Source organism: Streptomyces sp. MRC013 (genome assembly GCF_023614235.1).
GTDB lineage: Bacteria > Actinomycetota > Actinomycetes > Streptomycetales > Streptomycetaceae > Streptomyces.
Map to the genome: position 1 here is coordinate 4,576,346 of NZ_CP094264.1, position 230,686 is coordinate 4,807,031.

The window sequence follows — 230,686 nt, forward strand, 5'->3', positions numbered from 1 at the left end:
CCGGACCGACCAGCAGCCGGGCACCGGCTCCCACAGGTACTCCTCGTCCGTGAGGGGGCCGACCTCGACGGCCGTGCCGTTGCCGCTGTCCACAACGGGGCCGGCCAGCCGGTCGGCCAGCCGCTCGCGCGCGAAGTCGAACTGGTCGAGCAGCGGGATCAGGCGTGGCGGCGTGGACATGGCGCTCCCGGGACGGTCGGGGGCCCGAAGTCGGCTGGGGCCGCGGGCCGTTGCGGAGTGGATCCCGCGTCAGCCTGGCACAACGGCCGTCTGGCCCCGCCGCATTTTCCGTACTGGCCGAGCCAGCCGGCCGACCGCACCGGGAGCGCGCGCCTCCCTCAGTCGAGGCAGAACTCGTTGCCCTCGACGTCCTGCATCACGATGCACGACTCGTTCTCGCCGTCGGCCCGCAGCAGCCGCACGCGTACGGCCCCGAGCGCGACCAGTCGCGCGCACTCGGCCTCCAGCACGGCGAGGCGCTCCTCGCCCACCAGGCCGGTGCCGACCCGCACGTCGAGGTGGACCCGGTTCTTGACGGCCTTGCCCTCGGGCACGCGCTGGAAGTACAGGCGCGGACCCGCCCCCGAGGGGTCGGCGCAGGCGGACCACGAGCCGCGCTCCCCGACCGGCAGCGAACGCTGGTAGTCGTCCCACGTGGCGAACCCCTTCGGGGCGGGCGGCAGGACGTACCCCAGCACCTCGCACCAGAACCGGGCGACACGCTCCGGTTCCGCGCAGTCGAAGGTCACCTGGAACTGCTTGATCGCGGTCATCCGGCCACCTTAACGGCGTGCCTGCCGACCGTACTCGGGATTCTCCCGCCCGCGCCCCGTGCCCCGCGTCCCACGCCCGTGCCGTCGCCCGTCGGGACTCCGACGCGGACCGCGACGAGGTGCGCGCGCAAGCCGCTGGGACCCCGAACGTCCGTGAACCCGGGTGGACTCCCTCAGCCCACGGGGTCCGTCGTCACCAGCACGTAGTCGAAATAGAGGGGGTCGCCCTCCTCGTCCACCGGGTACTCGAAGCTGCTGTTGTTCGCGAAGATCACCTTGAGCTCCGGCAGGACATCGAAACCGAGGTCGTTCTCCTCGACGGCATGGCCCCGTTCCCCGAGCCGCACCAGCAACTCGTCACTCGGGGTGCGGAAGACGTCGAGACCGTCGAGGGTGACCCTCATGTCCGCGTCCTCGTCGCGGAACCGCCACACCTCCACGTTGGTCAGCTGGCCCTTGCGGAAGCCGAGCACGACGTTCGCCCGATAGCCCTCGTGCTTGCAGAGGATCTGTCCCGGCTCGACCTCGGCGTCCGCGTCCGGAATGGTCAGGCCCCGCTCGCGCGCGGCGTGACGGGCCTCGTCGGCCGACATGCCGAACCGGAACGTCGCGAAGCCGACGTGCGGCAGCAGTTCCACGTCCACTCCTTCGTAGGTGCGTCGGGTCCCGTCATACCAGCAGGGCGTCCTCGTCGACCTTCCACCCTCGCTTGGCGAGCATCGCCTGGAAGTTCTTGTTGTCCTTCAGGCTCTCCACCACCTCCTTGATGTGGTCGTCGTACTTTCCGGGGGATCGTGTCCTGATGTCGTCGATGTCCATGCGCATGGCCTCCGTGAGCTTCCCCTGATTGATCAACTCACGCTGCCATTGCGGCCATGCCTGCGCCTCCAGGCTGGAGCCCGAGCTGTACGGCTTCTGGTGGTCGCCGAGATCCATGCGAATCGCCGGACCGCTGTTGACCTTCTGCTTCTTGTGCGGTCGGTTCGCGATGTAGAAGCCGGGCTCGATGACGTCCTTCCAGGCCGACCTGGGCGGAATGTGGTTGACCTCCACGTCGACGGTGGAGACCCGCCTCCCGTTCGCCTTCTGGTTCGCCGGGAGCAGCCCCCGTACCAGCCGGCCCTCGACGTGCAGCCCTCGGCGATCAACCCCTCGGGATCCATCAGCGCGTAGGGGTTGGCGACGTAGCCGGCCGGATGGGGGAGGGAGCGAGCCCGAGGGGATCGGCGGACACGTAGCGGGCGGTCTCCGGGTCGTAGTGCCGGTGGACGTTGTAGTGCGGACCGGTCTCCGGGTCGTCGTACTGGCCCGGGAAGCGCAGGGGTGTGTAGGCGGTGGCGTCGCGGTTCCACGCCGTGAGCCCCCGGACGGTGGAGCGGTTGTGCCGGGCGATGTCGCCCCGCTCGTCGACGAGTTCCGTGGGCGTGCCGACCAGGTCGGTGACGATCGCGAAGAAGCGGCTGTCGACCTCCTCCGGTCCGAAACCCTCGCCGACGGTACGACGCTCCAGCTGGGACAAGGGACGGTAACCCTCGTGGTCCCAGGTCAGGGTGACCCCGGAGACCGTGTCGGTCTGCTCGGCCAGCCGGGTGTCCTCCCACGAGAAGAGGACCGTGGCGGCGACCGCGGTGCCGTCGGAGGCCATGCGGTGCTTGGCGGTGCGGCGGCCGAGGGGGTCGTAGGAGTAGCGCCAGACCGTGCCGTCCGGGGTGGTGCAGCAGGTGGGCCGGTCCTCGGCGTCCCAGGTGCAGTGCCAGGCGTCCGGCTTGCGGGACGGGCGTTTCTTCCGGCGCGTGACGACCCGGCCGGCGTCGTCGTACGCGTAGCGCAGCCCGCCCGCGGAAGACCAGTCGCGTCCCCTCGTACACCCGTTCCCCGCGGCTCTCCACGTGCTGGGCTCGGGCGGGCCACCGGGCGCCGGTCTGGTTGCCGACGGCGTCGTAGCCGTACCGCTCCGACCAGTCGTCCACGGTGACGCCGAGCGGCCGCCCCAGCGGGTCGAGGTCGAACCGGGCGGTCAGCCCCTCAGCTCGTCGGTGGCGGAGACGAGAAGTCCGTCCGCGCGGTAGCCGAACGCCCGGCAGCGGACCCTTCGGCGGCCCGTGGACACCGTCTGGGACGTCAGCCGGCCGATGGCGTCCCACGTGGAGGCGAGCGTCACCGGGGCGGCGGAGGGCCCGAAGGTGCGGGCCAGCTCGCGGCCCAGCAGGTCGCGGGAGAAGTCGAGGGCGTGGCCGGCCACCGCGACGCGGGTCCGGTCGCCGCTCTCGTCGTACCCGTACGTGGTGACGGCGCCGGTCGGCGTGGTGCGCGACACCAACTCCCCGTGGGCGTCGTAACCGAACCGCACGGGGCGCCCGTCGACGGTCTCCGCCAGCAGGCGGCCCATCGCGTCGAACTCCAGGGCGAGGACGGACGTCGGTGTCTCGGCCCGGACCAGCCGGTCGGCCGCGTCGCAGGTGAACCGGGTGACACGGGCCTCGGTGTCGTAGGAGAAGCGGGACGACAGCGCCCCGCCGGGGCCGATCGTCTCCACCACGCGCCCGGCGGCGTCGTACACATAGGCGTACGTGTGCCCGTTCCGGTCGGTCCACGACGTCACCCGCCGGTGCTCGTCGTAGGTGAGGCGCAGGGGCACACCGGACGAACCGGCGACCGACTCCAGGTTCCGATCGGCGTCATACCCGAAGGAGGCGACGCGGACCGGCCCTTCGGGAGTCTCCACGTCCAGGGTGGTGACCACCCCGCGCTGCGGGTCGGTGCCGACACGCACCCGGTGGCCCGCGTCGTGGCTCGCCAGCACGGGCAGGCCGTCCTCGGAGCGGTCTATCCGGTAGGCGTTGCCGTTGCGGTCCTCGACATCGGTCAGCCAGTACAGCCCCGAGTGGTGGGGGTTGCCGGCGAAGCGCCGGGTGAGCCCCGTACGCGGATCGGTGACCGCGTACGTGACGTCACCGAGGACGCCCCGCCCGGCGAGGACGAGAGGCAGCCGTTCGCCCTCCACCGGCAGCAGCTCCTGACCGGGTTCGGTCGGCACCGCCGGGTAGAACAGAACGGAGCCGTCCTCCCGCGCCCACGCGACGCCCGCTCCGGTCATCTCCGGGCGCTCGTCGAGCGTGGAGGCCCAACCGCTGCCGAAGCAGTGGCCGAAGGGATGACCGGATATGTGGGTGCGCCGCAGCGCCAGAGGGAGGACCCCGGGCAGGACGAGGTCGGTCTGGGGCATGACCGTCTCCCCGCTGGCCACGTCCACCGGGTCGGTCTTGCACCGCCTGCTGAGCAGGGACGTCGCGACCTCGCGCAGGCGGTCCAGTGCCTCGCGCGTCGACGTGGGGCGACGTCGGCGTACCGGCTCGGAGCCGCCGTGGCGACGGTCCGGGCCGCCGTCCCCGTCCTTGCGGTCGTTCGCGGCGATGGCGCGCTGACGGTCGCGGACATCGCCGTCCGTCTCCCTGTGCGTCTTCGAGCCGCCCTTGATCGGGTCCGGGACCTTCTTGCCGATGTGGTCCCCGAGATCGTCCAGCGCCTTGGTGAGCTTCTCCGTGATGCCCTCGACGGAGGTGTCGAGCACGGCGGTCAGAGAGTCCTTGCCCTTGGCGCGCCCGTGGTGTCCCTTGGCCCTGCCGAGCTTGCCGCCGGCCCTGGACTTCATGGTGATCTGCACGGAGGCCAGGTGCGTCGCGGCGTTGCCGTGGGCGTCGTGGTCGATCTTCGGGCCGCCACCGGGGCCGCCGCCGGGGCCGGCGGAATCGAGCTGCAGTCCGTCCTTGCCCGCCCGCGCGGTCCGGCCGGTGTCGTACCCGTTCTGGACCCCGGCCGCGTCGAGCGCGGTCTGGATCGCGAGGTCGGCGACGATGTCCTCGATCGCGGCGACCGCGGGCGCGGTGAGCGTGGCGACGATCTCGGCGACGGCCGCATCCGCCATCTCCTTCATGATCTGCTTGAACACGACGCGGGTCGCAGCGATCTTCGCTCCGGCCAGCAACGTCGACAGGCCGGCCGTCACCGGCGCGAACGCCGGCGTGATTCCCACCGTTGCGCACAGATCGGCCGGTTCGCCCACCGCGGCGATCTTCCGGGCGACGATGATGTCGGCGACCCGGTCGAGGGCGCCCGCCACCAAGCGGGCCGCCTTCGCCAGATCCTTGTGCTTGCCCTGCACCTTGGACCAGTGGTCGTCCAGGGCGGTGAGCGACTCGCTCCGCCCGCTGGACAGCAGCGTCTGTACGTGGGCGTACGCGGTGCCCGCGTCGTCGGCGTCGTCGGCGTCGTCCGCGAACTCCCGCAACGCGTCGGCCATCTCGCGGTACGCGTCCTCGTCCGCGTTCGACCAGCCCACACCGATGACATCGAGCATCGTGTCGACGCCTTCAGGTATCACATATCCCACGATTCGGCAGACCCCGTTCCACTCGCCACTCGAAAGTGTGTTCAACGGTCTGGCATATGACGCCTTTTCGGCCATGGCGCCGGAGGGCCAGGAGCGGCACGGGGGCCCGTTCCCCGCACGGCTTCACCGACCCCCTGCCGCACAACCCGGCGCCCCGAACGGAGAGTTGCCGACGTTCGGACCGGACAGCGACCCCGAGTGACCTCGGTCGCCGGACAGCGCGCGGTTCGCGGACGTCGCCGTTCGGTCGCCGGTCGGCGGGTGGGGCACGGCGGGGAAGGCGACGACCGCCCCGACGTCCGGCGCGGCGGTGCTCCTCGGCCGGTCGGGGCTTGGAGGTGAGTGAACCCGTCGCGGACCGAGTCGGCGCCCCGGCGAGCCGTCCGCCCGCCCCCGCCCATCCCTCATTGCATAAAACTGCATCGGTACGTATAGTCATGCCATCCAGGAGGAGGGTCCATGACGGTACGAGTGGCAGTGGCGGGAGCGAGCGGGTACGCGGGCGGGGAGCTGCTGCGGCTGCTGCTCGCGCACCCCGGCGCCCGGATCGGCGCGCTGACCGGCAACTCCAACGCCGGGCAACCGCTCGGCGCGCTCCAGCCGCACCTCCTCCCGCTCGCCGGGCGGGTCCTGGAGCCGACCACCGCCGAGGTGCTCGCCGGGCACGACGTCGTGTTCCTCGCCCTGCCGCACGGCCGGTCCGCCGCCGTCGCCGAGCAGCTCGGCGACGAGGTGCTGGTCGTCGACACGGGCGCCGACTTCCGGCTGAGGGACCCCGCGGACTGGGAGGAGTTCTACGGCTCCCCGCACGCCGGGACCTGGCCCTACGGCCTGCCCGAACTGCCCGGCGCGCGCGCCGCGCTGGAGGGGGCCCGGCGCGTCGCGGTGCCCGGCTGCTACCCCACCGCCGTGACGCTCGCCCTCTTCCCGGCGTACGTGCACGGCCTCGCCGAGCCCGAGGCGGTGATCGTCGCCGCGTCCGGCACCTCCGGCGCGGGCAAGGCGCCCAAGCCGGACCTGCTCGGCTCCGAGGTCATGGGCTCCATGTCGCCCTACGGCGTCGGCGGCGGCCACCGGCACATCCCGGAGATGGCCCAGAACCTCGGCGCCGCCGCCGGGCAGCCGGTCACCGTCTCCTTCACGCCCACCCTCGCGCCCATGTCCCGCGGCATCCTCGCCACGTGCAGCGCCAGGGCGAGGCCCGGCACCACCGCGCGCGACCTGCGGGCGGCCTACGAGAAGGCGTACGCCGACGAGCCGTTCGTCCACCTCCTGCCCGAGGGGCAGTGGCCCGCCACGGCGTCCGTCCTGGGCTCCAACGCCGTCCACGTGCAGGTCGCGTACGACGAGGCCGCCGACCGCGTCATCGCGGTCAGCGCCGTCGACAACCTCACCAAGGGCACCGCGGGCGGCGCGGTGCAGAGCATGAACATCGCCCTCGGCCTCCCCGAGGAGACGGGCCTTTCCCCGATCGGAGTCGCACCGTGAGCGTCGCGCGCGCGGCCGCCGGGCTGCGGACGGGGACGATGGCCGCGCGGGTGCGCTGCGCGGGCGGGGAAACGAACGGAGAAACGCAGTGAGCGTCGCGCGCGCGGCCGCCGGGCTGCGGACGGGGACGATGGCCGCGCGGGTGCGCTGCGCGGGCGGAGAAGCGAACGGAGAAACGCAGTGAGCGTCGCGCGCGCGGCCGCCGGGCTGCGGACGGGGACGATGGCCGCGCGGGTGCGCTGCGCGGGCGGGGAAACGTACGGAGAAGCGAACGGAGAAACGCAGTGAGCGTCACGGCAGCCAAGGGGTTCGCGGCGGCGGGCGTCGCCGCCGGAATCAAGGAGAACGGCAACCCGGACCTGGCCCTCGTGGTCAACCGCGGCCCCCGCCGCGCCGCCGCGGGCGTCTTCACCTCCAACCGCGTCAAGGCCGCCCCCGTCCTGTGGTCGGAGCGGGCCCTCGGGGACGGCGAGCTGGCCGCCGTCGTCCTCAACTCGGGCGGCGCCAACGCCTGCACCGGCCCGAGGGGGTTCCAGGACGCCCACGCCACCGCCGAGACGGCCGCCGAGGCCCTCGGCGTCGGCGCGGGCGAGATCGCCGTCGCCTCCACCGGCCTCATCGGCGTCCACCTGCCCATGGACAGGCTCCTGCCCGGCGTCGGGAGGGCCGTCGCCGAACTGTCCGAGTACGGCGGGGAGAAGGCCGCCATCGCCATCAAGACCACCGACACGGTCCACAAGACCGCCGTCGTCACCCGCGGCGGCTGGACCGTCGGCGGCATGGCCAAGGGCGCCGGCATGCTCGCCCCCGGCCTCGCCACCATGCTCGCCGTCCTCACCACCGACGCCGACCTCGGCGCCCCCGAGCTGGACAAGGCGCTGCGGGCCGCCGTCCGCGTCACCTTCGACCGGGTCGACTCCGACGGCTGCACGTCCACCAACGACACCGTCCTGCTGCTCGCCTCGGGCGCCTCCGGCACCGCCCCCGCGTACGACGACTTCGCCGACGCCGTGCGGGAGGTCTGCGACGACCTGGCCCGGCAGCTCGTCGCCGACGCCGAGGGCGCCTCCAAGGACATCCGGGTCGAGGTGGTCAACGCCGCCTCCGAGGCCGACGCCGTCGAGGTCGGCCGGTCCGTCGCCCGCAACAACCTCCTCAAGTGCGCCGTCCACGGCGAGGACCCCAACTGGGGACGCGTCCTGGCCGCCGTCGGCACCACCGGCGCCGTCTTCGAACCGGACCGGCTGGGCGTCGCCGTCAACGGCGTCCAGGTGTGCCGGAACGGCTCCGTCGGCGAGGACCGCGGCCTCGTCGACATGCGCTACCGGGAGGTCGTCATCACCGTCGACCTCGCCGCGGGCACCGAGTCCGCCGTGATCCTGACCAACGACCTCACCGCCGACTACGTCCACGAGAACAGCGCCTACAGCTCATGAGCACCCGCAGGCACACCGCGCTGCCGAAGGCCGGACCCTCGTCGAGGCACTGCCCTGGCTCACCCGCCACCACGGCAGGACGGTCGTCGTCAAGTTCGGCGGCAACGCCATGGTCGACGACGACCTGAAGGCGTCCTTCGCCCAGGACGTCGTCTTCCTCCGGCGCGCCGGCCTGAGGCCCGTCGTCGTGCACGGCGGCGGCCCCCAGATCAGCGCCGCCCTCGACCGGCACGGCCTGGTCAGCGAGTTCCGGGCCGGCCTGCGCGTCACCACGCCCGAGGCGATGGACGTCGTACGGATGGTCCTCGCCGGCCGGGTCCAGCGCGAACTCGTCGGGCTGCTCAACCGGCACGGCCCGCTCGCCGTCGGCCTCACCGGGGAGGACGCCCACACCCTGACCGCCACCCGGCACCAGCCCCTCGTCGACGGGGAGCCCGTCGACATCGGCCGCGTCGGGGAGATCACCGCCGTCGACACGGGCGCCGTCGAGGCGCTCCTCGCCGACGGCCGCATCCCCGTCGTGTCGTCGATCGCCCGCTCGAAGGACGACGAACATGTCTACAACGTCAATGCTGATACGGCGGCTGCGGCACTCGCTGCGGCGCTTGGCGCCGAGACGCTGATGGTCCTCACCGACGTCGAGGGCCTCTACGAGGACTGGCCCCACAGCGACGAGGTCGTCAGCCGCCTCACCGCCACCGAGCTGGAGGAGCTCCTGCCCCGGCTGTCCAGCGGCATGGTCCCCAAGATGGAGGGCTGCCTCCACGCCGTGCGCAACGGCGTCCGCACCGCCCGCGTCATCGACGGGCGCGTCCCGCACGCGATCCTGCTGGAGGTCTTCACCGACGAGGGCGTCGGCACCATGGTCGTGCCCGACGGGCAGGAGGCACCCGCATGAGCAACGAACGGCTCACGCGCCGCTGGCAGCGCGCCCTCGCGGACACCTACGGCACCCCCCGCCTCCCCCTCGTGCGCGGTGAGGGCTGCCGCGTCTGGGACGCCGACGGCAGGGAATACCTGGACTTCGTCGGCGGCATCGCGGTCAACGCACTCGGACACGCCCATCCGGCGGTCGTCCGGGCGGTCGGCGAGCAGGTCGCCACCCTCGCCCACGTCTCCAACCTCTTCGCCGCCGAACCGCCCGTCGCCCTCGCCGAACGCCTCCTGCGGCTGTCCGGCCGCCCCGGCCGGGTCTACTTCTGCAACTCCGGGGCCGAGGCCAACGAAGCCGCCTTCAAGATCGGCCGTCTGACGGGCCGCCGGCACGCGGTCGCCGCCACCGGTGGCTTCCACGGCCGCACCATGGGCGCCCTCGCCCTCACCGGCCAGGAGGGCAAGCGGGAGCCGTTCCACCCGCTGCCCGGCGACGTCACGCACGTCCCGTACGGCGACGCGGACGCCCTGCGGGCCGCCGTCACCACCGACACCGCCCTCCTCGTCCTCGAACCGATCCAGGGCGAGGCCGGCGTCGTCGTCCCGCCCCCGGGCTACCTGCGGGCCGCCCGTGAGATCACCCGCGCCACCGGCACCCTCCTGGTCCTGGACGAGGTGCAGACGGGCATCGGCCGCTGCGGCCACTGGTTCGAGCACCAGGCGCACGGCGTCGAGCCCGACGTCGTCACCCTCGCCAAGGGTCTCGGCGGCGGCCTCCCGATCGGCGCGGCCGTCGCGTTCGGCGAGGCGGCGGGCCTGCTCGGGCCCGGCCACCACGGCTCCACCTTCGGCGGCAACCCCGTCGCCTGCGCCGCCGCGCTCGCCGTCCTCGACACCCTCGCCGCCGACGGGTCGCTCGACCGGGTCGAGCGCGTCGGCGAACGGCTGCGCGGCGGGATCGAGGGACTGGGGCACCCGTTGGTCTCCCGGGTCCGCGGCGCGGGCCTGCTGCTGGGTATCGTGCTCACCGAGCCCCTCGCACCCCGGGTGCGGCAGGCGGCTCAGGACGCCGGCCTCCTGGTGAACGCGCCCGCCCCCGACGTCGTCCGGCTCACGCCGCCGCTGATCGCCGGGGACGACGAGGCGGACGCGTTCCTCCGGGCGCTGCCCGGCGTCCTGGAGGCGGCCGTCGGGGCCGACGGGGAGAGACGAGCCGGAGAATGACACAGAGATGACCGAGGCGCAGGGCAACGGCCAGGGCGGCCCGTCCGTACCGCAGACCCGCACGGCGCGGCACCGCCGGATCGTGGACATCCTCAACCGGCAGCCGGTGCGCTCGCAGAGCCAGCTGGCCAGGCTCCTCGCGGACGACGGGCTGAGCGTCACCCAGGCGACGCTCAGCCGCGACCTCGACGAGCTGGGCGCGGTGAAGATCCGCAACACCGGCGGGGAGCTGATCTACGCCGTGCCGAGCGAGGGGGGTTCCGCACGCCCCAGGCACCGCTGGGGGAGTCCGCCAAGGAGGAGCGCATGCGGCGCCTCTCCGGCGAACTCCTCATCTCGGCCGAGGCCTCGGCCAACCTGGTCGTCCTGCGTACCCCGCCCGGAGCGGCCCAGTTCCTCGCCTCGGCCATCGACCAGGCGGAGCTCCACGCGGTCCTCGGCACCATCGCGGGCGACGACACGCTGCTGCTCATCTCCCGCGACCCGGCCGGCGGGCAGGCCCTCGCCGACCACCTGCTGCGCCTCGCCCAGAAGGAGCGCTGAGGCCCGCCCCCGCACGGCGCCCGCCCGCCCCGCGGGGGCCCGGACGAGCGGGCGGGAGGGCGCCGGGCCCCGGCCGCACGGCGCCCGCCGCCCGTCTCGAACCCCGTTCGGGGCCGGCCCCTCAGCGCGTCCCCGGCGCGTCCGTCCCGGGCGGCAGCGGCGGCGGGAGGGCGGGCAGGCCGTCGAGGCTCCGCCCGACGTGCTCCTTCCGCTCGCGGTACGCGGCGAACTCCCCGTCCGTCTTCCGGGCGAAGTGCTCCGCGTGCCGGGTGCGTTCCTCCCGGTGGTCCGTGAACGGCACCGCGAACCCGCACGAGTCGCCGACGCGCCGCACCCGCACCCCCACCACGGCGATCGCCCGTGCCGACGGCCCGCCGGCACCCTCGAAGTGCCCGACGCACCCGTCCCGGCGCGGGCCGTCCCGGAGGACCGCCTCCCCGGTGCCGTGCACCCGCGGCGCCTTCGGCGGGCCGCCGAACGCGCACCACGTCGGGGTGATCCGCCCGTTGCCGGGTTCGCGCAGGTGGGCGATGGCCTCGGCGTTGCTGCCGCCGAAGTCCGGGTGGGGCAGGGTCAGTCCGTCGACCACGACGGGGGTGCCCCCGCGGCCCTCGGGGGAGACGTCGACGTGCCCGTCGCCGGCGAGCGGGGCGGTGGCGGCGAAGAAGACGGGCTGTTCCTCGGTGAACGTCCGTATCCGGCCCTCGACGGCCGCGTAGCGCCGTCCCGTGCGCGGGTCCCCGCATCCCGGCCCGCCTCCGGGGGCCGGCCGAACCGTTTTGACAAACCATGCAGGTCTCTGCATAGTTATGCCCATCGCCGGATGCACCGCTTAAGGAGAAACCCGTGACCGAGCGCGTCGTACTCGCCTACTCGGGCGGTCTGGACACCTCCGTCGCCATCGGCTGGATCGCCGAGGAGACGGGCGCCGAGGTCGTCGCCGTCGCCGTGGACGTCGGCCAGGGCGGCGAGGACCTGGACGTGATCCGCAAGCGCGCGCTCGCCTGCGGCGCGGTCGAGGCCGAGGTCGCGGACGCCAGGGACGAGTTCGCCGACGGGTACTGCCTCCCGGCGGTCAAGGCGAACGCCCTGTACATGGACCGGTACCCGCTGGTCTCGGCGCTCTCCCGGCCGGTGATCGTCAAGCACCTCGTCGCCGCCGCGCGGAAGCACGGTGCCTCCACCGTCGCCCACGGCTGCACCGGCAAGGGCAACGACCAGGTCCGCTTCGAGGCCGGCATCGCCGCGCTCGGCCCCGACCTGAAGTGCATCGCCCCGGTCCGGGACTACGCGATGACCCGTGACAAGGCCATCGCGTTCGCCGAGAAGGCCGGCCTGCCGATCGCCACCACCAAGAAGTCCCCGTACTCCATCGACCAGAACGCCTTCGGCCGGGCCGTCGAGACCGGCTTCCTGGAGGACATCTGGAACGCGCCGGTCGAGGACGTCTACGACTACACCGCGGATCCGGCCGTGCCGCGCGAGGCCGACGAGGTCGTCATCTCCTTCGAACGGGGCGCGCCGGTCGCGATCGACGGCGAGCCCGTCACGGTCCTCCAGGCGATTCGGCAGCTCAACGAGCGGGCGGGCGCCCAGGGCGTCGGCCGGATCGACATGGTCGAGGACCGGCTCGTCGGCATCAAGTCCCGTGAGGTGTACGAGGCGCCGGGCGCGATCGCGCTGATCACCGCCCACCAGGAGCTGGAGAACGTCACCGTCGAGCGCGAACTGGCCCGCTACAAGCGGCAGGTGGAGCAACGCTGGGCCGAACTGGTCTACGACGGCCTGTGGTTCTCCCCGCTCAAGCGGGCGCTGGACGGCTTCGTCGACGAGGCCAACCGGCACGTCACCGGCGACGTCCGGATGACCCTGCACGGCGGCCGGGCGGTCGTCACGGGCCGGCGCTCCGAGCAGTCGCTGTACGACTTCCACCTCGCCACGTACGACACGGGCGACACGTTCGACCAGTCCAAGGCCCAGGGCTTCATCGAGATCTTCGGCCTGTCGGCGAAGCTCGCCGCCAGGCGCGACCTGGCCTGACCCCGTCCGTCCGGCACCGTCCGCCTCCCCGCCTCCCGCGCGCGGGGGCGGACGCGCGTCCGCACCCCGACCCCCTTCGAGGAGCTTCACGCAGTGAGCAGCAACAACGGCGACGTCCGGCTGTGGGGCGGCCGGTTCGCCGACGGCCCGTCCGAGGCGCTGGCGAAACTCTCCGCCTCCGTCCACTTCGACTGGCGGCTCGCCCCGTACGACATCGCCGGGTCCCGCGCCCACGCGCGCGTGCTGCACCGGGCGGGCCTCCTCGCCGAGGACGAGCTGGTCCGCATGCTGGCCGGCCTCGACGAGCTGGAGCGGGACGTGGCCTCCGGCGCCTTCACCGCCACCCTCGCGGACGAGGACGTCCACACCGCCCTGGAGCGCGGCCTGCTGGAGCGCCTCGGCCCCGAGCTGGGCGGCAGGCTGCGTGCCGGCCGGTCGCGCAACGACCAGGTGGCCACCCTGCTGCGGATGTACCTGCGCGACCACGCCCGGATCGTCGGCGGCCTCCTCGCGGACCTGCAGGACGCCCTCGTCGGCCTCGCCGAGGCGCACCCGGACGTCGCGATGCCGGGCCGCACCCACCTCCAGCACGCCCAGCCGGTCCTCTTCGCCCACCACGTGCTCGCCCACGTGCAGGCCCTGGCCCGGGACGCCGAACGGCTGCGCCAGTGGGACGGGCGCACGGCCGTCTCCCCGTACGGCTCCGGCGCGCTCGCCGGCTCCTCCCTCGGGCTCGACCCGGAGGCGGTCGCCCGCGACCTGGGCTTCGAGAACGGCAGCGCGGGCAACTCGATCGACGGCACGGCGTCGCGGGACTTCGCGGCGGAGTTCGCCTTCATCACCGCGATGATCGGCGTGAACCTCTCCCGGATCGCGGAGGAGGTCATCATCTGGAGCACGAAGGAGTTCTCCTTCGTCACCCTCCACGACGCCTTCTCGACCGGCTCGTCGATCATGCCGCAGAAGAAGAACCCGGACATCGCGGAGCTGGCGCGCGGCAAGGCGGGCCGCCTCATCGGCAACCTGACCGGCCTGCTGGCGACGTTGAAGGCGCTGCCGCTGGCCTACAACCGTGACCTCCAGGAGGACAAGGAGCCGCTCTTCGACTCCTGCGACCAGCTGGAGGTGCTGCTGCCGGCGCTCACCGGGATGATGGCCACCCTCACGGTGAACCGGGAGCGGATGGAGGAGCTGGCCCCGGCCGGGTTCTCCCTGGCGACGGACATCGCGGAGTGGCTGGTCGGGCGGGGGGTGCCGTTCCGGGCGGCGCACGAGGCCGCGGGCGAGTGCGTGAAGGCCGCCGAGGCGGAGGGCAAGGAACTGGGCGACCTCACGGACGAGCAGTTCGCGAAGGTCTCCGAACACCTGACGCCCGACGTCCGCGCGGTCCTCGACGTCCCCGGCGCCCTGGCCTCCCGCGACGGCCGCGGCGGCACGGCCCCTTCGGCGGTGGCCGTCCAGCTGGCCGAGGTGAAGGCCGACCTGGCCGTCCAGCACGCCTGGGCGGGGGCCGGGGGAGGTGACCGCGTCCGTCCGGACCGGCCCGGGGCCCTGCGGGGGCTCCCGGCCCGGCCGGGGCGCCCCGGGGTCGCCGTGCGGCCGCCGGACGGTGGGACGATCAAAAGCCAAACATTCTTCATATGAGACGCTAGCGTCTCGCCTAGGTTATGGTTGTCTCATGAGTGTGGACCGTGACCAAGTACTCCGCGCAGCCGCCGCGCTGCTCTCCCGCAGATCGACCGCCACCATGGACGAGGTCGCCCGGGCCGCCGGGATCGGGCGCGCGACGCTGCACCGGCACTTCGCCGGAAGGGAAGCGCTGGTCAGGGCCTTGGAGGAGCTGGGCATCCAGGAGTTCGAGGCGGCCGTCGACGCCGCCCGGCTCGACGAGGGCACCGCCGAGGAGGCCCTGCGACGGCTGGTCGCCGAGGTGGAGCCGGTCGCCGGGCTGCTGTCCTTCCTCGTCTCCGAGAACCAGCTCTTCGAGGGCGAGGTCAACGAGGGGTGGTCCCGGCTCGACGCCCGCGTGGCCGCACTGTTCCGGCGCGGCCAGGAACGCGGCGAGTTCCGCTTCGACCTGACCCCCGCCTGGCTGACGGAGGCGCTCTACGGCCTCGTCGCCGCCTGCGCCTGGGCCGTCCAGGACGGACGGGTCGCCGGCAGGGACTTCCCGTACATGATCGTCGAGCTGCTGCTCGGCGGGGTGCGCAGGGGCGTGGAGAGGTGACCCCGGCCGCAGGGACGGCCGAGGAGGAGACCGCCCGCCTGCCGGGCCGCTGGGTGGCGCTCGCCGTCCTGGCCCTGGCCGTCCTGCTGGTCGCGGTCGACGCCACGGTGCTCGGCCTGGCCACCCCGTACCTGAGTGAGGACCTCGAACCGTCCGGCACACAGCTCCTCTGGATCGGCGACGTCTACTCCTTCGTCATCGCCGGCCTCCTCGTCTCCATGGGCGGCCTCGGCGACCGCATCGGCCGCAAGAGACTGCTGCTCACCGGCGCGGCCGCGTTCGGCGCGGTCTCCGCCCTCAACGCGTACGCCACCACTCCCGAGATGATGATCATCGCGCGCGCCCTGCTCGGCGTCGCGGGCGCGACCCTCATGCCGTCCACGCTCGCCCTCATCCGCAACCTCTTCCACGACCCGCGCGAGCGCAGCCTCGCCATCGGCGTCTGGGGCGCGATGGCCTCGGCCGGCGCCGCGGTCGGCCCGGTCGTCGGCGGCTTCCTGCTGGAGCACTTCTGGTGGGGCTCGGTCTTCCTGATCAACCTCCCCGTGATGGCCGTCCTCGTCGTCGTCGGCATCCGGCTCATCCCCGAGTCGAGGAACCCGGCGCCCGGCCCCTGGGACCTGCCGAGCGTCGCGCTGTCCCTCCTCGGCATGATCGGCGTCGTCTACGCGGTCAAGGAGGCCGCGGCACACGGCGCCGGCCCGGACGCGCTCGCGGCCGCCGCCGTCGGCGCGACCGCGCTGGCGGCGTTCGTACGCCGCCAGCTCACGATCCCGGCGCCCCTGCTCGACATGCGGCTGTTCCGGCACCGGGGCTTCTCGGGTGCGGTCCTGGCGGACCTGCTCACCATCCTGGGGCTCGCGGGGCTGATCTTCTTCCTCTCCCAGTTCCTGCAGCTGGTCCAGGGCCGCAGCCCCCTGGAGGCCGGTCTCGCCGAACTGCCCGCCGCCCTGGGCGCGGTCGGCGCGGGGCTCCTCGCGGGGGCCGCCGCCCGGCGGTTCTCCGTCCGGTCCGTCGTCGCCTGCGGACTCGCCGCGGTCGGCCTGGCCCTGGCGGCGCTGACCGTGCTGGACCCCGGCACCGGCTACCCCACGCTGGGCGCCTGCCTGCTCGTGGTCGGCCTCGGCGCGGGCCTGGCGTTCACCGTCACCGCCGACGTCATCCTGTCCAGCGTCCCCAAGGAGCAGGCGGGCGCGGCCTCCGCGGTCTCCGAGACGGCGTACGAACTGGGCGCGGCGCTCGGCATCGCCCTGCTCGGCTCCGTCGTGACCGGTGCCTACCGGGACTTCGCCACCCCCCGCGGCGTCCCCGCCGACGCGGCCGCCGCCGCGCACGAGTCGCTGGGCGGAGCCGTCGAGGCGGCGTCCGCGCTGCCGGAACGTTCCGCCGAGGCGCTGGTCACAGCCGCGCAGTACGCGTTCGTGGACGGCCTGCGCCTCGCCGCGGCCGTCGGCGCGGCCGTGCTCCTCGCGACGGCCGCCGCGGCCTGGGTGCTGCTGCGCGGCCAGGAGCCGGACGGCGGAGCCGGCCACCCGTGAGCCCCGGCCCCGTGGCACGGGGCCGGGGACGGCCCGTCAGGCCGCCTTCGCCTTGGTGGCGTACACGTCCACGTACTCCTGCCCCGACAGCCGCATGACCTGCGCCATCACGGAGTCCGTCACCGCCCGCAGCACGTACCGGTCACGGTCCATGCCCTCGTAGCGCGAGAACTCCATCGGCTCGCCGAACCGCACCGTCACCCGGCCCGGCCGGGGCAGCCCCGCGCCGCCCGGCTGCAGCTTGTCCGTGCCGATCAGCGCGAACGGCACCACCGGCGCGCCCGTCATCAGCGTCAGCCGGGCGATGCCCGTGCGGCCCCGGTACAGCCGGCCGTCGGGGGAGCGCGTGCCCTCCGGGTAGATGCCGAAGACCTTGCCCTCCTCCAGCACGCGGCGGCCCGTGTTCAGGGCGGCCACCGCGGCGCCGGCGCCGTCCCGGTCCACCGGGATCATGCCGACGCCGGTGAAGAACCACGCCATGAGGCGGCCCTTCAGGCCCTTGCCGGTGACGTAGTCGTCCTTGCCGATGAAGAACACCTGGCGGTCCACCACCAACGGCAGGATCATGGAGTCGATGAAGGTGAGGTGGTTGCCCGCCAGGATCACCGGCCCGGACCCCGGGATCCTCTCGGCGCCCTCCACCCGGAAGCGGAACATCAGCCGCATGACCGGGCCGATCACTGACTTGATGAGCGCGAAGCGGGACAACGAGTCCTCCGGTGTCGTGGGCGGCCGCGGTCCTGTGCGGCCGACGAGGTCCGTGCAGGTGAGGACGATACTCGCGGGCCGCACCCCGTCGCACGCCGGACCGCCGGGCCGGCGCGCGGTGTCGCCCCGCGTTCCCCGTGTGTTCGCCCGGAGTCTCCCGCACGTCACGCGGGAACCCTACGATCGGCCCCGCCCGGCTGCCGGGGACCGAGGACACGTTCAGTGGAGGAGCCTTCATGACCCAGGGTGCGCGCAGGAGCCCCGCCCGCAGGACCGTACTGGGCGCGGCGGCGCTCACCGCCGCCGCCGCCGTGTCCGCAGCCGGTGCGGGCGCGGCCGCGGCCGCACCGGGCACCGGGGCCGCACGGGAGGCGGAGGGGGCACGCGGCGGATCCCGCCGGGGGCTGCCCGTCCCCGCGGTCATCGCCCACCGCGGCGCCAGCGGCTACCGGCCCGAGCACACCCTCGGCTCCTACCGGCTCGCCCTCGACATGGGCGCCCACGTTATTGAGCAGGACCTGGTGCCCACCCGCGACGGGCACCTGGTGTGCCGTCACGAGAACGACATCAGCGGCACCACGGACGTCGCCGACCACCCCGAGTTCGTTTCCCGCCGCACCACCAAGACGGTCGACGGCCAGACCCTCACCGGCTGGTTCACCGAGGACTTCACCCTCGCCGAACTGAAGACGCTGCGCGCCAAGGAGCGCATCCCCGGCACCCGCCCGCACAACACGCTGTACGACGGCCGCTGGACCGTCCCCAGCTTCGAGGAGGTGCTCCGCTGGGCCGAGCAGGAGGGCCGCCGCCGCGGACACCCGGTGTGGCTGCACGTCGAGACCAAGCACCCCACGTACTTCCGCAAGCTCGGCCTCGGCCTGGAGGAGCGCCTGGCCAGGCTGCTCCGCCGCTACGGCCGCCACCGCGCCGACTCGCCCACGTTCCTGCAGTCCTTCGAGCCGACCAGCATGCAGCGCATGGCGGAGCTCGTCGCCACGCCGCGCGTCGTCCTGCTGGGGACGCCCGACGACCGCCCGTACGACTTCGTCGACGCCGGCGACCCGCGCACCGTCGCCGACCTGGTGACGCCGCGCGGCCTCGACTGGATCGCCTCGTACGCCCAGGGCGTCGGCCCCCTCCTCGACCTCGTCGTCCCCAGGCGCCCCGACGGCCGGCTGGGCGAGCCGACCACCCTCGTCCGCGACGCCCACGCCCGCGGCCTGGTGCTCCACCCCTACACGCTGCGCAACGAGAACGCCTTCCTGCCCGCCGACTTCCGGCGCGGCACGGACCCGAACGCGTACGGCGACGTCTTCGCCGCGTACCGGGCGTACTTCGCCACCGGCATCGACGGCATCTTCACCGACCAGCCCGACACGGGCCTGCTCGCCGCCGCCGACCACCGCGGCCGCTGACGCCCCGCGAGGGCGCGCGGAACGTCAGCCGCGCGCCCTTGTGTTCACCCTGTCGGGGGAATCCCCATCCGCCCGGCAACCGCGGCCTCCCCACCGCGGGTCATGCCCGGCATGACGCCCCGTCACCCCCTCCCGCGCCGACCGGCCGTCCCCGAGCCGTTCGCCGCCCTCGTCCCGCTCCTGAACGCCGAGTCCGACGCGGAGGCCGCGGCGTCGGGCGCCGATCCCCGCGACCTCCGGCAGGCCGTCTGGCTGAGGCTCCTCGAACACCTCGACGGCCCCGGCGCCCCCGCCGACCCCGCCGACTGGCTGCGCCGCGCCGTACGGGAGGAGGCCCGCCGGGCCCGCCGCACGGCCGCCCGGGAGCTCCCGTACGGCGGCGACCCCGCCCCCGACGCCCGCTCCGGTCCGACCCCCGGCCCCGCCCCCGAGTGGGCCGCGGTGCAGGCCGAGCGCCACCGCGCACTGCGCGCCGCCGTCCGCCGGACGCCGGTCCGCTGCCAGCGGCTGCTGTCCGCGATGCTGTCGCCGAACGACCTGTCGTACCGCGAGATCGCCGGGAGGCTGGGCGTCCCCCAGGGCAGCCTGGGGCCGATGCGCTCCCGGTGCCTGGGGTGCCTGCGCAGGATGCTGACGGCGGAGGCGCCCCCTCCCGCCCCCCGGGAGGGGGCGGGGCGGGCCGGGCCGGGCGGACCGGAGGCGCGCGGGGCGCCGCACGGACTGCCCGCCGCGGCGCACCCGCCGGCGCGGCGGGAGCACCCCGCACCCTCACCGCCGGCAGGGGCGCGCGGTGGCGGCCGCCGGGCGGAACCGGCCCACCGCACCGGAGGGCGCTAGGCGGCGGGGACGGCCCGGCGGGCGCGGCGCAGCCACACGATGCCGGTCACGGGCAGCAGGACCGGGATGAGCAGGTAGCCGTAGCCGAACTCCGACCAGACCGTGGAGTCGGGGAAGGCCCCGGGGTCGAGCACCGTCCACGTCCCGACGGCGAGCACGCCCGCCAGTTCGGCGGCGCAGCACACGAGCGCCGCCCTGCGGGCCGTCTCGCCGCCGCGCACCAGCGTGTACGTGATGAAGACGTACACGACCGCCGCAACGGCCGACAGCGAGTACGCCAGCGGCGCCCGGCCGAACTCGGTCGCGATCTGGTACGCGGAGCGCGACACGGCGCCGACCGACATCACCCCGTACAGCCACACCAGCAGCACGCCGGGTCCCCTGACCAGCCGATCGGCGGTCATCTCAGCCCTCCCACCAGATGTCGTGGAGGCGCACCTCCAGCACGGCCAGGACCACGGCCCCGGCCGCGACCGTCGCCGACCCCCAGCGGCTCCGCTCGACCAGCGACATGAACCCCGCCGCGGGCAGCGCGAACACCGCCCCGAGCAGGTACGCCACGAAGATCGCCGCGCCCTCGTCGGCCTCCTCGCCCCGCACGAGCCGCACCACGCCGACCACGGCCTGGGCCAGCGCGAGCACGGTCACCACGGCCATGCCGGCGAAGTGCCGATCCTTCGTCGGCTGGTCCCGGTACGCGGCGAAACCGCACCACGCGGCGAGGGCCAGCGCGGTGAGGGACACCGTGAGCGTCAGGGCGTTGAACATGCGCCGAGACTATTACGGGCGAAAACCCCCGCCGTCCCCGCCCCCGCCCCCGCGGCCCCGGTCGCCGCCCCGCCGCACCGCGTCCGGCCGCGCCCCGCCGCGTCCTCGCGTTCCCGCGGGCCGCCACCGGGTGGGCACCGCGCCGTCCCCGCCCGGCCCGCGGAGTCCCGCGCTCCGCCGACCGCCGCGTGTCCGCTATGCGGACACTTTGCCGCCTCCGGAACCCGGTCTGCTTTACTGGGCGCCATGACCACGACGAGCACCCGCATCCCCGCGACCGAGGCGACCACGACGCCCGGTGCTCGTTGCATGTGTCGAATGCGCGCCTTCTAGAGGGCCCCCGACGCGCCTCGCGCCCCGAAGCGAGACCGACGGCAGAGCAGCCGGACGCGTCCGCGCGGAGAGACCGGACGCGTCCGCGCGGAGAGAACCGCGGACCGCGCCCGCCCCGCGCACACGCCTCCCCACCGGCAGCCGTGGCGCGCGCAACGACGAATGCCCCGTGCCCGGCGGACACCGCGCCGCGCACTCGACAGTGACGGACAACCTGTGATCACCACCAAGGGCCTGACCAAGGTCTACCAGTCGCGCGGCCGCCAGGTCACCGCCCTGGACGGCGTCGACCTGCACGTCCGCGAAGGCGAGGTGTTCGGCGTCATCGGCCAGAGCGGCGCCGGCAAGTCCTCCCTCATCCGCTGCGTCAACCTGCTGGAACGCCCCACCTCCGGCACCGTGACGGTCGACGGCACCGACCTCACCGCCCTCGCCGGACGCGGCCGGCGCGCGGGCAGGGACCTGCGCCGCGCCCGCAGCCGCATCGGCATGGTCTTCCAGCACTTCAACCTGCTGTCCTCGCGCACCGTCCAGGCCAACGTCGAGCTCCCCCTGGAGATCCTCGGCGTCCCCGGCGCCGAGCGCGCCCGCCGCGCCCTGGACCTCCTCGACCTCGTCGGCCTCGCCGACAAGGCCGGGGCGTACCCCGGCCAGCTCTCCGGCGGCCAGAAGCAGCGCGTCGGCATCGCCCGCGCCCTGGCCGGCGACCCCAAGGTGCTCCTCTCCGACGAGGCCACCAGCGCCCTCGACCCGGAGACCACCCGCTCCATCCTCCAGCTGCTGCGCGACCTGAACCGCCAGCTCGGACTGACCGTGCTGCTCATCACCCACGAGATGGACGTCGTGAAGACCGTCTGCGACTCCGCCGCGCTGATGAGGAGGGGCCGCGTCGTCGAGTCCGGCACCGTCGCCGGACTCCTCGCCACCCCCGGCTCCGAACTCGCCGACGAGCTGTTCCCGGTCGGCGGTCGCGCCACCGGCCCGAACCGCACCGTCGTCGACGTGACCTTCCACGGCGAGGCCGCGATCCGGCCGGTCGTCTCCCAGCTGGCCCGCACGTACAACATCGACATATCGATCCTCGGTGCCGCCATGGACACCGTCGGCGGGAAGCAGATCGGCCGGATGCGCATCGAGCTCCCGGGCCGCTACGACGAGAACGTCGTCCCCGTCGGCTTCCTGCGCGAGCAGGGCCTCCAGGTCGCCGTCGTCGACTCCGCGGCCACCGCCCCCGCCGTGACGGCCCCCGGCACCGCCGCGCCGTCGCCGCTCGCCGAGGAGGCCGCCAAGTGACCTGGTCGGAGATGCAGCCCCTGCTCGCCCAGGGCACCCTCGACACCCTCTACATGGTCCTGTGGGCCACCGTCGCCTCCGTGCTCGGCGGGCTCCCCCTCGGCCTCCTCCTCGTCCTGACCGACCAGGGCGGACTGCTGCGCAACAAGGCCGTCAACAAGGTCGTCGGCGTCATCGTGAACATCGGCCGCTCACTGCCGTTCATCATCCTGCTGATCGCGCTGATCCCGTTCACCAAGCTCGTCGTGGGCACCTTCATCGGCCCGACCGCGATGATCGTCCCCCTCGCCGTCGGCGCCGTCCCGTTCTTCGCGCGCCTCGTCGAGACCGCCGTCCGCGAGGTCGACCACGGCCTCGTCGAAGCCGTCCAGTCCATGGGCGGCTCCGTCCCCACGATCATCCGCAAGGTGCTCCTGCCGCAGGCCCTGCCGTCCCTGGTCTCCGCCGTCACCACCACCGTGATCGTCCTCATCGGCTACTCGGCCATGGCGGGGGCGGTCGGCGGAGAGGGCCTCGGTTCCAAGGCCATCACCTACGGTTACCAGCGGTTCGACACCCCCTTCATGCTCGTCACCGTGGCGGTCCTGATCGTCGTCGTCTCCGCCGTCCAGCTCCTCGGCGACGGCGTCGTACGGCTCCTCGCCCGCCGGGGGCGCACCGCGTCCTGACCGGCCCCACCAGACTTCGCGCGACCCACACCGCTCGCGGCCGAAGAACGAGCCCGCACTCCTTGTCCGGGCGCTCCGTCACACAGAAAGAGGCACTCTTCGTGCGCAACCAGGTCAAGACCCTCGCCGCCTTCACCGGCATCACCGCCCTCGCCGTCGGCCTCACCGCCTGCGGCACCGCCTCCGACCCGGCCGCCTCCGGCTCCGGCGACGACGCGGCCAGGCCGCTCGTCGTCGCCGCCTCCCCCACGCCGCACGCCGACATCCTCGCGTACGTCAGGGACAACCTCGCCGGGAAGGCCGGCCTCAAGCTGGAGATCAAGGAGTTCACCGACTACGTCCTGCCCAACACCGCCACGCAGGACGGCCAGGTCGACGCCAACTACTTCCAGCACAAGCCCTACCTGGACGACTTCAACGAGAAGAACAAGACCACCATCGTCCCGGTGGCCGACGTCCACCTGGAGCCGCTCGGCCTCTACTCGCGGAAGCTGAAGTCCCTCAAGGACCTCAAGCCCGGCCAGACCGTCGCCGTCCCCAACGACACCACCAACGAGGGACGCGCCCTCAAGCTCCTCGCCGACAACGGCCTGATCACCCTCAAGGGCGGCGTCGGCGCCGACGCCGGGCTCTCCGACATCGCCGACCGGAAGGGCCTGGAGTTCAAGGAGCTGGAGGCCGCCACCGTCCCCCGGGCCCTGAGCGACGTCGACGCCGCCGTCGTCAACGGCAACTACGCCATCGAGGCCGGGCTCGCCCCCGCCGAGGACGCCCTCGTGCTGGAGAAGCCCGAGGGCAACCCGTACGCCAACCTCCTCGCCGTCAAGGAAGGCCGGGAGGACGACCCGCGGGTGAGGAAGCTCGCCGAACTCCTCGCCTCGCCCGAGGTCGCGAAGTACATCGAGGACACCTACAAGGGCTCGGTGATCCCCGCCTCCGGCGCCGCGGAGTAACCCGCCGCGCCCGCGGCCCGCGGGGGCCCCGCACACCGCCCGGTGCGCGGGGCCCCACGCGTCCCGCCATGCACGGCCGCCCGCTCATGCTGCATGCTGTGCGTCCACGGCCTTCACCGCCCAGTCCCCGGCCACCGGCATGGAGTTGCGCATGACCACCACCTTTCCGGACGTCTCCATCAGCACGGAACGGTTGGTGCTGCGCCCCTACGACGACGCGGACGTCCCCGCCCACGTCGAGATGATGAACGACGAACTCGTCGTGGCCTGGACCTCCGCGCCCCACCCCTACACCGCCGCCCACGCCGAGGACTGGGTCCACCGGGCCGCCCCCGCCGAACGCACCAGCGGCCGCGGACTCGCCCTCGCCGTCACCGAGTTCCTCACCCAGCGCCTCGTCGGCGCCGTCCGCCTCCACCGCACCGACTGGCGCGCCCGCTCCGCCGAGATCGCCTACATCACCGCCCCCTGGGCCCGCGGCGAGGGCTACGCCACCGAATCCGTCCTCGCCGTCGCCCGCTGGCTCTTCCGCGAGCAGCGGTTCGAGCGCCTCGAACTGCGCACCGCCGCCGGCAACACCGCGTCCCAGCAGGTCGCCCAGAAGATCGGCTGCGTCAGCGAGGGCGTCCTGCGCAACGCCTGGATAGCCCGCGTCCAGACGGAGAGCGGAACCTGGGCCGAGACCCGGACCGACCTCATCGTCTGGAGCCTCCTCCCCGAGGACCTCGAAGGTGCCGACGACCCCTACGCCGGTCCCGGGCGCCGCGCGTACCCCGACTGGAACTGACCGCCCCGCCGCCCGCCGGGACGCCCCGCTTCCGGGTACGCTCGCAGCAGCCCCGACCTGCACCGAAATCCCAGGGAGACACGCGAAGATGGCCGACCGGGTCACGGTGATCGGATGGGACGGCTCACCCCTCACCGCCGCCGCGCGGTCCGCCCTCTCGGCCGCCACCCTCGTCGCCGGCGCCGCCCACCACCTCGCGCTCCCGGAGGTCCCCGAGCGGGCCGAGCGGATCCGCCTCGGCAGCGTCGACCTCGCCGCCCGCCGCATCGCCGGGCACCGCGGCACGGCCGTCGTCCTCGCCGACGGCGACCCCGGCTTCTTCGGCGTCGTCCGCACCCTGCGCGACCCCCGCCACGGCCTGGAGGTCGAGGTCGTCCCCGCCGTCTCCTCCGTCGCCGCCGCCTTCGCCCGCGCCGGCACGCCCTGGGACGACGCCCGCGTCGTCGTCGCCCACACCCGTACGCTGCGCCGCGCCGTCAACGTCTGCCGCGCCCACCCCAAGGTCGCCGTCCTCACCTCCCCGGGCGCCGGCCCCGCCGAACTCGCCCTCATGCTCGACGGCGTCCACCGCACCTTCGTCATCTGCGAGGCCCTCGGCACCGACCACGAGCAGGTCACCGTCCTCACCTCCGACAAGGCGGCCGACCTCACCTGGCGCGACCCCAACGTCGTCATCGCCATCGGCGGCCCCGCCCCCGCCGCCCCGGCCGGGGGCGGCTGGCTCATGGGCCCCGACCCCGGCCCGGTACGCGGCTGGGGCCTCGCCCCGGAGGAGTACGACGACCGCCCCGCCCCGCCCGGCACCGGCGAGGCACCCGTCCTGCGCGCCGCCCAGCTCGCCCGCCTCGGCCCGCGCGTCGGCGACCTCGTCTGGGACATCGGCACCGGATCCGGGGCCTTCGCCGCCGAGGCCGCCCGCTTCGGCGCCGCCGTCATCGCCGTCGACGCCGACCCGGCCGCCTGCGCCCGCGCCGAGACCGCCGCCCGCCGCCTCGGCGTCCAGCTCCAGGCCGTCGCCGGCCGCGCCCCCCACGTCCTGGAGCGCCTCCCCGAACCCGACGTCGTGCGCGTCGCCGGCGGGGGAGCGGAGGTCGTCGCCGCCTGCGCGGACCGCCGCCCCGAACGGATCGTCACCCACGCCGGCACCCGCGACGAGGCCGAGGCCGCCGGCGCGGCCCTCGCCGCCGGCGGCTACACCGTCGAGTGCGTCCTCCTCCAGTCCGTCGACCTCGACCCCGCCGCCTGGTCCGAACGCGACCGCTCGGTCGCCTTCCTCGTCGCCGGGCGCAGGCCCGCCCCGTGATCCCGTCGCCGCGGGGGCCGGGTAGGCTGGCCGACCGTTCCACCACGATCGGGCGTTCGGCGTTTCGTTCGTCGACGCCCGTCGGAAGGCGCCCCCAGGGGCACCGCGTGAGAGAACACGACCGGGGGCGGGCGACGTGGCGCAGTCCACAGCCGCCCGTGGCGGAAGCCGCTGCCAGGGGGCCCGGACACGGCGAGAATGCCGGATGACCGCACGCCGTTCGTGCCGCGCGGTGCGCGGGCTCGTTGTCGATGGCGGGCGGAAGTCTGAAGGAGCACAACCGATGGGCGAGGGGTACGCATGACCGACACCGGCCAGGTCCCGGGCGAGGGGCAGCCGGAGAACGCAGGCATGGTGGAGCAGCCGGGCACGCCCGTCCCGGACGCGTACACCTTCCTCGACCCCTCCGGCGCCGCCGACGACGACGATCTGCTCCTGATGCCGGGCGCCCAGGGGGCCTGGACGGAGCCGCAGCCCGGCGTCGCCCCGGCCCCGCCCGTCACCGTGCCGGTGCCGCAGGCACCGCCCGCCGAGCCCCCCGCGCACGACCCGTTCGCCGCCCCGGGGAGCACCGCCCCCGCGCACGGGCAGCCCCCCTACGAGGCGGGCGCCCACGGAGGGGCCCCGGATCCCGGGACCGACGGCCGCGGCTCCGTGCACGCTCCGTGGCACGCCCAGGCACCGGCCCCGCAGCAGGTCCCCCGGAGACCGCTGCACATGGGCCCGCCCATGCCCGACACGGGCGGCGTCGTACGCTCGCTCGCCGACCGCGGTCCCGCCCCCGCGCCGGCCCCCGGCCCCGAGCACCCGGACGTGACCGGTGCGGTGGTGCTGGGCGCGCAGCCGTGGCCGCAGCGGCCCGAGGAGGCGGAAGCGGTCGCCTCGGAGGCGACGGCGACGGGCGGGGCCGTCCCGGTGGAGGGCACGGCCCCGGCGGAGCCGCACCCTGTGCTGGCACCGTCCCCGGTCCCGCCCCCCACCACGACGCGGCGCCGCAGCCGCCCCAGGACCCGGCGCGGACCGCTCCCGCCGACGGAGCCCCGGTGGCCTCCGGACCGGCCCCCGCCCCCGCGCAGGTCCCGGCCGGACAGGAGGCGGCAGCGCGGGAGGCGGTGCCGGCCGGGGCGCCCGCCCCGGCACCGGAACCGGCGGCCGTGCCCGCTCACGGTGCCCCGGCCCCGGAGGCGCCCGCCGACGCGGCACCGGCCGCCGCCGCACCGGTGCCCGCCGAGCCCGCCGCCGCACCGGTGCCCGGGGCGGAGCCGTCCGCCGCGGCCGCCGGGCCGGCCGGGCCCGCCGGGCCCTGGACGGCGGATTCCGCCGCGGAGCCCGGGCGGACGACCACCGACCCGTCGCCCGTTCCGGCGGTGCCCGCCGAGCCGGCCGCTCAGGTGCCCGCCGAGCCGGTGCCGGCCCCTTCCGGCGAGGAGGAGCACGCACCGGTTGCGCCCGGGGCCGGGGAACCGCCCGCCGGGGAGGCGCGCACGGTCCCGGCGGCCGACGCGGTACCCGTCGGCGGCGCCGCGCCCGAAGCGGCGGCCCGGCGGGACGGGGCACCCGCCGCCGACGTGCCCGCCCGGACTCCGGAGGACGGCGGCACGCCCGAGGACGCGCCCGCAGGACCGGTCGCCGCGGCCGTCCCGTCCGACGGGGAGGCGACCGCCGGATCCGCGACCGGTGAGCCGCCCGCCGGTACGTCCGGACAGCCGCCCGCCGAGGCTTCCGCCGGCACGCCCGCACAGCCGCCCGCGGCCGAGGCGGCGCCCGCGCCGGTCGCGGCAGCCGAGGAGGTACCGGTCGGGGCCGCGCCCGGCGCGGGCGTCGAGAGCGGCACGCCCGCCGAGGACGTCCCCGGCGGCACGGCGCCCGCCCGGGACCCGGCCGCGGAAGCCCCCGCCGAGGCGGTGATCCCCGCCGACGACGCCCCCGAAGGGGATGTCCCCGCCGACGCGGCACCGGTCGGCGGAGCCCCCGCCGCCCCGGACGGCACCGCCCCGGACGTCCCGACCGCCTCGGACGCCTCGATCGGCCCGGATGACCCGACCGCCTCGGACGCCTCGATCGGCCCGGATGACCCGACCGCCTCGGACGCCCCGATCACCCCGGACGACACCGCCCCGGAGGGACGGGCCGCCGCGGAAGCCCCGAAAGCCGCCGACGCCGTCCCCTCGGCCGTCAACGTCGTCTCCGCGTCCGCCGACGCCGCCCCCGCGGAAGCCCCGAAAGCCGCCGACGCCGCCTCCGCGGCCGCCGACGCCGCGGCGGTGGCCGCCGCCCCCGCGGCCGTCGACGCCGCCCCCGCCGACGCGGAGGCCGTTCCCGCGGCCCCGCCCGCCCCGGGCTACGCCGACGAGGAGCGGGAGGCGATCCTGCGGGTCATGCGGGAGCGGAGGGACGTCCGCAACGGGTTCCGCAGCGACCCCGTCCCGCACGAGGTCCTGCTGCGCGTCCTGGAGGCCGCCCACACGGCGCCCTCCGTGGGGCACTCCCAGCCGTGGGACTTCGTCGTCATCCGTTCCGCCGAGACGCGCCGCACGATGCACGAACTCGCCCAGCGCCAGCGCGAGGCGTACGCCAGGTCGCTGCCGAAGGGCCGGGCGAAGCAGTTCAAGGAACTGAAGATCGAGGCCATCCTCGACACCCCGGTGAACATCGTCGTCACCGCCGACCCGACCCGCGGCGGCCGCCACACCCTCGGCCGCCACACGCAACCGCAGATGGCCCCGTACTCCTCGGCGCTCGCGGTGGAGAACCTGTGGCTCGCCGCCCGTGCCGAGGGCCTCGGCGTCGGCTGGGTCAGCTTCTTCGACGAGCGCGAGATGGTCCGGGTCCTCGGTCTGCCCGACCACCTCGAAGTCGTCGCCTACCTGTGCGTCGGCTACGTCGACGAGTTCCCCGAGGAACCGGAGCTGATGCAGGCCGGCTGGTCGAAGCGGCGTCCCCTGTCCTGGGTCGTCCACGAGGAGACGTACGGCCGCCGCGTCCTGCCCGGCGAGGAGCCGCACGACCTCCTCCAGGAGACCGTCGCGGGCATCCGCCCGCTGGACGCCAAGGCGCTCGGCGAGGCGTGGGAGCGGCAGAAGCGCATGACGAAGCCGGCCGGCGCGCTCGGCATGCTGGAGATCATCTCCGCGCAGCTGTGCGGCCTGTCCCGCACCTGCCCGCCGCCCATCCCGGAGCCCGCCGCCGTGGCGGTCTTCGCCGGGGACCACGGGGTGCACGCCCAGGGCGTCACGGCCTGGCCGCAGGAGGTGACGGCCCAGATGGTCGCCAACTTCCTCGGCGGCGGCGCCGTCTGCAACGCCTTCGCCAACCAGGTCGGCGCCGAGGTCTGCGTCGTGGACGTCGGCGTCGCCGCCGACCTCCCCGCCACCCCGGGCCTGCTGCCCCGCAAGGTCCGCGCCGGCACGGCCGACTTCACCGTCGGCCCCGCCCTCACCCGCGACGAGGTCCTCGCCGCCGTCGGGGTCGGCATCGAGACCGCCCGCGACCTCGTCACCGCCGGGAACAAGGCGATCCTCACCGGTGAGATGGGCATCGCCAACACCACCGCGTCGGCCGCGCTGATCTCCGTCTACACGGGCGCCGACCCGGCCGAGGTCACCGGCCGGGGCACGGGCGTCAACGACGAGACGTACGCCCGGAAGGTCGACGTCGTCCGGCGTGCCCTCGCCCTCCACCGGCCGGACCCGGCCGACCCGATCGGTGTGCTCGGCGCGGTCGGCGGCCTGGAGCACGCCGCGATGGTCGGCTTCATCCTGGGCGGGGCGTCGCTCCGTACGCCCGTCGTCCTCGACGGCGTCAGCGCGGGCGCGGCCGCCCTCGTGGCCCGCGCCGTCGCACCCGAGTCGGTCGCCGCGTGCATCGCCGGCCACCGCAGCGCCGAGCCCGGCCACACGGCGGCGCTCGGCAGGCTGGGCCTGCGCCCGCTCGTCGAACTGGACCTCCGCCTCGGCGAGGGCACCGGCGCCCTGCTGGCCCTGCCGCTGGTCCAGAGCGCGGCCCGCGCCATGCACGAGGTGGCGACGTTCGACGCGGCGGGCGTCACCGAGAAGTAGCACCGCGCGTCCGTGCGCGCCCCGCGGCCGGCCCGCCACCCCGGCGGACCGGCCGCGGGCGACGGCCGTCATGCGCCCGGCTCCGATCCCCCGAGCCCCGCCCCGTATCGTGGTCGTCAGCGCGCACCCCGCCCCACCAGCCACTTCACCGCCGCGGTGGCCCCGCACCCCGCACCCCGTACCATCCGCCGAGGAGACCACACCGCCATGGTCGAGAACGCCGAGCAACCCGCCTACCCCGTAGGACTCCGCCTCTCCGGGCGCCGCGTCGTCGTCCTCGGCGGCGGCCAGGTGGCCCAGCGCCGGCTCCCGGCGCTCGTCGCCGCGGGCGCCGACGTCACCCTCGTCTCCCCGTCCGCCACGGCGTCCGTGGAGGCCATGGCCGACGCCGGCGAGATCCGCTGGGAGCGCCGCCGGTACGAGGAGGGCGACCTCGCCGACACCTGGTACGCACTCATCGCGACCACCGACCCGGACGCCAACGCCCGCGCGTCCGCCGAGGCCGAGCGGACCAGGACCTGGTGCGTGCGCTCCGACGACGCCGAGGCCGCCACCGCCTGGACCCCGGCGACCGGCAGGATCGAGGGCGTCACCGTCGCCGTCCTCACCGGCAACGACCCGCGCCGCTCGACGGCCGTGCGCGACGCGATCGTCGAGGGCCTGCGCGACGGCACCCTCATCGCGCCCCAGCACCGCGACCGCGCCCCGTTCGTCGCCCTCGTCGGCGGCGGACCCGGCGACCCGGACCTCATCACCGTGCGCGGCCGCCGGCTCCTCGCCGAGGCGGACGTGGTGATCGCCGACCGGCTGGGCCCGCGCGACCTGCTCGACGAACTGCCCCCGCACGTCGAGGTGATCGACGCGGCGAAGATCCCGTACGGCCGGTTCATGGCCCAGGAGGCCATCAACGACGCGCTGATCGAGCACGCCAGGCGCGGCAGGTCCGTGGTCCGGCTCAAGGGCGGCGACCCGTTCGTCTTCGGCCGCGGCATGGAGGAGGCGCAGGCGCTGGCCGAGGCGGGCATCCCCTGCACGGTCGTCCCCGGCATCTCCAGCTCGATCTCCGTCCCGGGCGCCGCCGGCATCCCCGTCACCCACCGCGGGGTCGCCCACGAGTTCACCGTGGTCAGCGGCCACGTCGCCCCCGACGACCCGCGCTCCCTCGTCGACTGGGCCTCCCTGGCGAGGCTGCGCGGCACGCTCGTGGTCCTCATGGGAGTCGACAAGATCGGCAGGATCGCGGAGGCGCTGGTCGCCCACGGCAAGGACCCGGCCACGCCCCTCGCCCTGGTCCAGGAGGGCACCACCGCGGCGCAGCGCCGCGTGGACGCCACCCTGGCCACGGTCGCCGAGACGGTACGGGCCGAGGGCGTCCGCCCACCCGCCGTCATCGTGATCGGCGACGTGGTCCGCGAAGCCCCGGACGGGCACCGGCGCTGACCCCCCATCCGCACCTCCGACAAGGCGGCAGCTCCCGTGGCAGAACTCCTCACCGTCGACGACTCAGGCGACCCGCGCCTGCACGACTACACGGACCTCACCGACGTGGAACTGCGGCGCCGCCGCGAACCGCGGGAGGGCCTGTTCATCGCCGAGGGCGAGAAGGTCATCCGCCGTGCCCTGGCCGCCGGGTACGGGATGCGGTCGATGCTGCTCTCGGCGAAGTGGGTCGACGCGATGCGGGACGTCATCGACGGGGCCGAGGCCCCGGTGTACGTGGTGGACCCGGACCTCGCCGAACGGGTCACCGGCTACCACGTCCACCGCGGCGCGCTGGCCTCCATGCGCCGCGAGCCGCTGCCCGCGGCCCGGGACCTGCTCGCGGCGGCCCGCCGCGTGGCCGTCATGGAGTCCGTCAACGACCACACCAACGTCGGTGCCGTCTTCCGCAGCGCCGCGGCCCTCGGGATGGACGCGGTCCTGCTCTCCCCGGACTGCGCGGACCCGCTCTACCGGCGTTCGGTGAAGGTGTCGATGGGCGCGGTCTTCTCCGTCCCGTACGCCCGCCTCGACGCCTGGCCGCACGACCTCTCGGCCGTGCGGGAGGCCGGCTTCCGGCTGCTGGCGCTGACGCCCGGTGAGGAGGCCGCCACCCTCGACGAGGCGGCCCCGCACCGTCTGGAGCGGGTGGCGCTGATGCTGGGTGCCGAGGGCGACGGGCTGTCGGCGCGGGCGCTGCGCGCGGCCGACGAGCGGGTGCGCATCCCGATGGCGCACGGCGTCGACTCGCTGAACGTGGGCGCCGCGGCGGCCGTCGCCTTCTACGCCGTGACGGCGGGGCGCCCTCAGCCCTGAAGGGCCTGCGCCCCGGCGATGCCGAGCAGCACGACCAGCGTCACCACGACGAACACGAACAGCCGCTGGCGCAGCAGTCGCGGGTTGGCGGGCCGCAGCAGGCCCGACGAGGTCCCCGGGCCCGTCCCGGTCCGGCGCTGTCCCGTGCGCGGCCCGGTCCGGACACCCGACTGCGAGGAGTGCTGCCGGACCCTCGGCCCGCCCGTCCTGGAGGGCGCCGGCTGCGGGCTCCGGGACCGCGGCGCCGGGGTGCGCTGGGTCCGTCCCCGCGCGGTCCGCTCGGTGTAGCGCTCCGTGGGCCGCGGGGGCGGATGGCCCGGCCGCCGGCCGCCCGTGCCCCGGTCGGCGCGCTCCGCCCGTTCGGGGCGGGGCACGGCCGCCCGCGCCTCCGCGGGCACGGCCGCCATGCCCAGCCCCTGAGCCTCCCGCGCGGCGATCTCCTTCAGCCTCAGCGACAGCTGCAGCGTGCTCGGACGCTCCTCCGGCTCCTTGGCGAGGCACGCGCGCACCAGCGGGGCCAGGGCGTCGGGGACGCCCTGCAACTGGGGCTCCTCGTGGACGACGCGGTACAGCATCACCTCGGAGCTGCCGTGCCCGAACGGCGAGTCGCCCATCGCCGCGTACGCCAGGGTCGCGCCGAGCGCGAAGACGTCCGTCGCCGGTGTGACGGCCGCGCCGCGCACCTGCTCGGGCGCGAGGAAACCCGGAGAACCCACCGCCGTGCCGACGTGGGTGAGAGTGGACGCGCCGGTCGCCCAGGCGATGCCGAAGTCGATGATCCGCGGCCCCTTCGGGGACAGCAGGATGTTCGACGGCTTCAGGTCCCGGTGCACGACGCCCGCCTCGTGGACGGCGACCAGGCCCTCCGACAGCGCGGCGCCGATCGAGGCCACGTCGGACGCGGGCAGCGGCCCCTCCTCGGCGACCCTGTCGTGGAGTGAGGGCCCCGGCACGTACTGCGTGGCGAACCAGGGGCGCTCGGCCTCCAGGTCGGCCGCCACCAGCCGGGCCGTGCAGCCGCCGCGGATCCGCCGCGCGGCGGACACCTCGCGCGCGAAGCGCGACCGGAACTCCTGGTCCTCGGCGAGGTCGGGCCGGATCACCTTCAGCGCCACCCGCTGGCCGCGCCGGTCGGAACCGAGGTAGACGACCCCCATCCCGCCCGCGCCGAGCCGCCGGTGCAGCCTGAACGAGCCGACGACACGCGGGTCCTCGCGCCGGAGCCGCATCATCGCCATGTCCGTCCCCTGCCTGCCGTGGGAAGCTCCCCACCCCGCCGTCGCGGTCCTTCTGACGTCGCCCAGCTTACGTACCCGGGACCGGGCGCGCTCATAGGCCGCGCCCTCGCAGCGTGATCGATTCCCGGCCGCGCGCCGGGACCCGGCCCTCCTCCGGGCCCTCCGGGGACGTGACCGCCGACCCCGGAACCAGCCAAGATCCTTTACGGACAGGGGGGTTGGCACCGGGGGACGGCCCGCCCGGCCGGGGGACGGCCCGGCCCGCCGGCCGGGACCGCGCAGGGAGGGGCGCGTACCCGTACGGACGCGGGAACGGGCACGTGAGTGATGTCACCCGGCGGCCCCGGCCCCGTCGGCTCCGGGACGTTCCCTCCGGGAGGACCCGTACGGCGGAGCGCCCGTCTCCGACCAGGGGAGTACGCCGCCGGACGGATCTCATCCTGCAGGAGGCCCGCCGATCGGTACGCGGGCATGACGTCCGGCGCCGCCCGCTTCCCTAGGGTTGGGGCCGAGCGGCGGGTGCGGCGCTCGGCCCCCGAGCATCCGACACCCGCCGACGCGGACGGAAACGGGAGGGGAGCCATGGCGGAGACGGCACCGAGGACGGCGGTCCGCGCGCAGGGGCGGAAGGCGGCCCCCGCCTCGTTCGGCGGCCGTCCGGCGGGCCGTCGCCATCCTCTGGTGGCGACGGCGATGGTCCTTCCCCTGGCCGCGCTCCTGGCCGTCGTGTTCGGCGGCTGGGAAGCGGTGGTGACACAGGCGTCGTCCGTGGGCGTGATGCTGGGGCGCTGAGCGGGCGCCCCGGGCCCGGGAGAGCGGCCCGGGCCAGGGCATCCGGCCGACCCCGTGGGGACGGGGGAGTGGCGGACGGCAGCGGCGGCCGGCCGGCTGGGGAGCCGGTCGGCCGCCGCTTCTTGCGTGCCCGCACCGCCGCGCGTACGGACGGAGGAGCCCCCGTCCGCGGTGGGCGGACGGGGGCTCCTGTCGGTGGACGATACTGGGATTGAACCAGTGACCTCTTCCGTGTCAGGGAAGCGCTCTCCCGCTGAGCTAATCGTCCTCAGGGTCACGGGGCCGCGACGGAACGTCCGGACCCGTGGACACAGCGTGCGCGATACTGGGATTGAACCAGTGACCTCTTCCGTGTCAGGGAAGCGCTCTCCCGCTGAGCTAATCGCGCGGGAAGCCGCTGCTACCAGCGGTTTCGGTGGACGATACTGGGATTGAACCAGTGACCTCTTCCGTGTCAGGGAAGCGCTCTCCCGCTGAGCTAATCGTCCTTGGAGGTGGAGACGGGATTTGAACCCGTGTACACGGCTTTGCAGGCCGTTGCCTCGCCTCTCGGCCACTCCACCCGGAGTGTGGGGGGTCGGAGAGACCCCCCCTTTTTTCGAGCGGACGACGAGATTCGAACTCGCGACCCTCACCTTGGCAAGGTGATGCTCTACCAACTGAGCCACGTCCGCTTGTCGTTTCCGGTTCACCTGCGCGACCCGGCGACGTGTTGAACTCTAGCGGATTCCCGGGCCAGTACAAAAACCCGTTCCCGCAGCGTGCTGCCCCGCCGTCCGCCGCACTCCGCTCCCGGACCCCCGGCCGCCCCGCGCCGACCTGGGGTCATGCCACCCGGACGGCCCCGGCGCACACCCCGTCCTAGACTCGCATCCGTGCACGACCTCGCTCCCCTGGCCCGCTTCGGCGGCCTCCTCGCCACCGATCTGCGGGACGTCACCAGCGATCCGGAGGCTTTGGAGTCCTCCGGCTTCTGGGCCGTCGCCGCCGACTTCGAGGGCCGTCTGACCTGTGCCCGCTTCGGTGACGTCCGTCCCGATCCGGTGCCCGCCCCCGTGCCGGGGCGCTGGCGCGGACCCGCCGTCGGCGACTGGACGTCGTCGCTCGACCGGGAGGCGTACACCGCGGGGGTGCGCCGCATCCGCGGGCACATCGCGGACGGCGAGGTCTACCAGGCGAACCTCTGCCGCGTCCTCTCCGCGCCCCTCCCGGCCGGTGCCGCCGACGTGGACGCCCTCACCGCGCTCCTGGCCCGCGGCAATCCGGCTCCTTATGCAGGAACGATTCGCCTGCCCGCGCACGGCGTGGAGATAGCCACCGCCTCCCCCGAGCTGTACCTGCGCCGCGACGGCCGCACCGTCGAGTCCGGCCCCATCAAGGGCACCGGCAGGACCGCGGAGGACCTGTTGGAGAAGGACCACGCCGAGAACGTGATGATCGTCGACCTGGTCCGCAACGACCTCGGCCGCGTCTGCGCCACCGGCACCGTCACCGTCCCGGCGCTCTGCACCGTCGAGCCCCACCCCGGGCTCGTCCACCTCGTCTCCACCGTCCGCGGCGAGCTCGCCCCCGGCGAGGGCTGGCCGGGCCTCCTGGACGCGACCTTCCCTCCCGGCTCCGTCACCGGCGCGCCCAAGTCCAGCGCCCTGCGGATCATCGGGGCCCTGGAGACGGCGCCCCGCGGCCCGTACTGCGGCGGCGTCGGCTGGGTCGACGCGGACCGCGGCACCGGCGAGCTGGCCGTGGGCATCCGCACCTTCTGGATCGACCGCCGCGAGGGCCGGGGCGTCCTGCGGTTCGGCACCGGCGCGGGCGTCACCTGGGGCTCCGACCCCGAGCGGGAGTGGCGGGAAACCGAACTGAAGGCTGCGCGGCTCCTCGCGGTAGCGTCGGGCACCTACGAGGCGAGCGGAAGGACCGTACGACGATGAAGCTGTGGGTCAACGGCGAACTGCGGGACGCGGACGCCGCGACGATCTCCGTCCTGGACCACGGCCTGACCGTGGGCGACGGCGTCTTCGAGACGCTCAAGACGGTCCGCGGCCGGCCCTTCGCGCTCGACCTCCACCTCGACCGGCTCGTCCGCTCCGCGCGCGGCCTCGGCCTGCCCGACCCGGACCTGGACGAGGTGCGCCGCGCCTGCGCCGCCGTCGTCGGGGCCAACCCGGTGGAACTCGGCCGGCTCCGCGTCACGTACACCGGCGGGCCGTCCCCGCTCGGCTCCGACCGCGGCGACGCCGGCCCGAGCCTCGTCGTGGCCCTCGGCGAGGTCGCGCACCGCCCGGACACCACGGCGGTCGTCACCGTCCCCTGGACCCGCAACGAGCGCGGCGCCCTCACCGGCCTCAAGACCACCTCGTACGCGGAGAACGTCGTCGCCCTGGCCCACGCCCACCGGCGGGGCGCCTCCGAGGCGCTGTTCGCCAACACCGTCGGGCAGCTCTGCGAGGGCACCGGCTCCAACGTCTTCGTCGTCCTCGACGGCCGGATCCACACCCCGCCGCTCGCCTCGGGGTGCCTGGCGGGCATCACCCGCCACCTGGTCGTCGAGTGGGCCGGTGTCCGGGAGACGGACCTCCCCGCGGAGGTGCTGCACACCGCCGACGAGGTCTTCCTGACCTCCACGCTCCGCGACGTCCAGGCCGTCCACCGCGTCGACGACCGCGAGCTGGCGCCCGCGCCCGGCCCGGTCACCGCCGGGGCGATGCGCGTCTTCGCGGAGCGGGCCGCCCTGCTGTGATCCGGTGGTGGCCCCGGGCACGGAGCGGGTAGGGACCGGTCGTGACCACCACCCTGCGCCCCTCCGGGCCGCTCCGGCGGGCCGACGACGACACCCTGTCGCGCTCCTACGAGGTGCGCGTCGACGGCCGCCCCGTGGGCGGCGTCCGGATCGGCACGCTCCGCGCGCCCGGCCGCCCCCTCGGCACGATCGCGGACCTGTACGTCGACGAGGCGGACCGCGGCCGCGGCCGGGGGGCCGTCGCCGCGCTCGCCGCCGAGGAGGTGCTGCGGGGCTGGCGCTGCGGCCGGGTGCGGATCTCCGTGCCCGCCGCCGCTCCCGCAGCCCTGCGCCTCGCCGCGGCCCTCGGATACACCCGGACCGGCCACATCCTGGCAAAGGACCTCGGCTCCGCCGACCCCGGCCCCCGCCCCCGGCCGGACTGGAGGTCCGCCCCATGACGGAAGCGGAGTCCGACCGGTGGCTCGCCGCCGACCCGGGCCGCGCCGAACTGCTCCCCGAGGGCCCGGCCGCCGGGGGCGCCCGGCTCCACGCCGCCGTGCGGGACGGCGTGCGGGTCGGCCACCTGTGGACCGGCTCGCGCGACCTGCCGACGGGGGAGCGGGTGCCGTACGTGTGGGAGGTGGCCGTCGCCGAGGGGGAGCGCCGCAAGGGCCACGGCCGGGCGCTGATGCGCTTCGCCGAGGACCTCGTGCGCGCCGCGGGCGGCGACCGCCTCGCCCTGCGGGTGGACCCGGACAACACCGCGGCCCGTGCGCTGTACGCGTCGCTCGGCTACCGGCTGCTGTCCACGGACCACGAGAAGACCCTGTGCTGACCGGGACCGCGGCCGGGCCGCGACGCGCTGGCCGGCCCCGGCGGGTCAGCGCCCGGCCAGCAGGCGGTCGGCGATCTCCTCGACACGGGCGCGCAGGTCCCCCTGGCCGGCGCCGCCGTCCAGGCGCTCGCCGCCGATCACGTACGTGGGAGTGCCGGTGACGCCGATGGCCTCGCCCTCGGCCCGGTCGGCGTCGACCGCCAGCAGGTGCCGCCCGTCCACCAGCGCCGTGTCGAACTCCTCGTCGTCCAGGCCGAGACCGCGCGCGACCTCCAGCAGGAACGCCTCGCCCCTCGCGTCCAGCTCCTCCACGCGGCCGAGCACCTCCTCCACGTACGGCCAACCCCCGCCCTGCGCCAGGGCCTCTTCGACGGCCTGGGCGGCGGCGTAGGCGTACTTGTGCTTCTCCAGCGGGAAGTGGCGCAGCCGCACCTCCAGCCGGTCGCCGTAGCGGGCCCGCAGGAACCGCAGGTCCTCCAGCGCGGTCCGGCAGTCGGGGCACTGCAGTTCGCACCAGACGTCCAGGACGACGGGCCGGGCGGTGCGGTCGGTGGTGGAGTCGTTCATGGCACCCAGTCTCCCAGCCCGGGGCCGTACCGCCCCGGGCGGGACGGCCCCGGGCGCCGGCCGGGACCGGGGGAGGACGCGCCGGAGACGTCCCGGGGGCCGCCACGCCGCCCGGACCCGTGGCCGGCGGGCACCGCGCCGATGCAGGATGGAGGGGACGTGACGTCCAGGGCTGGAGGACCGGATGCTTGCCGAGACGATCTGCTGCGCGGTGTCCGCGGCGGGACTGGCCGCCGCGGCGGCCACGGCGTACCGCAGGCGGTTCCTCGCCGCGACCCGTGTCGCCGCCTACGCGCTGGTCCCCCTCGGCCTGGTGCTGACCGGCGCCGTCGAGTGGCTGGCCGGTACGGCGTTCAGCCCGGTGGCGTGGGCCGGGTTCGGGCTGCTCGGCGCGGCGTGGCTGCTGCTCGCGGGCGCGCGGGCGGTCGAACGGCGACGGGGGCGCCGGATCCCGGGCGCCGAGCGGCCGGACCCGCCGGCGGTGGGAACCGCGCGGCCCGCGCCGGCCGCGGGGAGGAGCCGTACGGACGGGAGGGCGCCCGCCGACGACTTCGGCGAGATCGAGGCGATCCTCAAGAAGCACGGGATCTGACCGCCCCCGCCGCGGGGGCGGCGCGAGGTGGCGCGGAGGGTGGCGGTGGGGGGCGAGTGGTGGCGATCGGTCGAAGTATGCGGTGGACTGGCCCTTTTTGCCGGGTCCGTCGGGTGAAGGGCGCCGCGTCGGCTGCGCCATCATCGGCCCCGAGATGCCCGATACCTCGCGGGGGCAGAACCCCGCCACCACCAAAGAACCGCGCGGCTGCCTGTTCGCGCTCTCCCAGCCACCGCTCATGATCTTCCTGGCGGTGATCGGCGTCCTTCTCCTGATGGCGTCGGTGCACGACCTCTTCCTGCTGTGAGCGGAACCCTTCCCTCCCGGGCCGTGCGGCTCCTTCCCTCCCCGTACCCCGGGGAGAGGGCCGCCGGCCGCACGGGCCGGCCGGTCAGCCGGACGCCGCGTCCCTGCGCCGCGCCCGGTACGCCGCCACGTGCAACCGGTTGCCGCAGGTGCGGCTGTCGCAGTAGCGCCGCGACCGGTTGCGGGACAGGTCAACGAAGGCCCGCCCGCAGTCCGGGGCCCCGCACCGGCGCAGCCGCTCGCGCTCGCCCGCCACGAGGAGGAACGCGAGTGCCATGCCGCAGTCCGCGGCGAGGTGGTCGGCGACCGAGGCGCCGGGGGCGAAGTAGTGGACGTGCCAGTCGTAGCCGTCGTGGTCGGTCAGCTGCGGCGTGGTGCCCGCCGCGGCGACCAGCTGGTTGATCAGCCCGGCCGCCGTCCGTGCGTCGGGCGCGGCGAACACCTCCGTGAACCGGCGCCGCACCTCCTGGACGGCCCGCAGGTCCCGCGGTCCCAGCTCGCCGACCCCGCTCACCCGGTGGCCCTCCACGAAGGCGTACAGCGACGGCACGTCCCCGAGGGCCTCGCCGCGGCCCCCCTCCGGCGCGGTGTTCATCAGGTCGACGACGGTGTCGAGGGCGATCCGGGTGTCGTGGGGGATCAGCACGCTTCCGCTCCCTGGCCTGCCGCGGGCGGGCGCCCGCCGGATCCGTCGACTCTAGCGGCTCGCGGGCGGGCCCCCGGGGTGCCCGGCGGGCGCGGTCGGCAACACCGACGCGCCGCCCCCGCGACGACGCGCGAGGACGGCGCACCCGTCCGCCCCTCGGCGCTCCCCGCGCGGCACCCGCGAGGGGGTGGAGGGGTGCGTCGACGCCGTCGCCCCGAGTCGGACGGCGCCGGGCGGTTCCGGTGTCCCTTCAGCTCTCCGCGAGAATGTGGGAGAGCTCCGTGTCGAGGTCGAAGTGGCGGTGCTCGGTGCCGGGCGGCACCGCCGCGTCGGTCCGCTTGAGGAACGACTCCAGGGCCCGCGCCGGGGCCTCGAGCAGGGCTTCGCCCTCCGGGGAGCTGAGGGCGATGCAGACGACGCCCTGTCCGTGGCTGCGGGACGGCCAGACCCTGACGTCGCCGGTGCCGGTGGGCCGGTGCAGCCCCTCGGCGAGAAGGTCGCGGGCGAAGACCCACTCGACCGTCTCCTCGGCCCCGGTGTGGAAGGTGGCGTGCACGGCATACGGATCGGCCGTGTCATACCGCAGGCCCGCCGGAACAGGCAGTGAGGACTCGCTCGACACAACGAGGCGCAGGTGCAGCTCGCAGCTGACCGTGGTGTTCATAAGCGCCATGGCCTTTCGCTCAGTGTGCGCTCGGGGATTCGCACGTCGGCGAAATCGACATCCCACCTATGGTTCCGTTGTAAACCCCTCTGCCCGCTTTGGGGCACATTGAGTACCTCCATCAGCAGCGAGTAACCGCCGGTTATGGGTCAATTCTGGTAATCCGCGTCTGTCGATAGTCGGGTAAGTTTGGCCCCATGAACGCGGAGAGTGACGAGCGGGGCGGGGTCGCCGGGTCGGCGGCCGAGACACCCGCGGCGGGGGGCGTGACCCGGCGGACCGACGACGAGCGACCGCTCGGCTCAAGGGCCCCCGCCTTCGTGAAAGCCCGGCGCCCCCTGCACCTGAGCTGGCAGGTCGGCGTCTTCCTCATCGGCCTCGCCGTCGTCGCCGTCGGCGTGGTCATGCTGCCGCTGCCCGGGCCCGGCTGGTTCGTGATCTTCGCCGGCATGGCCATCTGGGCGACCGAGTTCGTCTGGGCCCAGCTCGTCCTGCGTTGGACCAAGCGCAAGGTCACGGAGGCCGCCCAGCGCGCGCTGGACCCCCGCGTCCGGCGCCGCAACCTGGCTCTCACCGTCGCCGGCCTGGTCATCGCCGGCGTGCTGATCGGCGTGTACATATGGAAGTTCGGCCTGGTGGTGCCGTGGAAGGCCGACCAGTGACCCCGAAGACCCCTCACCCCGGTCAGGGCCCCCGCTGACATGCGGTAATGTTTGCGGTGCGCCCGGGCGATTAGCTCAGCGGGAGAGCGCTTCGTTCACACCGAAGAGGTCACTGGTTCGATCCCAGTATCGCCCACCACCCTGGCCGAAGCCCCCGGAGACCCTCTCCGGGGGCTTCGGCGTGCCGAACGCCGTACGCGGCGGACGTCTCCCGCGGACCGGAACCGCCGCGGCTTCCGCGGCCGCCGGCCCTGCCGCCCCTCCCGGCGCCGTCCTGCGGCGCTCCGGGAGCCGCCCTCGCCGGTGGGTCCCGGACCCGTGGCGCCCGCCTCGTCGAAGGCTCCGCCGCCCGCCTCCCCGCTGCGCACGGGCCCTCCGCGGCGCCCCGGCCGGACGGCGCCGCGACCCCGCCGCCGGCGTCCCGGAGGCCTCTCCCACCGGAGACCCGGGGGCCGGGACCGCCGGACCCGCGTCCCGGTCGGCACCCGCACCCCGTACGAGCAGGAGGCGCGCGCCCGCGGGTCGCGCCCGCGCCGCGCCGCCGGCCCCTTCTCCGCGCCGACCGCGCCCCGGTGGTGCGCACCGGCCGCCGCGGCCCGACCGCCCGCCTGCGAGCCGTTTGAACGGAGCCCGCCGGGACCTGTATGGTTCAGTGCGTTCCCGGGCGATTAGCTCAGCGGGAGAGCGCTTCGTTCACACCGAAGAGGTCACTGGTTCGATCCCAGTATCGCCCACCGCAAAGGCCGGTCCGTCAGCGGACCGGCCTTTGCGCGTTCCCGGGTGCCGTCCCAGGCGGCCCCCGGCTGCTCCGGGTGCGGGGGCCAGGCCGGATCCCCCGCCCCGTCCGAGCCGTTCCGCGCGAACCACGCCCGGAGGCTCCGCGTCCGCGCCGCCCGCCCCGCGTGCGGTTCGACTGCCCACCCCTCCGGCAGCCGCGCCGCGAACCGCCTCCCCACCGCCCGCAATACGTTTCGCGAGGGGCCGCGGCCTCTCGGTACCATTCCGTACTACGCGATTGCGCGCCCCTCCCCGGGGCACCCACCCCTTCAGTCAGGAGAGACCGGTGTCAGACGTCCGTGTGATCATCCAACGCGATTCCGAGCGGGAAGAGCGCGTGGTGACGACGGGCACTACGGCCGCCGACCTCTTCCCCGGGGAGCGCTCCGTCGTCGCGGCCCGCGTGGACGGCGAACTGAAGGACCTGGCGTACGAGTTGAAGGACGGCGAGACCGTCGAGGGCGTCGAGATCACCTCCCGGGACGGCCTCGACATCCTGCGCCACTCCACCGCGCACGTCATGGCCCAGGCCGTCCAGGAGCTGTTCCCGGAGGCCAAGCTCGGCATCGGCCCGCCGGTCAGGGACGGCTTCTACTACGACTTCGACGTGGACAGGCCGTTCACGCCCGAGGATCTCAAGGCCATTGAGAAGAAGATGCAGGAGATCCAGAAGCGCGGCCAGCGCTTCGCCCGCCGCGTGGTCACCGACGAGGCCGCCCGCGAGGAGCTCGCGGGCGAGCCGTACAAGCTGGAGCTGATCGGCCTCAAGGGCTCCGCCTCCAGCGAGGACGGCGCGGACGTCGAGGTGGGGGGCGCCGAGCTGACCATCTACGACAACCTCGACGCCAAGACCGGCGAGCTGTGCTGGAAGGACCTCTGCCGCGGCCCGCACCTGCCGTCGACCCGCGCCATCCCGGCCTTCAAACTGATGCGGAACGCGGCCGCCTACTGGCGCGGCAGCGAGAAGAACCCGATGCTCCAGCGGATCTACGGCACCGCGTGGCCGTCCAAGGAGGAGCTGAAGGCGCACCTGGACTTCCTCGCCGAGGCCGAGAAGCGCGACCACCGCAAGCTCGGCAGCGAACTGGACCTCTTCTCCGTCCCCGAGCAGATCGGGTCCGGCCTCGCGGTCTTCCACCCGCGCGGCGGCGTCATCCGCCGCGCCATGGAGGACTACTCGCGCCGCCGCCACGAGGAGGAGGGGTACGAGTTCGTCTACACGCCGCACGCGACCAAGGGCAAGCTCTTCGAGACCTCCGGGCACCTCGACTGGTACGCCGACGGCATGTACCCGCCCATGCAGCTCGACGAGGGCGTGGACTACTACCTCAAGCCCATGAACTGCCCGATGCACAACCTGATCTTCGACGCGCGCGGACGCTCGTACCGCGAACTGCCGCTGCGCCTGTTCGAGTTCGGGACGGTGTACCGGTACGAGAAGTCGGGCGTGGTGCACGGCCTGACCCGCGCCCGGGGCTTCACCCAGGACGACGCGCACATCTACTGCACCAGGGAGCAGATGGCGGAGGAGCTCGACAAGACGCTCACCTTCGTCCTGAACCTGCTCCGCGACTACGGCCTGACCGACTTCTACCTGGAGCTGTCCACCAAGGACCCGGAGAAGTTCGTCGGTTCGGACGAGGTGTGGGAGGAGGCCACCGCGGTCCTGCAGCAGGTGGCCGAGAAGCAGGGCCTGCCGCTCACCCCCGACCCGGGCGGCGCGGCCTTCTACGGACCGAAGATCTCCGTGCAGGCGCGGGACGCCATCGGCCGCACCTGGCAGATGTCGACCGTGCAGCTGGACTTCAACCTGCCCGAGCGCTTCGACCTCGAGTACACCGCGGCCGACGGCACCAAGCAGCGCCCCGTCATGATCCACCGCGCGCTGTTCGGCTCCATCGAGCGGTTTTTCGCCGTGCTCCTGGAGCACTACGCGGGCGCCATGCCCCCGTGGCTCTCCCCGGTCCAGGCGGTCGGCATCCCGGTCGGCGACGCCCACGTCGAGTACCTCCAGGCCTTCGCCGCCGAGGCGAGGAGGAAGGGCCTGCGGGTCGAGGTGGACGCCTCCTCGGACCGCATGCAGAAGAAGATCCGCAACCACCAGAAGATGAAGGTCCCGTTCATGGTCATCGTCGGTGACGACGACATGAACGCGGGCACGGTCTCCTTCCGCCACCGCGACGGCTCGCAGGAGAACGGCGTCCCGCGTGACGAGGCGATCGCGAAGCTCGTCGACGTGGTGGAGCGCCGCGTACAGGTGTGACGCGCTCCCCGCGCGAGCGGGGACGGTTCCTTCACGCCGGTGACCGGACGCGCGAGGGCGTCGCGGTTCCCGCTCACGCGGGGCCGGCCGGGGGGCGGCGCCCGGGTTCCGGGTGCCGCCCCTCGGCGTATCCGCGACCGGGCTTGGCCATATGCTGAGGCGCATGACGAATGAGCCGGAGCAGCAGATCGGAGTGGGGGCGCCGGACGCGTTCCAGCGTCTGTGGACACCCCACCGGATGGCGTACATCCAGGGGGAGAACAAGCCCACCGGCTCGGGGGCCGGGGACGGCTGCCCCTTCTGCTCGATCCCGGCGAAGTCCGACGAGGACGGGCTGGTCGTCGCGCGGGGCGAGAGCGTCTACGCGGTGCTCAACCTCTACCCGTACAACGGCGGCCACCTGATGGTCGTGCCGTTCCGGCACGTCGCCGACTACACCGACCTCGACGAGGCGGAGACGGCCGAGCTGGCCGTGTTCACCAAGCGGGCGATGACCGCGCTGCGCACGGCCTCCGGGGCGCACGGGTTCAACATCGGCATGAACCAGGGCGCCGCCGCCGGCGCCGGGATCGCCGCCCACCTGCACCAGCACGTCGTGCCGAGGTGGGGCGGGGACACCAACTTCATGCCCGTGGTCGCGAACACCAAGGTCCTGCCCCAACTGCTCGCCGACACCCGTCGCATGCTGGCCGACGCCTGGCCGGCCGCCTGAACGGGCCGGCCGGCCTCCCGGCCGACCGGCCCTCCGACCGGCCGGTCAGGCGTCGTACACGTCGGCCTTCTTCGGCGCCGGGTCGGCGGTGAAGTTGCTGCCGGCGATCGAGGTCGTGTCCACACCGTGGTCGTCGAGCATCTTGACGGTCGCGGCGTGCACGGCGCGCATCACGGGAGTGGACGCGCGGATGACGTCGTCGGCCATGAAGCGGTGCTTCCACGGCGCCTGGGCCCAGGCGTGGCGCAGGCCGAACGGCTCGGGCAGGACGAGCTTGCCGCCCAGGTAGTCGAGGACGGGGGGGAACCAGGTCAACGGCGCCCGGACGGCGAGGCGGACGACCTCGTTGGTCTCCACGAGGGGGAGCTTGATCTCGCGGGTCTCCCAGAACCGCACGGCCTTGGAGACCTCCTTGGTCTTCCCGGCCGGCTTGGTGGTGAAGAGCGAGTGGACCGGGCCGAGGGCGTGCCCGGAGACCTCGATGCGCAGGGTGTGCAGCAGGGCCGTGACGGTGACCAGCATGGTCAGCACCAGCTGGCCGTCCCAGAGGACGAACTGCACCCCGAGGTAGTGGCGGTTGCCCTTGCCGAACTGGTTCTCGTTGCAGATGCGCTGGATCTCGTGCGGCTTCACCTGGTACTTGACGACGTTCTCGCCCTCGGGGCGGGCGACCTCCTTGGCGCCGTCGCCGACGGGGACCACGATCCAGTGGTTGACGGACGGGGAGGGGAAGCCGGTCTTCAGCGAGCCGCGCTCCAGGAGCTTCAGCTGGTCGTGGATGGAGCGCACGACGTCCCAGGTGCGGAAGGCGTGGATCTCCTTGCCGTCGCGGGGCTTGAGCTCCTCGGCGAGGTGCCAGCCGCCCCACCGGGCGCCCATGCCCAGTATCCCGCGCGGGCCGGCGTAGAAGACCACGTTGGAGCGCTGCTCGGCGGTGAGCTTCTCGAGGGACTGGCGGAGTTCCTCCGCGGCGGTCTCGCCGGGGCTCTGGGGTACGGCCTCGGGGATCTTGGCGGCGACGCCGCCTCCGCTGAGGAGGGCCTCCCAGCGCGCGCGGAGGTCCCTGGCGGTGGTCTCGCAGACGTGCTTGGCGAGGAACCAGCCGATGACCGGCGCGATGACCATGGCCCGCAGGTAGAGGTACAGGAGACCGTCGAACGGCAGCTTGACGAGGACGAGGGCGGCGAGGATGCCGAAGCCGGTGAGGAGCGCCGTGCCGGCGGCGCCGGCACGCTTGTTGGCGGCGCCGGCCAGGGTGCGGCGGAGCTGGAAGACGACCAGCCAGAGGAGCAGTCCGGGGAGGAACACGACGCCGCACAGGAGGGTGATGAGGGTGAGGCGGAGGTCGCGCTCCTTGCGGATGCGGTTGGCGGAGAGGCAGTGCTCGACGACCGGCCGGGGCTCGGTGCCGAAGGACTGGATGACGGGTTTGCGGCCGCCGCCGAGCATGCGGACGACGACCGCGCGCGAGAAGGCCTCGCCGAGGTTGGGCTCGAAGAGGGAGAACTTCCCCTTCTTGACGGTGGATTCGTACCACTCGTTGTTGGCTTTGAGGATGTCCTCGACCGGGCTGTCGCGGTACGCGGCGGAAGCCAGGGCGTTCATGGCCGCCGTCTGCCCGGTCGAGCCCTGGAGCGGGACCTGTGCCCCGGGACCGAAACTGTCCATCGTGTCTTCCGCCCCCATCGACGCGTGAGCCGCAGTTCTTCCCGCACTGCGGCCCTTCCCAACCCGGCCGCGATGCACACCTTCTGAGCTGGGCACCACAGCCTATCGGGGACCGGGGGCGCGCGTCAGGGCGACGGGCGGGCGCTGGGGGCCGCCCGCCGCGAGGGGGCGGCGGACGGGCCCGGGGCGGCCGGTGTCAGCGGGCGGGCCGGGTGCCGCGCTCCCGGCGGACCCTCTCCGCGAGATGCGGCGGCATGGGCTCGTGCCGTGCGCGGACGCGGCTGAAGCGGCCGGTGCCGTGGGTGAGGGAGCGGAGGTCGACGGCGTAGCGGTCGATCTCGATTTCGGGGACGTGGGCGCGGACGAGGGCCTGCCCGGAGCCGGCCTGCTCGGTGCCGACGACGTGGCCCCGGCGGCCGGAGAGGTCGCTCATGACGGGGCCGACGTACTCGTCGGGGACGAGGACCCGCACCTCGGCGACGGGCTCCAGCAGGTCGAGGGGGGCCTCGGCGGCGGCCTCGCGCAGCGCCAGGGCGCCGGCGGTCTGGAAGGCGGCGTCGGAGGAGTCCACGGAGTGGGCCTTGCCGTCGACGAGGGTGACGCGGACGTCGACGAGCGGGTACCCGGCGGTGACGCCGCGCGCGGCCTGGGCGCGGACGCCCTTCTCGACGGACGGGACGAACTGGCGGGGTACGGATCCGCCGACGACCTCGTCGGCGAACTCGACGCCGGAGCCGGGCGGCAGCGGCTCCACCCGGATGTCGCAGACGGCGAACTGGCCGTGGCCGCCGGACTGCTTGACGTGCCGGCCGCGGGCGGTGGCGGGGGCGGCGAAGGTCTCGCGCAGGGCGACCTCGTGGGGCACCACGTCGACCTGTACGCCGTACCGGGTGCGGAGGCGTTCGAGGGCGACGTCCCTGTGGGCCTCGCCGAGGCACCACAGGACGACCTGGCGAGTGTCCCGGTTCTGCTCCAGGCGCATGGTGGGGTCCTCGGCGGCGAGGCGGGCCAGCCCCTGGGAGAGCTTGTCCTCGTCGGCCTTGCTGCGGGCCCGGACGGCGAAGGGGAGCAGCGGGTCGGGCATGGCCCAGGGGGCCATCAGAAGGGGGTCGTCCCTGGCGGAGAGGGTGTCGCCGGTCTCGGCGCGGGAGAGCCTGGCGACGCAGACGAGGTCGCCGGCGACGCAGTGGCCCGCCTGGCGCTGCTGCCTGCCGAAGGGAGTGAACAGGGCCCCGACGCGTTCGTCGACGTCGTGGTCCTCGTGGCCGCGGTCGGTGAGGCCGTGGCCGGAGACGTGGACGGTCTCGTCGGGGCGCAGGGTGCCCGAGAAGACGCGGACGAGGGAGACCCTGCCGAGGTACGGGTCGGAGGCGGTCTTGACGACCTCGGCGGCGAGGGGGCCGTCGGGGTCGCAGGCCGGGGCGGGGCGGGGCTCCCCGCGCGGGGTGGTGACCTCGGGGACGGGGCGTTCCAGGGGGGTGGGGAAGCCGCGGACGATCAGGTCGAGGAGCTCGACCGTGCCGAGGCCCTGCCGGGCCCCGAGCGGGGCGGGGGCCGCGGCGAGCACGGGGTGGAAGGTGCCGCGGGCGACGGCCTTCTCCAGGTCCTCGACGAGGGTCTTGACGTCGATGTCCTCACCGCCGAGGTAGCGGTCCATGAGGGTCTCGTCCTCGCTCTCCGCGATGACGCCCTCGATGAGGCGGTTGCGGGCGTCCTCGATCAGGCGGAGCCGGGCGTCGTCCGGGGGTTCTCCCTCCGCTCTCCGGAGGAGTAGTCGAAGACCTCGCGGGTGAGGAGGCCGACGAGGCCGGTGGCGGCGGCGTGGCCGTCGGGGGTTCCGGGGCCGAGCACGGGCAGGTGGAGGGGGAGGACCGCGTCGGGGTCGTCGTCGCCGAGGACTTCGCCGCAGACACGGGTGAGCCGGTCGAAGTCGGTGCGGGCGGTGTCCAGGTGGGTGACGACGATGGCGCGGGGTATGCCGACGGCCGCGCACTCCTCCCAGAGCAGGCGGGTGGAGCCGGGGACGGCGTCGGCCTCCTGCGCGGCCGACACGACGAAGAGGGCGGCGTCGGCGGCGCGCAGGCCGGCGCGGAGTTCGCCCACGAAGTCGGCGTAGCCGGGGGTGTCCAGGAGGTTGATCTTGCAGCCGGCCCATTCGAGGGGGACGAGGGAGAGCTGCACGGACCGCTGCCGGCGGTGTTCGATCTCGTCGTGGTCGGAGAGGGTGGAGCCGTCCTCCACGCGCCCGGCCCGGTTGACGGCGCCCGCGGTGAGGGCGAGGGCCTCGACGAGGGTGGTCTTGCCGGACCCGCTGTGGCCGACCAGCACCACGTTCCTGACGGAGGAGGGCCGGTCGGCCGTCGCCGCCCTGCCGGCGGCCCCGGTGTGGGTGTTCGCCTTGTCGCCCATGGTTCTTCCTCCCGATCGCCGGTGGACGGTGAGGTGGGGGTGGGGTGGGCGCGGGGAGCGGTGCGGGGGCCGGCTCCGGCCCCGGCGGGACGGCTCCGCCGGCGCCCGCGGTCGTTCTTCGAGCTTTCCACTCCGCCCGGGGCGCGTCCACACGTCGGGCGTCCGCCGACGTCGGAGCGGTGACGGCGAGGATGCCCGGGGTGGGGAAGGGGCACCCGTGGCTACGATGGGCCAGCCGGTGGCCGAAGGGGCTGCCCGGGCACCACCGACCCCTCGGGAAGGCCATGCTGAACAAGTACGCGCGTGCTTTCTTCACGCGTGTCCTCACACCGTTCGCCGCGTTTCTGCTCCGACGCGGGGTGAGCCCCGACGCGGTGACGCTCGTCGGGACCGCGGGCGTCGTGGTGGGGGCGCTGGTCTTCTTCCCGCGCGGGGAGTTCTTCTGGGGCACGGTCGTGATCACGCTGTTCGTCTTCTCCGACCTCGTCGACGGCAACATGGCGCGCCAGGCGGGGGGTGTCCAGTCGCTGGGGCGCCTTCCTGGACTCGACGCTCGACCGGGTCGCGGACGGGGCGATCTTCGGAGGGTTCGCGCTGTGGTACGCGGGCGGCGGCGACGACGAGGTGCTGTGCGCGGTGTCGATCTTCTGCCTGGCGAGCGGCCAGGTCGTGTCGTACACCAAGGCGCGGGGCGAGTCCATCGGGCTGCCCGTCGCGGTGAACGGCCTGGTGGAGCGGGCCGAGCGGCTGGTCGTGTCGCTGGTCGCGGCGGGTCTGGCGGGGCTGGGCGCGTTCGGCGTGCCGGGCGTGCGGGTGCTGCTCCCGGTGGCGCTGTGGCTGGTGGCCGTGGGCAGCGCCGTCACCCTGGGACAGCGGGTGGTGACCGTGCGGCGCGAGGCGGCGGAGGCCGACGCGGAGGCGGGCGAGGGTCCGCGCACGAGGAGGGGGAGCACGTCGTGAACACGGCGGGGGAGCGTCTGGCGGACGCCCTGTACGGGTTGGGCTGGGCGACGGTGAAGGGGCTGCCGGAGCCGGTCGCGGCGGGACTCGGGCGGCGGATCGCGGACGCGGCGTGGAGGCGGCGCGGCCGGGGAGTGCTGCGGCTGGAGGCGAATCTGGCGCGGGTCGTGCCGGACGCCCCGCCCCAGCGGCTCGCCGAGCTGTCGCGGGCCGGGATGCGGTCGTACATGCGCTACTGGATGGAGTCCTTCCGGCTGCCCTCGTGGAGCGCGGACCGGGTGGCGCGGACCGTCGACATGAAGGACGCGCACCACCTCCTGGACGGCCTCGCCACCGGGAGGGGGTGGTGCTCGCCCTGCCGCACCTGGCCAACTGGGACCTGGCCGGGGCGTGGGCGACCCGGACGATGGGGCTGCCGTTCACGACGATCGCGGAGCGGTTGAGGCCGGAGTCGCTGTACGACCGGTTCGTGGCGTACCGGGAGTCCCTCGGCATGGAGGTGCTGCCCCACACGGGCGGGGCCGCCTTCGGGGCGCTGGCGCGGCGGCTGCGCGCGGGCGGGCTGGTGTGCCTGGTCGCCGACCGCGACCTGACGGCCACCGGGGTGGAGGTGGACTTCTTCGGGGAGCGGGCGAGGATGCCCTCGGGGCCCGCGCTGCTCGCGCAGCGGACCGGGGCGGTGCTGCTGTCGGCGACGCTCTGGTACGACGGCCCGGTCATGCGCGGGCGGGTGCACCCGCCGGTCGACGTGCCGGAGCGGGGCGGGCGGGCAGAGAAGACGGCCTCGATGACGCAGGCCCTGGCGGACGTCTTCGCCGCCGGGATCGCCGACCACCCGCAGGACTGGCACATGCTGCAGCGGCTCTGGCTCGCCGACCTGGAGCACGCGGAGGGACCGAGGTGAGGATCGGCATCGTCTGCCCGTACTCCTGGGACGTGCCGGGCGGCGTCCAGTTCCACATCCGCGACCTGGCGGAGCACCTGATCCGGCTCGGCCACCACGTGTCGGTGCTGGCGCCCGCGGACGAGGGGACGCCCCTGCCGCCGTACGTCGTGTCGGCGGGGCGGGCCGTGCCCGTGCCGTACAACGGGTCGGTGGCCCGGCTGAACTTCGGGTTCCTGTCGGCGGCGCGGGTGCGGCGGTGGCTGCACGAGGGCACGTTCGACGTGATCCACATCCACGAGCCGGCGTCCCCGTCGCTGGGGCTGCTGGCGTGCTGGGCCGCGCAGGGCCCGATCGTGGCGACGTTCCACACGTCGAACCCCCGGTCGCGGGCGATGATCGCGGCGTACCCGATCCTCCAGCCGGCGCTGGAGAAGATCAGCGCGCGCATCGCGGTGAGCGAGTACGCGCGGCGGACGCTGGTGGAGCACCTGGGCGGCGACGCGGTCGTCATCCCCAACGGCGTCGACGTGGAGTTCTTCGCGCGCGCCGAGCCGAAGGACGCCTGGCGGTCGCAGGGGGCGCGGGACTCGGCCGAGGGCGGGACGCTGGGGTTCATCGGCCGCATCGACGAGCCCCGCAAGGGGCTGCCGGTGCTGATGCGGGCCCTGCCGAGGATCCTGCGGGCGCGGCCCGGGGCGCGGCTGCTGGTCGCGGGGCGGGGCGACGAGAAGGAGGCCGTCGCGTCGCTGCCGGCCGAGGCGCGGCGGCAGGTGGAGTTCCTCGGCATGGTCAGCGACGAGGACAAGGCCCGGCTGCTGCGCAGCGTGGACGTGTACGTGGCGCCCAACACGGGCGGCGAGAGCTTCGGCATCATCCTCGTCGAGGCGCTGTCGGCGGGCGCCCCGGTGCTCGCCAGCGACCTCGACGCGTTCGCGCAGGTCCTCGACCACGGATCGGCCGGCTCCCTGTTCCCCAACGAGGACGCGGACGCCCTCGCCGACGCCGCGGTCCGGCTGCTGGAGGACGAGGAACGGCGCGCCGGGCTGCGCGCGCGGGGCAGTGCCCACGTGCGGCGCTTCGACTGGTCGACGGTCGGCGCGGACATCCTGGCGGTGTACGAGACGGTGGCGGACGGCGCGGCGTCGGTCGCGGCGGACGAGCGGACGACGGGCCTGCTGGCCCGGTGGGGACTGGCGCGCGACTGAGGGGGGCCCGCGGCGGGTGGGGCGCGCCGGCGGTGCGGGCCGGACCGGGGCGCCCCGTGCGGCCCGCCGGGAGGCCGGTAGGCGGCGCCCGCGGGCACGGCCGGTGCCGGGCCCCTCCCTACGGCCCCGTACGCCCCCCGCGTACGGCCGGGCCGGTCCGGGAAGGGGCCCCGCGCCCGGGGCGGCGGGCCGCGGAGGACGTCCCGGTAGCCTTTCCGCCCGTGACCGAAACGCTGATCTGGACCGCCGCCGCCCTGCTCGCGATCGGCCTGTACCTGAGCTGGACCGCGGGGAGGCTCGACCGGCTGCACGCCCGCATCGACGCCGCCCGGGCCGCGCTCGACGCGCAGCTGCTGCGGCGCGCGTCGGTCGCCCAGGAACTGGCCACCTCGGGGATCCTCGACCCGGCGGCGTCGATCGTGCTCCACCAGGCCGCGCACGCCGCGCGGCAGGCCGAGGAGGAGCACCGGGAGGTCGCCGAGAGCGAGCTGAGCCAGGCGCTGCGCGCGGTGTTCGGCGAGCCGGAGCAGATGGAGGCCGTACGGGCGGCCCCCGGCGGGGAGGCGGCGGCCGGCGAGCTGGCCGCCGCCGTGCGCAGGGTGCCGATGGCGCGGCGGTTCCACAACGACGCCGTCCGGGCGGCGCGGGCGCTGCGCCGGCACCGGAAGGTGCGCTGGTTCCGGCTGGCGGGGCACGCGCCGTTCCCGATGGCGTTCGAGATGGACGACGAACCGCCGGTCGCGCTGGCCGACCGGCCGGCCTGAGCGGGGCGGTACGGCTCGCACGGGGGAACGCGCGGCGCGGGGGCCGCACGGTGTGGGGCCGCGCGGCGCGCGGGCGGTGCCGGGCGCGGGTGGCACCCTGACGGGGCCGCAGGCCGGCGCAGGACCGGTACCCGGCCATGCCGAAGCGGTCCACGAGCTCCCCATTGGCCCTTGCTGTGGACTGGCCCGACCGTGTTTGCTCGCCCGTGTTGTCCTCGGGCCCGCGTGCCCGCCCCGTTCCCCCGAGTGAGGTCCGACGTGTCCACCACGCCCACCACCGCCCCGCAGGCCCCCGAGACCGGCACCGCGCGCGTCAAGCGCGGCATGGCCGAGCAGCTCAAGGGCGGCGTGATCATGGATGTCGTCACGCCGGAGCAGGCGAAGATCGCCGAGGACGCCGGCGCCGTCGCCGTCATGGCGCTGGAGCGCGTCCCCGCCGACATCCGCAAGGACGGCGGAGTGGCCCGGATGTCCGACCCGGACATGATCGAGGGCATCATCGACGCCGTCTCGATCCCCGTCATGGCCAAGTCCCGCATCGGCCACTTCGTCGAGGCCCAGGTGCTGCAGGCCCTCGGCGTCGACTACATCGACGAGTCCGAGGTCCTGACCCCCGCCGACGAGGTCAACCACTCCGACAAGTGGGCCTTCACCACCCCGTTCGTCTGCGGCGCCACCGACCTGGGCGAGGCCCTGCGCCGCATCGCCGAGGGCGCGGCCATGATCCGTTCCAAGGGCGAGGCCGGCACCGGCAACGTCGTCGAGGCCGTCCGCCACCTGCGCCAGATCAAGAACGAGATCGCCCGGCTGCGCGGCTACGACAACAACGAGCTGTACGCCGCCGCCAAGGAGCTGCGCGCCCCGTACGAGCTGGTCAAGGAGGTCGCCGAACTGGGCAAGCTGCCGGTCGTGCTGTTCTCCGCCGGCGGCGTCGCCACCCCGGCCGACGCCGCGCTGATGCGCCAGCTGGGCGCCGAGGGCGTCTTCGTCGGCTCCGGCATCTTCAAGTCCGGCGACCCGGCCAAGCGCGCCGCCGCCATCGTGAAGGCCACCACCTTCTACGACGACCCGAAGATCATCGCGGACGCCTCCCGCAACCTGGGCGAGGCCATGGTCGGCATCAACTGCGACACCCTGCCCGAGGCCGAGCGCTACGCGAACCGGGGCTGGTAGACCCCGATGAGTTCGCTGCGCACCACCCCGGTCGTCGGCGTCCTGGCCCTCCAGGGCGACGTACGGGAGCACCTGGCCGCCCTGGCCGCGGCGGACGCCGTGGCCAGGCCGGTCCGGCGCCCCGGGGAACTCGCCGAGGTCGACGGCCTGGTCGTCCCCGGCGGCGAGTCCACCACCATCTCCAAGCTGGCGAACCTGTTCGGGATGATGGAGCCGCTGCGCGAACGCGTCGCGGCCGGCATGCCCGTCTACGGGACCTGCGCCGGGCTCATCATGCTCGCCGACAAGATCCTCGATCCCCGGTCGGGCCAGGAGACCCTGGGCGGCATCGACATGATCGTCCGCCGCAACGCCTTCGGGCGGCAGAACGAGTCCTTCGAGGCGGGCGTCGACGTCGCCGGCGTCGAGGGCGGCCCCGTGGAGGGCGTCTTCATCCGCGCCCCGTGGGTCGAGTCCGTCGGCGCCCGCGTCGAGGTCCTCGCCGAGCACGGCGGCCACATCGTCGCCGTACGGCAGGGCAACGCGCTCGCCACGTCGTTCCACCCGGAACTGACCGGCGACCACCGCGTGCACGCCCTCTTCGTCGACATGGTGCGCGCCGTCGGCGGATGAGATCCCGGTAGGATCCCTGGGGTTCGTTCTGAGTTCGGTTACGCGAAGGAGACAGGCAGATGTCCGGCCACTCTAAATGGGCTACGACGAAGCACAAGAAGGCCGTGATCGACGCCAAGCGCGGCAAGCTCTTCGCGAAGCTGATCAAGAACATCGAGGTCGCGGCCCGTACGGGCGGCGGCGACCCCGACGGCAACCCCACGCTCTACGACGCCATCCAGAAGGCCAAGAAGCAGTCGGTCCCGAACAAGAACATCGACTCCGCGGTCAAGCGCGGCTCCGGCCAGGAGGCCGGCGGCGCCGACTACGAGACGATCATGTACGAGGGCTACGGCCCGAACGGCGTCGCGGTGCTCGTCGAGTGCCTCACCGACAACCGCAACCGCGCCGCCTCCGACGTCCGCGTCGCCATGACCCGCAACGGCGGCTCGATGGCCGACCCGGGCTCCGTGTCGTACCTCTTCAACCGCAAGGGCGTCGTGATCGTCCCCAAGGGCGACCTGACCGAGGACGACGTGCTCGGCGCGGTCCTCGACGCAGGGGCGGAGGAGGTCAACGACCTCGGGGAGACCTTCGAGGTGATCAGCGAGGCCACCGACCTGGTCGCGGTCCGCACCGCCCTCCAGGAGGCCGGCGTCGACTACGAGTCGGCGGAGGCCAGCTTCGTCCCGACCATGCAGGTCGAGCTGGACGAGGAGGGCGCCCGCAAGATCTTCAAGCTGATCGACGCGCTGGAGGACAGCGACGACGTGCAGAACGTCTTCGCCAACTTCGACGTCTCCGACGACGTCATGGCGAAGGTCGACGCCTGAGCCGCGCCGACACCGCCCGACGCGACGGGCCGACGGGACCACCCCGTCGGCCCGTCGCGTTGTCGGTGCCGGCCGATAACCTGCAGGAACCGGGGGTACCGCCCGGAGGGAGCGAAGGAGGCCGCGTGCGCGTGCTCGGTGTGGACCCGGGCCTGACCCGGTGCGGGATCGGCGTCGTCGAAGGGGTCGCGGGACGTCCGCTGACCATGCTCGGCGTCGGCGTCATCCGCACACCGGCCGACGCCGACATCGGCCACCGGCTCGTCGCCATCGAGCGCGGCATGGAGGAGTGGCTCGACGCGCACCGCCCCGATCTGGTCGCCGTGGAGCGCGTGTTCAGCCAGCACAACGTCCGCACGGTGATGGGCACGGCCCAGGCCAGCGCGGTCGCCGTGCTCTGCGCGTCCCGCCGCGGCCTCCCGGTCGCCCTGCACACCCCCAGCGAGGTCAAGGCCGCCGTGACCGGCAGCGGCCGCGCCGACAAGGCGCAGGTCGGAACCATGGTGACCCGTCTCCTCCGGCTCGCCGCCCCGCCCAGGCCCGCCGACGCCGCCGACGCCCTCGCCCTCGCCATCTGTCACATCTGGCGCGCCCCCGCCCAGAACCGCCTCCAGCGGGTGGTCGCCGCACAGCACGCGTCGAAAGGCCGAACCCCATGATCGCCTTCGTGACCGGCCCGGTCGCCTCCCTCGCCCCGGCCACCGCCGTCGTCGAGATCGGCGGCGTCGGCATGGCCGTCCAGTGCACGCCGACCACCCTCTCCACGCTGAGGGTCGGTCAGCGGGCCCGGCTGCACACGTCACTGGTCGTCCGCGAGGACTCCCTCACGCTGTACGGCTTCGCCGATGACGACGAGCGGCAGGTCTTCGAACTGCTCCAGACCGCCAGCGGCGTCGGCCCCCGCCTCGCCCAGGCGATGCTCGCCGTCCACACCCCCGACGCCCTGCGCACGGCCGTCGCGTCCGCTGACGAGAAGGCCCTCACGGCCGTCCCCGGCATCGGCCGGAAGGGGGCCCAGAAACTCCTGCTGGAGCTGAAGGACCGGCTCGGCGCCCCGGCCGGTTCGGCCCGGCCCGCCGCCCCCGGTGCGGCCGGCTGGCGCGACCAGCTCCACGCCGCGCTCGTCGGACTGGGCTACGCCGCCCGCGAGGCCGACGACGCGGTCACCGCCGTCGCCCCGCAGGCCGAGGCCGCCGGCGGCGAGCCGCCGATCGGTCCGCTGCTGAAGGCGGCCCTGCAGACCCTCAACCGCGCCCGCTGACCCGGCCCGGCCCCCCACCCCGCGAGGAGACGTTCAGTGAACTGGGACGAGACGACCGACGCGACCGCCCCCGGGCGGCCCGTCGGCCCCGCCGCGGAGCGGCTGGTGGGGGCCGTCGCCGACCGCGACGACCAGGCCGTCGAGGCCGCGCTGCGCCCCAAGGAGCTGGACGAGTTCATCGGGCAGGAGAAGGTCCGGGAGCAGCTCGACCTCGTCCTCAGGGCCGCCCGCGCCCGCGGGGCCACCGCCGACCACGTCCTGCTCTCCGGTGCGCCCGGCCTCGGCAAGACCACGCTCTCCATGATCATCGCGGCGGAGATGGGCGCCCCCATCCGGATCACCTCCGGCCCCGCCATCCAGCACGCCGGCGACCTCGCCGCGATCCTCTCCTCCCTCCAGGAGGGCGAGGTCCTCTTCCTCGACGAGATCCACCGCATGTCCCGGCCGGCCGAGGAGATGCTGTACATGGCCATGGAGGACTTCCGGGTCGACGTGATCGTCGGCAAGGGTCCCGGAGCCACCGCGATCCCCCTCGAACTGCCGCCGTTCACCCTGGTCGGTGCCACCACGCGGGCGGGACTCCTGCCGCCGCCGCTGCGCGACCGCTTCGGCTTCACCGCGCACATGGAGTTCTACGCCCCCGCCGAGCTGGAGCGCGTCGTCCACCGCTCCGCCCGCCTGCTCGACGTGGAGATCGACCCCGAGGGCGCCGCCGAGATCGCCGGCCGCTCCCGGGGCACGCCCCGCATCGCCAACCGGCTCCTGCGCCGCGTCCGCGACTACGCCCAGGTCAGGGCCGACGGGATCATCACGCGGGAGATCGCGGCGACCGCCCTCGCCGTCTACGAGGTCGACGCCCGCGGCCTGGACCGGCTCGACCGCGCCGTGCTGGAGGCCCTGCTGAAGCTGTTCGGCGGCGGCCCGGTCGGCCTGTCGACGCTCGCCGTGGCGGTGGGGGAGGAGCGGGAGACCGTCGAGGAGGTCGCGGAACCGTTCCTCGTACGGGAGGGGCTGCTCGCCCGGACGCCGAGGGGCCGCGTCGCGACACCGGCCGCCTGGTCCCACCTCGGGCTCGTACCGCCGCAGGCCACGGGCGCCGGGACCGGACAGGGGGGTCTCTTCGACACGTGACGGCGCGGGGACTCGCCGGGGCAGGAACCGCGGTGGGATGCTGGGCGTTGTTCCATCGATGCGGACTCGCTTAGACTCCGCCGATGCCGCCCCTTCGGGCGGCGTGCCCACCCCCCGTAGATCAGGCCGCCCACCAGTGCGGTCGTGCGAAGGAATTCCGTCCCGTGGATATCGTGACCCTCCTCCCCTTCATTGTGCTGATCGGGGCCATGTTCCTGCTGACCCGCTCCGCGAAGAAGAAGCAGCAGCAGGCCGTGGAGATGCGCAACCAGATGCAGCCGGGCACCGGCGTACGGACGATCGGGGGGATGTACGCCACCGTCAAGGAGGTCAGCGACGACACGGTCCTCCTGGAGGTCGCGCCGGGCGTCCACGCCGTCTACGCGAAGAACGCGATCGGCGCCGTCCTCGAGGACGACGAGTACAACCGCATCGTCCACGGCGACACCGGCTCCGACACCGACGTGACGCCCGGCGGCGCCCCGGCCGTGCCGGACGACGCCTCCTCGCTCACCGGGCCCGCGGACGGCACCGCGGACACCGCGAAGCCGGACCTCACCAAGAAGGCCGACGCGGACGACGCCGCGCCCAAGGCCGGCGAGGGCGACGGCGAGGCCGACGCGAAGTAGCCGCACACGGGGACCTCCGGGCGCCCGCGGCGTCCGGGGGCCCGGGTCCGCGTCACATCTGCATCTGCGGGGGCAGGTCCCCACGCACACTTCGTGGCCGCCCCGCGCACACCCGGCGCCGAGCGGTTGGACAGGGAGATACGACAAGGTGGCAGCACCGAAGAAGGGCAGAAGGCCGTCGGGGGGCCAGGGGAGGCCGGGGCGCGCCCTGGTACTCATCCTGATCGCGATGGCCGCGCTCACCGGGGGCATGTTCTGGTCCGGTCACACCACGCCGCGCCTCGGGATCGACCTCGCGGGCGGTACGACCATCACGCTCAAGGCGAAGGCCGAGCCCGGCAAGGAAGACGCCGTCAACGAGACCAACATGAACACGGCGATCGGCATCATCGAGCGCCGCGTCAACGGTCTCGGCGTCCAGGAGGCCGAGGTCCAGAAACAGGGCACCGAGAACATCATCGTCAACATCCCCAAGGGGACCGACGAGGAGCAGGCGCGCGAGCAGGTGGGCACGACCGCCCAGCTGTACTTCCGCCCGGTGAGGTCCGTCGCGGTGAGCGAGCCCGCGGCGCCGGCGCCCTCCGCCTCCGCGAGCCCCTCCACCGGCCCGTCGCCGAAGCCCTCGGCCTCCGCCACGCGGGGCGACGAGGTCACCGCCCCCTCGGCGGGCCCCACCACGCAGGGCCGCGCCCTCACCGACGCGCTGAGGAAGGCCCCGAGCCCCGGTGCCTCCGGCGGCCCGTCCGCCGCGCCGAGCCCCAGCGGCTCCGGGCTGCCCGCCCCGGCGGTCCCGCCGAGCACCGACCCGACCGCGGACGTCGGCCTCCAGGCCAGGTTCGCCGCGCTCGACTGCGCCGACCCCAAGCAGCGCGCCTCCGTCAAGGGCGCCAAGCCCACCGAGGCGACCGTGGCCTGCGGCCAGAACGGCGGCGTGTGGGAGAAGTACCTGCTGGGCCCCGCCGACGTGGACGGCAAGGACGTGGACGACGCCAGGGGCGCGCTCGACCCCGAGCGCGGCATCTGGAAGGTGCAGCTCGAGTTCAACGACAAGGGCGCCAAGAAGTTCGCCGAGATCACCGGCCGGCTCGCCGCGCAGGCCTCGCCCCAGAACCAGTTCGCGATCGTCCTCGACGGCGAGGTCGTCTCCGCTCCGTCGGTGAGCTCGGCCATCCCGGGCGGACAGGCGGAGATCACCGGCAGCTTCAACCAGAAGACGGCGCAGGACCTCGGCAACATGCTCTCCTACGGTGCGCTGCCGCTCTCCTTCGAGGAGCAGTCCGTCACCACCGTCACCGCCGCCCTCGGCGGCGAGCAGCTGCGTGCCGGCCTGATCGCCGGTGCGATCGGCCTCGCCCTCGTGGTGGTCTACCTGGTGGTGTACTACCGCGGCCTGTCGCTCATCGCGATCCTGTCGCTGGGTGTCTCCGCCCTCCTCACGTACACGATCATGTCGCTCCTCGGCCCGGCCATCGGCTTCGCGCTGAACCTGCCCGCCGTCTGCGGCGCGATCGTCGCGATCGGCATCACCGCCGACTCGTTCATCGTGTACTTCGAGCGCATCCGCGACGAGATCCGCGAGGGCCGCTCCCTGCGCCCGGCCGTCGAGCGCGGCTGGCCGCGCGCCCGCCGCACGATCCTCGTCTCCGACTTCGTGTCGTTCCTGGCCGCCGCCGTGCTGTTCGTCGTCACCGTCGGCAAGGTGCAGGGCTTCGCGTTCACGCTGGGCCTCACCACGCTCCTCGACGTCGTCGTGGTGTTCTTCTTCACCAAGCCGCTGATGACGCTCCTGGCCCGCGGCAGGTTCTTCGGCAACCAGCACCCGTGGTCCGGCCTGGACCCGAAGCGGCTCGGCGCCCAGCCGCCCCTACGCCGCACCCGCCGCGTCTCCGTCCCGACCGAACCGAAGGAGGCGTGAGATGTCGCGACTCGGAAATCTCGGCGCCCGTCTCTACCGCGGCGAGGTCGGCTACGACTTCGTCGCCAAGCGGATGCTCTGGTACGGCGTCTCGATCCTGATCACGATCACCGCCATCGTCGGCCTGGGCGTGCGCGGCCTCAACATGGGCATCGAGTTCAAGGGCGGCGCCGTCTACACGACGCCCGAGACCACCGTGTCGGCGTCCAAGGCGGAGGAGATCGCCGAGGACGCCGCCGGGCACGACGCGATCGTCCAGGAGCTCGGCACCGGTGGCCTGCGCATCCAGGTCTCCGGCCTGGACACCAAGGCGGCCAACTCCCTCAAGGACGACATCGCCGCGGGCATCGACGTGCCCGTGAAGGACATCACCGCCGAGCTGGTCGGCCCGAGCTGGGGCGAGCAGATCGCCAACAAGGCGTGGACCGGCCTGGGCGTCTTCATGATCCTCGTCGTCGTCTACCTGGCGATCGCCTTCGAGTGGCGCATGGCGGTCGCCGCGCTCATCGCCCTCGTCCACGACCTCACCATCACCGTCGGCGTGTACGCGCTCGTCGGCTTCGAGGTCACGCCGGGCACCGTGATCGGTCTGCTCACCATCCTCGGCTACTCCCTCTACGACACCGTCGTCGTCTTCGACGGCCTGAAGGAGAGTTCGAAGGACATCACCAGGCAGACCCGCTACACGTACAGCGAGATCGCCAACCGCAGCCTCAACGGCACGCTGGTCCGCTCGATCAACACCACCGTCGTGGCGCTCCTGCCGGTCGCCGGCCTGCTGTTCATCGGCGGCGGCTTCCTCGGCGCGGGCATGCTCAACGACATCTCGCTGTCGCTCTTCGTCGGCCTCGCCGCCGGTGCGTACTCCTCGATCTTCATCGCCACGCCGCTCGTCGCGGACCTCAAGGAGCGCGACCCGCAGATGAGGGCGCTGCGCAAGCGCGTCCTCGCCAAGCGGGCCGCCGTCGGGTCGAAGGACGGCTCCGGTCCGCACGGCGACGCCCCCACCGAGGCGCCGGAGGGCGCCGCCGCGGCCGGCGTCGTCGGCCCGCGCGGCCGCCGCAGCCGCTCCGCGGAGAACCGGTGATGACGTCGAGTGCCGTCCGCGAGCTGCTGCTCAGCCGCATCCGGGACGTCCCCGACCACCCCGAGCCCGGTGTGGTCTTCAAGGACATCACACCACTGCTGGCGGACCCGGAGGCGTTCGGCCTGCTCACCGGTGTCCTCACCGAACTGTGCGCACGCTCCGGCGCGACGAAGATCGTCGGTCTGGAGGCGCGCGGGTTCATCCTCGCCGCACCCGTCGCGGTCTCCGCGGGGGTCGGCTTCATCCCGATCCGCAAGGCCGGCAAACTGCCCGGCGCCACGCTGCGGCAGGCGTACGAGCTGGAGTACGGCGCGGCCGAGATCGAGGTCCACGCCGAGGACCTGGCCCCGGGCGACCGGATCCTGGTCATCGATGACGTCCTCGCCACCGGCGGCACCGCCGAGGCGTCGCTGGAGCTCGTCCGCCGGGCGGGCGCCGAGGTCGCCGGTGTGGCCGTCCTCATGGAGCTGGGCTTCCTCGGCGGCCGCGCCCGCCTGGAGCCCGCACTGAAGGGCGCCCCGCTGGAGGCGATCCTCCGGTTGTGAGGGAACCGCCCGCGTGCGAGGGGCGCCCGGCGCACGCCGGGCGCCCCTCGCACGCGTCCCGGGGACCGAGCTCCGGGGGGCACACGCCCTTCCCTCCCTACGGGGTTCCGATGCGGTCCCGAACGGTGCCGCCGACCACGGCATCCCCGTCAGAGGAATCCGGCGAAGACCCCGAACAGGATCACCACGGGGATGGTTTCCGTCGTCTCTCCCGCCGCCGCCTGACCTCCGGGGGGTCCGGGCACCGGTCCGAGCCCCTCTCGCCGCGGGGCCGCGGAGGCCGGGAGCGCACGGGACGGGCGCCGGGACGCACCGGGCGCCGCTCCCCGCCGACGGCCCCCGCCCGGGGCGAGTGCGACGCCCGAGGTGGATACCATGGGATGTCCGGGCCTCACCGGAGGATCCGGACCCGCACGAGGAGCGCCCTTGCCAGACGAGGTCCAGCCACTCTCCGCCGCGACCCCCGACCAGCGGGCCGACCAGGCCGCGGCCCCCTCCGCCACGCCGCCGGCCGGGCAGGACGCGCCGAGCAGGGCCCCCGACGTCGGCCCCGCCCCCGCTTCGCCGCCCAAACCGGCCCCGCCCGTCCCCGCCCGCGCCGCCGCCTCCTCCAGCCGCGTCCGCGCCCGCCTCGCCCGCCTCGGCGTACAGCGCTCCTCCCCGTACAACCCGGTCCTGGAACCGCTGCTGCGCATAGTGCGCGGCAACGACCCGAAGATCGACACGGCCACCCTCCGCCAGATCGAGTACGCCTACCAGGTCGCCGAGCGCTGGCACCGAGGCCAGAAACGCAAGAGCGGCGACCCGTACATCACGCACCCCCTCGCCGTCACCACCATCCTCGCCGAGCTGGGCATGGACCCGGCGACGCTGATGGCGGGCCTCCTCCACGACACCGTCGAGGACACCGAGTACGGCCTGGAGGACCTCCGCCGCGACTTCGGCGACCAGGTCGCCCTCCTCGTCGACGGGGTCACCAAGCTCGACAAGGTCAAGTTCGGCGAGGCCGCCCAGGCCGAGACCGTCCGCAAGATGGTCGTCGCCATGGCGAAGGACCCCCGCGTCCTGGTCATCAAGCTCGCGGACCGCCTCCACAACATGCGCACCATGCGCTACCTCAAGCGGGAGAAGCAGGAGAAGAAGGCCCGCGAGACCCTGGAGATCTACGCCCCGCTCGCCCACCGCCTGGGCATGAACACCATCAAGTGGGAGCTGGAGGACCTCGCCTTCGCGATCCTCTACCCCAAGATGTACGACGAGATCGTCCGCCTCGTGGCCGAACGCGCCCCCAAGCGGGACGAGTACCTCGCCCTGGTGACCGACGAGGTCCAGGCCGACCTGCGCGCCGCCCGCATCAAGGCGACCGTCACCGGCCGCCCCAAGCACTACTACAGCGTCTACCAGAAGATGATCGTCCGCGGACGCGACTTCGCGGAGATCTACGACCTGGTGGGCATCCGCGTCCTCGTCGACACGGTCCGCGACTGCTACGCCGCCCTCGGCACCGTCCACGCGCGGTGGAACCCGGTCCCCGGCCGGTTCAAGGACTACATCGCGATGCCGAAGTTCAACATGTACCAGTCGCTCCACACGACGGTCATCGGTCCCAACGGCAAGCCCGTCGAACTGCAGATCCGCACGTTCGACATGCACCGCCGCGCCGAGTACGGCATCGCCGCGCACTGGAAGTACAAGCAGGACGCCGTCGCCGGCGCCTCCAAGGTCCGCACCGACGTGCCGAAGAGGGCCGGCAAGGACGACCACGTCAACGACATGGCGTGGCTGCGCCAGCTCCTGGACTGGCAGAGGGAGACCGAGGACCCCGGCGAGTTCCTGGAGTCCCTGCGCTTCGACCTGTCGCGCAACGAGGTCTTCGTCTTCACCCCCAAGGGCGACGTCATAGCGCTGCCCGCCGGCGCCACCCCCGTCGACTTCGCGTACGCCGTCCACACCGAGGTCGGCCACCGCACCATAGGGGCCCGGGTCAACGGACGGCTCGTCCCGCTCGAGTCGACCCTCGACAACGGCGACCTGGTCGAGGTCTTCACCTCCAAGGCCGTGGGCGCCGGCCCCTCCCGCGACTGGCTCGGCTTCGTCAAGTCGCCCCGGGCCCGCAACAAGATCCGGCAGTGGTTCTCCAAGGAGCGCCGCGACGAGGCGATCGAGCAGGGCAAGGACGCCATCGCCCGCGCGATGCGCAAGCAGAACCTGCCGATCCAGCGCATCCTCACCGGCGACTCCCTGGTCACCCTCGCCCACGAGATGCGCTACAGCGACATCTCCTCGCTGTACGCGGCGATCGGCGAGGGCCACGTCACCGCCCGGTCGATCGTGCAGAAGCTGGTGCAGGCCCTCGGCGGGGAGGAGGCGGCGACCGAGGACATCGCCGAGACCGCGCCGCCCGCCCGCGGCCGCGCCAAGCGCCGCGCCAAGGCCGACCCCGGCGTCGTCGTCAAGGGCGTCGAGGACGTGTGGGTCAAACTGGCCCGCTGCTGCACCCCGGTGCCCGGCGACCCGATCATCGGCTTCGTCACGCGCGGCAGCGGTGTGTCGGTGCACCGCGCCGACTGCGTCAACGTCGACTCGCTGTCGCAGCAGCCCGAGCGGATCCTCGACGTCGAGTGGGCGCCCACCCAGTCGTCGGTGTTCCTCGTCGCCATCCAGGTCGAGGCGCTGGACCGCTCCCGGCTCCTGTCGGACGTCACCCGCGTCCTGTCCGACCAGCACGTCAACATCCTGTCGGCGGCCGTCCAGACCTCCCGCGACCGGGTCGCCACGTCCCGCTTCACCTTCGAGATGGGTGACCCCAAGCACCTCGGGCACGTCCTGAAGGCCGTCCGCGGGGTGGAGGGCGTGTACGACGTGTACCGCGTGACCTCGGCCCGCCGCCCCTGAGGGGAGCGGCGGCCACCGGGAGAACGCGGAGAGGGCCGGCACGGGGCACCCGTGCCGGCCCTCCCGCCTGCGGGGCGGCCCTCTCAGCCGCCGAACTCCTGCAGGCCCTTCAGCGCCTGGTCCAGCAGCGCCTGCCGGCCCTCCAGCTCACGCGCGAGCTTCTCGGCCTTCGCGTCGTTGCCCGCCGCGCGCGCCGCGTCGATCTGCGCGCGCAGCTTGTCCACGGCCTCCCGCAGCTGACCCGTCAGACCCTCCGCACGGGCGCGCGCCTCCGGGTTGGTGCGGCGCCACTCGGCCTCCTCGGCCTCCTGGATGGCCCGCTCCACCGCGTGCATCCGGCCCTCGACCCTGGGCCGGGCGTCCCGCGGTACGTGGCCGACGGCCTCCCAGCGCTCGTTGAGGGCCCGGAACGCGGCGCGCGCCGCCTTCAGGTCCGTCACCGGCACCAGCTTCTCGGCCTCGGCGGCGAGCTCCTCCTTCAGCTTGAGGTTCTCGGCCTGCTCGGCGTCGCGCTCGGCGAACACCGAGCCGCGCGCCGCGAAGAACACGTCCTGCGCGCCGCGGAAGCGGTTCCACAGCTCGTCCTCGTGCTCACGCTGCGCCCGGCCCGCGGCCTTCCACTCCGCCATCAGCTCCCGGTACCGCGCGGCCGTCGCCCCCCAGTCCGTGGAGCCCGACAGCGCCTCGGCCTCCGCCACCAGCCGCTCCTTCGCCCGCCGGGCCTCCTCGCGCTGCGCGTCCAGCGCCGCGAAGTGCGCCTTGCGCCGCTTCGAGAACGCCGACCGGGCGTGCGAGAAGCGGTGCCACAGCTCGTCGTCGGACTTCCGGTCGAGCCGGGGCAGACCCTTCCACGTGTCCACCAGGGCGCGCAGCCGCTCGCCGGCGACCCGCCACTGCTCGCTCTGCGCGAGTTCCTCGGCCTCCGCGACCAGCGCCTCCTTGGCCTGCCGCGCCTCGTCGGCCTGCCTGGCCTTCTGGGCCCTGCGTTCCTCGCGCCGCGACTCCACCGTCTCGACGAGCCCGTCCAAGCGCTTCGAGAGCGCGTCGAGGTCTCCGACGGCGTGGTGCTCGTCGACCTGCAGGCGCAGGTGGTCGATGGCGGCCATCGCGTCCTTCGCGGACAGGTCGGTGGTCTTCACCCGCCGCTCGAGGAGGCCGATCTCGACAACCAGTCCCTCGTACTTGCGCTCGAAGTAGGCCAGTGCCTCCTCGGGAGAGCCGGCCTGCCACGAGCCGACGACCTTCTCGCCGTCGGCAGTACGCACGTACACGGTGCCCGTCTCGTCGACGCGGCCCCACCGGTCGCTGCTCACAGCGCCTCCTCCACATGATGCCGGCGCGAGGGGTCTCCCCCGGGCATCGTCCACAGTTTCCCGGACGGGCCTCGCCCGTCCTCCACGGCGTGCGTCCAGTCCACGCCGTACGACGCCAATCTAGGCGAACGGCCGCCCGGCTGTCCGCTCCCAGCGCGACCGGAATCCGGCGGTTCACCTCTTGCTCACGGTGGCCTTCCCGACCGTGACGGGCTTCTTCGGCGCCCCGTCCCCGGTGCCGCCCTCGACCCCCGCCTTCGCGACGTCCCGGACCGCCTTGAGGCCGGCGGCGTCGAGCGTCCCGAACGGCGTGTACTTCGGAGGCAGCCGGCTGTCCTCGTAGACGAGGAAGAACTGGCTGCCGCCGCTGTTCGGGCTGCCCGTGTTGGCCATCGCCACCGTGCCCGCCCTGAACGTCACCTTGCCGTCCGGCCCCGCCTTGCCGAGGGACGCCAGGTCCTCGTCGGGGATGTCGTAGCCGGGACCGCCCGTGCCGTCGCCCTGCGGGTCGCCGCACTGCAGGACGAAGATGCCCTGCGTGGTCAGCCGGTGGCACTTCGTGCCGTCGAAGTACTTCTCGTCCGCGAGGTGCTTGAAGGAGTTGACCGTCCGCGGCGTCCTCGCGGCGTCCATGGAGACCACGAGATCGCCCACGTTCGTCTTCAGCGTCATCGTGTACGCCGCCTTGGTGTCGACCGCCAGAGGCGGCTCGGGCGGGGGCGAGGAGGCGTCCGGTGAGGGGGTCGCCTCCGGCCCGGCCGCGGCCTCGACCCCGTCGGCGTCGCGCCCGGTCAGCTGCACGGAGGCGTACACGGCGCCGCCCGCCGTCAGGGCCACGGCGAGCGCGGCGGCCACGACCGCGTTGCGGCGCCGGTTCCTCCTCCGCGCCTCCTCGCGCCGGAGCCGCTGCCGCTCGAACTTCTCCCGGGCGAGCTGCCGCCGCCGCTGATCGTTGCTGACCACCTGGTCTCCTCCTCGTCGCTCGTCCGGTCCCGCCCGGGGCTGGTGTGTCCGTACCGTATACGGGTTGGCCGGGGAACGAGCAGCGCCGGTAGGCTCTGAGCTGCTGCATCCTCCCGCCGGACGACTATCTGAGGACGATCGTGCTTATTGCCGGGTTCCCCGCCGGGGCCTGGGGGACCAACTGCTACGTGGTCGCCCCCTCCGCGGGCGAGGAGTGCGTGATCATCGACCCGGGCCACCGGGCCGCCCGCGGGGTCGAGGAGACGCTGAGGAAGCATCGGCTCAAGCCCGTGGCGGTGGTGCTCACCCACGGCCACATCGACCACGTCGCCTCCGTCGTCCCGGTCTGCGGGGCCCACGACGTGCCCGCCTGGATCCACCCGGCCGACCGGTACATGATGAGCGACCCGGCAAAGGCCCTCGGCCGCTCCATCGGCATGCCGCTCATGGGGGAGCTGACCGTCGGCGAGCCGGACGACGTCCACGAGCTCACCGACGGCGCGCGGCTGGAGCTCGCCGGCCTGGAGCTCACCGTCGCGCACGCGCCCGGCCATACCAAGGGGTCGGTGACCTTCGGGCTGCCCGGGGCTGCGGAGGTCCCGCCGGTCCTCTTCTCGGGCGACCTGCTGTTCGCCGGCTCCATCGGACGCACCGACCTGCCCGGCGGCGACATGGACGAGATGCTCGCGTCGCTGGCCCGCGTGTGCCTGCCGCTCGACGACTCGACCGTGGTGCTGTCCGGCCACGGCCCCCAGACCACCATCGGCCGCGAGCGCGCCACCAACCCGTACCTGCGGGAGGTGGCCGCCGGCCCCGGGAGCTTCACGGCTCCCCGACGAGGAATGTGACGAGAGACCTCCCGTGAGTACTTTCCAGGCCCCCAAGGGCACGTACGACCTGCTGCCGCCGCGTTCGGCGACGTTCCTCGCCGTGCGCGAGGCCATCGCCGCGCCCCTGAGGAACTCCGGCTACGGCTACGTCGAGACGCCCGGCTTCGAGAACGTCGAACTGTTCGCGCGCGGCGTCGGCGAGTCCACCGACATCGTGACCAAGGAGATGTACGCCTTCGAGACCAAGGGCGGCGACAGGCTGGCCCTGCGCCCCGAGGGGACGGCCTCGGTGCTCCGCGCCGCGCTGGAGGCCAACCTCCACCGCCAGGGGAACCTGCCGGTCAAGCTCTGGTACTCGGGCTCCTACTACCGGTACGAGCAGCCGCAGGCGGGCCGCTACCGCCACTTCTCCCAGGTCGGCGCCGAGGCGATCGGCGCCGAGGACCCGGCGCTGGACGCCGAGCTGGTCATCCTGGCCGACCAGGCGTACCGGTCGCTCGGCCTGCGCGACTTCCGCATCCTGCTGAACTCGCTCGGCGACGGGAAGTGCCGCCCGCTCTACCGCGAGGCGCTCCAGGGCTTCCTGCGCGGCCTGGACCTGGACGGGGAGACCCGCCGCCGGATCGAGATCAACCCGCTGCGCGTCCTCGACGACAAGCGCGCCGAGGTCCGCAGGCAGCTCGCGGACGCGCCGCTCCTGCGCGACCACCTGTGCGACGCGTGCAAGGCGTACCACGAGGAGGTGCGGTCGCTGCTGACGGCGGCGGGCGTGGCCTTCGAGGACGACGAGAAGCTGGTGCGCGGCCTCGACTACTACACGCGGACCACGTTCGAGTTCGTCCACGACGGGCTCGGCGCCCAGTCCGCGGTGGGCGGCGGCGGCCGGTACGACGGGCTGTCCGAGATGATCGGCGGCCCCGCGCTGCCGTCCGTGGGGTGGGCGCTCGGCGTCGACCGCACGGTCCTGGCCCTGGAGGCCGAGGGCGTGGCCCTCGACGTCCCGGCCGCCACGGACGTCTTCGCCGTGGCCCTGGGCGACGGTGCCAAGCGGCGCCTGTTCGGACTCGTCACGGAGCTCCGCAGGGCCGGTGTCGCCGCGGACGTGGCGTACGGCGGCAAGAGCATGAAGGCGGGCATGAAGGCGGCGAACCGTTCGGGGGCCCGCTACGCGCTCATCGCCGGTGACCGGGACGTCGAGGAGGGCGTGGTCCAGCTCAAGGACCTGGAGTCCGGCGAGCAGGAGCCCCTCGCGTTCGACTCGGTCATCGGCGGACTCCGGGCCAGGCTGGGCTGACCGGCTCGTCCCGGAGAGGGCGGGGGGCCCGTGACGGACGCCCCGCCCTCACTTATGCCCACCGAACGGCGCACCGGGTCCCCCGTCCGGCACAATGACCACTGCCTCGGCACCCTCCATCCACCCCCTACCGACGGAACGGCTGGTATGACGACGAAAGCTGCGGTCGACGACGCCTCCCCGGACTCCCGCGCCCTCGGCGCCGGCCGGGCGTTCGCCTGGATGCTGGTCACCACCGGCGCGGCGGGGCTGCTGGCCGCCTGGATCATCACCCTCGACAAGTTCAGGATCCTCGAAGACCCCACCTTCGTCCCCGGCTGCAATTTCAACCCGGTCCTGGCCTGCGGCAGCATCATGGAGAGCGACCAGGCGACGGTGTTCGGCTTCCCGAACCCGATGCTGGGGCTCGTCACGTACGGCATGGTGGTCGCCATAGGCGTCGGCCTGCTCGCCGGCGCCCGCTACCGCCGCTGGTACTGGCTGGGTCTCAACGCGGGCACGCTGTTCGGCGTCGGGTTCTGCACCTGGCTCATGGTCGAGTCCCTCTACGCGATCAACGCGCTGTGCCTGTGGTGCTGCCTGGCCTGGGCCGCCACGATCATCATGTTCTGGTACGTGACCTCGTACAACGTCCGCAACGGCCTCCTGCCCGCGCCGTCCGGCCTGCGGCGCTTCCTCGACGAGTTCACCTGGGTCCTGCCGGTGCTGCACCTCGGGGCCATCGGGATGCTGATCCTGACGCGCTGGTGGGACATCTGGCTCGGCTGACCGGCCGGCCCCGGCACCCCGCCGGGGCCGGCGGACCGCTGGCATAGGCTTCACGGTGTGGAGCCCGACCTCTTTACCGCCGCCGCCGAGGACCGCCAGGAGAAGGAGCCGTCGCGCAGCCCGCTCGCGGTGCGGATGCGCCCGCGGACCCTGGACGAGGTCGTCGGGCAGCGGCACCTGCTGAAGCCCGGGTCGCCGCTGCGCCGCCTGGTCGGCGAAGGCGGGGGCGGCCCGGCCGGGACCTCGTCCGTCGTCCTCTGGGGTCCGCCCGGCACCGGCAAGACGACCCTGGCGCACGTGGTCTCCAGGGCCACCGACAAGCGTTTCGTGGAACTGTCCGCGATCACCGCCGGGGTGAAGGAGGTTCGCGCGGTCATCGACGGCGCTCGCCGCGCGGCGGGGGGTTTCGGCAAGGAGACCGTGCTGTTCCTGGACGAGATCCACCGCTTCAGCAAGGCGCAGCAGGACTCGTTGCTGCCGGCCGTCGAGAACCGCTGGGTCACCCTCGTCGCGGCGACGACGGAGAACCCCTACTTCTCGGTGATCTCCCCGCTGCTCTCCCGCTCCCTCCTGTTGACGCTGGAGCCGCTCACCGACGACGACTTGCGCGGTCTGCTGCGGCGCGCGCTGACCGGGGAACGCGGCCTGGCCGGCGAGGTCGCACTGCCCGAGGACGCGGAGGAGCACCTGCTGCGCATCGCCGGCGGCGACGCGCGGCGGGCGCTGACGGCGCTGGAGGCGGCGGCCGGGGCGGCCATGGCCAAGGGCGAGACGGAGATCACGCTCGCCACGCTGGAGGAGACCGTGGACCGCGCCGCGGTGAGGTACGACCGGGACGGCGACCAGCACTACGACGTGGCGAGCGCCTTCATCAAGTCGATCCGCGGCTCGGACGTGGACGCGGCGCTGCACTACCTGGCCCGGATGATCGAGGCGGGGGAGGACCCGCGGTTCATCGCGCGGCGGCTGATGATCTCCGCGAGCGAGGACGTCGGGCTCGCGGACCCGACGGCGCTGCCCACCGCGGTGGCCGCGGCCCAGGCGGTCGCGATGATCGGCTTCCCCGAGGCGGCCCTGACGCTCAGCCACGCCACGATCGCCCTGGCCCTGGCGCCGAAGTCGAACGCCGCCACGCTGGCCGTCCAGGCCGCCCGGGCGGACGTCCGGGCGGGACTCGCCGGACCGGTGCCGGCGCACCTGCGCGACGGGCACTACAAGGGGGCGGCCGGGCTGGGGCACGCGCAGGGGTACGTGTACCCGCACGACGTGCCGGGCGGGATCGCCGCCCAGCAGTACGCCCCGGACGCGGTGCGGGAGCGGCGCTACTACCGACCGACCCGCTACGGCGCGGAAGCGCGGTACGCGGAGGTGGTGGAGAAGGTGCGGGAGCGGCTGCGCGGCGACGGGGCGGCCCCCGGCGGCCGTCCTAGGAGCGGTGGCCGCGGCCACCGCAGCCGAAAGCGGTCCCCCGGCGGCCGTCCGGGGCGGGGCGGCCGCCCCGGGAACCGGCGGTGCCGCGGAGCGTGTACCCTGTACGGGAGTTCGTGTGCGCTCGGCTGCTGACGGCATCCGGGCGATCTCCAGCCCGTCGGGACGCGGCTGACCATGAGCTGATCGGACCTCCGTCACATCGATGCCCCATCGGGAGGCATCGCTCTTCGTGTTGCTGTCTGTGATGCGCGTGGTGTTCCCAGGGCGAGACATGCGATCTCCTTGAGTAAGGTGAACCTAACCTATTTCGGAGGTCTGGAGAACGTGCCTAACCAGTCGCGTCCCAAGGTCAAGAAGTCGCGTGCGCTCGGCATCGCCCTGACGCCGAAGGCCGTCAAGTACTTCGAGGCCCGCCCGTACCCGCCGGGTGAGCACGGCCGCGGTCGCAAGCAGAACTCGGACTACAAGGTCCGTCTGCTCGAGAAGCAGCGCCTGCGCGCCCAGTACGACATCAGCGAGCGCCAGATGGCCCGCGCCTACGACCGCGCGAAGAAGGCCGAGGGCAAGACGGGCGAGGCGCTGGTCGTCGAGCTCGAGCGCCGTCTCGACGCGCTGGTCCTGCGTTCGGGCATCGCCCGCACCATCTACCAGGCCCGTCAGATGGTCGTCCACGGCCACATCGAGGTCAACGGCCAGAAGGTCGACAAGCCGTCCTTCCGCGTCCGCCCCGACGACGTCGTGATGGTCCGCGAGCGCTCGCGCGGCAAGACGCTGTTCCAGGTCGCCCGCGAGGGCGGTTTCGCCCCCGACGGTGAGACCCCGCGCTACCTGCAGGTCAACCTGAAGGCCCTGGCCTTCCGCCTCGACCGCGAGCCGAACCGCAAGGAGATCCCGGTCATCTGCGACGAGCAGCTCGTCGTCGAGTACTACGCCCGCTGATCCGGGCGCGGCGGCCACGCCGCCGCAGCGGTTCCCGGCCCGCCGGCTCCCCGCCCTCATCGGCGGGGAGCCGGCGGGCCCCGGTGTACCCGGGGCCGACGGGGCGCCGCCGGGAGCGGCGTGCCGGGTCCGTACGCGTGTCCGGGGCGTTCGGGCACGCCGGGGGCCGGTCCGAGGGGGCGCACGACGGGCGGCCGCCGCCCGTACTTCGCGCCCGGCCCTCCCTTCCGGCTCCCCCTCCGTCCCGCCGCCCCCGGCACGTCGTGCCCCGGCCGGTCCGGGTTCCCCACCTCCACGGCCCCCACCGGTCGTGCCCCGTCGCGCGTACGGCGCCGCCCCGCGGCGGCACGGGATCCCGGGGCGGCGCACCCGGTCCTGCGGCCTTCCGTCCGGCGGACCGGTTTCGGGCGCGGACGGGCGGTCGCCTCGGGAGGGCGCAGGGAGCGCGGAAGCACGAGGAGCGCGGAGCGCGCCCGCGCCGCCGCGCCCCGTGAGGCCGGGCGGGCCCGTGCCCGTCCGGCGGCCGTCAAACCGGTTCGGGGAGCCACCACGGGCGCGATAGGCTCGGAGGACGACTTTCGGGTGCCCAAGACCGAGGGCTTCGACGAGCAGAGAGCGGTGCTGCAGTGACCGGTGGAGAGGTTGCCGGGATCCTGGTGGCCGTCTTCTGGGCGATCCTGGTCTCCTTCCTGGCCGTGGTGCTGGCGAGGCTGGCCCAGACGCTCAAGGCGACCACCCGGCTCGTGGCGGACGTGACCGAGCAGGCGGTGCCCCTGCTGGCCGACGCCTCCGCGACCGTGCGCTCCGCGCAGACCCAGCTCGACCGGGTCGACGCCATCGCCTCGGACGTCCAGGAGGTCACCTCCAACGCGTCCGCCCTCTCCACGACCGTCGCCTCCACCTTCGGCGGTCCCCTGGTCAAGGTCGCGGCGTTCGGCTACGGCGTACGCCGGGCGCTGGGCCGCGACAGGGGCGAGCGGCCCGCCGAACGGCAGCGGTCGCGGCGCACCGTCATCGTCGGCCGCGCGGTGCCCGGGGCACGCGGCGGCCGGAACCGGAAAGGCTGACGCGACACATGTTCCGCCGGGCATTCTGGTTCACCGCCGGCGCGGCAGCCGGCGTGTGGGCCACCACCAAGGTCAACCGCAAGCTCAAGCGGCTCACTCCCGAGAGCCTCGCCGCCCAGGCCGCAGACAAGGCGATCGAGACGGGCCACCGGCTCAAGGACTTCGCCCTCGACGTCCGCGCGGGAATGCTCCAGCGCGAGGCGGAGCTGGAAGAGGCACTGGGGCTGGACGCGCCGGCCGACCCGGCGGCCCTCCCGGCCCCCCGCCGCACGGCGCTCGGCCCCGGCGGCACCGCGGCCGTCCCCGCCCACCCGCACCCCACCCACCCGTACGACCGGAATGAGGACCACTGATGGAGTCGGCTGAAATCCGCCGCCGCTGGCTGAGCTTCTTCGAGGAGCGCGGGCACACCGTCGTGCCTTCGGCGTCGCTCATCGCGGACGACCCGACTCTGCTGCTCGTCCCCGCCGGCATGGTGCCCTTCAAGCCCTACTTCCTGGGTGAGGCCAAGCCGCCGTACACGCGCGCCGCCAGCGTCCAGAAGTGCGTGCGCACCCCGGACATCGAAGAGGTCGGCAAGACCACCCGCCACGGCACGTTCTTCCAGATGTGCGGCAACTTCTCCTTCGGCGACTACTTCAAGGAAGGCGCCATCAAGCTCGCCTGGGAGCTGCTGACCACCCCGGCCGAGCACGGCGGCTACGGGCTTGAGCCGGAGCGGCTCTGGATCACGGTCTACCAGGACGACGACGAGGCCGAGCAGATCTGGCGCGACGTCGTGGGCGTCCCCGCCGAACGCATCCAGCGCCTGGGCAAGAAGGACAACTTCTGGTCCATGAGCGTCCCCGGCCCCTGCGGCCCCTGCTCCGAGATCAACTACGACCGCGGCCCCGAGTTCGGCGCCGAGGGCGGCCCCGCCGTCAACGACGAGCGGTACGTGGAGATCTGGAACCTCGTCTTCATGCAGTACGAGCGCGGCGAGGGCACCGGCAAGGACGACTTCCCGATCCTCGGCGACCTCCCGAGCAAGAACATCGACACCGGCCTCGGTCTGGAGCGCCTGGCGATGATCCTCCAGGGCGTGCGGAACATGTACGAGACCGACACCCTGAAGGTCGTCATCGACCAGGCCACCGAGCTCACCGGCGTCGCCTACGGCCGGGCCCGGGACAGCGACGTCTCCCTGCGCGTGGTCGCCGACCACATGCGCACCTCCGTCATGCTCATCGGCGACGGCGTCACCCCCGGCAACGAGGGCCGCGGCTACGTGCTGCGCCGCATCATGCGCCGCGCCATCCGCAACATGCGCCTCCTCGGCGCCGACGGTCCGGTCGTCGGCCGGCTCGTCGACACGGTCGTCCGCACCATGGGCGAGCAGTACCCGGAGCTGGAGACCGACCGCAAGCGCATCGAGACGGTCGCCCTCGCCGAGGAGGCCGCCTTCCTGAAGACGCTGAAGGCCGGCACCAACATCCTCGACACGGCCGTCACCGAGGCCAGGGCCTCCGGCGGCCGGGTCCTCCCCGGCGACAAGGCGTTCCTCCTCCACGACACGTGGGGCTTCCCCATCGACCTCACCCTGGAGATGGCCGCCGAGCAGGGCCTGACCGTGGACGAGGAGGGCTTCCGCCGCCTGATGAGGGAGCAGCGGGAGCGGGCCAAGGCCGACGCCCGGGCCAAGAAGACCGGCCACGCCGACGTCACCGCGTACCGGGAGATCGCCGACACCGCCGGCGCCACCGAGTTCACCGGCTACACCAGCACCGAGGGCGAGAGCACGATCGTCGGCCTCCTCGTCAACGGCGTCCCGTCGCCGGCCGCCTCCGAGGGCGACGACGTCGAGGTCGTCCTCGACCGCACGCCCTTCTACGCCGAGGGCGGCGGCCAGATCGCCGACACCGGCCGCATCAGGCTGCACAGCGGTGCCGTCATCGAGGTGCGCGACGTGCAGCAGCCGGTTCCCGGGGTGTCCGTGCACAAGGGCGCGGTCCAGGTCGGCGAGGTGACCGTGGGCGCCACCGCCTACGCCGCCATCGACGTGCGCCGCCGCCGGGCCATCGCCCGCGCCCACAGCGCCACCCACCTCACCCACCAGGCGCTGCGCGACGCCCTCGGCCCGACGGCCGCCCAGGCCGGTTCGGAGAACCAGCCCGGCCGCTTCCGCTTCGACTTCGGCTCCCCGTCCGCGGTGCCGCAGGCGGTCATGACGGACGTCGAGCAGAAGATCAACGAGGTGCTGTCCCGCGAGCTCGACGTGCACGCCGAGGTCATGCCGATCGACGAGGCCAAGCGCCAGGGCGCCATCGCCGAGTTCGGCGAGAAGTACGGCGAGCGGGTCCGCGTCGTCACCATCGGCGACTTCTCCAAGGAGCTGTGCGGCGGTACGCACGTCGGCAACACGGCCCAGCTGGGCCTGGTGAAGCTGCTCGGCGAGTCCTCCATCGGCTCCGGCGTGCGCCGTATCGAGGCCCTCGTCGGTGTCGACGCGTACAACTTCCTCGCCCGCGAGCACACGGTCGTCGCCCAGCTCCAGGAGCTGGTCAAGGGCCGTCCCGAGGAGCTCCCCGAGAAGATCTCCGGCATGCTCGCCAAGCTCAAGGACGCCGAGAAGGAGATCGAGAGGTTCCGCGCGGAGAAGGTCCTCCAGGCCGCCGCCGGGCTCGCCGAGTCCGCCAGGGACGTCCGCGGCGTCGCCCTGGTCACCGGGCGGGTCCCGGACGGCACGGGCGCCGACGACCTGCGCAGGCTCGTCCTCGACGTGCGCGGCCGCATCCCCGGCGACCGCCCCGCCGTCGTCGCCCTGTTCGCCACGGCCGGTGGCCGCCCGCTGACGGTGATCGCCACCAACGAGGCCGCCCGCGAGCGCGGCCTCAAGGCCGGCGACCTGGTCCGCACCGCCGCCAAGACCCTCGGCGGCGGTGGCGGTGGCAAGCCGGACGTCGCCCAGGGCGGCGGCCAGGACCCCCAGGCCGTCGGCGCCGCCGTCGAGGCCGTCGAGCGCCTGGTCGCCGAGACCGCCTGATGAGCGGCGTGCGACGCGGACGCCGGCTGGCGGTCGACGTCGGGGACGCCCGGATCGGGGTCGCCTCGTGCGACCCCGACGGGGTCCTCGCCACGCCGGTGGAGACCGTGCCGGGACGCGACGTCCCGGCCGCCCACCGGCGGTTGCGGCGGCTGGTCGAGGAGTACGAGCCGATCGAGGTCGTCATGGGCCTGCCCCGCTCCCTCAACGGGCGGGAGGGCCCGGCCGCCGCGAAGGTCCGCGACTTCGCCCGGGAACTGGCCAGGGGCATCGCCCCGGTGCCGGTCCGGCTGGTCGACGAGCGGATGACCACCGTCTCCGCGACGCAGGGGCTGCGCGCCTCGGGGGTGAAGGCGAAGAAGGGCCGGTCCGTCATCGACCAGGCGGCAGCCGTGATCATCCTGCAGAACGCCCTCGAGTCCGAACGGGCCTCGGGCAGTCCGCCCGGTGAAGGCGTCGAAGTGGCCCCCTGATCGCGGTACGGTAACGTTCCGCGCGATGCGGTGGTGTTCGAACAGCCGCCGCACGACGTAGAGGCGGACCTCCCGGAAGCCTCACGGCTGTTTGGGGATCGATGACTGAGTACGGCCGGAACCCCGGCTCCCAGCCCTGGCACCCCGAGGACCCCCTGTACGGGGACCAGGGGCGGGGAGGCGAGCACTCCGGAGACGCCCACCAGCAGCAGCCGCAGTACGGCGGAGGCCACCGGGACCCGTACCGGCAGGGCCACGACGGCCGGCAGTACGACACGGGCGGCCAGGAGTACGGTTCGGGGGCACCGGGCGGGGAGTACGGCACGGGGACTCCCGGCGGCCACGGCTACGGCGGCGGCTGGGACATCGGCACCGGCCAGCACGCCGCCATGCCGTACGGCACCCCCCGCCGCCCGGCCCCTACGGGACGGGCGCCCCCGACCCGTACAGCACCCCCGAGGCGTACCCGCCCCCGCAGCCCCCCGGCCGGCGCGGCCCCGACCCGCACGGCGCCGACCAGCACCCGACCCACGCCCGGCAGGACCACGGGCCGGACGGGCGGTGGCAGGACGGGGCCCCGGGCGACGGCACCCGGCCGTACCCCGACGGTCCCGCCGACGGCGGGTACCCCGGCGCCCCGGACCCCGCCCACGGTCCCGTAGAGGACGACCGCGCACCACGCGGTGGCCACCGGCGGCCCGGCGGCGACGGATACGACGGCGTCGGCGGCCGCGACGGCGAGTACGACGAGCACGGCGAGGAACCGGCCGGCCCCCGGCGCGGCGCGGGCCGCGGCCGCGCCAAGAAGCGCAAGAGCCGCAACGGCGTGGCCTGCCTCTTCGTCGCCCTGGTCCTCGCCGGCGGCGCCGGCGGCATCGGCTACGTCGGCTACCAGTTCTGGCAGGGCCGTTTCGGCCCCGCGCCCGACTTCTCGGGCTCCGGCACCGGCGAGGCCGTCACCGTCGAGGTGCCCAAGGACGCGGTCGGCGCCGAGATCGGCAACATCCTCGTCGAGCGCGGGGTCGTCAAGAGCGTCGACGCGTTCGTCACCGCCCAGGAGCGGAACCCCAAGGGCCTCTCCATCCAGCCCGGCTTCTACACCCTGCAGAAGGGCATGTCGGCGGCCTCCGCCGTCGAGGCGATGCTCAGCCCCAAGAGCCGCAACGTCCTCATCATCCCCGAGGGCCGGCGCAACGCCTGGGTGTACGAGCAGATCGACAAGCGCCTGGAGCTGGCGTCCGGCACCACGAGGAAGGTCGCCCGGGAGAAGGCCGACAGCCTCGGCCTGCCCGCCTGGGCGACCGGCCACCCGAACGTCAAGGACCCCCTGGAGGGCTTCCTCTTCCCGGCCGACTACCCGGTCGCCAAGGGCAACAAGCCCGAGGACGTCCTGAGGAAGATGGTCGCCCGCGCCAACTCCGAGTACGGCAAGCTCGACCTGGAGGCGAAGGCCGGCTCCCTCGGACTGAACGGCCCCTGGGAGCTGGTCACCGTCGCCAGCCTCGTCCAGGCGGAGGGCAAGACCAAGGACGACTTCCGCAAGATGAGCGAGGTCGTCTACAACCGGCTCAAGCCCACCAACACGGAGACCAACCAGCTCCTCCAGTTCGACTCGGCCTTCAACTACCTGAAGGGCCAGAGCGAGATCGAGATCAGCGAGTCCGAGATCAACAGCAACCGCGACCCGTACAACACGTACACCCGGAAGGGCCTCACCCCCGGCCCGATCGGCAACCCCGGCAAGGAGGCGCTCGCGGCCGCCCTCGCCCCCACGTCGGAGGGCTGGATGTACTTCGTGGCGACCGACGGCATGAACAGGACCGAGTTCGCCAAGACCCACGACGAGTTCCTCAAACTGAAGGACGAGTTCAATGACAACAGGGGAGGCTGACGCGCGCAGGGCCGCCGTCCTGGGCTCGCCGATCACCCACTCGCTCTCCCCGGTCCTGCACCGCGCGGCCTACGCCGAACTGGGCCTCACCGGCTGGACGTACGACCGTTTCGAGGTGGACGAGGCACGGCTCCCCGGTTTCCTCGGCACCCTCGACGCGTCCTGGGCCGGGCTGTCGCTGACCATGCCGCTCAAGCGCGCGGTCGTCCCGCTGCTGGACGAGGTCGGCGACACCGCCCGCTCCGTCGGGGCCGTCAACACCGTCGTCCTCGACGGCGACGGCCGCCGCGTCGGCGACAACACCGACGTCCCCGGCATGGTCGCCGCCCTGCGGGAGCACGGCGTGGAGCGGGTCGACGCGGCGGCCGTCCTCGGCGCCGGCGCCACCGCCTCGTCCGCGCTCGCCGCCCTCGCCCGCGTCTGCCGGGGCCCCGTCACCGCGTACGTGCGCGGTGCCGCCCGCGCCGGGGAGATGCGCGGATGGGGCGAGCGCCTCGGCGTCGACGTGCGCGTCGCGGGCTGGGCCGACGCCGCCCGGGCCCTCGACGCGCCCCTGGTCGTCGCCACCACCCCGGCGGGTGCCGCCGACGCTCTCGCCCCGAACGTGCCGGAGAAGCCCGGCACGCTGTTCGACGTGGTGTACGACCCCTGGCCGACGCCCCTCGCGGCCGCCTGGTCCGCACGGGGCGGCCGGGTGGTGGGCGGCCTCGACCTCCTCGTCCACCAGGCGGTGCTCCAGGTCGAGCTGATGACCGGACGCTCCCCGGCACCGCTCGCGGCGATGCGCGCCGCGGGGGAGCGCGCACTCGGCGCCGCCGGCGCCTGACGCCCGGACCGCTTCCCCCGGGGCGGTGTCCGGTGGCCGGAACCGCGGCCAGGCCGCCGTCCGGCCGTGGGAGGATCGGGGCGAGGCCGGTCCGGACCGCGTACCGGACCCGCCCGTCCGCAGAAACGGCCCCAGGAGAAGGAGCACCGTTGAGCAGGTTGCGCTGGCTTACGGCGGGGGAGTCCCACGGCCCCGCGCTGGTGGCGACGCTGGAGGGTCTTCCCGCCGGCGTCCCGGTCACCACGGAGGCGGTGGCGGACCACCTCGCACGCAGGCGCCTGGGCTACGGGCGCGGCGCGCGGATGAAGTTCGAGCGGGACGAGGTCACCTTCCTCGGCGGTGTCCGACACGGCCTCACCCTCGGCTCCCCGGTGGCCGTCATGGTCGGCAACACCGAGTGGCCCAAGTGGGAGAAGGTCATGGCGGCCGACCCGGTCGACCCGGCCGAACTCGCCGAGCTGGCCCGCAACGCGCCGCTGACCCGCCCCCGCCCCGGCCACGCGGACCTCGCCGGCATGCAGAAGTACGGCTTCGACGAGGCCCGGCCGGTCCTGGAGCGGGCCAGCGCCCGCGAGACCGCCGCCCGCGTCGCCCTCGGCGCGATCGCCCGGTCGTACCTCAGGGAGACCACCGGTACCGAGATCGTGTCGCACGTCGTGGAGCTGGCCGCCGCGAAGGCGCCGTACGGGGTGTACCCGGTGCCCGCCGACGTGGAGCGGCTCGACGCCGACCCGGTGCGCTGCCTCGACGCCGACGCGTCGAAGGCGATGGTCGCCGAGATCGACCAGGCCCACAAGGACGGCGACACGCTCGGCGGGGTGGTCGAGGTCCTCGCCTACGGCGTGCCCGTCGGACTCGGCTCGCACGTCCACTGGGACCGGCGCCTCGACGCCCGGCTCGCCGCCGCCCTCATGGGCGTCCAGGCCATCAAGGGCGTCGAGGTCGGCGACGGCTTCGGCCTGGCGCGCGTCCCCGGCTCCCGGGCCCACGACGAGATCGTCGTCACCGACGAGGGCATCCGCCGTGCCTCCGGCCGCTCCGGCGGTACGGAGGGCGGGCTCACCACCGGCGAGCCGCTGCGCGTACGGGCCGCGATGAAGCCGATCGCGACCGTGCCGCGAGCCCTGCGCACCGTCGACGTGGCCACGGGCGAGCCGGCGCAGGCGCATCACCAGCGCTCCGACGTGTGCGCGGTGCCCGCGGCCGGGATCGTCGCCGAGGCGATGGTCGCGCTCGTCCTGGCGGACGCCGTGGCGGAGAAGTTCGGCGGCGACAGCGTCGCCGAGACCCGCCGCAACGTCCGGTCCTACCTCGACAACCTGCGCATCCGGTGAGCGGCGGACCGCTGGTCGTCCTCGTCGGGCCGATGGGCTCCGGCAAGTCCACCGTGGGCGCGCTCCTCGCCGAGCGTCTGGGCGTGCCCTACCGGGACACCGACGCCGACATCGTCGCCGCCGAGGGCCGGGAGATCTCCGACATCTTCGTGGAGGACGGCGAACCGCGCTTCCGCGAGCTGGAGCGGGCCGCCGTCCGCGCCGCCCTCGCCGAGCACACCGGCGTCCTCGCCCTCGGCGGGGGCGCGGTCCTCGACGACGGCACCCGCGCACTGCTCGCCGGACTGCCCGTCGCCTACCTGTCGATGGAGGTCGAGGAGGCCGTCCGGCGCGTCGGCCTGGGCGCGGCCCGGCCGCTGCTGGCCGTCAACCCGCGCCGCCGGTGGCGCGAGCTGATGGAGGCCCGCCGCCACCTGTACACCGAAGTCGCGCGCGTCGTCGTCGCCACCGACGACCGCACCCCCGCCGAGGTCGCCGAAGCGGTCCTCGACGCACTGGAGATCCCGCATTCCCCGGGAGCCGGGTCCCCGGTGGCCGACGCCGCCGGCCCCGGGGCACCCGGCCAGGAGGACACGTGACCGACATGCCCGTCACCCGCATCCACGTCGGCGCCGGCGCCGGCACCGAACCGTACGACGTGCTGGTCGGCCGACAACTGCTCGGGGAACTGGCCGGGCTGGTCGGCGACCGGGCCGGGCGCGTCGCCGTGATCCACCCCGAGGCGCTCGCCGAGACCGGCGAGGCGCTGCGCGCGGACCTCGCCGACCAGGGGTACGAGACCGTCGCCATCCAGGTGCCGAACGCGGAGGAGGCGAAGACGTACGAGGTCGCCGCCTACTGCTGGAAGGCGCTCGGCCAGACCGGCTTCACCCGCACCGACGCGATCGTCGGCGTGGGCGGCGGTGCCACCACGGACCTCGCCGGGTTCGTCGCGGCGACCTGGCTGCGCGGAGTGCGCTGGATCGCCGTGCCGACGACCGTCCTCGCCATGGTCGACGCCGCGGTCGGCGGGAAGACCGGCATCAACACCGCCGAGGGCAAGAACCTCGTCGGCGCGTTCCACCCGCCCGCCGGGGTCCTGTGCGACCTGGCCGCCCTGGACTCGCTGCCCGTCCACGACTACGTCAGCGGTCTCGCCGAGGTCGTCAAGGCCGGCTTCATCGCCGACCCGGGGATCCTCGACCTGATCGAGTCCGACCCGGCCGCCGCCCGCACGCCCGCCGGGCCGCACACGGCCGAGCTGATCGTCCGCTCCATCAGGGTGAAGGCGGACGTCGTCTCCTCCGACCTGAGGGAGTCGGGGCGGCGCGAGATCCTCAACTACGGCCACACCCTCGCCCACGCGATCGAGAAGAACGAGCGGTACAAGTGGCGGCACGGCGCGGCCGTCTCCGTCGGCATGGTCTTCGCCGCCGAGCTGGGCCGGCTCGCCGGACGCCTCGACGACGCGACCGCCGACCGGCACCGCGCGGTCCTGGAGTCGCTCGGGCTGCCGCTGACCTACCGCGGGGACCAGTGGCCGAAGCTCCTGGAGACGATGAGGGTCGACAAGAAGTCCCGCGGCGACCTGCTGCGCTTCATCGTCCTCGACGGCCTGGCCAAGCCGACCGTGCTGGAGGGGCCCGACCCGGCCGTGCTGCTCGCGGCGTACGGGGAGGTGTCGGCGTGAGGGACCGCACACCCGGCGGCGTCCGCACGGTGTACGTCCTGAACGGGCCGAACCTCGGCCGGCTCGGTTCGCGCGAACCCGACGTGTACGGCGCCACGTCCTACGCCGGCCTGGTGGAGGCGTGCCGGGCGCTCGGCGGGGACCTCGGCTTCGACGTCGACGTGCGGGAGACGAACGACGAGGGGGAACTGGTCCGCTGGCTGCACGAGGCGGCCGACCGCTCGATTCCGGTCGTTCTCAACCCCGGCGCCTTCACCCACTACTCGTACGCGCTGCGGGACGCGGCCGCCCAGCGGACGGCGCCGCTGATCGAGGTGCACATCTCGAACCCGTACGCCCGCGAGGAGTTCCGGCACACCTCGGTCGTCGCGGCGGTCGCCACGGGGACGGTCGCCGGGTTCGGCATCGGGTCGTACCGGCTCGCCCTGCGCGCCCTGGCCGACGAGTTGACGGACTGACGGCCGCCGCCGGAACCCTCCCGGACCGTTCACCGTCAGACGGGCCGGGAGGGTACGGTTCACCACGGCGCGCCGTCGAACGGCCGCCCGATCATCGTCAGCCGTACGAGACGGAGTGGCACCGGATGCAGCACGCAGTGGGGGCCCCGCTGCCGCCGCCCCACCAGCCGGGGAACGCGGCGGCCGGGTGGCCCCAGCAGGCACACCACCCCGGCCCGCCCCCGCACCCCCCGGCGCCGCACGCGCCCGGTGGGCGGGCGCCGCACCCGCAGCCGACGCCGCCCCAGGCCCCGCCCCCCGCGCCGCACGCGCCCGGCCACGCCTGGCCGGCCCCGCAGCACGCCCCGGTGCCGCCCCCGCACGAGACCACGGGCCACTTCCACCTGCCGCCGGCGGACCCGGTGGCACCGCCGGCCGCCGACCCGGGAGCCGGCCGCCCCCCGGGCACGGGCACCGCCACCCTCGCCGTCCTCCTCATAGGGCCCGCCGGCGCCGGGAAGACGACCGTCGCCCGGTACTGGGCACGCCACCGCCGCACCCCGACCGCCCACATCAGCCTCGACGACGTGCGCGAATGGGTGTGCGCCGGGTTCGCCGACCCGCAGTCCGGGTGGAACGACCAGTCCGAGGCCCAGTACCGGCTGGCCCGCCGCACCTGCGGATTCGCCGCGCGCAACTTCCTGGCGAACGGCATCTCCTGCATCCTCGACGACGCGGTCTTCCCCGACCGCCCGGTCGTGGGCCTCGGCGGCTGGAAGCGGCACGTGGGCCCGGGCCTGCTGCCCGTGGTCCTGCTGCCCGGGCTGGAGGTCGTCCTGGAGCGCAACGCCGAGCGCAGCGGCAACCGGCGCCTCTCCGACGAGGAGGTCGCGGGCATCCACGGCCGCATGGCCGGCTGGCACGCCTCCGGTCTGCCGATCATCGACAACTCCCACTACGACGTGGAGACGACGGCCCGGGTCCTCGACGAGGTCCTGGCCCGTTCCCTGACGAGCCCGCCGAGCTGGTGACCGGCGGCGCGCCCGCGCCCCCGGCCGCGTCCGCTCCCGGGGAGCCCGGCCAGCGGGCCCCGCTGACCGGGAGGGGCCACGGTCGGACGTGCTGGAACTGCCGGGGAGCGCTTCCGCTCGTACGCTCGGGACATGTCCCAGGTGCATGCGGACCGCCGAGGGCGGCTGCGCGAGCGGTGCGCGGCGGCCGGATCCGCGGCGGCGCTGGTCTCCCGCCCCGCCAACGTCCGCTACCTCACGGGTGCCGCGCCGCCCGGCGCCGTACTGCTCCTGGGCGGGGAACCCGACGGCGACGTGCTCCTCTGCCCCCACGCCCCCGCCGGCGACCCCGCCGAGGGACGGGCCGACGGGGCGCTGCGGCTCACCGCCCTCCCGTCCTCCGGCGATGACCCCGCCGTCGCCGCCGCCGACCTCGCCCGCCGGGCGGGCGCCGACACCCTCGCCGTGGAGGAGCGGCACCTGAGCGTCGCCCGGTACCGCGCGATCGGCTCCGCCGTCCCGCGGCTGCGCCTCGCCGACCTGGGGACCTCCGTCGAACAGGAGCGGCTCGTCAAGGACGAGGAGGAGATCGCCTGCCTCCGCGTCGCCGCCGAGATCACCGACCAGGCCCTCGGCGAGCCCTGGAGTCCATCCTCGTCGGCCGCACCGAACGCCACCTCGCCCTGGAGCTGGAGCGGCGCCTCGTCGACCACGGCGCCGACGGCCCCGCCTTCCCCACCTCCGTCGGCACCGGACCCCACTCGGGCCGCGGCCGCCACCGGCCCTCCGACCGGCGCGTCGAGGAGGGCGACTTCCTCTCCGTCCGCCTGGGCGCCGACTACCGCGGATACCGCTGCGAGATCGGCCGCACGTTCGTCATCGGCACGGCGCCCGCCGACTGGCAGATCGAGCTGTACGACCTCGTCTTCGCCGCGCAACGCGCCGCCCGCGAGGCGCTCGCCCCCGGCGCGGCCTACAGCGACGTCGACCGGGCCGCCCGGCAGCTCCTCGACGCCGCGGGCCACGGCGACGGCCTCGCCCCGTCCCTCGGGCACGGGGTCGGCCTGGAAATCGAGGAGGACCCGCAGTTGTCCCCCTCGGCCATGGGTAAACTGGACGCTTGCGTGCCGGTCACCGTCGAACCGGGGGTCCACCTCCCGGGACGGGGCGGAGTCCGGATCGATGACACGCTCGTCGTACGCCAGGAGGCGGACGGCGGCCCCGAGCTACTCACCATCACGACCAAGGAGCTGCTCGCGCTCTAGCGCGTACCGTGCCTTCTCGGTCGTCCACCAGCGTCAGTCCAGGAGATTCCGCAACCGTGGCCACCACGAACGACCTCAAGAACGGCATGGTGCTCAAGCTCGACAACGACCAGCTCTGGTCCGTCGTCGAGTTCCAGCACGTCAAGCCCGGCAAGGGCCCGGCCTTCGTGCGCACCAAGCTCAAGAACGTGCTCTCCGGGAAGATCGTCGACAAGACCTTCAACGCCGGTGTCAAGGTCGAGACGGCCACCGTCGACCGCCGCGACATGCAGTTCTCGTACATGGACGGCGAGTACTTCGTCTTCATGGACATGCAGACGTACGACCAGCTCCACGTCGCCCGCCCCGCCGTCGGCGACGCCGCGAACTTCCTGGTCGAGGGCTTCACCGCCACCGTCGCCACCCACGAGGGCGAGGTGCTGTACGTCGAGCTGCCCGCCGCCGTCGAGCTGACCGTGGCCGAGACCGAGCCGGGCGTCCAGGGCGACCGCTCCACCGGCGGTACCAAGCCCGCGACGCTGGAGACCGGCCACCAGATCCAGGTCCCCCTCTTCATCACCACCGGTGAGAAGATCAAGGTCGACACCCGTACGAGCGACTACCTCGGCCGGGTGAACAGCTAACCGTGGCTGCCCGCAACAAGGCCCGCAAGCGCGCCTTCCAGATCCTCTTCGAGGCCGACCAGCGCGGGGTGCCCGTGCAGGAGGTCCTCGCGGACTGGATCCGGCACGCCCGGTCCGACGACCGGCAGCCGCCGGTCAACGAGTACACGATGGAGCTCGTGGAGGGGTACGCGCGGTACGCCCGGCGCATCGACGAGCTCATCGCCACCTACGCGGTGGGCTGGACGCTCGACCGGATGCCGGTCGTCGACCGGAACATCCTGCGCCTCGGGGCGTACGAGCTGGTCTGGGTCGACGCCACGCCTGACGCGGTGGTCATCGACGAGGCCGTCCAGCTCGCCAAGGAGTTTTCCACGGACGAGTCGCCGTCGTTCGTCAACGGCCTGCTGGCCCGCTTCAAGGACCTGAAGCCCGGCCTCCGGCGGGACTGACACGGAGAAGAAGGGCCCGCGGCATCCGCTGCGGGCCCTTCCGCCGTGCTCCCGCGCCGTCGGCGCGGACGGCCGGAGGGCGGTCCCGGCCGGCGGGACCGCCCTCCGGCGGCAACGTTTCTGCGAGGATCAGCCCTCCTCGTGGGCGACCGCGCGCCGGGCCTCGGCGTCCAGGACGCCCCAGCTGATCAGCTGCTCGGTCAGGACCGAGGGGGACTGGTCGTAGATGACCGCCAGCGTGCGCAGGTCGTCCTGGCGGATCGAGAGCACCTTGCCGTTGTAGTCGCCGCGCTGCGACTGGATCGTCGCCGCGTAGCGCTGCAGCGGGCCCGCCTTCTCCTGCGGGACGTGGGCCAGGCGCTCCAGGTCGAGGACCAGCTTCGGCGGAGGCTCGGCGGCGCCCCCCGGCGTGGTGCCCGGCAGCAGCTCCTGCACCGGCACACCGTAGAAGTCGGCCAGCTCGGCGAGGCGCTGCACGGTCACGGCGCGGTCTCCGCGCTCGTACGAACCGACCACGACGGCCTTCCAGCGGCCCTGGGACTTCTCCTCCACGCCGTGGAGGGAAAGGCCCTGCTGGGTGCGGATGGCACGGAGCTTGGCCCCGAGCTGTTTTGCGTATTCGCTGGACATATAGCTCCCTGGACACTGTTACAACGTGCGGCTCCGCCGCGCGGCTGGTAACTCACTGTAAGGTTACTCAGCGTTACTTGGGTGCGTCAAGCCGAGCGGCCCGTGCCGGCCCCCTTCCGGGCCCTGGTACGGTGGAGGGCGTAATTCCGACGTCCTTTAAGGTCCGTCCCGTGAGGCGGAGAAGGAGGTCCGTTCCGTATGGACGCCACCCAGCAGTCCGATGCCCGCCCCGTCCTGGAGGCCGCGGACATCGCGCGGGTCCTCACCCGCATCGCCCACGAGATCGTCGAACGCGCCAAGGGCGCCGACGACGTCGTCCTCCTCGGTATCCCCACGCGCGGCGTGTTCCTCGCCCGGCGCCTGGCCGGGAAGCTCAAGCAGATCACCGGCCGCGCCACGCCGGTCGGCTCCCTCGACATCACCATGTACCGCGACGACCTGCGCCTCCGTCCGGCGCGCGCCCTCGCCCGCACCGAGATCCCCGGCGAGGGGATCGACGGGCGCCTGGTGGTCCTCGTCGACGACGTGCTGTTCTCCGGCCGCACCATCCGCGCCGCCCTCGACGCGCTCGGCGACATCGGCCGCCCCCGCGCCGTGCAGCTCGCCGTCCTGGTCGACCGCGGCCACCGGGAGCTGCCCATCCGCGCCGACTACGTCGGCAAGAACCTCCCCACGTCGCTGCGCGAGACGGTCAGAGTCCAGCTCTCCGAGGAGGACGGCCGCGACGCCGTGCTGCTCGGCGCGCGCGAGCCCGCCCCGACCGGCGAGAAGTAGCCACCGACGCGGTCCGTCCGCGTGGCACCGCGGCACGGGCCGCGGCGCGCCCGCGGGTTTGCCCGCAGGCGCGCCGGACCCGGCCGGCCCCGCCCGAACCGGCCCCCGCCACGACCCGGCCGGCACGCCCACGGAACCGACCTCCCCACCTCACGGAGAACACCCAGATGAAGCGTCACCTCATCTCGGCCGCCGACCTCACCAGGGACGACGCCGTCCTCGTCCTCGACACCGCCGAGGAGATGGCCCGCCTGGCCGACCGGCCGATCAAGAAGCTGCCCACCCTCCGCGGCCGGACGATCTGCAACCTCTTCTTCGAGGACTCCACCCGCACCCGGATCTCCTTCGAGGCCGCCGAGAAGCGCCTCTCCGCCGACGTCATCAACTTCTCCGCCAAGGGCTCCAGCGTCTCCAAGGGGGAGTCCCTCAAGGACACCGCCCAGACGCTCGCCGCCATGGGCGTCGACGCGGTCGTCATCCGGCACAGCGCCTCCGGCGCCCCCTACCGGCTCGCCAACTCCGGTTGGATCGACGCGCCCGTGATCAACGCCGGCGACGGCACCCACCAGCACCCCACCCAGGCCCTCCTCGACGCCTTCACCCTGCGCCGCCGCCTCGTCGGCCACGACGCCGGCGTCGGCCAGGACCTGTCCGGCAGGCGCGTCACCATCGTCGGGGACGTCCTCCACAGCCGCGTCGCCCGCTCCAACGTCGACCTGCTCCACACCCTCGGCGCCGAGGTCACCCTCGTCGCCCCGCCGACCCCTCGTGCCCGTCGGCGTCGACGCCTGGCCCTGCGAGGTGTCGTACGACCTCGACAGCGCCCTGTCCAAGTGCGACGCCGTCATGATGCTGCGCGTCCAGCGCGAGCGGATGAACGCCGCCTTCTTCCCCACCGAGCGCGAGTACTCCCGCCGCTACGGCCTCGACGCCGAGCGGATGGCGAAGCTCCCCGACCACGCCGTCGTCATGCACCCCGGCCCCATGGTCCGCGGCATGGAGATCACCGCCGAGGTCGCCGACTCCCCCCGCTGCACCGTCGTCGAGCAGGTCGCGGGCGGCGTCTTCACCCGCATGGCCGTCCTCTACCTGCTGCTCGGCGGCAACGAACCCGCCGTCACCCAGCCGTCGTCCCGTACCGAGGAGAAGTAACCAGCATGAGCAAGACCCTGATCCGTGGTGCGAAGGTCCTCGGCGGCGAGGCCCGGGACGTCCTCATCGAGGGCGAGACGATCGCGCAGGTCGGCACGGGCCTGGACGCGGACGGCGCGACCGTGGTCGAGGCGGAGGGGCGCGTCCTCCTGCCCGGTCTCGTCGACCTCCACACCCATCTGCGCGAGCCCGGCCGCGAGGACTCCGAGACCGTCCTCACCGGCACCCGCGCCGCCGCGAGCGGCGGCTACACGGCCGTCTTCGCCATGGCCAACACCTTCCCCGTCGCCGACACCGCGGGCGTCGTCGAGCAGGTCTGGCGCCTCGGCCGGGAGCACGGCTACTGCGACGTGCAGCCCGTCGGCGCCGTCACCGTGGGCCTGGAGGGCAGGCAGCTCGCCGAGCTCGGCGCCATGCACGAGTCCGCCGCCGGCGTCACCGTCTTCTCCGACGACGGCAAGTGCGTCGACGACGCCGTGATCATGCGCCGCGCCCTGGAGTACGTGAAGGCGTTCGGCGGCGTCGTCGCCCAGCACGCCCAGGAACCCCGGCTCACCGAGGGCGCCCAGATGAACGAGGGCGTCGTCTCCGCCGAGCTCGGCCTCGGCGGCTGGCCCGCCGTCGCCGAGGAGTCGATCATCGCCCGCGACGTCCTCCTCGCCGAGCACGTCGGCTCCCGCGTCCACATCTGCCACCTGTCGACCGCCGGCTCCGTCGAGATCGTCCGCTGGGCCAAGTCCCGCGGCATCGACGTCACCGCCGAGGTCACCCCGCACCACCTCCTCCTCACCGACGAGACGGTCCGCACCTACGACCCCGTCTACAAGGTCAACCCGCCGCTGCGCACCGAGCGCGACGTGACGGCGCTGCGCGAGGCCCTCGCCGACGGCACGATCGACATCGTCGCCACCGACCACGCCCCGCACCCGCACGAGGACAAGGACTGCGAGTGGGCCGCCGCGGCCATGGGCATGGTCGGCCTGGAGACCGCGCTGTCCGTGGTCCAGCACACGATGGTCGACACCGGTCTCCTCGACTGGGCGGCCGTCGCCGACCGCATGTCCTTCGCCCCCGCCCGGATCGGCGGCGCCACCGGCCACGGCCGCCCCGTCTCGGTGGGCGAGCCCGCGAACCTGACACTGGTCGACCCGGCATACCGTGGAGCGGTGGACCCCGCGGGCTTCGCCTCCCGCAGCCGCAACACCCCCTACGAGGGCCGCGAGCTGCCGGGACGCGTCACCCACACCTTCCTGCGGGGCAGGGCAACGCTCATGGACGGGAAGCTCGCGTGACACCTCTGACCCCCCTCGCCGCCGAACCCCGGTCGGCCGAGGTGACCGACTGGACCGCCCGCCTCGGCTGGGTCGGCCTCCTCCTGCTCTTCGTGGTCCTCGCCTACTGGCTGATGCGCCAGGGCTGGAAATGGCGCGCCAGCCTCCAGTCCGCCCTGCCCGAGCTGCCCACCGCGCCGGAGGACCCCGGCGGGACGATCCTCTCCCTCGCGGGCCGCTACCACGGGTCCACCGCCGCCGGGCAGTGGCTCGAGCGCATCGTCGCCCGCGGCCTCGGCACCCGCAGCCGCGCAGAGCTGACCCTGACGGACGCGGGACTGGAGGTCGCACGCCCCGGGGCCGCCGACTTCTTCGTCCCGGCCGACCGGCTGCGCGGGGCCCGGCTCGACACGGGCATCGCCGGCAAGGTCCTCACCGAGGGCGGCCTGCTGGTCGTCACCTGGGTCCACGGCGGCCAGCTGATCGACTCCGGCTTCCGCTCCGACCGGGCGGCCGAGCACCCCGCGTGGGTCACCGCCATCAACTCCCTCAGCACCGAGAACACCACGACGGAAGGCGCCGCACGATGACGACCTCCACCCGGGGAACCAGGGTTCCCGCCGTACTCGTCCTGGAGGACGGCCGCAGCTTCCGCGGCCGTGCCTACGGGGCCGTGGGGAGACGTTCGGCGAGGCCGTCTTCTCCACCGGCATGACCGGCTACCAGGAGACCCTGACCGACCCCTCGTACCACCGCCAGGTCGTCGTCATGACGGCCCCGCACGTCGGGAACACCGGCGTCAACGACGAGGACATGGAGTCCGCCCGCATCTGGGTCTCCGGCTACGTCGTCCGCGACCCCGCCCGGGTCCCCTCCAACTGGCGGTCCAGGCGCTCCCTCGACGAGGAGCTCCGGCGCCAGGGCGTCGTCGGGATCAGCGGTGTCGACACCCGCGCCCTCACCCGCCACCTGCGCGAGCGCGGCGCCATGCGGGTGGGCGTCTTCTCCGGCGAGGCCGTCACCGACGGGGCCGACATGCTGGCGAGGGTCCGCGCGCAGCCGCAGATGCAGGGCGCGGACCTCTCCGCCGAGGTCGCCACCGGGGAGGCCTACACCGTCCCGGCGATCGGCGAGAAGCGGTTCACGGTCGCCGCCGTGGACCTCGGCATCAAGGGGATGACTCCCCGCCGGATGGCCGAGCGCGGCATCGAGGTGCACGTCCTGCCCGCCACGGCCACCGTCGACGACGTGTACGCCGTGAACCCCGACGGGGTGTTCTTCTCCAACGGCCCCGGCGACCCGGCCACCGCCGACGGCCCGGTGGCCGTCATGCGCGGCGTGCTGGAGCGCGGGACGCCCCTGTTCGGCATCTGCTTCGGCAACCAGATCCTCGGCCGGGCCCTGGGCTTCGGCACCTACAAGCTGAAGTACGGCCACCGCGGCATCAACCAGCCGGTGCAGGACCGTACGACCGGGAGGGTCGAGGTGACCGCGCACAACCACGGCTTCGCCGTCGACGCCCCGCTCGACACGGTGTCCGAGACGCCGTTCGGCCGCGTCCAGGTCTCGCACGTGTGCCTGAACGACGACGTGGTCGAGGGCCTGCAGTGCCTCGACCGGCCGGCCTTCAGCGTCCAGTACCACCCCGAAGCGGCAGCGGGCCCGCACGACGCCGCCTACCTGTTCGACCGCTTCGTGAAGCTCATGGAGGGCCAGCGTGCCTAAGCGCACCGATATCCAGTCCGTCCTGGTCATCGGCTCCGGCCCGATCGTCATCGGCCAGGCCGCCGAGTTCGACTACTCCGGCACCCAGGCGTGCCGCGTCCTCAAGGCCGAGGGCCTGCGGGTGATCCTGGTCAACTCCAACCCGGCGACGATCATGACCGACCCGGAGATCGCCGACGCCACCTACGTCGAGCCGATCACCCCCCAGTTCGTCGAGAAGATCATCGCCAAGGAGCGCCCCGACGCCCTCCTGCCCACCCTCGGCGGCCAGACCGCGCTGAACACCGCGATCTCCCTCCACGAGGCGGGCGTCCTCGACGCGTACGGCGTCGAGCTGATCGGCGCCAACGTCGAGGCCATCCACAAGGGCGAGGACCGCGACCAGTTCAAGCTGGTCGTCGAGGCGGTCAAGGCCAGGATCGGCCACGGCGAGTCCGCCCGCTCGGTCATCTGCCACTCCATGGACGACGTCCTCAAGGGCGTCGAGACGCTCGGCGGCTACCCGGTGGTCGTGCGCCCCTCCTTCACCATGGGCGGCGCCGGCTCCGGCTTCGCCCACGACGAGGAGGAGCTGCGCCGCATCGCCGGCCAGGGCCTGGCGCTCTCGCCGACCACCGAGGTGCTCCTGGAGGAGTCCATCCTCGGCTGGAAGGAGTACGAGCTGGAGCTGATGCGCGACAAGCACGACAACGTGGTGGTCGTCTGCTCCATCGAGAACTTCGACCCGATGGGCGTCCACACCGGCGACTCCATCACCGTCGCGCCCGCGATGACGCTCACCGACCGCGAGTACCAGATCCTCCGCGACATCGGCATCGCCGTCATCCGCGAGGTCGGCGTCGACACCGGCGGCTGCAACATCCAGTTCGCCGTCAACCCCGAGGACGGCCGGGTCATCGTCATCGAGATGAACCCGCGCGTCTCGCGCTCCTCGGCGCTGGCGTCGAAGGCGACCGGCTTCCCCATCGCCAAGATCGCCGCGAAGCTGGCGGTCGGCTACACGCTCGACGAGATCCCCAACGACATCACCCGGGAGACCCCGGCGTCCTTCGAGCCCACGCTCGACTACGTCGTGGTCAAGGCGCCCCGCTTCGCCTTCGAGAAGTTCCCGCAGGCCGACTCCACCCTGACCACCACCATGAAGTCGGTCGGCGAGGCCATGGCCATCGGCCGCAACTTCACCGAGGCGCTGCAGAAGGCCCTGCGCTCCCTGGAGAAGAAGGGCAGCCAGTTCGCGTTCACCGGCGAGCCCGGAGACAAGGCCGACCTGCTGCGCGAGGCCGCCCGCCCCACCGACGGCCGCATCAACACCGTGATGCAGGCCATCCGCGCCGGCGCCACCCGCGAGGAGGTCTTCGACGCCACGAGGATCGACCCGTGGTTCGTCGACCAGATGTTCCTGGTCAAGGAGATCGCCGACGAGCTGGCCGCTGCCGAGAAGCTCGACCCCGAGCTGCTCGCCGAGGCCAAGCGCCACGGCTTCTCCGACCAGCAGATCGGAGAGATCCGCGGGCTGCGCGAGGACGTCGTGCGCGAGCTCCGGCACGCCCTGGGCGTCCGCCCGGTCTACAAGACGGTCGACACCTGCGCCGCCGAGTTCGCCGCGAGGACCCCGTACTTCTACTCCTCGTACGACGAGGAGACCGAGGTCGCCCCGCGGACCGAGCCGGCCGTGATCATCCTGGGCTCCGGCCCGAACCGCATCGGCCAGGGCATCGAGTTCGACTACTCCTGCGTCCACGCCTCCTTCGCGCTGAGCGACGCCGGGTACGAGACCGTGATGGTCAACTGCAACCCGGAGACCGTCTCCACCGACTACGACACCTCCGACCGCCTGTACTTCGAGCCGCTCACGCTCGAGGACGTGCTGGAGATCGTCCACGCCGAACAGCAGGCCGGGCCGGTGGCGGGCGTCGTGGTCCAGCTGGGCGGCCAGACCCCGCTCGGCCTGGCCCAGGCGCTCAAGGACAACGGCGTCCCGATCGTCGGCACCCCGCCGGAGGCCATCCACGCCGCCGAGGACCGCGGCGCCTTCGGCCGCGTCCTGGAGGAGGCCGGACTGCCGGCGCCCAAGCACGGCACCGCGACCACCTTCGCCGAGGCCAGGGCCATCGCCGACGAGATCGGCTACCCGGTCCTGGTCCGCCCCTCCTACGTGCTCGGCGGACGGGGCATGGAGATCGTCTACGACGAGGCCCGGCTGGAGCAGTACATCGCCGAGTCCACCGAGATCAGCCCCACCCGGCCGGTCCTGGTCGACCGCTTCCTCGACGACGCCATAGAGATCGACGTCGACGCCCTCTACGACGGCGAGGAGCTGTACCTCGGCGGCGTCATGGAGCACATCGAGGAAGCCGGCATCCACTCCGGCGACTCGGCCTGCGCCCTGCCCCCCATCACCCTGGGCGGCTTCGACGTCAAGCGCCTGCGCGCCTCCACCCGGGCCATCGCGCACGGCGTCGGCGTACGCGGCCTGATCAACATCCAGTTCGCCATGGCCGGGGACATCCTCTACGTCCTGGAGGCCAACCCGCGCGCCTCGCGCACCGTCCCCTTCACCTCCAAGGCGACCGCCGTCCCGCTCGCGAAGGCCGCCGCCCGCATCTCGCTCGGCGCCACCATCGCCGAGCTGCGCGCCGAGGGCCTGCTGCCCGCCCGCGGCGACGGCGGCGAACTCCCGCTCGACGCGCCGATCTCCGTCAAGGAGGCCGTCATGCCGTGGTCGCGCTTCCGCGACATCCACGGCCGCGGCGTCGACACCGTCCTGGGCCCGGAGATGCGCTCCACCGGCGAGGTCATGGGCATCGACACCGTCTTCGGCACCGCCTACGCCAAGTCGCAGGCCGGCGCCTACGGCCCGCTGCCCACCAAGGGCCGCGCGTTCATCTCCGTCGCCAACCGCGACAAGCGCTCGATGATCTTCCCGGCACGCGCGCTGGTCGCCCACGGCTTCGAACTGCTCGCCACCTCCGGCACCGCCGAGGTCCTCAAGCGCAACGGCATCAACGCCACCGTCGTGCGCAAGCAGTCCGAGGGCGAGGGCCCCGGCGGCGAGAAGACCGTCGTCCAGCTCATCCACGCCGGCGAGGTCGACCTCATCGTCAACACCCCCTACGGCACCGGCGGACGCCTCGACGGCTACGACATCCGCACCGCCGCCGTGGCACGCGGCGTCCCCTGCCTCACCACGGTCCAGGCACTCGCCGCGGCCGTCCAGGGCATCGACGCCCTCAACGGTGGAGGAGTCGGCGTCCGCTCCCTCCAGGAACACGCCGAACACCTGACCGCGGCCCGCGACTAGCAGCCCACGGGGGGACACCGCCACCGCGGTGTCCCCCTCCTCATGAGGACACAGCCACCCGAATGTACGAACTCTTCTTCAACCTCGTCTTCAAGCGGATGGACCCGGAGCGCGCCCACCACGCGGCCGTCCGCTGGATCCGCCTCGCCGCCGCCGTACCCGTGCTGCGCACCTTCGTCGCCGCCGTCCTCGCCCCCCCGCCACGGGGAGCTGCGCACCGAGGCCCTCGGCCTGCGGATGCACGGCCCCTTCGGGCTCGCCGCCGGCTTCGACAAGAACGCCGTCGCGATCGACGGCATGGCGATGCTCGGTTTCGACCACGTCGAGATCGGTACGGTCACCGGCGAGCCCCAGCCGGGGAACCCCGGCAAGCGCCTCTTCCGCCTCGTGCCGGACCGGGCCCTGATCAACCGCATGGGTTTCAACAACGAGGGCTCCGCGGCCGTCGCGGAACGGCTGCGCGCACGCGTGCCGGTGTTCAGGACCGTCGTAGGCGTCAACATCGGCAAGACCAAGGCCGTCCCCGAGGCCGAGGCCGTCGCGGACTACGTGAAGTCCACCGAGCGCCTGGCCCGCCACGCCGACTACCTCGTCGTCAACGTCTCCTCGCCCAACACCCCCGGCCTGCGGAACCTCCAGGTCACGGAGGCGCTCCGCCCGCTGCTCACCGCGGTGCGCGAGGCCGCCGACCGCACGGTCCCAAACCGCCGCGTACCGCTCCTGGTGAAGATCGCCCCCGACCTGGCCGACGAGGACGTCGACGCCGTCGCCGACCTCGCCGTGGAGCTGGGCCTGGACGGGATCATCGCCACCAACACCACCGTCGCCCGCGACGGCCTCGCCTCCGACCCGGCGCTCGTCGCGGAGACCGGCGGCCTGTCCGGGGCCCCCCTCAAGGAGCGCTCCCTGGAGGTCCTGCGCCGCCTCCACGCGCGCGTGGGCGACCGGCTCGTCCTCGTCGGCGTCGGCGGTGTCGAGGACGCCGAGGACGCCTGGCGGCGCATCCTCGCCGGCGCCACCCTCGTCCAGGGCTACAGCGCCCTCATCTACCGGGGGCCCTTCTACGCCCGCGCCGTCCACAAGGGCCTCGCGGCCCGGCTCAAGGCATCCCCGTACGCCACCCTCGCCGACGCCGTCGGCGCGGACACCCGGAAGGCGGCCCAGTGACCCCCGCACCCTTCGGCGCCCGCCTCCGCGAGGCCATGGACACCCGCGGCCCGCTCTGCGTCGGCATCGACCCGCACGCCTCCCTGCTCTCCGCCTGGGGCCTCGCCGACGACGTCCGCGGCCTGGAGGCCTTCACCCGCACCGTGGTGGACGCGCTGGCCGGCACCGTCGCCGTCTTCAAGCCGCAGAGCGCCTTCTTCGAGCGGTTCGGCTCGCGCGGCGTCGCGGTCCTGGAGAGGGCCGTCGCCGACCTGCGGGACGCCGGCGCCCTGGTCGTCATGGACGCCAAGCGCGGCGACATCGGCTCCACCATGGCCGCGTACGCGGAGGCGTTCCTGCGCGAGGGGTCGCCGCTGTTCTCGGACGCACTGACCGTCTCCCCGTACCTGGGCTACGGCTCCCTGAGGCCCGCCGTCGACCTGGCGCGCGAGAGCGGCGCCGGCCTGTTCGTCCTCGCCCTGACCTCCAACCCGGAGGGCGCCGAGGTCCAGCGGGCCGTGCGCGGGGACGGGCGGAGCGTCGGGGCGACCGTGCTGGCGCACCTCGCCGCGGAGAACGCGGGACGGACCCCCATGGGCTCCTTCGGCGCGGTGGTCGGCGCCACCCTCGGCGACCTGTCCTCCTTCGACCTGGACGTCAACGGCCCCCTCCTGGCCCCGGGCATCGGCGCGCAGGGCGCCACCCCGGCCGACCTGCCGGCCGTCTTCGGCGCCGCCGTGCGCAACGTCGTCCCCCACGTCAGCCGCGGCGTCCTGCGGCACGGCCCGGATGCGGCGGCCCTCAGGAGCGCGGCGGAGCGGTACGCGGACGAGGTGCGGATCGCCGTCGGCGGCTGAACCCCGCGGAGTGCTCCGCACCGCACGGACGCCCGCTCCGCCCGGCGGGGGAGCGCGGAACGGCTCGTGACGGTTGTTGACGTATTCAAGCCCCAAACGGAGGCGTTATGTCTTGTTTGTCTGGCAGGATCGATGCTGACCAGGACTTTTCCTCTGTTCTCGGTGACTCTGGCGGCCCCGGCCGCTAGTCTCCGACGAGAGTCAGCGTTCGCAGCGGTCACTGCGTTGCTCGTTGCTCGCTCGGTGTGGGCCGACTAGGTTCCTCACCGGTCCGTATCCGACAGTTCGACATCCGAGGTGACGTAGGCGTGGCTCTTCCGCCCCTTACCCCTGAACAGCGCGCAGCCGCGCTCGAAAAGGCCGCCGCGGCTCGCCGGGAGCGGGCCGAGGTCAAGAATCGACTCAAGCACTCCGGCGCCTCGCTCCACGAGGTCATCAAACAGGGCCAGGAGAACGACGTCATCGGCAAGATGAAGGTCTCCGCCCTCCTGGAGTCCCTGCCGGGCGTGGGCAAGGTCCGCGCCAAGCAGATCATGGAGCGGCTGGGCATCTCCGAGAGCCGCCGCGTCCGCGGGCTCGGCTCCAACCAGATCGCGTCCCTGGAGCGCGAATTCGGCGGCCCCAAGGCCTGACGGCCGGCGCCCGGCGTCCGGAGCCCCCGGGAGCTGGAATAATCGCCCCATGGCTGCAACATCCCGGGGGACGACCCCCGAGCCCCCGGTCGTACGTCCGCGGCTGACCGTGCTCTCCGGCCCCTCCGGGGTCGGCAAGAGCACGGTCGTCGCCCATATGCGCAAGGTCCACCCGGAGGTCTGGCTCTCGGTGTCGGCCACGACCCGCGAGCCGCGCCCCGGCGAGCAGGACGGCGTGCAGTACCACTTCGTCACGGACGACGAGTTCGACAAGCTCGTCGCCAACGGCGAGCTGCTGGAGTGGGCCGAGTTCGCAGGCAACCGCTACGGCACGCCGCGCCGGGCCGTAGCGGACCGGCTGGAGGCCGGTGAGCCCGTCCTCCTGGAGATCGACCTCCAGGGCGCCCGGCTGGTCCGCGAGTCCATGCCCGACGCCCGGCTGGTCTTCCTCGCCCCGCCGAGCTGGGACGAGCTGGTCCGGCGGCTCACCGGCCGCGGCACCGAGTCGCCCGAGGTGATCGAGCGGCGCCTGGCGGCGGCCAGGGTGGAGCTCGCCGCCGAGTCCGAGTTCGACACCACCCTGGTCAACACCTCCGTCGAGGACGTGGCGCGTGAGCTGCTAGCCTTGATGGACGTTGTCTGATTTCTCCTTGTCCACTTTTTCGGAAGGTAGAGCGTGTCCTCTTCCATCACCGCGCCCGAGGGCATCATCAACCCGCCGATCGACGAGCTGCTCGAGGCCACGGACTCGAAGTACAGCCTCGTGATCTACGCGGCCAAGCGCGCGCGGCAGATCAACGCGTACTACTCGCAGCTCGGTGAGGGCCTGCTCGAGTACGTCGGTCCGCTGGTGGACACCCACGTCCACGAGAAGCCGCTCTCGATCGCCCTGCGGGAGATCAACGCGGGCCTGCTGACCTCCGAGGCCGTCGAGGGCCCGGCGTAGTAAGAGCCCCCAGCGTCATCACCAGGCCCGGCGGACCCCCGCCGGGCCTGTGGTGTGCCCCGGAAACCGCGAGGCCCGGCGGCCCGCGGCCCCCCGGGGCCGCGCAGTCCCGGAACACCGGGACGCCGTACCAACCCCCAGAGCGGGAGGCGCAGTGCCCAAGCCCAAGGTCGTCCTCGGAGTCAGCGGCGGCATCGCCGCCTACAAGGCGTGCGAGCTGCTGCGCCGGCTGACCGAGTCGGGCCATGACGTACGGGTCGTCCCGACCGCGTCCGCCCTCCACTTCGTCGGCGCCGCGACCTGGTCGGCGCTCTCCGGCAACCCGGTCTCCGCCCGGGTCTGGGACGACGTCCACGAGGTGCCGCACGTCCGCATCGGGCAGGCGGCCGACCTCGTCGTCGTCGCCCCCTGCACGGCCGACACGCTCGCCAGGGCCGCCCACGGCCTCGCGGACGACCTCCTGACCAACACGCTCCTCACCGCCCGCTGCCCGGTGGTCTTCGCCCCCGCCATGCACACCGAGATGTGGGAGCACCCGGCCACCCGGGAGAACGTCGCCACGCTGCGCCGCCGCGGCGCCGTGGTCGTCGAGCCCGCCGTCGGCCGCCTCACCGGCGCCGACACCGGCAAGGGCCGGCTCCCCGACCCGGCCGAGATCTTCGAGGTCTGCCGGCGGGTCCTCGCCCGCGGCGCCGCCGGACCCGACCTCGCGGGCCGCCACGTCGTGGTCAGCGCCGGCGGCACCCGCGAGCCGCTCGACCCCGTCCGGTACCTGGGGAACCGCTCCTCCGGCAAGCAGGGCTACGCCCTCGCCCGCACCGCCGTCGCCCGCGGCGCCCGCGTCACCCTCGTCGAGGCCAACACCGGCATGCCCGACCCGGCCGGCGCCGACGTCGTCCACGTGGGGACGGCCGTCCAGCTGCGCGAGGCCGTCTTGGAGGCCGCCGCGGACGCCGACGCCGTCGTCATGGCCGCGGCCGTCGCCGACTTCCGCCCCGCCGTGTACGCCGAAGGCAAGATCAAGAAGCGGGAGGGCGAGGAGCCCGCACCCGTCGCCCTCGTCCGCAACCCGGACGTCCTCGCGGAGCTCTCCGCGGGCCGCGCCCACCCCGGCCAGGTCGTCGTCGGCTTCGCGGCCGAGACCGACGACGTCCTCGCGAACGGCCGGGCCAAACTCCGCCGCAAGGGCTGCGACCTGCTCGTCGTCAACGAGGTGGGGGAGCACAGGACCTTCGGCTCCGAGGAGAACGAGGCCGTCGTCCTCGGCTCCGACGGCACGCAGACGCCCGTCCCCCACGGGCCCAAGGAGGCCCTCGCGGACATCGTGTGGGACCAGGTGGCGACCCGGCTGCCACGAGGGTGAACGCCGTGATTCCCCTCACAGCCGGGCGGCCTCGCGGACCGGGCGACTCCCCGCACCGGAGCTGATCTCGCCGTCGGCGCGGGGCCGGCGGGGCGATCGGACCCGCGCCGTGCGAGACGCCCTGGCCCCAAGTCGGAAGGCGCCCGATAAGCTGTTCCCGGAACGACGCGGGGCGCAGCCCCCTGCCGGTCCACCGACGATCAGCCAGCAGCCGCTGCAAACCCAGGGAGCATCGTGTCCCGTCGCCTGTTCACCTCGGAATCCGTGACCGAGGGTCACCCCGACAAGATCGCTGACCAGATCAGCGACGCCGTCCTCGACGCGCTGCTGCGGGAGGACCCCACTTCCCGCGTCGCCGTGGAGACGTTGATCACCACCGGTCTGGTGCACGTCGCCGGCGAGGTGACCACCAAGGCGTACGCCGACATCCCGACGCTGGTGCGCGAGAAGATCCTGGAGATCGGCTACGACTCCTCGAAGAAGGGCTTCGACGGGGCGTCCTGCGGGGTGTCGGTGTCGATCGGCGCGCAGTCCCCGGACATCGCCCAGGGCGTGGACGCTGCCTACGAGCGGCGTGTGGAAGGGGACGAGGACGAGCTGGACGCGCAGGGCGCCGGCGACCAGGGGCTGATGTTCGGCTACGCGTCGGACGAGACGCCGGAGCTGATGCCGCTGCCGATCCACCTGGCGCACCGGCTGTCCAGGCGGCTGACGGAGGTCCGCAAGAACGGCACGATCCCCTACCTGCGCCCGGACGGCAAGACGCAGGTGACCGTCGAGTACGACGGCGACAAGGCCGTGCGGCTGGACACGGTGGTGGTCTCCTCGCAGCACGCCAGTGACATCGACCTGGACTCGCTGCTGACCCCCGACATCCGCGAGTTCGTCGTCGAGCACGTGCTGGCGGGGCTGCTGGAGGACGGGATCAAGCTGGAGACCAAGGACTACCGCCTGCTGGTCAACCCCACGGGCCGGTTCGAGATCGGCGGGCCGATGGGTGACGCCGGGCTGACCGGCCGGAAGATCATCATCGACACCTACGGAGGCATGGCCCGCCACGGCGGCGGGGCGTTCTCGGGCAAGGACCCCTCCAAGGTCGACCGTTCGGCGGCCTACGCGATGCGCTGGGTCGCCAAGAACGTCGTCGCCGCCGGTCTGGCCTCCCGCTGCGAGGTGCAGGTGGCCTACGCCATCGGCAAGGCCGAGCCGGTGGGCCTGTTCGTGGAGACCTTCGGCACCGCCAAGGTGGACGTCGAGCGGATCGAGAGCGCCATCGCCGAGGTCTTCGACCTCCGTCCGGCGGCGATCATCCGCGACCTGGACCTGCTGCGTCCGATCTACTCGCAGACGGCCGCCTACGGCCACTTCGGCCGCGAGCTGCCCGACTTCACCTGGGAGCGCACCGACCGCGTCGACGCCCTCCGCAGGGCCGCGGGCCTGTAGGCCCGTCCGCGCCCGGCGCACCGGAGGCCGGCCCCGTCCCGTACGGAGGCCGGCCTCCGGCGTTCCCGGACGCCCGCGCCCCGCGATCGCGGCGCGGTGTCGGTGGCGTCTGGTAGGCATGGGGCCGTGAGCAGCGGGAGCGGGGATCGGGAAGGGCGGCCGGGCGAGGGGCCGGAGCAGCTCGCGCTCATCCGCGAGTCCGTGCGGAAGGCGAAGGCTCCGAGGGCCAGGCCGCGGACGTGGCGGGGGGCCGCCCTGGCGAAGGAGCTGCCCGTCGCCCGGGTGGTCGTCAACAAGGGCGTGCTCCACCTCGACCAGTTCTTCGACTACGCGGTCCCCGAGGAGCTCGACGCCGCGGCCCGGCCCGGGGTGCGGGTGCGGGTGCGGTTCGGCGCGGGAGCCCACCGGGTGCGGGACGGGCGGCGCGAGGGCGGACGGCTCATCGACGGGTTCCTCGTCGAGCGGCGCGCCGACACGGACTACCCGGGGCCCCTGGCCGCGCTCGCCGACGTCGTGTCCCCCGAACCCGTCCTCAGCCCCGAACTGCTGGGACTGGCCCGGGCCGTCGCCGACCGGTACGCGGGCAGCCTCGCCGACGTCCTGCAGCTGGCCGTACCGCCCCGCAACGCCCGCGCGGAGGGCCGGCCGTCGCCCGAACCGCTGCCGCCGCCGCCCGTGCCCGAAGCCGGAACGTGGACGCGGTACACGCACGGCGAGGCGTTCCTGGGCACCCTCGCGCGAGGGGGCGCGCCGCGCGCGGTGTGGACCGCCCTGCCGGGCCCGCACTGGGCGCGGGAGCTGGCGCGGGCGGTGGGCGCGACGCTCGCCTCCGGACGCGGCGCCCTCGTCGTCGCGCCCGACGGGCGGACCGCCGCGCGCGTGGACGCCGAGCTGACGGCCGTCCTCGGGGAGGGGCGGCACGCGCTGCTGACCGCCGAGGCCGGTCCCGAGCAGCGGTACCGGCGGTGGCTGGCCGTGCGGCGCGGCTCGGTGCGCGCCGTCGTCGGGACGCGCGCCGCCATGTTCGCGCCCGTACGGGACCTGGGGCTGGTCGCCGTCTGGGACGACGGCGACGGCAGCCACAGCGAGCCGCACGCCCCGCAGCCGCACGCGCGCGACGTGCTGCTGCTGCGCGCCGCGCACGAGGGGTGCGGCTTCCTGCTGGGCGGCACGAGCTGCACGGTGGAGGCCGCCCAGCTCATCCGGAGCGGCTGGGCGCACCCCCTCGCGGCGCCGCGCGAGCGGGTGCGGGCCGCCGCGCCGCTCGTGCGGACCGTGGGGGACGCGGAGCTGGCGCGCGACGAGGCGGCGCGGGCCGCGCGGCTGCCGTCCCTCGCGTGGCGGGCCGTACGGGACGGGCTGAGGTCCGGGCCGGTGCTGGTGCAGGTGCCCCGGCGGGGCTACGTCCCCCGGCTGGCGTGCGAGCGCTGCCGCGCACCGGCCCGGTGCCGGCACTGCGCCGGACCCCTGGAGGCCCCCGGGCAGCGGGAGCTGAGGTGCGGCTGGTGCGGGCGCGGTGAACCGGACTGGCACTGCGCCGAGTGCGGCTCCGTCCGGCTGCGCGCACGCGTCGTCGGCGCCCGGCGCACGGCGGAGGAGCTGGGGCGGGCCTTCCCGGCCGTACCGGTACGCACCTCCGGGCGCGACCACGTCCTGGACTCGGTACCGGGCAGGCCCGCGCTGGTGGTGAGCACACCGGGCGCCGAACCGGTCGCCGAGGGCGGGTACGCGGCCGCGCTGCTGCTGGACGGCTGGGCCCTCCTGGCCCGGCCCGACCTGCGGGCCGGGGAGGAGGCGCTGCGCCGCTGGATCAACGCCGCGTCACTGGTGCGGGGCCAGGACGAGGGCGGCACGGTGGTCGTCGTCGCCGAGCCGACGCTGCGGCCCGTACAGGCGCTGGTGCGGTGGGACCCGGTGGGCCACGCCAGGCGGGAGCTGGCCGAGCGCGCGGAGCTGGGCTTCCCGCCGGTCTCCCGCATGGCCGCGGTGGCGGGCCGCCCGGGGACCGTCGCCGGGTTCCTGGAGGCGGCCGGGCTCCCGCCCGAAGCGGAGGTCCTGGGACCGGTGCCGCTCCGCCCCGCGGCCCCCGGCGGCCCCCGCCGCCCGGGCGACCCGCCCGCGGACGAGGCGTGGGAACGCGCCCTGGTGCGGGTCCCGCCCGGCGCCGGCGCGGCCCTGGCCTCCGCGCTCAAGAAGGCCCGGGCCGCGCGTCCGGCCGGGGGAGGCGGGCCGCCGGTCCGCGTCAGGATGGATCCCCCGGACATCGGCTGAGGGGGCGGGGCGCGGGGGCCGGGCCCGCCGTCCCCGAAGAGGCGCGGGGCGTCCCGGGCGGCGCGGGCCGACGGGATCCCGGTCGCGGAGCCGCCCCGCGCGCCGGGGGAGGAGGGGCGGGCGGGGCGGCCGGCAGGGGGGAAGGTCAGCCGTTGCGCGGGGCGGGCAGGACGCCCGGACGGTCCTCCTCCCGGTGGAGCTGGTCCCTGCGGGTCTGCGCCGCCTGCTGCGGCGCCGACGACCGGGCCGCCGGGACCGGCGCCGGCTGCCCCGGGCGCTCCGCCGCGGCCGGCTGCCGGGCCGCCGCGCGGCGCGCCCCGTACCGGCGGTGCACGGCCTGCTTCGTGACGCCCAGGGCCGAACCGACCGCGTCCCACGAGAAGCCGAGCGAGCGGTCGAAGTCGACGGCCGCGGTGACCAGGGTCTCGACGCTGTCCCGCAGCTCCTGCGCGAGCCGGACGGTGGGGGCCGGGGCCCTGCCGTAGACGACGAAGCCCGTCGACGGGCCGGAGCGACGCGGGCGGTAGACGTTGCCCAGCTGGGCGGTGAGCGTGCGCAGGGCGTCCACCTGTCGGCGGACCCGCTCGATGTCCCGCACCAGCAGGTGCAGGCTTGCCCGGGCTTGGGCGTCGTGGGTTGCGTGGTCGGCCATCTACAAGCCTCTCGAACCGGCGTCGGAAAGGAGCGGGCCGCACCCCGAGGGCAGCCCCGTTCGGTCAATCTCCTTTGACAACGCGCCACCCGCGGCCGGGGTCACGCGGCGCGGGCGTATCCGCATATGCGCGAGGCGCGCGGACACGCGTACGCCCCCCGGGGCGCCGGGCCCTAGACTGGTGCGCCGCCCGGCCGCCCCGCGGGCCGACCCGGCGGGGCACTCCCGCCGCGACCCCGGCGCCCCCGACGAACAAGCGAGGTAACACGGAGTGAAGCTCGTCTTCGCAGGCACACCCGAGGTCGCCGTCCCCGCCCTGGACGCCCTGCTCGCCTCCGGCCGGCACGAGGTGGCCGCCGTCGTCACGCGGCCCGACGCCCCGGCCGGGCGGGGCCGGCGCCTGGTCGCGAGCCCCGTCGCGGAGCGGGCCGCCGACGCGGGCGTCGAGGTCCTCAAGCCCGGGAGGCCGCAGGACGAGGAGTTCCTCGCGCGGCTCCGCGAGATCGCGCCGGACTGCTGCCCCGTCGTCGCGTACGGCGCGCTGCTGCCGAAGGCGGCACTGGACGTCCCGGCCCGCGGCTGGGTGAACCTCCACTTCTCGCTGCTTCCCGCGTGGCGCGGCGCCGCACCCGTCCAGCACGCGCTGATGGCCGGGGACGAAGTGACCGGGGCGTCGACCTTCCTGATCGAGGAGGGCCTCGACTCGGGACCCGTCTACGGCGTCGTCACCGAGGAGATCCGCCCCACCGACACCAGCGGCGACCTGCTCACCAGGCTCGCCTTCGCGGGCGCCGGGCTGCTCGCGGCGACGATGGACGGCATCGAGGACGGCATGCTCGAGGCGGTGCCGCAGCCCGTGGAGGGCGTCACCCTCGCCCCGAAGATCACCGTCGAGGACGCCCGCGTCGACTGGACGGCGCCGGCGCTCCGCGTGGACCGGGTGGTGCGGGGCTGCACGCCCGCCCCCGGGGCGTGGACCCTCTTCCGCGGCGAGCGCCTGAAGCTCGTCCAGGCGGCGCCGGCGCCGGGCCGCACGGACCTGGCCCCGGGCGAGCTGTCGGCCGGCAGGCACGACGTGCACGTCGGCACCGGCTCCCACGCGGTGGAGTTGCTCTGGGTCCAGGCGCAGGGCAAGAAGCCCATGCGCGCGGCGGACTGGGCCCGGGGGGTCCGCATCGCGCCGGGCGAGCGCCTCGGGGCCTGACGCCGCACACCGGACCCGGCGGCCCCCGCCTCCGTCCGCGGCCGGGGCGGGAGGGGGGACTACCCTGGAGGGGTTCGACCCCCCTGAAAGCGGAGCACCTTTTGAGCGAGCAAGGCCGTCGCCGTCCCTCCAAGCCGTACCGGCGCCCCCGGAAGGACCCGGTGCGCGTCCTGGCCTTCGAGGCGCTGCGCGCCGTGGACGAGCGGGACGCGTACGCGAACCTCGTACTGCCGCCGCTGCTGAAGAAGGCCCGCGAGCAGGACGGCTTCGAGGCGCGGGACGCCGCGCTCGCGACGGAACTCGTCTACGGCACGCTGCGCCGGCAGGGCACCTACGACGCGATCGTCGCCGCCTGCGTCGACCGGCCGCTGCGCGAGGTCGACCCGCCGGTGCTGGACGTGCTGGCGCTCGGCGCCCACCAGCTGCTGGGCACGCGCATCCCGGCGCACGCCGCCGTGTCCGCGAGCGTCGAGCTGGCGCGAGTCGTCCTGGGCGACGGGCGGGCCAGGTTCGTCAACGCCGTCCTGCGCCGCGTCGCCCGGCGGGACCTGGACGGCTGGCTGCAGGAGGTCGCGCCGCCCTACGACGAGGACCCCGAGGACCACCTGGCCGTCGTGCACTCGCACCCCCGCTGGATCGTCTCCGCCCTGTGGGACGCCCTCGGCGGCGGCCGCGCCGGCATCGAGGACCTGCTGGAGGCCGACAACGAGCGCCCCGAGGTGACCCTCGTCGCCCGGCCCGGCCGCGCCACCCGGGCCGAGCTGCTGGACGCGCTGGGCGAGGAGGCCGGGCGGGCCGGGCGCTGGTCGCCGTATGCCGTGCGGCTCGCCGAGGGCGGGGAGCCGGGAGCCCTCGACGCCGTGCGGGAGGGCCGCGCCGGCGTCCAGGACGAGGGCAGCCAGCTCGTCGCCCTCGCCCTGGCCGAGGCTCCGCTCGACGGCCCCGACGCGCGCTGGCTCGACGGCTGCGCCGGCCCCGGCGGCAAGGCCGCCCTGCTGGGGGCGCTGGCGGCCCGGCGCGGTGCCGCCCTGCTCGCCGCCGAGAAGCAGCCCCACCGCGCCCGCCTGGTCCAGCGCGCCCTCGCCGGGAACCCCGGCCCGTACGAGGTCGTCACCGCCGACGGCACCCGCCCGCCGTGGCGCCCCGGCTCGTTCGACCGGGTCCTCGTCGACGTGCCCTGCTCCGGCCTCGGCGCCCTGCGGCGGCGCCCCGAGGCGCGCTGGCGCCGCCGCCCCGAGGACCTGGACGGCTTCGCCCCGCTCCAGCGCTCCCTGCTCGCCGAGGCGCTGCAGGCCGTGCGGGTCGGCGGCGTCGTCGGGTACGCGACCTGCTCGCCCCATCTCGCCGAGACCCGGGTCGTCGTGGAGGACGTGCTCAAGGGGCGCGGGGGAGTGCGGGCCGCGACCGCCGAGTGGATCGACGCCCGCCCCCTGATGCCCGGGGTCCCCGCACTCGGGGACGGCCCGGACGTCCAGCTCTGGCCCCACCTGCACGGCACCGACGCGATGTACCTGGCGCTGCTCCGCCGCACCGCCTGACCGGCCCGGGCGGCGGCGCGCCCTCCGGCGCGTCCGCCCCGGGGAATCGGGGCGGACGGGGGGCCCGGGCATGGCAGGCTTGGCACATGGCCCAGATCAACCCCAGCATCCTGTCCGCCGACTTCGCCCGCCTCGCCGAGGAGGCCCGGGCCGTCGAAGGCGCCGACTGGCTCCACGTGGACGTCATGGACAACCACTTCGTACCCAACCTCACGCTGGGCGTGCCGGTCGTCGAATCGCTCGGCCGGGCGACGGACACGCCGCTGGACTGCCACCTGATGATCGAGGACCCGGACCGCTGGGCCCCGCAGTACGTGGAGGGCGGGCGCCGGGTCCGTCACGTTCCACGTGGAGGCCGCCGCCGCGCCGGTACGGCTGGCGAGGGAGATCCGGGCCAAGGGGGCGCGCGCCTCCATGGCGCTCAAGCCCGCCACCCCCGTCGAACCGTACGAGGACCTGCTGCCCGAGCTGGACATGCTGCTGGTCATGACCGTCGAGCCGGGCTTCGGCGGCCAGGCGTTCCTCGACGTCGTGCTGCCGAAGATCCGCCGCACCCGTGAGCTGATCTCCAAGCACGGTCTGGAGCTGTGGCTCCAGGTCGACGGCGGCGTCTCCGCGTCCACGATCGAGCGCTGCGCCGAGGCCGGTGCGGACGTCTTCGTCGCGGGTTCCGCCGTGTACGGAGCCGACGACCCGGCCGAGGCCGTGCGGATGCTGCGCGACCGGGCCGAGCGGGCGACGGCCTCCGCCACCTGGGCGTGCGGACACTGAGCCACAGGCGGGTCACCGGGAGATGAACGCGAATCGACAGGACTGATCAAGGCCCGCCGGATCTGCAAGGATGGCCATCCGGAGTGTGAACGGCAGTGAGGAGAACGCGGTGTCTGCAATGTCGGCGGGACGTCCAGCCCTGCGGATGGGACCCGCGGAGCTGGTGCAGGCGGCGGCCATGGCCCGCCGCTTCTACCTCGAGGGGAAGTCCAAGATCCAGATCGCCGAGGAGTTCGGCGTCAGCCGCTTCAAGGTCGCCCGCGTCCTGGAGACGGCCCTGGAGCGGGACCTCGTGCGGATCGAGATCCGCGTGCCGGCGGAGCTGGACGCGGAGCGGTCCGACGCGCTCCGGGCACGCTACGGCCTGCGCCACGCCGTGGTCGTCGAGTCCCCCGCCGAAGGCGAGGAGGAGTCGCCCGACCCGGAGAACCTGGGCGAGGTCGCGGCCGACCTGCTCGGCGAACTGGTGGCCGAGGGCGACGTCCTCGGCCTGGCCTGGGGCCGGTCCACCATCCACATGGCCGCCGCCCTCGACCGGCTCCCGCCGTGCACGGTCGTCCAGCTGACCGGCGTGTACGACGCGGGGACCGCCGAGCGCGGCTCCGTCGAGGCCGTCCGCCGCGCCGCCCAGGTCTCCGGCGGCGAGGCGCACCCCATCTACGCGCCGATGCTGCTGCCCGACCCGGCCACCGCCGCCGCGCTGCGCGACCAGACCGGCGTCGCCCGCGCCTTCGAACACTTCGACAAGGTCACCGTCGCCGCGGTGTCCATCGGCTCGTGGGAGCCGGGGGTCTCCACCGTCCACGACATGCTCAGCGACGAGGAGCGCGCCCACTACGCCTCCCTCGGCGTCGCCGCCGAGATGTCCGCCCACCTCTTCGACGCCTCCGGCCGCCGCGTCGGACGCGACCTCGGGGAGCGGTGCATCACCGTGGAGGCCGACCGGCTGCGCCGCGTCCCGGAGGTCGTCGCCATCGCGGGCGGCTCCCGCAAGGCCGCGGCCATCGGCGCCGTACTCCGCTCCGGGCTGGTCACCAGCCTCGTCACCGACACGTCCGCCGCCGACTACCTGCTGACCGAGTCCGAGCCGGGACCGCGGCCCGCACTGGAGCGCTTCGACCCGGACAGCTGAACCGGGCGCCCCCCCTCGGAGGAATCCACGAGACCGCCCCGTGGGGTCTGGAGGTTCCGCCCGGGGCCGGACGCGCGCCGCCGTGCGAGGATGAAGTACGTGCGTTTTCCCCCGGCCGAGATGTCCCGGGGCCGACTCCGAACGACTGGGATGTTCAGCACGTGCGTTTCCTCAACGATCTGAAGCCGCCGTACGACCTGACGTACGACGACGTGTTCATGGTGCCCGGGCGCTCCGCCGTGGGCTCCCGCCAGGGCGTCGACCTCACCACCCCCGACGGCACCGGGACCACCATCCCGCTGGTCGTGGCCAACATGACCGCCGTCGCCGGGCGCCGGATGGCCGAGACGGTCGCCCGCCGCGGCGGGCTGGTGGTCATCCCCCAGGACATCCCGATCGATGTCGTCGCCGACGTCGTCTCCTGGGTCAAGAGCCGTCACCACACCCTCGACACGCCGATCGTCCTCGACCCCGGCCAGACCGTCGCCGACGCGCTGTCGCTGCTGTCCAAGCGGGCGCACAACGCCGGCGTCGTCGTCGGCGCGGACCACGAGCCCGTCGGCGTCGTCACCGACCGGGACCTGGTCGGCGTCGACCGCTTCACCCGGCTGTCCGAAGTCATGTCGAAGGACCTGCTGCTCCTCGACGCGGACATCGACCCCATCGAGGCGTTCGGCACGCTCGACCACCACAACCGGCGCTACGCCCCGGCGGTCGACGGCGACGGCCGGCTCGCCGGCATCCTCACCCGCAAGGGCGCCCTGCGCGCCACGCTGTACACCCCCGCCGTCGACGACCACGGGCGCCTGCGCGTCGCCGCCGCCGTCGGCATCAACGGCGACGTGGCGGGCAAGGCCAGGCAACTCCTCGACGCGGGCGTCGACACCCTCGTCATCGACACGGCCCACGGCCACCAGGAGTCGATGATCAACGCGGTCCGCCTGGTCCGCGGCCTCGACCCGCAGGTCCCGATCGTCGCCGGCAACGTCGTCGCCGCCGGGGGCGTCCGCGACCTCGTCGAGGCGGGCGCGGACATCGTCAAGGTCGGCGTGGGCCCCGGCGCCATGTGCACCACCCGCATGATGACGGGTGTGGGGCGTCCGCAGTTCTCGGCCGTCCTGGAGTGCGCCGCCGAGGCGCGCAGGCACGGCAAGCACGTCTGGGCGGACGGCGGCGTCCGCCACCCGCGCGACGTGGCCATGGCGCTCGCCGCCGGCGCGTCCAACGTCATGATCGGCTCCTGGTTCGCCGGTACGCACGAGTCGCCCGGCGACCTCCAGCAGGACGCGGACGGCCGTCTGTACAAGGAGTCCTTCGGCATGGCCTCCGCGCGCGCCGTGCGCAACCGCACCAGCGAGGAGTCCGCGTACGACCGGGCCCGCAAGGCGCTGTTCGAGGAGGGCATCTCCACCTCGCGGATGTACCTCGACCCGGCCCGCCCCGGTGTGGAGGACCTGATCGACTCGATCGTCGCGGGCGTCCGCTCCTCCTGCACCTACGCGGGCGCCGCCTCCCTGGAGGAGTTCGCCGAGAAGGCCGTCGTCGGCGTGCAGAGCGCCGCCGGCTACGCCGAGGGCAAGCCGCTCCACTCCAGCTGGAACTGACCCGTCGCGGCCGGCGGGCCGTCCCCCCGGGGGACGGCCCGCCGGCCGCGACCCTCCCTCCCCGCACCCCCGTACGGTCCTCCCGCGCCGTACGGCCGGCACGCCGGCACGGCCCCTTCGCCAGGGGCTGAGGGGAAACGGGGAACCGGGAGGAGTGTCCGGCGCGGTACGGGGTAGACGCGCCTCCGGCAATGTCGACACGAAGGGAGGGCAACGTGCCCACGGCGACCACGACCCCGACGGAGACGACGGCACCCGCGGTGCCCCTGCCGCGGATCACCGACCCCACCGAGGTCGCCCCCCAGGACGCCAAGGAGCTCTCGAAGCAGTTCTTCGCGCGGCTGGCGGTCCTCGAGGAGGGGACCGAGGAGTACCAGTACGTCCGCAACACGCTGATCGAGCTGAACCTGTCGCTGGTCAAGTACGCCGCCACCCGGTTCCGCAGCCGCGCCGACCAGATGGAGGACATCGTCCAGGTCGGCACGATCGGGCTGATCAAGGCCATCGACCGCTTCGAGCTCAGCCGGCAGGTCGAGTTCGCGACCTTCGCCATGCCGTGCGTGATCGGTGAGATCAAGCGCTTCTTCCGGGACACCAGCTGGTCGGTGCACGTCCCCCGGCGGCTGCAGGAGCTGCGCATCGACATCGCCCGGGCGACCGACGAGCTCTTCCAGGAGCTGGACCGGTCGCCCACCGCGGCGGAGCTCGCCGCCCGCCTCGGCATCGGGGAGGACGAGGTCGTCGAGGGACTGGTGGCGGCCAACGGGTACACGGCCGCCTCGCTGGACATGCCGCTCGACGAGTCGGGGGAGCCCGCCTCGGCCACCCTCGCGGACCTGGTGGGCGAGGAGGATCGCGACATGCGGCTGACGGAGGACGTCCAGGCGCTCAAGCCCCTCGTGGAGCAGCTCGGCGAGCGGGACCGGGCCATCCTCCGGATGCGGTTCGTCGAGGAGCTGACGCAGGCGGAGATCGGCAGGCGGCTCGGCGTGTCGCAGATGCACGTCTCCCGGCTGCTGACGCGGATGACGGCGCGGATGCGCGAGGGACTGCTCGGCGGGGACTGACGGACGGTCCACGGCCTCCGCGAGCCCCGCCCGGTCAGGGCGCCGCGGATCCGACGCGGTCCACCGGGCGCGGCGCGGGCCCCGCGGCGCCGGAACGCACCGGTCGGTCGTCGCGCTCCCGGACACCCGCCCCCGCCCGCCGGTCCGCCGGGGCGCGCCACTCGGCGCGCACGGTCTTGCCCGCCGGCCCGGGACGCACGTCGACCCGGTCGGCGAGCTGCTGGACCAGCCGCCACCCGAACCCGCCGCCTCCGCCGAAGTCGGGCTGACGGGCGGAGGGGCGGACGGGGCTGGTGTCCTCCAGCTCCAGGGCGAGCAGCCGCTCCCGGGCGTGCAGCCGCAGGCGCCACTCCCCGTCGGTGTGGTGCAGCGCGTTGGCCAGGAGTTCGGTGACCACCAGACGCACGGCGGTCAGGTCCGCCCAGGGGCAGCGGTCGGCGACGAAGCCGGTGACGGTCTCCCTGACCTCGGCGCTGTCGACGGTACGTGAGTCCAGAACAAGCACGGGCGCCTCCTTCCCCCCTTCGCGTACCCCCGCACCACCGACTTCAGTACGCCCTTCGGGCGCGCCGGACCACCAGGGCCACCGTGTCGTCCGGGTGGAGGATCACGGTATGCATCTCCTCCGCGAGGGCGCCCGGCACCTCCTCGACGGGCAGGCACCGGTGGCGTCGGGCCGCCCCCGCGAGACGCTGCTCGCCCTCGCACGGGTCGCGGCGGCTCTCGGTCAGCCCGTCCGTGTAGAGGACCAGCAGGTCGCCCGGGTCCAGCCGGTCGCGCAGGAGCACCTCGCTGCCCGGCAGCGGGAAGCCGACGCCCCGGCCGGCCGCCTCCAGGAACCGGGTGGCGCCGTCGCGGCGCACCAGCAGGGCCGGCGGGTGGCTGCCGTTGGCCAGCCGCAGCTCGCCCGTGCGCGGGTCGATGCGCACCACCTGCACCGTGGCCATCAGCTCCTGGTCGAAGGCGGCCAGCACGTCGGCGGTCCGGGCCACCAGCGTCTCCAGCCCGTGGCCCTCCAGCGCCAGGGTGCGGACGGCGTGGGTGACGTTGAGGGCGCCGCGGGTGCTGGTCAGCCCGTGCCCGAGCGCGTCCACGAGGGTGATGTGGACCGTGCCGTCGGGCAGCGTGAACCAGTCGTACAGGTCGCCCCCGGTCGGCGCGTGGCTCTCGGCCGGCTCGTAGCGCACCGCCATCTCCAGTCCGGGCACCTCGACCGGCGGCGGGCGCAGCGCGTCCTCCAGCTGCCGCAGCATCCGGCCGTGGGCCTTGCGCAGCTGCTCGTCGCGCTCCTCCAGCTGGACGTAGAGGGCGAGGACGCCGCTGTTGGTCTCGGCCAGCTCGTCCTTGAGCCGCTGGTGCTCGCGGTCCAGGCGGTCCAGGCGCTCGGTGAGGAAGGCCGTCTCCTCCTCCAGCAGCGCCACCGGGTCCGGCCGGTCGCCGCCGGGCTCCGCCGCGGGGCGGCGGGCGGCCCCGGGATCCGGGAGGGGGACCGTCCAGGCGGCCCCGGCGGGCGCCGGCAGGGCGGGCAGGGGGAGGGCGTCCAGGTCGGAGGGCGGCTCCGCACGGCCCGGCAGGGACAGACGCACCGCCAGGTCCGCCCCGGTGCCCCGCGGGGGCGGTACGACCTCCAGCGAGACCGCCCTCCCGGCGGCCAGGTCCGCCGCGGCGAGCCGGCTCGCCGACAGCACCAGCCGGGAACGCAGGTCCGGTTCGACACCGGCCCGGTGCGCCGCCCGGCGCAGGGTCGTGCGCAGCTCGTCCAGCGAGCGGCAGGTGGTGGACTGGGCTCTCATGGGGTTTTCGGGGTAGGGGCCACGGCCAGCACGGTGACGTCGTCCCGCACCGTCCGGTGCGCGTGGGCCAGTACGACGGGGAGCAGGGGGGCGGGGAGGCGGGTGAGCTCCGGCCCCGGCGACCGCTCCCAGCCGCCGTCGACGCCGTCGCTGTGCAGCAGCAGCGTGCCGCCGCGCGCGTCCGGCAGCCGCCGTACGACCGGGTCCGGCATGTTCCAGCCGACGACCCCGGGCTGCGCGCCGAACCGGTGCCGCACGCCGTCGTGGCCGACGACGTACGCCCGCACGTTGCCGACGGCGCAGTGTTCGACCGCACCGCCCGGCGCCCGCCGCAGCAGCCCCACCGCCGCGCCGCGGGGTGCTCCGCAGGGCCTCGTGCAGCGCGCGCATCAGCCGCGGCAGGGGCAGGCCGGGGGAGCGGCGGAAGACCCCCACGGCGAGTTCCGCGGCCTCGGCGGCGGCGGGGCCGTGTCCCAGGCCGTCGACCACCGCGACGCTCACCGTCCCGTCCCCCGGCGCGACCTCCAGGGCCCAGGCGTCGCCGCACGACGACTCGCCGTCGGCCGGCAGCCGCAGCACGCCGGCGTCCGGCACGGCCGCCCCCGCACCGTCCGGCGGACCGGGGGCGGGACCGCGCAGCCGGGCGCAGACCGCCGCCCCTCCCCCCGGCACGGCGCGCAGCACGAGGTCGTCGGCCAGCTCCCGTACGCCCTCCAGCCCTGGCAGGGGCCCCGGGCCGTGCGGCCCCCGTCCCGCCCCGCCGGCGTCCGGCCCCGCACCGCGGCCGGGCCCCGCCCCGACCGCGACGATGTCCAGCCCCGGCCGCAGCGCCGACGGCTGCACGTACACCGCGCTGCGCGGGGAGCACCGGGCGAGGGCGCGGGCCAGTTCGCCGGCGCACTCGGCGGCCCGGTCCGGCAGCGCCCCCGGCAGGGCCTGCTCCAGGGCCGCCCGGTGCGCGGCGCGGGCCGCCGGCCGGGCGTCGCCGTCGTCGTGGACGCGGACGAGCGCGGTCACCGCGGTCACCGGTCGTTCCACCGCGTCACCACCACCGTCGTGCCCCGGCCGGGGGCGGTGCGGACCTGGAAGTCGTGCATGAGCCTGCGGGCCCCGCCCAGGCCGTGGCCCAGACCGCTGCCGGTGGTGAAGCCGTCCTGGAGCGCGGCCTCCACGTCCGGGATGCCGGGACCCTCGTCGCGGACGGTCAGCCGCAGGCCGCGCCGCCCTCCCGGGGCCAGCAGCCGCACCTCCAGCGTCCCGCCGCCGCCGTGGACGTAGGCGTTGCGGGCCAGTTCGCTGGCGGCGGTGACGATGCGGGTCTGGTCGACGATCCCGAACCCGGCCCGGACGGTGGCCGCCCGCACCTCGTGCCGGACGGTCAGCAGGTCCTCCTCGGACCGCACCTCGTACCGGGAACACCCGTCCCCGTCGGCGCCGGCCCCGGCGCCCGGCGCCCCGTACCCGGGGGCCGGGAGGGGCCCGGCCGCCTCCCCGCCGCCGTCCCCCGGGCGCGGGGCCGTCCCACCCGGGCGCCCGCCGGGGCGTCGCCGGGCGTCACGGCCGGCCCTCCCCGGGGGGCCGGGCGGGTGAGGCATGCGCTGCCAGCCGAGGGCGGTCAGCCCCTGCTCGGCGTTGAGCGCCGTCTCCACGCCCGTCAGCCGCAGCCCGAGCTCGACCAGGGTGATCGCCACGGCCGGGCGCATCCCGGCGACGATGACCCGCGCGCCCAGGAGGCGCGCCATGGTGGTCAGCTCCGTGAGGGTCCGCGCGACGAACGAGTCGATGACCTCCAGCCGGGAGATGTCGATGAGCACGCCGCGGGCGCCGTCCGCCGCGATGCGCTCGGTCAGTTCGGCGGTGAACGCCAGCGCCGAGGTGTCGTCCAGCTCGTTCAGCAGGCCGGTCACCAGCACGTCGCCCAGCCGCAGGATGGGCACGCCCGTGGGGCGGGGCGCCGTCACTCGGTCACCGGCCGGTCGTGGGGGGCGGACGCGTCGGCGCCGACGGCGGGCTGGTCGGTGAGGCTGATGGCGGCGGCCAGGGCGTCCGCCAGGGTCGCCCGGGTCAGGATCGTCGACAGGTCGATGCCCAGCTGGGCGATGGTCTGCGCGATGGGCGGGCGGATGCCGCTGATGACGCAGTCGGCGCCCATCAGCCGCACCGCGTTGACCGTGTGCATCAGGTGCTGGGCCACCGCCGTGTCGACGGCCGGGACGCCGGTGATGTCGATGATCGCGACCTGCGCCTCGTTGTCCTGGATCGCCTGGAGGAGGCTCTCCATGACCACCTGCGTCCGCGCCGTGTCCAGCGTCCCGATGAGGGGGACCGCCAGCACGTGCCGCCACAGCCGCACCACCGGCGTGGACACCTCCAGCAGCTGCCGGCTCTGCCGCTGGATGACCTCCTCGCGGCCCTCCACGTACGTCTCGAAGGACAGCACGCCCGCCGCGTCGAGGAGCCGGTTGATCAGGATCGCGGCGGAGAACAGCTCGGCGGAGTCGCGGGTGGTGTGCTGGACCGCCGTCAGCAGCGCCTCCTTCAGGGAGAGCACCGCGAGCGAGGTCGCCGTCGGCGACGCCCCCGCGCGGGCACGGCGCAGCGAGAGCTCTATCACCGTGCGCCGCAGGTCGTTCCGCGAGGTCACCAGCCGCTCCACGGGGACGTCGCTGGCCAGCCCGGCGGCCAGCGCGGAGATCAGCAGGTCGGCCTCCTCGCGGACCTCGTGCTCGCTCATGTCGGTGCTGAGCACCGCCTGTTCGAGCTGGAGCCGGACCCAGCGGTCCGCGATCTCCTCCTCGCGGTCGCGCAGGGCCTCGCAGAGGCGGTCCCGCACACTCGATTCGCTGGTGTTCACACGTACCTCTCGCACTCGACGGTGGGAGGACCCGGTCGTGCGCCGCGAACCCTCCTGCGGGGCACGGGACTTGACCGAGCTCCCTGCCTTCGTACAACGCAGTCGGAATCGTAGGGTCGGGCGGGCCGCGGGCGCGAGCCGCCGCGCGCCGTGCCCGCCGCGGTGTCCCGGTGCGCCCCTACCCCCGCGCGCGGACCCCATGCCGGGGCGTCGCCCGGTCGCCGTACACGCGGCCCGCGCCGGCCGGGGCGGCCCGCGGGCGCGCGTCCGCCCGTCCGGGCGCCCTCCGTGCCGAGCACCCCGATGTGACGATTCATGCGGCAGTGCGCAATGTTCACCCGTCCGTTCCCGAAGAGCGCAATGATCATTCACTCATGCGCAACATCGCTGCATTTCAGAATGCGAAGCTCTCCCCGTAGGCTCGGGGCCCGTACCTGGAGTGGCGGTGTCCGCCGGCTCGGCGGTTCCCCCTTCCACGGGTTCCCCGTGGGCTTCCTCCCGCCCGCACCGCCGCCGACCCCGCCCCACCCCTACCGCAGCGACGAAGGAGCCCCCGCAGTGCTCGACCAAGGCGTAGCCCCGCCGGCTACCGGGACCCCCGCCCCGAAGGCCGCCGGAACCTTCGCGTTCTCCGCGCTCGGCCGCCGCAAGCCGGTGGAAGTGCTGGTCGCAGAGGGTGGGCAGGGTGAGGGCGGCTCGCTCCGCCGCTCGCTGTCCATGTGGCAGCTGACCATGATCAGTATCGGTGCCACGCTCGGCACGGGCATCTTCGTCGTCCTGGGCGAGGCCGTCCCCGAGGCCGGCCCGGCCGTCACCCTCGCGTTCGTCTTCGCGGGCCTGACGGCGCTCTTCTCGGCGCTCTCCTACGCCGAGCTGGCCGGCACCATCCCCGTCGCGGGCTCCTCCTACTCGTATGCGTACGCAACGATGGGCGAACTCGTCGCCTGGGTGTGCGGCTGGTGCCTGCTCCTGGAGTACGGCGTGTCCGTCGCCGCCGTGGCGGTCGGCTGGGGCGACTACCTCAACGAGCTCCTCAACGGCACGATCGGCGTCACCCTCCCCGAGGCGCTCACCGCGCCCCCCGGCGACGGAGGCGTGTTCAACCTGCCCGCGCTGGTCGTCGTCGTCCTCGCGATGCTGTTCCTGCTGGGCGGCGCCAAGGAGTCCGCCCGCGCCAACGCGATCATGGTCGTGGTGAAGATCGGCGCGCTGGTCCTCTTCTGCGCCATCGGCTTCACGGGCTTCAAGTCCGGCAACTACTCCGACTTCATGCCGCTCGGCGTGTCCAGCGTCGGCGCGGCCGGTGCCATCCTCTTCTTCTCGTACATCGGCTTCGACGCCGCCTCCACGGCCGGCGAGGAGGCCAAGGACCCCAAGCGCGACCTGCCCCGCGCGATCATGCTGTCGCTGGTGGTCGTCACCGCGCTGTACGTCCTCGTCGCGGCCGTCGCCGTGGGCGCCTGGGACTGGAAGAAGTTCGAGGGCTCCGAGGCGTCGCTCGCCGCGATCATGAACGATGTCACCGGCCAGAGCTTCTGGGGCACCCTGCTCGCCGCCGGCGCGGTCGTCTCCATCGCCAGCGTCGTCCTCACCGTGCTCTACGGCCAGACCCGCATCCTCTTCGCGATGTCCCGCGACGGCCTCGTGCCGAAGGTCTTCGCCAAGGTCGACCCGAAGAGCGGCACGCCCCGCGCCAACACCCTGCTCGTCTCGCTGTTCTGCGGCGTCCTCGCCGCCGCCGTCCCGCTCGGCGAGCTGGTCAACGCCACCAGCATCGGCACGCTGTTCGCCTTCGCGCTGGTCAACGTCGCCGTCGTGGTGCTGCGCGCCAGGCGCCCGGAGCTGGAGCGCAGCTTCAAGGTGCCGTTCGGCCCGCTCTTCCCGGCCCTCGGGTTCGTGTGCTGCGCCTACAGCATGTACAGCCTCGACATGATCACCTGGGTGGTGTTCGGTCTCTGGATGGCCGCCGGCCTCGTGTTCTACTTCCTGTACGGCATGCGCCGCTCCCGCCTGGCCACCGCAGGGAAGTGAACCACCCCCCGTGCGACTGAACGACCTCGACGAACGCATCGTCCACGCCCTCGCCGAAGACGCCCGCCGCAGCTACGCCGACATCGGCTCGCTGGTCGGGCTGTCCGCTCCGGCCGTGAAGCGGCGCGTGGACCGGCTCCGGGCCGAGGGCGCCATCACCGGCTTCACCGTCCGGGTGGACCCGGCGGCGCTCGGCTGGGAGACCGAGGGGTTCATCGAGATCTACGCACGGGGCAACACCTCGCCCGAGACCATCCAGCGCGGTCTCGAGCGCTACCCGGAGATCGCGTCCGCCTCCACCGTGACCGGCGAGGCGGACGCGATCGTCCAGGTCTTCGCCTCCGACATGCGCCACTTCGAGCGCGTGCTGGAGCGCATCGCGGGCGAGCCGTTCGTGGAGCGCACCAAGTCGGTGCTGGTGCTCTCCCCGCTCCTGCGGCGGTTCTCCTCGGGCTCGCCCGCCTGACCGGCGCGGGCTACTCGTAGACGGGCCGCCACGGCAGGACGCGGAAGTCCCCGGTCCGCCCGTCGACCTTCTCGAAGGGCGCCGAGCTGGTGCAGAGCGGCACGTCCCCCTGCTGCGGGTCCTGCGTCACCCAGCTGTAGCCGAGCCGGTCCTGCCGGCCCGCGTCGTGGACGGTGATCCCGACCCGCCGGCCCCGCGGCCAGCGGTCGCTCTCCTCCACGACGCCGGTCACCACCGCCACCTTGCCGCCCGTGACCAGGCAGTCCACCCGGGCCCGCGCCCAGCCGGACGTACCGTCCGGGAAGACGTGCCGGAGCCGGAACGTCCCGGTCGCCGCGGTCGGGTCCATCAGGTCCTCGGCCAGGTGGGCGTCGAAGGCGAAGTCGATGTCGTGGCCGGGCCGGTACAGCTTCGCCGTCCCGGTGAGTGCCGCAGCCTCCCGCGCGGCGCCCCGCTCCCGCGCGGCACCCTCCACGGCGGCCGCGTGCCGCGCGGACGCCTCCGGACGCCCGGCGGCCGCCCCTACCGAATCCGCTTCCGCCGCCCCCGCCGGGCCCGCTCCCACCGCTCCGGCGGTGAGCAGCAGCACGGCACCGAGCACGGCGATCCTCGTACGACGTTCCATGGTGGTCGTTCCCTCCCAGCGGAAAACCTCTGACCGGACGCCCACCACTCTCCCGGGAGGGCCGCCCCGGCACATCGCGCCGCGGTCGCGTCCCGCCTCCCCCCGCGCGGCGGGGGCGCCCCTCCACCCCGGGGCGGAGGGGCGCGCAACGAATCACCGCCGGCCCCGGCGAGCACGCAACGCTTCGACGGTCGGTCCGCAACGGTCACGCCTTGTCCGGGAAGAAGTCCGGACCGTACCTTTTTTGCATCCCCCTCCTCCCCTCCGCACCCCGACGAGGTCCGCCCATGCCGCCGCTGCGCACCGCCCTGCTCCAGAGCTCCGGACGGCTCGGCGACGCGGCCGCCAACCTGAAGTCCCTCGACGAGGCCGCCGCCCGCGCGGCGGCCGGCGGTGCGGGGCTGCTGGTCGCCCCCGAGCTGTTCCTCACCGGGTACGCGATCGGCGAGGACGTCGCCCGGCTGGCCGAACCCGCCGACGGCCCCTCCGCCCGCGAGGCCGCCGCCATCGCCGCACGCCACGGCCTGGCCGTCGCCTACGGCTACCCGGAGCGCGACGGCGACGCGGTGTACAACTCCGCGCTGCTCGTCGGCGCCGACGGCACGCTCCTGGCCAACTACCGCAAGACCCACCTGTACGGCGGCTTCGAGCAGGAGTGGTTCGTCCCCGGAGACCAGCCGGTCGTCCAGGCCGAGGTCGGCGGCGTCCGGGTCGGCCTGATGATCTGCTACGACGTGGAGTTCCCGGAGAACGTCCGGGCGCACGCCCTGGCCGGTACGGACCTCCTCCTCGTCCCGACCGCGCTGATGCACCCGGCCGAGATCGTCGCCGAGTCCGTCGTGCCGGTCCGCGCCTTCGAGAACCAGATGTACATCGCGTACGCCAACCGGACCGGCCCCGAGGGCGAGTTCGAGTTCGTCGGCCTGTCCGCGCTCGCGGGCCCCGACGGCACCGCCCGGGCCCGGGCCGGCCGCGGCGAGGAGCTGGTCGCCGGCGACGCCGACCCCGAGCTGCTGCGGCGCTCGCGGGACGAGAACCCGTACCTCCGGGACCGCCGCCCCGCCCTCTACCAGGGCCTGGTCTGACCCCGTCCGACCGCCCCCGACCCGCGCCGCCCGGCCCCGCGCCCGGCGCCCTCTTCTCCACCCGTGCAAGGAGTCCGTACCCCATGACGTCCACGGTGCCCACCGCGATCCAGCACACCGACGCCCAGCCGCCGATCACCATGTTCGGTCCGGACTTCCCGTACGCGTACGACGACTTCCTGGCCCACCCGGCCGGCCTCGGCCAGGTGCCCGCCACCGAGCACGGCACCGAGGTCGCCGTCATCGGCGGCGGCCTGTCCGGCATCGTCGCCGCGTACGAGCTGATGAAGATGGGCCTCAAGCCCGTCGTGTACGAGGCCGACCGGATCGGCGGCCGGCTGCGCACCGTCGGCTTCGAGGGGTGCGACCCGGAGCTCAACTGCGAGCTGGGCGCGATGCGCTTCCCGCCGTCCTCCACGGCCCTGCAGCACTACATCGACCTGGTGGGCCTGGAGACCCGGCCGTTCCCGAACCCGCTCGCCGAGGCGACCCCGTCCACCGTCGTGGACCTCAAGGGCGAGACGCACTACGCGGAGACCGTCGACGACCTGCCGCAGGTGTACCGGGACGTCGCCGAGGCGTGGAACAGGTGCCTGGAGGAGGGCGCGGACTTCTCCGACATGAACCGCGCCATGCGCGAGCGGGACGTGCCGCGCATCCGCGAGATCTGGGCGAAGCTCGTCGAAAAGCTCGACAACCAGACCTTCTACGGCTTCCTGTGCGAGTCCGAGGCGTTCAGGTCGTTCCGCCACCGGGAGATCTTCGGCCAGGTCGGCTTCGGCACCGGCGGCTGGGACACCGACTTCCCCAACTCCATCCTGGAGATCCTCCGCGTCGTCTACACCGAGGCGGACGACTTCCACCGGGGCATCGTCGGCGGCAGCCAGCAGCTTCCGCTGCGGCTGTGGGAGCGCGAGCCGCAGAAGATCGTCCACTGGCCGCTCGGCACCTCGCTGAAGTCCCTGCACGGCGGCGAGACCAGGCCGGCCGTGACCCGGCTGCACCGCACCGACGGCAACCGGATCACGGTCACCGACGCGAACGGCGACATCCGCACGTACCGCGCGGCGATCTTCACCGCCCAGTCGTGGATGCTGCTGTCGAAGATCGACTGCGATGAATCGCTCTTCCCGATCGACCACTGGACGGCGATCGAGCGCACCCACTACATGGAGTCCTCGAAGCTGTTCGTCCCGGTCGACCGGCCGTTCTGGCTGGACAAGGACGAGGAGACGGGTCGGGACGTCATGTCGATGACGCTCACCGACCGGATGACCCGCGGCACGTACCTGCTGGACAACGGCCCGGACAAGCCGGCCGTCATCTGCCTCTCCTACACCTGGTGCGACGACAGCCTGAAGTGGCTGCCGCTGTCCGCGAACGAGCGGATGGAGGTCATGCTGAAGTCGCTCGGCGAGATCTACCCGAAGGTCGACATCCGGAAGCACATCATCGGCAACCCGGTGACCGTCTCCTGGGAGAACGAGCCCTACTTCATGGGCGCGTTCAAGGCCAACCTGCCGGGCCACTACCGCTACCAGCGCCGCCTGTACACCCACTTCATGCAGGACCGGCTCCCCGAGGACAAGCGCGGCGTCTTCCTCGCCGGCGACGACATCTCATGGACGGCCGGCTGGGCCGAGGGCGCCGTGCAGACCGCGCTCAACGCCGTGTGGGGCGTCATGCACCACCTGGGCGGCGGGACCGACCCGTCCAACCCGGGCCCGGGCGACGTCTACGACGAGATCGCCCCGGTGGAGCTGCCGGAGGACTGACGCCGGCCGCCGTCACGGCGCCGGGCCCGGACCTCCTTCCGCAGGGGGCCGGGCCCGGCGCCGTGACGGGGAGGTCAGGCGCCCCGGCCGCCGTCCGCCGCGCCCCCACCGCCGCCGGTACGGCCCCGGCGGCCCGGCCTGAGCACCCCGGCCCCGGCCACCAGCCCGAACGCCAGAACCGCCACCACCGCGAACGACGCGGTCAGCGAGGTCAGGCCGGCCAGCCCGCCGATCAGTGACGGGGCGACCAGCCCGGAGGTGTACGTGATCGTGGCGACCCCCGCGATGGCCTGGCTCGGGTTCGGGCCGCTGCGGCCCGCCGCCGCGAAGGCCAGCGGCACGACGACGGCCACGCCCACCCCGAGGAGGGCGAAACCGGCCATGGCGACCGCCGGGTGCGGCGCGAGGACCACCAGCACGCCGCCCGCCGTCGCCGCGAGGCCTCCGGTCCGTACCGTGCGGACCGCCCCGAACCGGTCGACGACCCGGTCGCCGACCAGCCGCGCCGCCGCCATGGTCAGCGCGAACGCCGTCGTGGACGCCGCCGCGACACCCGGCGGCGAACCGAGCTCCTCCTTCAGGTAGACCGCCGACCAGTCGAGGCTGGCACCCTCGGCGAACACGCCGCAGAAACCGATCGCCCCGATGGCCAGCGCCGAGCGCGGCGGCAGCGCGAACCGGGGCGGCGGCTCCTCGTCCGGCGCGCCGCGCAGGTCCGGCACGCCCTGGCAGAACACCACCCCCAGCACCGTCAGCACGGCCGCCGCCAGCAGGTGGTGGACGCGCGCGTCGCTGCCCAGGTGCGCGGCGAACGTCCCGGCGGCCGAGCCGATCAGGGCGCCGGTGCTCCACATGCCGTGCAGGCCCGACATGACGGAGCGGCCGAGCCGGTTCTCCACCTCGACGCCCAGCGCGTTCATCGCCACGTCGGACATGCCGGAGGTCGCCCCGTACACGAACAGCGCGGCGCACAGCCCGTAGAGGTCCGGTGCCAGCGACGGCAGCGTCAGCGACAGCGTCCACAGGGCGAGCAGCACGCGCAGCGCCGCCCGCGACCCGAGGCGGTGGCTGACCGCGCCCGCCAGCGGCATCGCCAGCGACGCGCCGAGCGCGGGGAAGGCGAGGGCGAGGCCGAGTTGCCCCGGGCTCACCCCGGCGTGCTCCTGGATCCAGGGGATGCGGGTGGCGAAGTTGCCGGTGACCGTGCCGTGCACGCAGAACACGGCGGTCACGGCGTACCGCGCCCGCTCGACCCTGTCCCTGCCGTACGGCACCGGAGCCTCCCCGGTCGCTCGACTCCCGGCGCCCGGACCCCCGTCCGGCGCCGCCGCGCGCAAATTACCAGGACCCCCCGGGGACGGGATGCGGAAGGACCCGCGGCACGCCCTCCGCGCCCGGCCCCCGCTCCGCGCCCCGCGCCCGCGCCGGGAGGGCCCGGCGGTGGGGAGCCGGGGAGGCCGGCCGGCCCGTCCCGGCCCACGGCCGCCGGCCCGGTCGAGCGGCTCCAGGGGTACGGGCCCGGTCCGGGCCGCGGGGGAGTCCCGGCGCCGCGCCGTACGGGGCGGGGCCGGCCGCGCCCGCCCGGCCCCGCCCCGCGGCCCGTCTACGCCCGCGCGCCCCGCGTGAAGCGCCGTTCCAGGTGGTCCTCGAACGTGCCCGTCCCGACCGCCCGGTCCGGCGCCAGATGCCCGCCCGCGCGGAACGCCCGGTACGTCCTGCCCGCCAGCGGCACCGGCACCACCCGGCGCCGCCGCCCGGCGGCCCGCAGGTACGCCCGAGCCAGGTCCTCGAACGTCCGCACCTCGGGCCCGCCCATGTCCGCGACGCGCCCGGCCGGCTCCGCCAGGGCCAGGCCGGTCAGGCGCGCCGCCACCTCGCGGACCTCGACCGGCTGATCGCGGACGCCCGCGGGGACGGGCAGCACCGGCAGCCGGGCGGAACCCTCCAGCAGGCGCAGCACCAGGTCGTGGAACTGCGTCGTCCGCAGGACCGTCCAGCCGAGGCCGGACCGCTCGATCAGCCCCTCCACGGCCAGCTTCGTCCGGTAGTAGCCGAGCGGTACCCGGTCGACGCCGACGATGGAGATGTAGACGAGGTGGGAGACGCCCGCCCGCCGCGCCGCGCCGACCAGGCGGCCGGCCGCCCGCTCGTCGCCGCCGGTCGGCGTGCTGGCGCAGTGCACCACCGTCCCGGCGCCCGCCAGCGCCTCGTCCAGGCCCCCGCCGTCGCGCAGGTCGACCGCGTACGGCGCGGAACGGCGGCTCACCACCCGCACCTCGTGCCCCTCCTCGCGCAGCCGCCGCGTGACATGCCGCCCGAGCGTTCCCGTACCGCCCGTCACCACGATCGTGCCCATGGTCCTGTCCGTCCTTCCGTAGCCGGTGCCTCCACCGGTTACGAACCGGCGGGCCCCCGCGGATGTGACAGCCGGCGCGCGACGAAGGCGAGCTTGTCCGGGGCGGCCACGTTGTGCACGACCGCGACGGCCCCGTCGCGCACCACGAACGAGGCGACGGTCAGCAGGGCGGGACCCGACCACGCCACCAGCGCGGGCGCGCCGTTGAGCTCCGCGCACGCCAGGCTCAGCCCGTCCGCGTAGCGCGGCAGCAGCCCGGCGAGGAACCGCAGCACCCTCCCGCGCCCCTCGACCGGCCGCCGCGCCGCCGGTACGGCGCCCCCGCCGTCGCTGATCCAGACGACGTCCGCGGCGAGCGTCCGCTCCAGCGACGCCAGGTCGCCGTCGCGCGCCGCGGCGACGAACGACTCGACCAGCTCCCGGTGGCGCCGCCCGTCCGGCTCGGAGAACCGGGGCTCGGCCGCGGCCACGCGCGCGGCGGCCCTGCGGTGGAGCTGGCGGCTGTTGGCCTCGCCGACGCCGAGGACCCCGGCGATCTCGCGGTGGCTGTACGCGAACGCCTCGCGCAGCACGTAGACGGCCCGCTCGGTCGGCGTCAGCCGCTCCAGCAGCACCAGCAGCGCCGTCGACACGGTGTCGCGCCGCTCGGCCGCCTCCAGCGGGTCCAGCACGCCGTCCGCGGTGACCACCGGCTCCGGCAGCCAGGGGCCCGGGTACTCCTCGCGCCGGGCGCGCGCCGAGGCGAGCCGGTTGAGGCACAGGTTGGTGACCACCTTCGCCAGCCAGGCCCCCGGCCGGTCGACGCGGTCCCGGTCGGCGCGGCTCCACCGCAGGTAGGCGTCCTGCACCACGTCCTCGGCCTCCGCCGCGGAGCCCAGCATGCGGTAGGCGAGGCCGAACAAGCGCGGCCGGTGGCTCTCGAACTCCTCGGCGCTTCCCGTCGCGACACCCATGATCACAGCCTGGCACACGGGCGGGGGCCCCGGCGGTGGGTCCGGCGCCCCTCCGCGCCACCGGACCCCGCCCCACCCGCTCGGCGCGCGGGCAGCGCCCGGGCCCCGCCGCACGCCCGCCGCACGCCTCGCACGGCACGCGGAGGGGCGGCGCGGACACCGGGCCCCCGCACCGGCGCCCGGGGCGATGCGGCCCCGCCCGTGCTGTGAGTCACTCCACAGGGATCACCCGCATGGGCGGTACGCGGCCGTGGCAGACTGGCCCTGTATCAGCAGCAGCGCACTCCGGGGTCGGTGCAATTCCGAACCGGCGGTTACAGTCCGCGACCCGGCCGCCTCCAGCGGTCGGTTGACCAGGTGAAACTCCTGGACCGACGGTGAAAGTCCGGATGGGAGGCAGTGCGCGGCGGGCGACCCCGCAGGGGCGTGCCGTCGTCTGCCGGCAGCCGGGTCACCCGGAGGCCGGCCGGCGTGCGGAGGCGCGCACCCGCGCGAGGTTCCGTACCCGCTCCCTGCCGCCGCCGGCAGGCCCCGGAGTCCGTGCCCGACGAGGCAGGAGGACCCGGTGGCCACAGCGGCCGACACGACCGCCATGCGCCGAGCCGTCGCGCTCGCGGCCCGCGGACTCGGCTCCACCAGCCCCAACCCGGTCGTCGGGTGCGTCGTCCTCGACGCCTCCGGCCACGAGGTGGGCGCCGGGTACCACGAGCGCGCCGGCGGCCCCCACGCCGAGGTCCGCGCCCTGCGCGAGGCGGGCGTGCTGGCCCGCGGCGGCACCGCCTACGTCACCCTGGAACCCTGCAACCACACGGGTCGCACCGGTCCCTGCGCCCGGGCGCTGATCGAAGCCGGGATCGCCCGCGTCGTCTACGCCGTCGCCGACCCGGACCCGCGGGCCCGGGGCGGCGCCGACACCCTCCGCGCGGCCGGCGTCGAGGTCGAGGGCGGCCTCCTCGCCGACGAGGCCGAGGCCGGCAACGCCGCCTGGCTCACCTCCGTGCGCCTCGCCCGGCCCCACGTCCGCTGGAAGTACGCCGCCACCCTCGACGGCCGGGTCGCGGCCGCCGACGGCACCAGCCGCTGGATCACCTCCCCCGAGGCCCGCGCCGACGTCCACCGGCTGCGCGCCGAGGCGGACGCCGTCGTCGTCGGCTCCGGCACCGCCCGCGCCGACGACCCGCACCTCGCCGCACGCGGCGTCGACGGCGCCGTCCAGCCGCTGAGGGTCGTCGTCGACACGGAGGCCGCCGCCGTCGCCCCGGGCGCCCGGATCCTCGACGACGCCGCGCCCACCCTGGTCGCCGTCGCCGAGGACGCCGCCGCCGGCCACCTCACCGGCGCCGACGTCGTACGCCTCCCCAGGGCCGCCTCCGGACGCGGCCTGGAGGTGCCCGCCCTGCTGGCCGCCCTGCACGAACGGGGCGTCCGCTCCGTGCTCCTCGAAGGCGGCCCCACCCTCGCGGGCGCCTTCGCCGCCGCGGGCGCCGTCGACGAGGTCGTCGGCTACCTCGCTCCGGTCCTCCTCGGCGCCGGCCCCGCCGCGCTCGGCGACGCCGGGGTCGCCACCCTCGCCGGCGCCCTGCGGTTGCACGTCACCGACGTCACCCGCATCGGCCCCGACCTGCGCGTCACCGCCCGCCCCGCCACCCTCCCCACCCCCAAGGAGCACTGAGTGTTCACCGGAATCGTCGAAGAACTGGGCGAGGTCACCGCCGTCGAGGCCCTCGCCGACGCCTCCCGCTTCCGCGTCCGCGGCCCCGTGGTCACCCGGGACGCGAAGCACGGCGACTCGATCGCCGTCAACGGCGTCTGCCTCACGGTCGTCGAGCGGGAGGGCGACGAGTTCACCGCCGACGTGATGGCCGAGACCCTCAAGCGCTCCGGTCTCGGCGCGCTCACCGTCGGTTCCCGGGTCAACCTGGAGCGGCCCATGGCCGCCGACGGCCGCTTCGGCGGGCACATCGTCCAGGGCCACGTCGACGGCACCGGCACCATCACCGAGCGCACCCCCTCCGACAACTGGGAGGTCGTCGAGATCTCCCTGCCGGCGGCACTCGCCCGCTACGTGGTGGAGAAGGGCTCCGTCACCGTCGACGGCGTCAGCCTCACCGTCGTCGAGGCGGGCGCCGAGCACTTCACCGTCAGCCTCATCCCCACCACGCTCGCCCTCACCACCCTCGGCCACAAGCAGCCCGGCGACCCCGTCAACCTGGAGGTCGACGTCATCGCCAAGTACGTCGAGCGCCTCCTCGGCGCCCGGGAGGCCACCCGATGAACGCCCTGACCTGGCTGGGCGAGGAGGCGTTCACCGCCTTCGGCCAGCACATCATCTGGTCCGACCTGCTCGGCAACACCATCGGCCTCGCCGCCCTCGCGCTCGGCTGGCGCCGCTCCGTCCTCACCTGGCCCGCCCAGCTGCTCTCCGGCCTCGTCCTCGTGGCCGCCTACGCCTCCGCCGAGCTCGCCGGCGGCGTCGGCAAGCAGCTGCTGGTCGTCGCCGTCGCCGTGTGGGGCTGGCGCCAGTGGCACCGCGGCCGCGGCCGGGACCGCGACGGCGCCATCGCCGTCCGCTTCGCGACCTGGCGGGAGCGCGGCCTGCTCCTGGCCGGCGCCGTCCTCGGCACCCTCGCCGTCGGCGGCCTGTTCACGCTGTACCCCTCGCTGTCGTGGAGCCCGTGGGCCGACGCGTACATCTTCGTCGGCACCCTCGTCGCGATGGTCGCCCAGGCCCGCGGCCTGGTCGAGTTCTGGTTCGCCTGGCTCCTCGTCGACATCGTCGGCGTCCCGCTCGCCTTCGGCGGCGGCCTCGCCTTCTCCGGGCTCGTCTACGTCGTCTACTTCGCCCTCGTGCTGTGGGGCATGCGCGACTGGTGGCTCCGCACGCGCACCCCGGCCCAGGCCCTGGAAGGAGCCCCGGCATGACCACCGCGCCCGGACTGTCCCCGTGGGACACCGCCGACCTCGCCCTCGACCCCGTCGAGCAGGCCGTCCGCGACATCGCCGCCGGTCGGCCCGTCGTGGTCGTCGACGACGAGGACCGCGAGAACGAGGGCGATCTCGTCGTCGCCGCCGAGAAGGCCACACCCGAGATCGTCGCCTTCATGATGAGCGAGTGCCGCGGCCTCGTCTGCGCGCCCATGGAGGGCGGGGAACTGGACCGGCTGGGCCTGCCGCAGATGGTCGTGGACAACACCGAGCCGATGCGGACGGCCTTCACCGTCTCGGTCGACGCGGCCCCCCGCCCACGGCGTCACCACCGGCATCTCCGCCGCCGACCGCGCCACCACCCTCCAGCTCCTGGCGAGCGGCACCGCCGAGCCGTCCGACCTCGTCCGCCCCGGCCACGTCTTCCCGCTGCGGGCCCGGCCCGGCGGCGTGCTGGCCCGCAACGGCCACACCGAGGCCGCCGTCGACCTGGCCCGCCTCGCCGGACTCCGCCCGGCCGGCGCCATCGTCGAGATCGCCGGCGAGGACGGCGTCATGCTCCGCCTCCCGGAGCTCGTCCCCTTCGCCCGCAAGCACGGCCTGACCATCATCTCCATCGAGGACCTGATCGCCTACCGCCGCGGCCTCGCGGCGCCCGCCCGGACCGGCACGGCGCCCGCCCGGACCGGCACGGCGCCCGCCCCCGCCCCGGCCCCGGCCGTGCGCCGCGAGGCCGAGGTGCGGCTCCCCACCGCCCACGGCGACTTCACCGCCTACGGCTACCGCTCCACCGCCGACGGCGTCGAGCACGTCGCCCTCGTCCACGGCGACCTCGGCGACGGCGAGGACGTCCTCGCCCGCGTCCACTCCGAGTGCCTGACCGGCGACGTCTTCCACTCCCTGCGCTGCGACTGCGGCCCGCAGCTGCGCGCCGCCATGGACCGCGTCACCGAGGCCGGCCGCGGCGTCGTCGTCTACCTGCGCGGCCACGAGGGGCGCGGCATCGGCCTGCTCTCCAAGCTGCGCGCGTACGAGCTCCAGGAGCGCGGCCGCGACACCCTCGACGCCAACCTGGAGCTCGGCCTGCCCGCCGACGCCCGCGACTACGCCGCCGGCGCGGAGATGCTCGCCGACCTCGGCGTCCGCAGCGTCCGGCTGATGACCAACAACCCCGAGAAGACCGCCGCCCTCGCCCGCCACGGACTCACCGTGACCGGCCGGGAACCCATGCCCGTCCAGGCCGGCGAGCACAACGTCCGGTACCTGCGCACCAAGCGCGACCGCATGGGCCACGACCTGCCCTGGCTCGACGGCCCGGCCGACGTGTCCCCCTGCTCCACCCAGTAGCACCACCATCCGGCAACCACCCGGCGATCGCACCACCCGAGGAGAAACGTGAGCGGCAAGGGCGCACCCGAACTGACCGTCAGGAACTGCGGCGACCTCCGTGTCGCCGTCATCGCCGCCCAGTGGCACGAGAGGGTCATGGACGGGCTGGTCGACGGCGCCCTGCGCGCCCTGGGCGAGCTGGGCATCGACGAGCCGACCCTCCTGCGCGTCCCCGGCAGCTTCGAACTGCCCGTCGTCGCCCTCGGCGTCGTCGTCCGTGGCGGGACGCCCCACTTCGACTATGTGTGCCAGGGTGTCACCCAGGGCCTCGTCCAGGTCTCCGTCGACACCGGGGTCCCCGTCGGCTTCGGCGTCCTCACCTGCGACGACGAGGAGCAGGCCCTCGACCGCGCCGGCCTGGACGGATCGAACGAGGACAAGGGCCGCGAGGCGGCCACCGCCGCCGTCGCCACCGCCATGACGCTGCGCACCGTCAGCGAACCCTGGCGCTGAACGGACGCGCCGGACCCCGTACCCTGAGGGCATCATGGCGAACAAAACCTTCGAAGACCTCTTCGCCGAGCTGGAGCTCAAGGCCAAGACCGGCGACCCCGCCACCTCCCGCACCGCCGAGCTGGTGGGCGAGGGCGTCCATGCCATCGGCAAGAAGATCGTCGAGGAGGCCGCCGAAGTGTGGATGGCCGCCGAGTACGAGGGCGAGGAGGCCGCCGCCGAGGAGATCTCGCAACTGCTGTACCACGTCCAGGTGATGATGGTCGCGCGCGGGATCTCCCTCGACGACGTCTACGCCCACCTCTGACCCGCCCGCCCCGCACGAAACCCACTCCGAAGCGAAGGAAGCCCGCCCCATGCTGCGCATCGCCGTCCCCAACAAGGGTTCACTGTCCGGACCTGCGTCGGCGATGCTCCATGAGGCCGGCTACAAGCAGCGCAAGGAGTCCAAGGAACTGGTCCTGGTCGACCCGGACAACGAGGTCGAGTTCTTCTACCTCCGCCCCCGGGACATCGCCATCTACGTGAGCTCCGGCAGGCTCGACCTCGGCATCACCGGCCGCGACCTGCTGCTGGACTCCGGCGCCAACGCCGAGGAGATCATGGAGCTCGGCTTCGCCCGCTCCACCTTCCGCTACGCCACGCGCCCCGGCACGGCGTCCGGGCCGGCCGACTTCCACGGCATGACGATCGCCACCTCGTACGAGGGCATCGTCGCCAAGCACCTCGCCGACCAGGGCGTCGACGCCTCCGTCGTCCACCTCGACGGCGCCGTCGAGACCGCCGTCCAGCTCGGCGTCGCCCAGGTCATCGCCGACGTGGTGGAGACCGGCACCTCGCTGCGCAACGCCGGCCTGGAGGTCGTCGGCGAGCCGATCCTCACCTCCGAGGCCGTGGTCGTCCGCCGCACCGGCGCCCCCGCCGACGACCCCGGGGTGCAGCGGTTCCTCCGCCGCCTCCAGGGCGTCCTCGTCGCCCGCAGCTACGTGATGATGGACTACGACTGCCGCGCCGAGCACCTGGAGCGGGCCGTCGCCCTCACCCCGGGCCTGGAGTCCCCGACCGTCTCGCCGCTGCACAACGAGGGCTGGGTCGCCGTCCGCGCCATGGTCCCCGCCGCGGACGCGCAGCGCGTCATGGACGACCTGTACGCCCTGGGTGCCCGGGCCATCCTCACCACTGAGATCCACGCCTGCCGCCTCTGAGCCGGAAGCAGAACGCCCGCCATGCCCGACGCGCCCAGCGAACCCCCCGCCCTCCCCGCCACCTTCCGGCCGCAGCGCACCCGCGCCGTGCTGCTCGCCGTCGGCGCGGTCATGTTCACGGTCATCACCGCGGTCGCCCTGACGCTGGAGCGGCTCCACCCGGGCGAGCGGATGAGCTTCGTCCTCACGGCCGCGCTCTTCTACGGCGTGCTGATCCTGCTGAGCCGCCCGAAGGTCGTGGCCGACGAGGACGGCGTCACCGTCGTCAACCTGACCCGCAGCCGCCGCCTGGCCTGGCCGGAGATCCTCCGCGTCAACCTGCGCGTCGGCGACCCGTGGGTCTTCCTGGACCTCAGCGACGGCACCAGCCTGCCGGTCCTCGGCATCCAGCCGGGCATCGGCAAGGCGCAGGCCATTCGCGACGCGCGGGCCCTGCGCGCCCTGGTCGAGGCCCGCGGCACGGGCTCCGAGCAGCACTGACGCCCCTCACCCCGGCCCGCGCCGCCGCCCGGCCCGGCCCGGCGTGGCTACTCTTGTCGCGGTGGCGCCCGGCGCGCCCCGCCCCGCACCGACGGCAGCGACCGGGCCGGCGGGGCACCTGCGACCCGAGGAGTGACTCCCCCCGGCAATGGACGGATCGTCCGGTAGTACCCCCGCCGCCCCCCGCGCACCCGAGGAGGCGGCGGCATGACCGTCCCCCTCCTGCTGCTCGGCGCGGCCCTCCTCCTGATCCTCGCCAACGGTTTCTTCGTCGCCGCCGAGTTCGGCCTGGTGACCGTGGAGCGGGCCGAAGCCGAACGCGCCGCCTCCGACGGCGACCGGCGCGCCCGCACGGTCGTCAGGGCCCTGCGGGAGCTGTCGTTCCAGCTCTCCGGCACGCAGCTCGGCATCACCCTCACCTCCCTCGTGGTGGGCATGCTCGCGCAGCCGGCACTGGCCCGGCTGCTGAGCGGCCCGCTCACCGCGGCCGGACTGCCCGGGGGCGCCGTGCCGGGGACCGCCGTGGGCGTCGGCATGCTCGCCGCCTCCGCCCTGCAGATGGTGGTCGGCGAGCTCGTCCCCAAGAACTGGGCGGTGTCCCGGCCGCTCCAGGTGGCACGGTTCGTCGCCGGCCCGCAGTACGCCTTCTCGGCGGCCCTGCGTCCCGTGATCGCGCTGCTGAACGCCGTCGCCAACCGGCTGGTGCGGCTCATGGGCGTGGAGCCCGCCGAGGAACTGGCCTCCGCCCGCACGCCCGGCGAGCTGGTCGCCCTCGTGCGGCACTCCGCCCGGGCCGGCGCCCTCGAGCAGGACACCGCCGACCTGTTCGTGCGGACCCTCTCCCTGGGCGGGCTCACCGCCCAGCACGTGATGACGCCCCGGGTGAAGGTCAGCGCCCTGCACGCCGACGCGACGGCCGCGGACGTCCTCAACCTCACGCGGGCGACGGGCCTGTCCCGCTTCCCCGTGTACCGGGACCGCATCGACGAGGTCGTCGGCACGGTCCACCTCAAGGACGCCCTCGCGGTCCCCGCGCCCGCGCGGCCGCGCACCCCGGTGGGCGGGATCGCCGTCCCGCCCCTCCTCGTCCCCGAGACGCTGCCCGCGCAGGCGCTGCTGGAGCGGCTCCGCAGCGAGCAGCCCATCGCCGTCGTCGTCGACGAGTACGGCGGCACGGCGGGCGTGGTCACCCTGGAGGACATCGTCGAGGAACTGGTCGGCGAGGTCCGCGACGAGCACGACGGGGCCGCGGGCGACGGGCCCGGGCTCACCGCCGTCGCCCCGGAGGACGGCCGGCCCGCCTGGGAGGCGGACGGCAGCTGCCGGGTCCACGAGCTGAAGCGGATGGGGCTGGAGGTCCCCGACGGCCCGTACGAGACCGTCGCCGGGCTCGTCGCCGACCTGCTGGGCCGCATCCCCGCCCCCGGGGACCGCGCCGAACTGCCCGGCTGGCGGCTCCTCGTCCGCCAGGTGGACCGCTACCGCGCCGAGCGCGTCCGGCTGGTCCGCACGGCCGACGTGGCGGAGGCCGCCCGGTGAGCGTGTTCCAGCTCCTCTTCGCGGCGCTGCTGGTCCTCGGGAACGGCTTCTTCGTCGGCGCCGAGTTCGCCCTCGTCTCCGTCCGACGCAGCCAGATCGAGCAGCTCGACTCCAAACGGGCCCGCACGGTCCTGTACGGGCTGGAGAACCTGCCGCAGATGATGGCCGCCGCGCAGTTCGGCATCACCGTCTGCTCGCTCACCCTCGGCGCGGTCGCGGAGCCGACCGTGGCACGGCTGCTGGAACCGGTGTTCCACGCCGTGCGCCTGTCCGAGGACCTGGTCCACCCGCTCGGCTACGTCATCGCCCTCGCCGTGGTCGTCTTCCTGCACCTGGTGGTGGGGGAGATGGTCCCGAAGAACCTGGCGATGGCCGCGCCCGAGCGGACCGCGCTGTGGCTGAGCCCGGCCCTGGTGGGTTTCGCCCGGCTGTGCCGCCCGGTCACCGCGGCGCTCGGCGCCTGCTCCGCCGCCGTGCTGCGGGCGTTCGGGGTGGAGCCGAAGGACGAGGTGGAGGCCGTCTTCACCAGCGAGCAGCTGAACCGCCTCGTCGAGGACGCCGGGCAGGCCGGCCTCCTGGCCCCGGCGGAGCGGGAGCGCCTGGAGGACGCCCTCGGACTGGGGACGCGCCCGGTGCGGGACGTCATGATCCCCGGTACGGCGGTGGTGACCGTCCCGCCGTCGGTCACCCCGGCCCAGCTGGAGGCCCTCACCGTGCGCACCGGGTACTCCCGGTTCCCGGTCCGCCCGGAGGGCGGCGGCGCGTTCCTGGGCTTCCTGCACGTCAAGGACGTCCTCGACCTGGAGGACCCGGAGCGGGCGGTGCCCCAGCACGTGTGGCGGCCCATGGCCACGCTGCGGGCCGAGCTGCCGCTGGACGACGCGCTGGCCGCGATGCGGCGGGCGGCGGCCCACCTGGCGCAGGTCGCGGACGCGTCGGGCCGGGTACTGGGCCTGGTCGCCCTGGAGGACGTGCTGGAGACGCTGGTGGGCGAGGTGCGGGACCCGGCGCACCGCGTCCGCGTCGTCGACCCGCGTCCCTCCCCGGAGGCGGACGCCCTGCCGGCGTAGCGGCGGCCGTGCGGTCAGTACGCCGGGGGCGGGAGGTCCTGGGGGCCGCGGCTGCTCGGGCCGCGGCCCGAGAGGACCTCCCCGTACGCCTGCATCAGGTCCGGCAGTCGCAGCGTCGCCAGGTCCTCCCGCGTCGGCGTCGCGGAGTACCCGGAGAGCCGCAGGTCGCGGTAGGCGCACGACTTCTCGTACAGGGTGCGCAGGAACCTGCCGTTGCCCAGCTCGTCGATCCAGCCCTGCTCCACGACGTGGCCGCTGATCGAGCGCAGTTCGTCGAGGGCCTCCTCGTCCCACACGTCGCCTTCGGCCGCCGCCAGCACCTTCCCGATCTCGGTGAGCTCCGAGGGCCGGTACGACGGGAAGTCGACCCGCGTCGTGAAGCGGGACGACAGCCCCGGGTTGGCGGCGAGCAGCCGGTCCATGCCCTCCGGGTAGCCGGCCAGGATCACCACGAGGTGGTCGCGGTTGTCCTCGGCGCGCTTCAGCAGGACCTGCAGCGCCTCGTCGCCGTACGCGTCGCCCTTGCTGTAGCCGGAGTTGGACAGCGAGTACGCCTCGTCCACGAAGAGGACGCCGCCCAGCGCGGAGTCGATCAGCTCGTTGGCCTTCACCGCCGTCTGGCCGAGGAACTCACCGACGAGGTCGGCGCGCTGGGCCTCCACGAGGTGGTCCCCGCCGAGCAGCCCCAGGGCGTAGAACACCCGGCCGAGGATGCGGGCGACGGTGGTCTTCCCCGTGCCGGAGGGACCGGAGAAGACGAAGTGACGCTTCGGCGGCTGTACGGGAAGCCCCTGGCCGGCTCGTAACCGGGCCATCTCCAGTTGCGCGGAGAGGGCTTTGACCTGACGTTTCACCGGGTCGAGGCCGACCATCCGCTCCAGCTCGGCGAGCGCCTCGGCCAGCAGCGCCGGGTCCGTCGGGTTCGCCGGGAACCGGGATGCCGCCGGCCGCCCCGGTGCGGCCCCGCCCGCCTTCTCCCGCGCGCCGCCGGGCGGCGCGGGCGCGGCGGGCGGCACCCGGCTCCCGGGCCGGCCCGGAACCTGGACCGGCCCCGGCTGCCGGGGGACGCCCGGGCCCGCGGCGTCCTGCTCCATCCCCGGGTCCAGCAGGTCCGTACCCGGCCCGCCGTCCGCCCCGCCGCCGGCCCCGGCGCCGCCGGCCAGCGACACCGCCGCGAGGCCCGCGGTCTCCTCGGGCGGCACGTCGAAGCCGTCGTACTCGGCGATGGCCGCGAGCCGCGCCGCCGTGTCCATGAACGCCGGGTCCACCCGGTGCACCGCCCGGTACAGGGGCAGCGCGGCGGCGGTGCGCCCGGTGCCCTCGTGCGCCCGGGCCAGCCAGTAGCGCAGCTCCTTGCGCTGGGGCTGCTCGCTGCGGCACCGCATCAGCGCCGCCGACAGCAGCGGCTCGGCCTGCCCGTACATCTCCAGCCGCACCCGTGCCATGCCGCCGAACAGCCCGGCCTCGATGCCCAGCAGCGGGTCGTCGACGAGGGGCTCGGTGTGCCGGACGAGCTGGTCCCAGTCCTTGACGAGGTACGCCCGGCAGGCGTGCAGGAACCGCACCTGCGGATCGGCGTCCACCGGCGGCAGCCCCGCCAGCGCCCGGTCGAGCTCGGGGACGTGCCGGCCGTCCAGCCAGTGGGAGGCGTGGGCGAGCAGCAGGTCCCGGGGGCTCTCCAGCACCGGCTGCACCCACCAGCCCAACCAGTACCAGGAGTTCAACGTCCGCCGGTGGCGCCGTCGCTGCTCGCCGAACCGCTCGCGGTGGTGGTACATCCGCAGCAGCGCGGTGGTCGTGTCGGCCCGCAGGGCGTGCAGCCCGAGCCAGGCGTCGGCCATGCCGGGGTCGGCCCGCACGGCGGCGCGGAACTCCTCCTCGGCCTGGGGGTACGCCCCCACGGTGTAGGCGTCGACGCCGCGCAGCCAGGCGAGGTCGGCCGGGGCCTGCGTGCCCTGCGTGCCGATGTCCATCGGGTCCCCCCACCACACGTGTCCCCGGAGCCGTCCCGCCGGGCGGACGCCCGCCGGAGGCCCTCGGAACGACCTCGTCGCGGACGGGCTTCGACCGCACCGGGGTGCATCGTACCCGCGTGCACGGCGCGCTACTAAGGGTGCGATCGGCGCCCGGGGCGTTCACGGGCGCGTCGACGTCGGTGACCGAGAGTGATCATCGGATGATCGATCCGCGGTCCGGGTGGGAGGTGAGGGCAGAACGAAGCCCCCGGTCACGGGGGAACAACCGGGGGCTTCGTGTCTGCGGCGACTCCTGAAAGCCGCACATGGAGAACGTAGACCTGCAAGGCCCCCGGGTCAAGCGAGGTCGAGACAGTCCGGCGATCGATTTCCGCCTCTTTCGCACACCCGCCACCAGAGGTCACGGTGTGTGAGGGGCCTGCTCCGCCCCGGCGGCCGGCCGGGGTCCCGGCAGCCACAGGTAACCCTCCCGGCACTCGCGTACCAGGACGTCCGCGAACGGCAGGGACGGGTCACGGGCGAAATGGCGGGTCTCCGCCACCGTCCACCCGTCCCAGAAAGCGGACTGCGCGGGCCCGTCGCGGTGCCGCCCCCGCCGCCAGGACTCCTCGGGGGCGCGCTCCATCCACAGCAGCCGCGCCAGGTGGGGCCGGAGCGCGCGGCGCCCGGCGCCCACGCCCTCGACCAGGACGACCGGAGCGGGCGGCAGCCGCCGAGCCGGCCCGAACCGGCGGGCGTTCCAGTCGTACGGGCGGTACTCCGCCGCCTCGCCGCGCGCGAACCGGTCGAGGACCTGGGCGCGCAGGCGGCCCGTCCACGCGAACGGCTCGTCGTGCGTGGCGAGGTCGTCGAGGTGGAGGACCGGGGCTCCGCCGAGGGCGTCCGCGAGCCGTCCGGCGAACGTCGACTTGCCGGACCCCGCGTGCCCGTCCACGGCGACGAGCCGCACCGGCCCGCAGGACGGCGGCAGGGCGCGCAACCCGGCGGCGAGCGCCCCGAGGCCGGCGCGACCGGCGCGGTCGGGAACGGCTTCGGGCATGCCGCCACCCTACCGACGCGCCCCGCCGCCCCTCGTCCCGCCCGCCCCTGCCATTGCCTTGCCGCCTTGCCGCCTTGCCGCCTGCCCCGGCGTTCCGCCGTCCCGCCACCGCCTGCCCTGCCGCCCCACCCGGTGCCGTGCCGCGCCGCCATCGCTTCCGCCGTCCCGTCACCCCACCCGGCCCTTAGACGCCCCGCCGCCCCTGCCGTCCCCGCCCCGCCGACGCTCCGACGGGCGCGGCCGCCCGGGGGACGTGGGCGCGGGTTACCTGGCGGAGGCGGGGCCCCCCGACGATAGTGGGCGGCGCCGGCCCGTCTTCCCCGCCCACCGCCCACCGCCCACCGGACCCCGGCCGACCCGACAGGGGGACATCCGCATGCCCGAACCGACCTCGCGCAGGACCGTGCTCGCCGCCGCCCTCGCCGCGGCCTCCTCCGCGACCGGGGCCTTCGCCGCCCCGGCCGCGGTCGCAGGCCCCGCCGCCCCGCGCCCCGCCGACACCCGCCCCGCCGCGGGCGCCGCCGGGCCGCCGGTCGACCCGCTGATCGACAACCGCTTCTGGACCACCCGCGCCGACTGGCGCTCCGGCACCGCCGAGGGCGTTCACCCCGCCGGGGCCCCCGGCCCGGCATCGTCATCGGCACCCCCGCCGGCCGCGCCGACCGCACGGACCCGCACACCGGCACCACCGCCCCCTGGGAGTACGCCGTCTGGACCTCCCCCGCCACACCACGGCCGCCCCCGCGACCGAGCTGGTCGCGTCGTGGAACGCCGACACGCCCGCCGGGACCTGGATCACTGTCGAGCTGTCCGCCGGCTACCCGGACGGCACCGACTCGCCGTGGTACGTGATGGGCCGCTGGGCCGCCGGCGACGGCGACGTCCGCCGCGCCTCGGTCGACGGCCAGGGCGACGGCCGGACCAGCGTCCGGACCGACACCGTCGCGGTCGACGACCCGGCGGGCGGACCGCGCCCCACGTCGTACCGGCTCCGCGTCACCCTCCACCGCGCACCGGGCAGCGGTCGCACGCCGACCGTGTGGCGGCTGGGCGCCATGGCCTCCGACGTACCGGACCGCTTCACCGTCCCCGCCGCCGAACACCGGGTGGTCCGCGAACTGGCCGTCCCGCGCTACTCCCAGAACACCCACATCGGCCAGTACCCCGAGTACGACAACGGCGGCGAGGCGTGGTGCAGCCCCACCTCCTCGCAGATGGCCGTCGAGTACTGGGGCCGCCGCCCCACCGCCCGCGACCTGGGCTGGGTCGACCCGTCCTACGCCGACCCCCAGGTCTGCCACGCCGCCCGGTCCACGTACGACAGCCAGTACCAGGGGTGCGGCAACTGGTCCTTCAACGCCGCCTACGCCGCCACCTACGAGGACATGAACGCCGTCGTGACCCGGCTGCGCTCGCTCACCGACCTGGAGGGGCTCGTCGGGGCCGGCATCCCCGTGATCACCTCCCAGTCCTTCCTGGAGGGCGAGCTGACCGGCGCCGGCTACGGCACCGCCGGCCACCTGATGACCGTGATCGGCTTCACGGCCGGCGGCGACGTGATCGCCAACGATCCGGCCTCGCCCACCAACCAGGCCGTCCGCCGCGTCTACCGGCGGCGCGAGTGGGAGAACGTCTGGCTGCGCACCAGGCGCCGCGACGCCGCCGGCGGGATCGCCTCCGGCACGGGCGGAGTCTGCTACCTGTACTGGCCCGCCGAGGCGACCCCCGCCCAGCTCCGGGCCCTCGCGGACGTGGGCGTGTGCTAGCCGCGGCACCCCGCGGGGCCGGGGCGCGGCCGGCGGGGCGGCGGGAGCGTGAGGAACGTCTCCCCCCACGAGGGCTCCTCCGCTGGCACTGTGGAAGGGCACGGGACCACCACAGCCGTACGACGACAGCGAGATGCCCATGACCGCGAACGCAGCCGCCGCCCCCTTCCTGCGCGCCCGCACCGGAGGCCCCAAGGACGACGGCCCCGACATGCTCGAGCACCTCCTCGGCTGGGTCCTCGTCGTCGTCGTCGCCATGTTCGTCACGCAGGCGGGCCTCTTCTGACCGCTCCGGCCTCCCGCCGGACGGTGAACGAGCGTTACCGAAGGGTGTCTTCCCGCTGGTGACGGAGGCCACCTGATCGGGCATACTCGTGCCGCCATAGCCGCTGAACTGCCGTTTCCATGATCTGGAAGGGTGTCGTCGGCGAGGCAGTGAGACCCGGCGGCGCAGCCCACCCCTTGGCGTGTGCCCGCCGCAGCGCCCGACAGGGAGGAGAGCGCCGCAATGCCCGACCGCGCCCCGCAGCCGGTGGACCGCCAGCTGCCCACGGAGGAGTCCAGGGATCTGATCGCCCTGGTGCGCGACATCGTCCAGGGGGAGATCGCCCCCCGGGCGGCCGAGGAGGAGGAGGCCGGGCACTTCCCGCGCGAGGTCTTCTCCGTCCTCTCCGACGCGGGTCTGCTCGGCCTCCCCTACGGCTCCGGCCACGGCGGGGGCGACCAGCCGTACGAGGTGTACCTCCAGGTCCTGGAGGAGCTGGCGGCCGCCCGCCTCACCGTCGGGCTGGGGGCCAGCGTCCACACCCTCGCCTGCCACGGCCTCGCCGGGTTCGGTACCGAGGAGCAGCAGGCCGAGCACCTGCCCGCCATGCTCGGCGGCGGCCTCCTCGGCGGCTACTGCCTGTCCGAACCGTCCTCCGGCTCCGACGCGGCCTCGCTGCGCACCAGGGCCGTCCGCGACGGCGACGACTGGGTCCTTACCGGCACCAAGGCGTGGATCACCCACGGTGGCGTCGCCGACTTCTACACCGTGATGGCCCGCACCGGCGTCGAGGGGCCCCGCGGCGTCACGGCGTTCCTCGTCCCCGGGGACGCCGAGGGGCTCACCGCCGCCGCGCCCGAGAAGAAGATGGGCATGAAGGGCTCGCCGACCGCCCAGCTCCACCTCGACGGCGTCCGCGTCCCCGACTCGCGCCGCATCGGCGAGGAGGGCCAGGGCTTCGCGATCGCCCTGTCGGCGCTGGACTCCGGGCGTCTGGGCATCGCCGCCTGCGCCGTCGGCGTCGCCCAGGCGGCACTCGACGCGGCCGTCGCCTACGCGGGGGAGCGGCGCCAGTTCGGCCGGCCCGTCGCGGACTTCCAGGGGCTGCGCTTCATGCTCGCCGACATGGCCACGCAGATCGAGGCGGGCCGCTCCCTGTACCTGGCCGCGGCCCGGCTGCGCGACGCGGGCCGGCCGTTCTCCCGGCAGGCGGCGATGGCCAAGTTGTTCTGCACGGACGCCGCGATGAAGGTCACCACCGACGCCGTCCAGGTGCTCGGCGGGTACGGATACACCGCCGACTTCCCGGTGGAACGCTACATGCGCGAGGCGAAGGTCCTGCAGATCGTCGAGGGCACCAACCAGATCCAGCGCGTGGTCATCGCCCGCCACCTCGCGGGCCCCGAGAGCCGCTGAGGCCCCGCCGCGATCCGGCGCCGCCCTCCCCGGGGCGGCCCCGGCCCGCCGGGGCCGGTCCGCGCCGTACTCCCGTCGGTGTACGACGGAAGCCGCCCCGGCCGCGTTCGCGCGCGACCGGGGCGGGAGCCGTACGGGCGGGACGTCAGGCGGCGCGTCCCATCCGCGAGGCGGTGGCGTGCACCCGCGGGACCTTGATCGGCCGGGACCCCGGCCCGCCCACGTGCGAGAACGGCTGCGTACGCCAGTCGATCCCCTGGGGAAGCGTCAGCAGCAGCCCCAGCTCCTGTTCCTGCGGCCCCGCCTCCTCGTCGACGGGCCTCGCGTCCGCCACCGGTCGACCGGAGCCGGTGCACACCGACAGGACGAACGGGTTCCACGGAGTCGGGCACAGCGCGTGCTCGGGCAGGACGTCCTCGTCCGCGAGCAGCGCGATGGGCTGTGCACAGTCCGGGCAGACGACCCGGAACATCTCGAACACGTCGTCTGCGTCGAGCTCGTCGACCTCGACCGAATCAACAGGCTCCTGCATGGAGAATCTCCCCCTCAGGCGGGCCGACCAGGCATGCGGCCCCGACCACACCAAGCAATTCCCAGCGGGCCCGGCGGATAACCGCCCGCTTTCGAACGACCGTGACCGCGGCGTGTGGCGTTGGTCACATGTCCGCCGCAGGTGCCCCCGAGGCGACCGGTCGGCTGGGCCGAAGGGGTGCCGGGGCAATAGGTTGACCGCATGGAGGAGTTGGATCGCCGAATCGTCGAGTTGCTGGTCAAGGACGGGCGCATGAGCTACACCGACCTGGGCAGGGCCACGGGCCTGTCCACGTCGGCGGTGCACCAGCGCGTCCGCCGTCTCGAACAGCGGGGTGTCATCCGCGGCTATGCCGCCGTCGTCGACCCCGAGGCGGTCGGCCTGCCCATGACCGCGTTCATCTCGGCGAAACCCTTCGACCCCAGTGCCCCCGACGACATCGCGGACCGGCTCGCCGACATCCCCGAGATCGAGGCGTGCCACAGCGTGGCCGGCGACGAGAACTACATCCTCAAGGTCCGGGTGGCGACACCGCTGGAGCTGGAGAACCTGCTGGCCAGGATCCGCTCCCAGGCCGGGGTCTCCACGCGCACCACGGTGGTCCTCTCCACCCCGTACGAGGCGAGGCCCCCCGGGTCTGACCCAGGCCGGGGTCCGCCCCCGCCGGGCGCCCGCCCCGGGCCGGACGCGGGCGCCGGCGATGTCTACGCTGGGCGCCATGACCGAGCGCCCACGCCCCTCCCGAGCCGCCGGCCCCTCCCGAGCGGAGGGACCCCCCACCGTGCTGCTGCGCGGCGGGGACGTCCACAGCCCCGCCGACCCCTTCGCCACCGCGATGGTCGTCGAACGCGGCCACGTCGCCTGGGTGGGGTCGGAAGGCGCGGCCGACGCCTTCGCCTCCGGCGTGGACGAGGTGATCGACCTCGAGGGCGCCCTGGTCACCCCCGCGTTCACCGACGCCCACGTGCACGCCACCTCCACCGGACTGGCCCTGACCGGCCTCGACCTGTCCGGCGCCCGCACCCTCGACGAAGCCCTCGCCCTCGTGCGGGACTTCGCCGGTGCCCGTCCCGGCGACCGGGTCCTGCTGGGGCACGGCTGGGACGCCGCGCGCTGGTCCGGCCGGCGCCCCCCGAGCCGTACCGAACTCGACGACGCCACCGGCGGGCGCCCCCTGTACCTCTCGCGGATCGACGTGCACTCCGCCGCCGTCACCACCGCGCTCCTCGACCTCGTCCCCGGCGTCACGGCCCTCGACGGCTACCACCCCGACGCGCCCCTCACCGGCGCCGCCCACCACGCGGTGCGGGCCGCCGCGCACGGCGCGGTGACGCGCGCCCAGCGCGCCGAGGCCCAGCGCGCCGCCCTCCGCCACGCCGCGTCGCTCGGCATCGGCACCGTCCACGAGTGCGGCGGCCCGGAGATCTCCGACGAGGAGGACTTCACCGCGCTGCTGGAGCTCGCGGGGGAGGAGCGGCTGCCCCGGGTCGTCGGCTACTGGGCCGAGGCGGTCACCGGTGCCGAGGACGCGCGTCGCGTCCGCGGGCTGGGGGCCGTCGGCGCCGCCGGCGACCTCTTCGTCGACGGGTCGCTCGGCTCCCACACGGCCTGCCTGCACGAGCCGTACGCCGACGCCCCGCACGCCGGCACCGCCCACCTCGACGCGGCCGCCGTCGCCGCCCACGTCGAGGCCTGCACCGAAGCCGGGCTCCAGGCCGGTTTCCACGCCATCGGCGACGCCGCGGTGACCGCGGTCGTGGACGGCGTCCGCGCCGCCGCCGAGACGGTCGGCCTGCACCGGATCCGCGCGGCCCGGCACCGCGTCGAGCACGCGGAGATGCTCACCCCGGAGACCGTCGCCGCCTTCGCCGAGCTCGGCCTCACCGCCTCCGTGCAGCCCGCCTTCGACGCGGCCTGGGGCGGCGACGACGGCATGTACGCCGAGCGGCTCGGCGTCGAACGCGCCCGCACCCTCAACCCGTACGCGGCGCTGCTGCGCGCCGGCGTGCCGCTCGCCTTCGGTTCCGACAGCCCGGTCACCCCGCTGGACCCCTGGGGCACCGTCCGTGCGGCCGCCTTCCACCGGACGCCCGAGCACCGCGTCTCCGTCCGCGCCGCCTTCACCGCCCACACCCGTGGCGGGTGGCGGGCGGCCGGCCGCGACGACGCGGGCGTCCTCGTGCCCGGCGCACCGGCCGACTACGCCGTCTGGCAGGCCGGCGACCTGGTCGTCCAGGCCCCCGACGACCGGGTGGCCCGCTGGTCCACCGACCCCCGTTCGGGAACACCCGGGCTGCCCGACCTGACCCCCGGCAACCCGCTGCCCGTGTGCCTGCGCACGGTGGTCGGCGGACACACGGTGTTCGCGCGCCCGCAGGGGTGAGGCGGGGCGTCCGGGCGGCGCGCCGGGCGCTTCCGCCGCGGCCGGCGGCCCCCGCGGCCGGCGGCCCCCGGGCCGCCGGTTCCGGGCCGGCCGGCGGACGCCCGCCCCGCCCCGCCCCGCTCGGCCCGACGTCGTCGGTCGTCCGCGCCGCGGGCTCGCTAAGGTGGGCATCCGCGTTAGGACGTTAAGGGGCAGTGGTGAAAGACGACGGTCAGAGTCAGCGACGGTACGGACCGCCGGGCAGGGTCTTGGTGATCGTTCCGACCTACAACGAGGCGGAGAACGTCGGGCCGATCGTCTCCCGGGTACGGGCCGCCGTACCGGACGCGGACATCCTCGTCGCCGACGACAACAGCCCCGACGGCACCGGCAAGATCGCCGACGAGCTGTCCGCCGAGGACGAGCACGTCCACGTACTGCACCGCAAGGGCAAGGAGGGCCTCGGCGCGGCCTACCTCGCCGGTTTCCGCTGGGGCATGGAGCACGGCTACGGCGTCCTGGTCGAGATGGACGCCGACGGTTCCCACCGGCCCGAGGAGCTGCCCCGGCTCCTCACCGCGCTGAAGGGGGCGGACCTCGTGCTCGGCTCCCGCTGGATCCCCGGCGGCCGGATCGTCAACTGGCCGAAGTCCCGGGAGTACCTCTCCCGGGGCGCCAGCGTCTACTCGCGGCTGCTGCTCGGCGTGCCGATCCGGGACGTCACCGGCGGGTTCCGGGCCTTCCGCGCGGAGACGCTGCGGGGGCTGGGGCTGGAGGACGTGGCGTCGCAGGGGTACTGCTTCCAGATCGACCTCGCCCGCCGGGCGGTCGCCGCCGGCTTCCACGTGGTCGAGGTGCCCATCACCTTCGTGGAGCGCGAGCACGGCGACTCCAAGATGAGCCGGGACATCGTGGTCGAGGCGCTCTGGCGGGTCACCGCCTGGGGCGTGACCGCCCGGGCCGGCCGCCTGGCGGGCCGCGAGCGCCGCTGACCCGGGACGGAGCGGGGTCCTTACGCCGTCCTGCCGCGGCTCCGGGCACACTGGGGGCATGACGACCGGTGCACCACTGTCCCCGACCCGTGGGCGCTCCCGCGCCCGCCTCCTCGTACCCCTCGGCCTGGCCGCCTGGCTGGTGCTGGAGGTCTGGTCGCTGGCCCTGGTGGCGGACGCGGCGGACGTCCTCGTGGTGCCCGCCCTGCTGGTGGGTGCCGGGGTCCTCGGAGCGGCCGTGGTGAAGCGGTCCGGCCGCCGGGCCTTCACCGCACTCACCGAGACGCTCCGGGTCCGGCCGGAGGGCGGTGTCCCGGCCGGACCCGGGACACCGCCCTCCGGCAACGGCATGCTGATGCTCGGCGGGCTGCTGCTCATGCTGCCCGGCCTGGTCTCCGACGCGGTGGGCCTGCTGCTGCTCGTCCCACCGGTGCGCAGGGCCGCGGCCCGCGGCGCGGAGCGCGCCCTGGACCGCCGGGTGGGCGCGGCCCTGGGGAAGGCCCGCGTCCGCCGTCCGAGCGGCAGGGTGGTCCCGGGCGAGGTGGTCCGCGACCACCCCGGGTCCCCGCCGGGTCCCCGGGGCACCCGTCCGCCGCTGGCCCCCTGACGGGCGGGCCCCGCCGGGCGGTACCGGAGCGCGCGCCCGGGCCGCGGGCGCCCGCCGTCCCGGGCGGGGCGGGCCCGGTCCCGGAAGGGGTGCACGCGGACACGCGGGAGCCGCGGGGTGCGGTACGCCGACGCGTACCGCACCCCGCGGCTCCCGCGTGCGGCCGGGCGCTAACCCGTCACGCGGACTTCCTGCTGTCGCGCGGATGGACGGCGATGTTCATGGCGCCGGAACGCAGGACCGCCAGCCGCTCGGCCAGCACCTCCTCCAGCTCCTCGCGCGTGCGCCGCTCCATCAGCATGTCCCAGTGCGTACGCGCGGGCTTCGCCTTCTTCTCCTCGGGGCCGTCGCCGTCCACCAGGAGCGCCTGGCTCCCGCAGACCTTGCACTCCCACTCCGGCGGGATCTCCGCCTCGACCGAGAAGGGCATCTCGAAACGATGCCCCTTCTCGCATGCGTACTCCACCGCCTGGCGCGGGGCCAGATCGATGCCGCGGTCGGTCTCGTAGCTGGTCACCACGAGGCGCGTGCCGCGAAGAGCTCGCTCACTCATGAATCGTGCCTCCCGGGCTTGTCGCCCACAGGACAGGTGTCGCTGTCGTCGTCATCCGGTCAACGTCCGGTCGGCGGTGAAGATTCCCGTTGCGGGTCATGCGTCGCCCGTCGTGCCGCCCCTTTTTCTACCCACCAATGCCCGTTTTGTCACATCTGGCAGTAGATGTCACCCAGTGCTTGCACTGTCCGAGCATGCAGTAACGGTCCGCCTGGCAGGCCAAAGGCGTATACTACCGGCCTTTCACTCCGGCGTCTAAACCGACGCCTCCCCGATCAGATCCGCTCGGGCACCGGATTGCCCGCCGCGGCCACCGCGCGCCGCACCGGCACACGTGCGAGCAGCGCGGAGCCCGCCACGAAGAACAGCACCAGCGAGACGATCGCGTCCCGGTAGCTGCCGGTCAGCTGGTAGGCGAGTCCGAAAACCAGGGGTCCCAGCCAGCTCAGGCCGCGGTCGCTCATCTCGTACGCCGAGAAGTACTCCGCCTCCTTGCCGCGCGGCACCAGGTGCGAGAAGAGCGACCGCGACAGGGCCTGGCTGCCGCCGAGCACCAGCCCGATCGACGCCGCCAGCGCGTAGAACCAGACCGGCTCCCCGGCCGGCAGGAAACAGGCGGCCACCAGGATCAGCGTCCACACGGCCAGCGACCCGAGGATCGTCCGCTTCGCCCCGTGCGAGCGGGCCAGCCGCCCCATCCCGAGCGCTCCCGCCACCGCCAGCACCTGCACCAGCAGTACCGCCGTGATCAGCGTCGTCTGGTCCAGGCCCAGCTCCTCCGAGCCGTACACCGACGCTTGGGAGATCACGGTCTGCACCCCGTCGTTGTAGACGAGGTACGCCAGCAGGAACGCCAGCGTCAGCGGGTGCCGCCGCATGTCCCGCAGCGTCGCCGCCAGCTGCCGCCAGCCCGACCCGACCGCACCCCCGCCGCCGGGCGCCGCCCCGCGGTCGCGCAGCCGCCGCAGCGGCACGAGTGTGAAGGCACCCCACCACAGGCCGGCCGAGGCCAGGCAGATGCGCACCGCGGCCGACTCCGTCAGCCCGAACGACGCGTGCCCGCTGTACAGCACCAGGTTCAGGACCAGGACCAGCGCGCCCGAGGTGTACCCGAACGCCCACCCCCGGGACGAGACCGCGTCGCGCTCCTCCGGCCCGGCGATCTGGGGCAGGTACGCGTTGTAGAGGGCCATCGACACGGCCAGCGACGCGTTCGCGAGGATCAGCAGGAGCGCGCCCAGCAGATAGCGGTCGCCCTCCAGGAAGAACATCCCCGCCGTGGCGCCCGCCCCCACGTACGCGGCGGTCGCCAGCAGCGGCTTCTTCCGCCCGGTGCGGTCCGCCGCCGCGCCGGCCAGCGGCATCACCAGCACCGCGAGGACGATCGACAGGGAGACGGAGTACGCGAAGACCGACCCGGCCCGCACGGGTACGCCCAGCGGGTGCACGAAGCCGTCCGCGTCGGCGGCCGCCTTCGCCACCGACGTCAGGTACGGCCCGAGGAACACCGTCAGGACGCTCGTCGAGTACACCGAGCAGGCGAAGTCGTAGAAGTACCAGCCGCGCTGTTCGCGCCGGCGGTCGGGTGGCGGCGCGGCGTCCGCGTCCCGGTCGGTCGTCTCGGCGGTCACACGCGCCCCCTCGTTCTCCCGGCCCCCGGTACGCACCGGGTCAGACCCACGCCCCCCGGCCGGTGAGCACCGTGCGCAGCGTCTCCAGATGATCGGTCATGATGCCATCCACGCCCAGCTCCAGGAGGGCCTCCATCCGGACCGGGTCGTTGACCGTCCAGACGTGCACCTGGAGCCCGCGCGCGTGCGCCTCGCGGACGAAGCGCCGGTCGACGACGCGGACGCCGCCCTGCGTCTCGGGCACCTGCGCGGCGACGGCGCCCGCGCGCAGCGCCGCGGGCACCCCGTACGAGCGCAGTCGCAGCCCGACGACGCCCCGCACCCCGAACGACGTGGCCAGCCGCTCGCCCGCCGCCCTGCGCGCCCTGGCCACCCGCCCCTCGTTGAACGAGCCGACGCACACCCGGTCCCAGGTGTTCGTCCGGCGGACCAGGTCCACCAGCGGGGCGAGCGCCGACTCGGCCTTCAGGTCCACGTTCCAGCGGGCCCCGGGGAACTCCTCCAGCAGCTCCTCGAAGAGGGGCAGCGGCTCGCGGCCCCCGACGCGCGCCCGCCGGACCTCGCTCCACGGCAGCCGGGCGATCCGCCCCCGCGCGTCGGTGACCCGGTCGAGGGTGGCGTCGTGGAACGCGACGAGCCTGCCGTCCGCCGTCGTGTGCACGTCCGTCTCGAAGTAGCGGTACCCGGCGTCGGCGGCCCGCCGGAACGCGGCCGCGGTGTTCTCCAGGCCGTCCGCCGCGCCGCCGCGGTGGGCGAACGGGATGGGGTGGGCGTGGTCCAGGTAGGGGTGGCCCGGTCGGGGGCGCGGCAGGCGAGTCACCGCGGCAGTATCGCCCGCTCCGGTGACTCCGGGGCGACCGCGGTGCTGCCGGAGGCCGTACCGGCGGTGGCGGCGGGCACCGCGCCGGGCACGGCGAACAGGCGCAGCGACAGCTGGGCGAGCGGTCCGATCGCCAGGGCGTACAGCACGGTGCCGACGCCGAGGGAGCCACCCAGGAGGAATCCGGCGGCGACGACGCCGAGCTCCAGGAGGGTGCGGATCAGCCGGACCGATCGGCCGGTCACCCGGTGCAGGCCGGTCATCAGGCCGTCGCGCGGGCCCGGTCCGAAGCGGGCGGCGATGTAGAGGCCGGTCGCCAGGCCGTTGAGGAGCACGCCCGACACCATCAGCCCGATCCGGGCCGGCAGGCTCCCGGCGTCCGGGACGACGGCGAGGGTGGCGTCCATCGCGGCCCCGATGAGCAGGACGTTCGCCACGGTGCCCGGGCCCGGCCGCTGCCGGAGCGGGATCCACAGCAGCAGGACGACGGCGCCCATGGCCGTCACCACGACGCCGATCGACAGGCCGGTGAGCTCCGACAGCCCCTGGTGGAGCACGTTCCACGGCTCCAGGCCGAGTCCGCTGCGCACGAGGAGCGCCGAGCTGGCGCCGTACAGCAGGAGCCCGGCGGTGAGCTGCGCGAGCCGGCGGGGGACCCGCCGCCCCCGCGGTCGGCCCTCCGGTCCGGAGTGCGGCGCGGACGACGATGGGGACAAGGCGTACTCCCGGGTGCTGGTGTGGTGGACTGACCTGTGACACTCTCTGGCGTGCGATTGGACGCCAACCATGGCCAATCCCGGGAAGGTGGACTGAAATCATGGCCCAGTGGACTTCGGCGGTGGGGCCCGCCCAGCTCGCCCGCCAGCTGGCCTCGCAGCAGCCCGCCCCCGCCGGCCCCGGTACGCGCCGACCGCCCGCCTACCGCGCCCTGGCCGACGGGATCCGCCTGCTCGTGCTGGAAGGCCGCGTCCCGGTCGCCGCCCGTCTCCCCGCCGAGCGGGAGCTGGCCCTCGCCCTCTCCGTGAGCCGGACCACCGTCGCCGCGGCCTACGAGGCGCTGCGCGCGGAGGGCTTCCTGGAGTCGCGGCGCGGCGCCGGCAGCTGGACCACCGTGCCCGCGGGCAACCCGCTGCCGGCCCGCGGCCTCGAACCGCTGCCGCCCGAGTCGCTCGGCTCGATGATCGACCTCGGCTGCGCGGCGCTCCCCGCTCCCGAACCCTGGCTCAGCCGCGGTTTCCAGGGCGCCCTGGAGGAGTTGCCCCCCTACGCGCACACCCACGGCGACTACCCGGCGGGCCTGCCCGCGCTGCGCCGCACCCTCGCCGACCGGTACACGGCGCGCGGCATCCCCACGATGCCCGAGCAGATCATGGTGACGACCGGCGCGATGGGCGCGATGGACGCGATCTGCCACCTGTTCGCCGGGCGCGGGGAGCGCGTCGCCGTGGAATCGCCGTCGTACGCCAACATCCTCCAGCTGATGCGGGAGGCCGGCGCCCGGCTGGTGCCCGTCGCCATGGCCGAGGGCCTGTCCGGCTGGGACCTGCCCCGCTGGCGGCAGGTCCTGCGGGACGCCGCGCCCCGGCTCGCGTACGTCGTGGCCGACTTCCACAACCCGACCGGCGCGCTCGCCGACGAGGACCAGCGGAGGGCGCTGGTCGACGCGGCCCGGTCGGCGGGCACGGTCCTCGTGGTCGACGAGACGATGTCGGAGCTGAGTCTGGAGGACGGCCTGGAGATGCCGCGCCCCGTCTGCGCCTTCGACCCGGCGGGCAGCACGGTGCTGACGGTCGGCTCGGCGAGCAAGGCGTTCTGGGCCGGCATGCGGATCGGCTGGGTGCGCGCCGCGCCCGACGTGATCCGCTCGCTCGTCGCCGCCCGCGCCTACGCCGACCTGGGCACCCCGGTCCTGGAGCAGCTGGCCGTCAACTGGCTGATGGGCGGCGGCGGGTGGCGGGAGGCGGTCGCGCTGCGCCGCGCCCAGGCCCGGGAGAACCGGGACGCGCTGGTCGCCGCCGTCCACCGCGAACTGCCGGGCTGGGAGTTCGCGGTGCCGCTCGGCGGGCTCACCCTGTGGGTGCGCACCGGGGGCCTGTCCGGCTCGCGCCTGGCGGAGGCCGGGGAGCGCGTCGGCGTGCGCGTCCCGTCCGGCCCCCGCTTCGGCGTGGACGGCGCCTTCGAGGGGTACGTGCGGCTCCCCTTCACGGTGGGCGGGGCGGTCGCCGACGAGGCCGCGGTGCGCTTGGCGGCCGCCGCCCGCAGGATCCGGTCGGGGGCGGCCGGCGGACCGGTGGCGGAGGAGCCCCGCACGTTCGTGGCCTGACGGGGGAGGTCAGCGGGGGAGGGCCGCCCCGTCCGCCGGGAGGGGGGTCTCCCGCGCCCGCCACTCGGGGAGGAGGCCGAGCACCGCCCGGCGGTGGGCCTCCGGCGCCGCCTCGTCGTACGGGTCGGGGGTGGCCGGCACCTGGAGGCGCACGACCCGCCCGGCGCCCAGGCGCGCGTAGCCCCGGCCCGGAGGGGTCTCGGGCGGCGGCGTCGTGTGGGGCGGGGCGCCCAGGACCGCGGCGAGCCGGCCGGCCGGGGCCGGGCCGAGCGCCACGCGCGCGCGGGTGTGGGCCCGCACGGTGTCGCCGAGCGCGTCGACGGTGTCGAACTGCTCGGCCAGTACCACCGTCACGTGCGCCGCCCGCCCGTGCCGCAGCGGCACCCGGAGGAGGCCCTGGGGGCCCGCGCGGTCCTCGGCGGCGGCCAGGTCGGCGAGGACGGTCGGCCGGTCCAGCAGGACCCACAGGGGCCGCGGCGCCTCCGCCGGCGCCGGTTCGCCCGCCCGGTGGGCCTTGTGCGCGACGGCCAGGCGCCGTTCCGTCTCGCGGGCCGCCCACTCCAGGGCGTCCAGCGCGCCCACCGGGCCGCACGCGACGCCCAGTACGCCCCGCCGGCCGGCCAGGCACGCGTACTCGCCGGTCCCGAAGCCCTCCAGGACCAGCACCTCGCCGCCGTGCTGGAGCGCCTGGAGCGCGACGGACCGCAGCAGGGTGCTGGCGCCCGCGCCGGGCTGGCCCACCACCAGCAGATGCGGCTCCGGCGAGCGGGGCCCGGTGCGCCACACCACCGCGGGGGCGTCCCGCACCGCGTCGCCGTCGCGGACCGGGATCGTCCGCTGCACGGCGTCGGCGTCCGTGAAGCCCAGCACCGTTTCACCGGGCACCGTCACGAACCGCTGCGCCGCGACCGACGCGGGAAGGGCGGGCAGCACGGTCATCAGCAGCCGGTTGCCCTCCTCGTCCCAGTCGAAGCGGTACTCGCGGCCCCGGCCCGACTTGGCGTGCAGCAGCCGCTCGACCCGGGCGCGCGAGGCCGGATCGCCGTCCGGGAAGTACGCCGGGTACGAGACGCGCAACCGGGTCGGCCGGCCGTCCGCGTCGAAGGCGAAGTCCCCGAAGACCCGCTTCCACTCGCCGCCGTGGACGAACGGGGCGTCGGGGTCGGCGGGCACCGAGAAATGCGGCACCAGCGCCTCGTACAGCGCCCGCAGCCGCTCCGCGCCGGCCGCGTCGGGCTCCGCCCGGGCGCCGGGTCGCTCCCTGCCCTTCCACGCCGCCGCGCCCAGCACCGACGCGATCCCCAGCAGCGGCCCGTACGGCATCAGCACGACGCCCAGGACGCACGCGGCGGTCAGGAGCAGCGTGGGACCGCGCCGCTCCCGGGGGGTCGCCGCCCACCTGGCGCGTCCGGAGACCGCCAGTCCCCGCAGACCGCGCGCGACCGTGATCAGCGGATGGAGGACGTCCGCGGCACCGTCGGCCGCCGCGCGCACGACCTCCCGGCCGCGGGCGAGCGGGGCGCCGCCGCTGCTCGGAATGCGGGGGAGGAGTCGCCGGGCCACATCGTCTCCTGGGGTCGTGGCGTGGGAGGGGGTGCGGACGGCGTCAGAAGTTGATGCCGCCGAGGAGGCTGGCGAGGCTCTGTCCGCCCGCCGTGATGCTCGGCGCGATCGCGGTGCCCGCGAGGTAGAAGCCGAACAGCGCGCAGACGAGGGCGTGGGACGCCTTGAGCCCGTCCTTCTTGAAGAAGAGGAAGACGATGACGCCGAGCAGGACCACGCCTGAGATGGAAAGGATCATGAGATTTCTCCCGGTTCGAGGGGCAGTCACCATGAGTCATTCCAGATTCACAGGAAGTATCTATGTGATAAAAGGTGCAAAGGGGTGAATCTGCGGCGGTCTCACTTGACTGGCGCACCTCGGCCACTGTGCGTGCGGGGCAGTACCCTGTCGGTTCATTCGTACGGCTGACCTCGCCGTACGCGCGGCAGCGGAGCGGAAGCGGCGGGAAAGGCGGGTCCGATGGACGAGACACCCGATCCGGAGGTCGTCGGCCTCGCGGCGAGGATCTTCGCGCTGGCGCGGCGCGGCGAGACCGACGCCCTCGCCGCCCACGTCGACGCGGGCGCCCCCGTGAACCTCGCCAACGACAGGGGCGACTCCCTGGTGATGCTCGCCGCCTACCACGGCCACGCCGCGACCGTGGCCGCCCTCCTCGCGCGCGGCGCCGACCCCGACGCCGTCAACGACCGCGGCCAGACCCCCCTCGCCGGCGCCGTCTTCAAGGGCGAGGAGGCCGTCGTCTGCGCCCTGCTGGCCGGCGGCGCCGATCCGGAGGCCGGCACTCCGTCCGCTGTCGACACCGCCCGGATGTTCGGGAAGGCGGACCTCCTGGAGCTGTTCGGCACCGGGTGAACGGGCGGGGAACGAGGAGTGGAACCCGGACGGACACAGCGCCGTAAATGTGGTCGCGGCGGCGAAACCGCTGGGTCATCATGACGACGGGCCCGCAGGGGGCCACCGATGAGAAGGCAGAGGAAGATGGTCGACACCAGGCAGAAGACGACGGGTGGTCTCCCATGGCGCCGCGCGGTCTAGCCGATCACCGGCAATCAACCCACCCGGTTGCTTCGGGACGTCAGACCGCGCCCGTTGCGTCGACAGCTTGATGTGAGGCGTTTTCCATGTTCGAACCCGTCATAGCGCCGAGCGGCACCCTGCTCGGACTGCTGCAGAGGGGCCGCGGCGACGGCACGCTGCACGCGCTGGCCGCGCCACGCGCCGAGGCGCTCGCCGCCCTCGACCACTGCGTCCTCCACGACCCCCGTCAGGACTGGCAGGTCGAGAACCGCTCCCTCTACTACGCGCGCCTCTACCTCGACCTGCACGGCGGACTCGAGGCGGTCGAGGAGCACCTCTTCGGCGCCGACGACCACATCGACACCGAGGAGTCGCGGACCGGCCTCGCGCTCTCCGTGCTCGGCCGCCTCGCCTCCTACGGCCGCCGCGACGCCCTCCTGCTGCTGCGCCGCTACGCCGCCGCCGGCAGCAACTGGGCCTGGGCCCTCGACGAGCTGGCCCTCCGCGACGACGACACCGCGCTGCGCGGCCTCGCCGACGCGGTCCTCGCCCGCTTCCCGGCGACGCCCGAGGGCGACGCCGCACTGGCCGCAGCGATCCGCGACGCCTACGAGCCCCGGCCGTGGCGGCTGTGGGGCGAGGACCCCCGCGACACCGTGGGCGGCCGGGTGCGCGCCGCCCGCGAACAGGGCTCCTTCGACCGCTGGCAGCGTCAGATGCGACCGACCGGCCCCCGCCCCGGCTGGAGCGTCCAGGCCGTCTTCGACTGGGCGCAGCAGGGGCTGGATCGCGGTAGCGTCCTGCACGCACCGGCGGCCCGCTGCCTCACCGCCGTGGCGGGCCCCGACGACCGGGGGCTGATCCTGGACACCGCCCGCGGCGGCCCCGACGGCGCTCGCTGCGCCGCCCTGCACTACCTGGCCGAGGGCCGGGACCCCGCCGTGCTCGACCTGATCGAAGCCGCCGCGAGCAGCCCGTCCCGCACCGTCGCGGAGGCGGCCGTCGCCGCCTTCGAACGCATGTGCGGCGAGGCGGCCGTCGACCGCGCACGGGGCTGGGTGCACCGGCCCGACGCGCTCGGCGTGTCCGCCGGGGGGTCCTGGCCTCGCGCGGCGGCGAACGGGACGCCCCGCTCGTCCTCGGCGCGCTTCGCGGGGCCGTGCGCACGGACGGCCCCGACGCGCCGTCGCTGTACCCGCTCGTCGACGGCGCCGGCCGCCTCGGCATCGCCTGCGCCGCCCCCGTACTGCGACACGTCTACCGCGAGACCGCCTCCTCCGGGCTGCGCGGCCGCGCGGCCCGCGCCCTCGCCGCGACCGACCCGACCTTCCCGACCGGCTTCGCCGTCGAATGCCTGTGGGACTGCGAGGAGACCACGCGGGAGATCGCGGCCCTGCACGCCGAGACCGGGGACGTACGCGTCGCCGACCGGCTGCGCAGGCTCGCCGCCGACCCGGTGGAGGAGGACGAGGTGCAGAGCGCCGTGCGCAGCCGCATCGGTCCCGACCCGTCGGCCGTCTGAACCGGGGGACCGGTCCGCTGCGGGCCCTTCGGGCGTGCGGCGGGAGCCGGCTGCGGGTTCCTCCCGGGTGTGTGGTGACGAGGGTCGGGTGGGGGTTCCTCCCGGGTGTGCGACGAGGGTCGGCCGGGTTCTTCCCGGACGCGCGGTGATGGTCGGCCGCGGGTTCTTCCGAGCCGTGGCGGCGGGCCGCCGGGCTCCTCTCCGGCTCGCGGCGAGGAGCGGCCGAGGGCTCTTTCCCGATCAGTCCGCGACGCTCTCCGATGACCCCGTCGAACGGTGAGAAGCGGCTCCGCCAAGCGTTCACCGGCGGGGCGGCGGACGGCCCGAGCACAAGCGCGGCCGGCGAGAAGAGGCCGCCAGGAGTCCGGGTGGGCCGTCGGCTACCTGTTCGAGAGGGGGAGTCGCTTCCCGCCGTTCATCCCGGTCCGACGGAAGCCGTCCAAGGCACCGATCCGCGGCGAGGGGCCCCCGGGGTCCCCGTACGGGACGGCCGGCGACGGGCGCCCAGGCGGCGCAGGCCCAGCGACGCCTCGGCGGCGGCTCCGGCGGTGAGGGTCCGGGCGGCGCATAGCCCCTGGCGACGCAGGTCCGGGGGTACGGACCCCGGCGTCGCCCCGGCGGTGAGGGTCGGGGGCGCGGGTCCGGAGGGGTACGGACCTCGGCGGCGGCTCCGGCGGTGCGGGTCCGGGCGGCGGTGGATGCCGGCCACCACCGGCCGGCGGCCGGCCGTAGGTCCCCCCGGCCGACCCCGCCGCGGAGGCGCGGCGTGCGGCCGGCGGCCGTGAGCGGTGCCCATGCGGCGCGGGACGCGTGGACGGCGGGCATCACCGCCCGCGGACGAACCGCACCCGCGTCCCCGGCACGGCCTGCGCGGCCGCCGCGAGGTCCGCCTCCCGGACCACCGCCACGACCGGGTACCCGCCGGTCGTCGGATGGTCCGCCAGGAACACCACCGGCCTGCCGTCCGGCGGCACCTGCACGGCGCCCAGCACCATGCCCTCACTGGGCAGCTCCCCGGGACGCGCCCGCTCCAACGGAGGCCCCTCGGTGCGCAGCCCGACCCGGTTGGACGCCGCCGACACCCGGTACGGGCGCGTGGTGAGCGTCCGCAGGGCCCCCGGGGCGAACCAGTCGTCCCGCGGCCCGAACCGCACCCTCAGCACCACCTCCTCCGGCACGCCCGGCCAGGGAACCCCCTCGTAGCGGGCCGCACCCGGCGGCGGGGCGGCGTCCAGCGGCAGGACCGCGCCGTCCGCGAGCGGCGCGGGCCCGAGTCCCGACAGCAGGTCCGTCGACCGGCTCCCCAGCACGGGCCGGACCGCCACACCGCCCGAGAACGCCACGTACGACCGGACGCCCCGCACGGCCGGGCCGACCTCCAGCACGGAGCCCGCCCCGACGCGCACCGCCGCGCCCCACGCCGCCGGCCGCCCGTCGACGGTGACCGGGCAGGGCGCGCCGCCCACCGCCGCGGTCACCGCGCACCGGGGCCGCACCGCGCAGCCGGTGAGGGTCGTCTCCAGCACGGCCGCCCCCTCGCCGTTGCCGACCAGCCGGTTGACCAGCGCGGCCGCGTACGGGTCGAGCGCGCCCGACCGCGGCACCCCCAGGTGCGCGTGACCGGGCCGGCCGCGGTCCTGCACGGTGGTCAGCGCCCCGGACCGCACGACGGTGAGGGACCGGCCCGTCACACCCCCTCCTCGACGAACCGCACCCGCAGCCCCGGCGACAGCAGCGCCGCAGGCTCCCGCGCCGGGTCCCACAGCACGGCGTCGGTCGTCCCGACGAGCTGCCACCCGCCGGGCGACGCCCGCGGATAGACCCCCGTGTACGAGCCGGCCAGGGCGACCGAACCCGCCGGGACGGCCGTACGCGGCGTGGCCCGGCGCGGAACCGCGTACCGCTCCGGCAGCCCCGTCAGGTACCCGAAGCCCGGCGCGAAACCGCAGAACGCCACCCGGTACCCGGCCGCCGAGTGGATCCGGCCCACCTCCCCGGGCGCCACCCCCCACACCGCGGCGACCTCCTCGAGGTCCGGCCCGTCGTACCGGACCGGGACCTCCACCAGGGGGGCCTCGCACGCGTCCAGCGGCGGCACCTCCCACCCGGCGGCCTCCGCGGCCAGCCGCCCGGGGTCGTCCACCCCGTCGAGGAGCACCGTCCTCGCGGCGGGGACGACCTCCCGTACGGCGGGCAGCGTGCCCGCCGCCCGCCTCCGCATCAGCTCGGCGTGGAACGCCCGGGTCTCCTCGCCGTCGTCGAACTCCAGCAGCAGGGCCCGCTCGCCCACTCCCAGGGCCCTCACGCGAACGCCTCCACGCGCACCCCGGCCTCCTCCAGCCCGGCCCGCACCCGTCGCGCCAGTTCCACCGACCCGGGTGTGTCGCCGTGCAGGCACAGCGACCGGGCCCGTACGGACAGGGTCCGCCCGCAGTGCGACGTCACCGTGCCGAACCGGGCCACGGAGACCGACCGTTCGACGACGGTCTCCGGGTCGTGGAGGACCGCGCCCTCCCGGCCCCGCGGCACGAGCGTGCCGTCCGCCGCGTACGCCCGGTCCGCGAAGGCCTCCGCGACCACCGGCAGGCCGGCCTCCCGCGCGCACGCGTGGAGCCGCGAACCCGGCAGCCCCAGCAGCGGCAACCGCCCGCCGGCCAGCAGCACCCCCTCGACCACGGCCCGCGCCTGCTGCCCGTCGTGCACGACCCGGTTGTACAGCGCGCCGTGCGGCTTGACGTACGACACCCGCGTCCCGGCGGCCCGCGCGAACACCTCCAGGGCGCCGATCTGGTAGGCGACCTCGGCCGCCAGTTCGTCCGCCGGCACGTCCATGGCGCGCCGCCCGAAACCGGCCAGGTCGCGGTAGGAGACCTGGGCGCCGATCCGGACCCCCCGTTCGGCGGCGAGGGCGCACACGCGGCGCATGGTCGCCGCGTCCCCCGCGTGGAAGCCGCACGCCACGTTGGCGCTGGTGACGACGGACAGCAACCGCTCGTCGTCGGTCAGTTGCCAGCGGCCGAAGCCCTCGCCGAGGTCGGCGTTGAGATCGATCGATGCCCCGGTCACGTCCGTCAACTCCTCCGAGAGTCCTTGTCCCCGCCCGACGGTGCGGAGCGCGCCCCGCGGGCCGTCACCACAGTTCCCGCCCCCGCGTCTCGGGCAGTCCGAGCAGCGCCACCACGGCGATGCCGTATCCGACCGCCCCGAACACCAGGGCCCCGCCCACGCCCCAACTGTCCGCCAGGAACCCCACGAGCGCCGGGAAGAACGCCCCCACGGCGCGGCCCGTGTTGTACGTGAGCCCCTGCCCCGTCCCGCGCACCGCCGTCGGGTAGAGCTCGGCCAGGAACGACCCGAAGCCGCTGAAGATGGCCGACATGCAGAAGCCGAGCGGGAACCCGAGGACGAGCACCAGCCCGTCCGCCCCGGCGGGGATGTTCGCGTACGCCACGGTGCACACCGCCGACAGGACGGCGAACAGCACGATGTTGCGCTTCCGGCCCAGCCGGTCCGTGAGGTAGCCCCCGGCCAGGTAACCGAGGAACGCCCCCGATATCAGGAACGCGAGGTAGCCGCCGGTGCCGACGACCGTCAGGCCGCGTTCCGTCTTGAGGTACGCGGGTATCCACGTCGCCAGGGTGTAGTAGCCGCCCTGCACTCCGGTCGACAGCAGCACCGCGAACAGCGTCGTCCGCGCCAGTCCCGACCGGAACACCCCGGCGAACGAGCCGCGCCCGGCGCCCTCCCGCCGCACCCGGGCCGCTTCCGGGGCGTCCTGGACGTTCCGCCTCACGTACACCACCAGCAGTGCCGGCAGCGCACCCGTCCAGAACATCACCCGCCACGCCGTGTCCGGGTCGAGGAGGTGGAACACCAGCGTGTAGACGACCACGGCGAGCGCCCAGCCCGCCGCCCACGCGCTCTGGACGCCGCCCAGCGTGCGCCCCCGGTGCCGCGCCGACGCGTACTCGGCGACCAGGATCGCCCCGACCGCCCACTCGCCGCCGAAGCCCAGGCCCTGCAGGGCGCGGAAGACCAGCAGCGTCTCGTAGTTCGGTGCGAAGCCGCACGCGACGGTGAACACCGCGTACGTGACGACCGTGGCCATCAGCGCGCGCACCCGGCCGATCCGGTCGGCGAGCATCCCGGCGAGCGCGCCGCCGACCGCCGAGACCACCAGCGTGACGGTGGTGAGCAGACCGGTCCGGCCGCTGTCCAGACCGAAGTAGGCGGCGACGGCCACCATGCTCAGCGGCAGCGTGAAGAAGTCGTAGGAGTCCAGGGCGTAGCCGCCGAACGCGCCGGCGAAGGCCCGCCGGCCGCGCGGCCCGAGGGCGCGCAGCCAGGCGAACGGCCGCTCGCGGCCCGTCCCCTGGGACGGTGTGGCCGGTTCGGTTCGGGTCGTACTCATCTGCACCTCGCAGGGGGTGAGGGCGCGCCTGGGCGGAGCCGTGCGGTGACGAAGGTAGGGGATCGTTGAACGATCCCACAAGACCTGTGGACAATCCGTTCCCTACGATGGGCACGGCGACCGGCATCGGGGGCAGGGCGGGGCCCGGCACACGGCCGGAGCGGATAGGGGGAGGAGACGGCGGTGGCGACGACGGGCGGCGGACTGGCGGACGACCGGGCACTGCTGGGACGCACGAGCACGGCCGAGCGGGTGGCGGACATCCTGCGGACCCGGATCGCCGAGGGGTACTTCCCGCCGGGCACCCGGCTGTCCGAGGACGGCATCGGCGGCGCGCTCGGCGTCTCCCGGAACACGCTTCGCGAGGCGTTCCGCCTGCTCACGCACGAGCGGCTGCTCGTCCACGAACTCAACCGTGGGGTGTTCGTACGGGTCCTCGCCGTCGACGACGTCGTCGACATCTACCGCATCCGGCAGCTCGTCGAGTGCGCCGTCGTGCACGACCTGGGCGACCCGCCCTTCCCCCTCGACGGCCTGGCCGCCGCCGTCACGGAGGGCGAGCACCACGCCCGCGCCGGCGACTGGAGGGGCGTCGCGACCGCCAACATCCACTTCCACCGCGAACTCGTCGCCCTCGCCGGGAGCGAGCGCACCGACGAGCTGATGCGCGGGGTCCTCGCCGAACTCCGCCTCGCCTTCCACGTGGTGGACGACCCGCACGCCCTGCACGAGCCGTACCTCGCGCGAAACCGGGAGATCCTGGACGCGCTGCGGGCCGGGGAGCGCACCGCCGCCGAACGTCTCCTCGCCGACTACCTCGACGACTCGCGCGCCCGGCTCGTCGAGGCGTACGCCCGCAGCGTGGCGGACGGCCCCGCGCCACGGCCCTGACCGAAGCGCCCCCGGCCGCCCCGCGCCACGGCGCTGACCCCCCGCGCCCCGACCCCGGTCAAGCGCCCCCGGCCGCCCCGCGCCGTTTCGACCGCTGTCACCGCGAGGACCTACTCTGTGCACCGTGACCTCGCCTGCCCCGACGGAACCGACGAAACTCGTTCCGCCCCAGCTCAGCGCGGGGCCGCGGCCCGCGCAGGGCCCGGCCGCCGACGAAGGGCTGGCGCGGCGCCTGCGCGCGCTCGCCTGCACCGCACCCCTGCACGACCTGGACGTCCGCAAGGCGAACCTGGCGGGGGAGTACTCGGTCTACGCCATGGCGGAGGTCGCCCTCGCCGCGATCGACCTCGTCACGCTCCACATGGACTTCGACACGGGCGCCGACCACGAGCAGATCGTCGCCCGCCTGCTGCCCCGCGTCGCCGCCCAGGCCCCCCGGCGCCCCGCCGCCGAACACGAGCGCGTCGCCCGCTGGGTCCTGGAGAACCTGATCAACGTCGGCAGCGTCGACCGCGGCTTCCGCGCCGTCTACGGCACCTTCGCCCCCGACGGCGCGTACGTCCGCAGGGACTACGACTTCAAGCTCGTCGAGGAGGTCCCCGGCTACGGCGGCGGCGTCTACCTCCGCACCACCGACGAAGCCGTCAACGTCCTGGTGGGCGCCCTCGACACGGACGTCACCAGCGCCCAGATCGCCGCCGAGGTCAAGCTGGAGGTGCTGGTCAGCCGCGGCCGGCTCGCCGACGCCCAGCTCGCCGCGGAACAGGCCCGCTACCGCACGGTCCAGTACGCCGAAAGCCTCCGCAGGACTCTGGAGGCGACCCGGCGCGACGTCCGCGCCGTCGACTGGCTCGACACCGTACCCGACATGATCGACGAGGCCCTCGCACACGTGGCGGACCGCTACCGCCACGAGAACGCGATCCTCACCAACATCCGCAAGGCCCGCGACGAGGCCGAGGGCTCCGAGCACAAACGGCGCGCCGCCGAACTCGTCGACATCGTCAAGGACTGCATCCGCCGCCACACCCAGCTCCAGTCCCGACTCCTGGAAGCGGGCCCCCTGTTCCGCGCCGAGCAGGACCGCCAGGCCTTCGCACGGCCCGCCGCCCGCACCGGTCTCGACCTGTACGGCCAGCTCGTCGCCCCGCTGCTGCCGCTGCCCCTCCAGCGGGCCGTCCGCGTCACCGACGCGTACTTCGGGCACGGTACGGGCCTGCGCGCCCCCGGCGCCGTCCGCGTGGGCGACCTCGTCGAACTGCTCCTCACCCCGCCCGCGGAGCGCGAGCACCTCGGCGCCGAGATGCCCGAGCCCGACCTGATCGCCACGCCCGACGACAGCCGCTTCAGCGAGGAGCAGCTGGCCGCGGCCATGGAACTGCTCGACCTGGAGCACGACGCGCCCCGCCGCCTCTCCGGCCTGCTCGCCGAGGCCCGCCTGCGCGACCCGGACCTCCCGTACCTCGTCGCCCTGCTCGCCGTCCACGCCGCGAGCCCTCCGGTCGGCACGGCCTACCGGCAGGGCGAGGAACGCCTCCTGTTCGCCGTCGACGACGGCACGGAACTGGACGACCCGGAGTTCGGCGGCGCCGACCTGATCGTCGGTACGGCCCTGCTCGACGCGGCGGGCATGGCCGCCGCCCGCACGGACCCGACATGACCGCGACCACCAGCAGCACCGAGGAGCACCAGCCGTGAGCGACCACCACGCCGAGCACGCCGGCGCGTGGAGCGATCCCGAAGCCGGGCGGGTCCCCGAGCCCGCCCCCTCCGGGGGCGTCACCCCCGCCGACGCGGCCGACGCCGCCCGGCTCGTCTCCTTCGGCCTGCAGCCCAAGCTGCTCCCCGCCCGCGACGCCGAGTACGCCGAACTGCTCCGCCGCTACCGCGACGACCCGGCCTTCGCGCGGCTCGCCGACGCCGTCGCCACCGGCCTCGGCCTCGTCGTCCTGGAGGTCTCCCCCCGCGCGGGCATGGCCGTCACCGCGGGCGAGGACTCCGTCTTCGCCGTCCGCATGGGCGACTACGCGCGCCGCGCCTCCGCCGACTCCGCCGACCGCTTCCTGCACGGCCTCGCCCACCTGGCGATCGCCGCCCTGGCCTTCCCCCGCCCCGAGGACCTCGCCGACGACGGCTACGTCGGCCGCGTCACCGTCAACGGCGTCGACGCCTTCGTACGGCACGCCTGCCGGCGCCTGGAGGAACGCGCCGAGAAGGAGGGCGAGAACACCGACCCCGCCTCCGACGCCCCCGGACTCGAAGCCGCCTGGCGCGTCTACGCACGCCGCAGCGCCACCGGCGCCACCAAGGACGCCCGCCGTCTCGCCGGCTCCACCACCGGCGTCATCGGCAAGGCCGTCACCTTCCTCACCGACTCCGGTTTCCTCCAGCGCACCGGCGACGAAGCGGGGGGCACGTACCGCACGACCGCCCGCTACCAGCTCCAGGTCCGCGACATGGCCGGCGGCGCCGCCATGGCCGAGCTCCTCGCATTGGGCGTCGTCCCCGTCACGGACGGCTCCGCCACGCTCCTGCCCCCGCCGGACGGCGACGACCCGGAGCTCGCCGCCGACGCGGGCCTCCCGTTCCACGGCTGACCGCGCGGCCCGCCACCGGGCACCCGACCACCGCACCCTCCGAACCACCACCGACGAGAGTCCGCCGCCATGTACGAGCTGTCCCGGGTCCGTCTCTACTCCATCGGACCCGCCGGTGCGCGCTACGCCGACACCGTTCTGGACCTGCGCGGGGTGGGCGCGCCCGTGCCCCGCCCCGCCCCCGCCCAGGCGGAGTTCTTCGAGGACGAGCCGGCCGGCCCGCCGCGCCGCCCCGCCCCCGCGGGCGTGCTGTTCCTGGAGAACGGAGGCGGCAAGTCCGTCCTCCTCAAGCTCATCTTCTCGGTGATGCTCCCCGGGCACCGCAACACCCTCGGCGGCGCCAGCTCCGGCGTGCTCCGCAAGTTCCTCCTCGCCGACGACTGCGGACACGTCGCCCTGGAGTGGCAGCACACCCTCACCGGCGAACTCGTCGTCGTCGGCAAGGTCAGCGAGTGGCGCGGCCGCCAGGTGTCCAACGACCCCCGCAAGTTCGCCGAGGCCTGGTACTCCTTCCGCCCCGGCCCCGGCCTCGGCCTCGACAACCTCCCCGTCGCCGAGACCGCCTCCGTCCGCCCGCCGGGCGAGGGAGCCTCCGGCGCCCGGGGCCGCCGCCGCACCATGAAGGGCTTCCGCGACGCCCTCACCGAGGCCGGCCGGGCCTACCCGCACCTGGAGGTGTACTGGGAGGAGGTCCACGACCGCTGGAACGAGCACCTCGGCGACCTCGGCCTCGACCCGGAGCTCTTCCGCTACCAGCGCGAGATGAACGCCGACGAGGGCGAGGCCGCCGGCCTCTTCGCGGTCAAGAAGGACTCCGACTTCACCGACCTCCTCCTGCGCGCCGTCACCGACACCCGCGACACCGACGGCCTCGCCGACCTCGTCAGCGGCTTCGGCGACAAACTCGGCCACCGCGCCGAACTCACCGCCGAACGCGACTTCACCGCCGGCTCCGTCGACCTCCTCGGCCGCATCGTCGAGGCCACCGCCGCCCGCGCCCGCGCCCGCGACGTCCACGCCGCCGCCGAGCGACGCACCCGCGGCCTCGCCCACCGCCTCTCCGCCCGCGCGGCCGAGGAGCGCGGCCGCGCCGCCGAACTGGCCGAGCGGGTCACCGCCGCCGCCGACACCGTCACCGAGGCCGAACGGGCCCGCGCCCTCGCCTCCCTCGTCGCCGCCGAACTCGCCTACCGGCACGCCTCCCTAGCCCTCGCCGCCGCCGAGAAGGACGCCGCCGCCCAGCGCCGCGAGCTGTCCGACGCCCGCACCCTCCACGCGGCCTGGCAGGCCGCCGAGGCCGTCCTGCGGCACCGTGCCGCTGCCGACCGCTCCGCGCGCGTGGCCGCCGCCATCCGCGAGGCGGAACGGGACGCCGCCCCCGCCCTCGCGGCCCGCGCCGAGGCCGCCGCCGCCCTCGTACGGGCCCTCCACGCCGCCGCCGAGGACGGCGAACGCCACGCCGAGCAGGAGGAAAGCCGCTCCACCGCCCTCCAGGAGACCGCGGAGGCCGCGCACCGCGACGCCACCACCGCCGCCACCGAGGCCCAGCGCGCCCGCAGCGAGGCCGGCCACCTGCGCCAGCGCCTCGCCGAGGTCGAGCAGGAGACCGCCGAGGCGGTACGGGCCGGATGGCTCGACGACACGGCCCCGGACGCCGACCCCGCGCGCGCCGCCCTCGCCGCCGGCGACGCCGAGAAGACCGCCGTCGCCGCCTGGGACACCGCCCGCGAAGCCGCCCGCCGCGCCGCCGAACGGGCCCGCGAGGCCGCCGCCGACGAGTCCCGCGCCGAACTGGCCGCCGCCCGCGCCGCCGACGCGGCCGAGGCCGCCGAGAACGCCCACCGGGCGGAGCGGCGCGCCGCCGAGTCCCTCGCCGCCGACGAGCGCCTCGCCGAACTCCTCGGCCTCCCCGCCGCCCGGGAGACCCCCCGCCTCCCCCGGCAGAGCACCGGCGCGGACGCCCCGGCGCCCGGCGACGCCGCACCGCCCGGCACCGCCCCGGGCACGCCGGCCGCCGAGGACCTCGACCGGTACGCCGACGAACTGCGCGAACTCCTCGACCGGCACATCGCCTCCGCCGAGCGCAAGCTGTTCGACCTGCGCACGGCCGCCGCCGACGACGCCCGCATCCTGGGCGCCCTCGGCGACGGCGGACTCCTGCCGCCCGGCCCCGACGTCCTCGCCACCGTCGAGTTCCTCGGCGAGCACGGCGTCCCCGCCCTGCCCGGCTGGCGCTACCTCGCCCAGTCCGTCGACCCGGCCGACCACGCGGCGGTCCTCGCCGCCCGCCCCGAGCTGGTCGACGGCGTCGTCGTCACCGACCCCCGGTCGTACGCCCGCGCCCGTGCGGCCCTGGCCGGCGCCGCCCTCCTCCCGCGCTCCGCCGTCGCCGTCGGCACCGCCGCCGCGCTCCTCGCCCCCGTGCCCCGCGCCGGGGACGACGGCGAGGTGTTCCTCGTCCCGCCGAACCCGGCCATGCACGACGAGCACGCCGCCGACGAGGAGCGCCGGGCCCTGCGCGCCCGTGCCGCCGCCCGCGACGAGGAGATCCGCGCCCTCGCCGCCCGCCTCGCCGGCGACCGGTCGCTGGCCGCCCGCATCGGCTCCTGGCGCGCCGACTGCCCGCCCGGCATGCTCGCCGAACTCGCGGAGGCCGCCGCCACCGCGCGCGAGGCCGCCGAAGCCGCCCGGGCCGCCCTCGCCGAGGCCCGCACCGCCCGCGCCGAGGCCGACGAGGCCGCCGCCGAGACCGCCCGCGTGCGCGACGAGCGCCAGGAGGCCGCCCAGCGCGCCCGCCGGACCGCCGACGCCCTCTCCGGCCTCGCCTTCCGGCTGCGCGAACGGGCCGGCTGGCAGGCCCGCCTCCGGGAACTCGCCGACGAGGCCGAGGAGGCCGAGGCCAGGGCAGAGGCGTGCCTGGAGCGAGCCCGCGCCGCCGACGAGGACCGCCGCGCCGCCCAGCGGGCCGCCGACGACGCCCACCGCACCGCCCGCGCCCTGCGCGCCGAACGCGCCGAGATCGCCGGAGCCCCGGAGAACCTCCCCGAGGAGAGCCCGGACGGCACCGCCCTCCTCGACGGCGGCGTCCCCCGCCCCTCCCTGCCCGCCCTGCGCGAGGCGTACCGGGCCGCGTCACAGCTGTACGAGAAGGTGGGCGTCGGAGCCGACCTCCGTGCCGAGCAGGCCCGGGCCGAGAGCGACGAGGGCGCCGCCCTCGCCGAACTGGACCGCCTCACCAACAGGGTCCGCACCCGCGCCGCCCAGCTCCTCGACAGCCCACAGGGCGCCGACGGCCCGTCCCGCCAGGCCGCCGCGGCCCGCGCCGAGGCACTCGTCCAACTGCTGGAGTCCCGGGCGTCCGAGGCCAGCGAGAAGCTGGGCCGGCTGCGCGGCGAGGCCGAACGGCTCGCCCCCGCGGACGGCGACGTCCACACCGAACTGCCCGGGGAGACGGTCCCCGCCGACGCCGGGCAGGCCCAGGCCCTGCTGCGCACGGCCACCGGCGGCCTCGCCGCCCGTACCGACGAGCTGGAGACGGCCCGCGCCACCCACGCGCACCTCCTGCGGGCGCACGGCGCCGCCGAGGACGCCGCGGGCGCCTTCGACGAGCTGGCCGCGCTCCTGCGCGACCTGCTGCGCGACCAGGCCGACGACGAACCGCAGGAGCCGCAGCCCTACGCCGACTCCCTGGAGGCGGCCCGCCGCGCCGCCGCCGAGGCCCGGCGCTCCCTGCGCGGCTGCGCCTCCGACCTGTCCGCCGCCGAGACCGCCGTACGGGAGGCGTGCGACGTCCTGGTACGGCACGCCAACTCCACCCGCTACGAGCAGGTGCGCACCCCGGCCCGGCAGCAGATCCGCGAGCTGCCGGCGTCCGCGCTGCCGGAGCACGCCGCCAGGTGGGCCGAGGCGTTCGCGCCCCGTCTACGCGTTCTCACCGACGAACTGGCCCAGCTGGAACGCAACCGCGACTCGATCGTCGACCGTCTGCGCGGCCTCGTCGAGTCGGCGCTGACGACGCTCCGCTCGGCCCAGCGGCTCTCCCGCCTCCCCGAGGGGCTCGGCGAGTGGTCCGGCCAGGAGTTCCTCCGCATCCGCTTCGAGGAGCCGGACCAGGCGACGCTCGCCGAACGCCTGGGCGAGGTGGTCGACGAGGCGACCCGCGCCGCGGTCAGGAAGAACTCCGACCTGCGGCGCGACGGCATGTCCCTGCTGCTGCGCGGCGTCCACGCCGCCCTCCGGCCCAAGGGCGTGGCCGTCGAGATCCTCAAGCCGGACGCGGTGCTGCGCGCCGAGCGCGTCCCGGTCGGCCAGATGGGCGACGTGTTCTCCGGCGGTCAGCTGCTCACCGCGGCCATCGCCCTGTACTGCACGATGGCCGCGCTCCGCAGCAACGACCGGGGCCGCGACCGGCACCGCCACGCCGGCACGCTCTTCCTCGACAACCCCATCGGCCGCGCCAACGCCACCTACCTGCTGGAGCTCCAGCGCGCCGTCTCCGACGCGCTCGGGGTCCAGCTGCTGTACACCACGGGCCTGTTCGACACGACGGCGCTCGCGGAGTTCCCGCTGGTGATCCGGTTGCGCAACGACGCGGACCTGAGAGCCGGCCTGAAGTACATCAGCGTCGAGGAGCACCTGAGGCCCGGCCTGCCCCAGCCGGTGCAGGAGGGGGAGCCGGCGGTGCACGGGGAGATCACGGCGACCCGCATGTTCAAACGGGGCGCGGCCCCGGCGCCCCGGCATCAGGACGCCGGCTGAGCGCCGCCCCGGCCGTCACGCCCGGGACAGCTCCCCCCGGCCCGACCGCGGGGCGCCCGCGCCCCGGTACCCCGCCGCGCCTCGCGCCGCCACCCGCGGCGCGTCCGCGGCCTCCCCGGACGAGGCCGCCGCCGACCGCCCCGCGGTCCGCTCCCGCCGTTTCCGTATGCGCGCGGCCTCCCGGGCGGCCCGCCGGGCCGTGCGCCGCTCCCGCCGCAGCTGCCGCGCGGTGCTGCTCGGCTCGGACACCACCCCGTACCGCTGCTTCCAGACCTGCCGCGTCACCCACACGTCGAGCACCGACCAGGTCGCCACCACCGTGCTGCCGACACCGCTCAGCACCAGGGGGAAGGCCGACCAGACCCCCGCGAGCGTGAACAGGTACGCCGCGACCGCCTGGATGAGCGTCAGCGCGACGATCAGTCCGGCCCGCACCGCCGCCGCGCGCACCGGATCGGGCAGTCTGCGCCGTCCGGCCGGTTCCTCCACCCACAGCTCGCGCCGCCCCGTGCCCATCCGCCGTCCCTCCCCGCCGCTCGACCGACACCGGGGCGACTGCCCGTTCCGGGCGGATCCACGCCGAGAGTCCTCGTCGCCCCGTACGAGTAGACGCGACACCGTGCGAGAAGATTCCCGGAAGGGACAGTTCCAGCCATCCGGCGTAGCGCGGGAAACGACACCTCCCTACGTGTCCTCCGCTACATCCCGGCTCGCCAACTCCCTTGATACCGGGACAAGACATGATCAAAAGTATGTGTGACGGCTGAAAAACGACTAGGTGAACCTTCAGGTCGTCCCGACGACAGTAGTAGGCTCACGCCGTTTGTTGATGAGTTGATGTGTGCACCTCGCGCCGCGCCGGGCGGCCGGGCGAGCTGGGGGAGGCCATGGGCTTTCGCGGGAAGTCGATCCGCAGGAAGATCGTGGCGCTGCTGCTCGTCCCGCTCCTGTCCCTCACCGGCCTCTGGGGGTTCGCGACCTTCGTCACCGGCCGCCAGGCCGGCCACCTCCTCGAGACCAGCCAGGTCATAGAGAAGATCGGGTACCCCCTGGCGGAGACCGCCCGACTCATCCAGCGGGAACGCCGCCAGAGTCTCCTCTACCTGGCGGACCCGCGCACCGCCGACGTCCTCGACTCACTGCGCCGCGACCGCGCGGCCACCGACCGCGCCGTCGCCTCCGTCCGGGCCCGCGCCCGCGACCCGCGCACCGCCGACGCCGTGCACGGCGCCGCGGCCCGGCAGCTCGCCTCCCTCCTGGAGGCGTTCGACGGACTCGCGGCGCTGCGCCAGTCCGTCGACGCCAGGACCGTGGACCGGCTCCAGGCCCTGAGGTTCTACAACCGGCTCGTCGACCCCTGCTACAGCTTCTTCATCCACCTCCACGTCACCGACGACGTCGAACTGGAGAGGCAGGGGCGCGCCCTCGTCGGCCTGGGCCGCGCGCACGAGATGCTCGCCCGGGAGGACGCCCTCGTCGCCTCCTCCCTCGTCGGCGAGCGCCTCACCACCGAGGAGGTCCGGATCGTCTCCGACCTCGCCGTCCGCCGCCGGCAGTTCTACGAGCTCAGCTTCGAAGCGCTGCCCCGCTCCGAACGCGACATCTACCAGCGCTACTGGAGCAGCCCCGAGACGCAGTCACTGCGCCACGCCGAGGAGGCCGTCATCGCCGCCGGGCCGGTCGACGGCCCGCGCGCCGTGGACGCCGCCCGCTGGGAGGGGGCCGCGAACACCGTCCTCGACGGCCTCGACGCCGAGAACCGGCTGGCGGGGGACCGCTACCAGGACCGCGTCGAGCCCGCCGCCTACGAAGTGCTCCTCCTGGCCGGCATCTCCGGAGTCCTCGGCTTCATCGCCGTCCTGTGCTCCCTCGTCGTCTCCGTGCGCATCGGCCGCGGCCTCATCCGCGACCTGAGCCGGCTCCGCAAGGAGGCCCAGGAGGTCTCCGGCACCCGGCTCCCCAGCGTGATGCGCCGCCTCGCCGCCGGCGAACACGTCGACGTCGAGACCGAAGTCCCCAGGCTGGAGTACGACAAGGACGAGATCGGCCAGGTCGGCAAGGCGCTCAACACCCTCCAGCGCGCCGCCGTCGAAGCCGCCGTCAAGCAGGCCGACATGCGCCGCGGAGTCTCCGAGGTCTTCGTCAACCTCGCCCGCCGCAACCAGGTCCTCCTCCACCGCCAGCTCACCCTCCTCGACACGATGGAGCGGCGCACCGAGGACGCCGAGGAACTGGCCGATCTCTTCCGCCTCGACCACCTCACCACCCGTATGCGCCGCCACGCCGAAGGCCTGGTGATCCTCTCCGGGGCCGCCCCCTCCCGGCAGTGGCGCAAGCCCGTGCAGCTCATGGACGTGGTCCGGGCGGCGGTCGCGGAGGTCGAGGACTACGAGCGCATCGAGGTGCGCCGCCTGCCGCGCATCGGCGTCGCCGGACCCGCCGTCGCGGACCTGACCCACCTCATCGCCGAACTCCTGGAGAACGCCACGGCCTTCTCGCCGCCCCACACCGCGGCCCAGGTACACGGCGAGCGCGTCACCAACGGCTTCACCCTGGAGATCCACGACCGGGGCCTCGGCATGTCGCCGGAGGACCTCTTCGACGCGAACCTCCGCCTCGCCGAGACCCCCGAGTTCGAGCTGTCCGACACCGACCGGCTCGGCCTCTTCGTCGTCAGCCGCCTCGCCCGGCGGCAGAACGTCCGGGTCTCGCTCCAGCCCTCCCCGTACGGCGGCACGACCGCCGTCGTGTTCATCCCGGCCGCGCTGCTCACCGACGCCCCCGAGACGCAGGGCGCCGGCTTCCGGCTGGACCGGAAGTCCCCCGGCCGCGGTGCCGAGGCCCCCGCCCGGCGCGGCACGCCCACCCAGGTCTCCTCCGTCCTCGACGGCCCGGTCGAACTCGAGGGCCCGCTCGACCTCCTCGGGGGCCTGGGCGACGGCCTCGGCCGCGAGGACGACGAGGACGGCGCGCCCGTCGGCCTCTTCCGCCCCCGCCCGCCCCTGCGCCCCGCCGGCCTCCCCGTCCGCGAGCCGCACGACCGGCAGGACGAGCACGCCGGGCGCGGACGGGCGGCCGACGGACACCTCGCACGCCCGGTCCCGCTGCCCCGCCGCAAGCCGGCCCTCGTCGCCCGCCACGGCCGCCTCGTCGACGAGCCCGATCCGGCCGCCGACGCCCGCGGCACGGCACCGGGTGCTCCCGCCCCGGTGTCCGGAGAGGCCGCCCCGCCCCCGGGGGTCTTCCCCGCCGTGTGCGGCAGGCGAGCCTCGTCCCCCAGCTCAGGGAGGAGGCCGACCGGTCCGCCGCCCCGGCCGGCCCCGCAGGCCCGCGGGACGCGGAGCGCGACGCCGAGCAGGTACGCGACCGCATGGCGGCGATGCAGCGGGGCTGGCAGCGCGCCCGCAGTGAGACAGCACCAGGAACCACACCGGAGGGGGACGGTCGATGACCGCACCGAACGCCGCAGCATCCAACTCAACCGGCGAGCTCAACTGGCTCCTCGACGAACTGGTCGAGCGGGTGGGGTCGATCCGCAAGGCCCTGGTCCTCTCCAGCGACGGCCTGCCGACGGGCGGCTCGAAGGACCTCAGCCGCGAGGACGGCGAACACCTCGCGGCCGTCGCGTCCGGCTTCCACAGCCTCGCCAAGGGCGTGGGCCGCCACTTCGACGCGGGCAGGGTCCGCCAGACCGTCGTCGAACTGGACGACGCCTTCCTCTTCGTGACCGCCGCCGGCGACGGCAGCTGCCTCGCGGTCCTCGCGGACTCCGACTCCGACGTGGGCCTCGTCGCCTACGAGATGACGCTGATGGTCAAGCGCGTCGGCGCCCACCTGGCGACCGCCCCCCGGGCCGGTCTGACCACCGGCAGGTGAGGGGGGATGCGGTGAGCGAGGCAGCCGCCAGGCAGGTGCGGCGCGGGCGCCGCGCCGGCGAGGTGCCCCACTGGTTCGACGACGAGGCGGGACCGGTGGTGCGGCCGTACGCCGTGACCCGCGGGCGCACCGCCAGCCCCACCCGCCAGCGACTCGACCTGATCGCGGTGGTCGTGCCCGAGCCCGCAGCCGACGACCCGGGCCGCGACCAGACGCTCTCCCCGGAGCACGTGGAGATCGTCGAGCGCTGCAGCGAGTTCCCCCGGTCGATCGCCGAGCTCGCCGCCGGGATGGACCTGCCCGTGGGCGTGGTCCGCGTCCTGGTCGGCGACCTCGTCGAGGAGGAACTCGTCCACGTGACCCGTCCCGTTCCGCCGGCCGAGCTGCCGGACGAGAGCATTCTGCGTGAGGTGATCAATGGTCTTCGGGCGCTCTAGCCGCAAGGATCCGCCACCGGTCGAGCCGGTGGCGCTGAAGATCCTGGTCGCGGGCGGGTTCGGGGTGGGCAAGACCACGCTCGTCGGGGCGGTGAGCGAGATCCGGCCGCTGCGCACCGAGGAGGCCCTGACCGAGGCGAGCCGGCCGGTCGACGACCTGTCCGGCGTCGAGTCCAAGTCCACGACGACCGTCGCCATGGACTTCGGCCGGATCACCCTCCGCGAGGACCTGGTGCTGTACCTGTTCGGCACGCCCGGCCAGGACCGCTTCTGGTTCCTGTGGGACGAGCTCGCGCAGGGCGCCCTCGGTGCGGTGGTGCTGGTCGACACCCGCCGCCTGGAGGACTCCTTCGCGTGCATCGACTACTTCGAGCGCCGCCGCATACCGTTCGCGGTCGCCGTCAACCGCTTCGAGGGGATCGACGCCCACCCCCCGAGGCGGTGCGGGCCGCCCTGGACCTCGACGCGGGGGTACCGCTGCTGACGATCGACGCGCGGCTGCGCGAGCCCGTCAAGGAGGCGCTGATCGCGGTCGTCCGGCACGCGATGACGTTCACCGGGACGACCCCGGAACCGGCCGCCACCTGAGGCCCTCGACGGGGAAGTCGAAGTACGTGCCGGGGAACTCCTCCGGCCCGTACGTGAAGTGCCACCATTCCTGGGGAAGGTTCACGAACCCCTCCGCCGCGAGCACCCCCCGCAGCAGGTCCCGGTTGGCGCGTGCCGCTCCCCGCACCCGCGGGTCGTCCGTGTGCGACAGCGTGTCGAAGCAGTCGAAGCCGGTCCCCATGTCCACCGAGTTGTCCGGGAACCGCTCCTCCCGCGGCGCCGCGCAGTCCACCAGCGGCTCACCCGGTACGTAGGGCCGCGTCGACGCCGCCGGCAGCCGCACCAGCGTCACGTCGACCGTCGACCCGCGGCTGTGCCCGGACCGCCCGGCGACGTACCCGTCCGCGAGGAGCCGCGACTTGTCCACCCGCGGGTGGAACTCGGCCCGCATCCGCTCGTCCGCCGGGTCCCCCGCCCACCGGACGAAGTGGTCGACGGCCCGCTGCGGCCGGTAGCAGTCGTACACCTTCAACGAGTGGCCCCGCCGCAGCAGCCGCGCCTGCGCCCGGTGCAGCGCCCGCGCCGCCGAACGGGTCAGCAGGCACACCGGCTCGCGGTAGCCGTCCACCGGTCCGCCCACGAAGGTGTGCTCCGTCGCGTACCGCATCTCCTGCAGGATCGTCGGGTCCACCGCCCGCAGCTCCGTGAATTCCCGAGGCACCGGAGGTCCCGCACGCACCGGGGAGGCAGGCGCCGCCCCCGCGGGGAGGGCGGGGGAGAGCACCAGGGCCCCCGCGGCGAGAGCGGCGGCCGCCTTCCGCACACCGGCGTCACGTCCTGTCACGAGGACCGTCTACCAGCCGCTGCGCCGATCGGTACAGTGCGGCCCGTGCAGAACACCCGTTGCGCCCAGTGCGGCACCCCCTTCGCCGACCCCGCCGCCCCCTGGCCCCGCACCTGCCCCGCCTGTGCGACGACCGCCTACCGCAACCCCCTCCCCGTCGCGGTCGCCCTCCTTCCCGTCGCGGGCCCGCGGGGCACCGGCCTGCTGGTCGTCACCCGCGCCGTCGAACCCGAACGGGGCGGCACCGCCCTCCCCGGAGGCTTCATCGACCACGCCGAGGACTGGCGGGAGGCCGTCGTCCGGGAACTCCGCGAGGAGACCGGTGCCGAGGCGTCCGCCCACGACGTGCGCCTGGCCGACGCCATGAGCTCACCCGGCGGCCACCTCCTCCTCTTCGGCCTCCTGCCCGAACGCCCCGCGAGCTCCCTGCCACCCTCCGCCCCCACCGCCGAGACCACCGGCCACCACGTCCTGTACGCCCCGGACCGCCTCGCCTTCCCCCTGCACACCGAGGCGGCCCGCAAGTGGTTCGCCGGCGCCTACGGCCGGCCCCGTACGGACTAGCGGCACCCGTCCAGGCCGCGCACCCGTATCCCCTCCGGCCCGACCGCCACGGCGCCTTCATCCGTCACCCGCTCCACCCGCACCTCGTCCCCCTCCCACCGCGACACGTACCGCTCCAGCTCCACCCGCTCCCACCCGTCACCCACGTCCCGCACGGTGAGACCGCCGCCCGAACGACCCGGCGCCGGCGCCCACACCTCCAGCGCGACCGCCCCGCCCTCCCCCCGCACCGGCACCACCGCGCCCGCCCGCACCAGCACCGGCACCCGCGACAGCGGCGCCTCCACCACAACCTGCCCCGGCCCCTCGTACACCCGCTCCGTCACCGCGTCGTACCAGCGGCCCCGCGGCAGCCGCACCGCCCGCCGCTCTACGCCCGGCTCCAGCACCGGCGCCACCAGCAGCGCGTCCCCCAGCAGGAACGCGTCCCCGCAGTCCCGCAGGGGCCGGTCCTCCGGCGCCGTCCACCACAGCGGCCGCACGTAGGGCGCCCCCGTCAACCGGGCCAGCCGCGCCAGCGTCACGAAGTACGGACGCAGCCGCTCCCGCTCCTCCAGCGCCCGCGCGCGCACTCCAGCACCTCCGGTCCGAACTCCCACGGCTCGCGCCGCCCCGCGTCGACCGCCGCGTGCGTGCGGAACAGCGGCAGCCACGCCCCCAGCTGGAACCACCGCAGGTACAGCTCCGGCGAGGGACGCCCACCGGAACCGCCCACGTCGGACCCGGAGTACGGCACCCCGCACAACCCGAGACCCAGCACCAGTGACAGCGACGCCCGCAGCCCCGGCCAGCCCGTCGCCACGCCCCCCGACCACGCCCCGCCGTACCGCTGCATCCCCGCCCACCCCGACCGGGAGAGCAGGAACGGCCGCTCCTCCGGTCGCAGCCGCGCCAACCCCTCGTACCCGGCACGCGCCATCGCCAGCCCGTACGCGTTGTGCGCCTCCCGGTGGTCACCGCCCCGGCCCTCCAGGGCGTGCCGCGACGACCGGGGCAGCGTCATCTCGCCGACCGGGGCGAACGACACCGGTTCGTCCATCTCGTGCCACACCCCCCGAGAAGCCCTGCGCCAGCCGCTCCCCGTACAGCCCGCCCCACCACTCCCGCACCGCGGGGTCCGTGAAGTCCGGGTACGCGCACGCGCCCGGCCACCCCGCCCCCGCACCACCCGTCCGCGCGGGTCCCGCACGAACGCGCCCCGCGCCCCCACGCGCGCTCCCCCTCGTACACCGTCCCGCCCGGCTCCGCCTTCACCGCCGGGCCCACGGCCGACACCAGCCGCACCCCCCGCTCCCGCAGCTCCGCCGCCAGACCCGGCAGATCCGGGAACCGCTTCCGGTCCACCGTGAACACCCGGTATCCGTCGTGGTGGCCGGCGCCCAGGTGCAGCGCCGACAGCGGCAGCCCCCGCTCCCGGTGGCCGTCCACCGCCCGCCGCACCTCCTCGGCGCCCCCGACCCCCACCGGGCGTGCTGCGGCCCCAGCGCCCACGCCGGCGGCACCGCGGGCGCTCCCGTCAACTGCGCCCAGCCGTGCGCTATCCGCGCCGGGGACCCCACCACCACCCAGCAGCGCAACGGCCCCCCGCTCATCCGCACCTCGCTCAGCCCCGGGCGGTCGTGGCCCGAACCCGCGCCCTCCTCGCCCTCCCGCAACGACACCCGCCCGTCCCACGTGCTGTCGTAGAACGCCAGATGGGCCCCCGCGTCCGCCACCACCCACTGCACCGGCATGGTGACGCCCAGCGGATCGGCCCCCGGCCCGAAGACCCCCGCGGAGCGGTGTTCCACAGCCTGTACGTCCCGTCCGGCAGCCGCGGTCCCGCCGACCGCCCCCCGAGCCCGAAGAACCGCGCGTCCGCCGGCACCTCCGATCGCTGCACCCACCGGGCCCCGCCCCCGTCCACCGGCTCCCACCACCGGGGCGGCAGGTCCCGCCGCAGCACCACCCCGCCCGGTGTGCGCACCTCCACCGCCCCGTTGCGCGACACCGAGACCGTCACCCGCTCGGCCACGACCCGCCAGCCGCCCTCCGTGTCCGGTTCCAGCACCACGCGCGCGTCCGGCTCCGGCACCTCGCCCGCCAGCGCGTACGACGGATACGGCTCCGCCCCGTCCCACCCCCAGAACACCGCGGCCCCACCCGTCACGCACACCCGCAACTCGGACCGGGCGAACCGCACGACCCCCCGCCCGGCAGCGGTTCCACCCCCACCACCCGGCCCGGTACCCGGGCCCGCTCCGGACCCCGCGGAGGCAGCCCCGCCGCGTCCGCCCTCCGGTGCCGCCACACCGACCGGAGGGCCCGCGGACCCCGCACCCTGCCGAACACCCACATCGAACGCACCAGCTCACGACCGTACATGTCGATCACCCTGCCACCCGCCGAGACGCGTGCGTGAGGCGTTCAACCACCGTTCACCTGGAGTGATGCCACATGTTCAACCAACCGTCCAGGGGAGGGGGGAGCTGGTGCGAAACACGCTCCCGTGGCATCGTCCCTGTCAGCCGCGTCGCGCGCACACCCAGCCCGTGCGCGGGACACACGCAGATCCGCGTACAGCCAGGGAGCACACTCCATGACATCGACGTCAGCGACAGCGCACTCCGAGCCGCCCGAGCCGCTCTGGCAGCCGGACCGGGACCGCATCGCCTCCGCCGCGGTCACCCGCTTCCAGGCATGGGCGGCGGAGCGCCACGGAGCCCCCGCCGACGGCGGGTACCCGGCACTCCACCGCTGGTCCGTCGACCACCTCGACACCTTCTGGCAGGCCGTCACCGAGTGGTTCGACGTCCGCTTCGGCACCCCCTGCGCGCGCGTGCTGGGCGACCGCGTCATGCCCGGCGCCCAGTGGTTCCCGGGGGCCACCGTCAACTACGCCGAGCACGCCCTGCGCGCCGCCGACGACCGCCCCGACGCACCCGCTCTGCTCCACGTCGACGAGACCCACGAGCCGACGCCCGTCACCTGGGCCGACCTCCGCCGCCAGGTCGCCGCCCTCGCCGCCGAGCTCCGCGCCCTCGGCGTACGCCCCGGCGACCGCGTCAGCGGCTACCTGCCCAACGTCCCGCAGGCCGTCACCGCCCTCCTCGCCACCGCCGCCGTCGGCGGCGTCTGGACCTCCTGCGCCCCCGACTTCGGCGCCCGCAGCGTCCTCGACCGCTTCCAGCAGGTCGAACCCGTCGTCCTGTTCACCGTCGACGGCTACCGCTACGGCGGCAAGGAACACGACCGCCGCGACACCGTCGCCGAGCTCCGCCGCGAGCTGCCCACGCTCCGCGCGGTCGTCCACATCCCCCTCCTCGGCACCGAGGCACCCGGGGGCGCCCTGGAGTGGGACGCCCTCACCTCGGGCACCGCCGCCCCCCGGTACGAGCAGGTCCCCTTCGACCACCCGCTGTGGATCCTCTACTCCTCCGGTACCACCGGCCTGCCGAAGGCCATCGTCCAGTCCCAGGGCGGCATCCTCCTCGAACACTTCAAGCAGCTGGGCCTCCACTGCGACCTCGGCCCCGACGACGTGTTCTTCTGGTACACCTCCACCGGCTGGATGATGTGGAACTTCCTCGTCTCCGGCCTCCTCACCGGCACCACCGTCGTCCTCTACGACGGCAGCCCCGGCCACCCCTCCGTCGACGCCCAGTGGCGCGTCGCCGAACGCACCGGGGCCACCCTCTACGGCACCTCCGCCGCCTACGTCATGGCCTGCCGCAAGGCCGGCGTCCACCCCTCCCGCGACCACGACCTGTCCCGGATCAAGTGCGTGGCCACCACCGGTTCCCCCCTCCCGCCCGACGGCTTCCGCTGGCTCCACGACGAGTTCGCCGAGAACGGCGCCGACCTGTGGATCGCCTCCGTCAGCGGCGGCACCGACGTGTGCAGTTGCTTCGCCGGAGCCGTCCCCACCCTCCCCGTCCACATCGGCGAACTCCAGGCCCCCTGCCTCGGCACCGACCTCCAGGCATGGGACCCCCGGGGCGAGCCCCTCGTCGGCGAGGTCGGCGAACTCGTCGTCACCAACCCCATGCCGTCCATGCCGATCCACTTCTGGAACGACCCCGACGGCAGCCGCTACCACGACAGCTACTTCGACGTGTACCCCGGCGTCTGGCGCCACGGCGACTGGATCACCCTCACCGACCGCGGTTCCGTCGTCATCCACGGCCGCTCCGACTCCACCCTCAACCGCCAGGGCGTCCGCATGGGCAGCGCCGACATCTACGAAGCCGTCGAACGCCTTCCCGAGATCAGGGAATCCCTCGTCATCGGCGTGGAGGAACCCGACGGCGGCTACTGGATGCCCCTCTTCGTCCACCTCGCCGCCGGCGCCGTCCTCGACGAGGCCCTGACCGACCGGATCAAGCGGACCATCCGCGCGGAACTCTCACCCCGCCACGTCCCCGACGAGATCGTCGCGGTCCCCGGCGTCCCCCACACCCTCACCGGCAAGCGCATCGAGGTCCCCGTCAAACGCCTCTTCCAGGGCACCCCCCTCGACAAGGCGGTCAACCCCGGCTCCGTCGACGACCTCGACCTCCTCCGCTTCTACGAGGACCTCGCCCGCCGACGCGTCCCATCCCCCGCGAACTGACCGAGCCACCACCGCTGTCAGTCCCCCTGATTACTCTGTGTGAGCATCGGGCGACATTCGATCACCAGGGGGACCGATGGCACACACGACCGGCACCACAGCCCTGCGGCACGCGCTGCGCCGCGAAGCCCCGGCCACACTCGGCATCCTCGCCGACGCGCAGGACTTCGCGGCCATGCGCCGGTACCGCACCTTCACCTTCGACGACCACCCCGCCTACCTCCGCGAGGCCGAGCGCCTCCTCAAGACCCTGGCCGCCGACGGCACCCACACCACCGTCACCCTCTTCGACCCCGAGGAGTACGCCGCCTACTGCGCCCAGACCGGCCTCGACCCCGACACCCGCGCCAGCCGCACCCGGTACACCGCCGAGATCGCCGCCAGCGGCGTCCGCGTCGCCTACACCGGACAACCCGTCGACGAGCTCGTGCCCCTCCTCGTCAAAGCCGCCGTGCGCCACGCCACCCGCGAGTACGCCGCCCTTCTCCTCGACGACGCCGGCCAGTGCGCCGACTGCGGTCGGGACATCGGCCGCGCCGCCTTCGAGCAGGCGTCCCGCGCCGTCCTGCGCATCCTCGACGGGGCGGGACCCGGAGCCCACCAGCTCGTCTGCAGCGTCCCCGCCGCCGACGAACAACTCCTGGCCGTCCTGCGCACCGACCGCACGGCCCCCGAGCCCGCCCGCCTCGACTCCGCCGAGGGCACGGAGTTCCTCACCGTCCTCGCCGCCGGCCTCGCACGCGCCACCCCCGGCGGACTCGTCCTGCGCACCAGCGCCCCCGGGACCCCCGATCGCCTCCACGGCTGGCGCCTCGACCACGGCCGCCTCGTCCCCCTCACCGAGGCCGAGGTCTTCAACGCCTACTGCACCGACGCCGACACCGGCGAGCCCCTCCCGCCCGAGCCGGGCGTCGAGTACCGCGCGGGCTTCGACCTCGCCCCCGACGACGGCCGCCCCGACCACCACTGACCGGGGACAGGGGAAGGGGCCTCCCCGACCGCGGGAAGGCCCCTCATCCCCGGCAGCCCGGTCTCACTCCCCGGAGAGCACCGCCTGCGCGGCGACCCGCGCCTCCTCCGCCGAGTCGGCCGCGCGCGCCGCGGCCGCCGCCCGCTCGCACTGCGCGAGCGTGTACCTCGCCAGCGTCGCCCGCACACGGGGGATCGACGCCGCACCCATCGACAGGGAGGTGACCTCCAGGCCCGTCAACACGCACGCCAGCAGCGGGTCGGACGCGGCCTCACCGCACACGCCGCACCCCTTGCCCTCGGCACGCGCCGCCTCGGCGGCCGCCGCGACCAGGTCCAGCAGCGCCGGCTGCCACGGATCCTGGAACCGCGACACCGCGCCCACCTGCCGGTCCGCCGCGAACGCGTACTGCGTGAGGTCGTTCGTGCCCAGCGACAGGAAGTCGACCTCCCGCAGGATCGACCGCGCCCGCAGCGCCGCCGACGGGATCTCGACCATCACACCGGGCGCGGCACGCAGCCCCGCCTCGCGGCACGCCTCCGCGAACGCCCTCGCGTCCGCCCGGTCCGCCACCATCGGCGCCATGACCTCCAGGTGCACCGGCAGTCCCTCGGCGGCCTTCGCCAGCGCGGCCAACTGCGTCCGCAGCACCTCCGGACGGCCCAGCAGCGCCCGCAGCCCCCGCACACCGAGCGCCGGGTTCGGCTCGTCCGACGGCGCCAGGAACGCCAGCGGCTTGTCCGCACCCGCGTCCAGCACCCGTACGACGACCCGACCCCCGGAAACGCCTCCAGCACCTTGCGGTACTCCTCGACCTGCCTCCCTTCCGACGGCGCCCGCTCGCCGTCCTCCAGGAACAGGAACTCCGTGCGGAACAGCCCGACGCCCTCGGCTCCCGCCTCCACCGCCGCCGGCACGTCCGCCGGCCCGCCGATGTTCGCCAGCAGCGGCACCCCGTGCCCGTCCGCCGTGGCACCGGGACCGGTCGACGCCGTCAGGGCGGCCCTGTGCTCCCGCGCCGTCCGCTCCATCCCGGCCCGCCTCTCGTCGCCGGGCTCGACGAAGACCTCACCCGTACCGCCGTCCACGGCGACCACGGTGCCCTCCGCCAGCTCGCACGCCCCCGGCAGCGCCACCACCGCCGGCACGCCGAGCGCCCGCGCCAGGATCGCGCTGTGGCTGGTCGGTCCGCCCTCCTCGGTCACGAACCCGAGCACCAGCGACGGATCCAGCAGCGCCGTGTCCGCCGGCGCCAGGTCCCGCGCGATCAGCACGTACGGCTCGTCGCTGTCCGGCACCCCCGGCATCGGCACGCCCAGCAACCGCGCCACGATCCGGTTCCGCACGTCGTCGAGGTCGGCGACCCGGCCCGCCAGGTACTCCCCGGCACCCGCCAGCAGCGCCCGGTACGCGGCGAACGCGTCGTACACGGCCCGCTCGGCGGTCGAACCCACGGCGATGCGCCGCTCCACGTCGGCGGCCAGCTCGGGGTCCTGCGCCATCATGGCCTGCGCTTCCAGTACGTGCTGGGCCTCGCCTCCGGCCAGGTTGCCCCGGGCCGCCAGGTCGGCCGCCACCGCCTCGAGGGCCTGACGGGCACGTCCCCGCTCCCGTTCCGCCTCCTCGGCGGGGATCCGCCTGGCCGGCGGTTCCAGTACCGCCGTACCCATGTGCCGTACCTCGCCGATCGCCACACCGTGGCTCACACCGACGCCGCGCAGCGTGGTCTCCATCTTCACCCGTCTCCGATCGTGCCGCGGCCGCGGCCGCGGCCGTCGCCTGAGGAACGTCCCGTTACCGCCGCCGCGTGGACGGCGTGCTGTCACCGCCAGACGAAGAGCGTCTCGCCGGTCTTCAGGTCGCCGTCCTCGCGCAGTCCGTCGAGCGCGCTCCGGGCGGCGTCCAGTGCGACGACCGGGCAGATCGGGGACTTGCCGGCCTCCTCCACGGCGGCCGGGTTCCAGCGGACGATCCCCTGGCCGCGCGTGACGGTGTCGCCCTTCCCCACGAGGAGCTCGAAGCCTTCCCCGTTGAGCTGGACGGTGTCGATGCCGAGGTGAGTGAGCACTCCGCGCCCCTCGCCGTCGACGACGACGAAGGCGTGCGGGTGGAGGGAGACCACGACCCCGTCGACGGGCGAGACGGCCGTCGACGGCTTGCGCACCGGGTCGATGGCGGTGCCCGGTCCGACCATCGCCCCGGAGAACACGGGATCGGGTACGGCGGCGAGTCCGACGGCACGTCCGGCGAGGGGCGACGTCACGGTGGTCATGCGGGACCTCCCAGAGGATGGGGACTGAGTACGATCGTTACTATCCGTAGTGAAAAGTATGCTCTTCAGAGCGTATGTCACGGAGAGTTCCGGTTCCGCGCGGGAGGCCCCAGCTGACGGGCGCGGGGACGCGGGGTGATTTGCCTTGACTCATGGGCAGGAGTACTGTCGTAGGCCTGCCTGACGCCCGGCGTGACGAAGCCGAGGTGTGGCAGCGGCGCCGTCAGGGCGAGATTCTAACTGGTCTATACCGCTATTGACCCACACTTCTGTGTGCAAGTCGATGAAGGCGTGGTCAGGGGATCGGGAAATCCTTGATAGAGTCGGAATCGCCGGAAAGGGAAACGCGAAAGCGGGGAACGGTCCGGTGGCCCGCTCCAGCGGGTGGCGGAGACGGTAAACGGATCTGCTAGGCTGGAGAAACCAAAGGGAAGCGCCCGGAGGAAAGCCCGAGAGGGTGAGTACGAGGGAAGCGTTCGTTCCTTGAGAACTCAACAGCGTGCCAAAAGTCAACGCCAGATATGTTGATAACCCCGTCTCTGTGAGACGTGGTTCCTTTGAAGAACACAGCGAGGATGCTGTGGATCGGGAGGATCATTCCTTCTTCCGGTCCCGCTCAACGCGGGTGTTTGCCCGGATGACCGGGAAGCATTCACGGAGAGTTTGATCCTGGCTCAGGACGAACGCTGGCGGCGTGCTTAACACATGCAAGTCGAACGATGAACCCGCTTCGGTGGGGGATTAGTGGCGAACGGGTGAGTAACACGTGGGCAATCTGCCCTGCACTCTGGGACAAGCCCTGGAAACGGGGTCTAATACCGGATACGACCGCTTCGGGCATCCGATGGTGGTGGAAAGCTCCGGCGGTGCAGGATGAGCCCGCGGCCTATCAGCTTGTTGGTGAGGTAACGGCTCACCAAGGCGACGACGGGTAGCCGGCCTGAGAGGGCGACCGGCCACACTGGGACTGAGACACGGCCCAGACTCCTACGGGAGGCAGCAGTGGGGAATATTGCACAATGGGCGCAAGCCTGATGCAGCGACGCCGCGTGAGGGATGACGGCCTTCGGGTTGTAAACCTCTTTCAGCAGGGAAGAAGCGCAAGTGACGGTACCTGCAGAAGAAGCGCCGGCTAACTACGTGCCAGCAGCCGCGGTAATACGTAGGGCGCAAGCGTTGTCCGGAATTATTGGGCGTAAAGAGCTCGTAGGCGGCTTGTCGCGTCGGATGTGAAAGCCCGGGGCTTAACTCCGGGTCTGCATTCGATACGGGCAGGCTAGAGTTCGGTAGGGGAGATCGGAATTCCTGGTGTAGCGGTGAAATGCGCAGATATCAGGAGGAACACCGGTGGCGAAGGCGGATCTCTGGGCCGATACTGACGCTGAGGAGCGAAAGCGTGGGGAGCGAACAGGATTAGATACCCTGGTAGTCCACGCCGTAAACGTTGGGAACTAGGTGTGGGCGACATTCCACGTCGTCCGTGCCGCAGCTAACGCATTAAGTTCCCCGCCTGGGGAGTACGGCCGCAAGGCTAAAACTCAAAGGAATTGACGGGGGCCCGCACAAGCGGCGGAGCATGTGGCTTAATTCGACGCAACGCGAAGAACCTTACCAAGGCTTGACATACATCGGAAACATCCAGAGATGGGTGCCCCCTTGTGGTCGGTGTACAGGTGGTGCATGGCTGTCGTCAGCTCGTGTCGTGAGATGTTGGGTTAAGTCCCGCAACGAGCGCAACCCTTGTCCCGTGTTGCCAGCAGGCCCTTGTGGTGCTGGGGACTCACGGGAGACCGCCGGGGTCAACTCGGAGGAAGGTGGGGACGACGTCAAGTCATCATGCCCCTTATGTCTTGGGCTGCACACGTGCTACAATGGCCGGTACAAAGAGCTGCGATACCGTGAGGTGGAGCGAATCTCAAAAAGCCGGTCTCAGTTCGGATTGGGGTCTGCAACTCGACCCCATGAAGTCGGAGTCGCTAGTAATCGCAGATCAGCATTGCTGCGGTGAATACGTTCCCGGGCCTTGTACACACCGCCCGTCACGTCACGAAAGTCGGTAACACCCGAAGCCGGTGGCCCAACCCCTTGTGGGAGGGAGCTGTCGAAGGTGGGACTGGCGATTGGGACGAAGTCGTAACAAGGTAGCCGTACCGGAAGGTGCGGCTGGATCACCTCCTTTCTAAGGAGCACTTCTTACCAGGCCGTCTGGTCTGGTCAGAGGCCAGTACATCGGCGAACGTCCGGTGCTGGTGGCTCATGGGTGGAACGTTGACTATTCGGCACACTCGGGATCTTCCTTTGTTAGTACTGCTTCGGCGTGGAACACGGGGAGGGGCCGGGGGTGTTGGGCGCGCTGTTGGGTGTCTGAGGGTGCGAGTGTTTGCTTGCCCTTCTGCGATGCCGGTCCCAGTGAACTCCAGGTGTGGCTTGGGGGTGGTGGGTGGCTGGTCGTTGCTTGAGAACTGCACAGTGGACGCGAGCATCTGTGGCCAAGTTTTTAAGGGCGCACGGTGGATGCCTTGGCACCAGGAACCGATGAAGGACGTGGGAGGCCGCGATAGGCCCCGGGGAGCTGTCAACCGAGCTGTGATCCGGGGGTGTCCGAATGGGGAAACCCGGCAGTCGTCATGGGCTGTCACCCGCTGCTGAACACATAGGCAGTGTGGAGGGAACGAGGGGAAGTGAAACATCTCAGTACCCTCAGGAAGAGAAAACAACCGTGATTCCGGGAGTAGTGGCGAGCGAAACCGGATGAGGCTAAACCGTATACGTGTGAGACCCGGCAGGGGTTGCGTGTGCGGGGTTGTGGGATCTCTTTTTCATGGTCTGCCGGCTGTGAGACGAGTGAGAAACCGTATGGGTAGGCGAAGGACATGCGAAAGGTCCGGCGTAGAGGGTAAGACCCCCGTAGCTGAAATTCATGCGGCTCGTTGGAGAGACACCCAAGTAGCACGGGGCCCGAGAAATCCCGTGTGAATCTGGCGGGACCACCCGCTAAGCCTAAATATTCCCTGGTGACCGATAGCGGATAGTACCGTGAGGGAATGGTGAAAAGTACCGCGGGAGCGGAGTGAAATAGTACCTGAAACCGTGTGCCTACAAGCCGTGGGAGCGTCGGGGTTTTCGGACCCTCGTGACTGCGTGCCTTTTGAAGAATGAGCCTGCGAGTTTGCGGTGTGTTGCGAGGTTAACCCGTGTGGGGAAGCCGTAGCGAAAGCGAGTCCGAATAGGGCGGTGTAGTAGCGCGCTCAAGACCCGAAGCGGAGTGATCTAGCCATGGGCAGGTTGAAGCGGAGGTAAGACTTCGTGGAGGACCGAACCCACCAGGGTTGAAAACCTGGGGGATGACCTGTGGTTAGGGGTGAAAGGCCAATCAAACTCCGTGATAGCTGGTTCTCCCCGAAATGCATTTAGGTGCAGCGTCGTGTGTTTCTTGCCGGAGGTAGAGCACTGGATAGGCGATGGGCCCTACCGGGTTACTGACCTTAGCCAAACTCCGAATGCCGGTAAGTGAGAGCGCGGCAGTGAGACTGTGGGGGATAAGCTCCATGGTCGAGAGGGAAACAGCCCAGAGCATCGACTAAGGCCCCTAAGCGTACGCTAAGTGGGAAAGGATGTGGAGTCGCAGAGACAACCAGGAGGTTGGCTTAGAAGCAGCCATCCTTGAAAGAGTGCGTAATAGCTCACTGGTCAAGTGATTCCGCGCCGACAATGTAGCGGGGCTCAAGCGTACCGCCGAAGTCGTGTCATTGCAGTACATACTCCTAACGGGGACTGTGATGGGTAGGGGAGCGTCGTGTGCCGGGTGAAGCAGCCGTGGAAGCGAGTTGTGGACGGTTCACGAGTGAGAATGCAGGCATGAGTAGCGATACACACGTGGGAAACGTGTGCGCCGATTGACTAAGGGTTCCTGGGTCAAGCTGATCTGCCCAGGGTAAGTCGGGACCTAAGGCGAGGCCGACAGGCGTAGTCGATGGACAACCGGTTGATATTCCGGTACCCGCTTTGAAGCGTCAGCGCTGAACCCAGCGATGCTAAGCCCGTGAAACCGCCGTGTGCGTCTTCGGACAAGTGCGGAGTGGTGGAGCCGGTGGCCCAGACTGGTAGTAGGTGAGTGATGGGGTGACGCAGGAAGGTAGTCCAGCCCGGGCGGTGGTTGTCCCGGGGTAAGGGTGTAGGCCGTGTGGTAGGTAAATCCGTCGCACGTGAAGGCTGAGACCTGATGCCGAGCCGATTGTGGCGAAGTGGATGATCCTATGCTGTCGAGAAAAGCCTCTAGCGAGTTTCATGGCGGCCCGTACCCTAAACCGACTCAGGTGGTCAGGTAGAGAATACCGAGGCGTTCGGGTGAACTATGGTTAAGGAACTCGGCAAAATGCCCCCGTAACTTCGGGAGAAGGGGGGCCATGTCTGGTGATGAGTCTTGCACTCGGAGCTGGGTGTGGCCGCAGAGACCAGCGAGAAGCGACTGTTTACTAAAAACACAGGTCCGTGCGAAGCCGTAAGGCGATGTATACGGACTGACGCCTGCCCGGTGCTGGAACGTTAAGGGGACCGGTTAGCTCCATTTCGGTGGGGCGAAGCTGAGAACTTAAGCGCCAGTAAACGGCGGTGGTAACTATAACCATCCTAAGGTAGCGAAATTCCTTGTCGGGTAAGTTCCGACCTGCACGAATGGCGTAACGACTTCTCGACTGTCTCAACCATAGGCCCGGTGAAATTGCACTACGAGTAAAGATGCTCGTTTCGCGCAGCAGGACGGAAAGACCCCGGGACCTTTACTACAGTTTGATATTGGTGTTCGGTTCGGCTTGTGTAGGATAGGTGGGAGACTGTGAAGCTTCAACGCCAGTTGGGGTGGAGTCGTCGTTGAAATACCACTCTGGTCGTGCTGGATGTCTAACCTGGGTCCGTGATCCGGATCAGGGACAGTGTCTGATGGGTAGTTTAACTGGGGCGGTTGCCTCCTAAAGGGTAACGGAGGCGCCCAAAGGTTCCCTCAGCCTGGTTGGTAATCAGGTGTTGAGTGTAAGTGCACAAGGGAGCTTGACTGTGAGACCGACGGGTCGAGCAGGGACGAAAGTCGGGACTAGTGATCCGGCGGTGGCTTGTGGAAGCGCCGTCGCTCAACGGATAAAAGGTACCCCGGGGATAACAGGCTGATCTTCCCCAAGAGTCCATATCGACGGGATGGTTTGGCACCTCGATGTCGGCTCGTCGCATCCTGGGGCTGGAGTCGGTCCCAAGGGTTGGGCTGTTCGCCCATTAAAGCGGTACGCGAGCTGGGTTTAGAACGTCGTGAGACAGTTCGGTCCCTATCCGCTGTGCGCGTAGGAATATTGAGAAGGGCTGTCCCTAGTACGAGAGGACCGGGACGGACGAACCTCTGGTGTGCCAGTTGTTCTGCCAAGGGCATGGCTGGTTGGCTACGTTCGGGAGGGATAACCGCTGAAAGCATCTAAGCGGGAAGCCTGCTTCGAGATGAGTGTTCCCGCCTCCTTGAGAGGGTAAGGCTCCCAGTAGACGACTGGGTTGATAGGCCGGATATGGAAGCCCAGTGATGGGTGGAGTTGACCGGTACTAATAGGCCGAGGGCTTGTCCTCAGTTGCTCGCGTCCACTGTGTTGTTCTGAAGGAACGACCTCCCGGTGTGCCGGTGGAGTGTCGGTATCTTCATAGTGTTTCGGTGGTCATAGCGTTAGGGAAACGCCCGGTTACATTCCGAACCCGGAAGCTAAGCCTTTCAGCGCCGATGGTACTGCAGGGGGGACCCTGTGGGAGAGTAGGACACCGCCGAACAATTCTTGAGACGGGAAAGCCCCGCACCTGACGGTGCGGGGCTTTCCCACGTTTCTTCCGCAGGCCGATCGCTGTCAGACCCCCCTATGCAGGTCGGCTCGAGCTGACGGTAAGGTCAGGGGGCAGCATCGGCACGTTCCCACAGGAGGCCCTCGGGTGGAGGTCCAGGAGACCCGCGTCCAGACGGACAGGGTCCTCACCATCCCCAACATCCTGAGTATGGCCCGGCTCATCGGTGTGCCGCTCTTCCTGTGGCTCATTCTCCGCCCCGAGCTCGGTGGCCCCAACAGTGATGGCTGGGCCTTCCTCGTCCTCGCACTGAGCGGTGTCAGCGACTACCTCGACGGCAAGCTCGCTCGGAAGTGGAACCAGATCAGCAGCCTCGGGCGCATTCTGGACCCCGCGGCCGACCGTCTCTACATCCTTTCCACACTCGTCGGCCTGACCTGGCGGGACATCCTGCCGCTCTGGCTCACAGCGGTGCTCCTCGCACGCGAGGCGATGCTGCTGTTGATGGTGGGTGTCCTCCGCCGCCACGGTTATCCGCCCCCCCAGGTGAACTTCCTGGGCAAGGCCGCCACATTCAACCTGATGTACGCCTTCCCGCTGCTGCTGCTCAGCGACGGCGACACGTGGCTTGCGTCACTCGCTGAAGTTTTCGGGTGGGCCTTCGCCGGATGGGGTACAACTCTCTACTGGTGGGCAGGGATCCTCTACGTGATCCAAGTCCGCCGACTCGTCAAGGCGGAAACCGCAGCCGAATAACCCTGCTTCCCTACCTCACAGGGCGAGACCGACGCCGGTGGGGCGCCGGACGCCGTAGCGAAGACGGGGGAAATCGGCCAGATCGTCGTCTCTGCAAGGAGGACGCTTCCGACATGAAGGCCGTCGTGATGGCCGGGGGCGAAGGCACCAGACTTCGCCCCATGACCTCGAGCATGCCCAAGCCGCTCCTGCCGGTCGCCAACCGACCGATCATGGAGCACGTGCTGCGCCTGCTCAAAAGGCACGGGCTCACCGAGACCGTCGTAACCGTGCAGTTCCTCGCTTCGCTCGTCAAGAACTACTTCGGTGACGGCGAAGAGCTCGGGATGGAGCTCACCTACGCCCACGAGGAGAAGCCACTCGGCACCGCCGGCAGCGTCAAGAACGCCGAAGAGGCACTGAAGGACGACGCGTTCCTGGTCATCTCCGGAGACGCCCTCACCGACTTCGACCTGACCGACCTCATCGCCTTCCACAAGGAGAAGGGCGCCCTGGTCACCGTCTGCCTGACACGTGTGCCGAACCCGTTGGAGTTCGGCATCACCATCGTCGACGACGAAGGCCGCGTCGAACGGTTCCTCGAGAAGCCCACCTGGGGGCAGGTCTTCTCCGACACCGTCAACACGGGCATCTACGTCATGGAGCCCGAAGTCTTCGACTACGTCCAGCCGGACGTGCCCGTCGACTGGTCCGGCGACGTCTTCCCGCAACTGATGAAGGAAGGGAAGCCGATCTACGGCTACGTCGCCGAGGGCTACTGGGAGGACGTCGGCACCCACGAAAGCTACGTGAAGGCTCAGGCCGACGTCCTGGAAAGCAAGGTGGACGTCGAACTCGACGGCTTCGAGATCTCCCCCGGCGTCTGGGTCGCCGAAGGCGCCGAGGTACATCCCGACGCGGTTCTGCGCGGGCCTCTCTACATCGGTGACTACGCGAAGGTCGAAGCCGGCGTCGAGATCCGCGAACACACCGTCGTCGGGTCCAACGTGGTCGTGAAGAGCGGTGCCTTCCTGCACAAGGCCGTCGTTCACGACAACGTCTACATCGGGCCGCACAGCAACCTTCGCGGCTGCGTCATCGGCAAGAACACCGACATCATGCGGGCCGCCCGCATCGAGGACGGTGCCGTCATCGGCGACGAATGCCTCGTCGGTGAGGAGTCGATCGTCCAGGGGAACGTCCGGGTCTACCCCTTCAAGACGATCGAGGCCGGCGCCTTCGTCAACACCTCCGTCATCTGGGAATCCCGCGGCCAGGCCCACCTCTTCGGCGCGCGCGGCGTCTCCGGCATCCTCAACGTCGAGATCACCCCCGAACTCGCCGTCCGGCTCGCCGGCGCCTACGCCACCACCCTGAAGAAGGGTGCGACCGTCACCACGGCCCGCGACCACTCCCGAGGCGCACGGGCTCTGAAGCGGGCCGTGATCTCCGCCCTGCAGGCCAGCGCCATCGACGTACGAGACCTGGAGAACGTGCCCCTGCCGGTGGCACGCCAGCAGACCGCGCGGGGCAGCGCCGGCGGCATCATGATCCGGACCACTCCGGGCGTGCCGGACTCCGTCGACATCATGTTCTTCGACGAGCGCGGCGCCGACCTGTCCCAGGCCGGGCAGCGGAAGCTCGACCGCGTCTACGCACGCCAGGAGTACCGGAGGGCCTTCCCCGGCGAGATCGGCGACCTCAGCTTCCCGTCGAGCGTCTTCGACCAGTACACCGGCGCCCTCCTGCGCAGCGTCGACACCACCGGCGTCGCCGAAGCGGGACTCAAGATCGTCGTCGACGCCTCCAACGGCAGCGCGGGGCTCGTCCTGCCGAGCCTCCTCGGGCGACTCGGCGTCGACTCGCTGACGATCAACCCCGGCCTCGACGAGTCGAGGCCCACCGAGTCGGCCGAATCCCGCCGGGCCGGGCTCGTGCGGCTCGGTGAGATCGTGTCGTCCGCACGGGCCGCGTTCGGTGTGCGGTTCGACACCGTCGGCGAACGACTGTCGCTCGTCGACGAACGCGGTCGGATCATCGAGGACGATCGGGCGCTGCTCGTCTTGCTCGACCTGGTCGCGGCCGAACGGCGCAGCGGCCGGGTCGCCCTGCCCGTCACGACCACCCGGATCGCCGAGCAGGTGGCCGCGTACCACGGCACCCAGGTCGACTGGACGACCACCTCACCGGACGACCTGACCCGGGTCGGGCGCGAGGAGTCCACCATCTTCGGCGGCGACGGCCGGGGCGGGTTCATCGTCCCCGAGTTCAGCAGCGTCTTCGACGGCACCGCCGCGTTCGTGCGCCTCATCGGCCTGGTCGCGCGCACCCAGCTCACCCTCAGCCAGATCGACGCGCGCATCCCCCGCGCCCATGTGCTGCGGCGGGACCTGGCCACGCCGTGGGCCGTCAAGGGACTGGTGATGCGGCGGGTCGTCGAAGCCGCCGGCGACCGGCACGTGGACACCACCGACGGAGTGAGGGTTGTGGAGGCGGACGGCCGGTGGGTGCTCGTCCTGCCCGATCCGGCCGAGGCCGTCACCCACCTGTGGGCGGAAGGCCCCGACGACGAATCCGCCCGGGCGCTCCTCGACGAGTGGGCCGCGGTGGTGGAGGGCGCCGGGCGGTAGCGCCCGGGCCGGCCGAAGGGCCGGTGTGCCGGACCGATCGTACGACCGTGTCCGGCACACCGGTGGGGCCATTCGGCGGTAGTCGCTGCGACGTGCGACGATGTGCGGCATGTCGCAGCAACCCCCCGTTCGGAGCACCGGATCCCCGCCTCCGCGTCCCGACGCGTCGATGTCGCTGCTGACCAATGTGATGGACCACGCGCTCGATGACGGGTACGCGGAGGCGGCCGCCCGCCGGGCCGCCGAGGGCGGCGGTCCGCCCCGTACGCTGAGGGCCAGGCTGGGCCTCGCGGCCGGGCTCGTCCTCGCGGCGGCCGTCGTCACGCTCGGTGCCGCCCAGACACGGGTGTCGGCGCCCGTGGTGGCCAAGGAGCGTGAGGAACTCATCGACCGCATCCAGGCCGAGACGGCTGCTGTGGACGGTCTGGAGGAGGGCATCGAGCAACTGCGCGGTGAGGTCGGGGAGCGGCAGCGCGCGGCGCTCCAGGAGCACGGCGGTGACCGCGGTGCCCTCGTGGCGCTGCTCTCGGGCGCGACCGAGGTGACCGGACCCGGGGTCAAGCTCGTCGTCGACGACGCGAAGGGTGCCGCGGAGGGCGGCGGGGGTCCGCGCGGGGACAGCGGCTTCGCCGACACCGGCCGGGTGCGCGACCGGGACATGCAGCGGATCGTGAACGGACTGTGGCAGTCCGGGGCGGAGGCCATCGCGATCAACGGCCAGCGGCTGACCGCCCTGTCCGCGATCAGGGCGGCCGGTGACGCCATACTGGTCGACAACAAGCCGCTCGTACCGCCGTACACGGTACTCGCGGTCGGGGACCGCAAACGGCTCGGCGCCCGCTTCCAGGACAGCGCGGACGGCCGCTACCTGCACGCGCTGAAGGAGAACTTCGGCATCCGCAGCAGCGTCTCCGCCCAGGACCGGGTCGGCCTGCCGGCGGCGGCGAGCCTGATCGTACGTACAGCACAGCCGAGGACCTCCGGAGCCGGTACGGGTGACGGGCAGGGCGCGGCCGACACAGGGAAGGGCACATCGTGATCGCCGTACTGGGCCTCGTCGTGGGAGTCGCGGTCGGACTGTTGATCCGGCCCGAGGTGCCGGCGGTGGTCGAGCCCTACCTGCCGATCGCCGTCGTCGCCGCGCTGGACGCGGTCTTCGGCGGGCTGCGGGCCATGCTCGACGGGATCTTCGTCGACAAGGTCTTCGTGGTCTCCTTCCTGTCGAACGTCGTCGTGGCCGCGCTGATCGTGTTCCTCGGCGACGAGCTGGGCGTCGGGGCGCAGTTGTCCACGGGTGTCGTGGTCGTCCTCGGCATCAGGATCTTCTCCAACGCGGCCGCCATCCGGCGGCACGTGTTCCGGGCGTGAGGCCGATGAGCAACGAGGACCACACCCCTCACGGGCCGCGGCGGCCGGAGGCGGCGGAGACGGAGGCCGCGGGGACGACCGGTCGGCAGCGGCTGATCGCCGGGTTGTGGCCGCCGAGGGTCACCCGCGCGCAACTCGTCGTCGCGCTGCTGCTGTTCGGCCTCGGTCTGGGGCTCGCCATCCAGGTGCGCTCCACCAGCGACGACAGCGCGCTGCGCGGTGCCCGCCAGGAGGACCTGATCCGCATCCTGGACGAGTTGGACGACCGCAGTCAGCGGCTCGAGGACGAGAAGACCCGGCTGGAGGCGCAGCGGCGGGAGCTGGAGAACAGCTCCGACCAGGCCGAGGAGGCCCGCAGGCAGACCCAGGAGAGGGCGCGTCAACTGGGCGTCCTGGCCGGGACCGTGGCGGCGGAGGGCCCCGGCATCACGTTCACCGTCGAGGACCCGCTCACGGCGGTCGAGCCGGACAAGCTGCTCGACACGATCCAGGAGCTGCGCGCCGCCGGCGCCGAGGCCATCCAGGTCAACGGCGTGCGGGTCGTCGCGGACTCGTACTTCTCCGGAGAGGCCGGGGCCGTCGAGGTGGACGGGCGGAGGATCACTCCGCCGTACGGCTTCCGCGTCATCGGCAGGCCTCAGGACCTGGAGCCCGCGCTCAACATTCCCGGCGGGATCGTGCAGACCCTGGAGAAGGAGCAGGCCAAGGCCACCGTGACCCGCTCGGAGAAGATCGTCGTCGACGCCTTGCGGCCGGCGAAGCGGCCTGACTACGCTCGGTCGTCATCGCGGTGAGGCCGGGACGTGTGGGAGCCGTGCGGCGGGGGAACGTCCGAGGGGCCGGACCGGACGGGGGAGGCGGGACGGGAACCGCTCCCGTGGCCGGAGGGCCGCGGAGGCGTCGGACGGCCGGTCGTCCGGGTAGGGAGGTTGCGGGGGGTCGCCGTATCAAAAGCGCGGTACGTGGTGGAAACTGTCCGGAGGATACGGACGTTGTGCAGGTGTCCGGGTCGGCAGGTGTGTTCATGCGGAGTTCGTCCTGCCCCACGGGCGGGTCTGTTTCGTTCAAGGGGAATCGCCCGTGAAGTTGTTTGCGAAGTTGTTCGGCAAGAGCGCACGCGAGGACGGCGGCAACGCCGGGCGCCGCGCGCCGCAGCACGGCCAGAGCGAGGAGCAGGACGCCGGGCGTCCGCTCTTCCGCGACGAGGTCGCCGCCGGTCTGGGCGGTGACGCCGCGGGCGGGCGGGGCGCGTCCTCCGTTGACCCTGCCGGTTCCGGCCCCATAGGTTCCGACCCGTACGCGACCAGCGTCCACGCGGCCGGGCCGCGGCAGGAGGATGGGGCCATGCCGGTGTGTACGCGGTGCGGACACCGCAATGCCGAGGCGAGTCGGTTCTGCTCCCACTGCGGGGCACCGCTGCGGGGCGGCGCCCCCGCGGAGCGCGCGTCGGAGACGACGTCGACGATCTCCATCTCGGGGCTCGAGGCGTACGACGGCGAGGCCACCGGCCAGGTGCCGCTGCCGTCGCTGTCGCCCGAGGCGCAGGCAGCGGTGGAGGCACTGCCGCTGGGCTCGGCGCTGCTCGTGGTGCGGCGCGGACCGAACTCGGGCAGCCGATTCCTCCTCGACGGCGACCTGACGACCGCGGGCCGCCACCCCCAGAGCGACATCTTCCTGGACGACGTGACCGTGTCCCGTCGCCACGTGGAGTTCCGCAGGGCGGCTGACGGCAGTTTCACCGTCGCGGACGTCGGCAGCCTCAACGGCACCTACGTCAACCGCGAGCCGATCGACGCCGTCCAGCTCACCAACGGTGACGAGGTGCAGATCGGCAAGTACCGACTGGTCTTCTACACGAGCCAGCGGGGCGTCTGAGCCTCTCCCAGGCGCTGTCTGGGGAACGGGGAAGGTCCATGCGGCGAACACCGACGGGCGGTGCCGGCCACGGCACCGCCGACTCGGGTGGCCGGCTGGTGAGCATCGGTACGGTCCTCAACCAGCTGCGGGAGGAGTTCCCCGAGGTCACCATCTCCAAGATCCGCTTTCTGGAGGCGGAGGGACTGGTCGAGCCGCAGCGGACGGCGTCCGGGTACCGGAAGTTCAGCCCGGGCGACGTGGAGCGGTTGGCGCTGATCCTCCGGATGCAGCGGGACCACTACCTGCCGCTGAGGGTCATCCGGGAGCACCTGGACGCCCTGGCCCGAGGCGAGCGGGTCGCCCCGCCGGTCCGGGGGCCGCGCGGCGGGCCGCCGGACGGCGGCAGCCCCTGGGAGCCGGACGAGGAGCTCGGCGCCGCCGCGCGGGTCGGCCGCGCCGAGCTCCTCGCCGCCGCGGGGGCGAGCGAGGAGGAGCTCGCCGAGTGGGAGTCGTACGGGCTGGTCGCCCCCGCCGCGGACGGCGGCTACGGGGCCGATGCGGTGACGGTCGCGAAGCTCGTCGCCGAGCTGGGCCGACACGGGCTGGAGCCCCGGCACCTGCGGGCGGTGAAGGCCGCCGCCGAGCGTGAGGCGGGGCTGGTGGAGCAGGTCGTCGCGCCGCTGCGGCGGCACCGCAACCCGCAGACCCGGGCGCACGCCGAGGCCACCGTCAGGGAGCTGGCCGCGCTGTCCGTCCGGTTGCACGCGGCCCTCGTCCGGTCGGCCCTCGGGATCCGGTTCCCCTGACCTTGGCGGAACCCGACTATCCAAACCGGTGCGGCACGTCCTAGGGTTGCTGTGTGAACGAGCTCGATGTTGTCGGTGTCCGGGTGGAAATGCCGTCCAACCAGCCGATCGTGCTCCTGCGTGAAGTGGGAGGCGAACGCTACCTCCCGATCTGGATCGGCCCCGGGGAGGCGACGGCGATCGCCTTCGCCCAGCAGGGCATGACTCCCGCCAGGCCGCTCACCCACGACCTCTTCAAGGACGTGCTCGAAGCCGTCGGCCAGGAACTGACCGAGGTCCGGATCACGGACCTCCGCGAAGGGGTCTTCTACGCGGAGCTGGTCTTCGCCAGCGGCGTCGAGGTCAGCGCCCGGCCCTCCGACGCCATAGCGCTGGCGCTGCGCACGGGAACGCCGATCTTCGGCAGCGACGGCGTCCTCGACGACGCCGGGATCGCGATCCCGGACGAGCAGGAGGACGAGGTGGAGAAGTTCCGCGAGTTCCTGGACCAGATCTCCCCCGAGGACTTCGGCACCGGCAACCAGTGACCGCGGCCGGGCCGTGGTCGGGGCGCGCGGGGGCGGCGTGCTCCTGGGCCCGGGGCGCGCCCACCGTGTTCCGCGGCGCATTCGAGTAGCGTTTCCCGGAGGCGGGACACGTCAAACCGCTCTCGGGGTGATTATCACCCGGCGTGGCGAGTGTGGCGATCGTTGACGCGCCTTTGGGGACTGCCTACCGTCGATGTGGCAGGTCGAGGACGGAGGGTCGGCGTGACGAGCAGCGGCGACGGTACGGCAGGGGGTCCCCCGGACGGAGTCCGGCGGAGGGCGGGCCGTATCCGCTTCACGGAAGTGCGGCCGAGCCGGCGACCGGCGTCGTCGGGTACCGGGGCCCCACGGCGTGCGCGGCCGCCGGCATCACGTACCGGCAGCTCGACTACTGGGCCCGCACGGGGCTGGTCGAGCCGAGTGTCCGGCCCGCCCACGGGTCGGGGACGCAGCGCCTGTACAGCTTCCGCGACGTCGTCGTCCTGAAGATCGTCAAACGGTTCCTGGACACCGGTGTCGCCCTGCAGAACATCCGGGCCGCCGTGCAGCACCTGCGCGGCAGGGGCCTGCCCGACCTGGAGCGCATGACGCTGATGAGCGACGGCGCGACGGTGTACGAGTGCTCGTCGCCCGACGAGGTCGTGGACCTGCTCCAAGGCGGACAGGGAATCTTCGGGATCGCGGTCGGCGTGGTGTGGCGGGACGTCGAGGCGGCGCTGTCGCAACTGCACGGCGAACGGGTGGACACCGGCGAGACGCTCGTCGGGTACGACCCGGCCGACGAACTGGCCCGCCGCAGGCGCGACCGGGCCGTCTGAGAGGTGTGCCCCCCGCCGTCCGCGCGGGGCGCCTGTCGGTGTCGTGGGGCAGCATCGGGGTGTGAGAGCCGCGCCGACCATCCTGCACCTGGACATGGACGCGTTCTTCGCCGCCGTCGAGCAGGCGGCGAAGCCCAGTCTGCGAGGGAAGCCCGTGATCGTGGGCGGCCTGGGACCGCGCGGGGTCGTCGCGACCGCGTCGTACGAGGCACGGCGGTTCGGCGTGCGGTCGGCGATGCCCATGACGCAGGCCAGGCGGCTGGCGCCGAACGCCGCCTACCTGGTGCCGCGCTTCTCCGTGTACCGGTCGGTGAGCGGGCGGGTCATGGAACTGCTGGGAGGACTGTCGCCCCTGGTGGAGCCGCTCAGCCTCGACGAGGCCTTCGTCGACCTGGAGGCCGGGGGCGCCGCGTACGACGCGGAGGGGGCGCGGGTGGTGGGGGAGCGGCTGCGCCGGGACATCCGCCTCGTGACCGGGCTGACCGGATCGGTGGGGCTGGCGGGCTCCAAGATGCTGGCGAAGATCGGTTCCGAGAGGGCGAAGCCGGACGGCCTGGTGCTCATCGAACCGGGGACGGAGCGGGCACTGCTGGCGCCCATGGGGGTGCGGACGCTGCCCGGTGTCGGGCCGGCGACCGAGGAGCACCTGCGGCGGGCCGGGATGGCGACGGTCGCCGACCTGGTCGAGGCCGGCGAGGACGAGCTCGTACGGCTCCTGGGCAGGGCGCACGGGACGTCGCTGTACGCGATGGCGCTGGGTCGCGACGACCGCCCGGTGGTGGCGGAGCGGGACGCCAAGTCGGTCTCGGTGGAGGACACCTTCGACGTGGACCTGCACGACCGGGCGCGGGTGCGGCGGGAGGTGGAACGGCTCGCCGAGCGGTGCGTGCGCCGGCTGCGGGCCGCCGGTCGCTCGGGGCGCACGGTGGTGCTGAAGGTGCGGCGGTACGACTTCTCGACGCTGACCCGTTCCGAGACGCTGCGCGGCCCGACCGACGACCCCGTGGTGGTGCGGGAGGCCGCCGCCCGGCTGCTCGACGCCGTCGACACGACGGGCGGGGTGCGGTTGCTCGGTGTGGGGGTCAGCGGGCTGGCCGACTTCACGCAGGAGGACCTGTTCGCCCAGGCGTCGGCCGACGGTTCCCGGGCCGTGTCCGGTCCCCGCGGCGACGTGCCGGCGGCCCCCACGGGGGCGGAGGAGGACGCCGCCGGTCCGCAGGGGCCGCCGCCCGCGCCGGGCGGCGGCGGGGCCGGTGCGGGCGGCGGGGAGCCGGCGGGGGAGCGGCGGTGGGCCGCCGGAGCCGACGTGCGGCACTCCGTGTACGGGCCCGGGTGGGTGCAGGGCAGCGGGCTCGGCCGGGTCACCGTGCGGTTCGAGGGCCCCGGGTCGGCGCCCGGCAGGGTGCGGACCTTCCGTACCGACGACCCGGAGCTGGAGCCTTCCGACCCGCTGCCGCTGGTGCCGGAGGGTGGTCAGCCGCTGCCCTCCGCCGGCGTGTCGGAGCCCACGTCCGGGGAGGGTGCGGACGGCAGGGGCAGGTCGTAGTGCCGGTGGAGCCGGAGTTCCTGTTCCGGCGAGAGGTGCCGGCCCACCCCGAGGTCCGGTGCGTCCTTGACCAGGGACTTCCCGTACGGGACGCGCAGGTGGCCGTCGACGAGCCCGCTCGGCTCCAGCGGGACGAACGCGTCACGGCCGAAGAGTCCCGTCCGCACGGCCGCCCACTTCGGGACGCCCGTCGCATCGTCCAGGTACACCTCGTCCACCGTGCCGATCCTGTGGCCGTCGCGGTCGAAGGCCTTGCGCCCGATCAGGCCGCGCGGGTCGATGTCGGTCTGCACAGTTCCTCCGGTCGGTCGCGACTGGTCCCCGGACACCACGAAAGGGCACAACGGTGACGTCGGCCACTCGAGGAAGCGGCCCGTGACCTCGCTGGTAGGCTGGCAACGGCTGCTGACCCCGTGCGGGAGAGTCCTCCGGAGGAATCGTCCGGGGGCGCCGAAGGAGCAAATCCTCCCCGGAATCTCTCAGGCCCCTGTACCGCACGGACGAGGTCACTCTGGAAAGCAGGGCGGGAGTCGGACGGCACCCGCCCTCACCGACGGTGAAAGCCGCGCCACCCCGCCGGGATGCGCGGCGAAGCTCTCAGGTTGAGATGACAGAGGGGGAGGCCGTCCGGGCACCCGCGCCGAGGTGCCCCTCGCAGGTCGCTACGACCAGGAGGCCCCCGTACATGACCGCCAACCGCATTCCGCTCTCCCAGCTCGAGCGGGGCACCCCCTTCGAGCAGCGCCACATCGGCCCCGACGCCGGGGCGCGTGCCAAGATGCTCGCGCAGGTCGGCTACGGCTCGCTCGACGAGCTCACGGCGGCCGCGGTGCCGGACGTGATCAAGAGCGCCGAGGCCCTCGGGCTGCCCGAGGCCCGCACCGAGGCCGAGGTCCTCGCCGAACTGCGCGACCTCGCCGGACGCAACCGGGTCCTGGCCCCGATGATCGGCCTCGGCTACTACGGCACGTTCACCCCGCCGGTCATCCTCCGCAACGTCATGGAGAACCCGGCCTGGTACACGGCGTACACCCCGTACCAGCCGGAGATCTCCCAGGGCCGTCTGGAGGCGCTGCTCAACTTCCAGACCGTGGTCGCCGACCTGACGGGTCTGCCCACCTCCGGCGCCTCCCTCCTCGACGAGGGCACCGCCGCCGCCGAGGCCATGTCCCTCGCGCGGCGCGTCGGCAAGGTCAAGGACGGCGTCTTCCTGGTCGACGCCGACGCCCTGCCGCAGACGATCGCCGTCATCGAGACCCGCGCCGAGCCGACCGGCGTCGAGGTCGTCGTCGCCGACCTCGGCGACGGCATCCCCGCCGAGGTCGCCGAGCGCGGCGTCTTCGGCGTCCTCCTCCAGTACCCGGGCGCGTCCGGCGCGGTCCGCGACATCAAGCCGCTGGTCGACGCCGCCCACGAACTCGGCGCCGTCGTCACCGTCGCCGCCGACCTGCTCGCGTTGACCCTGCTCACCCCGCCCGGCGAGCTGGGCGCGGACATCGCCGTCGGCACCACCCAGCGGTTCGGCGTCCCGATGGGCTTCGGCGGTCCGCACGCCGGCTACATGGCCGTCCGCGACACGTTCGCCCGCAGCCTCCCCGGCCGCCTCGTCGGCGTCTCCGTCGACGCCGACGGCGACAAGGCGTACCGCCTCGCCCTCCAGACCCGCGAGCAGCACATCCGCCGCGAGAAGGCCACCAGCAACATCTGCACCGCCCAGGTGCTCCTCGCCGTCATGGCCGGCATGTACGCGGTCTACCACGGCCCCGAGGGCCTGAAGGAGATCGCCCGGCGCACCCACCGGTACGCGGCGGTCCTCGCGGCCGGCCTGCGCGCCGGCGGCGTCGAGCTCGTCCACGGGGCCTTCTTCGACACCGTCACCGCGCGCGTGCCCGGCAGGGCCGCCGAGGTCGTCGCCGCGGCCCGCGGGAACGGCGTCAACATCCACCTCGTCGACGCCGACCACGTCTCCGTCGCCTGCGACGAGACCACCGGCCGCGCCCAGCTCTCGGCCGTGTGGGCCGCCTTCGGCGTGAGCGGCGACATCGAGGCGCTGGACGCCGGGACCGCCGACGCGCTGCCCGAGGCGCTGCTGCGCACCGACGCGTACCTGACCCACCCGGTCTTCCACGCACACCGTTCCGAGACCGCGATGCTGCGGTACCTGCGCAGGCTCGCCGACCGCGACTACGCGCTGGACCGCGGCATGATCCCGCTCGGTTCCTGCACGATGAAGCTGAACGCGACCACCGAGATGGAGCCGGTCACCTGGCCCGAGTTCGGCCAGATGCACCCCTTCGCCCCGGCGGAGCAGGCCGAGGGCTACCTCACGCTCATCCACGAGCTGGAGGACCGCCTCGCCGAGATCACCGGCTACGACAAGGTGTCCATCCAGCCCAACGCCGGTTCGCAGGGCGAGCTCGCGGGCCTCCTCGCCGTCCGCGCCTACCACCGCGCCAACGGCGACGCGCAGCGCACGGTCTGCCTCATCCCGTCCTCCGCGCACGGCACCAACGCCGCCTCGGCCGTCATGGCGGGGATGAGGGTCGTCGTCGTCAAGACCGCCGACGACGGCGAGGTCGACGTCGCGGACCTGCGCGCCAAGATCGAGCGGCACCGCGACGAACTCGCCGTGCTGATGATCACCTATCCGTCGACGCACGGTGTCTTCGAGGAGCACGTCGCCGACATCTGCGCCCGGGTCCACGAGGCGGGCGGCCAGGTCTACGTCGACGGCGCCAACCTCAACGCGCTCGTCGGCCTGGCGAAGCCCGGCGAGTTCGGCGGCGACGTGTCGCACCTGAACCTGCACAAGACGTTCTGCATCCCGCACGGCGGCGGCGGTCCCGGTGTCGGCCCGGTCGCGGTCCGCTCGCACCTCGCCCCGTACCTGCCGAACCACCCCCTCCAGCCGGCCGCCGGCCCGGAGACCGGCGTCGGCCCGATCTCGGCGGCGCCGTGGGGTTCGGCCGGCATCCTGCCGATCTCCTGGGCGTACGTGCGGCTCATGGGCGGCGAGGGCCTCAAGCGCGCCACGCAGGTCGCCGTCCTCGCGGCGAACTACATCGCCAAGCGCCTGGAGCCGCACTTCCCGGTGCTGTACACCGGTCCGGGCGGTCTCGTCGCGCACGAGTGCATCATCGACCTGCGGCCGCTGTCGAAGGAGACCGGCGTCAGCGTCGACGACATCGCCAAGCGCCTGATCGACTACGGCTTCCACGCGCCGACCATGTCGTTCCCGGTCGCCGGCACGCTGATGATCGAGCCGACCGAGAGCGAGGACCTGACGGAGCTCGACCGGTTCGTCGACACGATGATCGCGATCCGCGGCGAGATCGAGAAGGTCGCGTCGGGCGTCTGGCCGGCCGACGACAACCCGCTGCGCAACGCCCCGCACACGGCGGCCGCGCTCGGCGGTGAGTGGAACCACGCCTACAGCCGTGAGGAGGCCGTCTTCCCGGCGGGCGTCTCGGCCGCGGACAAGTACTGGCCGCCGGTGCGCCGGATCGACGGCGCCTTCGGCGACCGCAACCTGGTCTGCTCCTGCCCGCCGCTCGACGAGTACGACGCCTGAGAAGGGCGGTGGGCGCCGGGCCGGTACGGAGGCGGCTCCCTCCGTACCGGCCCGGCGCCGTCGCGCCGTGCCCGGCTCGTACGGCCGGGGCGCCGAAGCGGGTTAGGCGGCCCTGGCGACCCGCGCCGCCGCCGGGGGCCGGTGCGGTGCGATGACCTGCCCGTCCGGCAGCAGCTCGCCCGTGTCCTCGAAGAGGAGGACGCCGTTGCACAGCAGGCTCCAGCCCTGCTCCGGGTGGTGCGCCACGACACGGGCGGCTTCCCGGTCGGGGGAGTCGGCGGTCGGGCAGGATGGCTGGTGCTGGCACATGGCTGGGTTCTTTCGCTGCGGTGTGGAGTCTGTTCTGCGGCTCGACGCGGTGTCCATGGCCGCCCCCCGTCTTCGATCGGTGCCTCCCAGTGTTGCCCCGCGAACCTGTTTCCGCAGGGATTTCGCGGCGCACCTCCCCTCGTCGGAGGGCGGATCACCCGCGTGGGTGGTTCGACACAACCCGCCTGTGCTTCCGGGTGGTTCGACCGGGTCACGGTGGACTAGCCCGAACGGGCCAGGAGGCGCGCGGCGGTGCCACGCGCCCCGGTGTGCGGTGTGCGGCCCGGCGTCAGGCCGTCGAGCCGAGCAGCGGTGGCGGCACGAGCCGGACCGCGAGCCGCGGCAGCAGGTCCGCGACGCGGTGCGGGCGGTGCGCGGCGATCCCGGGTGGCGCGGGCGCCAGCGGGATCAGCACGTCCGCCGGGTCGGGCGGCCCCCCGGCGGGGTCGGCGTCCGGATCACCGTGCAGCCACAGCGTCAGCATGTACAGCTCGGGCACCGACAGCAGGCGCGGCTGCCACGGCGACGCCGACATCTCGGCCTGGCGCAGCGCCCGTTCCGTGGAGGCGAGGTAGGGGCCCTCGAAGAAGTGCGAGAAGGACCAGCCCCCCGCCGTGCGCAGGACGTCCGCGGCGGCCAGGCTCACCTCCCCGCCGCGGATCAGGAACCTCCACCCCGCGAGCCGGGTGACGGGCGCGCCCGCCGTCCCGTCGGCCGGCGCGGTGACGCCGAGGACGTGGACGGGGAGCGGCAGTTCCGCGCTGAGCGGCCCCTGGACGGAGCGCAGCGCGGGGGTGCCGGCCTCGCGGAGGGCGGGGGATCCGAGGGCCGCGAGGACGCTGTGCAGGACAGGCGCGGGGGCCTGGGAGACGTGAAGCGGCATGGTGGGTCGCCTCTCAATCAAGAGACAGGAGGGGTGGAGCGTTGCGTGGGTGCGGGCGGCGCTGTCGGCGGCGGGGCCGTGGAGCTCCGGGGCGCCATGCCGGGGCGCCAGGTCTCAGCCTCGTGGACGGAGTTTATACGACAACTGTTCACGCGGTGTTTCCGCTAACCGCTTCCAATAACTCCGTCAAGGCTGCAACCCGCCTTGGGTTCGGGGCATTTTCCGCTGAATCATCCCCAGGTCCGAAGCCGCTGCCTGCGATGTCGCCCTCCGATGGACGGCTGAATCCCGTCGGCTTTTTCCACCACACCGCCCGGCGAGATCTGCTAGTCGTTCCATGCCTCCGGAATGTGCCGGACGGCCGACCGCGCCAGTCTAGTGGCGAAGCCCTCGTCGCGGGGGCGTTACGGATCGGCCGGGCGGGGCATCATCGTCCCTGACCGAGCGGCGACGCCGCGTGCCGCCCACTCGAGAGGGATGCTTCGATGGGGGAGAAGGTCGTGGCAGCCAGGTTCGACCTGGCCGATCGGCAGAGGTACCGCAGGAAACTCCGAGACTGCCTGGAGGCGCTGGGGCGACTGCTCGCGGAGAAACGGTTCGACCGCCCCAGAAACCTGATGGGGCTCGAGATAGAACTGAATCTCGCAGGCGCCGACGGACTTCCCCGGATGATGAACACGCAAGTTCTGGAGCGTATCTCCAGCCGGGATTTCCAAACGGAACTCGGGATGTTCAACCTGGAAGTGAACGTCGCCCCCCACCGGCTCGCCGGGCACGTTTTCTCACAGCTCGCCGAGGAGCTGCGGACGGGCCTCGGATACGCCCACCGCAAGGCCGAGGAACTGGGCGCCGGCATCGTGATGATCGGCATCCTCCCCACTCTCACCCATCGAGACGTGGACCTCGTCAACCTCTCGGACGTCGACCGCTACGTACTGCTCAACGAGCAGGTCGTCACCGCTCGCGGCGAGGACTTCTCACTGGAGATCGAGGGCGTGGAGCGGCTCGGCTGCACGGCCGCCTCCATCACGCCCGAGGCCGCCTGCACCTCGGTCCAGCTGCACCTCCAGGTCACCCCGACGCGCTTCGCCGACGTGTGGAACGCCGCGCAGGCGGTCGCCGCCGTGCAGATCGCGACCGGCGCCAACTCGCCGTTCCTCTTCGGCCGCGAGCTGTGGCGCGAGACCCGGCCGCCGCTGTTCCAGCAGGCGACGGACACCCGCCCGCCCGAGCTGCAGGCCCAGGGGGTGCGGCCGCGCACCTGGTTCGGCGAGCGGTGGGTGGAGTGCGCGTACGAGCTGTTCGAGGAGAACCTGCGCTACTTCCCGGCGCTGCTGCCGCTCTGCGACGACGAGGACCCGCTGCGCGTCCTCGACGACGGCGGCGTGCCCTCGCTGCGGGAACTCGTCCTGCACAACGGCACCGTGTACCGCTGGAACCGTCCCGTGTACGGCGTGGTGGACGGCGTTCCGCACCTGCGCGTCGAGAACCGCGTCCTGCCCGCCGGGCCCACCGTCGACGACGTCGTCGCCAACGCCGCCTTCTACTACGGGCTCGTGCGCGCCCTCGCCGAGGACCCCCGTCCGGTGTGGAGGCGGCTGTCCTTCGCCGACGCGTCCGACAACTTCGACACCGCCTGCCGGTACGGCATCGACGCCGAACTGCGCTGGCCCCGCCCGGGGCGCGGCGGCGTGGCCGCGGTGCCCGCGGTGAAGCTCGTACGGGACGAACTGCTCCCGCTCGCCGCGGCCGGACTGGACGCGTGGGGCATCGAGCCCGCCGACCGCGACCGCTGCCTCGGCATCATCGAGGAGCGCTGCCGCCGACGCTTCAACGGTGCCTCATGGCAGGTCGAAACGTTTCATCGAGCCCAGGAGGCGGGCCTCGACCGGGAGGCGGCGCTAGCCCACACGACGCGCCGCTACCGGGAGCTGGCGCTGGCCGGCGAGCCGGTCCACACCTGGCCCGTGGACCCCCCGGGGCCGTACGCGCGGCGCGTCCGCTGAGGGCGCCGGTCCCTCCCGGGGGACCCCTCCGAGCGCCGCGCGCGGACGTCGGGCAAGCTGGACGGCGCGGGATCCACGAGGGGAGGCGCACGTGCGGACGGGTGCGGAACGGACGGCCGGTGCGGCCGCGGCGCCGGCGGTGGGCGGGTCGCAGCGGATCCTGCGGGCCGAGACGCTGATCGTGCTGGCCCTGTCGCTCGGAGCGAGCGCGGTCTCGTCCCTGATCAGCTTCACCGGGGCGCTGACGAGGCCGGGCGGGCTGAAGGACCAGGCGGCCACGCTCAACGGCTCGTACGCGCCGGGCCGCCCGTGGCTCGACCTCGCCTGGCAGCTGTTCTCCCTCGCCACCGCGCTCGTGCCGGTCGTCCTCGTCGCGCACCTGCTGCTGCGCGAGGGCGCCGGCCTGCGCGCGATCGGCCTCGACCGCCGCAGGCCCTGGAGCGACCTCGGGCGCGGAGCGCTCGTCGCGGCGGCGATCGGCAGCGCCGGCCTGGTGTTCTACCTGGTGGCGCGGGGGGCCGGGATGAACCTCACGGTAGTGCCCGAGGCGCTGCCGGGGGAGTGGTGGAAGTACCCGGTCCTGATCCTCTCGGCGCTCCAGAACTCCCTCGTGGAGGAGGTCGTCGTCCTCGGCTACCTGCTGCGCAGGCTCGGCCAGCTGGGCTGGTCGCCGGCGGCGGCGCTCGCGGCGAGCTCGGTGCTGCGCGGCTCGTACCACCTGTACCAGGGCGTCGGCGGGTTCCTGGGCAACCTGGCCATGGGGGTCGTCTTCGTCCTGCTGTACCGGCGGTGGGGGCGGGTCGGGCCGCTCGTCGCGGCGCACGCCCTGCTCGACGTCGTGGCCTTCGTCGGGTACGCGCTGCTCGCCGGCAGGGTGGGGTGGCTGCCCACGGCGTGACCTGGGAGGAGCCCGCGCCCCGGAGCCCGGCGGCGTGCCGCCCGCCGGCACTCAGACGCGCAGCTCCCCCTCGATGACGGTGACCGCCCGGCCGGTCAGCAGGGTCCGCTCGCCGCGCAGCGCGGTGCGCACGACCCCGGTGCGGCCTCCGCCCTGCAGCCCGGTCAGCTCGGAGCGGCCGAGGCGGGCCGACCAGAAGGGGGCCAGCGCGGTGTGGGCGCTGCCCGTCACCGGGTCCTCGTCGATGCCCAGGCGCGGGAAGAAGCAGCGTGAAACGAAGTCGTGGCCGCGCTCCGGGTCCGCGGCGGCGGTGGCGATGACGCCCCGCTCGGAGAGCCCGGACAGCGCGGGGAGGTCCGGCGCCAGGGTCCGTACGGCCTCCTCGTCCCGCAGCTCGACCAGCAGGTCGCCGACGTGGGCGGCCGTGTCGTGGACCGAGACAGCCTCCGTGCCGAGCGCCTCGCGGAGTCCTTCCGGAGGGTCGACCGGGGTGAGCGTGGAGGTGGGGAAGTCCATCGTGATCGTGCCGTCCCCGGCGGCCTCCGCGGTGAGGATGCCGCAGCGCGCGGCGAAGCGCACGGTGCCGGTGGCCCGGCCGGTGGCGTGCAGCACGTGGGCGGTGGCCAGCGTGGCGTGCCCGCACATGTCGACCTCGGCGACCGGGGTGAACCAGCGCAGCGCCCAGTCGGCGTCGCCACCGGACGGGAGCGGGTGCGCGAAGGCCGTCTCGGAGAGGTTGACCTCCGCGGCGACCGCCTGGAGCCACCGGTCGCCGGGGAAGGCGTCGAGGAGCAGGACACCCGCGGGGTTGCCGGAGAAGGGGCGGTCGGTGAAGGCGTCGACGATACGGATGTGCATGGGCACGACCGTAGACGGCCGGGGAGGACGTGGGCCAAGGCCAATCCGCGGGGGCTGGACCGGAAACCCGCCCGGCCCGCCCGGCCCGCCGGGGACGTCCGCGGAGAGGCTCACGGAGGCGCCCCCGTGTCCCGGGGAGGCCGGGTCCCGGGTGCGGGAGCACCGGGAGCCCGCCGGGCCGGCCCGGAGCGGCGCCCCCCACGGGGGGCCCGGCGCTCCGGCTGGTCGCCCGCCGCGGCCGTGGCGCCGGAGGAGGCGCACGCCCGGGCGCGGGGACGGGGCGGACCGCGGGCCCGCCCGCTCGACCCGCTCGCCGCGCCCGCCGCCGCCCCCGGCTGCCGGGCCGCGCAGGTACCGGCCCGCGCCGGCGTCGACGGGACGCGGCTGGCCGCCCGGCTGGAACACCCGTCTCAACAGGCGTGACCGCCTTCACGCTCCTGACGGCGCCCTGTCATGATGTGGCGATGCACGCGTCTCAGGTGAGAAGCGCCGGCCTGGGACTGGCCCTGGCCTCGGCGTTCGCATTCGGCGGATCAGGCGTCGCGGCCAAGCCGCTCATCGAGGCGGGGCTCGACCCGCTGCACGTGGTGTGGCTGCGGGTGGCGGGCGCCGCGCTCGTCATGCTGCCCGTCGCCTGGCGCCACCGCGACCTGCCGCGCCGCGAGCCGGCCCTCCTCGCGGGCTTCGGCCTCCTGGCCGTCGCGGGCGTCCAGGCGTTCTACTTCGCAGCCCTGTCCCGCATCCCCGTCGGCGTCGCCCTGCTCGTGGAGTACCTCGCGCCGGCGCTCCTCCTCGGCTGGGTCCGGTACGTGCAGCGCCGGCCGGTGACCCGGGCCGCCGCCCTCGGCGTCGTCCTCGCCGTCACGGGCCTCGCCTGTGTGGTCGAGGTGTGGTCCGGGCTCGGTTTCGACGTGCTCGGCCTCGTCCTCGCCCTCGCCGCCGCCTGCTGCCAGGTCGGCTACTTCGTCCTGTCCGACCGGGGCGGTGACCGGGCCCGGCCCGCCGCCCCGCTCGGCGTCATCGCGTACGGACTGCTGGCCGGTGCCGCCGTCCTCACCGTCGTGGCCCGCCCCTGGAACGCGGACTGGCGGGTGCTCGCCGGCACGGCCGACCTGGACGGCACGGCCGCGCCCGCCTGGCTGCTGGTCGGCTGGATCGTGCTCGTCGCGACCGTGGTCGCCTACGTCACCGGGGTCGTCTCCGTGCGCCGGCTCTCCCCGCAGGTCGCCGGGGTCGTGGCCTGCCTGGAGGCGGTCGTCGCCACCGTCCTCGCCTGGGTCCTGCTCGGCGAGCACCTGGCGGCACCGCAGATCGCGGGCGGCGCGCTCGTCCTGGTCGGCGCCCTCATCGCCCAGTCGTCCGCGCCCGGGGGCGCCCCGGGCCCCGCCGGGGGCTCCGGCCCCGCGGCGGCCGGCGAGCGTCCGCCCGCCCGCGGGGCCGCCGCGTAGGGTCCGCCGGCCACCGCTCGCCGCGGGCGGCTCCTCCCCGCGGGATCCGGCCCGCCGCGCCTCCGGGGGCGCCGCGGGAGGTGGCGGGCGGCTCCCTCAGAGGGCGGCGAGGTAATCGGGCAGGGCGACGGACGGGTCCAGCGCCTCGTCGGGGATCGCCGTGCCGTACCGGGTGGTCAGCGGGACCACCCCGGCCCAGTGGGGGAGCGACAGGTCCTCGGGCTCCTCGTTGACACCGCCGGTGCGGACCTTCGCCGACACCTCCGCCAGGTCGAGGCGGAGGACGGCGGTCGCGGCCAGCTCCCTGGCGTTGGCGGGCCGGGAGTCCGCCGAGCGGCCGGGGACGACGTGGTCGACCAGGGCGTCCAGCGCGCCCCGCTTCTCGTCCGGGTCCGTCACCTGGCGGGCGGTGCCGTGCACCACGACCGACCGGTAGTTGACCGAGTGGTGGAACGCCGAGCGGGCCAGCACCAGTCCGTCGACGTGCGTCACCGTCAGGCAGACGGCGAGGCCCGGGTCGTCGCCGGTGCCGCCGTCCGCCATGCGCAGGGGCCGCGAGCCCGTCGAGCCGTGGACGTACAGGCGCTCGCCGACGCGCCCGTACAGCGTCGGCAGCACGACGGGGCGGCCCTCGCGGACGAACCCCAGGTGGCAGACGTACGCCTCGTCGAGTATCGCGTGGACCAGCTCCCGGTCGTACGAGGCCCTCGGGCGGCCGCGGGTCGGGACGGTGAGGTCGGTCGGCTCGTACGCGCCCCGGGTCCCCGGCGCCCGGGCTGCGGACGTGGCGGTCTCCGGCATTGCGGCCTCCATTGTTCTAGTACATAATGGTTTTTGTGCTAGGAGAATATAGGATCAGTGGGCGCCGTGCATCGGAAATCGCGGCCAGCGTGGAGCGCGGCGTCGGCTCGGGCGACCTCCGGCCGGGCCGGTCCCTGCCGCCGGTCAGGGAGTTGGCGGTGGAACTGGGGGTCAACCCGAACACCGTCGCGTCCGCCTACCGGACCCTGCGGGAACGGGGCGTCATCGAGACCGCCGGGCGCCGGGGGAGCCGGGTGCGGCCCCGTCCGGCGACCACCGCGCGGGACGCCGTCGGAGTGGAGGCTCCCGAAGGGGTGCGGGACGTGGGCCGGGGCGACCCCGATCCGTGCCTGCTGCCGCGGCTCGGCCCGGCGCTGGCCGCCGCCGCGCGCCGCGAGGACGCACGGCACGTGATGTACGGGGAGCCCCCGGTGGACGAGGACTTCGCCCGGCTCGTGCGCGCCGCGCTGGACGCCGAGGGGGTGCCGGCCGGGCCGGTGGGCGTGGCCGGTGGCGGGCTGGACGCCGTCGAGCGCGTCCTCGCCGCGCACCTGCGGCCCGGTGACGCGGTCGCGGTCGAGGACCCGGGATGGGGCAGCGTGCTCGACCTCGTGCCGGCGCTGGGGCTGCGGGTCGTCCCGGTCGGGGTCGACGACGACGGGCCGATGCCGGGCGACGTCGAGCGGGCGCTGCGGGACGGGGGCGCGCGGGCGGTCGTCGTCACCGCCCGGGCGCAGAACCCGACGGGCGCCGCGGTGGGCGCGGAGCGGGCCGCGCACCTGCGGGAGGTGCTGGGCCGCCACCGGGACGTGCTGGTCGTCGAGGACGACCACGGGCACGGCGTCGTCGATGTGCCGCTCCACCCGCTGGGCGGGGTCACCGACCGGTGGGCGCTCGTCCGGTCGGTCGCCAAGGCGTACGGGCCGGACCTGCGGGTCGCCGCGTTCACCGGCGACGAGACCACCGTCGACCGGGTCCTCGGCCGGCAGCGGCTCGGTCCCGGGTGGGTGAGCCGGCTGCTCCAGCGGACCGTGGTGCACCTCTGGGAGACCGGTGCCGTCGACCACGGGGCGGTGGCGCGCTCGTACGGGGAGCGGCGCGACGCGCTGGTCCGGGCGCTGGGCGAGCGGGGCGTCGGGGCGCACGGACGCAGCGGGATGAACGTCTGGGTGCCGGTGGCCGACGAGACGGGCGTGGTGACGCGGATGCTGCAGGCCGGGTGGGCGGTCGCGCCGGGCGCGCGGTTCCGGCTGGTGTCGCCGCCCGCCGTCCGGCTGACCGTGTCCGGTCTGTCGGGCGCCGACGTCGAGCCCCTCGCCGCGGCCGTGGCGGCGGCGACGGGGCCCGCGCCGGCACGCTCCTACCGCTGAGCCCCCTGCCGCCCCGCGCGGGCGGCGGCGGGGCGTGCCGCGGCGGCTCTGCGTGAGGGCCGCGCCCGCCAGCACGATCACCGCGCCGACCGGGGTGTTCCAGGTGAGCCGTTCGCCCAGCAGCGTCACCCCGGCGGCCGTGGCGATGACCGGGATGAAGTACGTGACCATCTGGCCCGTCGTCGGGCCGACCTCCGAGACGATGCCGTACTGGACGAGCATCGCGAAGCCCGTGCCCAGCGCGCCGAGCGCGACCACCGCCAGCAGCGGGCCCGGGGGGAACGCCGTCGGCAGGTCGGTGAACAGCGGCGTCACGAACGCCAGTTGCGCGGTCGCGAGCATCAACTGCGCACCGGTCAGGGACAGGTGCGACTCGTCGCGGCCGGCCAGCGTGCGGCGCACGTAGATCCAGCCGACCGGGTAGCTCAGCGAGGCGAGCAGGGCCAGCGAGGTCCCCCTCACGTCCACCCCGGAGAAGCCCTGCCAGGCGCCGAGCACCGTCAGGACGCCGACGAAGCCCAGGCCGAGGCCGGCGACCCGGCGCCGCGTCGGACGGTCCTCGGAGAGGGCCACCAGGGACAGGGCCATGCCCCACAGGGGCGAGGTGGCGTTGCAGATGCCCGCCAGGGTCGACGAGATCGTCAACTCGGCGAAGGCGAACAGCGAGAACGGCAGGGCGTTGAGGAAGAACGCCGCCACCGCCAGGTGCGCCCACGTCCGGACGCCGCGCGGCGGCCCCGTCCGGCGGACCGCCATGGCGGCGGCCAGCACCAGCGTGCCGAACAGCAGCCTCCCGAACGTCACCTGCAGCGGCGCGTAGGCCGCCGTGCCCACCTTGATCAGCAGGAAGCTGAAGCCCCACACGACGGCGAGCACCGCGAAGCGCACCCGCCAGTCGACGCGCGGCGCACGGGCGGGCACCGGGACCGGCGCGGCGGCGGCCCCGGCGTCGGGTGCCCCGGGGGTCGCGGGTGCCCGCCGAGGGGTTCGGGACGGGGTCGCTGCGTTCATGGCGACCAGCCTGTACCGTGGAACTTCTTAGGACAAGTGAGATTTTCTTTTTCAGTTTGGTTAGCATCTCTTACATGTTGAACCTGGAGCGCCTGCGGACCCTCGACGCCCTGGCCCGGCACGGCTCCGTCAGCGGCGCCGCCGAGGCCCTGCACGTCACGACCTCCGCCGTCTCCCAGCAGCTGGCCAAGCTGGAGCGCGAGGTGGGCCAGCAGCTCGTGGCGAAGAACGGGCGGGGCGTGCGCCTCACCGATGCCGGGCGGCTGCTCGCCGACCACGCGGCGCGCATCCTGTCGCAGGTGGCGCTCGCCAAGGCGGACATCGAGGCCCAGCGCGGCCGGGTGGTGGGGGAGGTGCGGCTGGCCGGTTTCCCGACCGCCGTCCGCGGCCTGTTCCCCCGCGCCATCACCACCCTGCGGACCCGCCACCCCGAACTGCGCGTGCGCAGCAGCGAACTGGAACCCGAACACGGCATCCGCCGCGTCCTGAGGGGGACGTGGACCTCGCCGTGGTGCTGGACTGGAGCAACAAGCGCCTCCCCGTCCCCGGGGGGCTCGCCCACGCCGTCCTCCTGGACGACGCGGCCGACGTGGCCGTGCCCGCCGGCCACCCGCTCGCCGGACGCGCGGAGGCGGACCTGGAGGACTTCGCCGACGACGACTGGGTCTCCTGGCCGGAGGGCGAGTTCTGCCACGACTGGCTCGTGTTCACCCTGCGCTCCAAGGGGATCGAGCCGCGCATCGCCCACCTCGCCGGCGAGCACCACACGCAGCTCGCGCTGATCCGGGCCGGTCTCGGCGTGTGCGTCGCGCCCCGGCTGGGCCGCGGGCCCGTGCCCGAGGGCGTCGCGCTCGTCCCGGTGCGCCGGCAGACGCGGCGCCACATCTACGCGGTGTGGCGCACGGACGCGGACCGGCGCCCCTCCGTCAGGGCGGCGGTGGAGGCCCTGCGCGAGGCCGGCGCCGCCGTCGAGGGCTGACGGGCCGTCCCGCCCCCTCCACGTGGGGCGGGACGGGACGGGGACGGCGCGCCGGTCACCCCCCGAGCGACCTCCGGAGGAACTCCGCCTCCAGCCGCAGCTGGTTGGCGACCACCTCCTCCCGGGTGACCAGGTGCGCCGCCCCCGGCAGCGGGAGCACCGTGTGGGGCCTGCCCGCGGCGAGCAGCGCGGCGGACAGCCGGAGGGTGTGCGCCGCCACCACGTTGTCGTCCGCCAGCCCGTGGACCAGCATCAACGGCCTGGTCAGCCGGTGTGCCCGCCCCACCAGCGAGGACCGCTCGTAGTTCCCCGGCTCCACGTCCGGGTGGCCCAGGAACCGCTCCTCCCAGTGGGTGTCGTACAGCCGCCGGTCCGCGGGGGCGCCGCCGGCGACCGCGGCGTGGAACACGTCGGGGCGGTCCAGCACGGCCCCGATCGCCAGGTACCCGCCGTACGACCAGCCCCGCACCGCCACCCGCCCCAGGTCGAGGGCCGGGCACCGCTCCGCCGCCGCGTGCAGCGCGTCCACCTGGTCCTCCAGCGCGGGCCCCAGCCGGTCGCCGCGCACCGCCACCTCCCAGTCCCGGCCGCGCCCCGGCGTGCCGCGCCCGTCGGCGATCAGCACGGCGAACCCCTGCTCGGCGAACCACTGCGCCACGGCGCTCCACCAGCCGTGCGCCCGCACCGCCAGCCGCACCCCAGGCCCGCCGTAGGGGCTGAGCAGCACCGGCAGCCGCGCCCCGGACGCCGGGTCGTACCAGGACGGCAGGTGCAGGTGGGCGCGCACCGCCCGTTCGCCCAGCGACAGCGGGAGGGCGCGGGGCCGTACCGCGGGGGTCTCGGCGAGGACCGCGATCCGGCCCGCCGGCCGCCCGCCGCGCAGCACCGGCACGGAGCGGCCCCCGCACGTCAGGGCGTCCAGGACGAGCGTGTCCCCGCCGACCGCGGCCGTGTGCACCCCCGGCTCGCCGCTCAGCCGCCGGAACGCCGGGCCGCCGCCCCCGGGGTCGTACACCCACACGTGGCTCTCCGTCGGCTCCTCGCCCCCGGTGAGGTAGACGCGCTCGCCGACCGCGCCCAGCACCTCCCGCACCTGCAGGCCGGCCGGCGAGACCACCTCGCCGACGCGTACCGCGCGCGTCCCGTCCCGGACGTGCGGGACGACCACCGCCCCGGAGGCGGTGCGCAGCGGCGTGCCCGGCACGAGGGCCACCCACGCCTCGTCGTGCCTCACGTCCAGCGGCCGCACGGCGCCCGTCGCCGGGTCGGCGGCGAACAGCGCGACCGTGCGCTGGTCCCGGGTCTGGACCTCGAGGTACGGGCCGTGCGCGTCCCAGCCCGCCGCCGTGACGTACTCGAAGCGCCGGTCCGTCCAGACGCCCTCCGGGTGCTCCCCGGGGTCCGCCCCGGCCGGCGGGCGCACCGCGGTGCGGCGTCCGTCCAGGCCCACGACGTGGAGGGTCACCCCGGCGTTCGCGGTGCCCGCCGCGGGGTAGCGCAGGACGCGCGGCGGCCGGGCCGGGTCCGCCGGGTCGGCCAGGTACCAGCGGGCGACGGGCGCCTGGTCGACGCGCGCCACCAGGAGGGCGTCCCCGTCCGGCGACCACCAGTACCCGCGCCGCCGGCCCATGGACTCGGCCGCCGCGTGCTCCGCCAGCCCGTACGTCACGTCCGGCGCCTCGGGCACGGCCAGCGGCCGGTCCCCCGTGCCGTCCGTCCCGACCACGCGCAGGGCGCCGCCGGTCACGTACGCGACGAGGGAGCCGTCCGGGGAGGGGCGCGGGTCCACGGCCGGGCCCGCCGCGGGGACGGGCCACGGCTCCCCGCCGCCCGTGCGCACCGCCCACAGGGCGCCGCCGAGGGCGAACACCGCCAGACGGGCCGCCCGGTCCGTCGCGTACGAGGTGATCCCCGAGGACGTGACGCGGGCCCGCTCCCGCCGGACCCCCTCCTCCTCCGGGAGCGACTCCTCGCCCGGCCCGCCGAGCGCGGCCGGGTCGGCCAGCAGCCGCTCCGCGCCGTCCTCGAACAGCCACAGCCGGCTCACCGGGTCGGTACCCGACCCGGTCCGCACGAAGAGCACCCGCGCGCCGTCCGGCGAGACCGTGAACCGGCCCGGCAGGCCCAGGGAGAACCGCCGGGTGCGTGCGAAGACATCGGGGAAACCGGCCACCGCCGGCGACGGCGAGGGCGCGGAAGGGGGCGCGGGCGGGGGAGGTACGGGGGTCACGCGGGGACCGCGGCAGGGCCGGCCGTCCACGGGCCCCCGGGCGCGCGGCCCGTGGACGGCCGGGTGGCCCGGGGGGCGACCGGCCGGAACGCCGCCGCGCGGGCGCCGCGCACCCGCCGCGGACCGGGGGCCCGCATCAGCGGTCGCCGCCGTGGAAGACGCAGCCGACCAGTGCGCCGCTGCCCATGGCGACCACCCCGGCGTCCGGATCGGCGCTGGCCCGTACGAAGCCCCCGGCGTACCCGTCGTCGCCGGCGCCGTGCGCGCCCAGGTAGACGCCCCAGTTGGGGAAGAGCTCCCGCACGCCGCCCGCGCCGTCGGGGAACGGCTCGGCGACGGGGCGGACCCGGCGCTGGACCACGAACGGCCCGTCCATCGCCGAGGCGATCCGGTGCTCCCACTCGGCCGCGTCCACCTTCCAGCCGGCGGTGATCCCGTTGCCGCCGTGCAGCAGGGTCGGCTTCAGGATCAGCTCGTCCCGGTGGGCCAGGGCGTGGGCGAGCAGGTCGACCTCGGTGCCGCCGGGGTCCGTGACGCGCGGGCGCACGTACCGCGTCCAGGGCAGGAGCCGGTCGAGGCAGGCCAGTTCGGCGGCGTCGAACAGGTCGCGGTGCCGGTCGTCGGAGAGCATCGCCAGGGTGCCCTTGTTGCCGTACAGCTCGGCGTCCAGCCGGCTGCACAGGCCCACCCGGCCCTCCTCGACCGCGGTCAGCAGCGGCTCCAGCAGGGCCGCCGCCGCGGGGTCGGCCAGGTCCTCGGCCAGGAAGTACCGGAGGACGACGTCGACGGCCCGGCCCGAGACGGTGGGGCGGCCGTTCGGGTACGTGAACTCGCCGAGGTGGCAGGCGATCCCCTCGAACCCGTGGTCGGCCAGCTTCGCGGCGAGCACCCGCAGCCGGGGCCCCACGGCGGAGAAGTTCTCCGCGGTGTCCACCACGGCGACGACCGGCGGCCGGTCGGCGGGGACGGTCGCGGCGCACTCGGCGTGCACGGTCCGCGCCATGCTGTCCAGCGTGTCCCGGTAGCGGAGCCGGTGCCGCCGTACGAACTCCCGGAGCGGCGGGTACGCCAGCATGGCCCGGTTGATGTCGGCGTTCTCGAAGCCGCCGAGCGCGCTGGTGATGTTGAACTCCAGGAGCCTGAACCCCGTGCCGTCGTGGTAGAGGTCGGCCCGGCCGAGGGGGAGGAGCACCCCGCTCCGGGCGCTGCGCGTGACCAGCGCCGACTGCAGGGGGTCCATGCCGACCGCCGCGGCCAGCGCGGCGACGCTCCCGCCGAACACCCGCTCCGGCAGCGAGCGCAGCAGCCCGTAGACGGTGTGGAGGTCGCGCACGACGGCGCGCCGCTCGGCCTCGCCGAGGAAGGCGGGGCCGTCGAGGAGCCGGCCCCCGTACGCCAGCGCGAGCGCGGCGGACTCCCGGGCGGCGGCCGCGGGACGGCCCCCCGGCGCCTGTCCGGCGAGTTCCCCGCCGTACACGTGGCCCAGCCGCGACCTGGGCGGCACGGGCGGGTTCGTGGTCGTCATCGCATGTCCTCTCCGCGGCGGGCCGCACGTACGGCGCGACGCCGGCGCACTGCCGCGCGGCGCGCCGGCCGCCCGCTCAGTCCGTGTCGGCCGGCCCCGGGGCCGGTTCGGCGCCCCGTTCGGCGCGGGTGATCCACTGGCGGCGGGCACCCGCGAGGAGCGCCACCGCGACGACCGCCATGACGGCCGCGCCGGCGCCGAACACGGCGCGGGTGCCGGCCTCGGCGGCGACGATGCCGCCGGCCGCCGCGCCGAGGGGCAGTCCGCCCCAGGCGACGAGCCGGTACACGCTGTTGGCCCGCCCGAGCAGGTGCTGGGGCACCAGGGTCTGCCGCAGGACGACCACGACGACGTTCCACGTCACCGTCCCGCACGCGAAGATCGCGAGGGCCGCGCCGGCCGCGTACACCGAGGGGACGGCGGCCAGCACCGTCTCGCTCACGGCGATCAGGGCGGCGGTGGCGACCAGCGCCCCCTCCCGGCCCAGGCGCCCGGTCAGGGCGGGCGCGAACCGCGAGGCCAGTACGGCTCCCACGGCCTGGCAGGCGAGCATGGCGCCGTACCCGAACGGACCCAGGTGGAGCACCTTCCCGCTGTGCACCACGAGCACGGCGAGCATCGCGTTCCCGGCCAGGTTGATCAGGCAGGACACCAGGGCGAGGCTGCGCAGCAGGTGGTGCGAGTACAGCCACCTGGCGCCGGCCAGCATCTCCGACAGCACGCCGGCCCTGTCGGGGGCGGGCTCGACCGGCCGGGTGCGCCGGATGCGGCTGACCAGTACGGCGGAGCACAGGAAGGTGGCCGCGTCCACCCCGAACGGCAGGACCGTCGCCACGCCGAACAGCAGCGCGCCGACGAGCGGGCCGACGAAGCCGGTGCCGGCCTCCTGGACGGCCATGACACGGGCGTTGGCGGTGGCGAGCCCGGCCTGCGGGGTGAGGAAGGGGACGAGCACCTGGGCGGCGTTGCGGCACAGGACCTCGCCGACGCCGAGCAGGAACATGCAGACGTAGAGCAGGGGCAGTCCGCCCCAGCCGCCGAGGACGCCGAGGGCGAGCACCGCGAGCAGCACGGCCCGGGCGACGTCGACGCGCACCATCATCGCGCGGATGTCGACGCGGTCGACCAGCAGCCCGGCCGGGATGCCGAACAGGATGAACGGCGCGGTGAAGGCGACCGAGGCGGCGCCGATCAGGCGGGGGTCGTCGGTCAGCCGGGTGGCCAGCAGGGGGGCGGCGGCGATGGTGGCCCCGTCGCCGAGCGAGGAGACGGCGGCGGCCCACCACAGCCGGGAGAAGTCGCGTCCCAGGCGCGGCTGGTGCGGGCGGGCCCGGTCAGTCGCCGACGTGCTCATGACACCACGCGACAGCGACGCGGCCGGCAGTCCATCGCCTCCCCCTTCGATCCGCCGCCCCGCCGCCGACGCCCCATCAGTCCGTCGCCACCCGCCGAGGCCCGTACGGTCAGGCGTACGGGATTGCCGAGGATAGTCGGCGCCCGCGGCGGCGTCGAGGGTGAAGATCGGCTCCGCCGGCGGCCGGCCGCGGAGCCCTCGCCCGGGAGGCCGGGCCGCGCGGACGGGCGCCGGGACGCGCGCCCGAAAACCGCGGGGTCCGCTCCCCCCGCCGGGGGCCGCCGCGCCGCGCGGACCGAATCCCATTCCGTCGGGAGGGGTTTGAGCCATACATTCTTCTGGTATGTTCGCCGCCGCTGGGCGCTGAACGGGCAGTCAGCAGCGGTGTCCGCAGGGGGAAGGCATGCCGTCGAGGGGGGTTCGCACACTGTGCCAGGACGCTGTTCCGTGCCCGAGAAGAATCGTTTCGGCGCCACGGTTCGCGGCCGGCCGGTCCCGGTTCTCCCGTTCTCTCGTCGCACGGCCGCGCCCCGCCTCCCCCCGCACGTCGCCTCTCGGCGGTCCACCGGCGGCGACACGGCCGGCGGCCGCACCGGAGGCGCCGTGGCCGACCAGTCGGCACACGGCCCGCAACGGGCGCACATCCCGGTGAAGCCCCGGGCGCCCGCAGCCAGGGCTGCCACGAGCAGCCGCGCACATCGAAGGGTGAGGACGACGTTCATGGGAACCTGCGAACCCGACGCGGCGAGCCGTACGGCCGGCACCCGCCCACACCTCCCGCGGCCCGCGCCGGCCCGCCGCCCGCGGCGCCCCAGGGGCGCACGATGAGTCTCGCGGCGGGCCTGGGAAGCGCCCGCCCGGACACCGCCGAACCGGCGACGGTCGCCGTCGTCGGCACCGGCGCGATCGGCCGGGACCTGGTCAGCAAGATCGACCGGTCGCCCGCGCTGGACTGCCGGCTGGTGGCCGGCCGCAACCCGGAGTCGGAGGGCCTGCGGTACGCCGAGCGCCTCGGCTACCCCACCACCGCCGGCGGCATCCGGGCCGTCCTGGCGGCCGAGCGCCCGTTCGACATCGTCTTCGACGCCACCAGCGCCGCCTCCCACCGCGAGCACTGGCCGCTGCTGGAGCCGCTCGGGACGCTGGTGATCGACCTGACGCCCAGCAAGATCGGGCGGATGGTGGCGCCCACCGTGACCGGGGTGTCGGCGACGGCCGGGCGCAACGTCAACCTGATCAGCTGCGGCGGACAGGCGTCCGTACCCGTCGTGCACGCGCTCGCGGCCGCGTTCCCGGTGACGTACGTCGAGGTCGTCTCGACCGTGGCCAGCGACGTCGCGGGCCGCGCCACCCGGCTGAACCTCGACGAGTACGTGGCGACCACCGGCCACGCCGTGACGGCGTTCTCCGGCGTGACCGACGTCAAGGCGATCCTCAACATCAGCCCGGCGGTGCCGCCGGCGACCTTCCGGACGGCCGTCCACGCCCGCATCGCCGACGCCGACGCGGCGGCGGTGCGCGCGGTGGCGGACAAGGCCGCCGAGCAGGTGCGGTCCTTCGCCCCCGGGTACGAGGTCGCCGCCTGCACCGCGGTCGGCGACCGGGTGACGATCACCCTGCAGGTCATGGCGCACAGCGACGTCCTGCCGCCGTACGCCGGAAACCTCGACATCATCAACTCCGCCGCCGTCATGGTCGCCGAGCAGTACGCGACCCGGCTGGACCGGGTGGCCGGAAGAGGAGCGACCCCGTGAAGAACGTGGTGATCCACGACCCGACGCTGCGGGACGGCCAGCACGCGGTCCGCCACCGGCTGGAGTCGACCGCCCTGCGCCGCTACGCGGAGGCGGCGGACGCCGCGCGGGTCCCGGTGGTGGAGGTCGGCCACGGCAACGGCCTGGGCGCCTCCTCGCTCCAGGTCGGACCGGCCGCGGTGAGCGACGACGAGATGCTGTCGACCGTCCGGGAGGCGCTGCGCCACAGCCGGATGGGGGTCTTCATGCTCCCCGGCTGGGGCACCTCCGACGACCTCCGGCGGGCGATCGCCCACGGGGCCGACGTCGTCCGCATCGGCGTGCACGCCAGCGAGACCTCGCTGGCCGAGCGGCACCTGGACTTCCTGCGGGACGCCGGCGCCGAGGCCCACTGCGTACTGATGATGAGCCACATGCTCTCCCCGGGCGAACTGGCCGAGCAGGCCGCGCAGGCCGTCGGGTACGGGGCGCAGGCCGTGGGGATCATGGACTCCGCCGGCCACTTCCTCCCCGCGGACGTCACCGCGCGGATCGGCGCGATCGCCGGGGCGGTCGGCACCACCCCGGTGATCTTCCACGGGCACAACAACCTCGGCATGGCCGTCGCCAACTCGGTGGCCGCCGCCGAGGCCGGCGCCCTGATCGTCGACGGCTGCGCCCGCGGCTTCGGTGCGGGGGCGGGCAACACCCAGCTGGAGGTGCTGGTCCCGGTGCTGGAGCGCAGCGGGTTCGCCACGGGCATCGACCTGTACGCGCTGCTGGACGCCGCCGACCTCGCCGAGCGCGAACTCATGCCCGCGCCGCCGGTGACCGCCTCGATGAGCATCGTCAGCGGTCTGGCGGGGGTGTTCTCCGGATTCAAGCACCGGGTCGTCGAACTCTCCGAGGCCGCCGGAGTGGACCCGCGCGACGTCTTCTTCGAACTCGGGCGGCGGCAGGCCATCGCCGGCCAGGAGGACCTGATCGTCGACGTGGTGGCGGACCTGAGCAGTTCCAGGACAGACGGCTGACGGGGCAATCGACCCGGTCTTGCGGGAGGGAGGAGAGGTGACATGGCACTACCGGACGCTGTGACCGAGTCGGGCGGGCCGGCGGGCGTGGAGGTCGCCCGCATGTCGTTCGACGAGTTCTCGGCCGTCGGCCCCCAGGGGCTGTACCGGGCCGACCGGCCCGTGGTGATCAGGCTGCCGAGCAGTGTGCAGGGGCTCGGCCGGGACGAAGTGGCCGCACGCCTGGCCGAGATGACCGTCACCCTGTTCACCGAACCGGGCGACAAGAACCACCCGGGACGCTGGGAGACGCGGGACATCAAGCTCCGCGAGTTCTTCGCGGACGAGCGCCACCTGACCGGCACGGACACCTGGCACCGGGTGGTGTCGAACATCCGCAGCAGCCCGTCCGACGTGAACGCCGTCATCGGCTTCGACGCCGAGGAGCTCTTCGGCTACGGCAACACCCTGTACGCGGCCAACCTGTGGATCAGCCACCGCGGCGTGTTCACCAAGAACCACTTCGACGAGTTCGAGAACTTCAACATCGCGCTCGAGGGCCGCAAGCGGTTCATCATCGCCCCGCCCGGCGTGCGGGACTACTACCCGAGGTCGGTGCTGCGCGGGTTCGGCGACAAGTCCGAGGTGGTCGACCTCGGCGACGTCGACCTGGAGCGCTACCCCAGGCTGGCGGCCAGGCTCGCCCAGCGCCGCGACTTCGTCCTCGAACCGGGCCACATGCTCTACCTGCCGCTCGGCTGGTGGCACCAGGCCGAGTCGCTGGACGAGATGAACATCAACGTCAACTTCTGGCTCAAGTCGAAGAAGATCCTCCGCAGGCCGCACGTGCTGGGCGTCGCCCTGTACACGTACGCCTACCGGAGGTTCAAGGGCGTCTACAGCTACCAGCCCACCGAGGTGAACTCCTGATGAGCGAGCGCAAGACCATCACCCCCACCCACCGGTACCGCAACAACGACCGGCTCGTCGGGATCGGCAACGCCTTCTGGGACATGTCCTACGAACACGGGGTCGCCGGCATCGTCGGCGACCTCCGGGACGGCGTCTTCCACATGCCCGACGGGCACGAGTTCGTCAACTTCACGGTCTGCTCCTACCTGGACCTGGACACCCACCCCAAGGTCATCGACGGCGCCGTCGCCTCCCTGCGCCGCTTCGGCGTGCTGGACCACTGCATCCCGCGCACCCGCGTCCAGACGCCGGTGCTGCTGGAGCTGGAGGAGTCGCTGGGCGAGCTGTTCGGCGCGATGGTGATCAGCGCCGTCTCCACCGCGGCGGCCAGCACCGGCCTGCTCCCGCTGATCGCGTCGGGGCACCTCGGCAACGGCACCCGGCCGCTGATGGTCTTCGACAAGAACGCCCACGTCTCGATGGCCAACGCCAAGCCGAACTGCGCCGACGAGACCGAGGTCGTGACCTGCCGCCACCACGACCTCGACTTCCTCGAGGACATGTGCCGCGCCTACGAGCGCGTCTGCTACGTGGTGGACGGCTCCGACAGCCTCGGGGGCTACGCGCCCGTCGACGAACTGGCCGCACTGCAGGAGAAGTACAACCTCCTCGTCTTCTACGACGACTCGCACTCGCTGTCCGCGTACGGCGAGCGCGGCATCGGCTACGTGCGCTCGCACTGCCCGGTGCTGGACGAGCGGACCATCACGGTGGCGACCCTGAGCAAGGGCTTCGGCGCCGGCGGCACGGCGATCCTGCTCGACGGCTACCCGCAGGAGACGCGCCGGCTCGTCGAGCGGTTCGCGGGTCCGCTGGGCTACTCGCAGAAGATGAACGCCGCCGCGGTCGGCGCGGCGCTCGCCTCGGCCGAGATCCACCGCACCGAGGAACTCGCCCTGCTACAGGGGCGCCTGCGGTCCAACATCGCGCTGTTCGACTCGCTGATCGCGACCGAGCAGTCCGGCAGCACGTACCCGATCCGGGTGGTGCCGATGAGCGACGAGACGGTCGTCGACGCCGCCAAGCAGGTCTTCGCGGCCGGGTTCTACACCTCGCCGGTGTTCTTCCCGATCGTCGCCCGCGGCACCGCCGGACTGCGCGTGATGCTGCGGGCGGGGCAGACCGAGGAGCAGATCAGGCGGCTCTGCTCCGCCCTGGTCGACGCCGGGGCGCCCCGGTCGGCCGCGCTGACCGAGCCGGCGGGCCGGTGACCGGCACCGCGCGGGCGGTCCCGCGCAGCATCCTGTACACGCCGGCCCTGTCGCTGGAACGGGTGGTGAAGGCCTGGTCGTACGACGCGGACGTGCACCTGATCGACCTCGAGGACTCCGTGCCGCCCGCCGACAAGCCGGCCGCCCGCGCGGTGTGCCGGGCCGCGCTGGAGAAGGCCCCCGAGCCGGCGAACGTCGCCGTCCGCATGAACGAGCTCGGCAGCCTCGCGGCGGTGCACGACGTGCTGATGATGGCCGACAGCCCGGTGAGGCCCGGCATCGTGGTGATGACGATGGTGACCTCGGCGACCGAGGTCGACCTGCTGCGGCGGACCCTGGCGTCCGCGGGCGCGCACCCGGAGATCTACGTGACCGTCGAGACGGTCGAGGCGGTCACCGGCATCGACGCCGTCGCGCGCTCGGCCGACGGCCTGGTGCTCGGCTCGGCCGACCTGGCCGCCACGCTCGGGGTCGACATCACCTGGGAGGCCATGCAGGCCGCCCGGCAGGCGATGGCGATGGCCTGCGCCCGGTACGGCACGGCGTGCATCGACACGGCCAACTTCCGGCTCGCCGAACCGGACGTCCTCACCGAGGAGACCACCCGGGTGCGGGCGCTCGGCTTCCACGGCAAGGCGACGGTGCACCCGGGCGAACTCGAGGTCATCAACCGCATCCTGCGGCCCCGCCCCGACGAGCTGGCGCTGGCGCGCCGGGTGGCCCGGGCCGTGTCGGAGGCCGACGGCGGGATCGCCGTCCTGGACGGCAACATGGTCGGCCCGCCCTTCGCCCGGCTGGCCCGCACCACGGTGGCGCGCGAGGACGCCTGGACGAGCCGCTTCGGCGGCGACGGCGGAACGGCATGACCGCGCCGGTGACGCTCCACGCCGCCGACATGTCCGGCGACCGGCGGATGACCCGGGTGATCGACGTGCTGGGCGAGATGTTCGCGGACCTGGCCGCCGGCCGGACGCGGTCCCCGGCCCGCACCGTCGTCGAGCACGGCGACCGGCGCGTCCTCCTGGTCAGCCCCGCCGTCTGGGAGCGTCGCGGGGCGGGCAGCGTCAAGGTCACCACCCTCACCCCGGAGAACCCGGCACGGGGCCTGCCGCTGATCCACGGGATCGTCGCGCTCACCGACCTGGAGACGGGGCGGATCACCGCCCTGCTGGACGGCGCCGAGCTCACCGCCGTCCGCACCGGCGCGGTCGCCGCCCTGGCGACCCGCTGGTGTACCCCCGGCGACGCCGACGACATGGCGGTGATCGGCGCGGGGGTGCAGGCGCGCGCCCTGGTCCGGGCGGTGGCGGCGGTACGCCCGATCCGCACCGTACGGATCCACTCGCGCACGCGCGCCGGCGCCGAGAAGCTCGCCGACCTGGTCCGCGAGACCGCCCCCGGACCGTCCGGGCGGTGGTCTGCGACACCGCGGAGGAGGCCGTCCGCGACGCGCCGATCGTCTGCACGGCCACCTCGACCGCCGACGCCGCACCCGTGGTGCAGGCGGACTGGGTGGCCGCCGGGGCGCACGTGAACGTGATCGGCGGAACCCACCCGGACGCCGTCGAACTCGAACCGTCCCTCCTGGCCGGTGCCGTGACCCTCGTCGAGGACCGGACCGCGGCGCTGGACGGCGCGGGCGAAGTCCGGGCCGCACTGGCCGCCGGACTGATCGGGGCCGAGGACCTGCACGAGCTGGGCCGGCTGGTGGGCGGCGGGGTCGCCGTCGCCGGCCGGACCTCGGTCCTGCGCACGGTCGGCATGGCCGTCGAGGACACCGCCGCCGCGGTGGCGCTGTTCGAGGAGTACCGCGCGGCCGGGCGGGAGGCCGCCGGCCCGTCCGCCGTCTCGCCGACAGGAGAAGGGGCGCCCGATGGACGCGTATGAGGACCTCGGCGCCCGGCAGGGGCACCCGTGGTTCGGCAGCCGCCGGCTGCGGCCCGCCGCACCGGCGGACACCATCCGGCGGATGCTGCGGCACGAGCTGCGGGACACCGGCTGGCCGCACCAGCGGATCCTCCCCGCGGCGCCGATGGCGATCCCGCGCACGGCCTACGCCGAGATCTTCCGGGTGAGCGCCGCACTGGTCGAGCTGCTGCGCCGCACCGCCCTGGAGACCGGCCCCACCACCGCCGCCAGGCTGGCCGCCTACCGCATGCCCGCCACCGAGGACCGGCTGTGGATCCGCGACCCGTTCCCGGAGGAGCGGTACGCCGACTGCGTGGTCCGCCCGGACCTGGTCATCGGGCCGGACGGACCGCGGTTCGTGGAGTTCAACGTCAGCGGCGCGCTCGGCGGCGTGGTGGAGACGCAGAGCCGCCTGGCGGTGTGGTGCAGGCTCCACGCCGACGAGGAGGGCCGGACCCCGTTCCGCTCCCCGAGCCCGTTCGCCGCGCGCGCCGACATGTTCCGGTCGCTCAGCCGGGAACTGGCGCTGGCGCCGCGGGTGGCCCTCGTCGGCAGCTCCCGGGTGAACGGCGTGGAGCGGCGGTACTTCGAGATGGAGGCCGACTACTACAACAGCCACGGCCTGACCGCGCGCTTCTTCGAGCCCGAGGAGCTGACGGAGGCCTGGGACTGCGCCCCGCACCTGCGCCACCCGATCGGACTGCGGAACTTCACCATCCCCGACTGGCTCGAAGCGGGCCTCGACACCGCGCCGGTCCAGGACGCCCTGGACAACGGCTGCCTGCTGGTGGGCACCCAGACCTCGACCTTCCTGCACAGCAAGCTCACCATGGGCCTGCTGTCGGAGGGACGGCCCTGGATGACCGCGGGCGAGCGCGGGTTCGTCGAGCGGTACCTCCCGTGGACGCGGATCCTCTCGGAGCGGAAGACCGACCGCGAGGGCCGGCAGGTCGACCTGCTCCCGTTCGTCCTGGACAACCGGGACCTGCTGGTGCTCAAGGCCGGCCTCGGCGAGTGCGGGAACGAGGTCGTCATCGGCCGCGAGGTCGACCGGGCCGCGTGGGAGTCCGCCGTCGGCGAGGCCGTCGCCGGCGGCACCAGCGTGGTGCAGGACTTCGTGCGGCCGCAGACCTGCCGGGTCGCGCTGGTCGCCGACGGCTGCGACGAGCCGTACGACGCCGAGGTCGCCCCGGTGCTCGGCCCCCTGCTGTTCGGCGGCCGCCCGGCCGGGCTGTTCTGCCGGTTCTTCGGCGACGGCTCCGCCGGGATCGTCAGCGTCCGGGGACGCGGGACGAGCAGCTCCGACAACGTGGTGGTGGCCGTCTGACGGCGGCGCCGCCCGCACCCTGCCCCCCGCCCCGGCGCGCCGCCCGCGCCGGGGCCTCCCAGCGACATCACCGGAGTGGAACCGCATGACCCTGCGCCGAGTCAAGGACAACGAGTACGTCGAGGAGCACGGCGGGGACTACGAGGACTTCGAGCCCGGCATGGTGATCCGGCACTGGCCGGGCCGCACCATCTCCGAGGCCGACAACACCTGGCTGACCCTGCTGACGATGAACCAGCACCCGCTCCACTTCGACCGGCACTACGGCGCCGGGGCCGAGTACGGGAAGGTCCTGGTCAACAGCGGCATCACCCTGTGCCTCGTCGGCGGGATGACCGTGCAGGCGCTGTCGGCGCGGGCGGTGGCCAACCTGGGCTGGGACAAGGTCCGCCTGAAGAGCCCCGTCTTCGTCGGCGACACCCTCTACGCGACCAGCCGGATCCTCGGCAAGCGGCTCTCCCGGTCCCGGCCGGGCCAGGGGATCGTCACGGTGGAGACGACCGGCACGAAGTCGACGGGGGAGACCGTCATCGTCTTCGAGCGGTCGTTCATGGTCCGCTGCCGCGAAGGCGCCGCCCCGCCGGAGGGGCGGCACCCCGGGGAGGGGGCGCCGTCCCCGGCGGAGGACCGGCCCGACGCCCCCCGATGACCGCCAGTCCGTTCGACAGGGGCACGGACGACGGACCGGTCTGACAGGATGTTCGGCATGACGAGCGAGAATCAGCCCAAGGCAGGCCACCGCGGCACCCCCACCAACACCGCGTTCCGCGAGTTCATGGCCTCCGGATGGGCATCTTCCGACGACCGTCCGCCCACGCCCCGCACCGAGGCCGCCGACCACGCGGCCCGCCGACGGGCGGCGCTGTCCCAGCGGTTCCCCGGCGAACGGCTCGTCATCCCCGGCGGCGGCCTGAAGGTGCGCAGCAACGACACCGACTACACCTTCCGACCGCACACCGCCTTCGCCCACCTGTCCGGGCTCGGCGCGCACGCCGAACCCGACAGCGTCCTCGTACTCCACCCCGACCCCGAGGGCGGGCACCACGCCGTCCTCTACTTCCGCCCGCCCGCCCCGCGGGACACCGAGGAGTTCTACACCGACTCCCGGTACGGGGAGTTCTGGGTAGGCTCCCGGCCCACCGTCGCGGACGTCGAGTCGCAGCTCGGCCTCACCGCCCGCCACATCGACGCCCTCGCCGACGACCTGGCCAAGGACGACGCCGCCGCCCGGCTGCGCGTGGTCCGGTCGGCCGACCCGCAGCTCGACGAACTCGTCGACGCCGCCCGCGTCCAGGCGGGCACCTCCCTCTCCGCCGAGGAGCGGGAGGAGGCCGACCAGGAGCTGGCCCGCCACCTGTCCGGGATGCGGCTCCTCAAGGACGAGTGGGAGGTCGGCGAGATGCGCAAGGCGATCGCCGCCACCCACAAGGGGTTCGAGGCGATCATCGCCACCCTGCCGGAAGCCGTGCGCAAGGGGCGCGGCGAGCGGTGGGTCGAGGGCGTCTTCGGCCTGTACGCCCGGCACGAGGGCAACGGGGTCGGGTACGAGTCGATCTGCGCCTCCGGCGACCACGCCAACACCATCCACTGGACGAAGAACACCGGCGAGGTCCGCGAGGGCGACCTGATCCTGATCGACGCCGGGATCGAGGTGGACTCCCTGTTCACCGCCGACATCACCCGCACCCTCCCGGTGACCGGCCGCTTCACCGACGTGCAGCGCAGGATCTACGACGCCGTCTACGAGGCGCAGCAGGCCGGCATGGCGGCGGTGAAGCCCGGCAACAGGTTCAGCGACGTCCACGCCGCCGCGAACGAGGTCATCGCCCGCCGCCTGCACGAGTGGGGGCTGCTCCCCGAGGGGGTCACGCTCGAGCAGACCCTCGACCCGGAGGGCGGCGGCTGGCACCGCCGCTGGATGGTCCACGGGACCTCCCACCACCTGGGCATGGACGTCCACGACTGCCAGCTGCTGCTGCGCGAGGAGTACATGGACGGCGAGCTGAAGCCGGGCATGATCCTCACGGTCGAGCCGGGCCTGTACTTCAAGGCCGACGACCTGCTGGCTCCGGAGGAGTTCCGCGGCATCGGGGTGCGCATCGAGGACGACGTGCTGGTGACCGAGGACGGCTGCGAGAACCTCTCCGCCGCGATGCCGAGCGCCTCCCACGAGGTGGAGGAGTGGATCGCGCGGGTGTCGGGCTCCGCGGGCGCCTGAAGCTCCCGGTAGGACCCCTGCCCGGCCGTGGTCGCCCCACCCCGGCCGGGCCCGTCCCATCCCGGTCGCGCCGCCCCGTGCGACCGCACCGCCCGGCGCACCCACCGGTCCGCCGCCGTCGGCGGACCGGCCTCGCTCCGGGCTCCGCGGCGGGCCCCGGACGCAAGGAAAAGACACCGTGCATGACGTCTCTGCCGCGCTGAACGAGCTCGTGGCAGCCCTGACCGAGCATGCCGAGGTGATGTCCGGACAGGGTTCCGCCGCAAAGAGCCGTGGACGTCATTGAGCGGGTGCGCGCTGCCGCAGCGCACTACTCCGACGAGACGTTCGAGGCGTCGGGTCGGGGTAGTCCGTTCTCCGACCTGTTCGACGAGGAGGACGTGGAGGAGGATGCCGAGGCCGATACCGGCCCCGTGCCCGATTCCGCCGAGCGCATCGGCATCACGGGTCGCTGGGACTTCGTCGTAGCGGACCGGGGCACGTGGTTCGCACACGTCACCCGGAAGCTGGAGGAGCTCGGTGTCGCCGACTGCGTTGTGGAACTGAACAGTACCGCTCAGGCAGCGCACGCCCTCCTCACGCAGGATCCCCCTTCGGCGCCTGCACACTCCACGGCTTGGCCGACGGTGGTCAGGACTGGGCCGTCGAGCGGATCCCGAAGGTGCTGTCCGAGATGCCGGACGGCGAGGGCCGTGCCTGACTCGCTTTGGGGGAACGCACGTCCACGAGGAGGAATTCGGGGAACCCCGCCGGGTCGAATTCCTCGGACGATTCGAGCGGATCGGTCGCACTGGACGTCAACTCCGTCGAAGTCCAAGGCGCCAATGTGAGAACCGTGCGGTGAACATCGCGGCGGCTGGGGGATCCTGGCCGCTCCGATGCAGGTCAAAAGCGTCTTCGAACAGCGACCCGCCAGGCCCCTCCTGAGTTCGGGGCGCCGGAACACCCCGCACTGCGGGCGCTGGCCACCGTCGGCGGATCCGTCGAATCCGCCGACGGTCGGTCCGCGGAACCAAGGGGTTCGCCGGCGGGGGCAGGGCGGTGGAATGGGCGGGTACCCGTTCCACGGATGGTGGTACGGCGAAGGCGCCCGCGGCAAGCGCAGTCGTTACGGCTTCACGCGCCGACCGGACCCTGGCGGCCCGGTGCAGTTCTCCGCGACCGGCATTGTCGGAATCGGCCACGCCGGATACCGGGGCTTTTCCATGCATAGGGTGCAGGGTTCCGGACGGCCGGGCCTGAAGGGCCCGCGCCGGTCGGTGGCAAGCCCATCGAGATGGGTGGACAGCACCACCGGGCCTTGGGAGAGGAGCCCGGTTGCTCGGGAGCGACCGGCCGGCCGGGCGTTGTCCGTGAGGGAAGGAGAAGAGGAAGACCTGCGCGAGGCCGCAGCGGACGGCAGCCGACCGGTTCGACCCTGGCGGATCCGGTGTCGACCTCCACGGGGACCGTACCGGAGAAGCCCGGGTTCCCGGAGCGGACCGGGGAGGCGCGGGCCGACGGCTCGTTTGCCGCGGGCCCCCGGCGGAGCAGCCCGTGCGGACGCGGAGCAGCCGTGTGGATGTGGTGGGGCAGCGCGGGCGTCGTCCCACCGGGAGTTCAGGCGGGGGAGTCGGCCACCAGGGTCGTGAACGTCGACCAGGCGCCGGGGGAGACGGTGAGGGGGTGCCTCCGGATGTCCTTCGAGTCTCGGACGAGGACGGCGTGGGGGTGCAGGGCGACCTCGATGCAGTTGTCCCCGCCGCCACCGCTGTAGCTGCTCTTGAACCAGGCCAGCTCGCTGGTGCTCATAGCGCTCCTCGCATCCGCTCCAGCAGGCTCGCCGTGGCTTGGTGGCTCAGAGCCTGCGAGCGCATCTTGCCATAGCGCTGAAGCATGTGACTTACCGCTTTCGGGTCGCTGATGAGCATGCTGGTGCCGTGCCCTTCGGTGTAACCGACCCAGCGGTGATCGGCCTGCTCGGCAAGGTACATCTCGCCCTCGAAACCGGAGTGCTCTTCCTGGAGCAAGGGCATGACCTGGAGCTCCACGTTGCGGTACCGGCCGACTGCGATGAGGTGGTCGAGGAGAGCCTTCGTCACGGCAGCTTCCCCCATGCGACGCTCCAACAACGCCTGCTCGATGACGAAGCTGAACATCGTGTTGGGGCGTTCGACGAGGAGTTGCTGCCTGGCCAGTCGTGCCGTCACTTGCCGTTCGGACTGTTCCGCGGTGAGCGGAGGAAGGTATCGGTCGAAGAGAACCCGGATGTAGGGCTCAGGCTGCAACAGTCCGGGAATCACCCGGCACTCGTACGCGTACAGCGAGATCGCCTCTTCCTCGATGCCCGCCCACTGGCGGAACCACGAGGCCAGCCCCGCCTTGCGGGTCAGGCTCCGTGCCGCCGCGGCCAGGACCCGTCCCGCGACCGCTCCCAGGACCTCCTCCGAGCGGTCCAGCAGGTCCCTCGGCGGGAAGCGCTTGCCCTGTTCGATCTTGGCGACGTACGCGACCGAGTACCGCACCAGCGGTGCGAACTGCTCCTGCGTCAGGCGGGCCTCCTCGCGCAGGGCCTTGAGCACCGCGCCGAACGTCCTCAGGCTCTCCGAGAGCTCCGGTTCGCAGCTTCCGCCCCCGCCCTGGCCGGTGCCCCCGCCCGCCCCGCCGCCGTCGTCCGTCGCCATCGCAGCCGCCTTCCCCTGGTGCCCTGGTGCCCTCGTACGGTCGGGCCGCGTCCGCGCCGGGCCCGGGTTCTCCCGTACTGCCTGCCGAGCGCGCTGCGCCGCGCCCACCGCACCCATCGTCACGTACAGCGACCGACCCGGTCCAGCGGGTGAGCCGGTACAGCGTGATCTGTATCGGTGCCGGGCCTGCCGGCGGGCCCCCGCCCCCGGGCAGGGTGGCCGGCATGCCAGCCCCTCGTACACAGAGCCCCGCCTCGAACCGGACGCTCGTGCAGCGCTTCTCCGCCACCCGCCGCGGTGCGCGCCTCGCCCGGCTGCTCGCCGCGCACCAGCTGACCGAGTGGGGCCATCCACACGGCACCGAGGCGTACGACGCCGTCGTCCTGGTCGTCGCCGAACTCGCCGCGAACGCGGTGCTC

General features: G+C 74.0%; 178 protein-coding genes, 7 tRNA genes, 3 rRNA genes, 26 pseudogenes and 2 riboswitches (2 of these 216 cut by a window edge). Of the genes and pseudogenes, 150 read left to right on the forward strand and 64 right to left on the reverse strand.

Annotated features, from left to right (window positions below; translation table 11 throughout):
• From LUW75_RS20775 to LUW75_RS20805, 6 genes are all read right to left on the reverse strand, one after another.
• On the reverse strand, nucleotides 1-180 hold the start of the coding sequence (locus LUW75_RS20775) for a DinB family protein (protein ID WP_250336964.1). Its footprint begins 441 nt before the window's first position; the window shows 180 of its 621 coding nt (coding positions 1-180); the start codon lies at nucleotides 178-180; the stop codon falls past the left edge of the window.
• A gap of 158 nt (nucleotides 181-338) precedes the next feature.
• Nucleotides 339-773, reverse strand: a complete 435-nt coding sequence (locus tag LUW75_RS20780) for a VOC family protein (protein ID WP_250336965.1) — start codon at nucleotides 771-773, stop codon at nucleotides 339-341.
• A 173-nt stretch (nucleotides 774-946) separates the two neighbouring features.
• On the reverse strand, nucleotides 947-1,411 hold the full coding sequence (locus LUW75_RS20785) for a hypothetical protein (protein ID WP_250336966.1): 465 nt from the start codon (nucleotides 1,409-1,411) through the stop codon (nucleotides 947-949).
• 31 nt (nucleotides 1,412-1,442) lie between these two features.
• A complete protein-coding gene (locus LUW75_RS20790; protein WP_250336967.1) occupies nucleotides 1,443-1,826 on the reverse strand; it encodes a hypothetical protein in 384 nt (127 codons plus the stop codon).
• 109 nt (nucleotides 1,827-1,935) lie between these two features.
• On the reverse strand, nucleotides 1,936-2,418 hold the full coding sequence (locus tag LUW75_RS20795; protein ID WP_250336968.1) for an RHS repeat-associated core domain-containing protein: 483 nt from the start codon (nucleotides 2,416-2,418) through the stop codon (nucleotides 1,936-1,938).
• A gap of 372 nt (nucleotides 2,419-2,790) precedes the next feature.
• A complete protein-coding gene (locus tag LUW75_RS20805) occupies nucleotides 2,791-5,154 on the reverse strand; it encodes a DUF6531 domain-containing protein (RefSeq protein WP_250336969.1) in 2,364 nt (787 codons plus the stop codon).
• Between the two features lie 468 nt (nucleotides 5,155-5,622).
• Here LUW75_RS20805 and argC point away from each other — a divergent pair, with 468 nt between their 5' ends.
• The 5 genes and pseudogenes from argC to LUW75_RS20830 all read left to right on the forward strand — a co-directional run bounded on the left by argC (nucleotide 5,623) and on the right by LUW75_RS20830 (nucleotide 10,727).
• Nucleotides 5,623-6,651 (forward strand): N-acetyl-gamma-glutamyl-phosphate reductase, encoded by a 1,029-nt coding sequence (gene argC / locus LUW75_RS20810; RefSeq protein WP_250336970.1) that lies wholly within the window; start codon nucleotides 5,623-5,625, stop codon nucleotides 6,649-6,651.
• A 284-nt stretch (nucleotides 6,652-6,935) separates the two neighbouring features.
• Nucleotides 6,936-8,087 carry a bifunctional glutamate N-acetyltransferase/amino-acid acetyltransferase ArgJ gene (gene argJ, locus LUW75_RS20815; protein WP_250336971.1) on the forward strand — a complete coding sequence of 384 codons (1,152 nt, stop codon included), beginning with the start codon at nucleotides 6,936-6,938 and terminating at the stop codon, nucleotides 8,085-8,087.
• A pseudogene (gene argB / locus LUW75_RS20820) lies at nucleotides 8,084-8,985 on the forward strand (acetylglutamate kinase). The gene argJ and the pseudogene argB overlap by 4 nt, the downstream one beginning before the upstream one ends.
• Complete coding sequence (locus tag LUW75_RS20825) at nucleotides 8,982-10,184, forward strand: acetylornithine transaminase (protein ID WP_250336972.1); 1,203 nt, start codon at nucleotides 8,982-8,984, stop codon at nucleotides 10,182-10,184. Before argB ends, LUW75_RS20825 begins: the two are co-directional and overlap by 4 nt.
• A 7-nt stretch (nucleotides 10,185-10,191) precedes the next feature.
• Nucleotides 10,192-10,727, forward strand: a pseudogene (locus LUW75_RS20830) (arginine repressor).
• 121 nt (nucleotides 10,728-10,848) lie between these two features.
• Here LUW75_RS20830 and LUW75_RS20835 read toward each other — a convergent pair.
• Nucleotides 10,849-11,532: a pyridoxamine 5'-phosphate oxidase family protein gene (locus LUW75_RS20835; protein WP_250336973.1), complete on the reverse strand. Its 684-nt coding sequence runs from the start codon at nucleotides 11,530-11,532 to the stop codon at nucleotides 10,849-10,851.
• Between the two features lie 41 nt (nucleotides 11,533-11,573).
• Here LUW75_RS20835 and LUW75_RS20840 point away from each other — a divergent pair, with 41 nt between their 5' ends.
• The 4 genes and pseudogenes from LUW75_RS20840 (at nucleotide 11,574) to LUW75_RS20855 (ending at nucleotide 16,532) form a co-directional block, all read left to right on the forward strand.
• A complete protein-coding gene (locus LUW75_RS20840; protein ID WP_250336974.1) occupies nucleotides 11,574-12,767 on the forward strand; it encodes an argininosuccinate synthase in 1,194 nt (397 codons plus the stop codon).
• 93 nt (nucleotides 12,768-12,860) lie between these two features.
• Nucleotides 12,861-14,279: pseudogene (gene argH, locus LUW75_RS20845) on the forward strand (argininosuccinate lyase); the annotation flags it as partial.
• Between the two features lie 166 nt (nucleotides 14,280-14,445).
• Entirely contained in the window at nucleotides 14,446-14,994 is a 549-nt protein-coding gene (locus LUW75_RS20850; RefSeq protein ID WP_250336975.1) for a TetR/AcrR family transcriptional regulator, read from the forward strand.
• Nucleotides 14,991-16,532 (forward strand): MFS transporter, encoded by a 1,542-nt coding sequence (locus LUW75_RS20855; RefSeq protein ID WP_250336976.1) that lies wholly within the window; start codon nucleotides 14,991-14,993, stop codon nucleotides 16,530-16,532. The genes LUW75_RS20850 and LUW75_RS20855 overlap by 4 nt, the downstream gene beginning before the upstream one ends.
• 36 nt (nucleotides 16,533-16,568) lie before the next feature.
• Here the strand turns inward: LUW75_RS20855 and LUW75_RS20860 are convergent, their stop codons facing one another.
• Complete coding sequence (locus LUW75_RS20860; protein ID WP_250337754.1) at nucleotides 16,569-17,198, reverse strand: lysophospholipid acyltransferase family protein; 630 nt, start codon at nucleotides 17,196-17,198, stop codon at nucleotides 16,569-16,571.
• Nucleotides 17,199-17,476: 278 nt separating this feature from the next.
• Here LUW75_RS20860 and LUW75_RS20865 point away from each other — a divergent pair, with 278 nt between their 5' ends.
• Together LUW75_RS20865 and LUW75_RS20870 are read left to right on the forward strand one after the other, a co-directional pair.
• Entirely contained in the window at nucleotides 17,477-18,655 is a 1,179-nt protein-coding gene (locus tag LUW75_RS20865) for a glycerophosphodiester phosphodiesterase (protein WP_250336977.1), read from the forward strand.
• A gap of 111 nt (nucleotides 18,656-18,766) precedes the next feature.
• A pseudogene (locus tag LUW75_RS20870) lies at nucleotides 18,767-19,318 on the forward strand (sigma-70 family RNA polymerase sigma factor); the annotation flags it as partial.
• 170 nt (nucleotides 19,319-19,488) lie between these two features.
• Here the strand turns inward: LUW75_RS20870 and LUW75_RS20875 are convergent.
• Together LUW75_RS20875 and LUW75_RS20880 are read right to left on the reverse strand one after the other, a co-directional pair.
• Nucleotides 19,489-19,896 carry a hypothetical protein gene (locus LUW75_RS20875; protein WP_250336978.1) on the reverse strand — a complete coding sequence of 136 codons (408 nt, stop codon included), beginning with the start codon at nucleotides 19,894-19,896 and terminating at the stop codon, nucleotides 19,489-19,491.
• Nucleotide 19,897: 1 nt separating this feature from the next.
• On the reverse strand, nucleotides 19,898-20,260 hold the full coding sequence (locus LUW75_RS20880; protein WP_250336979.1) for a hypothetical protein: 363 nt from the start codon (nucleotides 20,258-20,260) through the stop codon (nucleotides 19,898-19,900).
• 549 nt (nucleotides 20,261-20,809) lie between these two features.
• Here LUW75_RS20880 and LUW75_RS20885 point away from each other — a divergent pair.
• The 8 genes from LUW75_RS20885 (at nucleotide 20,810) to LUW75_RS20920 (ending at nucleotide 31,950) form a co-directional block, all read left to right on the forward strand.
• Entirely contained in the window at nucleotides 20,810-21,886 is a 1,077-nt protein-coding gene (locus LUW75_RS20885; protein WP_250336980.1) for a methionine ABC transporter ATP-binding protein, read from the forward strand.
• Nucleotides 21,883-22,554 carry a methionine ABC transporter permease gene (locus tag LUW75_RS20890; protein ID WP_250336981.1) on the forward strand — a complete coding sequence of 224 codons (672 nt, stop codon included), beginning with the start codon at nucleotides 21,883-21,885 and terminating at the stop codon, nucleotides 22,552-22,554. Before LUW75_RS20885 ends, LUW75_RS20890 begins: the two co-directional genes overlap by 4 nt.
• Before the next feature lie 101 nt (nucleotides 22,555-22,655).
• On the forward strand, nucleotides 22,656-23,507 hold the full coding sequence (locus tag LUW75_RS20895) for a MetQ/NlpA family ABC transporter substrate-binding protein (RefSeq protein ID WP_250336982.1): 852 nt from the start codon (nucleotides 22,656-22,658) through the stop codon (nucleotides 23,505-23,507).
• Nucleotides 23,508-23,658: 151 nt separating this feature from the next.
• Nucleotides 23,659-24,294, forward strand: a complete 636-nt coding sequence (locus tag LUW75_RS20900) for a GNAT family N-acetyltransferase (protein ID WP_250336983.1) — start codon at nucleotides 23,659-23,661, stop codon at nucleotides 24,292-24,294.
• 88 nt (nucleotides 24,295-24,382) lie between these two features.
• Complete coding sequence (cbiE, locus tag LUW75_RS20905; protein WP_250336984.1) at nucleotides 24,383-25,597, forward strand: precorrin-6y C5,15-methyltransferase (decarboxylating) subunit CbiE; 1,215 nt, start codon at nucleotides 24,383-24,385, stop codon at nucleotides 25,595-25,597.
• An 845-nt stretch (nucleotides 25,598-26,442) separates the two neighbouring features.
• The gene (gene cobT / locus LUW75_RS20910) at nucleotides 26,443-29,655 is read left to right on the forward strand and encodes a nicotinate-nucleotide--dimethylbenzimidazole phosphoribosyltransferase (protein ID WP_462933763.1); all 3,213 of its coding nucleotides are present in this window, start codon (nucleotides 26,443-26,445) and stop codon (nucleotides 29,653-29,655) included.
• Between the two features lie 207 nt (nucleotides 29,656-29,862).
• Nucleotides 29,863-31,095, forward strand: coding sequence for a uroporphyrinogen-III C-methyltransferase (cobA, locus tag LUW75_RS20915; RefSeq protein ID WP_250336986.1), 1,233 nt, complete (start codon nucleotides 29,863-29,865; stop codon nucleotides 31,093-31,095).
• A 36-nt stretch (nucleotides 31,096-31,131) separates the two neighbouring features.
• Complete coding sequence (locus LUW75_RS20920) at nucleotides 31,132-31,950, forward strand: TrmH family RNA methyltransferase (protein WP_250336987.1); 819 nt, start codon at nucleotides 31,132-31,134, stop codon at nucleotides 31,948-31,950.
• On the opposite strand, the gene LUW75_RS20925 is transcribed toward LUW75_RS20920, so the two are convergent.
• Complete coding sequence (locus LUW75_RS20925) at nucleotides 31,941-33,188, reverse strand: serine/threonine-protein kinase (protein WP_250336988.1); 1,248 nt, start codon at nucleotides 33,186-33,188, stop codon at nucleotides 31,941-31,943. The two genes, LUW75_RS20920 and LUW75_RS20925, sit on opposite strands and share 10 nt — an antisense overlap.
• 582 nt (nucleotides 33,189-33,770) lie before the next feature.
• Here LUW75_RS20925 and LUW75_RS20930 point away from each other — a divergent pair.
• Complete coding sequence (locus tag LUW75_RS20930) at nucleotides 33,771-33,980, forward strand: hypothetical protein (protein WP_250336989.1); 210 nt, start codon at nucleotides 33,771-33,773, stop codon at nucleotides 33,978-33,980.
• A 196-nt stretch (nucleotides 33,981-34,176) separates the two neighbouring features.
• On the opposite strand, the gene LUW75_RS20935 is transcribed toward LUW75_RS20930, so the two are convergent.
• The 5 genes from LUW75_RS20935 to LUW75_RS20955 all read right to left on the reverse strand — a co-directional run bounded on the left by LUW75_RS20935 (nucleotide 34,177) and on the right by LUW75_RS20955 (nucleotide 34,654).
• A tRNA-Val gene (locus LUW75_RS20935) sits at nucleotides 34,177-34,248 on the reverse strand.
• A 48-nt stretch (nucleotides 34,249-34,296) separates the two neighbouring features.
• A tRNA-Val gene (locus tag LUW75_RS20940) sits at nucleotides 34,297-34,368 on the reverse strand.
• Nucleotides 34,369-34,396: 28 nt separating this feature from the next.
• A tRNA-Val gene (locus LUW75_RS20945) sits at nucleotides 34,397-34,468 on the reverse strand.
• 1 nt (nucleotide 34,469) lies between these two features.
• Nucleotides 34,470-34,543: transfer RNA gene (locus LUW75_RS20950), tRNA-Cys, on the reverse strand.
• 38 nt (nucleotides 34,544-34,581) lie between these two features.
• Nucleotides 34,582-34,654, reverse strand: a tRNA-Gly gene (locus LUW75_RS20955).
• Between the two features lie 201 nt (nucleotides 34,655-34,855).
• Between LUW75_RS20955 and LUW75_RS20960 the strand changes: the two genes are divergently transcribed.
• Genes LUW75_RS20960 through LUW75_RS24765 form a run of 4 tightly spaced genes read left to right on the forward strand, consistent with a single transcriptional unit; the run spans nucleotide 34,856 to nucleotide 37,537 of the window.
• Nucleotides 34,856-35,911: a chorismate-binding protein gene (locus tag LUW75_RS20960; RefSeq protein ID WP_250336990.1), complete on the forward strand. Its 1,056-nt coding sequence runs from the start codon at nucleotides 34,856-34,858 to the stop codon at nucleotides 35,909-35,911.
• A complete protein-coding gene (locus LUW75_RS20965; protein WP_250336991.1) occupies nucleotides 35,908-36,720 on the forward strand; it encodes an aminotransferase class IV in 813 nt (270 codons plus the stop codon). Before LUW75_RS20960 ends, LUW75_RS20965 begins: the two co-directional genes overlap by 4 nt.
• Nucleotides 36,721-36,761: 41 nt before the next feature.
• Nucleotides 36,762-37,160 carry a GNAT family N-acetyltransferase gene (locus tag LUW75_RS24760; protein ID WP_349816446.1) on the forward strand — a complete coding sequence of 133 codons (399 nt, stop codon included), beginning with the start codon at nucleotides 36,762-36,764 and terminating at the stop codon, nucleotides 37,158-37,160.
• Entirely contained in the window at nucleotides 37,157-37,537 is a 381-nt protein-coding gene (locus LUW75_RS24765) for a GNAT family N-acetyltransferase (protein ID WP_349816447.1), read from the forward strand. The genes LUW75_RS24760 and LUW75_RS24765 overlap by 4 nt, the downstream gene beginning before the upstream one ends.
• Before the next feature lie 45 nt (nucleotides 37,538-37,582).
• Here the strand turns inward: LUW75_RS24765 and LUW75_RS20975 are convergent, their stop codons facing one another.
• Nucleotides 37,583-38,104: a DsbA family protein gene (locus LUW75_RS20975; protein WP_250336992.1), complete on the reverse strand. Its 522-nt coding sequence runs from the start codon at nucleotides 38,102-38,104 to the stop codon at nucleotides 37,583-37,585.
• A 184-nt stretch (nucleotides 38,105-38,288) separates the two neighbouring features.
• Between LUW75_RS20975 and LUW75_RS20980 the strand changes: the two genes are divergently transcribed.
• A complete protein-coding gene (locus LUW75_RS20980; protein ID WP_250336993.1) occupies nucleotides 38,289-38,696 on the forward strand; it encodes a hypothetical protein in 408 nt (135 codons plus the stop codon).
• Between the two features lie 154 nt (nucleotides 38,697-38,850).
• Nucleotides 38,851-39,003: a hypothetical protein gene (locus LUW75_RS20985; RefSeq protein WP_250336994.1), complete on the forward strand. Its 153-nt coding sequence runs from the start codon at nucleotides 38,851-38,853 to the stop codon at nucleotides 39,001-39,003.
• A gap of 84 nt (nucleotides 39,004-39,087) precedes the next feature.
• On the opposite strand, the gene LUW75_RS20990 is transcribed toward LUW75_RS20985, so the two are convergent.
• Together LUW75_RS20990 and LUW75_RS20995 are read right to left on the reverse strand one after the other, a co-directional pair.
• Nucleotides 39,088-39,648 carry a CGNR zinc finger domain-containing protein gene (locus LUW75_RS20990; RefSeq protein ID WP_250336995.1) on the reverse strand — a complete coding sequence of 187 codons (561 nt, stop codon included), beginning with the start codon at nucleotides 39,646-39,648 and terminating at the stop codon, nucleotides 39,088-39,090.
• Between the two features lie 250 nt (nucleotides 39,649-39,898).
• Complete coding sequence (locus LUW75_RS20995; RefSeq protein WP_003959770.1) at nucleotides 39,899-40,312, reverse strand: SsgA family sporulation/cell division regulator; 414 nt, start codon at nucleotides 40,310-40,312, stop codon at nucleotides 39,899-39,901.
• Nucleotides 40,313-40,509: 197 nt separating this feature from the next.
• On the opposite strand from LUW75_RS20995, the gene LUW75_RS21000 reads away from it, so the two are divergent.
• From LUW75_RS21000 to LUW75_RS21020, 5 genes are all read left to right on the forward strand, one after another.
• On the forward strand, nucleotides 40,510-40,974 hold the full coding sequence (locus LUW75_RS21000; protein ID WP_250336996.1) for a TIGR02611 family protein: 465 nt from the start codon (nucleotides 40,510-40,512) through the stop codon (nucleotides 40,972-40,974).
• Between the two features lie 64 nt (nucleotides 40,975-41,038).
• Nucleotides 41,039-41,113 (forward strand) — tRNA-Val (locus LUW75_RS21005).
• A 523-nt stretch (nucleotides 41,114-41,636) separates the two neighbouring features.
• A tRNA-Val gene (locus LUW75_RS21010) sits at nucleotides 41,637-41,708 on the forward strand.
• Between the two features lie 329 nt (nucleotides 41,709-42,037).
• Nucleotides 42,038-44,014 carry a threonine--tRNA ligase gene (gene thrS / locus LUW75_RS21015; RefSeq protein WP_250336997.1) on the forward strand — a complete coding sequence of 659 codons (1,977 nt, stop codon included), beginning with the start codon at nucleotides 42,038-42,040 and terminating at the stop codon, nucleotides 44,012-44,014.
• 151 nt (nucleotides 44,015-44,165) lie between these two features.
• The gene (locus LUW75_RS21020) at nucleotides 44,166-44,726 is read left to right on the forward strand and encodes an HIT family protein (RefSeq protein ID WP_250336998.1); all 561 of its coding nucleotides are present in this window, start codon (nucleotides 44,166-44,168) and stop codon (nucleotides 44,724-44,726) included.
• 45 nt (nucleotides 44,727-44,771) lie between these two features.
• On the opposite strand, the gene LUW75_RS21025 is transcribed toward LUW75_RS21020, so the two are convergent.
• Nucleotides 44,772-46,394 carry a hypothetical protein gene (locus LUW75_RS21025; protein ID WP_250336999.1) on the reverse strand — a complete coding sequence of 541 codons (1,623 nt, stop codon included), beginning with the start codon at nucleotides 46,392-46,394 and terminating at the stop codon, nucleotides 44,772-44,774.
• A gap of 196 nt (nucleotides 46,395-46,590) precedes the next feature.
• Nucleotides 46,591-48,803 (reverse strand): annotated as a pseudogene (locus LUW75_RS21030) (elongation factor G-like protein EF-G2).
• Nucleotides 48,804-49,087: 284 nt separating this feature from the next.
• Between LUW75_RS21030 and pgsA the strand changes: the two are divergent.
• From pgsA to LUW75_RS21105, 15 genes and pseudogenes are all read left to right on the forward strand, one after another.
• Nucleotides 49,088-49,763, forward strand: a pseudogene (gene pgsA, locus LUW75_RS21035) (phosphatidylinositol phosphate synthase).
• A pseudogene (locus LUW75_RS21040) lies at nucleotides 49,760-50,667 on the forward strand (phosphatidylinositol mannoside acyltransferase). Before pgsA ends, LUW75_RS21040 begins: the two co-directional pseudogenes overlap by 4 nt.
• Nucleotides 50,664-51,854 carry a glycosyltransferase family 4 protein gene (locus LUW75_RS21045; protein WP_250337000.1) on the forward strand — a complete coding sequence of 397 codons (1,191 nt, stop codon included), beginning with the start codon at nucleotides 50,664-50,666 and terminating at the stop codon, nucleotides 51,852-51,854. Before LUW75_RS21040 ends, LUW75_RS21045 begins: the two are co-directional and overlap by 4 nt.
• Before the next feature lie 221 nt (nucleotides 51,855-52,075).
• A complete protein-coding gene (locus tag LUW75_RS21050; RefSeq protein ID WP_250337001.1) occupies nucleotides 52,076-52,618 on the forward strand; it encodes a hypothetical protein in 543 nt (180 codons plus the stop codon).
• A 258-nt stretch (nucleotides 52,619-52,876) separates the two neighbouring features.
• On the forward strand, nucleotides 52,877-53,791 hold the full coding sequence (gene pdxS / locus LUW75_RS21055; RefSeq protein ID WP_284453854.1) for a pyridoxal 5'-phosphate synthase lyase subunit PdxS: 915 nt from the start codon (nucleotides 52,877-52,879) through the stop codon (nucleotides 53,789-53,791).
• 15 nt (nucleotides 53,792-53,806) lie between these two features.
• On the forward strand, nucleotides 53,807-54,403 hold the full coding sequence (gene pdxT / locus LUW75_RS21060) for a pyridoxal 5'-phosphate synthase glutaminase subunit PdxT (RefSeq protein ID WP_284453882.1): 597 nt from the start codon (nucleotides 53,807-53,809) through the stop codon (nucleotides 54,401-54,403).
• 59 nt (nucleotides 54,404-54,462) lie between these two features.
• A complete protein-coding gene (locus LUW75_RS21065; RefSeq protein ID WP_250337003.1) occupies nucleotides 54,463-55,215 on the forward strand; it encodes a YebC/PmpR family DNA-binding transcriptional regulator in 753 nt (250 codons plus the stop codon).
• Nucleotides 55,216-55,340: 125 nt separating this feature from the next.
• Nucleotides 55,341-55,874 carry a crossover junction endodeoxyribonuclease RuvC gene (gene ruvC, locus LUW75_RS21070; RefSeq protein WP_250337004.1) on the forward strand — a complete coding sequence of 178 codons (534 nt, stop codon included), beginning with the start codon at nucleotides 55,341-55,343 and terminating at the stop codon, nucleotides 55,872-55,874.
• Nucleotides 55,871-56,476: a Holliday junction branch migration protein RuvA gene (gene ruvA / locus LUW75_RS21075; RefSeq protein ID WP_250337005.1), complete on the forward strand. Its 606-nt coding sequence runs from the start codon at nucleotides 55,871-55,873 to the stop codon at nucleotides 56,474-56,476. Before ruvC ends, ruvA begins: the two co-directional genes overlap by 4 nt.
• Nucleotides 56,477-56,512: 36 nt before the next feature.
• The gene (gene ruvB / locus LUW75_RS21080; RefSeq protein ID WP_250337006.1) at nucleotides 56,513-57,607 is read left to right on the forward strand and encodes a Holliday junction branch migration DNA helicase RuvB; all 1,095 of its coding nucleotides are present in this window, start codon (nucleotides 56,513-56,515) and stop codon (nucleotides 57,605-57,607) included.
• Between the two features lie 164 nt (nucleotides 57,608-57,771).
• Nucleotides 57,772-58,236: a preprotein translocase subunit YajC gene (yajC, locus tag LUW75_RS21085; RefSeq protein WP_250337007.1), complete on the forward strand. Its 465-nt coding sequence runs from the start codon at nucleotides 57,772-57,774 to the stop codon at nucleotides 58,234-58,236.
• A gap of 148 nt (nucleotides 58,237-58,384) precedes the next feature.
• Nucleotides 58,385-60,151, forward strand: a complete 1,767-nt coding sequence (secD, locus tag LUW75_RS21090) for a protein translocase subunit SecD (RefSeq protein ID WP_250337008.1) — start codon at nucleotides 58,385-58,387, stop codon at nucleotides 60,149-60,151.
• 1 nt (nucleotide 60,152) lies between these two features.
• Nucleotides 60,153-61,238: a protein translocase subunit SecF gene (gene secF / locus LUW75_RS21095; RefSeq protein ID WP_250337009.1), complete on the forward strand. Its 1,086-nt coding sequence runs from the start codon at nucleotides 60,153-60,155 to the stop codon at nucleotides 61,236-61,238.
• The gene (locus LUW75_RS21100; protein WP_250337010.1) at nucleotides 61,238-61,783 is read left to right on the forward strand and encodes an adenine phosphoribosyltransferase; all 546 of its coding nucleotides are present in this window, start codon (nucleotides 61,238-61,240) and stop codon (nucleotides 61,781-61,783) included. The genes secF and LUW75_RS21100 overlap by 1 nt, the downstream gene beginning before the upstream one ends.
• Before the next feature lie 426 nt (nucleotides 61,784-62,209).
• Complete coding sequence (locus LUW75_RS21105; RefSeq protein WP_250337011.1) at nucleotides 62,210-64,678, forward strand: RelA/SpoT family protein; 2,469 nt, start codon at nucleotides 62,210-62,212, stop codon at nucleotides 64,676-64,678.
• 83 nt (nucleotides 64,679-64,761) lie between these two features.
• Here the strand turns inward: LUW75_RS21105 and LUW75_RS21110 are convergent, their stop codons facing one another.
• Together LUW75_RS21110 and LUW75_RS21115 are read right to left on the reverse strand one after the other, a co-directional pair.
• Complete coding sequence (locus LUW75_RS21110; protein ID WP_250337012.1) at nucleotides 64,762-65,991, reverse strand: DUF349 domain-containing protein; 1,230 nt, start codon at nucleotides 65,989-65,991, stop codon at nucleotides 64,762-64,764.
• Between the two features lie 174 nt (nucleotides 65,992-66,165).
• Complete coding sequence (locus LUW75_RS21115) at nucleotides 66,166-66,954, reverse strand: peptidylprolyl isomerase (protein WP_250337013.1); 789 nt, start codon at nucleotides 66,952-66,954, stop codon at nucleotides 66,166-66,168.
• Between the two features lie 140 nt (nucleotides 66,955-67,094).
• On the opposite strand from LUW75_RS21115, the gene LUW75_RS21120 reads away from it, so the two are divergent.
• The 19 genes and pseudogenes from LUW75_RS21120 (at nucleotide 67,095) to nusB (ending at nucleotide 86,264) form a co-directional block, all read left to right on the forward strand.
• Nucleotides 67,095-67,802 carry an MBL fold metallo-hydrolase gene (locus LUW75_RS21120; protein ID WP_250337014.1) on the forward strand — a complete coding sequence of 236 codons (708 nt, stop codon included), beginning with the start codon at nucleotides 67,095-67,097 and terminating at the stop codon, nucleotides 67,800-67,802.
• Nucleotides 67,803-67,815: 13 nt separating this feature from the next.
• Entirely contained in the window at nucleotides 67,816-69,078 is a 1,263-nt protein-coding gene (gene hisS, locus LUW75_RS21125; RefSeq protein WP_250337015.1) for a histidine--tRNA ligase, read from the forward strand.
• 147 nt (nucleotides 69,079-69,225) lie between these two features.
• Nucleotides 69,226-69,846 carry a vitamin K epoxide reductase family protein gene (locus LUW75_RS21130; RefSeq protein WP_250337016.1) on the forward strand — a complete coding sequence of 207 codons (621 nt, stop codon included), beginning with the start codon at nucleotides 69,226-69,228 and terminating at the stop codon, nucleotides 69,844-69,846.
• Between the two features lie 57 nt (nucleotides 69,847-69,903).
• Complete coding sequence (locus LUW75_RS21135) at nucleotides 69,904-71,409, forward strand: replication-associated recombination protein A (RefSeq protein WP_250337017.1); 1,506 nt, start codon at nucleotides 69,904-69,906, stop codon at nucleotides 71,407-71,409.
• A 192-nt stretch (nucleotides 71,410-71,601) separates the two neighbouring features.
• Entirely contained in the window at nucleotides 71,602-72,216 is a 615-nt protein-coding gene (gene rpsD, locus LUW75_RS21140; RefSeq protein ID WP_168439013.1) for a 30S ribosomal protein S4, read from the forward strand.
• Between the two features lie 626 nt (nucleotides 72,217-72,842).
• Entirely contained in the window at nucleotides 72,843-73,283 is a 441-nt protein-coding gene (locus tag LUW75_RS21145) for a DUF948 domain-containing protein (protein ID WP_250337018.1), read from the forward strand.
• An 8-nt stretch (nucleotides 73,284-73,291) separates the two neighbouring features.
• Nucleotides 73,292-73,636, forward strand: a complete 345-nt coding sequence (locus tag LUW75_RS21150) for a hypothetical protein (RefSeq protein ID WP_250337019.1) — start codon at nucleotides 73,292-73,294, stop codon at nucleotides 73,634-73,636.
• Nucleotides 73,636-76,305 carry an alanine--tRNA ligase gene (alaS, locus tag LUW75_RS21155; RefSeq protein WP_250337020.1) on the forward strand — a complete coding sequence of 890 codons (2,670 nt, stop codon included), beginning with the start codon at nucleotides 73,636-73,638 and terminating at the stop codon, nucleotides 76,303-76,305. Before LUW75_RS21150 ends, alaS begins: the two co-directional genes overlap by 1 nt.
• Nucleotides 76,305-76,778, forward strand: a complete 474-nt coding sequence (gene ruvX, locus LUW75_RS21160; protein ID WP_250337021.1) for a Holliday junction resolvase RuvX — start codon at nucleotides 76,305-76,307, stop codon at nucleotides 76,776-76,778. Before alaS ends, ruvX begins: the two co-directional genes overlap by 1 nt.
• A gap of 101 nt (nucleotides 76,779-76,879) precedes the next feature.
• Nucleotides 76,880-78,669 (forward strand): annotated as a pseudogene (gene mltG, locus LUW75_RS21165) (endolytic transglycosylase MltG).
• The gene (locus tag LUW75_RS21170; RefSeq protein WP_250337022.1) at nucleotides 78,650-79,495 is read left to right on the forward strand and encodes a shikimate dehydrogenase; all 846 of its coding nucleotides are present in this window, start codon (nucleotides 78,650-78,652) and stop codon (nucleotides 79,493-79,495) included. The pseudogene mltG and the gene LUW75_RS21170 overlap by 20 nt, the downstream one beginning before the upstream one ends.
• 149 nt (nucleotides 79,496-79,644) lie before the next feature.
• Nucleotides 79,645-80,829: a chorismate synthase gene (gene aroC / locus LUW75_RS21175; RefSeq protein WP_250337023.1), complete on the forward strand. Its 1,185-nt coding sequence runs from the start codon at nucleotides 79,645-79,647 to the stop codon at nucleotides 80,827-80,829.
• Nucleotides 80,826-81,407 carry a shikimate kinase gene (locus LUW75_RS21180; RefSeq protein ID WP_284453855.1) on the forward strand — a complete coding sequence of 194 codons (582 nt, stop codon included), beginning with the start codon at nucleotides 80,826-80,828 and terminating at the stop codon, nucleotides 81,405-81,407. The genes aroC and LUW75_RS21180 overlap by 4 nt, the downstream gene beginning before the upstream one ends.
• Nucleotides 81,404-82,498 (forward strand): 3-dehydroquinate synthase, encoded by a 1,095-nt coding sequence (gene aroB / locus LUW75_RS21185; protein WP_250337024.1) that lies wholly within the window; start codon nucleotides 81,404-81,406, stop codon nucleotides 82,496-82,498. The genes LUW75_RS21180 and aroB overlap by 4 nt, the downstream gene beginning before the upstream one ends.
• Entirely contained in the window at nucleotides 82,495-82,956 is a 462-nt protein-coding gene (gene aroQ / locus LUW75_RS21190) for a type II 3-dehydroquinate dehydratase (RefSeq protein WP_250337025.1), read from the forward strand. Before aroB ends, aroQ begins: the two co-directional genes overlap by 4 nt.
• Nucleotides 82,957-83,081: 125 nt before the next feature.
• Entirely contained in the window at nucleotides 83,082-83,966 is an 885-nt protein-coding gene (locus LUW75_RS21195; RefSeq protein ID WP_250337026.1) for a Pro-rich N-terminal domain-containing protein, read from the forward strand.
• Nucleotides 83,967-84,098: 132 nt separating this feature from the next.
• Nucleotides 84,099-85,210 (forward strand): annotated as a pseudogene (locus LUW75_RS21200) (aminopeptidase P family protein).
• A 56-nt stretch (nucleotides 85,211-85,266) separates the two neighbouring features.
• Entirely contained in the window at nucleotides 85,267-85,833 is a 567-nt protein-coding gene (efp, locus tag LUW75_RS21205; protein ID WP_250337027.1) for an elongation factor P, read from the forward strand.
• Nucleotides 85,834-85,835: 2 nt separating this feature from the next.
• Entirely contained in the window at nucleotides 85,836-86,264 is a 429-nt protein-coding gene (gene nusB / locus LUW75_RS21210; RefSeq protein ID WP_250337028.1) for a transcription antitermination factor NusB, read from the forward strand.
• A gap of 129 nt (nucleotides 86,265-86,393) precedes the next feature.
• On the opposite strand, the gene bldD is transcribed toward nusB, so the two are convergent.
• Nucleotides 86,394-86,894, reverse strand: a complete 501-nt coding sequence (bldD, locus tag LUW75_RS21215) for a transcriptional regulator BldD (protein ID WP_250337029.1) — start codon at nucleotides 86,892-86,894, stop codon at nucleotides 86,394-86,396.
• Nucleotides 86,895-87,092: 198 nt separating this feature from the next.
• Between bldD and pyrR the strand changes: the two genes are divergently transcribed.
• The 14 genes and pseudogenes from pyrR (at nucleotide 87,093) to LUW75_RS21285 (ending at nucleotide 103,775) form a co-directional block, all read left to right on the forward strand.
• Nucleotides 87,093-87,668: a bifunctional pyr operon transcriptional regulator/uracil phosphoribosyltransferase PyrR gene (gene pyrR, locus LUW75_RS21220; protein WP_250337030.1), complete on the forward strand. Its 576-nt coding sequence runs from the start codon at nucleotides 87,093-87,095 to the stop codon at nucleotides 87,666-87,668.
• Nucleotides 87,669-87,835: 167 nt separating this feature from the next.
• Nucleotides 87,836-88,820 (forward strand): annotated as a pseudogene (locus LUW75_RS21225) (aspartate carbamoyltransferase catalytic subunit).
• Between the two features lie 5 nt (nucleotides 88,821-88,825).
• On the forward strand, nucleotides 88,826-90,112 hold the full coding sequence (locus tag LUW75_RS21230; protein ID WP_250337031.1) for a dihydroorotase: 1,287 nt from the start codon (nucleotides 88,826-88,828) through the stop codon (nucleotides 90,110-90,112).
• The gene (locus LUW75_RS21235) at nucleotides 90,109-90,681 is read left to right on the forward strand and encodes a PH-like domain-containing protein (protein WP_250337032.1); all 573 of its coding nucleotides are present in this window, start codon (nucleotides 90,109-90,111) and stop codon (nucleotides 90,679-90,681) included. The genes LUW75_RS21230 and LUW75_RS21235 overlap by 4 nt, the downstream gene beginning before the upstream one ends.
• Nucleotides 90,678-91,816 (forward strand): annotated as a pseudogene (carA, locus tag LUW75_RS21240) (glutamine-hydrolyzing carbamoyl-phosphate synthase small subunit). Before LUW75_RS21235 ends, carA begins: the two are co-directional and overlap by 4 nt.
• Nucleotides 91,809-95,117 carry a carbamoyl-phosphate synthase large subunit gene (gene carB, locus LUW75_RS21245; protein WP_250337033.1) on the forward strand — a complete coding sequence of 1,103 codons (3,309 nt, stop codon included), beginning with the start codon at nucleotides 91,809-91,811 and terminating at the stop codon, nucleotides 95,115-95,117. Before carA ends, carB begins: the two are co-directional and overlap by 8 nt.
• Nucleotides 95,118-95,179: 62 nt before the next feature.
• A pseudogene (locus LUW75_RS21250) lies at nucleotides 95,180-96,284 on the forward strand (quinone-dependent dihydroorotate dehydrogenase).
• Nucleotides 96,281-97,120: an orotidine-5'-phosphate decarboxylase gene (gene pyrF / locus LUW75_RS21255; protein WP_250337034.1), complete on the forward strand. Its 840-nt coding sequence runs from the start codon at nucleotides 96,281-96,283 to the stop codon at nucleotides 97,118-97,120. The pseudogene LUW75_RS21250 and the gene pyrF overlap by 4 nt, the downstream one beginning before the upstream one ends.
• A gap of 308 nt (nucleotides 97,121-97,428) precedes the next feature.
• A complete protein-coding gene (locus LUW75_RS21260) occupies nucleotides 97,429-97,752 on the forward strand; it encodes an integration host factor (protein ID WP_250337035.1) in 324 nt (107 codons plus the stop codon).
• 49 nt (nucleotides 97,753-97,801) lie between these two features.
• Nucleotides 97,802-98,395: a guanylate kinase gene (gmk, locus tag LUW75_RS21265; RefSeq protein ID WP_250337036.1), complete on the forward strand. Its 594-nt coding sequence runs from the start codon at nucleotides 97,802-97,804 to the stop codon at nucleotides 98,393-98,395.
• 33 nt (nucleotides 98,396-98,428) lie between these two features.
• The gene (rpoZ, locus tag LUW75_RS21270) at nucleotides 98,429-98,698 is read left to right on the forward strand and encodes a DNA-directed RNA polymerase subunit omega (RefSeq protein ID WP_129310310.1); all 270 of its coding nucleotides are present in this window, start codon (nucleotides 98,429-98,431) and stop codon (nucleotides 98,696-98,698) included.
• Nucleotides 98,699-98,852: 154 nt separating this feature from the next.
• On the forward strand, nucleotides 98,853-100,061 hold the full coding sequence (gene coaBC / locus LUW75_RS21275) for a bifunctional phosphopantothenoylcysteine decarboxylase/phosphopantothenate--cysteine ligase CoaBC (RefSeq protein WP_250337037.1): 1,209 nt from the start codon (nucleotides 98,853-98,855) through the stop codon (nucleotides 100,059-100,061).
• Nucleotides 100,062-100,295: 234 nt separating this feature from the next.
• Nucleotides 100,296-101,504, forward strand: coding sequence for a methionine adenosyltransferase (metK, locus tag LUW75_RS21280; protein WP_250337038.1), 1,209 nt, complete (start codon nucleotides 100,296-100,298; stop codon nucleotides 101,502-101,504).
• A 126-nt stretch (nucleotides 101,505-101,630) separates the two neighbouring features.
• The gene (locus LUW75_RS21285; protein WP_250337039.1) at nucleotides 101,631-103,775 is read left to right on the forward strand and encodes a primosomal protein N'; all 2,145 of its coding nucleotides are present in this window, start codon (nucleotides 101,631-101,633) and stop codon (nucleotides 103,773-103,775) included.
• A 145-nt stretch (nucleotides 103,776-103,920) separates the two neighbouring features.
• Here LUW75_RS21285 and LUW75_RS21290 read toward each other — a convergent pair whose 3' ends face one another.
• The gene (locus tag LUW75_RS21290) at nucleotides 103,921-104,427 is read right to left on the reverse strand and encodes a hypothetical protein (RefSeq protein WP_250337040.1); all 507 of its coding nucleotides are present in this window, start codon (nucleotides 104,425-104,427) and stop codon (nucleotides 103,921-103,923) included.
• 271 nt (nucleotides 104,428-104,698) lie between these two features.
• Between LUW75_RS21290 and fmt the strand changes: the two genes are divergently transcribed.
• The 6 genes and pseudogenes from fmt (at nucleotide 104,699) to LUW75_RS21320 (ending at nucleotide 111,743) form a co-directional block, all read left to right on the forward strand.
• On the forward strand, nucleotides 104,699-105,631 hold the full coding sequence (gene fmt, locus LUW75_RS21295; protein ID WP_250337041.1) for a methionyl-tRNA formyltransferase: 933 nt from the start codon (nucleotides 104,699-104,701) through the stop codon (nucleotides 105,629-105,631).
• Nucleotides 105,632-105,732: 101 nt separating this feature from the next.
• Nucleotides 105,733-107,169, forward strand: a complete 1,437-nt coding sequence (locus LUW75_RS21300; RefSeq protein ID WP_250337042.1) for an RsmB/NOP family class I SAM-dependent RNA methyltransferase — start codon at nucleotides 105,733-105,735, stop codon at nucleotides 107,167-107,169.
• An 86-nt stretch (nucleotides 107,170-107,255) separates the two neighbouring features.
• Nucleotides 107,256-107,940 (forward strand): annotated as a pseudogene (gene rpe, locus LUW75_RS21305) (ribulose-phosphate 3-epimerase).
• Between the two features lie 85 nt (nucleotides 107,941-108,025).
• Nucleotides 108,026-109,072, forward strand: a complete 1,047-nt coding sequence (locus tag LUW75_RS21310; RefSeq protein WP_250337043.1) for a sugar-binding transcriptional regulator — start codon at nucleotides 108,026-108,028, stop codon at nucleotides 109,070-109,072.
• 161 nt (nucleotides 109,073-109,233) lie between these two features.
• Nucleotides 109,234-110,676, forward strand: coding sequence for a GuaB1 family IMP dehydrogenase-related protein (locus LUW75_RS21315; protein ID WP_250337044.1), 1,443 nt, complete (start codon nucleotides 109,234-109,236; stop codon nucleotides 110,674-110,676).
• 191 nt (nucleotides 110,677-110,867) lie between these two features.
• On the forward strand, nucleotides 110,868-111,743 hold the full coding sequence (locus tag LUW75_RS21320) for a SigB/SigF/SigG family RNA polymerase sigma factor (protein WP_462933764.1): 876 nt from the start codon (nucleotides 110,868-110,870) through the stop codon (nucleotides 111,741-111,743).
• Between the two features lie 34 nt (nucleotides 111,744-111,777).
• Here the strand turns inward: LUW75_RS21320 and LUW75_RS21325 are convergent, their stop codons facing one another.
• From LUW75_RS21325 to LUW75_RS21350, 6 genes and pseudogenes are all read right to left on the reverse strand, one after another.
• Nucleotides 111,778-112,248 carry an ATP-binding protein gene (locus LUW75_RS21325; protein ID WP_250337046.1) on the reverse strand — a complete coding sequence of 157 codons (471 nt, stop codon included), beginning with the start codon at nucleotides 112,246-112,248 and terminating at the stop codon, nucleotides 111,778-111,780.
• Nucleotides 112,249-112,291: 43 nt separating this feature from the next.
• Nucleotides 112,292-113,536, reverse strand: a complete 1,245-nt coding sequence (locus LUW75_RS21330) for a PP2C family protein-serine/threonine phosphatase (RefSeq protein WP_250337047.1) — start codon at nucleotides 113,534-113,536, stop codon at nucleotides 112,292-112,294.
• Complete coding sequence (locus tag LUW75_RS21335; RefSeq protein WP_250337048.1) at nucleotides 113,533-113,880, reverse strand: hypothetical protein; 348 nt, start codon at nucleotides 113,878-113,880, stop codon at nucleotides 113,533-113,535. The genes LUW75_RS21330 and LUW75_RS21335 overlap by 4 nt, the downstream gene beginning before the upstream one ends.
• 678 nt (nucleotides 113,881-114,558) lie before the next feature.
• Nucleotides 114,559-115,131 (reverse strand): anti-sigma regulatory factor, encoded by a 573-nt coding sequence (locus LUW75_RS21340; RefSeq protein WP_349816471.1) that lies wholly within the window; start codon nucleotides 115,129-115,131, stop codon nucleotides 114,559-114,561.
• Nucleotides 115,114-115,497 (reverse strand): annotated as a pseudogene (locus tag LUW75_RS21345) (STAS domain-containing protein); the annotation flags it as partial. The gene LUW75_RS21340 and the pseudogene LUW75_RS21345, both read right to left, overlap by 18 nt.
• Complete coding sequence (locus LUW75_RS21350; protein WP_250337049.1) at nucleotides 115,494-116,390, reverse strand: STAS domain-containing protein; 897 nt, start codon at nucleotides 116,388-116,390, stop codon at nucleotides 115,494-115,496. The gene LUW75_RS21350 and the pseudogene LUW75_RS21345, both read right to left, overlap by 4 nt.
• A gap of 558 nt (nucleotides 116,391-116,948) precedes the next feature.
• Between LUW75_RS21350 and LUW75_RS21355 the strand changes: the two genes are divergently transcribed.
• Both LUW75_RS21355 and LUW75_RS21360 read left to right on the forward strand, forming a co-directional pair.
• On the forward strand, nucleotides 116,949-118,421 hold the full coding sequence (locus tag LUW75_RS21355) for an amino acid permease (RefSeq protein WP_250337050.1): 1,473 nt from the start codon (nucleotides 116,949-116,951) through the stop codon (nucleotides 118,419-118,421).
• Between the two features lie 10 nt (nucleotides 118,422-118,431).
• Nucleotides 118,432-118,887: an Lrp/AsnC family transcriptional regulator gene (locus tag LUW75_RS21360; protein ID WP_023589679.1), complete on the forward strand. Its 456-nt coding sequence runs from the start codon at nucleotides 118,432-118,434 to the stop codon at nucleotides 118,885-118,887.
• 10 nt (nucleotides 118,888-118,897) lie between these two features.
• On the opposite strand, the gene LUW75_RS21365 is transcribed toward LUW75_RS21360, so the two are convergent.
• A complete protein-coding gene (locus LUW75_RS21365; protein WP_250337051.1) occupies nucleotides 118,898-119,512 on the reverse strand; it encodes a Repetin in 615 nt (204 codons plus the stop codon).
• Nucleotides 119,513-119,799: 287 nt separating this feature from the next.
• On the opposite strand from LUW75_RS21365, the gene LUW75_RS21370 reads away from it, so the two are divergent.
• Both LUW75_RS21370 and LUW75_RS21375 read left to right on the forward strand, forming a co-directional pair.
• A complete protein-coding gene (locus LUW75_RS21370; RefSeq protein ID WP_250337052.1) occupies nucleotides 119,800-120,597 on the forward strand; it encodes a carbon-nitrogen hydrolase family protein in 798 nt (265 codons plus the stop codon).
• 83 nt (nucleotides 120,598-120,680) lie between these two features.
• The gene (locus tag LUW75_RS21375) at nucleotides 120,681-122,372 is read left to right on the forward strand and encodes a flavin monoamine oxidase family protein (protein WP_250337053.1); all 1,692 of its coding nucleotides are present in this window, start codon (nucleotides 120,681-120,683) and stop codon (nucleotides 122,370-122,372) included.
• A gap of 74 nt (nucleotides 122,373-122,446) precedes the next feature.
• On the opposite strand, the gene LUW75_RS21380 is transcribed toward LUW75_RS21375, so the two are convergent.
• The 3 genes from LUW75_RS21380 to LUW75_RS21395 form a co-directional block, all read right to left on the reverse strand.
• Entirely contained in the window at nucleotides 122,447-123,646 is a 1,200-nt protein-coding gene (locus tag LUW75_RS21380) for an MFS transporter (RefSeq protein ID WP_250337054.1), read from the reverse strand.
• 329 nt (nucleotides 123,647-123,975) lie between these two features.
• On the reverse strand, nucleotides 123,976-124,728 hold the full coding sequence (locus LUW75_RS21390; RefSeq protein WP_250337055.1) for an SDR family oxidoreductase: 753 nt from the start codon (nucleotides 124,726-124,728) through the stop codon (nucleotides 123,976-123,978).
• Nucleotides 124,729-124,766: 38 nt separating this feature from the next.
• Complete coding sequence (locus LUW75_RS21395) at nucleotides 124,767-125,681, reverse strand: RNA polymerase sigma-70 factor (protein WP_250337056.1); 915 nt, start codon at nucleotides 125,679-125,681, stop codon at nucleotides 124,767-124,769.
• A 276-nt stretch (nucleotides 125,682-125,957) separates the two neighbouring features.
• Nucleotides 125,958-126,088, forward strand: a riboswitch (FMN riboswitch).
• A 158-nt stretch (nucleotides 126,089-126,246) separates the two neighbouring features.
• On the opposite strand from LUW75_RS21395, the gene ribD reads away from it, so the two are divergent.
• The 11 genes and pseudogenes from ribD to LUW75_RS21445 all read left to right on the forward strand — a co-directional run bounded on the left by ribD (nucleotide 126,247) and on the right by LUW75_RS21445 (nucleotide 134,742).
• On the forward strand, nucleotides 126,247-127,353 hold the full coding sequence (gene ribD / locus LUW75_RS21400; protein ID WP_250337057.1) for a bifunctional diaminohydroxyphosphoribosylaminopyrimidine deaminase/5-amino-6-(5-phosphoribosylamino)uracil reductase RibD: 1,107 nt from the start codon (nucleotides 126,247-126,249) through the stop codon (nucleotides 127,351-127,353).
• Nucleotides 127,354-127,956, forward strand: coding sequence for a riboflavin synthase (locus tag LUW75_RS21405; RefSeq protein ID WP_250337058.1), 603 nt, complete (start codon nucleotides 127,354-127,356; stop codon nucleotides 127,954-127,956). It abuts the gene before it with no gap.
• Nucleotides 127,953-128,603, forward strand: a complete 651-nt coding sequence (locus LUW75_RS21410; RefSeq protein WP_250337059.1) for a nicotinamide mononucleotide transporter family protein — start codon at nucleotides 127,953-127,955, stop codon at nucleotides 128,601-128,603. Before LUW75_RS21405 ends, LUW75_RS21410 begins: the two co-directional genes overlap by 4 nt.
• Nucleotides 128,600-128,854 (forward strand): annotated as a pseudogene (locus LUW75_RS25025) (3,4-dihydroxy-2-butanone-4-phosphate synthase); the annotation flags it as partial. The gene LUW75_RS21410 and the pseudogene LUW75_RS25025, both read left to right, overlap by 4 nt.
• 124 nt (nucleotides 128,855-128,978) lie before the next feature.
• Complete coding sequence (ribA, locus tag LUW75_RS21415; RefSeq protein WP_462933804.1) at nucleotides 128,979-129,953, forward strand: GTP cyclohydrolase II; 975 nt, start codon at nucleotides 128,979-128,981, stop codon at nucleotides 129,951-129,953.
• A 48-nt stretch (nucleotides 129,954-130,001) separates the two neighbouring features.
• The gene (ribH, locus tag LUW75_RS21420; protein WP_250337060.1) at nucleotides 130,002-130,448 is read left to right on the forward strand and encodes a 6,7-dimethyl-8-ribityllumazine synthase; all 447 of its coding nucleotides are present in this window, start codon (nucleotides 130,002-130,004) and stop codon (nucleotides 130,446-130,448) included.
• A gap of 34 nt (nucleotides 130,449-130,482) precedes the next feature.
• Nucleotides 130,483-130,755 (forward strand): phosphoribosyl-ATP diphosphatase, encoded by a 273-nt coding sequence (locus tag LUW75_RS21425; RefSeq protein WP_250337061.1) that lies wholly within the window; start codon nucleotides 130,483-130,485, stop codon nucleotides 130,753-130,755.
• Nucleotides 130,756-130,804: 49 nt separating this feature from the next.
• Nucleotides 130,805-131,653: an ATP phosphoribosyltransferase gene (gene hisG / locus LUW75_RS21430; protein ID WP_250337062.1), complete on the forward strand. Its 849-nt coding sequence runs from the start codon at nucleotides 130,805-130,807 to the stop codon at nucleotides 131,651-131,653.
• A gap of 21 nt (nucleotides 131,654-131,674) precedes the next feature.
• Nucleotides 131,675-132,133, forward strand: a complete 459-nt coding sequence (locus LUW75_RS21435) for a PH domain-containing protein (protein ID WP_250337063.1) — start codon at nucleotides 131,675-131,677, stop codon at nucleotides 132,131-132,133.
• Between the two features lie 207 nt (nucleotides 132,134-132,340).
• Nucleotides 132,341-133,672 (forward strand): hemolysin family protein, encoded by a 1,332-nt coding sequence (locus LUW75_RS21440; RefSeq protein ID WP_250337064.1) that lies wholly within the window; start codon nucleotides 132,341-132,343, stop codon nucleotides 133,670-133,672.
• Nucleotides 133,669-134,742, forward strand: coding sequence for a hemolysin family protein (locus LUW75_RS21445; RefSeq protein ID WP_250337065.1), 1,074 nt, complete (start codon nucleotides 133,669-133,671; stop codon nucleotides 134,740-134,742). The genes LUW75_RS21440 and LUW75_RS21445 overlap by 4 nt, the downstream gene beginning before the upstream one ends.
• Nucleotides 134,743-134,756: 14 nt before the next feature.
• Here the strand turns inward: LUW75_RS21445 and LUW75_RS21450 are convergent, their stop codons facing one another.
• Both LUW75_RS21450 and LUW75_RS21455 read right to left on the reverse strand, forming a co-directional pair.
• Nucleotides 134,757-136,715, reverse strand: a complete 1,959-nt coding sequence (locus tag LUW75_RS21450) for an AAA family ATPase (protein ID WP_250337066.1) — start codon at nucleotides 136,713-136,715, stop codon at nucleotides 134,757-134,759.
• 403 nt (nucleotides 136,716-137,118) lie between these two features.
• A complete protein-coding gene (locus LUW75_RS21455; RefSeq protein ID WP_250337067.1) occupies nucleotides 137,119-137,757 on the reverse strand; it encodes a uridine kinase family protein in 639 nt (212 codons plus the stop codon).
• Between the two features lie 376 nt (nucleotides 137,758-138,133).
• Here LUW75_RS21455 and LUW75_RS21460 point away from each other — a divergent pair.
• The 3 genes and pseudogenes from LUW75_RS21460 (at nucleotide 138,134) to LUW75_RS21470 (ending at nucleotide 141,204) form a co-directional block, all read left to right on the forward strand.
• Nucleotides 138,134-139,523 (forward strand): annotated as a pseudogene (locus LUW75_RS21460) (C39 family peptidase).
• Between the two features lie 139 nt (nucleotides 139,524-139,662).
• On the forward strand, nucleotides 139,663-139,809 hold the full coding sequence (locus LUW75_RS21465) for an SCO1431 family membrane protein (RefSeq protein WP_250337068.1): 147 nt from the start codon (nucleotides 139,663-139,665) through the stop codon (nucleotides 139,807-139,809).
• A 222-nt stretch (nucleotides 139,810-140,031) separates the two neighbouring features.
• The gene (locus tag LUW75_RS21470; protein ID WP_250337069.1) at nucleotides 140,032-141,204 is read left to right on the forward strand and encodes an acyl-CoA dehydrogenase family protein; all 1,173 of its coding nucleotides are present in this window, start codon (nucleotides 140,032-140,034) and stop codon (nucleotides 141,202-141,204) included.
• Nucleotides 141,205-141,349: 145 nt separating this feature from the next.
• Here LUW75_RS21470 and LUW75_RS21475 read toward each other — a convergent pair whose 3' ends face one another.
• The gene (locus LUW75_RS21475; RefSeq protein ID WP_250337070.1) at nucleotides 141,350-141,736 is read right to left on the reverse strand and encodes a hypothetical protein; all 387 of its coding nucleotides are present in this window, start codon (nucleotides 141,734-141,736) and stop codon (nucleotides 141,350-141,352) included.
• Between the two features lie 201 nt (nucleotides 141,737-141,937).
• On the opposite strand from LUW75_RS21475, the pseudogene LUW75_RS21480 reads away from it, so the two are divergent.
• The 4 genes and pseudogenes from LUW75_RS21480 to fxsA all read left to right on the forward strand — a co-directional run.
• Nucleotides 141,938-142,369 (forward strand): annotated as a pseudogene (locus tag LUW75_RS21480) (Lrp/AsnC family transcriptional regulator); the annotation flags it as partial.
• A gap of 85 nt (nucleotides 142,370-142,454) precedes the next feature.
• Nucleotides 142,455-144,119 (forward strand): amidohydrolase, encoded by a 1,665-nt coding sequence (locus LUW75_RS21485; RefSeq protein WP_250337071.1) that lies wholly within the window; start codon nucleotides 142,455-142,457, stop codon nucleotides 144,117-144,119.
• Nucleotides 144,120-144,316: 197 nt separating this feature from the next.
• On the forward strand, nucleotides 144,317-145,090 hold the full coding sequence (locus LUW75_RS21490) for a polyprenol monophosphomannose synthase (RefSeq protein ID WP_284453856.1): 774 nt from the start codon (nucleotides 144,317-144,319) through the stop codon (nucleotides 145,088-145,090).
• 58 nt (nucleotides 145,091-145,148) lie between these two features.
• Entirely contained in the window at nucleotides 145,149-145,697 is a 549-nt protein-coding gene (fxsA, locus tag LUW75_RS21495; protein ID WP_250337073.1) for an FxsA family membrane protein, read from the forward strand.
• Nucleotides 145,698-145,875: 178 nt separating this feature from the next.
• On the opposite strand, the gene LUW75_RS21500 is transcribed toward fxsA, so the two are convergent.
• The 4 genes from LUW75_RS21500 to yczE all read right to left on the reverse strand — a co-directional run bounded on the left by LUW75_RS21500 (nucleotide 145,876) and on the right by yczE (nucleotide 149,417).
• Entirely contained in the window at nucleotides 145,876-146,250 is a 375-nt protein-coding gene (locus LUW75_RS21500; RefSeq protein ID WP_010468770.1) for an RNA polymerase-binding protein RbpA, read from the reverse strand.
• A 275-nt stretch (nucleotides 146,251-146,525) separates the two neighbouring features.
• On the reverse strand, nucleotides 146,526-147,881 hold the full coding sequence (locus LUW75_RS21505) for an MFS transporter (protein WP_250337074.1): 1,356 nt from the start codon (nucleotides 147,879-147,881) through the stop codon (nucleotides 146,526-146,528).
• A gap of 40 nt (nucleotides 147,882-147,921) precedes the next feature.
• The gene (locus tag LUW75_RS21510; RefSeq protein ID WP_250337075.1) at nucleotides 147,922-148,701 is read right to left on the reverse strand and encodes a glycerophosphodiester phosphodiesterase family protein; all 780 of its coding nucleotides are present in this window, start codon (nucleotides 148,699-148,701) and stop codon (nucleotides 147,922-147,924) included.
• Nucleotides 148,698-149,417, reverse strand: coding sequence for a membrane protein YczE (yczE, locus tag LUW75_RS21515; RefSeq protein ID WP_250337076.1), 720 nt, complete (start codon nucleotides 149,415-149,417; stop codon nucleotides 148,698-148,700). The genes LUW75_RS21510 and yczE overlap by 4 nt, the downstream gene beginning before the upstream one ends.
• A gap of 101 nt (nucleotides 149,418-149,518) precedes the next feature.
• On the opposite strand from yczE, the gene LUW75_RS21520 reads away from it, so the two are divergent.
• Nucleotides 149,519-151,024 (forward strand): SCO1417 family PLP biosynthesis transcription factor, encoded by a 1,506-nt coding sequence (locus LUW75_RS21520; RefSeq protein ID WP_250337077.1) that lies wholly within the window; start codon nucleotides 149,519-149,521, stop codon nucleotides 151,022-151,024.
• A gap of 9 nt (nucleotides 151,025-151,033) precedes the next feature.
• Here LUW75_RS21520 and LUW75_RS21525 read toward each other — a convergent pair whose 3' ends face one another.
• Nucleotides 151,034-152,587, reverse strand: coding sequence for a P-loop NTPase family protein (locus LUW75_RS21525; RefSeq protein ID WP_250337078.1), 1,554 nt, complete (start codon nucleotides 152,585-152,587; stop codon nucleotides 151,034-151,036).
• A gap of 43 nt (nucleotides 152,588-152,630) precedes the next feature.
• The gene (locus LUW75_RS21530; protein ID WP_189538194.1) at nucleotides 152,631-152,825 is read right to left on the reverse strand and encodes a hypothetical protein; all 195 of its coding nucleotides are present in this window, start codon (nucleotides 152,823-152,825) and stop codon (nucleotides 152,631-152,633) included.
• Between the two features lie 222 nt (nucleotides 152,826-153,047).
• On the opposite strand from LUW75_RS21530, the gene LUW75_RS21535 reads away from it, so the two are divergent.
• Nucleotides 153,048-153,440 (forward strand): ankyrin repeat domain-containing protein, encoded by a 393-nt coding sequence (locus tag LUW75_RS21535; protein WP_250337079.1) that lies wholly within the window; start codon nucleotides 153,048-153,050, stop codon nucleotides 153,438-153,440.
• Nucleotides 153,441-153,709: 269 nt separating this feature from the next.
• A pseudogene (locus LUW75_RS21540) lies at nucleotides 153,710-155,127 on the forward strand (HEAT repeat domain-containing protein).
• 824 nt (nucleotides 155,128-155,951) lie between these two features.
• Here LUW75_RS21540 and LUW75_RS21545 read toward each other — a convergent pair.
• The 4 genes from LUW75_RS21545 to LUW75_RS21560 all read right to left on the reverse strand — a co-directional run bounded on the left by LUW75_RS21545 (nucleotide 155,952) and on the right by LUW75_RS21560 (nucleotide 159,538).
• Nucleotides 155,952-156,818 carry a 5-oxoprolinase subunit C family protein gene (locus tag LUW75_RS21545; protein WP_250337080.1) on the reverse strand — a complete coding sequence of 289 codons (867 nt, stop codon included), beginning with the start codon at nucleotides 156,816-156,818 and terminating at the stop codon, nucleotides 155,952-155,954.
• The gene (pxpB, locus tag LUW75_RS21550) at nucleotides 156,815-157,432 is read right to left on the reverse strand and encodes a 5-oxoprolinase subunit PxpB (protein ID WP_250337081.1); all 618 of its coding nucleotides are present in this window, start codon (nucleotides 157,430-157,432) and stop codon (nucleotides 156,815-156,817) included. The genes LUW75_RS21545 and pxpB overlap by 4 nt, the downstream gene beginning before the upstream one ends.
• Complete coding sequence (locus LUW75_RS21555) at nucleotides 157,429-158,193, reverse strand: LamB/YcsF family protein (protein WP_250337082.1); 765 nt, start codon at nucleotides 158,191-158,193, stop codon at nucleotides 157,429-157,431. Before LUW75_RS21555 ends, pxpB begins: the two co-directional genes overlap by 4 nt.
• Nucleotides 158,194-158,257: 64 nt before the next feature.
• Nucleotides 158,258-159,538, reverse strand: a complete 1,281-nt coding sequence (locus LUW75_RS21560) for an MFS transporter (protein ID WP_250337083.1) — start codon at nucleotides 159,536-159,538, stop codon at nucleotides 158,258-158,260.
• Nucleotides 159,539-159,721: 183 nt separating this feature from the next.
• On the opposite strand from LUW75_RS21560, the gene LUW75_RS21565 reads away from it, so the two are divergent.
• From LUW75_RS21565 to LUW75_RS21580, 4 genes are all read left to right on the forward strand, one after another.
• Complete coding sequence (locus LUW75_RS21565; RefSeq protein WP_250337084.1) at nucleotides 159,722-160,429, forward strand: GntR family transcriptional regulator; 708 nt, start codon at nucleotides 159,722-159,724, stop codon at nucleotides 160,427-160,429.
• Nucleotides 160,430-160,553: 124 nt separating this feature from the next.
• The gene (locus LUW75_RS21570; RefSeq protein ID WP_250337085.1) at nucleotides 160,554-162,089 is read left to right on the forward strand and encodes a hypothetical protein; all 1,536 of its coding nucleotides are present in this window, start codon (nucleotides 160,554-160,556) and stop codon (nucleotides 162,087-162,089) included.
• A gap of 34 nt (nucleotides 162,090-162,123) precedes the next feature.
• Nucleotides 162,124-163,026 (forward strand): hypothetical protein, encoded by a 903-nt coding sequence (locus tag LUW75_RS21575; protein WP_250337086.1) that lies wholly within the window; start codon nucleotides 162,124-162,126, stop codon nucleotides 163,024-163,026.
• Nucleotides 163,027-163,095: 69 nt separating this feature from the next.
• The gene (locus LUW75_RS21580) at nucleotides 163,096-167,784 is read left to right on the forward strand and encodes a hypothetical protein (RefSeq protein ID WP_250337087.1); all 4,689 of its coding nucleotides are present in this window, start codon (nucleotides 163,096-163,098) and stop codon (nucleotides 167,782-167,784) included.
• Between the two features lie 15 nt (nucleotides 167,785-167,799).
• Here LUW75_RS21580 and LUW75_RS21585 read toward each other — a convergent pair whose 3' ends face one another.
• A complete protein-coding gene (locus tag LUW75_RS21585) occupies nucleotides 167,800-168,300 on the reverse strand; it encodes a hypothetical protein (protein WP_250337088.1) in 501 nt (166 codons plus the stop codon).
• Nucleotides 168,301-168,671: 371 nt separating this feature from the next.
• Here LUW75_RS21585 and LUW75_RS21590 point away from each other — a divergent pair.
• The 4 genes and pseudogenes from LUW75_RS21590 to LUW75_RS21605 form a co-directional block, all read left to right on the forward strand.
• Nucleotides 168,672-170,486 (forward strand): annotated as a pseudogene (locus tag LUW75_RS21590) (sensor histidine kinase); the annotation flags it as partial.
• Between the two features lie 745 nt (nucleotides 170,487-171,231).
• On the forward strand, nucleotides 171,232-171,660 hold the full coding sequence (locus LUW75_RS21595; protein ID WP_250337089.1) for a roadblock/LC7 domain-containing protein: 429 nt from the start codon (nucleotides 171,232-171,234) through the stop codon (nucleotides 171,658-171,660).
• 143 nt (nucleotides 171,661-171,803) lie between these two features.
• Nucleotides 171,804-172,097, forward strand: a pseudogene (locus tag LUW75_RS21600) (DUF742 domain-containing protein); the annotation flags it as partial.
• A pseudogene (locus tag LUW75_RS21605) lies at nucleotides 172,078-172,685 on the forward strand (GTP-binding protein). The pseudogenes LUW75_RS21600 and LUW75_RS21605, both read left to right, overlap by 20 nt.
• Here LUW75_RS21605 and LUW75_RS21610 read toward each other — a convergent pair.
• The gene (locus LUW75_RS21610; protein WP_250337090.1) at nucleotides 172,651-173,490 is read right to left on the reverse strand and encodes a M15 family metallopeptidase; all 840 of its coding nucleotides are present in this window, start codon (nucleotides 173,488-173,490) and stop codon (nucleotides 172,651-172,653) included. The pseudogene LUW75_RS21605 and the gene LUW75_RS21610 overlap by 35 nt on opposite strands.
• A gap of 45 nt (nucleotides 173,491-173,535) precedes the next feature.
• Here LUW75_RS21610 and LUW75_RS21615 point away from each other — a divergent pair, with 45 nt between their 5' ends.
• The gene (locus LUW75_RS21615; RefSeq protein WP_349816448.1) at nucleotides 173,536-174,054 is read left to right on the forward strand and encodes an NUDIX domain-containing protein; all 519 of its coding nucleotides are present in this window, start codon (nucleotides 173,536-173,538) and stop codon (nucleotides 174,052-174,054) included.
• On the opposite strand, the pseudogene LUW75_RS21620 reads toward LUW75_RS21615, so the two are convergent.
• Nucleotides 174,051-176,418 (reverse strand): annotated as a pseudogene (locus tag LUW75_RS21620) (glycoside hydrolase family 31 protein). The gene LUW75_RS21615 and the pseudogene LUW75_RS21620 sit on opposite strands and share 4 nt — an antisense overlap.
• Before the next feature lie 214 nt (nucleotides 176,419-176,632).
• Here LUW75_RS21620 and LUW75_RS21625 point away from each other — a divergent pair.
• Together LUW75_RS21625 and LUW75_RS21630 are read left to right on the forward strand one after the other, a co-directional pair.
• The gene (locus LUW75_RS21625; protein ID WP_250337091.1) at nucleotides 176,633-178,645 is read left to right on the forward strand and encodes an acetoacetate--CoA ligase; all 2,013 of its coding nucleotides are present in this window, start codon (nucleotides 176,633-176,635) and stop codon (nucleotides 178,643-178,645) included.
• Between the two features lie 76 nt (nucleotides 178,646-178,721).
• A complete protein-coding gene (locus tag LUW75_RS21630) occupies nucleotides 178,722-179,615 on the forward strand; it encodes a hypothetical protein (protein ID WP_250337092.1) in 894 nt (297 codons plus the stop codon).
• Between the two features lie 63 nt (nucleotides 179,616-179,678).
• On the opposite strand, the pseudogene ptsP reads toward LUW75_RS21630, so the two are convergent.
• Nucleotides 179,679-181,348: pseudogene (gene ptsP, locus LUW75_RS21635) on the reverse strand (phosphoenolpyruvate--protein phosphotransferase).
• Between the two features lie 89 nt (nucleotides 181,349-181,437).
• Nucleotides 181,438-181,887, reverse strand: coding sequence for a PTS sugar transporter subunit IIA (locus tag LUW75_RS21640; RefSeq protein WP_250337093.1), 450 nt, complete (start codon nucleotides 181,885-181,887; stop codon nucleotides 181,438-181,440).
• 651 nt (nucleotides 181,888-182,538) lie between these two features.
• Between LUW75_RS21640 and LUW75_RS21645 the strand changes: the two genes are divergently transcribed.
• The 13 genes from LUW75_RS21645 (at nucleotide 182,539) to LUW75_RS21705 (ending at nucleotide 197,982) form a co-directional block, all read left to right on the forward strand.
• Nucleotides 182,539-184,066: ribosomal RNA gene (locus LUW75_RS21645) — 16S ribosomal RNA — on the forward strand.
• Nucleotides 184,067-184,374: 308 nt separating this feature from the next.
• Nucleotides 184,375-187,491, forward strand: a 23S ribosomal RNA gene (locus LUW75_RS21650).
• 78 nt (nucleotides 187,492-187,569) lie between these two features.
• Nucleotides 187,570-187,686 (forward strand): 5S ribosomal RNA (gene rrf / locus LUW75_RS21655).
• Together the 16S, 23S and 5S rRNA genes form the textbook arrangement of a ribosomal RNA operon.
• Nucleotides 187,687-187,842: 156 nt before the next feature.
• Nucleotides 187,843-188,451 carry a CDP-alcohol phosphatidyltransferase family protein gene (locus tag LUW75_RS21660; RefSeq protein WP_250337094.1) on the forward strand — a complete coding sequence of 203 codons (609 nt, stop codon included), beginning with the start codon at nucleotides 187,843-187,845 and terminating at the stop codon, nucleotides 188,449-188,451.
• A gap of 113 nt (nucleotides 188,452-188,564) precedes the next feature.
• Nucleotides 188,565-191,060 (forward strand): mannose-1-phosphate guanyltransferase, encoded by a 2,496-nt coding sequence (locus LUW75_RS21665; RefSeq protein ID WP_250337095.1) that lies wholly within the window; start codon nucleotides 188,565-188,567, stop codon nucleotides 191,058-191,060.
• 109 nt (nucleotides 191,061-191,169) lie between these two features.
• Nucleotides 191,170-192,099 (forward strand): DUF881 domain-containing protein, encoded by a 930-nt coding sequence (locus LUW75_RS21670; RefSeq protein WP_250337096.1) that lies wholly within the window; start codon nucleotides 191,170-191,172, stop codon nucleotides 192,097-192,099.
• Nucleotides 192,096-192,428, forward strand: a complete 333-nt coding sequence (locus LUW75_RS21675) for a small basic family protein (protein ID WP_250337097.1) — start codon at nucleotides 192,096-192,098, stop codon at nucleotides 192,426-192,428. The genes LUW75_RS21670 and LUW75_RS21675 overlap by 4 nt, the downstream gene beginning before the upstream one ends.
• Nucleotides 192,429-192,433: 5 nt before the next feature.
• Nucleotides 192,434-193,222 carry a DUF881 domain-containing protein gene (locus LUW75_RS21680; RefSeq protein WP_250337098.1) on the forward strand — a complete coding sequence of 263 codons (789 nt, stop codon included), beginning with the start codon at nucleotides 192,434-192,436 and terminating at the stop codon, nucleotides 193,220-193,222.
• 286 nt (nucleotides 193,223-193,508) lie between these two features.
• The gene (locus LUW75_RS21685) at nucleotides 193,509-194,303 is read left to right on the forward strand and encodes an FHA domain-containing protein (RefSeq protein ID WP_250337099.1); all 795 of its coding nucleotides are present in this window, start codon (nucleotides 193,509-193,511) and stop codon (nucleotides 194,301-194,303) included.
• A 38-nt stretch (nucleotides 194,304-194,341) separates the two neighbouring features.
• Nucleotides 194,342-195,091: a transcriptional regulator FtsR gene (gene ftsR / locus LUW75_RS21690; RefSeq protein ID WP_250337100.1), complete on the forward strand. Its 750-nt coding sequence runs from the start codon at nucleotides 194,342-194,344 to the stop codon at nucleotides 195,089-195,091.
• A gap of 53 nt (nucleotides 195,092-195,144) precedes the next feature.
• The gene (locus tag LUW75_RS21695; protein WP_250337101.1) at nucleotides 195,145-195,618 is read left to right on the forward strand and encodes a bifunctional nuclease family protein; all 474 of its coding nucleotides are present in this window, start codon (nucleotides 195,145-195,147) and stop codon (nucleotides 195,616-195,618) included.
• Nucleotides 195,619-195,791: 173 nt separating this feature from the next.
• Complete coding sequence (locus tag LUW75_RS21700; RefSeq protein WP_250337102.1) at nucleotides 195,792-196,436, forward strand: MerR family transcriptional regulator; 645 nt, start codon at nucleotides 195,792-195,794, stop codon at nucleotides 196,434-196,436.
• Between the two features lie 61 nt (nucleotides 196,437-196,497).
• Nucleotides 196,498-197,982 (forward strand): DNA polymerase IV, encoded by a 1,485-nt coding sequence (locus tag LUW75_RS21705; RefSeq protein ID WP_250337103.1) that lies wholly within the window; start codon nucleotides 196,498-196,500, stop codon nucleotides 197,980-197,982.
• On the opposite strand, the gene LUW75_RS21710 is transcribed toward LUW75_RS21705, so the two are convergent.
• A complete protein-coding gene (locus LUW75_RS21710) occupies nucleotides 197,910-198,275 on the reverse strand; it encodes a PRC-barrel domain-containing protein (protein WP_250337104.1) in 366 nt (121 codons plus the stop codon). The two genes, LUW75_RS21705 and LUW75_RS21710, sit on opposite strands and share 73 nt — an antisense overlap.
• A 113-nt stretch (nucleotides 198,276-198,388) precedes the next feature.
• Nucleotides 198,389-198,487: riboswitch (glycine riboswitch) on the forward strand.
• A gap of 180 nt (nucleotides 198,488-198,667) precedes the next feature.
• Between LUW75_RS21710 and gcvP the strand changes: the two genes are divergently transcribed.
• The gene (gcvP, locus tag LUW75_RS21715; RefSeq protein WP_250337105.1) at nucleotides 198,668-201,553 is read left to right on the forward strand and encodes an aminomethyl-transferring glycine dehydrogenase; all 2,886 of its coding nucleotides are present in this window, start codon (nucleotides 198,668-198,670) and stop codon (nucleotides 201,551-201,553) included.
• Between the two features lie 102 nt (nucleotides 201,554-201,655).
• Here gcvP and LUW75_RS21720 read toward each other — a convergent pair whose 3' ends face one another.
• Both LUW75_RS21720 and LUW75_RS21725 read right to left on the reverse strand, forming a co-directional pair.
• Nucleotides 201,656-201,862 carry a DUF5999 family protein gene (locus LUW75_RS21720; RefSeq protein ID WP_284453857.1) on the reverse strand — a complete coding sequence of 69 codons (207 nt, stop codon included), beginning with the start codon at nucleotides 201,860-201,862 and terminating at the stop codon, nucleotides 201,656-201,658.
• Nucleotides 201,863-202,151: 289 nt separating this feature from the next.
• Nucleotides 202,152-202,745 (reverse strand): hypothetical protein, encoded by a 594-nt coding sequence (locus LUW75_RS21725; protein WP_250337107.1) that lies wholly within the window; start codon nucleotides 202,743-202,745, stop codon nucleotides 202,152-202,154.
• Between the two features lie 485 nt (nucleotides 202,746-203,230).
• On the opposite strand from LUW75_RS21725, the gene LUW75_RS21730 reads away from it, so the two are divergent.
• Together LUW75_RS21730 and LUW75_RS21735 are read left to right on the forward strand one after the other, a co-directional pair.
• On the forward strand, nucleotides 203,231-204,751 hold the full coding sequence (locus LUW75_RS21730) for a glutamate-cysteine ligase family protein (RefSeq protein WP_250337108.1): 1,521 nt from the start codon (nucleotides 203,231-203,233) through the stop codon (nucleotides 204,749-204,751).
• A 91-nt stretch (nucleotides 204,752-204,842) separates the two neighbouring features.
• Complete coding sequence (locus LUW75_RS21735) at nucleotides 204,843-205,649, forward strand: CPBP family intramembrane glutamic endopeptidase (RefSeq protein ID WP_250337109.1); 807 nt, start codon at nucleotides 204,843-204,845, stop codon at nucleotides 205,647-205,649.
• A gap of 51 nt (nucleotides 205,650-205,700) precedes the next feature.
• Here LUW75_RS21735 and LUW75_RS21740 read toward each other — a convergent pair whose 3' ends face one another.
• On the reverse strand, nucleotides 205,701-206,507 hold the full coding sequence (locus LUW75_RS21740) for a PhzF family phenazine biosynthesis protein (protein WP_250337110.1): 807 nt from the start codon (nucleotides 206,505-206,507) through the stop codon (nucleotides 205,701-205,703).
• Nucleotides 206,508-206,971: 464 nt separating this feature from the next.
• On the opposite strand from LUW75_RS21740, the gene LUW75_RS21745 reads away from it, so the two are divergent.
• Nucleotides 206,972-207,955 (forward strand): EamA family transporter, encoded by a 984-nt coding sequence (locus LUW75_RS21745; RefSeq protein WP_250337111.1) that lies wholly within the window; start codon nucleotides 206,972-206,974, stop codon nucleotides 207,953-207,955.
• A 96-nt stretch (nucleotides 207,956-208,051) separates the two neighbouring features.
• Here the strand turns inward: LUW75_RS21745 and LUW75_RS21750 are convergent, their stop codons facing one another.
• Nucleotides 208,052-208,756, reverse strand: coding sequence for a pyridoxamine 5'-phosphate oxidase family protein (locus LUW75_RS21750; RefSeq protein WP_250337112.1), 705 nt, complete (start codon nucleotides 208,754-208,756; stop codon nucleotides 208,052-208,054).
• Nucleotides 208,757-208,791: 35 nt separating this feature from the next.
• Between LUW75_RS21750 and LUW75_RS21755 the strand changes: the two genes are divergently transcribed.
• Nucleotides 208,792-210,126, forward strand: a complete 1,335-nt coding sequence (locus LUW75_RS21755; RefSeq protein WP_250337113.1) for an aminotransferase class I/II-fold pyridoxal phosphate-dependent enzyme — start codon at nucleotides 208,792-208,794, stop codon at nucleotides 210,124-210,126.
• Between the two features lie 15 nt (nucleotides 210,127-210,141).
• On the opposite strand, the pseudogene LUW75_RS21760 reads toward LUW75_RS21755, so the two are convergent.
• Nucleotides 210,142-211,137, reverse strand: a pseudogene (locus tag LUW75_RS21760) (DMT family transporter); the annotation flags it as partial.
• Between the two features lie 74 nt (nucleotides 211,138-211,211).
• On the opposite strand from LUW75_RS21760, the pseudogene LUW75_RS21765 reads away from it, so the two are divergent.
• Nucleotides 211,212-212,116 (forward strand): annotated as a pseudogene (locus LUW75_RS21765) (LysR family transcriptional regulator).
• Between the two features lie 55 nt (nucleotides 212,117-212,171).
• Here LUW75_RS21765 and LUW75_RS21770 read toward each other — a convergent pair.
• The 3 genes from LUW75_RS21770 to LUW75_RS21780 form a co-directional block, all read right to left on the reverse strand.
• A complete protein-coding gene (locus LUW75_RS21770) occupies nucleotides 212,172-214,289 on the reverse strand; it encodes a S9 family peptidase (protein ID WP_250337114.1) in 2,118 nt (705 codons plus the stop codon).
• A gap of 193 nt (nucleotides 214,290-214,482) precedes the next feature.
• On the reverse strand, nucleotides 214,483-215,871 hold the full coding sequence (locus LUW75_RS21775) for a hypothetical protein (RefSeq protein WP_250337115.1): 1,389 nt from the start codon (nucleotides 215,869-215,871) through the stop codon (nucleotides 214,483-214,485).
• Nucleotides 215,872-215,947: 76 nt separating this feature from the next.
• Complete coding sequence (locus LUW75_RS21780) at nucleotides 215,948-217,225, reverse strand: MFS transporter (RefSeq protein ID WP_250337116.1); 1,278 nt, start codon at nucleotides 217,223-217,225, stop codon at nucleotides 215,948-215,950.
• 824 nt (nucleotides 217,226-218,049) lie between these two features.
• On the opposite strand from LUW75_RS21780, the gene LUW75_RS21785 reads away from it, so the two are divergent.
• From LUW75_RS21785 to LUW75_RS21825, 9 genes and pseudogenes are all read left to right on the forward strand, one after another.
• On the forward strand, nucleotides 218,050-218,979 hold the full coding sequence (locus tag LUW75_RS21785) for an acetaldehyde dehydrogenase (acetylating) (protein ID WP_250337117.1): 930 nt from the start codon (nucleotides 218,050-218,052) through the stop codon (nucleotides 218,977-218,979).
• Nucleotides 218,976-219,989: a 4-hydroxy-2-oxovalerate aldolase gene (gene dmpG, locus LUW75_RS21790; RefSeq protein WP_250337118.1), complete on the forward strand. Its 1,014-nt coding sequence runs from the start codon at nucleotides 218,976-218,978 to the stop codon at nucleotides 219,987-219,989. The genes LUW75_RS21785 and dmpG overlap by 4 nt, the downstream gene beginning before the upstream one ends.
• 42 nt (nucleotides 219,990-220,031) lie before the next feature.
• Nucleotides 220,032-220,898, forward strand: coding sequence for a cupin-like domain-containing protein (locus LUW75_RS21795; RefSeq protein ID WP_250337119.1), 867 nt, complete (start codon nucleotides 220,032-220,034; stop codon nucleotides 220,896-220,898).
• A complete protein-coding gene (locus LUW75_RS21800) occupies nucleotides 220,898-222,151 on the forward strand; it encodes an 8-amino-7-oxononanoate synthase family protein (protein ID WP_250337120.1) in 1,254 nt (417 codons plus the stop codon). The genes LUW75_RS21795 and LUW75_RS21800 overlap by 1 nt, the downstream gene beginning before the upstream one ends.
• Nucleotides 222,148-223,017: an HpcH/HpaI aldolase/citrate lyase family protein gene (locus LUW75_RS21805; protein WP_250337121.1), complete on the forward strand. Its 870-nt coding sequence runs from the start codon at nucleotides 222,148-222,150 to the stop codon at nucleotides 223,015-223,017. The genes LUW75_RS21800 and LUW75_RS21805 overlap by 4 nt, the downstream gene beginning before the upstream one ends.
• Nucleotides 223,014-224,038: pseudogene (locus LUW75_RS24400) on the forward strand (ornithine cyclodeaminase family protein). Before LUW75_RS21805 ends, LUW75_RS24400 begins: the two are co-directional and overlap by 4 nt.
• Nucleotides 224,025-225,386, forward strand: coding sequence for a hypothetical protein (locus LUW75_RS21815; protein WP_250337122.1), 1,362 nt, complete (start codon nucleotides 224,025-224,027; stop codon nucleotides 225,384-225,386). Before LUW75_RS24400 ends, LUW75_RS21815 begins: the two are co-directional and overlap by 14 nt.
• 85 nt (nucleotides 225,387-225,471) lie before the next feature.
• Entirely contained in the window at nucleotides 225,472-226,035 is a 564-nt protein-coding gene (locus tag LUW75_RS21820) for a MaoC family dehydratase (RefSeq protein ID WP_250337123.1), read from the forward strand.
• A gap of 57 nt (nucleotides 226,036-226,092) precedes the next feature.
• Nucleotides 226,093-227,604 (forward strand): aminopeptidase P family protein, encoded by a 1,512-nt coding sequence (locus LUW75_RS21825; protein ID WP_250337124.1) that lies wholly within the window; start codon nucleotides 226,093-226,095, stop codon nucleotides 227,602-227,604.
• 1,599 nt (nucleotides 227,605-229,203) lie between these two features.
• On the opposite strand, the gene LUW75_RS21830 is transcribed toward LUW75_RS21825, so the two are convergent.
• Nucleotides 229,204-229,395 (reverse strand): DUF397 domain-containing protein, encoded by a 192-nt coding sequence (locus tag LUW75_RS21830; RefSeq protein ID WP_250337125.1) that lies wholly within the window; start codon nucleotides 229,393-229,395, stop codon nucleotides 229,204-229,206.
• A complete protein-coding gene (locus tag LUW75_RS21835; protein WP_250337126.1) occupies nucleotides 229,392-230,267 on the reverse strand; it encodes a helix-turn-helix domain-containing protein in 876 nt (291 codons plus the stop codon). The genes LUW75_RS21830 and LUW75_RS21835 overlap by 4 nt, the downstream gene beginning before the upstream one ends.
• A 224-nt stretch (nucleotides 230,268-230,491) precedes the next feature.
• Here LUW75_RS21835 and LUW75_RS21840 point away from each other — a divergent pair, with 224 nt between their 5' ends.
• Nucleotides 230,492-230,686 carry the 5' portion of an ATP-binding protein gene (locus LUW75_RS21840; RefSeq protein ID WP_250337127.1) on the forward strand. Its footprint extends 246 nt past the window's final position, so the window shows 195 of its 441 coding nt (coding positions 1-195); it begins with the start codon at nucleotides 230,492-230,494; its stop codon lies beyond the right edge, outside the window.

What these genes read in the sequence shown, in the direction of transcription:
- LUW75_RS20780 (WP_250336965.1), bottom strand. Translation starts at nt 773, where the DNA reads ATGACCGCGATCAAGCAGTTCCAGGTGACCTTCGACTGCGCGGAACCG.
- LUW75_RS20795 (WP_250336968.1), bottom strand. Translation starts at nt 2,418, where the DNA reads ATGGCCTCCGACGGCACCGCGGTCGCCGCCACGGTCCTCTTCTCGTGG.
- argC (WP_250336970.1), top strand. Translation starts at nt 5,623, where the DNA reads ATGACGGTACGAGTGGCAGTGGCGGGAGCGAGCGGGTACGCGGGCGGG.
- LUW75_RS20825 (WP_250336972.1), top strand. Translation starts at nt 8,982, where the DNA reads ATGAGCAACGAACGGCTCACGCGCCGCTGGCAGCGCGCCCTCGCGGAC.
- LUW75_RS20835 (WP_250336973.1), bottom strand. Translation starts at nt 11,532, where the DNA reads ATGCAGAGACCTGCATGGTTTGTCAAAACGGTTCGGCCGGCCCCCGGA.
- LUW75_RS20850 (WP_250336975.1), top strand. Translation starts at nt 14,446, where the DNA reads ATGAGTGTGGACCGTGACCAAGTACTCCGCGCAGCCGCCGCGCTGCTC.
- LUW75_RS20860 (WP_250337754.1), bottom strand. Translation starts at nt 17,198, where the DNA reads ATGCGGCTGATGTTCCGCTTCCGGGTGGAGGGCGCCGAGAGGATCCCG.
- LUW75_RS20865 (WP_250336977.1), top strand. Translation starts at nt 17,477, where the DNA reads ATGACCCAGGGTGCGCGCAGGAGCCCCGCCCGCAGGACCGTACTGGGC.
- LUW75_RS20875 (WP_250336978.1), bottom strand. Translation starts at nt 19,896, where the DNA reads ATGACCGCCGATCGGCTGGTCAGGGGACCCGGCGTGCTGCTGGTGTGG.
- LUW75_RS20880 (WP_250336979.1), bottom strand. Translation starts at nt 20,260, where the DNA reads ATGTTCAACGCCCTGACGCTCACGGTGTCCCTCACCGCGCTGGCCCTC.
- LUW75_RS20900 (WP_250336983.1), top strand. Translation starts at nt 23,659, where the DNA reads ATGACCACCACCTTTCCGGACGTCTCCATCAGCACGGAACGGTTGGTG.
- cbiE (WP_250336984.1), top strand. Translation starts at nt 24,383, where the DNA reads ATGGCCGACCGGGTCACGGTGATCGGATGGGACGGCTCACCCCTCACC.
- cobA (WP_250336986.1), top strand. Translation starts at nt 29,863, where the DNA reads ATGGTCGAGAACGCCGAGCAACCCGCCTACCCCGTAGGACTCCGCCTC.
- LUW75_RS20925 (WP_250336988.1), bottom strand. Translation starts at nt 33,188, where the DNA reads ATGGCGATGATGCGGCTCCGGCGCGAGGACCCGCGTGTCGTCGGCTCG.
- LUW75_RS20930 (WP_250336989.1), top strand. Translation starts at nt 33,771, where the DNA reads ATGGCGGAGACGGCACCGAGGACGGCGGTCCGCGCGCAGGGGCGGAAG.
- LUW75_RS20965 (WP_250336991.1), top strand. Translation starts at nt 35,908, where the DNA reads ATGAAGCTGTGGGTCAACGGCGAACTGCGGGACGCGGACGCCGCGACG.
- LUW75_RS24765 (WP_349816447.1), top strand. Translation starts at nt 37,157, where the DNA reads ATGACGGAAGCGGAGTCCGACCGGTGGCTCGCCGCCGACCCGGGCCGC.
- LUW75_RS20975 (WP_250336992.1), bottom strand. Translation starts at nt 38,104, where the DNA reads ATGAACGACTCCACCACCGACCGCACCGCCCGGCCCGTCGTCCTGGAC.
- LUW75_RS20980 (WP_250336993.1), top strand. Translation starts at nt 38,289, where the DNA reads ATGCTTGCCGAGACGATCTGCTGCGCGGTGTCCGCGGCGGGACTGGCC.
- LUW75_RS20985 (WP_250336994.1), top strand. Translation starts at nt 38,851, where the DNA reads ATGCCCGATACCTCGCGGGGGCAGAACCCCGCCACCACCAAAGAACCG.
- LUW75_RS20995 (WP_003959770.1), bottom strand. Translation starts at nt 40,312, where the DNA reads ATGAACACCACGGTCAGCTGCGAGCTGCACCTGCGCCTCGTTGTGTCG.
- LUW75_RS21000 (WP_250336996.1), top strand. Translation starts at nt 40,510, where the DNA reads ATGAACGCGGAGAGTGACGAGCGGGGCGGGGTCGCCGGGTCGGCGGCC.
- LUW75_RS21020 (WP_250336998.1), top strand. Translation starts at nt 44,166, where the DNA reads ATGCTGAGGCGCATGACGAATGAGCCGGAGCAGCAGATCGGAGTGGGG.
- LUW75_RS21025 (WP_250336999.1), bottom strand. Translation starts at nt 46,394, where the DNA reads ATGGACAGTTTCGGTCCCGGGGCACAGGTCCCGCTCCAGGGCTCGACC.
- LUW75_RS21065 (WP_250337003.1), top strand. Translation starts at nt 54,463, where the DNA reads ATGTCCGGCCACTCTAAATGGGCTACGACGAAGCACAAGAAGGCCGTG.
- ruvA (WP_250337005.1), top strand. Translation starts at nt 55,871, where the DNA reads ATGATCGCCTTCGTGACCGGCCCGGTCGCCTCCCTCGCCCCGGCCACC.
- secF (WP_250337009.1), top strand. Translation starts at nt 60,153, where the DNA reads ATGTCGCGACTCGGAAATCTCGGCGCCCGTCTCTACCGCGGCGAGGTC.
- LUW75_RS21100 (WP_250337010.1), top strand. Translation starts at nt 61,238, where the DNA reads ATGACGTCGAGTGCCGTCCGCGAGCTGCTGCTCAGCCGCATCCGGGAC.
- LUW75_RS21130 (WP_250337016.1), top strand. Translation starts at nt 69,226, where the DNA reads ATGACGACGAAAGCTGCGGTCGACGACGCCTCCCCGGACTCCCGCGCC.
- LUW75_RS21150 (WP_250337019.1), top strand. Translation starts at nt 73,292, where the DNA reads ATGTTCCGCCGGGCATTCTGGTTCACCGCCGGCGCGGCAGCCGGCGTG.
- alaS (WP_250337020.1), top strand. Translation starts at nt 73,636, where the DNA reads ATGGAGTCGGCTGAAATCCGCCGCCGCTGGCTGAGCTTCTTCGAGGAG.
- ruvX (WP_250337021.1), top strand. Translation starts at nt 76,305, where the DNA reads ATGAGCGGCGTGCGACGCGGACGCCGGCTGGCGGTCGACGTCGGGGAC.
- LUW75_RS21170 (WP_250337022.1), top strand. Translation starts at nt 78,650, where the DNA reads ATGACAACAGGGGAGGCTGACGCGCGCAGGGCCGCCGTCCTGGGCTCG.
- LUW75_RS21195 (WP_250337026.1), top strand. Translation starts at nt 83,082, where the DNA reads ATGCAGCACGCAGTGGGGGCCCCGCTGCCGCCGCCCCACCAGCCGGGG.
- bldD (WP_250337029.1), bottom strand. Translation starts at nt 86,894, where the DNA reads ATGTCCAGCGAATACGCAAAACAGCTCGGGGCCAAGCTCCGTGCCATC.
- pyrR (WP_250337030.1), top strand. Translation starts at nt 87,093, where the DNA reads ATGGACGCCACCCAGCAGTCCGATGCCCGCCCCGTCCTGGAGGCCGCG.
- LUW75_RS21230 (WP_250337031.1), top strand. Translation starts at nt 88,826, where the DNA reads ATGAGCAAGACCCTGATCCGTGGTGCGAAGGTCCTCGGCGGCGAGGCC.
- gmk (WP_250337036.1), top strand. Translation starts at nt 97,802, where the DNA reads ATGGCTGCAACATCCCGGGGGACGACCCCCGAGCCCCCGGTCGTACGT.
- LUW75_RS21290 (WP_250337040.1), bottom strand. Translation starts at nt 104,427, where the DNA reads ATGGCCGACCACGCAACCCACGACGCCCAAGCCCGGGCAAGCCTGCAC.
- LUW75_RS21320 (WP_462933764.1), top strand. Translation starts at nt 110,868, where the DNA reads ATGTCGACACGAAGGGAGGGCAACGTGCCCACGGCGACCACGACCCCG.
- LUW75_RS21330 (WP_250337047.1), bottom strand. Translation starts at nt 113,536, where the DNA reads ATGAGAGCCCAGTCCACCACCTGCCGCTCGCTGGACGAGCTGCGCACG.
- LUW75_RS21340 (WP_349816471.1), bottom strand. Translation starts at nt 115,131, where the DNA reads ATGCCTCACCCGCCCGGCCCCCCGGGGAGGGCCGGCCGTGACGCCCGG.
- LUW75_RS21365 (WP_250337051.1), bottom strand. Translation starts at nt 119,512, where the DNA reads ATGGAACGTCGTACGAGGATCGCCGTGCTCGGTGCCGTGCTGCTGCTC.
- LUW75_RS21370 (WP_250337052.1), top strand. Translation starts at nt 119,800, where the DNA reads ATGCCGCCGCTGCGCACCGCCCTGCTCCAGAGCTCCGGACGGCTCGGC.
- LUW75_RS21375 (WP_250337053.1), top strand. Translation starts at nt 120,681, where the DNA reads ATGACGTCCACGGTGCCCACCGCGATCCAGCACACCGACGCCCAGCCG.
- LUW75_RS21390 (WP_250337055.1), bottom strand. Translation starts at nt 124,728, where the DNA reads ATGGGCACGATCGTGGTGACGGGCGGTACGGGAACGCTCGGGCGGCAT.
- LUW75_RS21395 (WP_250337056.1), bottom strand. Translation starts at nt 125,681, where the DNA reads ATGGGTGTCGCGACGGGAAGCGCCGAGGAGTTCGAGAGCCACCGGCCG.
- LUW75_RS21410 (WP_250337059.1), top strand. Translation starts at nt 127,953, where the DNA reads ATGAACGCCCTGACCTGGCTGGGCGAGGAGGCGTTCACCGCCTTCGGC.
- LUW75_RS21425 (WP_250337061.1), top strand. Translation starts at nt 130,483, where the DNA reads ATGGCGAACAAAACCTTCGAAGACCTCTTCGCCGAGCTGGAGCTCAAG.
- hisG (WP_250337062.1), top strand. Translation starts at nt 130,805, where the DNA reads ATGCTGCGCATCGCCGTCCCCAACAAGGGTTCACTGTCCGGACCTGCG.
- LUW75_RS21435 (WP_250337063.1), top strand. Translation starts at nt 131,675, where the DNA reads ATGCCCGACGCGCCCAGCGAACCCCCCGCCCTCCCCGCCACCTTCCGG.
- LUW75_RS21440 (WP_250337064.1), top strand. Translation starts at nt 132,341, where the DNA reads ATGACCGTCCCCCTCCTGCTGCTCGGCGCGGCCCTCCTCCTGATCCTC.
- LUW75_RS21450 (WP_250337066.1), bottom strand. Translation starts at nt 136,715, where the DNA reads ATGGACATCGGCACGCAGGGCACGCAGGCCCCGGCCGACCTCGCCTGG.
- LUW75_RS21455 (WP_250337067.1), bottom strand. Translation starts at nt 137,757, where the DNA reads ATGCCCGAAGCCGTTCCCGACCGCGCCGGTCGCGCCGGCCTCGGGGCG.
- LUW75_RS21465 (WP_250337068.1), top strand. Translation starts at nt 139,663, where the DNA reads ATGACCGCGAACGCAGCCGCCGCCCCCTTCCTGCGCGCCCGCACCGGA.
- LUW75_RS21470 (WP_250337069.1), top strand. Translation starts at nt 140,032, where the DNA reads ATGCCCGACCGCGCCCCGCAGCCGGTGGACCGCCAGCTGCCCACGGAG.
- LUW75_RS21475 (WP_250337070.1), bottom strand. Translation starts at nt 141,736, where the DNA reads ATGCAGGAGCCTGTTGATTCGGTCGAGGTCGACGAGCTCGACGCAGAC.
- LUW75_RS21485 (WP_250337071.1), top strand. Translation starts at nt 142,455, where the DNA reads ATGACCGAGCGCCCACGCCCCTCCCGAGCCGCCGGCCCCTCCCGAGCG.
- fxsA (WP_250337073.1), top strand. Translation starts at nt 145,149, where the DNA reads ATGACGACCGGTGCACCACTGTCCCCGACCCGTGGGCGCTCCCGCGCC.
- LUW75_RS21500 (WP_010468770.1), bottom strand. Translation starts at nt 146,250, where the DNA reads ATGAGTGAGCGAGCTCTTCGCGGCACGCGCCTCGTGGTGACCAGCTAC.
- LUW75_RS21520 (WP_250337077.1), top strand. Translation starts at nt 149,519, where the DNA reads ATGGCCCAGTGGACTTCGGCGGTGGGGCCCGCCCAGCTCGCCCGCCAG.
- LUW75_RS21530 (WP_189538194.1), bottom strand. Translation starts at nt 152,825, where the DNA reads ATGATCCTTTCCATCTCAGGCGTGGTCCTGCTCGGCGTCATCGTCTTC.
- LUW75_RS21535 (WP_250337079.1), top strand. Translation starts at nt 153,048, where the DNA reads ATGGACGAGACACCCGATCCGGAGGTCGTCGGCCTCGCGGCGAGGATC.
- LUW75_RS21560 (WP_250337083.1), bottom strand. Translation starts at nt 159,538, where the DNA reads ATGAGTACGACCCGAACCGAACCGGCCACACCGTCCCAGGGGACGGGC.
- LUW75_RS21580 (WP_250337087.1), top strand. Translation starts at nt 163,096, where the DNA reads ATGTACGAGCTGTCCCGGGTCCGTCTCTACTCCATCGGACCCGCCGGT.
- LUW75_RS21585 (WP_250337088.1), bottom strand. Translation starts at nt 168,300, where the DNA reads ATGGGCACGGGGCGGCGCGAGCTGTGGGTGGAGGAACCGGCCGGACGG.
- LUW75_RS21595 (WP_250337089.1), top strand. Translation starts at nt 171,232, where the DNA reads ATGACCGCACCGAACGCCGCAGCATCCAACTCAACCGGCGAGCTCAAC.
- LUW75_RS21625 (WP_250337091.1), top strand. Translation starts at nt 176,633, where the DNA reads ATGACATCGACGTCAGCGACAGCGCACTCCGAGCCGCCCGAGCCGCTC.
- LUW75_RS21630 (WP_250337092.1), top strand. Translation starts at nt 178,722, where the DNA reads ATGGCACACACGACCGGCACCACAGCCCTGCGGCACGCGCTGCGCCGC.
- LUW75_RS21640 (WP_250337093.1), bottom strand. Translation starts at nt 181,887, where the DNA reads ATGACCACCGTGACGTCGCCCCTCGCCGGACGTGCCGTCGGACTCGCC.
- LUW75_RS21665 (WP_250337095.1), top strand. Translation starts at nt 188,565, where the DNA reads ATGAAGGCCGTCGTGATGGCCGGGGGCGAAGGCACCAGACTTCGCCCC.
- LUW75_RS21670 (WP_250337096.1), top strand. Translation starts at nt 191,170, where the DNA reads ATGTCGCAGCAACCCCCCGTTCGGAGCACCGGATCCCCGCCTCCGCGT.
- LUW75_RS21680 (WP_250337098.1), top strand. Translation starts at nt 192,434, where the DNA reads ATGAGCAACGAGGACCACACCCCTCACGGGCCGCGGCGGCCGGAGGCG.
- ftsR (WP_250337100.1), top strand. Translation starts at nt 194,342, where the DNA reads ATGCGGCGAACACCGACGGGCGGTGCCGGCCACGGCACCGCCGACTCG.
- gcvP (WP_250337105.1), top strand. Translation starts at nt 198,668, where the DNA reads ATGACCGCCAACCGCATTCCGCTCTCCCAGCTCGAGCGGGGCACCCCC.
- LUW75_RS21720 (WP_284453857.1), bottom strand. Translation starts at nt 201,862, where the DNA reads ATGTGCCAGCACCAGCCATCCTGCCCGACCGCCGACTCCCCCGACCGG.
- LUW75_RS21725 (WP_250337107.1), bottom strand. Translation starts at nt 202,745, where the DNA reads ATGCCGCTTCACGTCTCCCAGGCCCCCGCGCCTGTCCTGCACAGCGTC.
- LUW75_RS21730 (WP_250337108.1), top strand. Translation starts at nt 203,231, where the DNA reads ATGGGGGAGAAGGTCGTGGCAGCCAGGTTCGACCTGGCCGATCGGCAG.
- LUW75_RS21740 (WP_250337110.1), bottom strand. Translation starts at nt 206,507, where the DNA reads ATGCACATCCGTATCGTCGACGCCTTCACCGACCGCCCCTTCTCCGGC.
- LUW75_RS21745 (WP_250337111.1), top strand. Translation starts at nt 206,972, where the DNA reads ATGCACGCGTCTCAGGTGAGAAGCGCCGGCCTGGGACTGGCCCTGGCC.
- LUW75_RS21750 (WP_250337112.1), bottom strand. Translation starts at nt 208,756, where the DNA reads ATGCCGGAGACCGCCACGTCCGCAGCCCGGGCGCCGGGGACCCGGGGC.
- LUW75_RS21775 (WP_250337115.1), bottom strand. Translation starts at nt 215,871, where the DNA reads ATGACGACCACGAACCCGCCCGTGCCGCCCAGGTCGCGGCTGGGCCAC.
- LUW75_RS21780 (WP_250337116.1), bottom strand. Translation starts at nt 217,225, where the DNA reads ATGAGCACGTCGGCGACTGACCGGGCCCGCCCGCACCAGCCGCGCCTG.
- LUW75_RS21785 (WP_250337117.1), top strand. Translation starts at nt 218,050, where the DNA reads ATGAGTCTCGCGGCGGGCCTGGGAAGCGCCCGCCCGGACACCGCCGAA.
- LUW75_RS21795 (WP_250337119.1), top strand. Translation starts at nt 220,032, where the DNA reads ATGGCACTACCGGACGCTGTGACCGAGTCGGGCGGGCCGGCGGGCGTG.
- LUW75_RS21800 (WP_250337120.1), top strand. Translation starts at nt 220,898, where the DNA reads ATGAGCGAGCGCAAGACCATCACCCCCACCCACCGGTACCGCAACAAC.
- LUW75_RS21815 (WP_250337122.1), top strand. Translation starts at nt 224,025, where the DNA reads ATGGACGCGTATGAGGACCTCGGCGCCCGGCAGGGGCACCCGTGGTTC.
- LUW75_RS21820 (WP_250337123.1), top strand. Translation starts at nt 225,472, where the DNA reads ATGACCCTGCGCCGAGTCAAGGACAACGAGTACGTCGAGGAGCACGGC.
- LUW75_RS21825 (WP_250337124.1), top strand. Translation starts at nt 226,093, where the DNA reads ATGACGAGCGAGAATCAGCCCAAGGCAGGCCACCGCGGCACCCCCACC.
- LUW75_RS21830 (WP_250337125.1), bottom strand. Translation starts at nt 229,395, where the DNA reads ATGAGCACCAGCGAGCTGGCCTGGTTCAAGAGCAGCTACAGCGGTGGC.
- LUW75_RS21835 (WP_250337126.1), bottom strand. Translation starts at nt 230,267, where the DNA reads ATGGCGACGGACGACGGCGGCGGGGCGGGCGGGGGCACCGGCCAGGGC.